General features: G+C 44.6%; 243 protein-coding genes, 1 tRNA gene, 1 pseudogene, 1 riboswitch and 1 other annotated feature (2 of these 247 cut by a window edge). Of the genes and pseudogenes, 37 read left to right on the forward strand and 208 right to left on the reverse strand.

Annotated features, from left to right (window positions below):
• The 3 genes in view from AB4114_RS00780 to AB4114_RS00790 are tightly spaced (at most 53 nt apart) and all read left to right on the forward strand, a layout consistent with a single transcriptional unit that may run on beyond the window.
• Positions 1-751, forward strand: the 3' portion of a protein-coding gene (locus AB4114_RS00780) for a peptidylprolyl isomerase (RefSeq protein ID WP_441986689.1). Its footprint begins 371 nt before the window's first position; only the last 751 of its 1122 coding nucleotides appear in the window; its start codon lies off the left edge, out of view; it ends in the stop codon at positions 749-751.
• Between the two features lie 53 nt (positions 752-804).
• Positions 805-1671, forward strand: a complete 867-nt coding sequence (locus tag AB4114_RS00785) for a class I SAM-dependent methyltransferase (protein WP_056620772.1) — start codon at positions 805-807, stop codon at positions 1669-1671.
• A 3-nt stretch (positions 1672-1674) separates the two neighbouring features.
• Positions 1675-2385 carry an RluA family pseudouridine synthase gene (locus AB4114_RS00790; protein ID WP_441986690.1) on the forward strand — a complete coding sequence of 237 codons (711 nt, stop codon included), beginning with the start codon at positions 1675-1677 and terminating at the stop codon, positions 2383-2385.
• A 21-nt stretch (positions 2386-2406) separates the two neighbouring features.
• Here the strand turns inward: AB4114_RS00790 and AB4114_RS00795 are convergent, their stop codons facing one another.
• Positions 2407-2811, reverse strand: a complete 405-nt coding sequence (locus AB4114_RS00795) for a MarR family winged helix-turn-helix transcriptional regulator (protein ID WP_441987045.1) — start codon at positions 2809-2811, stop codon at positions 2407-2409.
• Positions 2812-3142: 331 nt separating this feature from the next.
• Between AB4114_RS00795 and AB4114_RS00800 the strand changes: the two genes are divergently transcribed.
• Positions 3143-3310, forward strand: coding sequence for a hypothetical protein (locus tag AB4114_RS00800; protein ID WP_441987057.1), 168 nt, complete (start codon positions 3143-3145; stop codon positions 3308-3310).
• Here AB4114_RS00800 and gyrA read toward each other — a convergent pair.
• The 15 genes from gyrA to leuC form a co-directional block, all read right to left on the reverse strand.
• Positions 3301-5742, reverse strand: coding sequence for a DNA gyrase subunit A (gyrA, locus tag AB4114_RS00805; protein ID WP_441986691.1), 2442 nt, complete (start codon positions 5740-5742; stop codon positions 3301-3303). The genes AB4114_RS00800 and gyrA overlap by 10 nt on opposite strands.
• A 23-nt stretch (positions 5743-5765) precedes the next feature.
• Positions 5766-7739, reverse strand: a complete 1974-nt coding sequence (gene parE, locus AB4114_RS00810) for a DNA topoisomerase IV subunit B (protein ID WP_441986692.1) — start codon at positions 7737-7739, stop codon at positions 5766-5768.
• Between the two features lie 27 nt (positions 7740-7766).
• Positions 7767-8759 (reverse strand): ABC transporter permease, encoded by a 993-nt coding sequence (locus tag AB4114_RS00815; RefSeq protein WP_171628870.1) that lies wholly within the window; start codon positions 8757-8759, stop codon positions 7767-7769.
• A 15-nt stretch (positions 8760-8774) separates the two neighbouring features.
• Positions 8775-9737, reverse strand: coding sequence for an ABC transporter ATP-binding protein (locus tag AB4114_RS00820; protein WP_441986693.1), 963 nt, complete (start codon positions 9735-9737; stop codon positions 8775-8777).
• Between the two features lie 12 nt (positions 9738-9749).
• Complete coding sequence (locus tag AB4114_RS00825) at positions 9750-10565, reverse strand: GDSL-type esterase/lipase family protein (RefSeq protein WP_441986694.1); 816 nt, start codon at positions 10563-10565, stop codon at positions 9750-9752.
• A gap of 712 nt (positions 10566-11277) precedes the next feature.
• A complete protein-coding gene (locus AB4114_RS00830) occupies positions 11278-13125 on the reverse strand; it encodes an ABC transporter ATP-binding protein (RefSeq protein ID WP_441986695.1) in 1848 nt (615 codons plus the stop codon).
• Positions 13122-14963 (reverse strand): ABC transporter ATP-binding protein, encoded by a 1842-nt coding sequence (locus AB4114_RS00835; protein WP_441986696.1) that lies wholly within the window; start codon positions 14961-14963, stop codon positions 13122-13124. Before AB4114_RS00835 ends, AB4114_RS00830 begins: the two co-directional genes overlap by 4 nt.
• A gap of 263 nt (positions 14964-15226) precedes the next feature.
• Complete coding sequence (locus AB4114_RS00840) at positions 15227-18940, reverse strand: dynamin family protein (protein WP_441986697.1); 3714 nt, start codon at positions 18938-18940, stop codon at positions 15227-15229.
• An 87-nt stretch (positions 18941-19027) separates the two neighbouring features.
• A complete protein-coding gene (locus AB4114_RS00845) occupies positions 19028-19303 on the reverse strand; it encodes a hypothetical protein (protein WP_028554377.1) in 276 nt (91 codons plus the stop codon).
• A 25-nt stretch (positions 19304-19328) separates the two neighbouring features.
• Entirely contained in the window at positions 19329-20000 is a 672-nt protein-coding gene (gene nth / locus AB4114_RS00850) for an endonuclease III (RefSeq protein WP_171628747.1), read from the reverse strand.
• 194 nt (positions 20001-20194) lie between these two features.
• Positions 20195-22924 (reverse strand): S-layer homology domain-containing protein, encoded by a 2730-nt coding sequence (locus AB4114_RS00855; RefSeq protein WP_441986698.1) that lies wholly within the window; start codon positions 22922-22924, stop codon positions 20195-20197.
• Positions 22925-22954: 30 nt separating this feature from the next.
• Positions 22955-23539: a GerMN domain-containing protein gene (locus AB4114_RS00860; RefSeq protein WP_441986699.1), complete on the reverse strand. Its 585-nt coding sequence runs from the start codon at positions 23537-23539 to the stop codon at positions 22955-22957.
• 68 nt (positions 23540-23607) lie between these two features.
• Positions 23608-25110, reverse strand: coding sequence for an N-acetylmuramoyl-L-alanine amidase (locus tag AB4114_RS00865; RefSeq protein ID WP_441986700.1), 1503 nt, complete (start codon positions 25108-25110; stop codon positions 23608-23610).
• A 260-nt stretch (positions 25111-25370) separates the two neighbouring features.
• Positions 25371-25976: a 3-isopropylmalate dehydratase small subunit gene (gene leuD, locus AB4114_RS00870; protein WP_441986701.1), complete on the reverse strand. Its 606-nt coding sequence runs from the start codon at positions 25974-25976 to the stop codon at positions 25371-25373.
• Between the two features lie 68 nt (positions 25977-26044).
• Positions 26045-27466: a 3-isopropylmalate dehydratase large subunit gene (gene leuC, locus AB4114_RS00875; protein ID WP_441986702.1), complete on the reverse strand. Its 1422-nt coding sequence runs from the start codon at positions 27464-27466 to the stop codon at positions 26045-26047.
• Between the two features lie 239 nt (positions 27467-27705).
• Here leuC and AB4114_RS00880 point away from each other — a divergent pair, with 239 nt between their 5' ends.
• The 4 genes from AB4114_RS00880 (at position 27706) to AB4114_RS00895 (ending at position 32157) form a co-directional block, all read left to right on the forward strand.
• A complete protein-coding gene (locus tag AB4114_RS00880; RefSeq protein ID WP_441986703.1) occupies positions 27706-28704 on the forward strand; it encodes an ABC transporter substrate-binding protein in 999 nt (332 codons plus the stop codon).
• 11 nt (positions 28705-28715) lie between these two features.
• Positions 28716-30761, forward strand: coding sequence for a Fe(3+)-hydroxamate ABC transporter permease FhuB (fhuB, locus tag AB4114_RS00885; RefSeq protein ID WP_441986704.1), 2046 nt, complete (start codon positions 28716-28718; stop codon positions 30759-30761).
• A 158-nt stretch (positions 30762-30919) separates the two neighbouring features.
• Entirely contained in the window at positions 30920-31813 is an 894-nt protein-coding gene (locus AB4114_RS00890) for a LysR family transcriptional regulator (RefSeq protein ID WP_441986705.1), read from the forward strand.
• A 32-nt stretch (positions 31814-31845) separates the two neighbouring features.
• Positions 31846-32157 carry a DUF5658 family protein gene (locus AB4114_RS00895; protein WP_171628754.1) on the forward strand — a complete coding sequence of 104 codons (312 nt, stop codon included), beginning with the start codon at positions 31846-31848 and terminating at the stop codon, positions 32155-32157.
• On the opposite strand, the gene AB4114_RS00900 is transcribed toward AB4114_RS00895, so the two are convergent.
• The 17 genes and pseudogenes from AB4114_RS00900 to AB4114_RS00980 all read right to left on the reverse strand — a co-directional run bounded on the left by AB4114_RS00900 (position 32139) and on the right by AB4114_RS00980 (position 52220).
• Positions 32139-33398 carry a methyl-accepting chemotaxis protein gene (locus tag AB4114_RS00900; RefSeq protein WP_441986706.1) on the reverse strand — a complete coding sequence of 420 codons (1260 nt, stop codon included), beginning with the start codon at positions 33396-33398 and terminating at the stop codon, positions 32139-32141. The two genes, AB4114_RS00895 and AB4114_RS00900, sit on opposite strands and share 19 nt — an antisense overlap.
• A gap of 33 nt (positions 33399-33431) precedes the next feature.
• Positions 33432-34211: a prepilin peptidase gene (locus tag AB4114_RS00905; RefSeq protein ID WP_441986707.1), complete on the reverse strand. Its 780-nt coding sequence runs from the start codon at positions 34209-34211 to the stop codon at positions 33432-33434.
• A gap of 1283 nt (positions 34212-35494) precedes the next feature.
• Positions 35495-35845, reverse strand: a pseudogene (locus AB4114_RS00910) (response regulator); the annotation flags it as partial.
• 35 nt (positions 35846-35880) lie between these two features.
• Complete coding sequence (locus AB4114_RS00915) at positions 35881-37770, reverse strand: hypothetical protein (RefSeq protein WP_441986708.1); 1890 nt, start codon at positions 37768-37770, stop codon at positions 35881-35883.
• A 26-nt stretch (positions 37771-37796) separates the two neighbouring features.
• Complete coding sequence (locus tag AB4114_RS00920; RefSeq protein WP_441986709.1) at positions 37797-38336, reverse strand: prepilin-type N-terminal cleavage/methylation domain-containing protein; 540 nt, start codon at positions 38334-38336, stop codon at positions 37797-37799.
• 6 nt (positions 38337-38342) lie between these two features.
• On the reverse strand, positions 38343-38873 hold the full coding sequence (locus tag AB4114_RS00925) for a type IV pilus modification PilV family protein (protein ID WP_441986710.1): 531 nt from the start codon (positions 38871-38873) through the stop codon (positions 38343-38345).
• Between the two features lie 36 nt (positions 38874-38909).
• Complete coding sequence (locus tag AB4114_RS00930; protein ID WP_441986711.1) at positions 38910-41300, reverse strand: vWA domain-containing protein; 2391 nt, start codon at positions 41298-41300, stop codon at positions 38910-38912.
• 16 nt (positions 41301-41316) lie between these two features.
• A complete protein-coding gene (locus AB4114_RS00935) occupies positions 41317-42516 on the reverse strand; it encodes an S-layer homology domain-containing protein (protein WP_441986712.1) in 1200 nt (399 codons plus the stop codon).
• Positions 42517-43587 carry a type IV pilus twitching motility protein PilT gene (locus AB4114_RS00940; RefSeq protein WP_441986713.1) on the reverse strand — a complete coding sequence of 357 codons (1071 nt, stop codon included), beginning with the start codon at positions 43585-43587 and terminating at the stop codon, positions 42517-42519.
• Between the two features lie 30 nt (positions 43588-43617).
• A complete protein-coding gene (locus tag AB4114_RS00945) occupies positions 43618-44325 on the reverse strand; it encodes a hypothetical protein (RefSeq protein ID WP_441986714.1) in 708 nt (235 codons plus the stop codon).
• An 8-nt stretch (positions 44326-44333) separates the two neighbouring features.
• Positions 44334-44945, reverse strand: a complete 612-nt coding sequence (locus tag AB4114_RS00950; protein ID WP_441986715.1) for a PilN domain-containing protein — start codon at positions 44943-44945, stop codon at positions 44334-44336.
• A gap of 5 nt (positions 44946-44950) precedes the next feature.
• Positions 44951-45949 (reverse strand): type IV pilus biogenesis protein PilM, encoded by a 999-nt coding sequence (gene pilM / locus AB4114_RS00955; protein ID WP_441986716.1) that lies wholly within the window; start codon positions 45947-45949, stop codon positions 44951-44953.
• A 70-nt stretch (positions 45950-46019) separates the two neighbouring features.
• A complete protein-coding gene (locus tag AB4114_RS00960; protein ID WP_441986717.1) occupies positions 46020-46658 on the reverse strand; it encodes a prepilin-type N-terminal cleavage/methylation domain-containing protein in 639 nt (212 codons plus the stop codon).
• 35 nt (positions 46659-46693) lie between these two features.
• Complete coding sequence (locus AB4114_RS00965; RefSeq protein ID WP_441986718.1) at positions 46694-47905, reverse strand: type II secretion system F family protein; 1212 nt, start codon at positions 47903-47905, stop codon at positions 46694-46696.
• A gap of 40 nt (positions 47906-47945) precedes the next feature.
• Positions 47946-49676 (reverse strand): GspE/PulE family protein, encoded by a 1731-nt coding sequence (locus AB4114_RS00970; protein WP_441986719.1) that lies wholly within the window; start codon positions 49674-49676, stop codon positions 47946-47948.
• A 61-nt stretch (positions 49677-49737) separates the two neighbouring features.
• Positions 49738-50727 (reverse strand): VanW family protein, encoded by a 990-nt coding sequence (locus AB4114_RS00975; RefSeq protein WP_441986720.1) that lies wholly within the window; start codon positions 50725-50727, stop codon positions 49738-49740.
• A 647-nt stretch (positions 50728-51374) separates the two neighbouring features.
• The gene (locus AB4114_RS00980; protein WP_441986721.1) at positions 51375-52220 is read right to left on the reverse strand and encodes a LuxR C-terminal-related transcriptional regulator; all 846 of its coding nucleotides are present in this window, start codon (positions 52218-52220) and stop codon (positions 51375-51377) included.
• Between the two features lie 566 nt (positions 52221-52786).
• Here AB4114_RS00980 and AB4114_RS00985 point away from each other — a divergent pair.
• Positions 52787-53278: a cysteine dioxygenase gene (locus tag AB4114_RS00985; protein WP_441986722.1), complete on the forward strand. Its 492-nt coding sequence runs from the start codon at positions 52787-52789 to the stop codon at positions 53276-53278.
• A 69-nt stretch (positions 53279-53347) separates the two neighbouring features.
• On the opposite strand, the gene AB4114_RS00990 is transcribed toward AB4114_RS00985, so the two are convergent.
• The 3 genes from AB4114_RS00990 to AB4114_RS01000 all read right to left on the reverse strand — a co-directional run bounded on the left by AB4114_RS00990 (position 53348) and on the right by AB4114_RS01000 (position 56694).
• Complete coding sequence (locus AB4114_RS00990; protein WP_441986723.1) at positions 53348-54730, reverse strand: glycine--tRNA ligase; 1383 nt, start codon at positions 54728-54730, stop codon at positions 53348-53350.
• A 533-nt stretch (positions 54731-55263) separates the two neighbouring features.
• Positions 55264-56061, reverse strand: coding sequence for a carbon-nitrogen family hydrolase (locus AB4114_RS00995; RefSeq protein ID WP_441986724.1), 798 nt, complete (start codon positions 56059-56061; stop codon positions 55264-55266).
• A 102-nt stretch (positions 56062-56163) separates the two neighbouring features.
• Complete coding sequence (locus tag AB4114_RS01000) at positions 56164-56694, reverse strand: DUF1572 family protein (protein WP_441986725.1); 531 nt, start codon at positions 56692-56694, stop codon at positions 56164-56166.
• A gap of 155 nt (positions 56695-56849) precedes the next feature.
• Between AB4114_RS01000 and AB4114_RS01005 the strand changes: the two genes are divergently transcribed.
• From AB4114_RS01005 to mtnB, 8 genes are all read left to right on the forward strand, one after another.
• Positions 56850-58049 carry a pyridoxal phosphate-dependent aminotransferase gene (locus AB4114_RS01005; protein ID WP_441986726.1) on the forward strand — a complete coding sequence of 400 codons (1200 nt, stop codon included), beginning with the start codon at positions 56850-56852 and terminating at the stop codon, positions 58047-58049.
• Between the two features lie 383 nt (positions 58050-58432).
• Positions 58433-59533 (forward strand): glutamate 5-kinase, encoded by a 1101-nt coding sequence (gene proB, locus AB4114_RS01010; RefSeq protein ID WP_441986727.1) that lies wholly within the window; start codon positions 58433-58435, stop codon positions 59531-59533.
• The gene (locus AB4114_RS01015; RefSeq protein ID WP_441986728.1) at positions 59530-61233 is read left to right on the forward strand and encodes a proline--tRNA ligase; all 1704 of its coding nucleotides are present in this window, start codon (positions 59530-59532) and stop codon (positions 61231-61233) included. Before proB ends, AB4114_RS01015 begins: the two co-directional genes overlap by 4 nt.
• A gap of 11 nt (positions 61234-61244) precedes the next feature.
• On the forward strand, positions 61245-62492 hold the full coding sequence (locus AB4114_RS01020) for a glutamate-5-semialdehyde dehydrogenase (protein ID WP_441986729.1): 1248 nt from the start codon (positions 61245-61247) through the stop codon (positions 62490-62492).
• Between the two features lie 22 nt (positions 62493-62514).
• Positions 62515-63384, forward strand: a complete 870-nt coding sequence (gene proC / locus AB4114_RS01025; protein ID WP_441986730.1) for a pyrroline-5-carboxylate reductase — start codon at positions 62515-62517, stop codon at positions 63382-63384.
• Positions 63385-63449: 65 nt separating this feature from the next.
• Positions 63450-64718 carry a 2,3-diketo-5-methylthiopentyl-1-phosphate enolase gene (locus AB4114_RS01030; protein WP_441986731.1) on the forward strand — a complete coding sequence of 423 codons (1269 nt, stop codon included), beginning with the start codon at positions 63450-63452 and terminating at the stop codon, positions 64716-64718.
• Positions 64715-65377, forward strand: coding sequence for a 2-hydroxy-3-keto-5-methylthiopentenyl-1-phosphate phosphatase (locus tag AB4114_RS01035; protein WP_441986732.1), 663 nt, complete (start codon positions 64715-64717; stop codon positions 65375-65377). The genes AB4114_RS01030 and AB4114_RS01035 overlap by 4 nt, the downstream gene beginning before the upstream one ends.
• Positions 65374-66009, forward strand: coding sequence for a methylthioribulose 1-phosphate dehydratase (mtnB, locus tag AB4114_RS01040; RefSeq protein WP_441986733.1), 636 nt, complete (start codon positions 65374-65376; stop codon positions 66007-66009). The genes AB4114_RS01035 and mtnB overlap by 4 nt, the downstream gene beginning before the upstream one ends.
• A 1058-nt stretch (positions 66010-67067) precedes the next feature.
• Here mtnB and AB4114_RS01045 read toward each other — a convergent pair.
• The 8 genes from AB4114_RS01045 to AB4114_RS01080 all read right to left on the reverse strand — a co-directional run bounded on the left by AB4114_RS01045 (position 67068) and on the right by AB4114_RS01080 (position 75360).
• Positions 67068-67754 carry a DnaD domain-containing protein gene (locus AB4114_RS01045; RefSeq protein WP_441986734.1) on the reverse strand — a complete coding sequence of 229 codons (687 nt, stop codon included), beginning with the start codon at positions 67752-67754 and terminating at the stop codon, positions 67068-67070.
• 38 nt (positions 67755-67792) lie between these two features.
• On the reverse strand, positions 67793-69082 hold the full coding sequence (gene asnS, locus AB4114_RS01050) for an asparagine--tRNA ligase (RefSeq protein ID WP_441986735.1): 1290 nt from the start codon (positions 69080-69082) through the stop codon (positions 67793-67795).
• Between the two features lie 71 nt (positions 69083-69153).
• Positions 69154-70362: an acetate kinase gene (locus tag AB4114_RS01055; protein ID WP_441986736.1), complete on the reverse strand. Its 1209-nt coding sequence runs from the start codon at positions 70360-70362 to the stop codon at positions 69154-69156.
• Positions 70359-71231, reverse strand: a complete 873-nt coding sequence (locus AB4114_RS01060; RefSeq protein ID WP_441986737.1) for a 3-hydroxyacyl-CoA dehydrogenase family protein — start codon at positions 71229-71231, stop codon at positions 70359-70361. Before AB4114_RS01060 ends, AB4114_RS01055 begins: the two co-directional genes overlap by 4 nt.
• A gap of 108 nt (positions 71232-71339) precedes the next feature.
• Positions 71340-72845 (reverse strand): AAA family ATPase, encoded by a 1506-nt coding sequence (locus tag AB4114_RS01065; RefSeq protein WP_441986738.1) that lies wholly within the window; start codon positions 72843-72845, stop codon positions 71340-71342.
• Positions 72838-73374, reverse strand: a complete 537-nt coding sequence (locus AB4114_RS01070) for a hypothetical protein (RefSeq protein ID WP_441986739.1) — start codon at positions 73372-73374, stop codon at positions 72838-72840. The genes AB4114_RS01065 and AB4114_RS01070 overlap by 8 nt, the downstream gene beginning before the upstream one ends.
• A 158-nt stretch (positions 73375-73532) precedes the next feature.
• Complete coding sequence (locus tag AB4114_RS01075; protein ID WP_441986740.1) at positions 73533-74021, reverse strand: cell wall elongation regulator TseB-like domain-containing protein; 489 nt, start codon at positions 74019-74021, stop codon at positions 73533-73535.
• A 43-nt stretch (positions 74022-74064) separates the two neighbouring features.
• The gene (locus tag AB4114_RS01080; RefSeq protein WP_441986741.1) at positions 74065-75360 is read right to left on the reverse strand and encodes an amidohydrolase; all 1296 of its coding nucleotides are present in this window, start codon (positions 75358-75360) and stop codon (positions 74065-74067) included.
• A 258-nt stretch (positions 75361-75618) separates the two neighbouring features.
• On the opposite strand from AB4114_RS01080, the gene AB4114_RS01085 reads away from it, so the two are divergent.
• Positions 75619-76245 (forward strand): DUF47 domain-containing protein, encoded by a 627-nt coding sequence (locus AB4114_RS01085; protein ID WP_441986742.1) that lies wholly within the window; start codon positions 75619-75621, stop codon positions 76243-76245.
• A 61-nt stretch (positions 76246-76306) separates the two neighbouring features.
• On the forward strand, positions 76307-77308 hold the full coding sequence (locus tag AB4114_RS01090; protein WP_441986743.1) for an anion permease: 1002 nt from the start codon (positions 76307-76309) through the stop codon (positions 77306-77308).
• Between the two features lie 53 nt (positions 77309-77361).
• Here AB4114_RS01090 and AB4114_RS01095 read toward each other — a convergent pair whose 3' ends face one another.
• From AB4114_RS01095 to AB4114_RS01160, 14 genes are all read right to left on the reverse strand, one after another.
• Positions 77362-77982 (reverse strand): redox-sensing transcriptional repressor Rex, encoded by a 621-nt coding sequence (locus AB4114_RS01095; protein WP_441986744.1) that lies wholly within the window; start codon positions 77980-77982, stop codon positions 77362-77364.
• Positions 77983-77986: 4 nt separating this feature from the next.
• Positions 77987-80845 (reverse strand): ATP-dependent DNA helicase DinG, encoded by a 2859-nt coding sequence (gene dinG / locus AB4114_RS01100; RefSeq protein ID WP_441986745.1) that lies wholly within the window; start codon positions 80843-80845, stop codon positions 77987-77989.
• 90 nt (positions 80846-80935) lie between these two features.
• Entirely contained in the window at positions 80936-81532 is a 597-nt protein-coding gene (locus tag AB4114_RS01105) for a tetratricopeptide repeat protein (RefSeq protein WP_441986746.1), read from the reverse strand.
• A 90-nt stretch (positions 81533-81622) separates the two neighbouring features.
• Positions 81623-82006, reverse strand: a complete 384-nt coding sequence (gene panD / locus AB4114_RS01110) for an aspartate 1-decarboxylase (RefSeq protein WP_173110244.1) — start codon at positions 82004-82006, stop codon at positions 81623-81625.
• A 6-nt stretch (positions 82007-82012) separates the two neighbouring features.
• Entirely contained in the window at positions 82013-82882 is an 870-nt protein-coding gene (panC, locus tag AB4114_RS01115; RefSeq protein WP_441987046.1) for a pantoate--beta-alanine ligase, read from the reverse strand.
• Positions 82883-82906: 24 nt separating this feature from the next.
• Positions 82907-83761, reverse strand: coding sequence for a 3-methyl-2-oxobutanoate hydroxymethyltransferase (gene panB / locus AB4114_RS01120; protein ID WP_441986747.1), 855 nt, complete (start codon positions 83759-83761; stop codon positions 82907-82909).
• A 245-nt stretch (positions 83762-84006) separates the two neighbouring features.
• A complete protein-coding gene (locus tag AB4114_RS01125; RefSeq protein WP_441986748.1) occupies positions 84007-84975 on the reverse strand; it encodes a biotin--[acetyl-CoA-carboxylase] ligase in 969 nt (322 codons plus the stop codon).
• Between the two features lie 635 nt (positions 84976-85610).
• Positions 85611-86897 carry a CCA tRNA nucleotidyltransferase gene (locus AB4114_RS01130; RefSeq protein WP_441986749.1) on the reverse strand — a complete coding sequence of 429 codons (1287 nt, stop codon included), beginning with the start codon at positions 86895-86897 and terminating at the stop codon, positions 85611-85613.
• A gap of 27 nt (positions 86898-86924) precedes the next feature.
• Complete coding sequence (gene bshA, locus AB4114_RS01135; protein WP_441986750.1) at positions 86925-88097, reverse strand: N-acetyl-alpha-D-glucosaminyl L-malate synthase BshA; 1173 nt, start codon at positions 88095-88097, stop codon at positions 86925-86927.
• 19 nt (positions 88098-88116) lie between these two features.
• Positions 88117-88809, reverse strand: coding sequence for a bacillithiol biosynthesis deacetylase BshB1 (bshB1, locus tag AB4114_RS01140; RefSeq protein ID WP_441986751.1), 693 nt, complete (start codon positions 88807-88809; stop codon positions 88117-88119).
• Position 88810: 1 nt separating this feature from the next.
• Complete coding sequence (locus AB4114_RS01145; protein WP_056614270.1) at positions 88811-89230, reverse strand: methylglyoxal synthase; 420 nt, start codon at positions 89228-89230, stop codon at positions 88811-88813.
• A 25-nt stretch (positions 89231-89255) separates the two neighbouring features.
• Positions 89256-90059, reverse strand: coding sequence for a 4-hydroxy-tetrahydrodipicolinate reductase (dapB, locus tag AB4114_RS01150; protein WP_171628797.1), 804 nt, complete (start codon positions 90057-90059; stop codon positions 89256-89258).
• Positions 90060-90075: 16 nt separating this feature from the next.
• Positions 90076-90600, reverse strand: a complete 525-nt coding sequence (locus AB4114_RS01155) for a tetratricopeptide repeat protein (RefSeq protein WP_441986752.1) — start codon at positions 90598-90600, stop codon at positions 90076-90078.
• Positions 90601-90664: 64 nt separating this feature from the next.
• Entirely contained in the window at positions 90665-91003 is a 339-nt protein-coding gene (locus tag AB4114_RS01160) for a nucleotide pyrophosphohydrolase (RefSeq protein ID WP_056616948.1), read from the reverse strand.
• 118 nt (positions 91004-91121) lie between these two features.
• On the opposite strand from AB4114_RS01160, the gene AB4114_RS01165 reads away from it, so the two are divergent.
• On the forward strand, positions 91122-91994 hold the full coding sequence (locus AB4114_RS01165) for a YitT family protein (protein ID WP_441986753.1): 873 nt from the start codon (positions 91122-91124) through the stop codon (positions 91992-91994).
• A gap of 71 nt (positions 91995-92065) precedes the next feature.
• Here AB4114_RS01165 and AB4114_RS01170 read toward each other — a convergent pair whose 3' ends face one another.
• The 61 genes from AB4114_RS01170 to AB4114_RS01470 form a co-directional block, all read right to left on the reverse strand.
• Positions 92066-92944, reverse strand: a complete 879-nt coding sequence (locus AB4114_RS01170) for a sporulation protein YpjB (protein WP_441986754.1) — start codon at positions 92942-92944, stop codon at positions 92066-92068.
• 54 nt (positions 92945-92998) lie between these two features.
• Positions 92999-93658 carry a DUF1405 domain-containing protein gene (locus AB4114_RS01175; protein WP_441986755.1) on the reverse strand — a complete coding sequence of 220 codons (660 nt, stop codon included), beginning with the start codon at positions 93656-93658 and terminating at the stop codon, positions 92999-93001.
• A 90-nt stretch (positions 93659-93748) separates the two neighbouring features.
• Positions 93749-94639 carry a c-type cytochrome gene (locus AB4114_RS01180; protein WP_441986756.1) on the reverse strand — a complete coding sequence of 297 codons (891 nt, stop codon included), beginning with the start codon at positions 94637-94639 and terminating at the stop codon, positions 93749-93751.
• Between the two features lie 20 nt (positions 94640-94659).
• Positions 94660-95331 carry a menaquinol-cytochrome c reductase cytochrome b subunit gene (gene qcrB, locus AB4114_RS01185; RefSeq protein ID WP_028554311.1) on the reverse strand — a complete coding sequence of 224 codons (672 nt, stop codon included), beginning with the start codon at positions 95329-95331 and terminating at the stop codon, positions 94660-94662.
• Positions 95332-95348: 17 nt separating this feature from the next.
• Positions 95349-95894: a ubiquinol-cytochrome c reductase iron-sulfur subunit gene (locus AB4114_RS01190; protein WP_056614289.1), complete on the reverse strand. Its 546-nt coding sequence runs from the start codon at positions 95892-95894 to the stop codon at positions 95349-95351.
• A gap of 285 nt (positions 95895-96179) precedes the next feature.
• Positions 96180-96608, reverse strand: a complete 429-nt coding sequence (locus AB4114_RS01195) for a DUF2487 family protein (RefSeq protein WP_441986757.1) — start codon at positions 96606-96608, stop codon at positions 96180-96182.
• A gap of 203 nt (positions 96609-96811) precedes the next feature.
• A complete protein-coding gene (locus AB4114_RS01200) occupies positions 96812-97000 on the reverse strand; it encodes an IDEAL domain-containing protein (protein ID WP_056616951.1) in 189 nt (62 codons plus the stop codon).
• Between the two features lie 175 nt (positions 97001-97175).
• Positions 97176-98291 (reverse strand): hypothetical protein, encoded by a 1116-nt coding sequence (locus AB4114_RS01205; RefSeq protein ID WP_441987047.1) that lies wholly within the window; start codon positions 98289-98291, stop codon positions 97176-97178.
• A gap of 128 nt (positions 98292-98419) precedes the next feature.
• Positions 98420-99010, reverse strand: coding sequence for a histidine phosphatase family protein (locus AB4114_RS01210; protein WP_441986758.1), 591 nt, complete (start codon positions 99008-99010; stop codon positions 98420-98422).
• Positions 99011-99056: 46 nt separating this feature from the next.
• The gene (locus AB4114_RS01215) at positions 99057-99686 is read right to left on the reverse strand and encodes an anti-sigma factor family protein (protein WP_441986759.1); all 630 of its coding nucleotides are present in this window, start codon (positions 99684-99686) and stop codon (positions 99057-99059) included.
• Positions 99687-99692: 6 nt separating this feature from the next.
• Positions 99693-100274 carry an RNA polymerase sigma factor gene (locus AB4114_RS01220; RefSeq protein ID WP_056614299.1) on the reverse strand — a complete coding sequence of 194 codons (582 nt, stop codon included), beginning with the start codon at positions 100272-100274 and terminating at the stop codon, positions 99693-99695.
• Between the two features lie 408 nt (positions 100275-100682).
• On the reverse strand, positions 100683-101555 hold the full coding sequence (locus tag AB4114_RS01225; protein ID WP_441986760.1) for a polysaccharide deacetylase family protein: 873 nt from the start codon (positions 101553-101555) through the stop codon (positions 100683-100685).
• Between the two features lie 168 nt (positions 101556-101723).
• Positions 101724-102812, reverse strand: coding sequence for a prephenate dehydrogenase (locus tag AB4114_RS01230; RefSeq protein ID WP_441986761.1), 1089 nt, complete (start codon positions 102810-102812; stop codon positions 101724-101726).
• Between the two features lie 27 nt (positions 102813-102839).
• Positions 102840-103940 carry a histidinol-phosphate transaminase gene (gene hisC, locus AB4114_RS01235; RefSeq protein WP_436244583.1) on the reverse strand — a complete coding sequence of 367 codons (1101 nt, stop codon included), beginning with the start codon at positions 103938-103940 and terminating at the stop codon, positions 102840-102842.
• A gap of 16 nt (positions 103941-103956) precedes the next feature.
• Entirely contained in the window at positions 103957-104772 is an 816-nt protein-coding gene (gene trpA, locus AB4114_RS01240) for a tryptophan synthase subunit alpha (protein ID WP_441986762.1), read from the reverse strand.
• A 3-nt stretch (positions 104773-104775) separates the two neighbouring features.
• Positions 104776-105969: a tryptophan synthase subunit beta gene (trpB, locus tag AB4114_RS01245; protein ID WP_441986763.1), complete on the reverse strand. Its 1194-nt coding sequence runs from the start codon at positions 105967-105969 to the stop codon at positions 104776-104778.
• The gene (locus AB4114_RS01250) at positions 105966-106664 is read right to left on the reverse strand and encodes a phosphoribosylanthranilate isomerase (RefSeq protein ID WP_441986764.1); all 699 of its coding nucleotides are present in this window, start codon (positions 106662-106664) and stop codon (positions 105966-105968) included. Before AB4114_RS01250 ends, trpB begins: the two co-directional genes overlap by 4 nt.
• Before the next feature lie 25 nt (positions 106665-106689).
• On the reverse strand, positions 106690-107484 hold the full coding sequence (gene trpC / locus AB4114_RS01255; RefSeq protein ID WP_441986765.1) for an indole-3-glycerol phosphate synthase TrpC: 795 nt from the start codon (positions 107482-107484) through the stop codon (positions 106690-106692).
• On the reverse strand, positions 107474-108514 hold the full coding sequence (gene trpD, locus AB4114_RS01260) for an anthranilate phosphoribosyltransferase (RefSeq protein WP_441986766.1): 1041 nt from the start codon (positions 108512-108514) through the stop codon (positions 107474-107476). Before trpD ends, trpC begins: the two co-directional genes overlap by 11 nt.
• 21 nt (positions 108515-108535) lie before the next feature.
• On the reverse strand, positions 108536-110083 hold the full coding sequence (gene trpE / locus AB4114_RS01265; protein ID WP_056614334.1) for an anthranilate synthase component I: 1548 nt from the start codon (positions 110081-110083) through the stop codon (positions 108536-108538).
• 290 nt (positions 110084-110373) lie between these two features.
• Positions 110374-110760 carry a chorismate mutase gene (gene aroH / locus AB4114_RS01270; protein ID WP_441986767.1) on the reverse strand — a complete coding sequence of 129 codons (387 nt, stop codon included), beginning with the start codon at positions 110758-110760 and terminating at the stop codon, positions 110374-110376.
• Between the two features lie 3 nt (positions 110761-110763).
• Entirely contained in the window at positions 110764-111858 is a 1095-nt protein-coding gene (aroB, locus tag AB4114_RS01275; protein ID WP_441986768.1) for a 3-dehydroquinate synthase, read from the reverse strand.
• 1 nt (position 111859) lies between these two features.
• Entirely contained in the window at positions 111860-113023 is a 1164-nt protein-coding gene (gene aroC, locus AB4114_RS01280; RefSeq protein ID WP_441986769.1) for a chorismate synthase, read from the reverse strand.
• Between the two features lie 265 nt (positions 113024-113288).
• Positions 113289-113453 (reverse strand): hypothetical protein, encoded by a 165-nt coding sequence (locus AB4114_RS01285; protein ID WP_164483568.1) that lies wholly within the window; start codon positions 113451-113453, stop codon positions 113289-113291.
• Positions 113454-113547: 94 nt separating this feature from the next.
• Positions 113548-114330, reverse strand: a complete 783-nt coding sequence (locus tag AB4114_RS01290; protein WP_441986770.1) for a CheR family methyltransferase — start codon at positions 114328-114330, stop codon at positions 113548-113550.
• 122 nt (positions 114331-114452) lie between these two features.
• Positions 114453-114896: a nucleoside-diphosphate kinase gene (gene ndk / locus AB4114_RS01295; RefSeq protein ID WP_441986771.1), complete on the reverse strand. Its 444-nt coding sequence runs from the start codon at positions 114894-114896 to the stop codon at positions 114453-114455.
• A gap of 78 nt (positions 114897-114974) precedes the next feature.
• Positions 114975-115952: a polyprenyl synthetase family protein gene (locus AB4114_RS01300; RefSeq protein WP_441986772.1), complete on the reverse strand. Its 978-nt coding sequence runs from the start codon at positions 115950-115952 to the stop codon at positions 114975-114977.
• A complete protein-coding gene (locus AB4114_RS01305; protein WP_441986773.1) occupies positions 115949-116812 on the reverse strand; it encodes a menaquinone biosynthetic enzyme MqnA/MqnD family protein in 864 nt (287 codons plus the stop codon). The genes AB4114_RS01300 and AB4114_RS01305 overlap by 4 nt, the downstream gene beginning before the upstream one ends.
• Positions 116793-117407, reverse strand: coding sequence for a UbiX family flavin prenyltransferase (locus AB4114_RS01310; protein ID WP_441986774.1), 615 nt, complete (start codon positions 117405-117407; stop codon positions 116793-116795). The genes AB4114_RS01305 and AB4114_RS01310 overlap by 20 nt, the downstream gene beginning before the upstream one ends.
• Entirely contained in the window at positions 117404-118279 is an 876-nt protein-coding gene (locus AB4114_RS01315; protein WP_056614378.1) for a UbiA-like polyprenyltransferase, read from the reverse strand. Before AB4114_RS01315 ends, AB4114_RS01310 begins: the two co-directional genes overlap by 4 nt.
• Positions 118280-118286: 7 nt before the next feature.
• Positions 118287-119042 (reverse strand): demethylmenaquinone methyltransferase, encoded by a 756-nt coding sequence (locus AB4114_RS01320; RefSeq protein ID WP_171628821.1) that lies wholly within the window; start codon positions 119040-119042, stop codon positions 118287-118289.
• 13 nt (positions 119043-119055) lie between these two features.
• Positions 119056-119922: a heptaprenyl diphosphate synthase component 1 gene (locus AB4114_RS01325; protein ID WP_441986775.1), complete on the reverse strand. Its 867-nt coding sequence runs from the start codon at positions 119920-119922 to the stop codon at positions 119056-119058.
• 99 nt (positions 119923-120021) lie between these two features.
• Entirely contained in the window at positions 120022-120555 is a 534-nt protein-coding gene (locus AB4114_RS01330; protein WP_441986776.1) for a hypothetical protein, read from the reverse strand.
• Positions 120556-120770: 215 nt separating this feature from the next.
• Entirely contained in the window at positions 120771-121019 is a 249-nt protein-coding gene (gene mtrB, locus AB4114_RS01335) for a trp RNA-binding attenuation protein MtrB (protein WP_441986777.1), read from the reverse strand.
• Positions 121020-121095: 76 nt separating this feature from the next.
• A complete protein-coding gene (locus AB4114_RS01340; protein WP_441986778.1) occupies positions 121096-122022 on the reverse strand; it encodes a phosphatase PAP2 family protein in 927 nt (308 codons plus the stop codon).
• 105 nt (positions 122023-122127) lie between these two features.
• Positions 122128-122201: transfer RNA gene (locus AB4114_RS01345), tRNA-Pro, on the reverse strand.
• A 161-nt stretch (positions 122202-122362) separates the two neighbouring features.
• A complete protein-coding gene (locus tag AB4114_RS01350) occupies positions 122363-122635 on the reverse strand; it encodes an HU family DNA-binding protein (RefSeq protein WP_056614405.1) in 273 nt (90 codons plus the stop codon).
• 247 nt (positions 122636-122882) lie between these two features.
• On the reverse strand, positions 122883-124361 hold the full coding sequence (spoIVA, locus tag AB4114_RS01355) for a stage IV sporulation protein A (RefSeq protein WP_441986779.1): 1479 nt from the start codon (positions 124359-124361) through the stop codon (positions 122883-122885).
• A 249-nt stretch (positions 124362-124610) separates the two neighbouring features.
• The gene (locus AB4114_RS01360) at positions 124611-125354 is read right to left on the reverse strand and encodes a hypothetical protein (protein ID WP_441986780.1); all 744 of its coding nucleotides are present in this window, start codon (positions 125352-125354) and stop codon (positions 124611-124613) included.
• A 21-nt stretch (positions 125355-125375) separates the two neighbouring features.
• A complete protein-coding gene (locus AB4114_RS01365) occupies positions 125376-125723 on the reverse strand; it encodes a 2Fe-2S iron-sulfur cluster-binding protein (RefSeq protein WP_171628825.1) in 348 nt (115 codons plus the stop codon).
• A 5-nt stretch (positions 125724-125728) separates the two neighbouring features.
• Positions 125729-126319 carry a nucleotidyltransferase domain-containing protein gene (locus tag AB4114_RS01370; protein WP_441986781.1) on the reverse strand — a complete coding sequence of 197 codons (591 nt, stop codon included), beginning with the start codon at positions 126317-126319 and terminating at the stop codon, positions 125729-125731.
• A 25-nt stretch (positions 126320-126344) separates the two neighbouring features.
• Positions 126345-126638, reverse strand: a complete 294-nt coding sequence (locus AB4114_RS01375; RefSeq protein WP_056614418.1) for a 2Fe-2S iron-sulfur cluster-binding protein — start codon at positions 126636-126638, stop codon at positions 126345-126347.
• Between the two features lie 21 nt (positions 126639-126659).
• Complete coding sequence (locus tag AB4114_RS01380) at positions 126660-126839, reverse strand: DUF2768 family protein (RefSeq protein WP_056614420.1); 180 nt, start codon at positions 126837-126839, stop codon at positions 126660-126662.
• Positions 126840-126937: 98 nt separating this feature from the next.
• Positions 126938-127204: a stage VI sporulation protein F gene (locus AB4114_RS01385; protein WP_441987048.1), complete on the reverse strand. Its 267-nt coding sequence runs from the start codon at positions 127202-127204 to the stop codon at positions 126938-126940.
• A 111-nt stretch (positions 127205-127315) separates the two neighbouring features.
• Positions 127316-128341 (reverse strand): NAD(P)H-dependent glycerol-3-phosphate dehydrogenase, encoded by a 1026-nt coding sequence (locus AB4114_RS01390; protein WP_441986782.1) that lies wholly within the window; start codon positions 128339-128341, stop codon positions 127316-127318.
• A gap of 31 nt (positions 128342-128372) precedes the next feature.
• A complete protein-coding gene (plsY, locus tag AB4114_RS01395) occupies positions 128373-128975 on the reverse strand; it encodes a glycerol-3-phosphate 1-O-acyltransferase PlsY (protein ID WP_441986783.1) in 603 nt (200 codons plus the stop codon).
• A gap of 13 nt (positions 128976-128988) precedes the next feature.
• Positions 128989-130314: a ribosome biogenesis GTPase Der gene (der, locus tag AB4114_RS01400; protein WP_068670360.1), complete on the reverse strand. Its 1326-nt coding sequence runs from the start codon at positions 130312-130314 to the stop codon at positions 128989-128991.
• Positions 130315-130443: 129 nt separating this feature from the next.
• Positions 130444-130623 (reverse strand): capping complex subunit for YIEGIA, encoded by a 180-nt coding sequence (locus AB4114_RS01405; RefSeq protein ID WP_441986784.1) that lies wholly within the window; start codon positions 130621-130623, stop codon positions 130444-130446.
• 16 nt (positions 130624-130639) lie between these two features.
• Positions 130640-131542, reverse strand: coding sequence for a YIEGIA family protein (locus AB4114_RS01410; protein ID WP_441986785.1), 903 nt, complete (start codon positions 131540-131542; stop codon positions 130640-130642).
• A 4-nt stretch (positions 131543-131546) separates the two neighbouring features.
• Positions 131547-132167: a YphA family membrane protein gene (locus AB4114_RS01415; protein WP_441986786.1), complete on the reverse strand. Its 621-nt coding sequence runs from the start codon at positions 132165-132167 to the stop codon at positions 131547-131549.
• A 126-nt stretch (positions 132168-132293) separates the two neighbouring features.
• A complete protein-coding gene (gene fni / locus AB4114_RS01420) occupies positions 132294-133352 on the reverse strand; it encodes a type 2 isopentenyl-diphosphate Delta-isomerase (RefSeq protein WP_441986787.1) in 1059 nt (352 codons plus the stop codon).
• A 29-nt stretch (positions 133353-133381) separates the two neighbouring features.
• Positions 133382-134695, reverse strand: a complete 1314-nt coding sequence (gene rpsA / locus AB4114_RS01425) for a 30S ribosomal protein S1 (protein ID WP_441986788.1) — start codon at positions 134693-134695, stop codon at positions 133382-133384.
• 150 nt (positions 134696-134845) lie between these two features.
• On the reverse strand, positions 134846-135427 hold the full coding sequence (locus tag AB4114_RS01430) for a lysophospholipid acyltransferase family protein (protein ID WP_441986789.1): 582 nt from the start codon (positions 135425-135427) through the stop codon (positions 134846-134848).
• A 2-nt stretch (positions 135428-135429) separates the two neighbouring features.
• Positions 135430-136113 (reverse strand): (d)CMP kinase, encoded by a 684-nt coding sequence (cmk, locus tag AB4114_RS01435; RefSeq protein WP_441986790.1) that lies wholly within the window; start codon positions 136111-136113, stop codon positions 135430-135432.
• Positions 136114-136252: 139 nt separating this feature from the next.
• The gene (locus AB4114_RS01440) at positions 136253-136477 is read right to left on the reverse strand and encodes a hypothetical protein (RefSeq protein ID WP_441986791.1); all 225 of its coding nucleotides are present in this window, start codon (positions 136475-136477) and stop codon (positions 136253-136255) included.
• Positions 136478-136543: 66 nt separating this feature from the next.
• Complete coding sequence (locus tag AB4114_RS01445; protein ID WP_441986792.1) at positions 136544-137197, reverse strand: flagellar brake protein; 654 nt, start codon at positions 137195-137197, stop codon at positions 136544-136546.
• 97 nt (positions 137198-137294) lie between these two features.
• Positions 137295-138665, reverse strand: a complete 1371-nt coding sequence (ypeB, locus tag AB4114_RS01450) for a germination protein YpeB (RefSeq protein WP_441986793.1) — start codon at positions 138663-138665, stop codon at positions 137295-137297.
• Between the two features lie 133 nt (positions 138666-138798).
• Entirely contained in the window at positions 138799-138957 is a 159-nt protein-coding gene (locus AB4114_RS01455) for a hypothetical protein (protein ID WP_164483569.1), read from the reverse strand.
• 58 nt (positions 138958-139015) lie between these two features.
• Complete coding sequence (gene prsW, locus AB4114_RS01460) at positions 139016-139723, reverse strand: glutamic-type intramembrane protease PrsW (RefSeq protein ID WP_441986794.1); 708 nt, start codon at positions 139721-139723, stop codon at positions 139016-139018.
• A gap of 183 nt (positions 139724-139906) precedes the next feature.
• The gene (locus tag AB4114_RS01465; protein WP_441986795.1) at positions 139907-140512 is read right to left on the reverse strand and encodes a genetic competence negative regulator; all 606 of its coding nucleotides are present in this window, start codon (positions 140510-140512) and stop codon (positions 139907-139909) included.
• Positions 140513-140760: 248 nt separating this feature from the next.
• Positions 140761-141072: a hypothetical protein gene (locus AB4114_RS01470; protein WP_441986796.1), complete on the reverse strand. Its 312-nt coding sequence runs from the start codon at positions 141070-141072 to the stop codon at positions 140761-140763.
• A 183-nt stretch (positions 141073-141255) separates the two neighbouring features.
• On the opposite strand from AB4114_RS01470, the gene AB4114_RS01475 reads away from it, so the two are divergent.
• Positions 141256-142107, forward strand: coding sequence for a polysaccharide deacetylase family protein (locus tag AB4114_RS01475; protein WP_441986797.1), 852 nt, complete (start codon positions 141256-141258; stop codon positions 142105-142107).
• Between the two features lie 69 nt (positions 142108-142176).
• Here the strand turns inward: AB4114_RS01475 and AB4114_RS01480 are convergent, their stop codons facing one another.
• Positions 142177-142389, reverse strand: a complete 213-nt coding sequence (locus tag AB4114_RS01480) for a hypothetical protein (protein ID WP_441986798.1) — start codon at positions 142387-142389, stop codon at positions 142177-142179.
• Positions 142386-142994 (reverse strand): CPBP family intramembrane glutamic endopeptidase, encoded by a 609-nt coding sequence (locus AB4114_RS01485; protein ID WP_441986799.1) that lies wholly within the window; start codon positions 142992-142994, stop codon positions 142386-142388. Before AB4114_RS01485 ends, AB4114_RS01480 begins: the two co-directional genes overlap by 4 nt.
• Positions 142995-143085: 91 nt before the next feature.
• On the opposite strand from AB4114_RS01485, the gene AB4114_RS01490 reads away from it, so the two are divergent.
• Entirely contained in the window at positions 143086-144009 is a 924-nt protein-coding gene (locus tag AB4114_RS01490; protein WP_441986800.1) for a hypothetical protein, read from the forward strand.
• A gap of 55 nt (positions 144010-144064) precedes the next feature.
• On the opposite strand, the gene AB4114_RS01495 is transcribed toward AB4114_RS01490, so the two are convergent.
• Complete coding sequence (locus AB4114_RS01495) at positions 144065-144388, reverse strand: rhodanese-like domain-containing protein (protein ID WP_441986801.1); 324 nt, start codon at positions 144386-144388, stop codon at positions 144065-144067.
• Positions 144389-144626: 238 nt separating this feature from the next.
• Positions 144627-144859, forward strand: a binding site (T-box leader).
• 71 nt (positions 144860-144930) lie between these two features.
• Here AB4114_RS01495 and serA point away from each other — a divergent pair.
• Positions 144931-146511 carry a phosphoglycerate dehydrogenase gene (serA, locus tag AB4114_RS01500; RefSeq protein ID WP_171628849.1) on the forward strand — a complete coding sequence of 527 codons (1581 nt, stop codon included), beginning with the start codon at positions 144931-144933 and terminating at the stop codon, positions 146509-146511.
• Positions 146512-146631: 120 nt separating this feature from the next.
• Here the strand turns inward: serA and AB4114_RS01505 are convergent, their stop codons facing one another.
• From AB4114_RS01505 to AB4114_RS01550, 10 genes are all read right to left on the reverse strand, one after another.
• A complete protein-coding gene (locus AB4114_RS01505; RefSeq protein WP_441986802.1) occupies positions 146632-148518 on the reverse strand; it encodes an ATP-binding protein in 1887 nt (628 codons plus the stop codon).
• On the reverse strand, positions 148519-149232 hold the full coding sequence (locus AB4114_RS01510; RefSeq protein WP_057312096.1) for a response regulator transcription factor: 714 nt from the start codon (positions 149230-149232) through the stop codon (positions 148519-148521).
• Between the two features lie 38 nt (positions 149233-149270).
• Positions 149271-150530 (reverse strand): cytochrome c biogenesis protein CcsA, encoded by a 1260-nt coding sequence (ccsA, locus tag AB4114_RS01515; protein ID WP_441986803.1) that lies wholly within the window; start codon positions 150528-150530, stop codon positions 149271-149273.
• Positions 150527-152188 carry a cytochrome c biogenesis protein ResB gene (resB, locus tag AB4114_RS01520; RefSeq protein ID WP_441986804.1) on the reverse strand — a complete coding sequence of 554 codons (1662 nt, stop codon included), beginning with the start codon at positions 152186-152188 and terminating at the stop codon, positions 150527-150529. Before resB ends, ccsA begins: the two co-directional genes overlap by 4 nt.
• A 42-nt stretch (positions 152189-152230) precedes the next feature.
• Positions 152231-152764 (reverse strand): redoxin domain-containing protein, encoded by a 534-nt coding sequence (locus tag AB4114_RS01525; protein ID WP_171628853.1) that lies wholly within the window; start codon positions 152762-152764, stop codon positions 152231-152233.
• Positions 152765-152847: 83 nt separating this feature from the next.
• Positions 152848-153594 (reverse strand): pseudouridine synthase, encoded by a 747-nt coding sequence (locus AB4114_RS01530; RefSeq protein WP_056614495.1) that lies wholly within the window; start codon positions 153592-153594, stop codon positions 152848-152850.
• A gap of 122 nt (positions 153595-153716) precedes the next feature.
• The gene (locus tag AB4114_RS01535) at positions 153717-154250 is read right to left on the reverse strand and encodes a spore maturation protein (protein ID WP_171628854.1); all 534 of its coding nucleotides are present in this window, start codon (positions 154248-154250) and stop codon (positions 153717-153719) included.
• A gap of 6 nt (positions 154251-154256) precedes the next feature.
• Complete coding sequence (locus tag AB4114_RS01540) at positions 154257-154856, reverse strand: nucleoside recognition domain-containing protein (RefSeq protein ID WP_441986805.1); 600 nt, start codon at positions 154854-154856, stop codon at positions 154257-154259.
• A 39-nt stretch (positions 154857-154895) separates the two neighbouring features.
• Entirely contained in the window at positions 154896-156089 is a 1194-nt protein-coding gene (locus AB4114_RS01545; RefSeq protein ID WP_441986806.1) for a D-alanyl-D-alanine carboxypeptidase family protein, read from the reverse strand.
• A 212-nt stretch (positions 156090-156301) separates the two neighbouring features.
• Complete coding sequence (locus AB4114_RS01550; RefSeq protein ID WP_441986807.1) at positions 156302-157060, reverse strand: SDR family oxidoreductase; 759 nt, start codon at positions 157058-157060, stop codon at positions 156302-156304.
• A 187-nt stretch (positions 157061-157247) separates the two neighbouring features.
• Here AB4114_RS01550 and AB4114_RS01555 point away from each other — a divergent pair, with 187 nt between their 5' ends.
• Positions 157248-157859 (forward strand): TetR/AcrR family transcriptional regulator, encoded by a 612-nt coding sequence (locus AB4114_RS01555; RefSeq protein ID WP_441986808.1) that lies wholly within the window; start codon positions 157248-157250, stop codon positions 157857-157859.
• 52 nt (positions 157860-157911) lie between these two features.
• Here AB4114_RS01555 and ytfJ read toward each other — a convergent pair whose 3' ends face one another.
• The 15 genes from ytfJ to AB4114_RS01630 form a co-directional block, all read right to left on the reverse strand.
• Positions 157912-158397 (reverse strand): GerW family sporulation protein, encoded by a 486-nt coding sequence (gene ytfJ, locus AB4114_RS01560; protein WP_441986809.1) that lies wholly within the window; start codon positions 158395-158397, stop codon positions 157912-157914.
• Positions 158398-158525: 128 nt separating this feature from the next.
• Positions 158526-159230: a DUF2953 domain-containing protein gene (locus AB4114_RS01565; RefSeq protein WP_441986810.1), complete on the reverse strand. Its 705-nt coding sequence runs from the start codon at positions 159228-159230 to the stop codon at positions 158526-158528.
• A gap of 126 nt (positions 159231-159356) precedes the next feature.
• Entirely contained in the window at positions 159357-159962 is a 606-nt protein-coding gene (scpB, locus tag AB4114_RS01570) for an SMC-Scp complex subunit ScpB (RefSeq protein WP_056614519.1), read from the reverse strand.
• Positions 159946-160737, reverse strand: a complete 792-nt coding sequence (locus tag AB4114_RS01575) for a segregation and condensation protein A (RefSeq protein WP_441986811.1) — start codon at positions 160735-160737, stop codon at positions 159946-159948. Before AB4114_RS01575 ends, scpB begins: the two co-directional genes overlap by 17 nt.
• 16 nt (positions 160738-160753) lie before the next feature.
• Positions 160754-161395, reverse strand: coding sequence for a site-2 protease family protein (locus tag AB4114_RS01580; RefSeq protein WP_441986812.1), 642 nt, complete (start codon positions 161393-161395; stop codon positions 160754-160756).
• Positions 161395-161865, reverse strand: coding sequence for a 6,7-dimethyl-8-ribityllumazine synthase (ribH, locus tag AB4114_RS01585; RefSeq protein WP_057312121.1), 471 nt, complete (start codon positions 161863-161865; stop codon positions 161395-161397). Before ribH ends, AB4114_RS01580 begins: the two co-directional genes overlap by 1 nt.
• Before the next feature lie 61 nt (positions 161866-161926).
• A complete protein-coding gene (locus AB4114_RS01590; protein WP_441986813.1) occupies positions 161927-163156 on the reverse strand; it encodes a bifunctional 3,4-dihydroxy-2-butanone-4-phosphate synthase/GTP cyclohydrolase II in 1230 nt (409 codons plus the stop codon).
• A 16-nt stretch (positions 163157-163172) separates the two neighbouring features.
• Positions 163173-163850 carry a riboflavin synthase gene (ribE, locus tag AB4114_RS01595; protein WP_441986814.1) on the reverse strand — a complete coding sequence of 226 codons (678 nt, stop codon included), beginning with the start codon at positions 163848-163850 and terminating at the stop codon, positions 163173-163175.
• A gap of 16 nt (positions 163851-163866) precedes the next feature.
• Entirely contained in the window at positions 163867-164976 is a 1110-nt protein-coding gene (gene ribD, locus AB4114_RS01600; RefSeq protein WP_441986815.1) for a bifunctional diaminohydroxyphosphoribosylaminopyrimidine deaminase/5-amino-6-(5-phosphoribosylamino)uracil reductase RibD, read from the reverse strand.
• A 232-nt stretch (positions 164977-165208) separates the two neighbouring features.
• Positions 165209-165389: riboswitch (FMN riboswitch) on the reverse strand.
• Positions 165390-165555: 166 nt separating this feature from the next.
• The gene (locus tag AB4114_RS01605) at positions 165556-166740 is read right to left on the reverse strand and encodes a hypothetical protein (RefSeq protein ID WP_441986816.1); all 1185 of its coding nucleotides are present in this window, start codon (positions 166738-166740) and stop codon (positions 165556-165558) included.
• Between the two features lie 675 nt (positions 166741-167415).
• Positions 167416-167847, reverse strand: coding sequence for a peptidylprolyl isomerase (locus AB4114_RS01610; RefSeq protein ID WP_056614545.1), 432 nt, complete (start codon positions 167845-167847; stop codon positions 167416-167418).
• A gap of 116 nt (positions 167848-167963) precedes the next feature.
• Positions 167964-169295: a diaminopimelate decarboxylase gene (gene lysA, locus AB4114_RS01615; RefSeq protein ID WP_441986817.1), complete on the reverse strand. Its 1332-nt coding sequence runs from the start codon at positions 169293-169295 to the stop codon at positions 167964-167966.
• Positions 169296-169454: 159 nt separating this feature from the next.
• Positions 169455-171104: a spore germination protein gene (locus tag AB4114_RS01620; RefSeq protein ID WP_441986818.1), complete on the reverse strand. Its 1650-nt coding sequence runs from the start codon at positions 171102-171104 to the stop codon at positions 169455-169457.
• Positions 171105-171128: 24 nt separating this feature from the next.
• A complete protein-coding gene (locus tag AB4114_RS01625; RefSeq protein ID WP_441987049.1) occupies positions 171129-171542 on the reverse strand; it encodes a stage V sporulation protein AB in 414 nt (137 codons plus the stop codon).
• Between the two features lie 5 nt (positions 171543-171547).
• Positions 171548-172180, reverse strand: coding sequence for a stage V sporulation protein AA (locus AB4114_RS01630; RefSeq protein WP_441986819.1), 633 nt, complete (start codon positions 172178-172180; stop codon positions 171548-171550).
• A 191-nt stretch (positions 172181-172371) separates the two neighbouring features.
• On the opposite strand from AB4114_RS01630, the gene AB4114_RS01635 reads away from it, so the two are divergent.
• Positions 172372-172581: a DUF378 domain-containing protein gene (locus AB4114_RS01635; protein WP_441986820.1), complete on the forward strand. Its 210-nt coding sequence runs from the start codon at positions 172372-172374 to the stop codon at positions 172579-172581.
• A gap of 154 nt (positions 172582-172735) precedes the next feature.
• On the opposite strand, the gene sigF is transcribed toward AB4114_RS01635, so the two are convergent.
• From sigF to AB4114_RS01720, 17 genes are all read right to left on the reverse strand, one after another.
• Positions 172736-173491, reverse strand: a complete 756-nt coding sequence (gene sigF / locus AB4114_RS01640) for an RNA polymerase sporulation sigma factor SigF (RefSeq protein WP_028554229.1) — start codon at positions 173489-173491, stop codon at positions 172736-172738.
• 11 nt (positions 173492-173502) lie between these two features.
• Positions 173503-173949: an anti-sigma F factor gene (gene spoIIAB, locus AB4114_RS01645; RefSeq protein WP_057312135.1), complete on the reverse strand. Its 447-nt coding sequence runs from the start codon at positions 173947-173949 to the stop codon at positions 173503-173505.
• On the reverse strand, positions 173946-174299 hold the full coding sequence (spoIIAA, locus tag AB4114_RS01650; RefSeq protein ID WP_441986821.1) for an anti-sigma F factor antagonist: 354 nt from the start codon (positions 174297-174299) through the stop codon (positions 173946-173948). Before spoIIAA ends, spoIIAB begins: the two co-directional genes overlap by 4 nt.
• Positions 174300-174439: 140 nt before the next feature.
• Positions 174440-175615 (reverse strand): D-alanyl-D-alanine carboxypeptidase family protein, encoded by a 1176-nt coding sequence (locus tag AB4114_RS01655; RefSeq protein ID WP_441986822.1) that lies wholly within the window; start codon positions 175613-175615, stop codon positions 174440-174442.
• Positions 175616-175786: 171 nt separating this feature from the next.
• Positions 175787-177088 carry a pyrimidine-nucleoside phosphorylase gene (locus tag AB4114_RS01660; protein WP_441986823.1) on the reverse strand — a complete coding sequence of 434 codons (1302 nt, stop codon included), beginning with the start codon at positions 177086-177088 and terminating at the stop codon, positions 175787-175789.
• Between the two features lie 134 nt (positions 177089-177222).
• Complete coding sequence (locus tag AB4114_RS01665) at positions 177223-177606, reverse strand: hypothetical protein (RefSeq protein WP_441986824.1); 384 nt, start codon at positions 177604-177606, stop codon at positions 177223-177225.
• A 147-nt stretch (positions 177607-177753) separates the two neighbouring features.
• Positions 177754-178200 carry a flagellar protein gene (locus AB4114_RS01670; RefSeq protein ID WP_441986825.1) on the reverse strand — a complete coding sequence of 149 codons (447 nt, stop codon included), beginning with the start codon at positions 178198-178200 and terminating at the stop codon, positions 177754-177756.
• A gap of 156 nt (positions 178201-178356) precedes the next feature.
• Positions 178357-179211, reverse strand: coding sequence for a purine-nucleoside phosphorylase (locus tag AB4114_RS01675; RefSeq protein WP_441986826.1), 855 nt, complete (start codon positions 179209-179211; stop codon positions 178357-178359).
• 43 nt (positions 179212-179254) lie between these two features.
• Positions 179255-180082, reverse strand: a complete 828-nt coding sequence (locus tag AB4114_RS01680) for a purine-nucleoside phosphorylase (protein ID WP_441986827.1) — start codon at positions 180080-180082, stop codon at positions 179255-179257.
• A 41-nt stretch (positions 180083-180123) separates the two neighbouring features.
• Complete coding sequence (gene deoB, locus AB4114_RS01685; RefSeq protein ID WP_441986828.1) at positions 180124-181299, reverse strand: phosphopentomutase; 1176 nt, start codon at positions 181297-181299, stop codon at positions 180124-180126.
• Positions 181300-181422: 123 nt separating this feature from the next.
• Positions 181423-182319: a site-specific tyrosine recombinase XerD gene (xerD, locus tag AB4114_RS01690; RefSeq protein WP_441986829.1), complete on the reverse strand. Its 897-nt coding sequence runs from the start codon at positions 182317-182319 to the stop codon at positions 181423-181425.
• A gap of 88 nt (positions 182320-182407) precedes the next feature.
• Positions 182408-182644: a DUF4227 family protein gene (locus tag AB4114_RS01695; RefSeq protein WP_441986830.1), complete on the reverse strand. Its 237-nt coding sequence runs from the start codon at positions 182642-182644 to the stop codon at positions 182408-182410.
• A gap of 59 nt (positions 182645-182703) precedes the next feature.
• On the reverse strand, positions 182704-183834 hold the full coding sequence (gene ald, locus AB4114_RS01700) for an alanine dehydrogenase (protein WP_441986831.1): 1131 nt from the start codon (positions 183832-183834) through the stop codon (positions 182704-182706).
• A gap of 276 nt (positions 183835-184110) precedes the next feature.
• Positions 184111-184581, reverse strand: a complete 471-nt coding sequence (gene fur / locus AB4114_RS01705) for a ferric iron uptake transcriptional regulator (RefSeq protein WP_441986832.1) — start codon at positions 184579-184581, stop codon at positions 184111-184113.
• Between the two features lie 105 nt (positions 184582-184686).
• Positions 184687-185328, reverse strand: coding sequence for a stage II sporulation protein M (spoIIM, locus tag AB4114_RS01710; RefSeq protein ID WP_312886239.1), 642 nt, complete (start codon positions 185326-185328; stop codon positions 184687-184689).
• 61 nt (positions 185329-185389) lie between these two features.
• The gene (locus AB4114_RS01715) at positions 185390-186571 is read right to left on the reverse strand and encodes an endonuclease Q family protein (protein WP_441986833.1); all 1182 of its coding nucleotides are present in this window, start codon (positions 186569-186571) and stop codon (positions 185390-185392) included.
• Positions 186572-187126, reverse strand: coding sequence for an NUDIX hydrolase (locus AB4114_RS01720; RefSeq protein WP_441986834.1), 555 nt, complete (start codon positions 187124-187126; stop codon positions 186572-186574).
• Between the two features lie 94 nt (positions 187127-187220).
• Between AB4114_RS01720 and mciZ the strand changes: the two genes are divergently transcribed.
• Positions 187221-187433 carry a Z-ring formation inhibitor MciZ gene (gene mciZ / locus AB4114_RS01725; protein WP_441986835.1) on the forward strand — a complete coding sequence of 71 codons (213 nt, stop codon included), beginning with the start codon at positions 187221-187223 and terminating at the stop codon, positions 187431-187433.
• A gap of 45 nt (positions 187434-187478) precedes the next feature.
• On the opposite strand, the gene AB4114_RS01730 is transcribed toward mciZ, so the two are convergent.
• Positions 187479-188609, reverse strand: a complete 1131-nt coding sequence (locus AB4114_RS01730) for a M20/M25/M40 family metallo-hydrolase (RefSeq protein WP_441986836.1) — start codon at positions 188607-188609, stop codon at positions 187479-187481.
• A gap of 72 nt (positions 188610-188681) precedes the next feature.
• Between AB4114_RS01730 and prli42 the strand changes: the two genes are divergently transcribed.
• On the forward strand, positions 188682-188786 hold the full coding sequence (prli42, locus tag AB4114_RS01735; RefSeq protein ID WP_157276701.1) for a stressosome-associated protein Prli42: 105 nt from the start codon (positions 188682-188684) through the stop codon (positions 188784-188786).
• Between the two features lie 4 nt (positions 188787-188790).
• Here prli42 and AB4114_RS01740 read toward each other — a convergent pair whose 3' ends face one another.
• The 4 genes from AB4114_RS01740 to lpdA form a co-directional block, all read right to left on the reverse strand.
• Positions 188791-190125 carry a dihydrolipoamide acetyltransferase family protein gene (locus AB4114_RS01740; protein WP_441986837.1) on the reverse strand — a complete coding sequence of 445 codons (1335 nt, stop codon included), beginning with the start codon at positions 190123-190125 and terminating at the stop codon, positions 188791-188793.
• A 48-nt stretch (positions 190126-190173) separates the two neighbouring features.
• Positions 190174-191154, reverse strand: a complete 981-nt coding sequence (locus AB4114_RS01745) for an alpha-ketoacid dehydrogenase subunit beta (protein ID WP_441986838.1) — start codon at positions 191152-191154, stop codon at positions 190174-190176.
• A 2-nt stretch (positions 191155-191156) separates the two neighbouring features.
• Positions 191157-192167: a thiamine pyrophosphate-dependent dehydrogenase E1 component subunit alpha gene (locus AB4114_RS01750; protein ID WP_441986839.1), complete on the reverse strand. Its 1011-nt coding sequence runs from the start codon at positions 192165-192167 to the stop codon at positions 191157-191159.
• Between the two features lie 108 nt (positions 192168-192275).
• The gene (gene lpdA, locus AB4114_RS01755; protein ID WP_441986840.1) at positions 192276-193700 is read right to left on the reverse strand and encodes a dihydrolipoyl dehydrogenase; all 1425 of its coding nucleotides are present in this window, start codon (positions 193698-193700) and stop codon (positions 192276-192278) included.
• A gap of 286 nt (positions 193701-193986) precedes the next feature.
• Between lpdA and AB4114_RS01760 the strand changes: the two genes are divergently transcribed.
• The gene (locus tag AB4114_RS01760; protein ID WP_056614619.1) at positions 193987-194250 is read left to right on the forward strand and encodes a DUF2627 domain-containing protein; all 264 of its coding nucleotides are present in this window, start codon (positions 193987-193989) and stop codon (positions 194248-194250) included.
• 39 nt (positions 194251-194289) lie between these two features.
• Here the strand turns inward: AB4114_RS01760 and steA are convergent, their stop codons facing one another.
• Positions 194290-195447: a putative cytokinetic ring protein SteA gene (steA, locus tag AB4114_RS01765; RefSeq protein ID WP_441986841.1), complete on the reverse strand. Its 1158-nt coding sequence runs from the start codon at positions 195445-195447 to the stop codon at positions 194290-194292.
• A gap of 133 nt (positions 195448-195580) precedes the next feature.
• On the opposite strand from steA, the gene AB4114_RS01770 reads away from it, so the two are divergent.
• Positions 195581-195766 (forward strand): hypothetical protein, encoded by a 186-nt coding sequence (locus AB4114_RS01770; protein WP_145655418.1) that lies wholly within the window; start codon positions 195581-195583, stop codon positions 195764-195766.
• A gap of 60 nt (positions 195767-195826) precedes the next feature.
• On the opposite strand, the gene AB4114_RS01775 is transcribed toward AB4114_RS01770, so the two are convergent.
• Together AB4114_RS01775 and AB4114_RS01780 are read right to left on the reverse strand one after the other, a co-directional pair.
• Positions 195827-196006 (reverse strand): hypothetical protein, encoded by a 180-nt coding sequence (locus tag AB4114_RS01775; RefSeq protein ID WP_441986842.1) that lies wholly within the window; start codon positions 196004-196006, stop codon positions 195827-195829.
• Between the two features lie 309 nt (positions 196007-196315).
• The gene (locus AB4114_RS01780) at positions 196316-196573 is read right to left on the reverse strand and encodes a hypothetical protein (RefSeq protein WP_441986843.1); all 258 of its coding nucleotides are present in this window, start codon (positions 196571-196573) and stop codon (positions 196316-196318) included.
• A gap of 144 nt (positions 196574-196717) precedes the next feature.
• Between AB4114_RS01780 and AB4114_RS01785 the strand changes: the two genes are divergently transcribed.
• Positions 196718-196984, forward strand: a complete 267-nt coding sequence (locus AB4114_RS01785; RefSeq protein ID WP_028554204.1) for a hypothetical protein — start codon at positions 196718-196720, stop codon at positions 196982-196984.
• A gap of 54 nt (positions 196985-197038) precedes the next feature.
• On the opposite strand, the gene AB4114_RS01790 is transcribed toward AB4114_RS01785, so the two are convergent.
• The 3 genes from AB4114_RS01790 to AB4114_RS01800 all read right to left on the reverse strand — a co-directional run bounded on the left by AB4114_RS01790 (position 197039) and on the right by AB4114_RS01800 (position 198953).
• Complete coding sequence (locus AB4114_RS01790; RefSeq protein WP_056614631.1) at positions 197039-197269, reverse strand: hypothetical protein; 231 nt, start codon at positions 197267-197269, stop codon at positions 197039-197041.
• Positions 197270-197341: 72 nt separating this feature from the next.
• The gene (locus AB4114_RS01795) at positions 197342-197767 is read right to left on the reverse strand and encodes a hypothetical protein (RefSeq protein WP_441986844.1); all 426 of its coding nucleotides are present in this window, start codon (positions 197765-197767) and stop codon (positions 197342-197344) included.
• Positions 197768-197852: 85 nt separating this feature from the next.
• Positions 197853-198953, reverse strand: coding sequence for an MBL fold metallo-hydrolase (locus AB4114_RS01800; protein ID WP_441986845.1), 1101 nt, complete (start codon positions 198951-198953; stop codon positions 197853-197855).
• A 240-nt stretch (positions 198954-199193) separates the two neighbouring features.
• Here AB4114_RS01800 and AB4114_RS01805 point away from each other — a divergent pair, with 240 nt between their 5' ends.
• Entirely contained in the window at positions 199194-199286 is a 93-nt protein-coding gene (locus AB4114_RS01805) for a YjcZ family sporulation protein (protein WP_082595420.1), read from the forward strand.
• A 135-nt stretch (positions 199287-199421) separates the two neighbouring features.
• Here AB4114_RS01805 and spo0A read toward each other — a convergent pair whose 3' ends face one another.
• The 26 genes from spo0A to AB4114_RS01935 form a co-directional block, all read right to left on the reverse strand.
• Positions 199422-200219, reverse strand: coding sequence for a sporulation transcription factor Spo0A (spo0A, locus tag AB4114_RS01810; protein WP_441986846.1), 798 nt, complete (start codon positions 200217-200219; stop codon positions 199422-199424).
• Between the two features lie 234 nt (positions 200220-200453).
• The gene (gene spoIVB, locus AB4114_RS01815) at positions 200454-201794 is read right to left on the reverse strand and encodes a SpoIVB peptidase (RefSeq protein ID WP_441986847.1); all 1341 of its coding nucleotides are present in this window, start codon (positions 201792-201794) and stop codon (positions 200454-200456) included.
• A gap of 118 nt (positions 201795-201912) precedes the next feature.
• Positions 201913-203640, reverse strand: a complete 1728-nt coding sequence (gene recN / locus AB4114_RS01820; RefSeq protein ID WP_441986848.1) for a DNA repair protein RecN — start codon at positions 203638-203640, stop codon at positions 201913-201915.
• 15 nt (positions 203641-203655) lie between these two features.
• Positions 203656-204105, reverse strand: coding sequence for a transcriptional regulator AhrC/ArgR (ahrC, locus tag AB4114_RS01825; protein ID WP_441986849.1), 450 nt, complete (start codon positions 204103-204105; stop codon positions 203656-203658).
• A gap of 2 nt (positions 204106-204107) precedes the next feature.
• Complete coding sequence (locus tag AB4114_RS01830) at positions 204108-204560, reverse strand: hypothetical protein (RefSeq protein ID WP_441986850.1); 453 nt, start codon at positions 204558-204560, stop codon at positions 204108-204110.
• 127 nt (positions 204561-204687) lie between these two features.
• Positions 204688-205518 (reverse strand): TlyA family RNA methyltransferase, encoded by an 831-nt coding sequence (locus tag AB4114_RS01835; protein WP_441986851.1) that lies wholly within the window; start codon positions 205516-205518, stop codon positions 204688-204690.
• 33 nt (positions 205519-205551) lie between these two features.
• A complete protein-coding gene (dxs, locus tag AB4114_RS01840) occupies positions 205552-207444 on the reverse strand; it encodes a 1-deoxy-D-xylulose-5-phosphate synthase (RefSeq protein ID WP_441986852.1) in 1893 nt (630 codons plus the stop codon).
• 114 nt (positions 207445-207558) lie between these two features.
• Positions 207559-208473 (reverse strand): polyprenyl synthetase family protein, encoded by a 915-nt coding sequence (locus AB4114_RS01845; RefSeq protein WP_376769489.1) that lies wholly within the window; start codon positions 208471-208473, stop codon positions 207559-207561.
• Positions 208469-208720, reverse strand: coding sequence for an exodeoxyribonuclease VII small subunit (gene xseB, locus AB4114_RS01850; protein ID WP_056614667.1), 252 nt, complete (start codon positions 208718-208720; stop codon positions 208469-208471). The genes AB4114_RS01845 and xseB overlap by 5 nt, the downstream gene beginning before the upstream one ends.
• The gene (xseA, locus tag AB4114_RS01855; RefSeq protein ID WP_441986853.1) at positions 208707-210077 is read right to left on the reverse strand and encodes an exodeoxyribonuclease VII large subunit; all 1371 of its coding nucleotides are present in this window, start codon (positions 210075-210077) and stop codon (positions 208707-208709) included. The genes xseB and xseA overlap by 14 nt, the downstream gene beginning before the upstream one ends.
• A gap of 7 nt (positions 210078-210084) precedes the next feature.
• Positions 210085-210951, reverse strand: a complete 867-nt coding sequence (gene folD, locus AB4114_RS01860) for a bifunctional methylenetetrahydrofolate dehydrogenase/methenyltetrahydrofolate cyclohydrolase FolD (protein WP_441986854.1) — start codon at positions 210949-210951, stop codon at positions 210085-210087.
• Positions 210952-211019: 68 nt separating this feature from the next.
• Positions 211020-211481 carry a transcription antitermination factor NusB gene (nusB, locus tag AB4114_RS01865; RefSeq protein WP_171630181.1) on the reverse strand — a complete coding sequence of 154 codons (462 nt, stop codon included), beginning with the start codon at positions 211479-211481 and terminating at the stop codon, positions 211020-211022.
• A 119-nt stretch (positions 211482-211600) separates the two neighbouring features.
• Positions 211601-211828 (reverse strand): DUF2273 domain-containing protein, encoded by a 228-nt coding sequence (locus tag AB4114_RS01870; RefSeq protein ID WP_441986855.1) that lies wholly within the window; start codon positions 211826-211828, stop codon positions 211601-211603.
• Between the two features lie 14 nt (positions 211829-211842).
• Positions 211843-212403 (reverse strand): alkaline shock response membrane anchor protein AmaP, encoded by a 561-nt coding sequence (gene amaP / locus AB4114_RS01875; protein WP_171630179.1) that lies wholly within the window; start codon positions 212401-212403, stop codon positions 211843-211845.
• An 85-nt stretch (positions 212404-212488) separates the two neighbouring features.
• Complete coding sequence (locus AB4114_RS01880) at positions 212489-212902, reverse strand: Asp23/Gls24 family envelope stress response protein (protein ID WP_171630178.1); 414 nt, start codon at positions 212900-212902, stop codon at positions 212489-212491.
• 196 nt (positions 212903-213098) lie between these two features.
• Positions 213099-214457, reverse strand: a complete 1359-nt coding sequence (accC, locus tag AB4114_RS01885; protein WP_441986856.1) for an acetyl-CoA carboxylase biotin carboxylase subunit — start codon at positions 214455-214457, stop codon at positions 213099-213101.
• A 66-nt stretch (positions 214458-214523) separates the two neighbouring features.
• Positions 214524-215018, reverse strand: a complete 495-nt coding sequence (gene accB / locus AB4114_RS01890) for an acetyl-CoA carboxylase biotin carboxyl carrier protein (RefSeq protein ID WP_441986857.1) — start codon at positions 215016-215018, stop codon at positions 214524-214526.
• 157 nt (positions 215019-215175) lie between these two features.
• Complete coding sequence (locus tag AB4114_RS01895) at positions 215176-215913, reverse strand: SpoIIIAH-like family protein (RefSeq protein ID WP_441986858.1); 738 nt, start codon at positions 215911-215913, stop codon at positions 215176-215178.
• A 39-nt stretch (positions 215914-215952) separates the two neighbouring features.
• Positions 215953-216594, reverse strand: a complete 642-nt coding sequence (spoIIIAG, locus tag AB4114_RS01900; RefSeq protein WP_441986859.1) for a stage III sporulation protein AG — start codon at positions 216592-216594, stop codon at positions 215953-215955.
• Positions 216595-216598: 4 nt separating this feature from the next.
• Positions 216599-217345 (reverse strand): stage III sporulation protein AF, encoded by a 747-nt coding sequence (gene spoIIIAF, locus AB4114_RS01905; RefSeq protein WP_441986860.1) that lies wholly within the window; start codon positions 217343-217345, stop codon positions 216599-216601.
• A 13-nt stretch (positions 217346-217358) separates the two neighbouring features.
• Positions 217359-218558 carry a stage III sporulation protein AE gene (gene spoIIIAE / locus AB4114_RS01910; protein WP_056614710.1) on the reverse strand — a complete coding sequence of 400 codons (1200 nt, stop codon included), beginning with the start codon at positions 218556-218558 and terminating at the stop codon, positions 217359-217361.
• A 25-nt stretch (positions 218559-218583) separates the two neighbouring features.
• Entirely contained in the window at positions 218584-218973 is a 390-nt protein-coding gene (spoIIIAD, locus tag AB4114_RS01915; RefSeq protein ID WP_056614713.1) for a stage III sporulation protein AD, read from the reverse strand.
• Between the two features lie 9 nt (positions 218974-218982).
• Positions 218983-219186 carry a stage III sporulation protein AC gene (gene spoIIIAC, locus AB4114_RS01920; RefSeq protein ID WP_056614718.1) on the reverse strand — a complete coding sequence of 68 codons (204 nt, stop codon included), beginning with the start codon at positions 219184-219186 and terminating at the stop codon, positions 218983-218985.
• A gap of 58 nt (positions 219187-219244) precedes the next feature.
• Positions 219245-219763 carry a stage III sporulation protein SpoIIIAB gene (spoIIIAB, locus tag AB4114_RS01925; RefSeq protein ID WP_441986861.1) on the reverse strand — a complete coding sequence of 173 codons (519 nt, stop codon included), beginning with the start codon at positions 219761-219763 and terminating at the stop codon, positions 219245-219247.
• Positions 219764-219784: 21 nt separating this feature from the next.
• Entirely contained in the window at positions 219785-220753 is a 969-nt protein-coding gene (gene spoIIIAA / locus AB4114_RS01930) for a stage III sporulation protein AA (RefSeq protein ID WP_441986862.1), read from the reverse strand.
• 72 nt (positions 220754-220825) lie between these two features.
• The gene (locus AB4114_RS01935; RefSeq protein ID WP_171630169.1) at positions 220826-221089 is read right to left on the reverse strand and encodes a YqhV family protein; all 264 of its coding nucleotides are present in this window, start codon (positions 221087-221089) and stop codon (positions 220826-220828) included.
• A gap of 202 nt (positions 221090-221291) precedes the next feature.
• Here AB4114_RS01935 and AB4114_RS01940 point away from each other — a divergent pair, with 202 nt between their 5' ends.
• The 3 genes from AB4114_RS01940 to AB4114_RS01950 all read left to right on the forward strand — a co-directional run bounded on the left by AB4114_RS01940 (position 221292) and on the right by AB4114_RS01950 (position 223361).
• Entirely contained in the window at positions 221292-222095 is an 804-nt protein-coding gene (locus tag AB4114_RS01940) for a phosphosulfolactate synthase (RefSeq protein WP_441986863.1), read from the forward strand.
• Positions 222096-222098: 3 nt separating this feature from the next.
• Positions 222099-222818 carry a 2-phosphosulfolactate phosphatase gene (locus AB4114_RS01945; protein ID WP_441986864.1) on the forward strand — a complete coding sequence of 240 codons (720 nt, stop codon included), beginning with the start codon at positions 222099-222101 and terminating at the stop codon, positions 222816-222818.
• A gap of 78 nt (positions 222819-222896) precedes the next feature.
• A complete protein-coding gene (locus AB4114_RS01950; protein WP_056616992.1) occupies positions 222897-223361 on the forward strand; it encodes a DUF441 domain-containing protein in 465 nt (154 codons plus the stop codon).
• A 9-nt stretch (positions 223362-223370) separates the two neighbouring features.
• Here AB4114_RS01950 and AB4114_RS01955 read toward each other — a convergent pair whose 3' ends face one another.
• The 5 genes from AB4114_RS01955 to AB4114_RS01975 all read right to left on the reverse strand — a co-directional run bounded on the left by AB4114_RS01955 (position 223371) and on the right by AB4114_RS01975 (position 227468).
• Positions 223371-224627, reverse strand: coding sequence for an aspartate kinase (locus AB4114_RS01955; RefSeq protein ID WP_056614731.1), 1257 nt, complete (start codon positions 224625-224627; stop codon positions 223371-223373).
• A gap of 125 nt (positions 224628-224752) precedes the next feature.
• Positions 224753-225316, reverse strand: a complete 564-nt coding sequence (gene efp, locus AB4114_RS01960; RefSeq protein ID WP_171630165.1) for an elongation factor P — start codon at positions 225314-225316, stop codon at positions 224753-224755.
• 15 nt (positions 225317-225331) lie between these two features.
• Positions 225332-226405: a M24 family metallopeptidase gene (locus AB4114_RS01965; protein WP_441986865.1), complete on the reverse strand. Its 1074-nt coding sequence runs from the start codon at positions 226403-226405 to the stop codon at positions 225332-225334.
• A gap of 60 nt (positions 226406-226465) precedes the next feature.
• On the reverse strand, positions 226466-226897 hold the full coding sequence (aroQ, locus tag AB4114_RS01970) for a type II 3-dehydroquinate dehydratase (RefSeq protein WP_171630163.1): 432 nt from the start codon (positions 226895-226897) through the stop codon (positions 226466-226468).
• 79 nt (positions 226898-226976) lie between these two features.
• Positions 226977-227468 carry a YqhR family membrane protein gene (locus AB4114_RS01975; protein WP_441986866.1) on the reverse strand — a complete coding sequence of 164 codons (492 nt, stop codon included), beginning with the start codon at positions 227466-227468 and terminating at the stop codon, positions 226977-226979.
• A 199-nt stretch (positions 227469-227667) separates the two neighbouring features.
• Between AB4114_RS01975 and AB4114_RS01980 the strand changes: the two genes are divergently transcribed.
• Both AB4114_RS01980 and AB4114_RS01985 read left to right on the forward strand, forming a co-directional pair.
• Positions 227668-228558 (forward strand): DUF1385 domain-containing protein, encoded by an 891-nt coding sequence (locus AB4114_RS01980; RefSeq protein WP_056616997.1) that lies wholly within the window; start codon positions 227668-227670, stop codon positions 228556-228558.
• Positions 228555-228812, forward strand: coding sequence for a hypothetical protein (locus AB4114_RS01985; protein WP_441986867.1), 258 nt, complete (start codon positions 228555-228557; stop codon positions 228810-228812). The genes AB4114_RS01980 and AB4114_RS01985 overlap by 4 nt, the downstream gene beginning before the upstream one ends.
• Here the strand turns inward: AB4114_RS01985 and AB4114_RS01990 are convergent.
• Positions 228809-229786 (reverse strand): patatin-like phospholipase family protein, encoded by a 978-nt coding sequence (locus AB4114_RS01990; RefSeq protein WP_441986868.1) that lies wholly within the window; start codon positions 229784-229786, stop codon positions 228809-228811. The two genes, AB4114_RS01985 and AB4114_RS01990, sit on opposite strands and share 4 nt — an antisense overlap.
• 111 nt (positions 229787-229897) lie before the next feature.
• The gene (gene mntR, locus AB4114_RS01995; protein ID WP_056614749.1) at positions 229898-230323 is read right to left on the reverse strand and encodes a transcriptional regulator MntR; all 426 of its coding nucleotides are present in this window, start codon (positions 230321-230323) and stop codon (positions 229898-229900) included.
• A 158-nt stretch (positions 230324-230481) separates the two neighbouring features.
• On the opposite strand from mntR, the gene splB reads away from it, so the two are divergent.
• Positions 230482-230686, forward strand: the start of a protein-coding gene (splB, locus tag AB4114_RS02000; protein WP_441986869.1) for a spore photoproduct lyase. It continues 857 nt past the right edge of the window; the window shows 205 of its 1062 coding nt (coding positions 1-205); its start codon is at positions 230482-230484; the stop codon falls past the right edge of the window.

The following is a 230686-nucleotide window of genomic DNA, read 5'->3' on the forward strand; positions in this document are numbered from 1 at the left end:
GAAGGACAACCTAGACTATCAGACTAGTGTCCTTAAAGAATTAGTGACGAATCGAATTCTTTATAGTCGTTCATCAGAAGCAGATCAGGCTGCTGCAAAAACAGCCGCAGCTGCACAAGTAGCAGCTTGGAAGCAACAGTTTKGGGAAGATAAATTTAAAGCGGACTTGCAATCAGCGAATTCAACGGAAATTTATCTTCAATATTACCTCGTTGGCAGCATGACAGGGATTAACTATGTGAAATCGAGTATTACAGACGTTCAGTTGAAAGCACAATATGATGCTGCACTTGCTGCGAATAAAGATGCGTTTACAATCGCTTCCGTACGTCATATTTTGATCGGACTTAACGACGCCGAAGGCAAAACCCTTCGTACAAAAGCAGAAGCACTTACACTTGCCAAGGATATTCAAACCAAGCTCAAAAATGGCGGAGACTTCGTAGCGCTTGCTAAGCAATACTCCGAAGATCCAGGTTCAAAGGATAATGGTGGTCTTTATGCTGATGCCGATGTGAGCCAATGGGTTGAAGGATTCAAAAACGCAGCGATCTCTCAAGCGGTTGGAACGATTGGTGATCCCGTTGAAACCGAGTTTGGCTACCACGTGATCAAAGTTGACTCTCGTTCTGTTAAACCTTTTGCTGCAGTAAAAGAATCACTGCGTGCTTCACTTGAACAGGCGCAATTCCAACAATTTACTGAAAAAGAACTGCCTGGTCTGATTGAAAAGATCGATTTAGGTCAATAAATGGTGTACAATGGATGTTTAGTCTAGTAAACAGTTGAAGGATGGATTACAACATGTTTTATGCAAAAGATTGGGTCGATTATGAGCTGCTCGATACAGGCGGCGGCGAAAAGCTAGAGCGCTGGGGGACGATTGTTCTTCGCAGACCCGACCCACAGATTATTTGGCCACTACAGAAAGAAACGCCTGCTTGGCGTCAAGCTGATGCGCATTATCACCGCAGCTCCAGCGGCGGCGGCCAATGGCAACAGAATGCAGAGCTCCCCGAGCGTTGGACGATTACGTATGATCAGAAACTGACCTTTTATATTAAGCCAACTAGCTTTAAACATACGGGTCTTTTCCCTGAGCAAGCGGTCAATTGGAAATGGATGATGGACAAGATTAAGGGTGCTGGTCGTCCGATCAAAGTACTCAATCTCTTCGCTTACACAGGTGGAGCAACACTTGCATGCGCGCATGCTGGCGCAGAAGTATGCCATGTGGATGCATCTAAAGGGGTCGTACAATGGGCCAAGGAGAATTTGCACCTAAGCGGCATGGGTTCTAGACCTGTTCGATTCATTACGGATGATGTTTTCAAATTCGTACAGAGAGAACAGCGCCGCGGCAGCAAGTATGATGCGATCATTATGGATCCACCATCCTACGGACGTGGGCCTAACGGTGAAACCTGGAAATTGGAAGATGATCTCTTCCCTTTCATCCAGACTTGCCAATCTATTCTGACGGACAACCCCTTGTTCCTGTTAATCAATTCCTACACGACAGGCATCTCGGCAACTGTGCTTCAGAACATTTTGACAATGGCGATGAAAGACAAGCATGGCGGCACGATCTCCAGCGGTGAAATCGGCCTGCCGATCACCCACTCCGGCCTTATGCTCCCTTGCGGTATTCTGGGACGCTGGGAGGCGTAAGCGGTGGCATTGAAGGATGAATACGGCGCATCGCAGATACCGATTATTTTCGAAGACAACCACATTCTTGTGGTTGAGAAGCCCGTCAACATGCCTACGCAGGAAGACGAGTCTCGTGATCTTGACTTGCTGAACGCCTTGAAGGCGGATATCAAGGAGCGGTACAACAAGCCCGGCAATGTTTACCTCGGGCTTGTTCATCGCTTGGATCGTCCGGTTGGCGGCGTGATGGTCTTCGCCAAAACGTCAAAAGCCGCGTCCCGACTATCGGATGCGGTACGAACAAGGCATCTCGACAAGACGTACGTCGCTGTCGTGCACGGTAAGCCCTCCCAGCCGGCCGCTACGCTGCGCCACTGGCTGTGGAAGGATACGCGGACGAATACCGTCAGCGTGGTCAAGGCAGGCCAGCAGGACGCCAAGGAGGCGGTGCTGGACTATAAGCTGCTCGGCAGCCAAGACGGGCTCAGCTTGATCCAAATCAAGCTGCACACCGGGCGGCCGCATCAGATCCGCGTGCAGCTGGCTGCCATTGGCTGCACGCTGTACGGGGACCAGCGCTACGGCAGCGCTGTCAACAAACCAGGCCAACAGCTCGCGCTGTGGGCCACGGCACTTGCCTTTGAGCATCCTGTGCTCAAAGAGAAGATGCACTTCCGGTCGCTGCCACCTGTGCAGCGGCCTTGGAACGAATTCACGATTCCCGAGTTATGAGGGAATGAAGTTCTACACCATTTAATTCGCAACCTTGCCCAATAAATAAATAAGCAATTTCTGATTATGAGCGGAAACGCGATTCAGGTATGAATCCAACAGTTCTTCACGGATTCCACGGCCTCTCTCGCATTCCGCTTTTCCTTTATCCGTCACATGGATCCAAACAATTCTGCGATCCTTCTCATCTCGCACACGGTTAATTAACTCCGCTTTTTCCATCCGGTCTAATAAGGTTGTAACGGCAGCAGGTGTCGTGGATAAATACTCGATTAAATCCGAAGGCTTCATACGTTCATGGACTAGGAGCAATTCAAGCACATTCAGTTGTCCTTCCGTAATCGTAGGGGCTAAGCCTACCTCCATCTGATTTTTCAATTCCTTCGATAATTTTAGCCATAGCTTTCCGAATTCATCGGAATACATCCTCATCAACTCGCTTCCATTTTCACCTATTTACAGCAAGTATAGCATGCCTTTTCTCTACTTTAAAGATTAATGCCATTAATATTTTCTTACAAAAATTGCGAGATTCATAGACATGCTGTGGTTTGCTGATACCTGATGTCGAGCTTTCACACAGTTTGTCTAGTCTTGTGTGGAATGACAAGCGAATCGACTTCTTTTAACAAGTTGCCCAGTACTTACATATACTGATCGAAGGTGTCATGCACCCTTGTAATCAACAAGGAGTCCCTTTACTTTCGGAGAATCTTGACGTGCAAGGCTGTTAACTTACTTTCAAGGAGTGATTGGATTGGAAGCATGGAAAGTGGAGCTAGGCAAAAAAGCGCTGGAAGCCGGTATGCTAAAAGACCCACAGTGGCTTGATCGATTAGATGAACCGATGCCTTTGTGGGTCTTATTAGAAATAGCTTTTGCATTAATTGAAAGACTGGATCCTCCAACGATTAGTTACGATTGAGGAAAGCGCAAAATCTCAACAATCGATTCTGTTTTCGTCACAGGAATTAGTGATTTGCCTTGGGCTTTGCGATCTTCTAACGGAGCTGTTTCCGTTGAGAATCGCAGCTTCTCGCCATTACTCATCACAGCTGTAATCAAGTAATCCATTTTCACAATAAATGTCCGGATTAAAGCTGAACCGTTCGGTCTGACACGCTTACCTTCTTTGAATTCGAAGGTAATAATCCCCTTCCCGCCGCGACCTTGAATTGGATAATCTACAACGAGAGATCGCTTCGCATACCCGAGGTCCGAGATCACCAGTACTTCCCCTTCATCCCCATAGATCCACTCAGCTGACACGACTTCATCGTCTTCCTTGAGCTGGATGCCGCGTACACCTGCTGCTGCACGGCCCATCGGGTTTACTTCTTCCTCACGGAAACGAATGCTCATGCCCTGCTTCGTGACGAGAAGAATTTCCTTCGTATTGTCACTCATTTGAACATGAAGCACTTCATCTTGCTCGCCAAGTTTACACGCAACAATCGCATTGGAGCGGTTCGTCATATATTCCTTCAGCTCTGTCCGCTTCACTTGACCTTTTCGTGTAACGAACACGAGTGACTTCGTCGGATCCTCAAATCCCTTGACAGGAATGACATTCACGATACGATCTTCCTTCGCAATCGGGATGACATTTACGATGGCTGTTCCATTCTCTTTCCACTTATACTCTGGAATTTGATGGACAGGCAATAAGTAGTATTGCCCCTTCTTCGTGAAGATCAGCAAGCTCTCGATCGTATTGACATCCAGCAAGAAACGAAGGTAATCGCCATCCTTCAAGCCAGTATTCTCAAGCTCTCCACCCGAACGTGTGAAGGATAACTTACTTGTACGCTTCAAGTAACCCTCATTGGACAAGGTGACAAGCACATCTTCTGCCGTTACAAGAACTTCTAGATTCACTTTCAGTTCTTCGACTTCTCCTTGAATCTCGGAGCGGCGATCGATTCCATATTTCTTGCGAATCTCGCCCATCTCATCTTTAATAACGCCTAGTAATTTCTTCAAGCTGCCAAGAATCCCACGCAAGTACGCAATTGTTTTCTCAACATCCTTCAATTCCTTCTCCAGCGTTGTTATTTCCAAATTCGTTAAACGGTATAATTGCAGGACAAGGATCGCATCAGCTTGTCGTTCTGAAAAATGAAACTTCTCTACGAGATTATTTTGAGCGTCCTGCCGATTTTTCGAAGCTTTAATCGTAGCAATGACCTCATCCAAAATGTTCAGTGCTTTCACAAGCCCTTCGAGGACATGTGCTCGATCTTCCGCTTTCTCAAGCTCATATTGGGACCGGAACGTCACGACCTCTTTCTGATGCCCAATGTAAGCTTCCAGGATCTCGCGGATACCGAGTTGACGAGGCGCTTTATTCACGATAGCAACCATGTTGAAGTTATACGTCACTTGCAAATCAGTCTTCTTCAGCAAATAGGCCAAAATCCCTTGTGCATCCGCTTCCTTCTTGAGCTCAATCACGATACGAAGCCCATTCCGTCCGCTTTCATCGCGTACTTCCGCGATTCCCTCGATTTTTTTCTCCAGACGGATGTTCTCCATCGCCGTTACTAATCGAGATTTAACCACTTGATAGGGAATTTCTGTAATTACAATTTGCTGTCTGCCGCCGCGCATTTCTTCGATCGCGGTTTTGGAGCGGATATAGATACGACCTTTACCTGTCCGGTAAGCTTCACGAATGCCATCCTCGCCCATGATGATCCCTGAAGTCGGGAAATCAGGTCCTTTGACAATGGACATTAATTCGTCAACCGTAATTTCAGGTTTATCGATCATAGCTGTACAAGCATCAATAATTTCGCGCAAGTTATGTGGCRGAATTTCCGTTGCAAAGCCTGCAGAGATCCCACTTACCCCGTTAACGAGCAAATTTGGATAACGAGCAGGTAATACAACTGGCTCTTTGGTTGAATTATCGAAGTTATCTTTGAACATGACCGTACGCTTCTCAATGTCGCGCAATAATTCCATTGCGATTTCTGACAAACGTGCTTCTGTATAACGCATTGCTGCCGGTGGATCATCATCTAAGGAACCCCAGTTCCCGTGACCATCGACAAGTGTATGCCCCATTTTCCATGGCTGTGCCATACGAACCATACCATCATAAATCGAAGCATCACCATGTGGATGATAGTTACCCATAACATCCCCAACGGTTTTGGCTGATTTCCGGTAAGGCTTATCTGGCGTATTGCCGGAGTCATACATCGCATACAACACACGACGTTGAACTGGCTTCAAGCCATCTCTCACATCAGGTATCGCGCGATCTTGAATAATATATTTGGAATACCGACCGAAGCGATCCCCTACGATCTCCTCCAGAAAGGCTGGTAAAAACTCTTCTATAATACTCACTTTCTCGTCACCACTCTTTTTGATTACTCAACATATTCCGTAAAATCAACGTTTTCGATAATCCATCTCTTACGTGGATCTACTTTATCGCCCATCAACGTCGTCACACGACGTTCTGCTTTGGCCGCATCTTCAATCTGCACCTGAAGCAGCGTTCTGCTTTCCGGATTCATCGTCGTTTCCCACAGCTGATCCGGATTCATCTCGCCTAATCCTTTATAGCGCTGTAGCTCGGTATTTTTGCCGAGTTCTTTGACTACAACGTTCAATTGATCGTCCGTCCACGCGTATTTATGACCACCATTTTTTCCTTTTCTCGTCACTTTATACAGGGGAGGCTGAGCAATATACACTTTGCCAGCATCAATCAATGGTTTCATGTAACGATAGAAGAAGGTTAGCAGCAGTACTTGAATGTGTGCGCCATCTGTATCGGCATCTGTCATCAGAATAATTTTGCCGTAATTCGTCTCTTCCGCTTCGAACTCAGAACCTACTCCAGCTCCGATCGCAGCGATGATGGCTTTATATTCTTCATTTTTCAAAATATCAAGGAGCTTCGCTTTCTCGGGATTCATCGGCTTGCCTTTGAGCGGCAAAATCGCTTGATGCTTCGAATCACGCCCTTGCTTCGCCGATCCACCAGCGGAATCACCTTCCACGATGAATAGCTCATTCCGTTGCAAATCCTTCGATTGCGCAGGTGTAAGCTTCCCATTCAGGTTCGAGCTCTCGCTCTTCCCTTTCTTGCCGCTGCGAATCTCTTCGCGTGCTTTACGTGCGGCTTCTCTCGCTCTGGATGCTTGTACGGCCTTTTTCAGCATCATTTGCGCGATTTGCGGATTCTCTTCGAGGAAAACCGTCATTTTATCGGATACAACGGCGTCCACCGCACTTCGTGCAATAGCACTTCCTAGTTGGTCCTTGGTTTGACCTACGAATTCGACATCACCCATCTTGATATTGATGACGACCATCATACCTTCTCTGAGATCCGTTCCGTCAAGGTTTTTATCCTTTTCCTTGAGAATGCCCCCTTTACGGGCATATTCATTCATCACACGTGTGTAAGCTGTCTTAAAACCCGTCTCATGGGTTCCGCCGCCGCGAGTGGGAATCGAGTTAACAAAGGATGCAATCGTCTCCGTATAGCCATCATTGTATTGCAGAGCGACTTCAACTTCAATTTCGTCCTTCTCCGAGGCAAAATGAATGACTGGATGCAGCACGGTCTTCTCTTCGTTCAGGAACGCTACAAACTGGCTCGCACCGCCTTCATACTGAAACGAATCCACTTTATCTGTGCGTTCGTCTTTCAGATTGACTTGCAGTCCCGAGTTCAGGAATGCAATTTCCTGCAAACGCTCAGCTAGTGTATCGTAATTGATTGTCGTTCCACCTTGGAAGACGCGCTTATCTGGTTTGAAGGTTACTTTCGTCCCCGTGCGATTGGTGTTGCCGATAACCTCTAGGCCTGTTACAGGTTCACCAACATGTTCTATACCTTTATCATCAACCCAATATTCAAAACGCATCTTATGCACTTTGCCATCGCGATTAATTTCTACTTCCAACCACTCTGAAAGCGCGTTAGTTACTGAAGCACCAACACCATGCAAGCCTCCAGATTTCTTATAGCCCGAACCGCCGAATTTACCGCCTGCGTGGAGGATGGTAAATACAACTTGTGGCGTAGGAACCCCAGTCTTGTGCATGCCCGTTGGAATACCGCGGCCATTATCATGGACGGTAACCGATTGATCTTTATGTATCGTGACATTAATTTTGGAACAATGCTTTGCCAGATGCTCATCGACTGCATTATCTACGATTTCCCAGATCAGATGATGAAGACCTGAAGAACTGGTACTGCCAATGTACATCCCTGGTCTTTTACGAACAGCAACAAGCCCTTCCAGGACTTGAATATCGTCTGCTTCGTAATCTGTCGTGGGTGTCGGGGCTTTCCCTTTCGCAAATTCTAGCTGCTCAGCCATTGGAGCCCTCCTTTATCTATTTAATCTCTAATTTAATATATCTTTGCGCGAAAATACCGTAAACGAGACGATAAGCGCTACTACAGTCCATACGCTTAGAACACTAAGCGAGAACCCTAAATCCATACCTTGAATAGGTGGGATCCCTCCAGTTAAATACTTTGTCAGGTCCAAATTGACCATAAACAAATATTTAGCCGTTTCCCATGAGGAAACCATGTTCGATAAAATGGTTCCTGATATTAATACGGCAAGCATGACCCCCATACCTGCTGCGGTTGATCGAATTAGTACAGAAAGCATCAGCGACATGATCGCTACTACGATTGCAGTAAACCATACTAAGCCGAATTCCATCAAGAGAAAGAACCATTGATCCACGGCGCGAACACGACTGAAATCGACATCTGCCCCTGTCAACTGTATGCCTGTGAAGATCGGCATGTGCCATCCGTTGTAACCAAAAACAACGCCAGAAATCAAGTAACAAATCAATCCCGTCGACAAAACAGTCAGTGAGGTGAAGAAGATAACGGTAATTAATTTACTCAATAGGATTTTCCAACGCCTGACCGGTCTTGTCAACAATAATTTAATAGTCCCCGTAGAATGCTCGGATGATACGATATCTGCTGAAATGACCATGATAATCAACGGAATAAATAAACCCACGGCATTTTTCACAAATTCACGTGTAAATGTAACCGCATTCGGCGAACTTGGATTCACGTCTTGATCCAGATAGTAGTTTGCAATCTGAATTTGAACGCGAAGTTGCTGCTTCCACTCATCTGGCGTTCGTGCGGAGCTAAGACGTTTTTCCCAGTCAGTCACTTTCTGACGCTGATCTGCCTTCCAATCCGAAGTACCAAATTGCTTCTGTGTATGTTGAGCAACTCGCATTTGAGCATAAGTGAACATGGGAATTAAAGCAAGAAGAATAAGTAGAATGACATAAAATCGCTTTTTCTTAATCATTTTGATCATTTCATTTTTAACTAAAGCATAGAGTCCTGTCAATTCATTCACCTTCTCCTACTCGATTCGTTCCCCTTCGGTTAGACGCAAGAACAAATCTTCAAGTGTTGGATTTTTGATTTCTACAGCATATAAGCTAATTCCTTGTTCGATAAGGAGATGACTTAGCTTAGGAATGTCTTCTTGATTCATTTGTGTTGAAATCTGCCTAACCGTTGTCGGCAAGTTAGAAAGGTTTTCCGTGTCTACCGCAATGGCTGAACTCACAAACTCAGAAGATTGCAAGATGCCCTCCGCTTGTTCACCAGGTGAAACCGTCCATACCACCCTACCGCCTTGCGCAATGAGTTCATCAACAGCACCAACTTGAATCACTTCGCCATGACTAATAATCGCTACACGGTGACACATTTGCTGAAGTTCGCTGAGCAAGTGGCTAGAGACGAATAAACTAAGACCATCCGCAGCTAATCGTTGTATAAACTCCCTCATTTCTTTGATCCCCTGCGGGTCAAGTCCATTTGTGGGCTCGTCCAAAATCAATAGACTTGGTCGCCCTAATAGCGCTTGAGCAATCCCTAAGCGTTGGCGCATGCCAAGTGAATAGGTACGCACTTTATCATGAATCCGCTGATCCATCGAGACAATTTCCACGACTTCCTTAATCCGGTTATCATCGACATCAGGCAGCATGCGGGCAAAATGCTCGAGATTTTCCCATCCAGTCAGATAAGAATAAAGCTCTGGATTTTCAACAATACAGCCCACTTTTCTCATCGCTTCGTCATGCTCTTTATGTACATCAAACCCACAGATTTGAATGGTCCCTTCCGTTGGACGAATCAAATCCACGAGCATACGAATTGTCGTCGTTTTGCCTGATCCATTAGGCCCAAGAAAACCAAATATTTCGCCAGCATAGACATCAAAAGAAATGCCTTTAATAATCTCTTTGTTTTTGATGTTTTTTTTAAGATTATTGACAGATAAAACGATTTTAGGCGTTGCTGCTATAGCCATAGCATGTCCTCCCTATTTTAAAATCTGGACGATCCGATCCGCAATTCGCTCATAGCCATCCCCATTTGGATGAAAATGATCGGCAGATGATAAATATTTGATCAAATTTTGCTCAAATAGGTCGTAGGTAGGAACAATGAGCATCTGTGGATATTGATTCGTCAGTTTAAACACGCCGTTGTTCCAGCGTTGCACGGTTAAGGAACCCTGTCTCGATGGATCAAGATCAAGAAAAGGGTGATACAAACCGATATATAAGAGCGTTGCTTTCGGGTTCGCTTGATTGATGGACGAGATGATTTTTTCCATTTTGGCTAGTGCTGGGTCTACCCGTTTCTCTGCTGCTTCAGGATTAAATTCGGTCTGATTATCTCCTTTGAAGAGCCCATCCCCTCCAGCAAAAATATCATTTCCACCGATCGTAAGCAAAATGATATCTGCTTGAGCTAGTGCATCTTGTGTTTTTTTCAATGCTAAATCAGCAAGAAGCTGATCGCTTTTGTAGCCAGGAATTGCGAGGTTATTAAGCACAAAGACGGGTTTACCGCTTGCTTTTTCCAGCTTCTCACGGACACGTCCGACATAGCCTTTGCCCGTATTGTCGCCAGTTCCAGCTGTGAGTGAATCCCCCAGAGCGACAATTTGCAGCTTGCTGCTGCTTTCAATAATCGATGGTTTCGTAGGTGCTGGAGTAGCGAGTTGCAAATCTCCAGAAGCTTTAGGGAACCATATTTGATTCGCCGCGTACGCAAAGCCAACAGCGAAAACAATCGTAGAAATTGACGCGGTCAAACCAATGGCACCCCAGATGAAGCGAGATGATTTCAATGCTGTCCCCTCCTGCGAATAATTGGCATATTTCCAATTTAAGAGTATAGCTTCTCGTCAAAATTTGCAAACATTGTACAGATTCGTCTGTTTTTCGGGATGTGACATGAGCTTTAGACGCATGTGTGCGGGGTTCTAGATGAATGAGGAGGCTGCGGCGGACACGTTTTGGAGTAGTTTAAGTCGATTTTTTCGACTTGCAGCACTCGATACTCGCCAATTCTATCGTGTAAATCGATTATTTCGACTTACAGCATGCTTCATTCCACTTATCGGGTTGCTAGTTGACTGCAGTGACTGGTTAAATGGAGGTTGACGGTTGGTAGTCGGCAGCATAATCACATAGGGACTAAGTCGCGTGCGTTATGGCACGGAGAGAGTACAGCATCCTTCAAATGCTATATTCCATCTCAGCTACATCAAATAACTGGAAAAACTCCATCTATTTTCGCCTAGTTCATCTCATTTTGGAATTTAAATGGAAAAAATACAGCTATTTCACTAGCCTTTCCCCTATTTGACGTAAAATCCTGAAATTAACTGTACTTTATACATCTAATCGCATTTTTTCGATGATATACGCTAGATTAGATGTATATTTTCCAGCTATTGTGCCCAAGGGGCTCGATTATCCTTTCAAAGGCTAGCACTTAAATACATAAAAAAGCTGCCCAACCACATTCAAGTGGCTAAGCAGCTCCTCTTCTTATGTTTACACAGCATCCTGCAAAAATTTATACTGAGCTTGGATCAAACCGTAGTAGATCTTCTGTTCCTTCATGAGCTCATCATGATTACCAATTTCCATCATGCGTCCATGATCAAGCACGACGATTTTGTCGGCATTACGAATCGTTGATAGACGATGTGCCACGATAAAGGACGTACGACCTGCTAGAAGTGTCTTCAGTGCCTCTTGGATTTTGAGCTCCGTATCTGTGTCAATACTTGCAGTCGCTTCATCCAAAATGAGCACACGCGGATTAGCAAGCAGCGCTCTCGCGAATGAAATCAATTGGCGCTGCCCCATCGATAGTACGTTACCGCGCTCTTGCACCTCTGTATCGTACCCATTGGGCAACTTACTAATAAAATCATGCGCATGAACCGCTTTCGCTACCTGCTCGATCTCATCGTTTGTGGCGTCTAGACGGCCAAAGCGAATGTTATCGCGAATCGTGCCCGAGAAAATAAACGTATCTTGGAGCACGACACCAATTTGGGAGCGAAGACTATGAATCGTCACTTGACGGATGTCGTAACCATCGACTTCTACAACGCCCTCATTCGGGTCATAGAACCGGCAAAGCAAGTTCATGATCGTGCTTTTTCCTGAACCTGTATGTCCCACTAGTGCGATGGATTGTCCAGCGGTTACATCCAAATTGATCCTGTTCAGCGCAGGACGTCCTGGCTCATACTCAAACACGAGATCTTTGAACTTCACATTTCCTTGTACATGTGGTAAATCCTTGGCTCCCTCGATTTCGGAAACCGTTGGTTTCTCATCGATGAACTCAAAAATCCGTTCTGCGGAAGCCATTGCAATTAATAACTGGGAGTACATCTGCCCGAGTCGCGTAATTGGCTCCCAGAAGTACCCAATGTAGGTTGCAAAAGCAACAAGCAAACCAATGGAAATTTCCCCAGTTTGAACCAAATGGGCACCTAACCAGAACAAGATACAATACCCTATCGCGCCTGTAATTTCAATGAGTGGCCCAAAAGATTGATTCAACATGGATGCGCGGTTCCAGGATAACCGGTTGGTCATATTCATTTTCGTGAAAAATTGAATGTTCTCTTTCTCCTGTGTGTACGCCTGTGTGACACGAATACCTTGAATACACTCGTTTAAATGGGCATTTAATCGGGATTGCTTCATCGTAACGTCCTGCCAGGAACGGCGAATTTTGGTCCGAAGCTTCGTCGATATGAAAAACATAATCGGAACTGTAACGATGATCGAAGCACCTAGTTTAAAATTAAAAGATAACAAAATGATGATGATTCCTACCAGTTGTACAATATCGATCAATAAGTTGACGACACCATTCGTAAACAAATCTTGTAACGAATTGACATAGTTCGTTACACGAACAAGTACGGATCCAGCTGGTCTTGTATCGAAGAACCGGAATGAAAGCTTTTGAATATGGCTAAAAAGGTCATGCCGGAGGTCGTAGATTACGCGTTGCCCTATCATGTTCGTATATTTGATGCGGAAGGTGTTAGCAATCCATTGAATGAGATAAACACTAAGCATAATACCAACGATCAGGATGAGTAGGTTCTTATCTTTGGGTATAATGGCATTGTCAATCGCTTTACTGATGAGAAGTGGAACAGTCAATTTGGTAATCGCGCCCAATAGCATCATGATGATGATGATCGGGAGCATTTGTTTACGATAAGGCTTCATATAACCAAACAAGCGCTTTAATTGGCCCCAGTCAAAAGGCTTTTCGATCAGTTCATCATCTTGATATACGAAGCGATGCCCTGTTTGAGAATCTGGATTGGTTGAAGCTGCATCAGCTTGCTTCGATGTAGTACTCAATTTGCCAACCTTCTTTCTGGCTTAGCGATTGGATTTATTTTGGCATCAACCGATTCCTGAGAAGTACCTTCTTCACGGGCAACAGCAGCTTGGTTCTGTGCCGTTTGATTTTGCGGTCCATCCGCGTACTGAATGTCATACGTTTGACGGTATAGGCCTTCTTGCTGTAAAAGTTCTTGATGCGTAYCTCGTTGAATGACACGCCCTTTATCAAGCACGATGATTTCATCCGCGTGCTTCAACGAAGAGATTCGGTGAGCGATGATAAACGTCGTACGACCTGCCATAACTTCACCGAAGCCTGCTTGAATCTCATGCTCAGTTTCCATATCAACCGCACTCGTAGCATCATCTAGAACGAGAATTTTTGGATCTTTGATCAAGGCTCTTGCGATAGCAATCCGTTGCTTCTGACCACCGGAAAGTCCGAGACCTCGCTCACCAACTAGCGTGTTATATCCTTCTGGCAGCTCTGAAATAAAATCATGCGCTTTCGCAAGCTTAGCTGCGCGGATAATCTCATCCATCGTTACATCCTTGCGCCCATAAGCGATATTGTTAAGAATTGTAGATGAAAATAAGAATGTTTCTTGGAAAACCGTTGAAATTTGGCTGCGGTAGCTTTCAAGCTGCAAGGAACGAATATCTTTCCCATCCAGCATGACCTTACCTTCTTTCACGTTATAAGCTCTCATGAGCAGTGAAATCACGGTCGTCTTTCCAGACCCTGTGCTTCCTAACAACCCAATAACCGAGCCTGGAGGCGCATCCAAAGTAAAATCATAAAGTGCCGGCTGTTTCTCAGGATACGCGAAAGTGACATGATCGAATCTCACATGCCCATCAACCTTAGTCAGAGCTGCAGCGTTTTCGCTATCTTTGACATGCATGTATTGATGTAGTACTTCTAGAATTTTTTCACCAGAAGCTTTCGTTTGCGTAAAGTTATTAATGTGAAAACCAAGTCCCCACATTGGACCGATTATGTACCAAATGAGACTAAAGCAGGCTACCAATTCACCTAGTGAAATCGTCCCGTCAATAACCATGTAGCCGCCAGCGCCGAGTAAAATTACAACACTCAAGTTCGCTAGAATTTCCATGATCGGAAAATACTTCGCCCAAATTCCTGACGATCCAATATTCATGGACTTGTAATCTTCATTGCGTGCTGCGAACTTGGCAACCTCATGAGGTTCGCGAGCAAAAGATTTAACCGTTCGTACACCTGTAATATTTTCCTGTACAGCCGTCGTCATCGTGCTTAGTGACTGACGTACCATCCGGAAAGCCGGGTGAATTTTGCCTTCAAAGCGTACTGCCGTAAATGCCAGAAATGGCATTGTAATCATCGTAAGTAAAGCTAACTTCCAACTGATAGAGAACATCATGCCCATGCCGAAAACGAGCATTAACAACACATTCAGCATTTGTGCGAAGCCAAAACCAATAAATTGGCGAATCGCCTCCAGATCAGCTGTCAACCTGGACATGAGATCTCCTGTTCTAGCTTGATCATAATACTGGAAAGATAAATATTGCAGCTTTTGGTAAAGCGCATTCCGTAAGTGGAATGCAACACGGTTTCCTAAGCGTCCCCCGCATAAACCATGTAAGAACTGAAACATCCCTTTCGTAGAAACGACTAGAACAACGATTAGTGCCAGTCGAGGCACCAGGTCAAATTGCTTCTTGGTGATAACTTCGTCAATCAGATACCGAAGCAAATTGGGGTACACCAAGCCGAGCGCGGTAGCGATTGCAAGACATGCAATAGCTCCAAAAAACAGTTTTTTCTCTGGCCAAAAATATGGCTTCAGTTGCCTGAATACATCCACTTTGGGCCCTCCTTAAAAGGATAGATTTGAAACGCTTATAATGTGTGAACACTTTATGAATCTTAACACCATCACTATATGTGAGCAATTCGAGGATACTCGGATTTAAACGCTTAATTAGGCATAAATTCACAAAATCATGTAGTAATCCCCCCTATTCTTTTAAATCATCGGGATAACCGCCATTGAAAGCCCTTACATGAGCAATCCAAAAAAAGGGGCAACTAAGTTCCTCAGAACCTAGTCCCCCTTTTGTTAAATGGCTAAACAAATGCTTTCAACTGATGCTGTTTGGATATGAGTTCATCCAAATCAATCTTCATTTGGAGTGCATCACGAAGCCCTTCTGCATGCTCTTTGACCTGCTGTTCCATAATGAATTTCTGCTGGGCTAACCAATTTTCTAATTGGATGCCATACGCTTGTTCAAGTTCTGATGTTTGATTTTCAATAAAAGCAACAACCGGCGCATTGATCCGATTTTCCAATTCAGCCTTTAACTTACTTTTCCCATCACCTTCAAAAAATTGCTTGGCATTTTTGAAATAACTCTGAAGCAACTTCAAGTTCACTTCCGAAGCTTCAAGCTTCGTTGTCACTTCAGGCGTCGCAAACGCATTGGACTCGTAGGCAGCCTTCTCAAAACCTTCTAACAGCAAGCTAAGCTCCTCGCCCCAGCGATTCATCCGTTTGGTGCTGATGAGATTCATGCGATTCTCTACACGTAGTGTAGTCGCAAGCACTTCTTGCGATAAATCATGGCCGATCATTCGCAACAGTTCATTCCATGCAAATTGGAGTGCAGCTTTCGGATCTTTGGCCTCATCACGGAACGTAGATGGATTGAAAGCGAAATTATAGAGCTCGCCAAACCGATACATCGTTCGTTGTTTGACGTAATACATCAATTCTTGAATTTCTTTTTTCAATTCCTTAAGCTCAGCATCATACCGTGTGTCATCTAGCAGTTCTAAGCCCTGCTGTTCCGACTCGTCCAGCATAATGAGCTGTAGTCTACGTTCTTCCTCACCGGATTGTGCTCGCTCCAGCCACTTCTGCATCGTGCCAATGGCTCGGTGCAGCTCCAGATTAGCCGAATGAATAGCTACATCACTGAGCTCATTCAAAGTAAATTGAACAAATTGCTGTTCGAATGGTTGAATGCCCGATTGTGCAACTAAGTTCTCGTTGCCATTGATTTTTCCTTCAGCTGCCAAATAACTGGAAATCGGATAAATACGAGGATGACGAATACCATGCTGAACCAAATTCGTTTCCACATGCTTTACAACACCTGCCAGCTCCTCTGAGCTTGCCGCCAAATCCGCTGCATTCACGATGAAAAACATTTTATCCATTTCAAAGCTATCCTTCACACGGCCAAGCTGGAGCAGGAACTCACGATCCGCTTGGGAAAAAGCATGGTTATAATAAGTGACGAAAAGAATGGCATCTGCATTTTTAATATAGTTAAAAGCGACACCCGTATGTCGAGCGTTAATGGAATCTGCCCCTGGGGTATCCACGAAAATGATACCTTGATCTGTCAGTGGGTTGGAATAATATAATTCAATAAATTCTACAAAGCAGGATTTATGTTCTTCCGCCACATAACCTGAGAATTCATCTTTCGTGATCCGAAGTTCAGTCCCCAAATGATCGGAGGCTGCTTCCCAACCTTTCTCAACGGCTTTCAGGAACGAGAAATGCGGTTTTCCTTTGGCTGTTACGTCAGCAGGTGAAAGCTGACTAATCCGCTTCAACGCGCTAGTCATATCCGTCGCCTCTACGCCAAGAATTTGAAGCGAGTACAGGACATCTTCCAAGATGACGTCTGCCTTCTTCATCTTGACCTTAGCCGTGCCATGCGGCCAGCCTTCCGTTGGCGGCATGATCTTGTTGATCGCCGCCGTCGTCGGATTCGGCGACACTGGCAACACCCGTTCACCAATCAACGCATTGGCGAACGAAGATTTACCAGCGCTGAACGCGCCGAACAGCGCAATCGTGAACGTCCGCTGGCGCAGACGTTCCGCTTTCTCGCGCATGGAACGCGCGAGCGACCGCATCGACGGCAGCCCGTCGATGAGGCTCGAGGCCGCCTGCAAGTCGGCGGCCTTGCGCTCCATGCGCCTGCCGTGTTCACCCGTGGTGAACACGGATGACGGCACTGCGGACGGCTCCGCTGCCGCCGCAGGGGCAGCCGCGTCCGTGCCTGCGGCCGCCGACGCTGTCGCGGCCGCCTGCAGGATCGTGCCCATGGAGGTCACGTGCAGGTTAGCCCCGCTCAGCGGGGCTGCTACCGGCTCCTCCATGGCCGTGTACTGCTGCGCATCCGGCAGCGCCGGCGCAGAAGGTCTTTCCCAGCTGGCTATGCGCAGCAGCTGGGTTTCTGCCGCCGCCTCGGCTTCCTCGAGGCGTGCGAGCTCGCGGCAGGCGCTCAGCCGGCCGCTCAGGGCTTGCAGCTCAGCCGCTAGCGCAGCGGCGGCTGGGCGTGAGTTATCGCGGACCGAGGCCGCGATGATGTCTATCACCGCAAATGCCAGTTTGCGGTACTGCAGCTTCAGTTCCCCAGCTAGCTGCTTCATGTAGTTCAGCGTATACTCGCCGCCAAACGTCGCTCCTGTATTCACTTGTGAACCGATCAACTCGCCAGTAACTTCAACCTTCAGCGCTTCAATCTGTGCAATTAGCGCAGCGTCATGTTGGCCTTGCTCGCTTGCTGCCTTTTTCAGCGCATCTCGTAAATGCCAATCCAGCTGTGCTTCTACTTGCTCTGCCAAATCGGCCTGAAACGCGGTTAGCCGTTTCTCTTGCTCTGCAGCGGTCTTTGCTGCGCCCCCGAAAAATCCAACCTTAAATCCGGGCTTACGGCTATCCAGATAGGCATTCGCATAATCCCTAGTTAGCGAAGGCGTAATATTCGCATTCTCAATAATGGCGCCAACATCTTTACGAAGGTCTGTAATTAACAATTCAGGCAAGTTATTCAAGTTGTTTAGCTCATTCTGCTTTGTAACAGCCAATAATTGAACGTCCTCAACATCGCCTTCCTCGTTGATCGATTCCAGCAACTCCGCCTTTTTCGGTTCATGTTGCTCCGCCATCCATTTGCTGTGTTCGGCAGCCAAATAGCGTGCTGAAGCATCAATGCTATAGCTACGCAAGATATCGCCACGCTCGATAAGACGGCTCAGCAGCCACTGCAGCTTAGCATACTCATTATGTGGATGAGCTGGCTCCTTCATCGTCACAAACAACAAATCATCAGGCTCGATGCCCCAATTTAAGAAGGCTTGCTTCGTTCCACTTTTGTACTGCTCGAAAGGAAGCTCCCACTCCTTATGTTTATCAATCATATTAACAACGAGATAGAGCGGTTTCCCCCACTCTTTCATTTTCTTCGTGAACGCTAAATTCACTTCTGACTGCACATGGTTATAGTCCATGACATAGAACACCACATCAGCTAAATGCAAAGCAGACTCGGTAGATTGATGATGCGCATCATCTGTAGAATCAATGCCCGGAGTGTCCAGCAAGGCTGTATCTTCACCGAGAAAAGGAATAGGGTAAGTAATCTCAACCGTTTCGATATCCGTTCCGTTCACACAATAGGCCTCTAGCTCGCTTAGTGGAATGGTTGTCGTCTTCCCTTGTGGATTAACCTTCCCATCATGGCTGCGATGAGTGACATGCGCTCCAGGTTGCCCATTACGAATACTAACAATATTAGCACTCGTTGGAATTGGACTTGATGGTAACAACGCTTGGCCACACAGCTGATTAATAAGTGTTGATTTTCCAGCAGAAAAATGCCCGCAGAACGCAATATTCATCCGTCCACTATCGAGCTTATCCAGCAATTGCCCCATTTTCGTGGCATTATCACCATCACCTGCATGCCCAAGCACTTGCTGCATCTTCTTAAGTGCATCCGGCATGACCGTGATGCTTCCAGCTACTAATTGCGTCATTCGTTCATTCCGCTCCTCTATGAATTGTTCTTTAGGACTTCCTCTCAGCTATACAGAAAAAAAATCTCCCAAAGGGAGATTCTGGACTTACGTGAGGGCGATTTTTTCTTTTTCCGGTAGGAAAATTTCAAAAACGTCACGATGTTGAAGAATCGTAATATCCGAATCCTTCACTTTCATCACAACAACCTCGGATTTTGTTTTCATTTTGTCTATGTAATTCTGAGGAACCTCACCTGATTCACTGACAGTTACACCTTCAATGACTTTTTCCTCATTATCGGCTAACGGTGTGTTGATAACTTGCTCATAAATATCGGAGAACAATTCGAAACTATTCGTATATACGGCGATGCATTTCATTTCAATCCCATCCTTTGTCAGCATTTCATTTGTTTGTAATAGTTTTCCTAGTTGGCTGTGGTTTCATACGCTTCTTCCCCTCACGGCATTTGTCCAAAAGAGGACAGAAGGTGCAGTTGGGGTTCTGTGCCTTACAGTGATATCGACCAAAGAAAATGAGTCGATGATGTGTTTGCGTCCATTCGTCTCGAGGAACTTTCTTCATTAACTTCTTTTCAACTTCCAGCACGGAATCATCCAAGCCTACAAGTCCTAATCGCTTAGAGACTCGTTCCACATGTGTGTCAACCGCAATGGCCGGCACGCCGAAAGCGTTCGATACAACGACATTTGCTGTCTTACGTCCTACACCTGGCAATTCAACCAACTGCTCATGCTTCTCAGGAATTTCACCACCGAACTTGTCCAGTAGCAATTGACACAGCTTATGAATATGACTAGCCTTGTTACGAAATAGTCCAATCCTCCGAATATCTTGCTCCAATTCCTCTAAAGGAACAGCCAAGTAATCTTCAGGGCGTTTGTACTTCGCAAACAAGTCTTTAGTAACCTTATTCACGGTTTCATCTGTACACTGAGCCGATAGTAATACAGCAATCGTTAATTCAAATGGATTACTGTGGTTCAACTCACAATGCGCATCCGGATATAGCTCACCGATTGTATCCAGAATATGTCTTACTGTCTTCTGTGTCATAGCTGATCTTCCTTAGGGTCGTAATATTCTCCAGTTTAGCGAATTGTTAGGTCATAATCAATCCTTGAAAGCGTCAAAATGCGAACATTTTCTAAAAAATAAACATTTTTTTTTGAAAATTAGTAAAAAACCGTCTGTAAGAGAAGATTAGCTTCTTCAAACAGACGGTTGTCACTTAACTTTTGTTCAAATTTCTACTTTTCAATCTCAACAATTTTATTGTCAAGGATATACAAATTCAATTGATCACCAGCTGTATAGGAGGTCAGCKGTACAACTGTGGAACCCGTATGGAAGTAGCCTCTCGGGAACAAATTGAACGCAGTCCGATCACCTGCACTAGTAGCTTTCATATACACTTGGTTCAATGTAGAGCTATATTGATCAAACTCACGTTTAGAAGCAACAGCTACTTGGATAAGCAATTTATCATTGATATCCTTCATCAATTGAACGCGATCCCCCACTTTAATCGAAGAGAAGCTCAAGTCCACACCACCATTCAACTTCACACTGTAATTGCTGCCTGCATTAATGACTTGACTTTTACCCGTAAAATCTTGAACAGTCAAGCTCGTCCCTGCAGCATTCACAGCGGTTACTTTACCACGAATCGGCGTAATCAACTCTGCCTTCGTGATCGCGAGTCCTTTGAATGTTAATTTCACATAGTCGTCAATCGCCAAGTCAGCGAACACTGCACTTGTACCATCAGCTTTCACAAGGGAAACACCATCTAATGCGATTGTATAGTTCGTATTCGTGCCATCCATAACCGTAGCTTGTTTCAAGTTCGCATTGGTTAGAAGAGTTTTATATATGGTCGTGTTCGTTGTGACGATTTTAGTTACTGTCGTTTGATCATAACTAAGCAGAAGACTTACCTTATCTCCCACTTTCAAATCGGAAATCGTACTGTTTGGCTTATTTGCAACTTCAACGATAGGTGTATAGTTCAGTTTAAATGTTAAGCTTTGTCCACTATCTGTTTTCAACGTGACATCATTCGTCTGTAAATTCAATTGTGTCAATGCGCCATCTAACTGAGTGGACATTTGAATACTCAACACTTTTTTATTAGAAACCAGTACATCTACATATTTACCAGGGGTAAAAATACCATTAAAAGAGCTAAACGGCAATTTACTGCCATTAAACGTGATGGAGATACCATCATTTAAAATATAAGCATTTGGATTTCCAGCATTATCAGTAACTGTTAGAATTTTTGATGAGTCCTTATAATCAATGATTTTAGCAAAATATAAATTCTCAATGGATCGATTTATTACTGTAATCGTTGTAACCTTATTATTCAACACGTCTAGCTTTAATTGATCACCTGCAGCCAGATCATAAATACTGGCGTTCGTTAAACCATTAATAACAACGTTAGTATTATTACTCAACTCATAGGCATCGACTGTCTTACCAGAAGTTTTATTGATCAAAATCGTAGAATGATCGTCCGTGAATTGTTTGAACGTTCCTTCTACACTCGTTCCAACATCCGCTTGTTTTTTAACAATTATCTTAACAATTTCACTATTCTTAACCGTGTATTCAACCGTATCACCAACATGGATAGCATCAACACTAATTAATGTATTATCTGCGAGTGTCGCAACTAAATTACTTGAGAAACCAAACGTCTCAGGCTCACCAGTTGCTGAATCCAGCAATGTCAATTGCATAGCGTCCTTATTTAACGTCTGAATATCTCCAACCGCTGTTTTGTTCACTGGAACTTGTTTCACAACGATAGATGTATATTTGTCGCTGTCTACAAGTTGACTTTTACGAATTTGAATCGTGCTGCCCGAAACGATCTCACCTAAGCTAAGACCTCTCCCATCGATATCGGTTACAGCAACATCCGACGCCAAATCGTAGCTTTCGTAATCATCTAGAGTAGCTTTCATCGTTGTTAGATTTAGCTTTAACAACTGACCTTCGTGAATGTCCATGCGCAGTACATCACTTATAATTTCAACATAATAAGCTGTTCCGTTTACTTGAACAATCGATATTTCATACGTTTCTTGCAATTCTTTCGATGAAATAGCAAGATCATTATGGTTTCCGAAAAATACCGTATTCGGCGAAATCTTATAAGTGCTTGTATTTCCATCTTTATCCATAAGACCAATACTGCCGCTCGTTAGGCTAGTCAAATAGCCCTTCTTGGCACGCTCTGGCAAAGTAATCGAATCCTTTTGAGAACGACTTAGGAAAGCCGCCATTTGCGCACGAGTTACAGCGCCTTTCGGTTGAAAAGAACCATCCTCAAAACCATCTACAATCTTCAGTGCAACGGCTGCATTAATAAAACCTAATGCACTGCTGCTGATCTGTGTATTATCTGTGAATGATGTTGCCTTGCTCGATAAGCTTTGTGCAAGAGATGCTTTGCCAATGGCGCGAATGACGACTTCAGCGACCCATTCTCTCGTCGCTTTTTGTTGTCCCCAATTGCCGACAATCTTCGAACCTTGGCTTCTCAATTTTTCCTGCTCTGTTGAAATTAAGCCCTTTTGCAGCGCGAGTGCCACATAGTTCCGTGCGTATTTATCCACTAACATGAAATCAGGAAATACGGTTTCAGTAGCCAATGTATCAACATCCGATTGCAGACCCATCATGCGCGTAGCCATAATGAGCACATCTTGTTGCGTTACTGACGTTTCTGGTGAATAGATGCCATCTCCTACTCCCTCAATCACGCCTTCCAAAGCAAGCTTGGAAATATGACGAATCCCCCAGTAGTTACTGCTTACATCGTTGAAAGATAAACGAACATTCGCGTTGGAGGTTGTTGTTGAAGTTGTTGATGTATTCACGGGTGCTGCAAGGACTGGCGTGCCTGCTAGACTTGTGATGATCATTGAGCTTACGATAGCACTCGCCAATTTCTTATTTTTCATAATCAAAGTTAACTCCTCTTCAGTTCCTATTTAGTTAGGTCGTTTAATTGGATAAGGAAGCTCCAAATGTCCCATTAAACTATCTACTTGCTTACCATCTTTCGTTACGTACAATGTCTTTACTTCTGGGAATTGAAAAATCGTTTTCTTCAGTGCTTGTACGAATAACTCTTCCCCTGGAGCACCTAATTGCGTTTTGGGACCGAATGTCATATCCAGCTTCATTTCGCCTTTGACGCTATCAAATTTCACACTTGTGAATTTCAAATCATCGAATAAGGGAATGGCCTTCGGATCATCACTTTTCTGAAGAGCTTTAAGAGCAGCCTCATAGGCATCAGAGTCCTTCTCTACACTCACTGTGACCACTTTTTCAACGAGCTTCATTTCATCTTGATCACTATAATAAGCTTTTACCTGCAACTGCTTATGAGGCGCTACTGTAGGTTTTGGTGTGATCGTTGGTGTGGAAGGTGTTGCAATAGGTGTAGAAGTTGCTTGCGGTACAGTCGTAGCGGCCCCAGTTAATTGAGTTTTCTGGCCACAAGCCGTAACAGACAATGTGATGGCACTTACAAGGAGCGCTCCTCGAACTAGGCGACTTGTTTTGTTCATCTTATTCACTCCTTAGCGTTATGCCTAGACAGGCTAGCCTATTTTGATCCGCTTGATGGTCAACATGCTTACTTAAGGTTCAAATATTCCTTAATCGCGGCAACAAGTGAAGCAGCTAATTTGTCCTGGAATGCCTCTTTGTACATCGCAGATTCATCATTCTTATTGGACAAATAACCGACTTCAAGCAAGACTGCAGGCATACTAGTTTTGGTGATAACGCGGAAATCTGCTTGACGAACCTTTCGATCAGCAAACCCAGTAGCTGGAACAGCGTACTTATGAATTACGTTGGCGAAATCTAAGCTTTCTGGCCTGTTATAGTATGTTTCCGTTCCTGACACAGTTGCTTTGGCACTGTTTCCGTGGATCGATAAAAATAAGTCTGCTGAAATATCATTGGCAAAAGAAACACGATCATCTAATGGAATAAAAGTATCATCAGAACGGGTCATCAGAACATGCATCCGCTTATCTTTCGCTAATAGTGCCTCTACCTTCTTCGCTGTAGCAAGTGTAAATTCCTTCTCATGCTTACCCGTAATAGAAAGTGCGCCAGGATCATTGTCACCGTGACCAGCATCGATGATAACCGTTAATTTCCTCTCACCAATCGAAGCCTTCCATTGATTAGGAAGTTTAGACGTAATCGTCTGGTACTCCGCTGGCGCGTTCAAATCCAGAATAATTCGAACTGTTGCCGGATTATCATTGAAATTTGAGAATCGCACTTTGGACACTAACGGCTGCTTGGATGGCAATTCTCCAGAATTTTTAACAAGTAGCTTCTGCAGCGACTCATCCAATGTGGTGTTAGGGAAATCAAACACAAGACGCGAAGGGTTCGATAAAGTTAAGACCTTCGGACTTAGGCTTCCATCCTTAGCAATGACTGAAAATTCCGTTTCGGATAGTGAAATAGCAGTAATCACGTGAACAGACGGGTCAGGTGTGATTGTACCTGTACCTGTACCTGTACCTGTACCAGATCCAGTTCCTGTACCAGWTCCAGTACCGTTTCCTGTGTTTGTCCCGGTAGAAGGCTTCGTTCCTGGAGGTTTGGTCTCTGGATTTGCTGTACCTCCATCTGGAACTACTTCTACAGGACCCGTAACCGGTTTAGAATCCGTTTCAATATCTTTGAACATATGCACGGAAGAAGTAGCGCCATCCCACTTAAATTCAATACCCAATACTTCACCGATGAAACGCAGCGGAAGCATTGTTGAGCCATTTTCTATCTTAGGTCCTACTTCTAACGTTTCTTTTTTTCCATTAATGATAGCTGTTACATTGTTTATCACGAGTTGGATATTGATTTTGTCCTTCACGATAGTAACTTTACTAGTAGCTTCGTCCCAGCTCACTTTTGCACCGATTTGTTCGACGATGATTCGAACGGGAACAATCGTATTATCATTCACAATTCGCGGCTGAACACCTTGGACTTCTAGTTGCTTCTCATTCATATAAAGCTTAATCGGCTTTGGCGCTTCAGCTCCAAAAGCGGTAGTTGGCAGCAGCAACAAACATGCGAGCAAAAACAAACAAAATGCAGGAAATTTCATCATTCACCTCTATGTAATGTCGGAATTGGGGGATTCGGGGGGATGTAGGAACGCAACCATTCAGCTAATTCTACGAAACTATCAGCTTCCATTATATTATAGCAAAATTAACCTATACCTGACAGCACAACCTCCTTTACTTCGACATTCTAGTAATCTATTAGACGAAGCAAATTGCCAAAAGTTGCAAGATTTATATATAAAACTTGAAAACAAAAACAAAGAAGACGTATCCCACTTGGGATACGTCTTCTTGTTTTTGCTTATTTGTAAGCTAAACGTTTTTGGTGTGCTTGCTCATACGCTGTGATTTTCGCTTCATGTTGAAGTGTCAATCCGATGTCATCCAAGCCTTGAAGCAAGAATTGACGACGGTGCTCATCCAAATCAAATTGGATTTCAAGACCGTACTCATCAGTCAGCTTTTTGTTTTCTAGATCAACATTTAATTTGTATCCTTCGTGCTTCGCAGTACGCTGGAACAAATCTTCAACTTGCTCTTCCGACAATTTGATTGGCAGAATGCTGTTTTTGAAACAGTTGTTGTAAAAAATGTCCGCATAGGAAGGCGCGATGATAACGCGGAATCCGAAATCTTGAATCGCCCAAGGTGCGTGTTCACGGGATGAACCGCAACCGAAGTTCGCTCTGGAAATCAGAACGGAAGCTCCTTGGTAACGATCTTGATTTAATGGGAAATTCTCGATTACGTTACCTGCTTCATCCCATCTCCACTCGAAGAAAAGGAATTGTCCGAAGCCTGAACGCTCAATGCGTTYAAGAAATTGTTTAGGGATAATTGCATCTGTATCTACGTTTACACGATCAACAGGGCCTACAAGACCTGTATGTTGTTTGAAAGCTTCCATGTTCTCATTCTCCTTAAAGTTTTGCTACAGCAAAACTAGCATTTAAACATTACATTCATTAGCCGAAATTAAGCTTGTTGATATTCTTTAATTTCCCAATCGCGAACGTCATAGAAATGACCTTTGATCGCTGCAGCAACAGCCATTGCTGGGGAAACAAGGTGTGTACGTCCGCCGCGGCCTTGACGACCTTCGAAGTTACGGTTGGAAGTGGAAGCACAACGTTGTCCTGGTTGAAGTACGTCTGGGTTCATCGCCAAACACATACTGCAGCCCGCATCGCGCCATTCAAATCCTGCTGCGGAGAAAATTTTATCCAAGCCTTCTTTTTCAGCTTGAATTTTAACACGTCCAGAACCTGGAACAACGATTGCCGTTACACTTGGATCTACGGAGTAACCTTGCGCAATCTTAGCTGCTGCACGAAGATCTTCGATACGTCCGTTTGTACAAGAACCGATGAAGACATAATCTACTTTCAGTTCTGTCATAGGTGTTCCTGGTGTTAAATCCATATATTCAAGCGCTTTTTCAGCCGCTTTACGTTCATTCTCTGTTTCGAAGCTTTGTGGATCTGGAACCAAGGAAGTAACGCTTGTTCCCATACCAGGGCTCGTACCCCAGGTTACTTGCGGTATCAATGTATCTGCGTCGAACTCCAATACCCAGTCATACGTAGCGCCTTCGTCAGTAACAAGATTCGCCCACTCTGCTACAGCTGCGTCGAAATCAGCACCTTGCGGTACATACTCACGACCACGCAGGTAGTTAAAAGTAGTAGCATCCGGAGCAATTAGACCAGCACGAGCTCCACCTTCGATGGACATGTTACACACAGTCATGCGCTCTTCCATGGAAAGACCACGGATCGCTTCACCTGTGTACTCAATAACATAACCTGTTGCGAAGTCTGTTCCGTATTTTGCGATAACACCAAGGATCAAATCCTTTGCTGTAACGCCTGGTTTCAAGCTTCCTGTGATACGAACTTCAAGGGATTTTGCTCTGGATTGTTGCAAAGTTTGTGTTGCCATTACGTGTTCAACTTCACTTGTACCAATACCGAAAGCAAGTGCGCCGAATGCGCCATGTGTCGAAGTATGGCTGTCGCCACAAACGATTGTTTTACCAGGGTGTGTAAGACCCAGTTCAGGTCCCATAACGTGAACGACACCTTGATCTAAGCTGTCCAAGTCAAAAAGTGTAACGCCGAAGTCACGGCAGTTTTGTGAAAGCGTATCGATTTGTTGCTTCGAAATTGGATCTGTAATATTGAAACGATCTTTCGTTGGAACGTTGTGGTCCATTGTTGCGAAAGTTAAGTCAGGACGACGAACTTTACGACCGGACAAACGAAGCCCTTCAAAGGCTTGCGGTGAAGTTACTTCATGTACTAGATGCAAATCAATATAAATAACGCTAGGCTTGCCATCTTCCTGGTTAATAACGTGATTATCCCAAATCTTCTCGAACATTGTCTTTTTACTCATACCCAGTCACCTCTTGTCATTATCCGCATTAGTTTGCTAATGTCATACCCTCATATAGTACTTTAGCACGGATCACGTCATAGTTCCAAGATATAATAACTATAAGCTTGATAGATTATTCCTATATAATAACTAATGGTTGACTTTCACATTGATAATGATTATCATTCTCTTAGTGATATCGAATTGGCCATCGATTCACCTATCATTGGAATACATACATTCAGGGGGATTTTATTGTGCGAAACTTTATTAAACCAGTTACATTTACACTTTCACTCATGTTACTTTTCATCACCGCAGCTTGCGGAACTTCAACTTCTACACCTACTCCAGCATCAGCAGTTGCTACACCTGCAGCAGATGCAGTGAAAACCATTACACATCCACTAGGAACTACTACAATTAAAGGTACACCGAAACGCATTGTTACATTAGAATGGGCCTATACCGAGGATGTTCTTGCTCTAGGAATTCAACCTGTGGGTCAAGCTGATACAAAAGGTTACAACACATGGGTCAATGTGAAGCCTGCACTTGATGCCTCCGTTGTTGATGTGGGGACTCGTCAAGAGCCTAACTTAGAAACGATTACAGGCTTGAAGCCAGATCTTATTATCACAAGCACATTGCGTTCGAGTAAAAATTATGAAGCACTTTCCAAAATCGCTCCAACGATCGTTTTCGAATCCTATCCAGCTGAAGGAAAAGGCGATCAATTTGAAGGCATGTTAACAACATTCAAGACAATTGCAGATGTAACAGGTAAGAAAGCTGAAGGCGACAAAGTCGTAGCTGATCTTGACAAAGCCTTAGCGGATACAAAAGCGAAATTAGCAACAGCGAAAAAAGATGGCGCCGAATTCGCTTTAACACAAGCATACAGTAATCAAAACAATGCGGATCTGCGTATGTTCACAGACAACTCCATGGTTGTACAAATTCTGCAACGTATCGGATTGAAAAACGTCTTCAAATCAAGCAAGTTTGAGCTATATGGATTCTCTACAGCTTCTGTTGAAGCTTTACCAGCTGTCCAAAATGCGAACTTCTTCTACATCGTTCAAGATAATGACAATGTATTTGAGAAACAACTGAAAGACAATGCCGTTTGGAAAGGTCTTGCTTTTGTGAAGGAAAACAAGACTTTCAAACTACCTGGTAATACATGGACGTTCGGTGGTCCATTATCAGCTAAAGTGTTCGCTGAACTTGCTGCAACTGCATTAACAAAATGATCCAACCCGCGATGAAATCGAAAACGAACCGTTTCGCTTATATCGAATGGAAGTCACTTCTTGTATTTGGCGGCGGACTGCTCGCACTCTGCCTTCTCCTTTTCCTCAATTTGACACAAGGAGAAGCGAACATAACTGTTCATACGGTCATCCAAGCTTTGATATCTCCACAAGATACCCCCGACCATCATATGGTGCGGGGGCTTCGCATGCCGCGCGCTGTCATTGGTATGCTTGCAGGTGCTGCCCTTGCTGTTGCAGGAGCACTGCTACAAACAGTCACCCGCAATCCCCTTGCCTCAGCTTCAACACTTGGCCTGAACGCTGGTGCGTATTTCATCATCGTTTTGGCGGCGGTATTTTTCCCTGCACTAAAGTCTGATCATTCCTTGCTTCTAGCGTTATTAGGTGCATGCGGCGCCGCGTTCATGGCCTATTTCATGTCAGGCGGTCGCAAAAGTTCGCCACTTCGCATGGCACTTGCAGGCATGATCGTAACGCTAGTACTATCTGCCTTCACAAGTGGTCTGCAAATTATGTATGAGAATGAAACAAATGGCTTATTTATGTGGGGATCAGGTGCGTTGGGACAGAACGATTGGCAAGGTGTCCAATATGCACTCCCTTGGGTATGCATTGGACTTGTCGTAGCTTTTCTTTTCAGTCAGAAGCTGGATATGCTTGCCTTAAATGAGGAAACGGCTGTTTCACTAGGTGAAAATGTAAATAGGGTTCGGATGGTAGCCCTTGTCTCTGCTATTCTACTAGCCGGAGTTACAGTTAGCGTTGTAGGACCCATAGGTTTTATCGGCCTAATCGCACCTCATCTAGTTCGATTAATAGGTTTACAACGTCACCGACTATTGATACCAGGGAGTGCTCTCTGGGGAGCTGTCGTCTTACTTAGTGCTGATCTAGTTGCCAAAATGTTTCGAAGTACACTCGGAGAGCTGCCCGCGGGTTCTGTTACCGCTTTACTAGGTGCTCCATGGTTAATATGGCTTGCCATTCGTGGCTCCAGAATGAAATCTTCTGCTGAAAGCAGCTCAATGAGTGTTGGTTATGTCGGAACTAAAATTCCGTATCCTATTCTAGTTATCGTATCTAGCATTGCTTTAGTTTTCTTGTTGCTTTACGGGTTGACGGCTGGAGCCCTGCGAATACCTTTTGCTGAAGTTATCGCCGTAATAACAGGCCAAGGCGAAGAAATGGCTCGCAATGTTATTCTGAATTTGCGTCTTCCTCGCATTCTCGTTGCTGCTCTTGCAGGTGCCTCTTTAGCTGTCGCAGGCTCCATGATGCAAGGTGCAGTTCGTAACCCGCTCGCGGATCCTTCCGTTGTGGGTGTCACCTCAGGTGCTGGGATGGGAGCTCTATTGGTCCTAACCATTTGGCCATCTGCTCCTGGTACTTGGATACCCGTTGGTGCCATCATTGGTGCACTCCTCTCAGCAGGAAGCGTGTATGCCTTCGCTTGGAAAAAAGGGCTGAATCCCGTTGTCCTCATTCTTATTGGGATTGCCGTTTCGGCACTTGGCTCGGCTGTCATCCAATTTCTTGTCATTAAATCGCAGCTCGGTGCTGCTCCTGCACTTACATGGTTGGCCGGCAGTACTTACTCTAGGGGATGGAAGGAATGCATCCAACTCCTGATCACGACAGCCATTTTACTTCCAAGTGCATGGTTTCTTGGTCGACGTGTAGATCTGTTGGCCTTTGGTGACCACGTGTCACTTGGACTAGGCCTTAAGTTGCAGAAAACAAGACTTCTCTCAGCAATAATCGGCGTGTTAGTTGCTGCCATTGCTGTTGCATGTGTCGGCACAGTCAGTTTCATCGGCTTACTCGCCCCTCACGCAGTGCGTCTATTCTTGGGTCAGCATCACCAGAAATCTGTTGTCCTTTCGGCCATTCTCGGCGCCACATTGCTTACGGGTGCTGATATCATTGGTAAAACGATACTTATACCCAAAGAGATTCCTTCCGGTATCGTTGTAGCTATTATTGGCGCTCCGTATCTATTATTCCTCATGTATAGAAGTACTGTTCGCAAATAGCGTTGTGTAACCAAAATTAACCATAAAGGGTAATGAAACTGGATGAAACCAGTCGTCATTGCCCTTTATGGTTATTTATTCCTATGTCCAGCTTGTTTCGCCCCACAAAGCTTGATATGATAACCTTCAAGACATCTATAAAGGAGACACTTCTTCGCATGGAATTACGTCAATTACAGTATGCCATCCAGATCGCCATAGAACGGAATTTCTCACGTGYAGCGGAGAAGTTGCATATAGCCCAACCTTCACTCAGCCAACAATTGTCAAAACTAGAGAAGGAACTCGGCGTCCTTTTATTTCAACGTAGCACGAATTCAGTTGAGTTGACCCACGCAGGTTCTCTGTTTGTGGAGAAGTCACAGAAGATTCTCGATATGATCGAAGGCCTCAAAAAAGAAATGGAAGACATTTCTCAAATGAAGAAAGGCCGCCTAGTCATCGGCAGTATGCCAATTACAGGATCAACGATTTTACCATACGTGGTACCTGTCTTTCAGGCAGCTTATCCGGATATTGAGATTTCACTCGTCGAGGAGACTTCTTCCAACCTAGAGACCTTAACCGTAAATGGTCAAACCGATATTTCACTTCTATCCTTGCCATTACGTGAAGAATCTCTCGTCTACGAGACGTTACTAGATGAAGAAATCATCCTTGCCGTTCCGCCGCTGCATCCATTAGCATCCAGCAAAGAGCCAATTCGAATTTCTCAGTTGGAAAAGGAAGCATTCATCGCCTTGAAAAAAGGACAAGGCTTCCGAAAGCTGACCCTCGATCTATGCCAGGAAGCTGGCTTCACTCCAAATATTGTTTTTGAATCGAGTAATATGGAAACCGTGCAATCGCTTGTTGCTGCTGGCATGGGGATCGCTTTCGTACCCTACTTGATTTCCAAAAGAAGCTTACATGAGCTTTCTCCCGTAAACGTCATCTTAGAGGGTAGACCCACACGCAAGCTTGTTATTGCTTATCGCAAAGGTCGCTATATATCCAAAGCTGCAGAAGCATTTATCTCTACAATGAAAGAGGTTATGCAAACGATTCGTTAGCATAACCTCCAATGTCAAAAGGAGTGGTCCCTTTGAGTCGTAATTTAATTATTTTCCTGTGTATTGCTAGTTTAATGGATGCAGGATTAACAGATATGGGTCTCCGGTTACAATTGATTGGCGAGGCCAATCCGATTATGGCTTTCCTGTATGAACATAGCTACATTGCTTTCTATGGTATTAAAATCATACTCCCCCTTTCACTCTTCTTTATTGCAGCAAAAGTAGGTAAACGACTGCTCATCAACAATCTGTTCCGCCTCTCTACCGTTATTTATTTAGGTATTCTCCTCTTGCATGCTTACTGGATCTCAACTTCATTCTCTCAAAGCTTGAATATCTGAATCGTGCGCTGCAATTGGGTTACCATACGAAGCATTTGTTCGGACTGAATAACAACAGCTTTAACGGAACGCGTTTGTTGTACCATCGAAGTAGATACCTGCTCTGTACCTGCTGCCGATTGCTGGGTAATCGCTGAGATATTTTCCATGGTGCCCGTAATGAACTGGGCTGCATTCAACATCTTCTGACTTTCTCCCGTAAACTCACTCATACGCTGCGTAATGAATTGAATACTTTCAACCATCTCACCGAATATTTTTTCCGTAGCTTCAATGGACTCTGTCTGCCTGCGAGCAATCTCCTCATTGATCTGAATATTTTTCTGGGCCATTTTAATACTATTCTCAATGTTATGTACCATATGGAATACGCTCTTGGCCGATTTGGATGACTCTTCAGCTAATTTACGAACTTCTTGAGCAACAACAGAGAACCCTCTCCCGTGTTCGCCTGCACGCGCTGCTTCAATGGAAGCATTCAAGGACAGCAAATTCGTTTGTTCAGCAATTTCGGAAATTGTGCGTGTAATGGAAGAAATACCTGCCGCTTCTTTTACTAGATCATCAATCGTCCCAGAAACATTACTTGTCGCAAGTACGATATGGGAAACACTCTCGGATTGACTTTCTACCGCTCTCATTCCTTTTTTCACAAGATCGAGCGTTTGCCCGCAACGATTATTCATTTCATGTGTAGAATCCACATAATCCGTGATTTTGGTTTCGATTTCTTTTACGACGGAAAAGCTCTTGAACACACCAGATGAAATCTCATTAGCTCCCTCCGCAAGTGAAGTGACCGAGCCTGTTGCTTCCACGATCATCGTGTTAATACCTTCGTTTTTATGGTAAATATCACGACTTGAGTCTGCGACATGCTTCGAAATAGAAGCCGTTTCATTCAACAGTTCCTTCAATTTCACGATCATGGCATTAAAGGAGCGCCCCATATCGCCTAGCGCATCCTTGGAGGAAGCATCCACGGTTTGTGTGAAGTCTCCTTTGGCAATATTCATCGCGACACGCGTTACATTATCAATGGGCTCTGTTAACGCCTTTTCCAAGAAACGCACATAAGGAAAGCTGAACACCATGAGAATGAGTGATGAAGATAGTGCAAAAATAATGGATACATCTGACGTTAACATAAGAATGAGGATAATAATTGTGTAGAAGGCAACAACAGTGTAATAACCGAGCTGAAGCTTAGCACGAAACGATTGAGCTAGAAACCAGTTCATAGGAGTCCGACCTCTCTTTTACAAAATGTAGTTTTACTGCCATACGATGAGGTCCAAGTACCACGTCATCAATGGGTCTCCGAAACAAAAACAGATGAAACCAGAGGCAGCGATGAAAGGACCATAGGGAATAGGTGAACGCCGATCCAGTTTACCTGAGGCGATGAGAGCCACACCGATGACGCTGCCGAGCAGTGCCGACAGAAAAATGCATAACAGCACGAGCTTGATTCCCATGACGAGTCCTACTAAAGCCATCAATCGAATATCTCCAAAGCCCATAGCCGGCTTCCCCATCCAAGTTGCAGCAAGAGACACCGCGAGCAGCGTGCCCCCTCCAATTACGAATCCCAACGCATAGTACCAAATTGGCAGTGGATGAACGAACAATCGCAATCCCGTAAATAGCAGCATGGCTGGATAAATGATTTTGTTGGGCAAGAGCATGTAGGCTAGATCACTCACTGTCAGGATGAGAAGCACAGATACTAGTGGATAAGCAACCCACAGTTCATTTATGCTGACTAGGAAGGGAAGAGAGGCAAATAAAACACCTCCTGCTAACTCTCCAACGATATACACAGGGGATATTGATGATCCACATGTGTGACACTTCCCTCTTCGGATAAACCATCCCAAGATCGGAATTAAATCAATCGCGTTAAGCTGGCGCCCACAACTTCCACAGCTAGATCGAGGGGCAACGACGGATATACCTTTCGGTACCCGAAGCCCAACGACATTAAAGAATGAACCGAACAATGCACCCACCATGAACAATAGAATTGTGTAACTCCATTCTTCCCACCCCATTGCCTTACCCCCTCTAGATGTCTCACCTTAGCAATATTTATTTAGAAATCTGCTTTTTTTGCATATTCACGATTACTCACKGGTGCAGTCCCTAATTGAACCTGTAGCCAAGCAGCTAATTGATTAAAACTCTCAATGGTAACAGTTATGGATTGCTTTTGCCCGCTTGCCGTTGTCATATCAATCTCAATCTTATTCTCTGCTTCTGTACATACAACCAAGTATTGTGACATCTCGCCATTCAAATCCTCGCTCCAGTTACACATAACACTGCTTGTGAAATTTTTCATTGGTCCATTCCCCCTGAATAAATTAATGATCTTTCCGCCACTCACAGCTTTAAAGCCAACTTTATTCACGTCAACCGCTTCTTGAGACTTAGAAGACATGCTTACGGTAACTTCTTCTTTGAATACTGGAACTTCTTTGGCTGGATCTTTCACTTCATAGGTGGATTCTAAAGATTCCATCTCCAGAGTGAGCTCATTGAGGTCATCAATGCTAAGTTCAATTGAGCTCGAATCTGTAATTTCATCAATCGCATCGACTGATTCCTCAGTGTTCGAGTAGTTCTGCGTTGTTGAAGAGTCCTCGTACGCAATAACGCTTACTTCATCCTGTTGCATTTGCTGTTGCATTTGCTGTTGCATTTGCTCCAGTTGCCATTCCTGCTCCAAGTCACCTTGCATCACTGCAGCCAGTCTCTCCATTTCCAGGAGACGATCCTCTTCCTCCGTTGACTGTGAATGCTCAGACGTCTCATCCATGTGAATGTGATCCGAGGTTTCCATAGCAACCTTAGACTCCTCCACCTCGGCAAATGCGAGCAGAACTTCCAGCGCATTGACAACCTGAGCAGGTTTGGCTGCAACTTTCTTTTCCTCCGTGACGTAATTCTTCTGAGATTCTGGTTCCGGTTCCGATACAGGCTCTGGTTCACCATTACTTTGTTGGAGTTCAACGACTTCAGGAATCTGCTCTTCCTCATGAATCAGCTTACTTACGATCTCTTGGTTGGATTGGTTGGACTCGCTAATCGACGAGATTTCACTCAAGATCTCCTCATCTTGCTTCGTAAGATGCAGCTCCTTCGGCTCTGCATATCCTCGATCAACGGCATGTAAACTTTCTGCTGGGGCGGTAGCACCTTCGGCTAACTTAGCCTGTAATTCCATTTCCTCTATGACAACCGTCGCCTCTACTACTTCGATTTCTACGGCGGCAGCTTCCGTGCGCTGCATGTCTTGCGGTATGAGATGGCCTATTACACGGGGAACACCATATTTTCGAACAATTTCATTCACGCGATTTGGTTTAAAAGGTTTCATCACATAGCCGTTTGCCCCAGCTTTCAATGCATCTGAGATGAGATCCTGCTGACTCATAGCCGAACAAATGAGAACGACTGCAGATGGATTGAGTTTACGAATTTCCTTCATCGCTTCAATTCCGTCCATTTCGGGCATCGTAATGTCCATCAGAACAATATCAGGCTGAAGTTCCTCATACTTTTGTACAGCCTGTCTACCATTCTCTGCTTCTCCGACCACCTCATGACCGTATTGCTTCAAAATATCAGTCAACATTTTCCGCATAAATTTCGTATCGTCAACGACTAGGATTTGGAATGACATTGAAGGTACCTCCTTCCAGAATGGTTAATCTGTAGTTACTTGGTGTATTTGACGTTTTTCACAAACACGTTAAAATTGTCTGTCGTTGGGATGCCATCTGGCGGTTTATCATAGAGATTATCATCATAAAAAATCTGTAGCCTTGATGGTTTGGAATTGTCCAATTGCACTTCAGGTACTTCTCTAGTCCATGGCGGACTCAATTGATACTTGGAAACGGAGCTGCCAGCTGTAGTCAGTTCACCTCTCACTGCATTGAGTTCTACACCTCCTGCGCCACCATGTATACCGCCAGTCAGCCTCATTTTCGAAATAACCCCATATAAACGAATTCCTTGCTTCGTGTAGAAGAAGGCGCGAACATTCTCATCATCGGTGTTTGTGCTATTACCCAGCACGATCTCCCCTGAGGCGACAACAATAAGCGGTGTTAATGAAGGGTCTGGGTTTTCCTCCCTGTTTTTATTAATAGAGGTCATCTGCTTTAACTCTACGTTACCCTGTACATACACGGTACCTTGCAGCCATACATTCCCAATGATCTTCAGATCACCTTTGATATACATCGTGCCATTTGGAAAACGAAATCCATTATTCAGTGTCACGTTGCCATCAATGGCTAAGAATTTTCCTGGTTCCACAGAAAGTTCGCCTCGGAGATCTGCCGCTACTAAATTAGGATCCGGTGACTTCACATAAAGGGAACCATTCTTCAATTTGAGTTTCGATGCGTCGTTCGCCATGGTAAGCACACCATTATTAATGAACAGGTCAGCCTCGTTAGTGGCTGATGCTTCATTAAAAACATTCACCTCACCATCAACAGTTACCCATTGATCGTTGTACAGCTTACTACTCGTCAAATTTTGAAACAATGGCGGCAATTCAATTATTGCTGGATCCGGGGCTGAATACCCTCCTAAAGCAGCTAACTTGGTTGTTAAATCGGTCTGTGTTTTACTAGTGACATACCCTTCTACATCTACTTCAACGTCCGCATCCAGCGTTGGATCTTCTAATGGAAAATATTGCGGTCTAAAATAATCGGGTTGCACAAATTCGCTTGTTTGCGTGAGCGGCGGGAATTCAGTCAATCCATCCGACCGGGTAAAATTAAATTTCCCTGGCGCTATTGTATCGCTGTCTCCGTCGACTCGAATGAAACCGCGAATCTCAGGTCGTCCTGTTTGAATCCCATATTTGCTTCGATTCGCACCGCTAGTCGTACCTGTGAATAAAGCCTCATCCCGTACATACAAATGGTCGGCTACAAAAATGTCTCCTTTGATCGAAGGTGTTCCATTTAGTACCAAATCACCGCTTGATGAGACCGGATATCGAAACACAGGGTTAATCGTACTCACATAAACGGTCATCTCTTTCGTTACAATAGTAGCGGGAGTGCCCCCCATCATACCTCGAGAAGTTATCGTGAATTTGCGAACGTATGGAGCATCAGGGATTGCCAAAGGCTTTTTCGTCGGTGATTCTGGATTCGTGGGCTCTGCAAGAACAATATCGACTTGATATGTCCCTTTCTTCGCTTCAACGACAACCCCATTCTTGTCATTTGAATTCTGAGAATCTCCTACATGCTTATCAATAAATGGAAGCATCAACAAGAGTTGATTCTCTACATTGCGAACTCGATTCCGATAGTTCGTTCCGCCAATCGTTTCACCATTCGCGACGGCTCTTCGAATTTGGGCAAGTGTATCGTCCAGCCCTTTCTGTGCAATCGCCTCCGCTTGAACACTTGACTCTGTCGTGGCTGCTTGAATTGCACCTCCACGAAGTACGCTCATAAGGATAAGACCCATCATTGTCATTAAAACAACGGCAAGTAAAGCGATGACTAGTGCTGATCCATCCTCATTATGCATCCTCTGTTGGAGGCCGTTGCTGTCTTTATTCATAGCGTTCAATACATGCCTCCTCCAACCCGTTACTTTTAATCATTACGGAATAGTGGGATTTGCGAATCAATGACCAGTTTCGGGTTGTCTGCTAACTTAAACTGATCCGCATTAATTCTGGCATACTCAAGCGTAACTTGAACACGGTCATGATTTTGACTCGCTTCACTTAAGCTGCCCTCTCGAATTGTAAAATTGCTTCCTAATTGGAAAACACGTTTAACAATATTCGTTCCAGCTTCCCTAATTTCGATTTTCCCACCGCCGGTTGGATTCGGTAAGACTTCCATTTCATAGAGATCAATATAAATGTTCGGGTCATCATTCTTTTTCGCATAACGAATGATCTTCTTATCCGTCCCTTCGTCTTGAACGTAGATCGCTTCTTTCAGCTCCGAAATAATCTGGCTGTATAACCCGTCTCCTTGATTACGCATCTGGGTTTCCATCGTGACTCGTTTATACATCGACACGCCCATTAGCATAAAAGAGTACAGGATGGAGGCTACCATGCCGAAAATCAGCAAGGCAGCCAGAAGCTCAATTAAGGTCATCCCTTTCTCATTGCGCTGCATGAGGCGCTACCACCTTTTGATAAGATACGTATCGAGTGTCGTTGATGATTTCGCTGAAGGTGCATCGAGAGAATCTTCGTTTGACCAATATACAGTAACGAGCATTTGAGCCAAATAGTCATCTGAATCATTACGAAACGGATCCGCAGCCTCCCAGCGAGCGTAGCTCTTCTCAAGTTCAACCAAATACCGATACGTTGTACCATTGATCTCCGTTGAGGCCAATCTGCCTTTCATTAACTCCGATCCATTACTCGATAAATCACCAGAAAATTTGGGACTGCTTGTCAGCTGCGACACAATGGCGTCTTTATAGCCATTTTTGAAGTAATCGCGCAGCTCAGCTGCTTTTAATCGAGCTAAATTGGCTCCGATTATTTTGCGGCTTTCTTGCGCGGATTTATCAACAGCTGAGGTGAAATACCCCATCAACGTGACGCTGATAATCGACATAATCGTCACAGCAATCAAGATTTCCACGAGTGACATACCGTCTTCATTAGGCCCCACTTGCTTCAAGCGTTCATTGCGGCGCACCGTAAGTCCTCCTCACTACTTCACCGATTTGCCAGTCTAGTTGTTGTTTTGCTCGGTATCGAATTTAACGATCAGTGGCTGCTGAACCATTTCGACATTCGAACTGTCGACTAGTTTTAAGAAGACATAATATGTTCCGGATGTCGTGTTCGTTTTGGTTGTCACCGTTAATCGCTTCGATGCCAATGGTTTCCATTCATTTGCTTCCGGCGTCGCTGATGACTGTTTAATCACGTAATACATATTTTTCAACGTGAAGCCATGCTCGATATGACTTCCGAATGTACGATCGGATACAGGATACTTCTCGTCCACCACAGCAACACTTACTGGTTTATCTGAAATATCACCAGCATTATAATTCATGCCTTTGAGCGTAGCCGCCAAACCTGGATTAACCACAAAATATTCAGGTGTTTCAACTGTTGTAGTTGTGCCTCCCATTGAAGTGGCTTCAAAGTAAATTTGATGCCAGCCTTGCCGTTTCTCAGCCGTATCGAAACCTGCCACATCGCTCAATCGAAACGCATAGGTATTGCCATTCTTCGTCATTTTCGATGAGCTAGAAGAAATAGAAAGTGATTTGTTGTCGAACCATACTCTTACGTTCGTTACAGGACTTAAATTATCGGTTGCCGTAATATAAATGATGCCATCGGCAGCGACATCTGTCGGATTTTTGATATCTTTACTCCAGCTAATCATTGGCCCAGTGCTATCTAAGGAAACATTTCCGGTTGCGACTGCTCCACCAATGGGAATTGAAGCGTTGCCGCTAATTGCATTCGTGAAGGCACGCGTCTGAAAATTCACGCCATTGCCATCAGGAATGACTACACCGCTCGATGTTTGTGATTGCCAATTGCCGTTATCAATGGCAATCTGATAACCTGCAATATAGGCACCTTGGAAGTCATCGTTAGCAAACACAGTTGAGCTTGGCAGCAGTGTGCTTGAACCAGACACAGCACGAAGCGCTCCTGGACCCATATGCCAACCATTTTCAGTAATCGCCTTCCCTTTCCCATCAATGAGTTCATAAGTCGCTGGTGCAGTTGGCTTCAAATCAAATTGGTCAGTTGTTCCATCTTTGTAACTAATTCGAACAATCGAATGATCAGGATCTATGAAGCGAATATCCGTAATTGCTAGATTTTTATTCTTAATCGTCCATTGTTTTTGTTTATCACTAGCACGTAAACGTTGTAACTCTCCCGCGCTATTTCCGATATACACATTCCCATATTTATCCACTACACGAACACTTACAGATAGCTGTGTACCAAAATTAATGTTGAATTGTCTATTCGCATTACAAGCATCGCGATAAGTTACTTTAGCATCTTGGAGTGGATAGTCTCCAGCAGCCGTATCTGGGATTAATTTAATCGCCAAATCGATCTTGTCTTGTTCCAGGCTAAAAGGAAAATTAATGTCTCCAACTTTGATGATTACTTCATGTGTCACCGAGTCTAGAGTTACATTCGAAGCATTCTCGCCTGGCGCCAAGATGAATCCAGCTGGTATCGGTTGATGTAGCTGTACATTTTTGAGCTGAGCGGGCGCTTCGATTGTTTTAGCAATGTTATCAAATATCGCGGAAAGTTGGCTCGCAGAGCTCGCTTCATAAGCCATTCCGCCCGTCTTTGTTGCAATATATTGCAACAATTCTAGATCAATTTCATCAGAGCCAGCTGTTGCCAACGCAATCGTAAACACTTTAATACCAAGTCCTGCTAGCACATCAGCATCTGCTTTTGCAGCATTCGCAGCACTTGTTTCGCCGCTTTTCTGCTTATTGCCATCGTTCTCATCGGTCCATACCGTTGCTTTACCGTCCGTTAGCAAAATAATTTGTTTAACAGGCTTCGTTCCACTCGCCGTTAGCATCGTCTTCGCTTTCGCAAGACCATCGTCAATATTGGTAGAACCATTAGCGTCTAATTTATTAATTTCGGTTTGAACTTTCGCATAATCCGTTGTCAAATCAAGTACTTTGGACGCCCCAGAACTAAATTTAATGAGTCCTAGACGGTCACCCATATTTACTGTTTTAAACTTATTAGTTAACGTAGCAGAGGCACTTTTTAAAATATCCAAACGAATTGGGGTTCTGCTATCACTTTTGATCATATGGTAATCCATACTTCCAGATACGTCAGCTACAAATGCAATGTCAACCGCATCTCGCGTTTGTGTTACCGTATGTGTGCCACTTGGGTCTAGCGTGTAATTAATAGTAACCAATTGATTGCGTTCGACACTTGTAACGGGTACATTTCCCACACCGCTAATCGCTAAGCAACCATTGTCTACTTCCGCCCCATAAACGTTATTCGTTCCAACGAAGCCAGGGAGCATACTTGTGAGCAACATCCCCGTCAATAAGATCGCACTTTTCTTTTTCGCTTTTTGATACCAATGCATAGTTACGAACTCCTTTCTACACCAAATGAATKATTCTCGAAATGACTTTGAAAGCTTCAGCACGAGTGAGTGACCCTTGTGGTCTGAACGAACCATCTTCATAACCGCCAACAATACCTGCATATATCACATTTTGAAGAGATGCTTTATTTCCGTCAGTTAAGCTTGCGATATCTGTGAATTCACCAGTGCCAGATCCACCCTTAACGGCATACTTTTGCAAAATCCGATCAACGAGACCAACCATTTCAATGCGCGTAATGGGTAAATCCGGAGAAAAATTCAAATCTACGGGTTTCAAATCCAGCAAACCCATAGCCTGCGCAGAAGCAACCATGCTGGTTGACCAATGTTTTCCCATATCCTCGTAACCTTTGACAGGTGTTTGGACAGGTTCAATCCCTAATGCTTTAACAACAAGTGTTACAAACTCTGCTTTCGAAAGCGTACGATTCGGACGAATTGTGTGATCCTCATATCCATCGATAATTGATTTCTGCATAAGATCAAGGATGTCATCTTTCGCCCAATGGGTTAGTGCGTCACTAGGAACTGCGCTTACGGCCGTTTGTTTCCATGTACGCAGCGTTGGTACAGCATCAGGCATGTCAGGTAATTTCTTAACTGAGCCCAGTGATGGTGCGACGGCGCGATCAGGATCCTGAAAAACGATTCCATACACGTTAATTAATCCATTCGATGTTACCTTTATGCTGCCATCACGAGTTGTCTCTGCATCGGTAGGGATATTCGCCCAAGGCACTTTGCCAAGGTATGCTTTGACACGATAGGACTCTTGGGATGCGCTTTCAAAGTACGAACGTGTCGTCTCTTCGACGTCAGTGGCATGGAAATCCAGTTTACCTGACACATCTACACCGATTTCATCCCAAAACACGAGCAAATCATTGTAATCTCGTGCGATTGCTCCCGTCCATATTTTCACATGTGCGCCAGAAGCATCTAAGCTTGTAACAACTGCATAAGGTTCTTTAGAAATAATCATACCGACCTGCCAACCTGCTGGTGAAAGCTTCATGTTCTCGTATTGTTGACTGCGTGCTTCATTATCGAGTCCTTTTAATATGGCGAATGGATTGCTCGATTGGACACTGACTGTTGAATTAACTGCAGCTTCACTTGCGAGAACGGCTGTTGGTGACAGAATGGATACGACAAGAAGAGCAGTAATGAGTGCATGTTTATTAGTTTTCATTTAATCTTCTCCTAAGGTCATTTCATATTCTTTGATCGCATCTCGGTGGATAATGCCTTCTTCCACTAATTGCTTCAAGCTGGATACCATCGTTTGCATACCGATTTKTCGATTCGTTTGAATGACCGATTTGATTTGATAAATCTTTTCTTGCCGAATTAAGTTGGCTACAGCGGGTGTATTAATTAATATTTCCAGCGCCATGGCCCTTCCTCGTCCATCCATACGCGGTACTAAACGTTGGGATAAGACACTGATGAGTACGGATGCTAGCTGTACGCGTATTTGTCTCTGTTGCTCTGTTGGAAAAACATCGATAATCCGATCGACGGTTTGAGGAGCATCCGGGGTATGAAGAGTCGCCAGGACAAGGTGACCTGTTTCCGCTGCCGTAATAGCTGTCTTAATCGTTTCCAAATCCCGCATCTCACCAACTAGAATGACATCGGGATCTTGACGTAGAGCAGCACGCAAACCATTGGAGAACGTTAAAGTATCAATACCAATTTCACGTTGTGCCACCAGACAATTTTTACTTGGATGAATATACTCGATCGGATCTTCCAACGTAATAATATGTTTCTTCTGAGTTTCATTAATGAAATCGATGATAGAAGCAAGCGTCGTTGACTTGCCGCTGCCTGTAGGACCTGTTACTAGAATCAGACCTTGGTGCTTGTGTGCAAATTCCTGAACCAAATCAGGCAAATTTAAGCTGAAAAGGGAGGGCACTGTCGTCGACAAGACACGAAACACCATGTTAATATGTCGTTTTTGCTTAAATACATTGCCCCGATAACGAGAAAGACCTGGCAGCTCGAATGAAAAGTCAACTTCCCCCTTTTTAGACAATGTTTCATATTGTTCCTTCGTTAAAATTTCTTTCGCCATTCGATGTGTATCCTCAGGAGAAAGAACGGAATCAACCACCTTCATCAACTTCCCATGTAGCCGCATAAGTGGTTCTGTCGTTGCATTAATGTGCAAGTCAGAAGCCTTCGATTCGTAAGAAACACGCAGCAGATCTTTCAGTGATAAGGTGTCAGACGTCGTTAGTGAAATCATACTCATCGTATTTCCTCCCGTATGTACATGGTTTTATTAATAGACTGGATTCGTCTTTCCAGCAGGCTTCGTATAAGGAACCTGAAGCGGATTCTTGAAAAACTTCTGTAACCCTGGTGCATAATAGGAAACAACGGAAACATTGACCGTTATTTCTCTTTTCAAAGCATTCAGCTTCACGGGCGCTCCGCCCTTAACCGCAAACGTCAACTTGTCAATCTGCATCAAGCGATTGGTCGTTTGCAGTTCATCTAGAAAACGATGGATCTGCGCGTAATCCCCTTTAGCTGTTGTGTTGAGTTTGATCGGAATGGCAAGTGATGGCATCGGTGGAGCCACCTGTGTAACGGTTGTACTTTCTTTCGCAGGGGCTGGTGAGCTCGTTGGAGCTTTACTCACAACATCGGACGCCTTGCCAATTTCAAAGTTGTAACTGGCCAGTGACATCTTTGTAATGACCTCTAACATCCGAATCTCACGTATGAGCCCTTCTACATCCGGTTCTTCAGGCACGTGAATACGTGTTTGTGAGAGGCTTACTTGTTCCGCAGCACCAATTGCACCACCGCCGGCTGATCGTTTATTCAAGTCGTCTAGTTCTTGTTTTTTCTGTATAAGAAGTCTCTCTTTGGAGAGCTTTTCACTTTGAAGTGGTGAAATGAAATTGATATACACCATCACAAGCGCCAACGCGAGGATGAACGCCACGATGATTTGATTCCTTTTACTGCTGAGCATGCTCATACGTTCGATCAACCTTTCTTGTTGGGCTCGGACTTGTATTGAAGCTCGAAAGTCGCTTGAATGACAGGCAATGGCGGTTCAGCAACAACCGGTGCATTTTTATCTTCTTGTGCCCCTATTACTTTGTTCATCCCACTGGTAGAAATTAAGGTAAACGAGCTGGAAGCTTTCGTCGCTTGCATGAATGTAATGATATCTTCGCTTGTAGCAAAATTACCTGTCACCTTAACCTTATTACCATCTCCGAAGGAGAGAGCCGTAAGATTTGAGGTAAGTGGCATTAGTGCAGAAAGCTTATCGAGCACATCTGTCGCTAAGGGCTTGCTTGCGAGGAGTTGTTTCGGTAAAGCAACGAAATCAGCAACCGCCCCAGCCGAAGGGGAGCTTGCAATCTTCGTTTGACTTTCTTTAATTTGAAGGTTCACTTGCTCCAATGCCTTATTCGCGTTCTTAATTTCTGACTTTGCGCTCGTATACATCCATCCCATTCCACCGACCACCACCACGATCGCAGTCAGAAACACATAGCGGAGAATGGGACTAGTTCCTGCTTGTTCTTCGTGCCGCATTTGCAGCAAGTTAATTTCGATGGATTGTAGCTTCTGTACGCCTGCACTCATCGTCCTTAAGCTCCTTTCATCGCCAGTCCAACTGGAACCGCGTAGGCTTGACATGTTGTGTCTTCATCTTTCAGAATGGCAGGCAATGGAAACGATGTAATCTCACCTGTGAAAGCACTCTCTAGATGTTCTGGAAGTGCCGTGATCCATTCATGATCGCCTACCAAATAAACGAGCTCGACATGCTTCTGATCGTTGGAAACCGTGTATTGGAAATAATTCAAAACACGACCAAGCTCCATAGATAGATTGCGCGCATAAGCTGCAAGCTGATCAGTGCCTGTATCTAAGAAGAAACTCGTATTAATCTGAATCGATCGAAAAAATACAGGGATGCCATCTACGAATATGCTAACATCCGCATGATCTGGCTCGACATGCAGCAGCATGAATCGTTCCTTCATCGCGGATCCAGTTAATTTGGTATGACGTACCAACATACGATGAAGAGCTAGTGGTGCCAAATCAACAGCTACTGGCACTAACCCTGATTGCTTGACGACGTGTGCATAGCTTTCAACCACCTCGCCGGGTGTCGCAAAGATGAGAACTTCCTCTTGTGCCGAAGACTTGGAAGACTTCACTACACCTTCTGAAGAAGCAGCCGCTTCATCTTTCGGGGCTCCGAGTCGAACAAAATCAAACACCGGATTTTTGAAAGGCAATTGCTGTCCGCCATGTAATTCAACGTCGATCATATTACGTAAAGCTTTATCTTTTAAGGCCGAAAAAACGGATTTACGGAGAACCACATTGGATAGTGGCACCGTCACATTGATATGTGCACCTTGTAACCCAATTTGCTTGACTAGGGTTGAAATGCGCGCAATGACCGAATCTTCGTCCACGAATTTTCCGTGTTTAATACTGCCTCTATCCAGCGCAATGGAATGACGCTGTGTCAGGGTAACCTGTCCATTCACGTTCATGATTTCAACCAACTTCGCTTCTGTATCCGAAATTTGCATGCCGTATGTATACTTGCTCGTTTTCTTTGCGAACATTGCGGTAACTCCTCTCGGTTATACTTGACTTGAAATTGGCGCGCCGCCCGAAGACGGCGCGCTTGTTTAATTACTCTCGAACGTCTGTTGTGGCTGTACCGAATTTCAATGCATCAATATCTACTTCTTTAACGGACGTGATGTGTGATACCCCACCAGTACCTGCCTTCACAAGTGAAACCGTATACGTGTAGTTTCCTGTCGTCGCATCTTGTGTAACAACAACCTTGGAAAGATCTTTATCATATCCGTTTGGTTTGTCAGATGGATTTTTGGGAACAGTTTCCAAGAATCCACCTTTTTCCAATTTATCCAAGGACCAACCAGCAGCGTCTGTAGCTTCAGCAGGGCTTAAACCTTGACCTGTAATCATTAATCGCGTTGCATCAATGACCATATGGGCATTCGATTTATGTGCGCTTACGCGTGCATTCTTAATAATTCCTCCAACAGATGGAATCGCAATCGCAGCAATAATCGCAATGATAACGATAACCGCTAGCAACTCAATCAAAGTCAAACCTTTTTGGTTTTTGTTTAACTCTTTCAAAGAAAATTTCGAAAACTTCGGTAAACGGAAATTCATCTTTTTGCTGTTCATTGTCAATTCGTTCATTGCATTCCCACCTCTAGGTTTATTTTGGTTATGTACCTGATCTTGCCAATCTTGACTTACGTTATGTTGTAATGCTTGTAAAGACTGCGACATGTTTGTCTATCACCTCCCTTCAAGTTAGTAAGAAATTAGTTAAGGAAATTATCGTACATTTTGAACATCKGACTCATGATCGCTGCTACAATTACACCAACTATGCTGGAAACAAAGAGCAGCATGAGGGGTTCAATCACCGCCTTTAATCGATCTACACTCTGATCAACGTCCGCTTCGAAGAAATCAGCAATCTTGGCTAGCATATTATCGACTTGCCCTGTCTCCTCCCCAATGATTAGCATTTGCACAACCATTTTGGGGAAAATACCACTTTTCTGAATCGGTTCCGATAGCATTTTACCTTGCTGCAAGCTGTCTTTGGCATCCCGGAGCACCTTGGCAATCACCCGATTACCAACTACTTTCGCGGTTACATCCAGGGCCTGTAAGACAGGCACTGCACTCACGAACAGAGAGGACATCGTACGCGTCATTCGAGCAACTGCAGCTTTTTTGAGAATAATACCAAAGACCGGAATCTTAAACTTGATCGTATCGATCCAGTACTTTCCTTCTTCACTCGAAGCAAAGCTCCGATACAAGATAATCACACCTACCAGCCCTGCCAAGAACATCCACCAATAATGCACGATGGCATCACTGGAGTTCATGACAAATTTAGTGATAAGTGGTAATTCGGACCCTTGCTCTAGGAACATATCTGCGAAAGTTGGGACAATTTTCAGAAGTAGGAAAATAACGACACCAATGGCGATTATCAAAACAACGATTGGGTAAGTCATCGCTGACTTAACCTTTTGAACCGTTTTGTGTTCTTTCTCGTAATGATCCGCCATTCGTTCCAGAACCTCGTCCAAATTACCGCCGGTTTCACCGGAAGCCATCATATTGACAAACATATCGGGAAATACTTTCGGATGTTCGCCCATCCCTTTCGATAAGGGGTGCCCGCTTCTGATTTGCTCCGAGATATCACCTAATGCTGCTTTCAAATATTTGGAGGTGGATTGATCTTCCAGAATCGAAACAGCTTGATCAATTTGAATCCCGGCTCGGATCAACGTAGCGAATTGCCGACAGAAGATGACGAAGTCCTCTAGCTTGACTGCCCTACCGATATGAATCTCCAGATCCATCGTTGTCTTCCGCTGCTCTTGGATGCTCCGAATGGTTATCCCGCGTCCTCGCAACTCCGTAATCGCCAGCTGTTTGTTCTGAGCTTTCACCATCCCTTTCAGCTTCTTACCGCTTTCATTGACGGCTTCATAAGTAAAGTTCGCCAAGTTATTGTTCACCCCCATTCATAGCTTCTTCATTTCACTGCTATTCGTCTGCCACGGCTTTCAACACTTCTTCAATTGTGGTATGACCTTGGCGAATCTTGAGCAAGCCATCGTAGAGCATATTTTTAAAACCATTCTTCATCAAATGCTGCTCCAACTCGCTAACTGGTCGATTCTGCACGATTAGGCTGCGAAGCGGTTCATCGACAACTAGCAGTTCATGTACGGCGATACGACCTCTGTAACCTGTTTTATTGCATGTTCCACAGCCCTTGCCCCTCGTTACCATAATCGGCTTATCCATGGCTCTCGGCGAAGTCATAGGTACTACAACCCCTGTTCCAGTCCCCGCCAGTTGTTGTTCAGTTCCGTTTAGCAGCCCATGCGTTTCTAGCAGCTTCATTTCATCCTCTCTGGCAGGTACCTGGGCTGCACATTCACGACATACGCGCCGCACTAGGCGCTGAGCTACGATACAGGAGAGCGAGGAAGCGATGAGATAGGAATCAATTCCCATATCGACAAGTCGGCTAATCGTACTGACGGCACTGTTCGTATGAATGGTGCTTAACACCAAGTGCCCCGTTAGGGAAGCACGTACCGCAATTTCTGCAGTCTCCGCATCCCGGACCTCCCCGACCATAACAATGTTCGGATCTTGCCTGAGAATGGATCGTAAGCCAGAAGCGAAAGTTAGACCAATCTGCGAGTTAACCTGTACTTGCGTTACACCATTCATTCGATACTCGACGGGATCCTCAACCGTAATGATTTTGACATCATCACCATTTAATTGACCCAATGCTGAATAGAGTGTTGATGTTTTCCCGCTTCCCGTAGGTCCTGAGATCAGCATGATCCCATTGGGCTTCTGAATCATTTTGTCGAATTTCACCAAATTCGCGTCACTGAGCCCCAATTCGGCAATTTTTTTAACACCTGCCGATTGATCTAAGATCCGAAGAACGATACTTTCACCATGAACTGTCGGTAATGTCGAAACCCGTATATCAATTCGGCGGTTATCCACCTGCATCTGGATTCGACCATCTTGCGGTAGTCGTCTTTCCGCGATGTTCAACTTTGCAATGATTTTCAATCTTGCGGTCAAAACTCCCTGCATATGCTTCGGTAGCGCTTTCTCCGTTCGAAGCACACCATCGATTCGGTACTTCACGATCAGCTGTTTCTCTTGAGGATCAACATGAATGTCGGACGCCCTCTGCTGCACAGCGGATTGAATGATTTGATTGACCAGCTTTACGATCGGTGATCCTTGATCATTCGCTTCGGATTCCTCATCTTTGATCTCGATTTTATCTAAGTCGACCATCAATTCATCGACAGATTCTTTCATGCCATAATTTTTTGTGATGGCTTGCTCGACTTCAGAACGAATGGCTATGACTGGCTGCACACTCATGTTCGTCGCCATTCGAATTTCTTCAATGGCTCCATAGTTCAACGGATCAACCATGGCAACTTTGATTTTGCCATTCTTACGTTCAATCGGGATCACACAGTGCTTACGAGCAAGCGTTTCTGGGATAAGCTGAACGGTTTGCATATCGAGTTGTGTCTCAAACATGTTAACAACCGGAAACCCTAACTGAAATTCGAGAACTTCAACCAGTTGTCTTTCTGTGATCAACCCTTTATCGATAAGAATCTCACCGATTTTCTTCCTCGTGTGCACCTGCTGCTTCAGCCCTTGTTCAAGCTGATCCTCTGTGATGAGTCCGTTCATTACAAATAATTCACCTATGCGCATTGGGGGGTCCTCCCTTCTGTTAATAGAGTACGTGACGGATCTGTGCAACCTAACAAGTGATTTAAGGTGATTTCAGCTCTTCCGCTGTTGGCGCCTTCGCAATGACAATGGGATGCGGTGCGTAGTAATCTTTATATTTCAACTCGTTCTTGCCATCATTCTTCACATCAGCGAATACCTTGACTAGAAGTCCTGATTGACCTTCACTACGTTTATCACCTTGACCAGCCAGTGTAAAATCCGTGAGTACAATACTCTCTGGTGCGAATACTTCTTTACTAACCGTAATTTTCGGAGCTTTCCAATCCGTTTTCGGTTTCCCATTGAACGTAACAACAGGTGTTTCCCCGTTGTATATCACGCCAACTGTTATGGGTACGCCGATTGAATTATAGAAGGTTAAATCTTTCAGCTCGCTTTGAAAATTAACATCGAATCCAGCAGCTGCATAAGCGGGATTATCTTGATGCGGATAACGTTCACCTACTTGCATGCCAGCACGCAGTGCAGCTTCATACAATAAGGATGCCACATGCGATAACTCATCTGCCTTCTTCTCAGGCATTTTGCCTTTGCTGATCTCGGTCAACCAAGCCTGGAAGGAAAATAGCTTCCCTGACTCAATCTTGATCAGTCCCACCTGCTCTAGCCATGATTTCTCATTCGCATTTACAGCAACAATACTCTGCGCTTGCGAAATGACTTGCAGACCCGATGTTGACGTCTTGTCTGCTGAAGTTGTTGCTGCTGTACTTATAGGTGTACTAGCAGGTACAGCTGTTGGTGATGCCGTGGCCGTAGTTGTTGGCGTTGATACCGGATTAACCGATGGCTTCGCACTTTCTTTGTCCACGCCAGCTGCAAGCGCTGTTTCTTTCGTTGAAGCATGATCCGTGTTTTTCCAGAACATCAAGCTTTCCAGTTTGTGTTCTGAATTCCACTCAATGAACCCTGCCGCCGATAATCCATATACACTTCCAGAACCGACGACGCCTAGAAGAAGAATCCATTTAATAGGCTGCAGGATCAAGGCCCTTCTTCTTTGTCTCATAGCCAACCGTCCCTCAAAGCTCGACATTTTCCCTCCCGTTTCGGTGGGATGCCTCAAATATAGACGGTAATTTCTGTAGAGCAAATCATACATATTTATTAATTCAAATGACCTAATGCATGAACTATAATTCTTAAGCCACGTTAGCCATTCAGACGCTATTTTATAGGGAATTCAATCTAGTTGGGGGCAGAAACAGGGGGCTGAAGTCGGGATTTCGCTAATGAGGTCGTACTTAGGAAGCGGTTTCATATAGTTCTTTCGATGCGCCCATTGGCCTTGTAAAATTAACAACTTCTATATATCACTTGCATATATATCTGATCGAACGCGCTTTTTCAGCAAATTCCTTAAAAAATGGGTCTTCATCGTATATGTAAATTCTAACCATGCCAAAGCATGTAAGGGATTTCCATGGTATTTACTCGTAGAAAACCCGAACTTCTCGGGCCGCTGCTTGTTTTTCACTACAAATCTTTCTATTAATTCAAGTCCTATGGACGTTGAACATATAAAAAAAGCCCCAATCCCCACATACATCGTGAAAGATCGAAGCTTTTTTCTACAATTTGAACCATTTCTCAGCTTAATACGTCAATATGTATAAAGATTATGTAATGCATATGTATGTCTTCTTGGTGTAAACTCTAAATAGCGCCAAGAACACTAAGTATCAATGATGCTTTGGAATTGACTTTCAACTTGCGATTGATTTTCGTTACATAGACACGCACCGTATTTTCACTGATCCCCAAGACTTTGCCGATTTGCTTATAATCGTAATCAAGCAACCAATACGTCGCGACTTCCTTTTCACGCAGCGTTAGCTTGAAAGCTTTCAATCGTTCTTCCAGCATTTCCTCAACGAACCATGTTTTACTTTGCAATTCGGTCTTTCTGAGCTCATATTCAAGCAGAAGAGCAATCGATTTGATACATGGATACATAAAAGGTGCTGAAATATACTGAAAGGCAGTCAAAACTAAGTAGCCGATGATCTGACTATCCGCTGTTTGAATCGGAACGCACATTGTCACCCAGTTGTGCATCGTATCCAGATAGTGATCCTCCCCGCTTATCCAAACTGGACGCTGAAGTTCAATAGCTGCCGAAACCGCATTGGTCCCCGCACTAGACAACGATAACGAAGATCCAATCCCGATGTTGTTCAAATTCGCGGCTTGCAAGATGGATCGTTCATCCCCATTAATCGTTAAGATGACACCATGATTATCCGTGACCATCAGTAAATTAGGAAAGTAGAAGGTGTTCGTCTTCAGATGTGCTTGCCGAAGGATGACATCCATGAGTCCTTGGTTTTTAGCTAGTAGCCGTTCCATCATCTTTCCTTGCACGCGAAACCTCACGCGCGTCGAATCTCTTTGAACGCCATTAAGAAATGATTTCTCATGTAGCTTGGCTATCTCCGCTTGTGAGATGCCGACTCTCTCTGTAAATTCATGCATTTGCGTCTCTTCAGCTAAACCTTTCATCAATCCCACTCCCTTTCCCTATGTAACCCCGAAATGAACTAGCATCCATGCTGTGAGTAGAATTGAATTATTTGTCGTATGCCGTCGCCCCTATCTTCACAACCTTTACAAATTTATGTATTTTTCGCGCATGTGTCACTAACTATAAGGCTCAAATCGAATGCTTGAAATAGTGCAAAGGTAGTAATTCTAGTAAGATAGTATACTTGCACTACAAAAAGACAGCGTTCACAGGTTTTCCATCATGATTAAGGATTCTTGGCATGTGCCGTTCGTAGGATATATACGAAAAAAGTGTCCTGTTTTAAAAGGATCCCTGATAATCGCTACTAAATCTGCTAACCGCTTCAACTATTTGCTACTATTCCGCCTKAATTAGTCGATTATTCGACTATCTCCACTCATCTTTCTTCCACTAGAATTAATCAATTCTAATATCCACTCAAAAAATTGTTCGAATATCCCCTAACCTTTTCGAAACTGAAGGCATATTATATAAAAAAAACTTATCCATTCACCAAATAATGTTGATAAAGAGATAAGAATGCCTAGGAGGCGAGATGCCAATGACGCTCATTAGAGCAATTGAACAGACATTCTGTAAGTTGCATGCACCAACACTGGAACAATTAAAAGAGGCACTACAATCGATAGAGAGACATCTACTCTTCGTTCCAGAATTCAAAACCGAGCCCTCTCAACTACCCTATGGCAGAAATGTGGTGTTTAGCTCACCCGAACTGGAAGTTATCGTCATTCACATTCCGGCTTCTCGCTCTACAGCCATCCATAATCATGGCTTGTCCATTGGCGCGGCTTATTTAGTCTCAGGATCCTTAGTGAATTCAACCTTCTCATTAGATACAGAAGGCTATCCTATTGCTCAAAAGGATGACTTCATCCAAGCAGGGGAATATTTCACTGCGCCTGCAGATCAAATTCACCAGTTAAGCAATCCATTTCATGAACCGGCTATTTCACTCCATGTGTATACACCGCCGCTGCGTGAAGTTCGACGTTACTTACCTTACAGCGAAGTTTTAGATTATGTTATCTAGAAGACAAAAACCCCTTGCAAGCCTACGTCGTTTTGACGAGCTTACAAGGGGGTTTCATCTATTTAACGATTAGAATTGTAGGGCATTTTCGATAAAGGCTTTCAATTCAGAAATCGGCATACGCGTTTGAACCATCGTATCACGATCGCGAACCGTTACTTGACCATCTGTTTCGGATTCAAAGTCATACGTGATACAGAATGGCGTACCGATCTCGTCATGACGACGGTAACGTTTACCAATCGAACCAGTATCATCATAATCCACCATGAAATGCTTCGCTAGATCAGCAAATACAGCCTGTGCACCTTCATTTAACTTCTTGGAAAGTGGGAAAATCGCTGCTTTCATTGGAGCCAATGCAGGGTGGAAGTGAAGCACTGTTCGGCTGTCATCACCCTCAAGTTTTTGCTCTTCAAACGCATCAATCAGAAGCGCCAAAGTAACACGGTCAGCCCCTAGGGAAGGCTCGATACAATAAGGAACATAACGCTCATTCGTCTCAGGCTCGATGTAGTTGAAATCTTCACCGGAATGCGCCATGTGCTGCTTCAAATCGAAGTCTGTACGATCCGCGATACCCCAAAGTTCGCCCCAACCGAACGGGAATTTGTACTCAATATCCGTTGTCGCGTTACTATAGTGAGACAACTCATCTTCGTTATGATCACGAAGACGAAGATTATCGGCTTTTGCACCTAGGGAAAGCAACCAGTTATGGCAGAAGCTTCTCCAGTACTCGAACCATTTCATGTCTTCACCTGGTTTGCAGAAGAACTCAAGCTCCATTTGTTCGAATTCACGCGTACGGAACGTAAAGTTACCCGGCGTGATTTCGTTACGGAAGCTTTTACCGATTTGACCGATACCAAATGGCAGTTTCTTACGCATCGTACGTTGTGCGTTTTTGAAGTTAACGAAGATCCCTTGTGCTGTTTCCGGACGAAGGTATACAACGTTGGAGCTTGCTTCTGTTACGCCTTGGAACGTTTTGAACATCAGGTTGAATTGACGAATATCTGTGAAATCTTTGCTTCCGCAATCTGGACACACGATGTTGTGTTCCACGATCAATTTCATCATGTCATCGAACGTCATGCCATCAACGATGATTTCGATATCCTTCTCAGCCAGCTTGTTTTCGATCAATTTATCCGCACGGTGACGGGCTTTACAGCTTTTGCAATCGATCATTGGATCGTTGAAGTTACCAACGTGACCGGATGCCACCCATGCTTGCGGGTTCATCAAGATCGCTGCGTCTAATCCTACGTTATAAGGGGATTCTTGAATGAATTTTTTCCACCATGCGCGTTTAATGTTGTTTTTCAACTCAACACCAAGCGGGCCGTAATCCCACGTATTTGCCAAACCGCCATAAATTTCTGAACCTGGGAATACGAAACCTCTGTGCTTCGCCAATGCGACGACTTGCTCCATTGTTACACTCATTGTTCAATCGCTCCTTAAGCTTCTTCTATGTGGGTCTTCGCCCGATGACAATACCGTTTGGATATGAGCAAACATCAAAAAAGCTCAACATCCAAAGGCATCAAATAATGCCTAGGGACGAGAGCTTTAGCACCCGCGGTTCCACCCTAGTTGATATACCTGATACAAGCATATATCCCCTTTATCGTATAGGCTCCGGATAGCCGTTTCCTTGACCTTCATTCTGGGCTTTCACCATCCCCAGCTCGCTGAACATGAAGTCCGTCAAGTACTATTCATCCTTCACAGCCATAATTGATCATTCAATTGGTCTTAGTTTACAGAATATCGCAGCAAAAATCAATCTCCCAATATAATAAGAGTTCTAATAGTTGGGTTTTCAGCGCCGAGAAGGTTGTGAGAACCTGAAGAAGGAGGAGCGGAGTGTAGGCAAAACCTACATGAGCACCGGATTTCACAGGTTAACACAAGATTCGATGTCGAAATACTACCTGGTTTGCTTCGCGATCAAAAGACGACTTTAAGAACATCCTTTAATATAAATGGGGCCGGCGATCTTCAAAAACGGGGATCTTACCTCGAACGCGGACAACTTCTTCTAAATCGATTGTCGCACGCAAGATCGCTTCACTTTCATCACCTTCAACCAAAACCTCGCCCCAAGGGTCGATGACCATCGAATGTCCAAAGAAATTGGTCGTACCGCTCGTCCCAACGCGATTGCAAGAAACGACGTACATTTGATTCTCAATCGCTCGCGCCATAAGCAATGTACGCCAGTGGTGCAGGCGTGGATGCGGCCATTCTGCAGGCACGAACAAAATACGTGCTCCATCTAACGCTAATTTACGTGACAGCTCCGGAAAACGAATATCATAACAAATCATCGCCCCAGCAGGCACACCTTCTAGCTCAAACAAGCCTAGTTGCTCTCCACTGTGCAAAAATTTCTCCTCATCCATAAGACGGAACAGATGAATTTTGGAATATTCTGCGATTTCGTTACCTTCGCGATCCCATGCATAAATCGTGTTGAGCACACGATCTTCTTTTTTATCCGCAATCGATCCACCAATAATGTTCACTTGATGAGTCCGCGCAAAATTGCTCAAGAACGTTTTCGTTCTCTCACCATTTACATCGGCCAGCTCATGAATTTCTGTTAAAGCATAGCCTGTATTCCACATTTCGGGAAAAATAAGGACATCAGGTTTCTGTGCCGCTTCAACGGCTTCCAAAAGTAACTTCTCTAAATGAGCAAAGTTCGCATTCGGATTTCCGATTGTAATATCCATTTGAATTAGAGCAACATTAAGTAATTGTGAAGACATAGCGAAATACTCCTTCCAGGAACAAGAAAAATGCGTATGTGTACATACTAGTCGAAATATGCGTTTAACTCAACATTCACTTGCCATGCAAATCGGACTATACTACATCGTAGGTTTAAAAAGCTTAGACTGACCTCTTGCGATGCTGAGCGTCTGCCAATCCTGAGAAGACCAATGCTTGCACAACAAAACAATTTGCCCAACATGATACCCATAATGCGACACTTGACGCTGAATAGCCTGTAAGACAGTATGACTCTCACCTCGAATAAGCACCTGTGAAAGCACATTCTCGGAAGTTAATGAGCCGAGGGTTGTAAACAACACTTGCCAGCCATCTTCCCAAAGCGCTAGTAATGGTTCCCGGGAAAGTCGATCCCCTTCAAACTCAGCATCGCGATCTCGCCATTCTTTTTCACCATCCGTGGTTAGAAAATCGGTCCAACGGGACAACATATTGCCATGCATATGCTTGATGATCACTTCAAGGGAATTCGACCCTTCATCTATAGTCTGATAAAAGAAGACCTCATTTGTCTGGGCAAATGATTTATCGCCCAACTTCTTCATACTTTGAAAAGCACGTATCGATTCCTGCAGAAAAACATCCGCTACATGAGCTTGATTTGTCATCCTCATTCATCTCCTTCGCCGATCTATGGTTCCATCATATGTCAATGTCAAAATGAAGTACAATCGATTATCTTCATCGACTATGAAAAAAAGATTAATCATGTTACATTTAGGGTATAGTTTAAAATCCCGACCTCCGGAGTGTGAATTAAATCGTGACAAACGTATCTTCAACAACTTCTCGATTTGCCATACAACCAGCTGAAAGAATGAAGGGCCTGCCTACACAATTCTTCGCAACGCTCGTTGGTAAAGCAAATGCACAAATCGCCGCTGGCCATGATGTCATTAATTTAGGCCAAGGGAATCCTGACCGTCCTACGCCTCCGCATATTGTGACTTCCATACAGGAAGCTTCTGCGAATCCGTTGTATCATAAATATCCGCCATTCAGCGGTTTTCCATTTCTGAAACAGGCGATTGCACAGCGTTATAAAGAGGATCACAACGTGGATCTAGATCCCGATAGCGAAGTTGCGATCTTGTTCGGCGGCAAAACAGGTCTCATCGAAATTGCCCAATGTTTATTGAATCCTGGCGATGTTTGCCTAGTTCCTGATCCTGGCTATCCTGATTATTGGTCAGGTGTCGCACTAGCCCATGCCGAAATGGCATTCATGCCGTTACGTGAGGAAAATAACTTCCTGCCTGACTATTCGCAGTTAAAGCTGTCTGATCTGGACCGTGCTAAGCTGATGTTCATTAATTATCCGAACAATCCGACGGGTGCGACAGCTCCTGCTTCTTTTTATGAGGAAACAGTTGCCTTCGCTGAGAAAAATGGTGTCGTTGTTGCCAGTGATTTCGCCTATGGAGCTATTGGATTTGATGGTCAGAAGCCGATCTCATTCCTGCAAACCCCTGGAGCCAAGGAAGTAGGCATTGAGTTCTATACCTTGTCCAAAACATACAATATGGCCGGCTGGCGTGTAGGCTTTGCCCTTGGCAACAAAGAAGTCATTCGTCTCATTAACTTGATGCAAGATCACTACTATTGCTCTTTGTTTGGCGGTATCCAAGCGGCGGCGGCTACAGCTTTAACGTCCTCACAAGACTGTGTCACAGAACTGCGTGATGTGTACGAAAGTCGTAGGAACGCGTTGTATACGGCACTTGCCAGCATCGGCTGGAACGCAAAGCCATCGCAAGGATCCTTCTTCTCGTGGCTGCCAGTACCGAAAGGTCATTCCTCACAGAGTCTTGCAGATTTACTTCTGGAAGAAGCTAAAGTTGTCGTTGCACCAGGCGTTGGTTTCGGAACGCACGGTGAGGGCTACGTCCGACTGGGCCTTCTTTCTTCGGAAGCACGGTTGGAAGAAGCTGTGCAGCGGATTGGGAAATTAAATCTTTTTTAACACCTAAGTATCCAAAGGTCTTTAATGGCAAGCCATTTATACCTTTACAAAGACTCGACTACCATGCTATTCTAGATAGAATAAAAATTCCAAACAGCAACGTTATGATGGGAATAGTACGAATCGTGCCGCACGTAACCAGGGAGTAAGCTCCACCCGACTGAGAGAGCTTACCGTGAACCGAATCCGAACCCGCCCCTGAACCGTCAACGATGAGTTGAACAGAACCCTACTGTTATACAGGGAATCTAGAGTTGAGTGCTTTCTATTTGATATGCGCTAATCTAAGGTGGTACCGCGGAAGCAACAGACTTTCGTCCTTATGTTTTAAGGACGGGAGTCTTTTTTGTATCTACATAGTTAAATCGAAGGATGGGATGAACATGACTCAGCGAATCGTCGTCAAAATCGGCAGCTCCTCATTAACCTCAGATACGGGTGGCTTGAATCCGGATAAAATACGTTTTTTTGCGGCTGAACTCGCACAATTGCAGCGCAGCGGCAGCCAAGTGCTGCTCGTGACCTCAGGCGCAGTAGCCGCAGGCTTCACCTCCCTTGGCTACCGCACACGGCCCAAGGTGCTGCACGAGAAGCAGGCCGCCGCAGCCGTCGGCCAAGCGCTCTTAATGCAGGCGTACCATGAAGCATTTGCCTCCCACAGCGTAAGCGTGGCGCAAATTCTACTGACTCGGTACGACTTCTCCAACCGCAAGCGCGTGCAGAACGCGATGATGACGATTGACGAGCTCCTGCAGCGCGGCGTCGTCCCGATTATTAACGAKAACGACACCGTCTCGGTAGATGAATTGAAATTCGGCGACAATGATACGTTGTCGGCATTGGTAGGCAATTTGGTCAAAGCGAACAAATTGATCATCATTACCGATATGGACGGCCTATACACGGACGATCCTCGCAAGAACGCGAACGCACAGCGTATCGATCGCGTAGACGCCATCAGCGATGAGCTGTTCAGCTTCGCTGGAGGCTCTGGGAGCGCGGTCGGCACCGGCGGCATGCGCTCCAAGGTCGAGGCCGCGCGCATCGCGATGCGCGGGGGCGTGCCGGTCTTCATCGGGCGCGTGCTGGAGGAGGGTGATCTGAACCTTGCCGTTGGCGGAACGGGCAAGGGAACGTATTTTGACACGGCGCTGAACAATCTGCCGGTCAAGAAGCAGTGGGTCGGCTTCCACTCGCTGCCCCAAGGGCAAATCATCGTTGATCAAGGCGCCAAGGCGGCCTTGATCAACGGTGGGAAGAGCCTGCTCCCCGCTGGCATCACGGCAGCGGTTGGCGACTTCCACCCCGGCGACGTCGTCGAGGTGATTTGCAGTGAAGGCGCGCTGCTGGGCCGCGGCGTCGTCAATTATGCGGCTTGGCAAGTGCAAGCCGCGGCAGGCCTATCGACCGACGAAGTCCAGAAGCGTGTCGAAGTTTCACGCATCGAAGTAATCCACCGCGATGAATGGGTGCCTTTGACATGAGACAACAACGATTACTAAACCCAACATTACGAGATGTACCGGGAGATGCCGAGGCAGCCAGTCACCGACTCATGCTGCGAGCAGGACTCATTCGACAGTTATCCAGCGGTATTTATTCCTACTTACCCTTGGGTCTTAAGGCCCTTCAACATATTCAAACGATCGTACGTGAAGAAATGGACCGCGCTGGTGCACAAGAAATGCTCATGCCTGCCCTCCATCCTGCCGAATTATGGAAAGCCTCAGGTCGTTGGGATGTCTACGGTCCTGAATTAATGCGGCTTGAAGACCGCAATGGTCGTGAGTTTGCTTTAGGCGCTACACATGAAGAAGTCATTACAACACTCGTTAAAGATGAGATTCATTCTTATAAAAAGTTACCTGTCACGCTATATCAAATCCAAACGAAATATCGCGATGAGCGCAGACCTCGCTTCGGCCTGCTGCGTGGCCGTGAATTCCTTATGAAGGATGCGTACTCCTTTGATCGCTCCGCAAGCGGACTTGACGCGAGTTATCAAGCGATGTTCGATGCTTATGTTAACATTTTCACACGATGCGGTTTACAATTCCGAGCAGTTGAAGCCGATTCCGGCGCGATTGGCGGTACGGATACGCATGAATTCATGGCCTTGGCAGATGTGGGTGAGGATACGATTGTACATTGTCCATCCTGTCAGTATGCGGCTAACTTGGAGAAAGCCACTGGCGTAATTACCAACGAAGGTACCTCATCTACCGGTGTGCCACATGCACAACCAACGAAAATACTCACGCCTGGCGTAACGAGCATCAAACAATTAAGCCAATTCCTTACCATTGAACCGCAGCAAATTATCAAATCCGTTGCCATCCAAGCGGAAGGCGCGCCTGTGATCGTGCTCATCCGTGGAGATCTCGAAATCAATGAGATCAAGCTGAAGCAGGTTCTCGGTGTAGATGAAATCACGATGCTATCCGAAGCTGAAATCAAAGCGCTTGGTTCGATAGCCGGGTTTATTGGGCCGCTTGGTCTATCATCCGTCAAATTACTTGCAGACACATCGATTCAAGGCTTAAATAACGCCGTTGTTGGCGCCAATGAAGCAGACTATCATCTTCAGCACGTAGATGTGCAGCGTGATCTTGGTGCATTAACCTTTGCTGATGTTCGCAATGTGGGCCAAGGAGAAAGCTGTATGCATTGCGGGCATGAACTCGCTTTTGCCAAAGGCATTGAAGTTGGGCACGTATTCAAGCTTGGTACCAAATATAGTGAATCCCTTGGAGCTACGTTCAGCGATGAAAATGGCGTCTCCGAGCCAATGATCATGGGCTGTTATGGCATCGGCGTCTCTCGTGTTCTAGCTGCTGTTATTGAACAGCACCAGGATGAGCGAGGCATCATTTGGCCAAATGCCATTGCTCCTTATTCCATTCATCTGTTAACCGTTCAAGTGAAGGATGAAGCCCAAATGACATTATCCGAAGAGATCTATCACGCCTTAACCAATGCAGGCTATTCAGTCCTGTGGGATGATCGTGAAGAACGCCCTGGTGTGAAATTCAATGATGCGGATTTACTCGGGTTCCCTTTACGATTAAACGTTGGTAAGAAAACGAGCGAGCGAATTATAGAATGCAAAGAACGCCGTAAAGGCGAGGTCTATGAACTGAACGTGGAACAATTGTTAACGCATTGCCAATCCATATTTAACTAGGAGGTCTCCCCATGAGTGAAGTGATTACAAAATCTAAGCTTGCTAAACAAGCTGCCCAAGCAATGGGCAATCTTACAACTGAGCAAAAAAATGCAGCCTTGCTGCTAATGGCAGACGCCTTAATTACGGAGCAACAAGCGATCATTGAAGCTAACAGCAAGGATTTGCAGCGTGGCAAAGAGCTAGGCACTAGCGCATCTCTACTAGACCGATTGGCGTTAAACGAAACGCGCATTGCGGCGATGGCCGAAGGTCTTCGTCAAATCGCTGAGCTTCCTGATCCAATCGGAGATACGCTTGAATCATTTGATCGCCCTAATGGTCTGCGCATTCGCAAAATCCGTGTACCCCTCGGCGTTATCGGCATTATTTATGAAGCTAGACCGAATGTCACGGTCGATGCGGCTGGTCTTTGTCTCAAAACAGGCAACGCTGTTGTGCTCCGTGGCGGATCTTCAGCCCTATTTTCGAATGAGAAAATTGTGGAGGTACTGCATACAGCTTTAGAGCGTTCTGACCTGCCGGCAGATGCCCTGCAATTAATCCTAAGCGCAGATCGCAGCTCCGTCGATGAAATGCTGAAGCTGAATGGCCTCATTGACGTGCTAATTCCGCGTGGTGGACACTCACTTATTCAAAATGTTGTCAATAACGCGTCCGTCCCAGTCATTGAAACAGGTGCAGGGGTGTGTCATACTTTTATAGATCAAAGTGCACAGCTCGATATGGCAATTCGAATCGGGATTAATGCGAAGGCACAACGTCCTTCTGTTTGTAATAGTATGGAGACTTTGCTTGTACACGAAGCCATTGCGGATAAGCATTTAGCTGCGATTGCCGATGCCTTCCAAGGCGTTCATGTTGAGCTGCGTGGTGATGAGCGTTCAAGAGCTTTGGTACCAAGTATGCTGGTAGCTGAACAAGCCGATTGGGGTACGGAGTACGGGGATTATATTTTATCCATCAAAGTTGTTAAAGATCTAGATGAAGCGCTAGCTCACATTCGTAATTACGGGACGATGCACTCCGAGTGTATTGTGACGGAAGATGCTGCTAATGCTGAGAAATTCCTGCAAGAAGTAGATGCTGCTGCTGTTTATCATAATGCTTCGACACGTTTCACGGATGGATTTGAGTTTGGCTTTGGCGCGGAGATTGGTATCTCCACTCAGAAGCTTCATTCACGTGGCCCAATGGGTCTGCCTGCTTTGACCTCGACCAAATACCGTGTCTATGGAACCGGACAAATACGCGAATAAACCTTAAGAGGAGGAACAACGGATGTCAATCCTGTTATCGCAAGCTAAAATTGCCTTTGTAGGCGCAGGCTCCATGGCTGAAGCCATCGTCCGCGGACTCATTCAGACGAAAGTCGCGAATCCGCAAAACGTTTATATGATGAATCGCTCCAATCAGGATCGCTTGGCGTTTTTATGCTCCGAATATGGCGTTCAAGCCACTTCAGATCAAGCGACGAAAAACACAATTATTCAAGAAGCCGACGTTGTTGTTCTCTGTATGAAGCCGAAAGATGTGGAATCATCTTTTGCAGAGCTTGGGCCGCTTTTGAGCGAGCGTCAGCTGTTAATTTCCGTCATTGCAGGCCTTTCCATCGAGAAATCAGAAAGACTATTGCAAACCAATGCGCCAATTGTGCGTACAATGCCAAATACTTCCTCCACCATCGGATTAGGCGCAACAGGAATGAGCTTCTCGTCTAAGGTTAATGATACATTCAAGCAGTTTGCCATCCAAATGTTTGAAGCGGTTGGGACTGTTACGATTGTAGAAGAAGATAAGCTTGAAATCCTTACTGGCATTTCCGGAAGTGGCCCTGCCTACGTGTACTATCTCATGGAAGCGATGATTAAAGCGGGCATCGAAGGCGGCTTAACCGCAGAAGATGCTAATCAATTAACGCTCCAAACGGTGCTCGGCGCTGCACACATGGTACAAAATACGATGGAGCACCCTGCGGAATTACGCCGCAAAGTGACGTCTCCTAATGGAGCTACGCATGCTGCTATTCAAGCTTTGGATCGCTATCAGTTCGATGAAGCTATCCATCAAGCTGTGTTGCATTGTGCCGCTCGTACGAAGGAAATGGGCGAACAAATTGCCGCTACCAGCACTGTTGGCAAATCAGTTTAATCCGTTTCTGTGAAACAAGTGGAACATAAGTGAAGTGATTCTAGTGAAGCAGGTGAAAGTTCGTTATGAGTTCATATTGTTTAGCAACGTATCGGAGTTTCGATGAGAAAGCCGATTTTCATAAAAAAGCAACAAGCATCGCAGTTGGTCTCACCGTTGGCAGCTGGACGGAACTGCCTGAGGCTCAGAAAGCTTCTATGGAGAAGCATTTGGGTAAAGTCGTTTCCGTTGAAGTCCACGAACCTGCTGCAGGAGAACCCGCTTCCAACCGCTATGCGGACATCACCATCGCGTACCCCGATGTCAACTATAGTCGGGATATCCCCGCGTTGTTAGTGACTGTTTTCGGCAAGCTGTCTATGGATGGCAAAATCAAACTGATCGACCTTGCCTTCTCTTCTGATTTCCTGGCTGGGTTCCCCGGCCCGAAATTCGGGATGCAAGGCGTTCGTAATCTTCTAGGTGTGCATGATCGCCCGCTTCTGATGAGCATCTTCAAGTCCGTTGTCGGGTATGAACTGCCAGCCTTGCGTGAGCAGTTCTACTTACAAGCGGCTGGTGGCGTCGATCTCATCAAGGATGACGAGATTTTATTCGAAAATCCGTTAACGCCCATGGAGAAACGCATTGCGATTTGTCTTGAAGCAGCTGAACAAGCCACGAAGGAAACGGGTCAAAAGCTGCTCTATGCGGTTAATTTGACAGGATCAACATCCAAACTAGCTTCCCAAGCCAAAAAAGCCATCGCAGCTGGTGCCAATGCGTTGCTTTTCAATGTGTTGGCATACGGTTTCGATGTTCTGCATGAATTAAGCTCGGATCCCGACATTAACATTCCGATCATGGCACATCCTGCCTTGGCTGGAGCAACCTATCCGTCGCCACATTACGGTATCTCCCCTTCTGTTCTACTAGGCAAATTAATGCGTCTTGCTGGTGCTGATTTGGTATTATTCCCTTCCCCATACGGCTCCGTTGTGATGCCAAAGGAAGAGAATTTGGCCATTAAGCATGTGCTGTTAACGCAGGATTTACGTAAAGATTACACGTATCAAGCACCGACTGATGTACAATTAACATTAGCACCAAGCTTCCCGGTTCCTTCCGCGGGTATCCATCCTGGTTTAGTTCCGCTCATTTTGCGTGATTTCGGACAGGATGTTATCGTGAACGCCGGAGGCGGCATCCATGGTCACCCGATGGGAACGATTGCTGGGGGACAAGCTTTCCGCCAAGCGATTGATGCGACTTTACAAGGCACATCATTACGCGAGTACGCCCTAACACATCCAGAGCTACAATCTGCTATTGACACATGGGGGACTAGAGAATGAGCAAGGAACGCATTATCTTTTGTGACTTTGACGGTACAATCACCGTTAACGATAACATTGTAGCGATTATGAAACACTTCAATCCTGAAGGTTGGGAAGGCATCGTTGAACAGATTGTGACACAGCAAATATCCATTCGTGAAGGTGTTGGCGGGATGTTCGATCTACTGCCTACCTCACGGAAGGATGAGATTGTCGATTATGCGATCAACAATGCTAGAATCCGGGATGGTTTTGAAGAATTTGTCTCCTATTGTAAGGAGCAAGGGATTACACTTTTGATCACAAGCGGAGGCATTGATTTCTTTATTTATCCATTGCTTCGTGCGTTTGCGATTCCAGAGAATCATATTTATTGCAATGCCAGCTCATTCGAAGGGGAAACCATCGAGATTCTATGGCCGAATCCATGTGATGCCCATTGTCAAACCGACTGCGGGATGTGCAAAACAAGCATCATTCGTTCCTACGATCCCGAGCGCTATGAGCGGATTATTATCGGAGACAGCATCACCGATTTTGAAGGTGCTAAGTTAGTGGATACGATTTTTGCCAGATCTCATCTCATCGAGCGTTGTGAGGGGCTGGGCTATGCGTACCACCCTTTCGAAACGTTCTTCGATATCATTAAGCAATTGGAGGCTGAACCCGTCAAATGAGTATTTTACTAGAAGAAAAACAGCGTGCCTTCGCTGAATTACGAGACATCAAAGCAAATTTAGCGGCGCGTGGATGGTTCCCTGCGACAAGCGGCAACTTATCCATTCGTGTTGGCGGCTTTGAGCCGAGTGCTTTCACCTTCGCTATCACATCTAGCGGTAGAGATAAATCCGTCCAAACGCCTGAGGATTTCCTTCTTGTCAATGAGAATGGTTTGCCAACGGAAGCTACAGGCCTTAAGCCATCTGCGGAAACCTTGATCCATAGTGAGATTTACCGTTTAACAGGCGCTGGCGCCATTTTCCACGTGCACACGATCTTCAATAACTTAGTTTCCGAGCTGTATGGAGAACGTGGTAGCATTCCAGTTGATGGCGTTGAGTTGATCAAAGCGTTCAACATTTGGGATGAGGAAGCACAGATCGAGATTCCGATTCTGCCCAACTATGCGGAAATTCCCCGTATCGCAGAACTAGTCGAAGGCGCGATTGTACCTCGTATTCCAGGCATCGTGCTTCGTAAGCACGGGATTTACGCTTGGGGTGCGAATGCCTTTGAAGCAAAGCGTCACCTCGAAGCATTCGAATTCTTGTTCGAATATGTGTACCGTTTGCATTTGCTGAAAAAGTAATCTAATCCACGTGTAGCCGCGGTGCGGACTTTCTAGATTGCAGTTACGGAACGTGGTTCTGCTATTTTCTTGAAATCACCCTTTTATTTAAAGTTGCGGAACGTCAGTCCGCTATTTCGTTAATTTCAGCGCATTTCTTGCGTTTGTGGCGAAATAGAGGAACCACGTTCCGCAACTTTTTTATTTGACTATTTGAACTCAAATAGCGTCCTCTCGTTCCATATCTTTATGGCGGGAAAGCGGGGTTGAGGTTTGTGGGGCGGAGGCAATGTTATCAGGTTAGATAATATGGTGGCATTTCGGCAGATGAGCTATTGTGGCGTAGCGGGATACTGTGGACTTGGGGTAGCTGGTGGTTGTTGTAGGCGTGGAGACAACGTGGCTTAACGGCAGGGTTGTCGTAGCTATGCGGTTTTTGAGCATGTTTGCACTTGGCTGGGTGCTGGTAGCCAGGGCTCTTCAGGAGTGCTGTGAGACAACGCGTAGTTTTATAGTGATCGCACACACACTCACACTCACTCTCACTCTCACTCTCACTCTCACACACACTCTCTCACTCTCACCTCTCCACTTCCTCTTCCCTATCTCAAAAATGCAAAAATACAACCTTTTCTACTTATTTAGGATCGAAATTAGTAAATGCGTGCAAATAGGCAACCTTTTTAAGGTCTTCCAGGCAAATCTCCTGAAATCACTCCCATTTGATGCCTATTTGCATCAATTTCTAATAAATGTGGGAAGAACMCATTTGTAAAATGCTCTTTTGCATTTTTGACAGGCTAGGTGACTTGCTACGTTACTCCACTTTCCCCCAATATCATCTCTTTATCGTTATACTCACCAATTACTCACATAACACTCGTAACTCCACATTACAGTCAGTCCTCATTACACAATAATCATAATGGGGGGAGAATTGCGGGGCTGGGCGCGGGGTTAGCACCATACGTCGGTGACACAACGCGCGCCCAGGATTCGCGCGCGTTGGCAAATACACAGAGAAGCAGCAAAAAAACGCCCATTTCCTCTCCCTTTCGGAGTGAAAAATGGGCGTTTCCTTATCGCGACTGTCGAAACCGCTGCGAGTATTCCTTGGCCTGATCTACTGTCGAGACGCGATTGCGACTCCAATCCAGTAAAATCCGATCAATATACCGGAAATGGACTTTCCCAGCAAACACAGCTTCCTTCAAAGCTGTCATGATCAACTCTTCTTTGTACATGTCTTTGTCCAGCCAATTGCTGATCGTTTCCAGCTCCATTGGCGTTAGCGGTCTAGCGAATTCATTTTCGATCGTTGTATAAATGTTCTTCACGCGCTCATCGCTAGGTGCATGCGTAATCGCCGCCAAATCTGCTAACTCTTGCAGTTGCTGCTCTGCCACGCGTTTTGCTAATTTCTTATAAAGCGGCGTCAGATTATACTGCTCGCTGCGAAACCCTGTTGTTTCGTGCGTTTCCTCATCGATTGTGATAAATTGCTCACGAATCAGCTTCTGCACACTAGCAATAACGACATCTGGTGACGCCGACATCCGCTCCTGGATTTCATCCAGCGTCGGGAATGTGTTCCTATCCTTTTCAACAAAAGATATGAAATGAATCAGTGTCATGACGTCAACTTCACTCAAAAGCAGTGCGCGATAATGCTTGAGCAATAAACTCGGTACCGCGACACTCCCCTCCAGGAAGCTATTCATTAGGATCGCTTCGACCTTCATCTGTGTATTAGATTGCGTACTCATACGTCTTTCCCCTTTCTCCCCATGGACAATGCCACTATTTAAGGGTATAGACGGTATAACAAACGTGGGAATGGAATGGTTTCACGCACATGATCCAAACCGCAAATCCAAGCAACCGTGCGCTCTAAGCCTAAACCGAAACCAGAATGCGGCACAGTTCCATATTTGCGAAGATCCAAATACCATTGATACGCCTCTTGAGAAAGCTCGTGCTCCTTGAAGCGCTGTTCCATCAATTCAGGGTCATCAATCCGTTGACTTCCCCCAATAATTTCGCCATAGCCCTCTGGCGCGATCATATCGGCACACAGCACGACTTCCGGACGGTTTGGATCTGGTTTCATATAGAAAGCCTTAATCTCCGTTGGCCAGTGGGTGATAAACACCGGTGTTTCGTACTGAGCTGCAATAGCTGTTTCATGCGGAGCTCCGAAATCTTCGCCCCATTCGAATTCATGCCCATTCTTTTGCAAATAGTCAACAGCCTCATCGTACGTGATACGTGGGAAGCTGCCTTTTATTTTCTCTAGCTTCGATGTATCCCGCTCCAACGTTTCAAGTTCAGCCTGGCAATTGGCCAAGACCGTCTGCACGATATGAGATACGAATTGCTCCTGCACCTCAAGGTTCTCTACGTGATCCACGAACGCCATCTCTGGCTCGATCATCCAGAACTCGATGAGATGTCTCCGTGTCTTGGATTTCTCTGCACGGAAGGTAGGACCGAAGGAATAAACGCGGCCTAGTGCCATCGCAGCTGCTTCCATGTATAACTGTCCGCTTTGCGTCAAGAAGGCATCTTCATCGAAATATTTTGTATGGAACAAGTTCGTCGTGCCTTCGCAAGAGGATGGTGTCAAAATTGGCGGATCCACCAAATGAAACCCTCTATCATTGAAGAACGCTTGTACCGCTTTGATAATTTCTGCGCGAATCACAAGAACTGCACGCTGACGCGGGCTCCGAATCCACAAGTGACGATTGTCCATTAGGAAATCAACGCCATGTTCCTTCGGTGTAATCGGATACTCTTCGGTGATTTGAATGATTTCTACGCCAGTCACGTCGAGTTCGAAACCGCCTTTGGAGCGAGTGTCTTCTTTTACATTTCCCGTTATGTATAAGGAGCTCTCTTGGGTTAGCTTAGAAGCTGCCTCCCACACCTCTTCACTCACTTCGCTTTTAACAACAACACCTTGTATATATCCCGAACCGTCACGAAGCTGCAAAAACTGAATTTTACCACTTGAGCGTTTCTTGTTAAGCCAACAGCCGATAGTAACGGACTCGCCGACATGATGTTTCACTTCACCTATTGTACTTTTCATTTACATTCCTTCCTCTCTACTTACTGAGATTCCATTCTATTGTACACTATTTCATGATTTCCACGAAACCATCAACGGGGCAACGATTGCACGAGTTCGTATGTATCTTGGGCGATGACCCATTCCTCATTGGTCGGAACCACCAGAACTTCAACCCGTGAACCAAGCTTCGTAATTCGCTTTTCTATCCCTCTACCATGCAGGTTCGCTTCTTCATCAAAATCAACCCCAAGGAAGCTCAAGCCCTCGCATACCGCTTTACGCAGCGGCGCGGAATTCTCGCCTACGCCTGCGGTAAACATGATCGCATCGACGCCATTCATCGCCGCGGCGTAAGCCCCGATATATTTGCGCAGCCGATACGCATACATTTCAAAAGCCAAGGTAGCGTTCTTATCGCCCGCTTCCACAGCTTCCATGATCTCCCGCATGTCGCTGGAGATCCCTGAGATCGCCTGCAGGCCGCTATGCTTATTCAGCATTGAGCTCACCTCGCCGATCGTCAAATCCTCCTTGCCCATCACATAGGGCACGATGGCAGGATCCAGATCGCCGCTGCGCGTGCCCATCATCAGACCTTCGAGCGKGGTCATCCCCATGCTCGTGTCAACTGACTGGCCGCCCCATACAGCAGCGCAGGAAGCACCATTACCTATGTGACAGGTAATGAGCTTCAACTGCTCCAGCGGGCGTCCTAGGAAGGCAGCGGCACGCTCGCTCACGTACTTGTGCGACGTACCGTGGAATCCGTAGCGGCGCACCTTATGCTTCCGGTAAAGCGCCATCGGCACCGGATACAGGTAGGCTTTCGCCGGCATCGTCTGATGGAAGGCAGTGTCGAAGACGACAGCCTGCGGCACGCCAGGCATGTTCACTTCCACCGCCGAGATGCCAAGCATATGCGCCKGGTTGTGCAGTGGCGCCAAATCGAAGAGACGCCGAATCTCCTTCTTCACCTCGTCCGTGACGAGGACGGAGCTCTTGAAGGATTCGCCGCCGTGGACGACACGGTGGCCAACAGCATCAATCTGTGAGATGGCGGTCAACACGCCATGCTCCGGATGGACAAGTACATCCAGCACTCTGCGGATGGCTGTTGTATGCTCTAGAATTTCATCCACCTTGTGAAATTCGGGTTTGCCCGCTGGTTCGTGCAAAAGGATAGCGGTATCCATCCCAATGCGTTCTACTCTACCCTTGGCCAGTACAGTTGCATTTTCCATATCATACAATTGATATTTCACTGATGAACTGCCAGCATTTATAACCAGAATATTCATAGTCGGTCACCATCCTTGTCGTAACGGAAGAAACCTTCTCCCGTCTTCGCGCCAAGATGCCCTGCACGTACCATTTGTTTCAGCAAATACGAAGGCCGGTATTTGATATCGCCATATTCACGGAACATGCCCTCTAGCGCAGCCAATACGGCATCCAGCCCGAACCGATCACACATCTCCAATGGACCATGCTTGAAATCATAGCCGATACGCATGGCTTGATCGATATCTTCCGCAGAGGCGACACCTTCGGATAAAGTATGCAGCGCCTCGTTAATCAATGTACAGATCAATCTCGTCGTTATGTAGCCAGGCGATTCATTGACTTTGATACTCTTTTTGGTGAGTACATCGTCAACAAACTGACGTGTAAGATTATAAGTCTCGTCCGACGTTTTCATCGCCCGTACGATTTCAACAAGATTCACTTTGGCAACCGGATGTAGAAAATGCAAACCAATAACACGCTCTGGATGCGTCGTGATGGCTGCAATCTCCGTAACACTTAATGTAGAAGTATTCGTTGCTAGTATGATTTGAGGCGAGCATATTTGATTGAGCTGGAAAAAGACATGCTTTTTCGCATTCAAATCCTCTGAAATCGTTTCAATGACAAGCTCGCAGGAAGCCATGTCCTGAATCGAGTTAGCTCTTTTAATTTTCGAAAGGATGGATTTCTTCTCCGCTTCCGTCAAAGCCCAACGCTCAATTTGCTTATCTAAACTGACCATTATAAGCTCAAACGCTCGGTCTAGCTTTTCTGTTGTTTTCTCAGCAAGAATGACATCAAGACCACGCGCGGCCAGCATTTCGGAAATACCCTGCCCCATCGTCCCTCCGCCAATGACACCTATCGTTCTAAACATCATAGCTTGTTTCTCCTTCTTCCGGACTTCTGCCTTCCTCTATAATTATATGTATCTTGCATACGTGTAGTAAAGCCAAGAACCGTTGACCTAATTGGCCAACGGTCATTATTATGCACTTTGTGACACAGAAGCGTCAAATAATGTACGAAAAGTATCACCTGAGAGTACTTCTTCCTTCATCAGAATAGCGAAAGAGTGCTCAAACACACTACGTTGCTCATCTAACATTTTCTTCGTACGCAGCATTAACGCATCCAGGATGGCAGCATTTTCTTTCATCAACTGTTCCTTCGTCACCATCTCACGATCAATAATACCTAAGCTGGTAAGTCCGGCATCCATCATGTTACGAACCATGGAAAGCGATTGTTCGAAATCGTTGCGAGACCCCGTACTGCGACCTCCGTAAATCATTTCTTCCGCAGCCGCTCCACCAAGGGCAATCATGATCTGATCTTCGATATAATTTTTCGTATATAAATAATGATCTTGCGGCGGATTATGTCGTACATACCCAAGCGCTTTACCACGCGGACTCACTGTGACCTGGGAAACAGATCCCGGACGAACAAGCTCTGCAATAATAGCATGGCCTAATTCATGATAAGCCACACGTTCTTTCTCATCATTCGCTGTTTCTTTATCTGTTCGTTCACCCATCATGACCTTATCAATCGCCGATGCCAAATGAGTCTGCTCAATCGCTGGGCTATCCTCACGCATCGCATAAATAGCAGCTTCATTCAGCACACCTTCGAGCTGCGCACCTGAGAAACCAAAGGTTTGATCAGCCGTTTGCTCCAACGTAACACCTTCAGCTAACGGTTTATTTTTTGCATGGATATGCAGAATAGCTAAGCGACCTTTTTTATCTGGCAGATCAACCTCGATATGCCGGTCAAAACGCCCAGGCCGCAGCAAAGCACTATCGAGCATTTCCTTCCGATTCGTCGCTGCAATGATAAGAATTCGTGGCGCTTCATTCGTATGAATACCATCCATTTCGGTTAACAGCTGATTCAATGTTTGGTCATACTCGCGCTGTTGTCCGCCTTCTCTTTTACCACCTATCACATCGATCTCATCAATAAAAATAATGGCATTATCCTTGCCCTCTTTAATAGCACGAGCCCTGGCATCTTTAAATAAATCACGTACTCGGCTTGCACCGACACCTACATACATCTCGACAAACTCACTACCTGAAGCAGCCATATAAACGGAGTTGGTGTAATGTGCAGATGCTTTCGCCATCAATGTTTTACCCGTCCCTGGAGGACCTGTTAGCAACAAACCTTTTAGAGGACGAATACCCAGCTTCTTAATTTCCTCATGCTTTATCAAGAAATCAAGTGCTTCCATCAATTCTTTCTTCGCCCGATCCTGTCCGCCAATTTCATCAAAGGTAAGGAAAGAAGGCGTGCGATTCTTGCTTTTCCGATCTCCTCCGCCTGCAGCAGCTCCGATACCGCCGCGGGTTTTCATCATATATAGTAACGAACCGCCAAGCACACTCACGAATAAGATGGGTAACACATTCACACCTTGAAAAGCTAAGAACACCAGAAGAACAGGAATAAATCCAATCCCAATTTCTTTATATATTTTACTCATTCGGCCACACTCCAATCTGGGAGATTCTTGGCAGCATGATAAATTTCGTCGCATCACCATCTGTTAATCGAATATAAACATTTTTCTCGTCCATTTCGCTGTCCACGTTCATTGTGGGCACACCATTTGCATACTTCTGTAAAGTTGCTGGTATATCCGCATAGTGCTTCGTTTCCATCGCTTGAGCGACCTCAAATAACGCTTTAGACCACCATTGATCCAGCTTGTCCGAGGATTGATTCTTTATTGTTATATTTACCGTACGCTTCCCGATAATCGATGAGCCTTCCTCTTTAATTAATTCAACAACTTGTCGTAAATTAGCGTCAGGCTTCAAAGTCAACTCAACATCCACTTGATTCGAGGAAAGTTTCATATTTGAATTCGTTACACCCGGTACCGTATTAATTATATGTGATAATGGATTTTCCATCGCAAAGCTTGTATAGGCGAACCAGCCTCCAAAAAGTACTCCAGCCGATATAATCACGCTCAAAATAACAGGTAAAACGCGTAGCTTCATCTTCATAGGTAGGCATCCACCTTTCTGTTAATGATAGTTTTGTATGCCTCGAAAGCAATACGTTAAGTATATCACTACATATACACGATATGCCTTATGTAAACAGTGGAAACACAAGAAAGTCATCATCATCGTCTAAAATACAATAAAAAAACTCAACCTTCTTATTGAAGGCTGAGCCGATACGTATCCAGATAAGTACCATCTTTGAAAGTGTAGTAATCATAGAAATACCGCGTACCTCTATCTTCCTTCGTCTTATAAAATACTTCCCACACATAGTCATTTCCTAATTTGCCTGGTATGGCTCGCTCAATTTCACTGCTCGGCGCCTTTTTCAATACAGCAGCGCGGGCTTGCTCTTCAGTGAAGGCTTCCTCCGCCATTTCCGTATGAACATCTTCCGCTGATACCCAAGCAATTAAACGCTGTCCTAGCTTGTTCTCCCCATAAACAATCTGAAACGGCTCATCACCGTAGAAAAAATCCACTTTTGATGCCTTTGTCATCATACTTCCGACATAGGCTTTTTCAACAGCTACACGTTTCTCATCCCAGTGTTCGTTCTGCACATTCAGGTAGAATCGGCTAAACACGACACCCAGCGTTGCTACAATAAAAACGCCAAGTGTGATCGTTCGCTTCGCATTCATAACTGCCGCGCACCTCCTCAAAACCACTTACTTTGCCGAAGCATTAACCTTTTAGTCGATCAAAACAACTTTCAAATTCACGCTTAATTTTCTCTTCATCTAAAGTAAGACACTCACCTTTACGGACGATCCACTTCCCATCCACGCACACATCAACGACATCTTTCGCACACGCGGAGTACACAATGTGGGAAACGAAGTCTGTCTTCGGAAGAAAATGAGGCTGATCAATATCCAGTCCGATGAAGTCTGCTTTCATGCCAGGCTCAAGTAAACCGACATCCTCCAGCCAAATGGATTCTGCTCCCATCCGAGTTCCAAGCAACAAGGCTTCTTTCGCAGGAATCGCTAATGGATCACCAGTTACTCCTTTATGTATAAGAGCTGCCAATCGCATTTCCTCGAACATGTCCAAATTGTTATTGGATGCCGCTCCGTCTGTACCTAAAGAAACTTTAACGCCAGCACGTAATAATTCTGGAAGACGGGCTACACCGCTCGCAAGCTTGAGATTGCTGCCTGGATTGTGAGACACACGTACATCATATTGTTTGAGAATAGCTATTTCTTCATCGTTCAAATGAACACCATGCGCAACAAGCGTTGGGCGAGTGAACACGCCTAGCTTTTCCAAATGCGCCACAGGTCTAGCGCCATACTGTTCAACATTGGCTTCAACTTCACGGCGTGTTTCCGACATGTGCGTATGTATTGGAAGATTTAGATCATGTGCAGCTTGTACAATACGCTCGATATAATCTGGCGGACATGTGTAAGGGGCATGAGGAGACATCATCGTAGTAATTCTACCATCCGCCTTACCATGCCAGTTCTTTGCAAATTCAGTAGCTTCAATCAGCTTAGCTGTTTGCACATTTGGCGGACACAAACCGATCACACCGCGGGTCAAGACGCCGCGCATCCCCGATTCCTCAACCGCTAAGGCAACTTCATTCATATGGTCATACATATCGACAAATGTCGTTGTGCCGCCTTTGATCATTTCAAGGATCGACAACCGCGTTCCCCATTTGACATCCTGCGAAGTAAATTTCCCTTCCATTGGCCACATTTTTTCCTCTAACCATACTTGCAGTGCTAAGTCGTCACCATAACCGCGGAGCAATGACATCGCAGCATGTCCATGTGTATTCACAAGTCCAGGCATGTACAGCTTATTCGTTCCGTCAATCACTTCATCGTAATTGTCTAACGGTTCAGGTACTTCAGTCCCAATGTATGTAATCTGACTGCCTTCAATAACCATGCAGCCCTTGATCGATGTTTTGTCTTCCTTATTAGAAATAAAAATACCATTTGAAATTAATGTTTTTTTCATAGTAAAAAACCCTCTCTATGCTCATTCTATAAACAACTACTGCTCCATAAACTTTACATCTTCATGCCTCTAAAATCAAGGTAAGCAAAAGCTATTCACTTCATGTTAAGAAATTGTAAATATTCACGGAATTTTCGTTGCGTTTGACCTTATGAGTATGATACTTTATTCATTGTGAGTTTTTTCTACAATTTGGTCAAACTCGATCCACAAATTCGTTCAAAAACTTGTACATATAGTAAAAATTAGGAGGATTCTATGACAACGTTATTCACCAGAAAGAACGAAGTCGATTTCTTGCAACTTCTTATCCGTGCTGCAGAGAACGCCTTGCAAACTGCTCAACTGTTTCGCACTGCCATGATGGGTGATAAGCCACCAATTGAGTATGTAACAGCGATTCATGATCTTGAGCATGCAGGAGACTCGATCACACATGACATTTTCAGAGGTTTGAACAAAGTCTTTATCACTCCTATTGATCGAGAAGATATCATGGTTCTTGCATCCAAGGTTGATGATGTTACCGATGGTATTGAGGCTACGATTGCTCGTTTCGACTATTTAAATGTTTCTCATACGGATACCTACATGAAAGATTTTTCTGGTGTAATCGTAGACTCCTGTCAACATATGCTAGATGCTTTCAAGCTTTTAGCCAAGAAAAAATATATGCAAATTCCAGAACACACTGTGGCTATAAATAAGTTAGAGAATGATGGAGATCGTTTGATGCGCGAAGGAATTCGTCAAATTTTTATCACGCGCAAAGATCCGTACGAAGATTTTAAACTCAAAGAAATTTACGAGCGTCTTGAAGAAACAACCGATGCTTGTGAAGATGTTGCCAACATTCTTGACAGTGTAGTACTTCGCTACTCCTAAGACACAACATGTCTCTGTGTACGAAGAAAGTTTTCCACTTGGAAAACGCTAGGAGGAACTCATGCTAACTTATTTGATCATTATCGTTGCTCTAGCCCTGCTATTCGACTTCATCAATGGATTCCACGATACAGCTAATGCGATTGCTACTTCCATTTCTACGCGAGCATTGAGCCCGCGAGTCGCCATTTTCATGGCTGCTTCACTCAACTTTGTTGGTGCCATGGTTTCATCGGAAGTAGCCAAAACAGTAGGCGGAAGTATTGCCAATCCTGCGAAGATTGAAAATGGGGTTGAAGTCGTGATTGCAGCCTTGCTTGCAGCAATCATCTGGAACTTACTTACATGGTATTTGTCCATCCCATCTTCGTCCTCCCACACATTGCTTGGTGCCTTAGCCGGTGCTGTAATTGCAGGTGCTGGTTTCAATGGCGTTAACTGGAGTGGTTTCACGCAAATTATTATCATTCTCATTTTATCGCCGATTATAGCATTCGTTCTAGGGTATCTCATTATGGTATTGATCAAAAATATCGTGCTGTGGTCAGGGAATACCTCCAGATCTAAGCTAAATCGTGGTTTTCGTACGTTACAAATCCTATCCGCCGGATTACTTTCCTATTCACATGGTGGTAACGATGCTCAGAAAGCGATGGGCATTATCGTATTTGGTCTCGTTGCGGCTGGTGTGCAAGATGATTTGAATGTACCCATCTGGGTTAAAATTGCTGCCGCACTTGCTATGGGACTTGGAACATCGATTGGTGGATGGCGTATTATTAAAACCGTTTCAGGTAAAATTGTTAAAATTGAACCGATTAACGGTTTCGCTGCCGACTTGACGTCTTCAATTGTCATTCAAATCTCAACCTTCATTGGTAAACCATTATCAACGACACATGTTATTTCCTCAGCGATCATCGGGACAGGCAGTGTCTTGCGTTTCCATGAAGTACAATGGGGCACGGTAGGACGAATGTTAATCACTTGGGTTATTACCATTCCAATCTCGATGGTCCTTGCTTACACGCTGTACTTTGCGATATTCCGTTTAATCATGTAATGAGAAACAAAGGCACGACCCGCTGAAACTGCGCGGGTCGTGCCTTTTTCGTTCTAATCGAGATAATAGGCTAAACTTTGAAGCTCGGTCGTAAAATCCGCATAGTGAACGCGCACATCCGGCGGCACCTTGATGATGACTGGAGCAAAGTTCAAGATCGCTTCAATCCCACAAGCAACGAATTCATTCGCTACATTTTGTGCTTCAGCCGCGGGAACGGTAATAATACCGATTCGCACACCAAGCTCAGACATAACCGACTTCATTTTATCCATGGGGAGCACAACCAAGTTATTAATCACTTCGCCTATCTTAGAAGGCATGGCATCGAATAAAGCTACAATTTTCATATCATTACGTAAGTACGTATTATAATTGCAAAGTGCTCTGCCTAAATTTCCTGCGCCAACGAGTGCAACTTGAATATGTCGATCTAATTTAAGAATCTGCCGAATTTTCTCTATCAAATAATTGATATCATAGCCTATTCCTTTTTTGCCAAACTCGCCAAAATAAGCTAAGTCCTTCCGAATTTGAGCAGGATTCAGATCTAACTTCTGACCTAAATCCTGAGAAGACACCGTGGAAACATTGTTCATTTGCAACTCGTTTAGATAGCGTAAATAGATAGGTAATCTGCGGACAACAGCTTCTGAAATTTTTTGTGTTTTCACGTTCTTAAGCTCCTCCCATCCATTGCTCAATCCTCGGCAGCATTTGTTCGCAGGTCATGTGCTCGATCTTCGGACCAGGCAACGAATAGAGGAAGTGCTTGCCATAATACGTTTCAATAACACGTGTATCATAGATAATGACGATCCCTTTGTCTGATGCCCTCCGAACTAATCGACCGAAGCCTTGTTTAAATCGAATAACAGCTTGAGGTACAGAAAATTTCATAAATGGATTCTCATTGCGCTTCTTGATATTCTCACATTTGGCTTCTACAAGCGGGTGATTCGGTGGTTGGAACGGGAGACGAATGATCGCCAGACAACTTAGCGCATCTCCTGGAATATCTACACCTTCCCAGAATGAGCTAGTGCCCAGTAACACGCACATTTTGTTATCTTGGAACATTCGGGTCAACTTACTGCGATTGCCGCTGTCAACACCCTGGCCAAGCACAGTGATGCCATGTGGGCTCAGCTTTTCTTTCATCCCTGCATGTACTAGCTTCAACATCCGATTCGAGGTACATAGAACCAGCATTCGCCCCTTCGTTACCTGAGCCACATCACTCAAAGAGTTGATCAGTGCTTCGATGAACACGGGATCCCCCGCTCCCTTAATCGTTGGGAAATTACGTGGAATGACGACTAATGCTTGCTCACGATAGTTAAATGGAGATGGCAACTGTACTGTTTTCAGCTTACCTGACTCTTCGTCCTCCGGAATGGCTAAACCAAGTTGCTCCGCTGAGTATTGGAACGATTTATTCACTGAAAGCGTTGCAGACGTTAGAATAATGCTGTCTTTCGTTTCAAAGAAATGCTGCTGCAGCAACCCGCTTACATCCGTTGGTACAGAATTCAGCTGTACCGATTTGGCTTTCGCATACGTGCCGGCTTCAATCCAATACACGTACCCTTCGTCTGCCATTTTCATAAAGAAATGCAGCGCATCACGATGGGCATACAACTCTTTCACGGTTCCATTTAGATCGGTGACTAATCCTTGAACACCAAGTCCATCCTGCTGTTCCTTTAGCTCACTCAACAATTTATCCAAAGTTCGCAAAAGCTCATTCGCATTCAGATAAATGTTATCCTCCATAATCAACAGCTCGCGCCAATTTGCAGGCAGTGTCTCCGGTTTCAAACGCAATACATATTGCGAAGTTTCCGATTGCGAAGGATCACTTTTGGAGGAAACCAATTCGTACAGGGCTTCACTTAAACGTTCCCAGTCCTCTTTGATCGAAATAATTTTCGGGAATAGACCATCAATCGTTTGGCTCCATGCCGCTGCTCGCTCTCCCGCCTCATCCGATTTCTGTAATCGGAACCGAAGCATCGGAAGTTGACCGCTGCGATTATCCTTATACAGCCACAATAAGGAATGGTAGAACGCTGATGCATGCAGCTCGATTCCGAGGTGCTTGCTTGCCACTTCTTCAAAGTGATGCGCCTCATCAATTACAAGGTGCTTGTAGGACGGTAGAAGCCGGTTCTCAGCCTTCATATCCGTAAAGAGGAGGGAATGGTTCGTGATGATCACATCTGACGTGTTGGCATCATTACGAGCTCTGTGGTAGAAGCACTTCTTATACCAAGGGCACATGCGGTTTAAACAAGAATCGGTATCACTCGCAACCGAGTACCAGAATTGGGCACCTTTGTTGCCAAAGTGCAGTTCTTCCTCATCCCCATGTTCAGTTTCACTTAGCCAAACGACCATTTGCGCGGCTGTTATTGGGTCTTCTCTGCCATTTTCGTAGTCCCGAGTTGTGAGCTTCGTTTCGAACTTACGAAGGCACAGATAGTGACTTCTTCCTTTGAGGACAGCTGCTTTGAACGGAACAGGAAAAATTTCTTTTAACAAAGGAATATCCCGCTCACGCAGCTGCTCCTGCAAATTTATCGTATGTGTCGAGACGACCACTTTCTTCTCATATTTCAAACCGTAATAGATCGAGGGAATCAAGTACCCCAGTGATTTGCCCGTCCCTGTTCCAGCTTCAATCATCAAATGCTGATCGGCCTCGAGAGACTTCTCCACTTCCAGAATCATTTGATCCTGGGATTCACGATCCTCATACACCTCGAATCGTTGCTGGAGCGCAGATTTCAATCCTTGCTGAAACGCTTGAAAAGAAGCACCTAGCGCTTCAGTGACCTCGAACTCCGTTCGAAGCTCATCTTCATCGCCCCAATCCGTCACATTCAATGTAAATTGACGGAAGTAACGATTCGTATCCATATCCACACTAGTTACTGATTCTTTATATAAACAAATTTCATCTAGAAACCAGCCCAAATCCGTGTTACCGTTTTCGAAAATTTGGTTCAACCGCTGTACCGTTAAGAGAGGCAATCCCAGTAAACGATCCAAGCAATGGATCCAAATCAATGCCGTAACTTCCGCATCACTATCAGCTTGATGTGGCCTTTCATGATCAATACCAAACAACGCCGCCACCATACTAAGCTGTAGACTAGAAATGGACGGAAATAAAATACGCAGCATATCCATGGTGTCCAGGACACGACCCGAGAAAGGAGGATAGCCCGTTCTTGTTAGTCCTCGCTGCAGAAATGATAAGTCAAACGCTGCTTGATGCGCGACAAGCACACAATCAAACAAGAGTGGAAACATGTCTGACATCACCTGATCGAGTGATGGTGCATCCTCAACCATCTCATTGGTAATCCCTGTTAAAGTTGTAATCGAAGAAGGTATACTAATCCCTGGGTTCACCAGAGAAGTATACCTGTCTGTAATTTCAAATTGATCTATGATGACGAGTCCAACCTGTATAATTTCGTCCCCAGGCTGACTTCCTGTCGTTTCAAAATCCAAAACTGCAAATTTCATAACGTCTATCTTCAATCCCTTCGTCCTACACTTCTCCTAGCATACCAAATCTGATTAGGAAAAGGGAATACCTTGTTTTACCGTTTCGGTTTAGGACTCATCGAGATTGATTAGCGGCTCCATACAAGAGGGGTCGGTATGATAGGCTTTTTGAAAATATTCGAAAGCTTTCTCTAGGTTCTGATTTTGCACTTGAATACAACCCATCGCGTTATAAGAAATAGCTTTCATCTTTGAATTTTTCGTCAATGGCAAGAGGAATTTGAAGTGCTGATACGCATCGCCAAACTCCCCTTTACGCAAATGACCCATCGCTAAATACACTCGCGCTAATAAGAAATCTGGCTGCCGCTGAATCAGCACCTCGAATTCTTTAATCGCTTGATCATACATGTACAACTTATAATACCCTTGCCCGCGCATGAATTCTTCAGTTTGCTTGCCGGACATGTCGAGCTCCATCAGTTCATCATGTAAGGTTTGTGTATGGCTGATCGGCACCGCCCCATAAAACTTTCCCAGCTTCTCCTCAAAAAGCAGCCACGCCTCGATGAATTCATCACTCATCGTTTTTAACACTTGCAATTGTTCGTCTAGTTCGGCCTTTTTCTCCACATCGCTGTTCGGATATTCCTTCTGAATTTCTTCCAAAACCTCATTCATTGTGGAAAATAAATGCTTAAACATTTGGCATCCCCACCTTTGCTTCGAAAGCTTACCCTCATTCTTTGTAAACAAAGACGTTTTCATGCATGCTAGTGGTTCCGCCGTAAATCTTTAGAGAACGGTTGAATGTTCTTCTTCCTTCAGCAATTGGGCAACGGTGTTGTTTGCTCCCATAATGGCAATCGTTGGGTGATGCTTTTTCGCTTCTTCGTCGCTCATCATAGCATAAGAAACAATAATAATGGTATCACCTGTTTGAACGAGTCTGGCTGCCGCACCATTCAGGCATATCACACCTGTGCCGCGTGGCCCAGGAATAATATACGTCTCCAGACGTGCACCGTTGTTGTTATTCACGATTTGCACTTTCTCATTTGGTAGCATATCTACAAGATCGATTAAATCCTCATCGATCGTGATACTGCCAATATAGTTTAAATTCGCCTCTGTAACCGTGGCGCGGTGAATCTTCGCTTTCATCATTGTGCGAAACATAAGACGTCACTTCCTGACTTGTAGAATAAGATTATCAATTAAACGTGTTTTCCCAAACTTCACAGCCAGCGCAATAATAAGAGTAGTAATAGAATGGCTATGTTCAAAAGGCTCTAAAGTTGGGTAGGACAATACTTCAGCGTAATCGATAACGGCGAGTGGCGCCGTTTGAATATGATCTCGGACTAAGATTTCTAGCTCTTGGGATGTAAAAGAGGATGCTGACTTGCTTTCGATAAATGTCTTCGCTTTCTGTAAGGACTGAGACAATACCAACGCTTGCTGGCGTTCTTCTGGAGATAGATACACATTACGCGAGCTCATCGCCAAGCCATCGTTCTCACGTAAGGTCGGGCAAGGCACGATTTCTACGGGTAAATTTAAATCAAGAACCATCTGCTCGATAACTGCGACTTGTTGTGCATCCTTCAAACCGAAGAAAGCTTGATCAGGCTGCACAATATGAAACAGCTTGCTAACTACTGTTGCTACGCCATCAAAATGACCAGGTCTTGAAGCGCCGCAGAGTCTCGTTGTGACCTCTGACACACTCACCGTGGTGCGTGTTGGTGTTGGGTACATCTCATCTACGGAAGGCATAAATACGATATCCACACCTGCCGCCTCAGCTACTGCCAAATCATTCTCCGCATTGCGGGGATAACGTTCAAAATCTTCACCAGGACCGAACTGCAACGGATTCACAAAAATACTCAATACAACTAATCCACTTTGTGAACGAGCTTTTTGGAGAAGACTCGCATGTCCATCATGTAAAAATCCCATTGTCGGCACGAAGCCAACCGACTGATCGTTCTTGCGACGATACGCCTTAATTCGAGCTCTTAAATCGGCAATTGTCTGAACCACTTCCATGGTGTGGATTGCTTCCATGACCAATCACTCCTTATCGCCGTATAGATATTGAACAACATCATTGTCCATATGAAATGTATTTTCTTGCGCTGGGAACGTCCGCGCTTTCACTTCTTTCACATATTCGCCAATCCCTGCACGGATAGTTTCCCCGATATTTGCATAGGCTTTAACAAACTTTCTGGGAGCACTGTCAGAACCATACTGCAGCAAATCATGATACACAAGCACTTGCCCATCACAATGCACACCAGAGCCTATGCCAATTGTGGGAATGGACAGCTGCTTCGTGATCCATGCCGCTAATTCATCCGTCACCAGTTCCAGAACAACCGCGAACGCACCTGCTTCTTCAATCGCCTTGGCATCACTCAACAGCTTCTCCGCTTGCTCCGAGCTGCGCCCTTGCACACGAAAGCCTCCAAGTTGGTGAACCGATTGCGGTGTTAGCCCCAAATGGCCAACGACTGGAACGCCTGCTTCCGTAATCGCTTTGACCGTAGCCGCGATCTCTGCGCCACCTTCCAATTTAACCGCCTTAGCGCCGCCTTCACGCATCAAACGTCCAACACCTTGTAAAGTAGCGTCCAAGCTGCCGTGGTACGTTAAGAATGGCATATCAGCGACGACAAACGTATTCGCGGCTCCACGTACAGCAGCACGTGTATGATAAACCATATCATCCAGAGTAACAGGCAGTGTAGAATCATACCCTAACACTACATTCCCTAGTGAATCTCCAACTAGAATGACATCAATACCTGCTTCTTCCGACAACCGTGCTGAAGGATAATCGTAGGCCGTTACCATCGTAATCGGTACGCCGTCTTGCTTCATTTTTCTCATCTTTGCAGTCGTTAGCGCTTTACGTTGTTCCACAGTAATCCCAGCTTCCTCATATAAAATAAAAAACCTTTTAGCTAAGAGCTAAAAGGAACGCATGCAGAAAGAATCAATGATCCCTCTGTCTCGGTCCTATAAGGCTCAGAGCAGAATCCAACATCTTGTTTCAGTTATTTCGGTTCAATTGCCAGATCAACTTCCAAGTGCAGTTCCTATAAGGATACCGCCTTATGCTTCTATTATACCAAAGCTTGCTTCTGGAGGATACCCTTTATCTCCCACTACTTCAGTTCAATGTCTCCGGAATAAATTTTAACCCGTTCACCATTCGGGGTTATCACCGTCAAAGCACCTGTATCATCCAACGAATCTGCGATACCTTCAATAAAGCCTGATGGTGTTGATGTCCGAATCGGTCTCTTCAGCGTGACACTTAAGGCTTCCCATAATAAACGAATTGGGGCAAATCCCTTTTCCATATAAAGGGCATACATATCCTCGAATTCCAAAAGAAAAGCTTGTACTAATCCCTCGCGTGAAACTTTTCCGCCGGACTCAATCGCTAAAGAAGTTGCAATCGAGCGCAGTTCTTCCGGATAATCCTCTTCTAACAAATTGACGCTGATGCCAATCCCCGCAATCACATACTTTAAGCGCTCGTCCTCGCCACTGCTTTCCAGCAAAATACCACTAACTTTCTTCCCATGTATAAGAAGATCATTAGGCCATTTGATGCCAATTTCAACTTGGCATACTTTCTGAATGGCACGACATAGAGCAACTGCACTAAGCAGAGTTAGCTGCGGCATGAAGTATACAGGAATACGCGGTGTAAGAATAAGACTCAGCCAGATCCCCTTACCCGATGGAGAATGCCAGCTGCGCCCCATTCGGCCTCTACCTGCTGTCTGCCTCTCTGCGAGCACAATCGTGCCCTCAGGTGCTCCAGACGCGACCAGCTTATGTGCAATCGTTTGAGTAGAATCTACTTCATCATAAATGTGTACTTTTTGACCAAGCACTTTCGTTTTCATGCCATTCAATAACTCACTGACCTGCCACTTCGCTGGCTTACTTATTAAACGATACCCTTTGCGTGAAGCCGCTTCAAAAGCGTAGCCCTCTGCACGAAGTTCCTCGATGTGCTTCCAGATCGCAGTACGGCTCACACCTAAACGCCGACTGATTTCTGCTCCGGATACATAAGTTTCAGGAGTTTCCTCAAAAAGCTCTAAAATTCGTTCATTCATACGATTTCACTCGCAATCTTATAGTTTGATCTATAGCAGCGCAGGTGTGCGCTTGATTTCTAATATTAATTTAATAGTTCTAACTCGATAAACTAGCTAGTTCATGTGTACAAGGTACATCTAATTCGACTAACTAGCTAATTCATGCGTACAAGGTACATCTAATTCGACTAACTAGCTAATTCATGTGTACAAGGTACATCTAATTCGACTAACTAGCTACTTTATCCTTGCAAGATACCTATAACGCGACTTACTAGCTACTTCATGAACTACAAGATACCTCCAACTCGACTTACTAGCTACCTTATGCTTATAAGATACTTTTACCCAAACTAGCTACCACACAACCACCAACTTTTTCAAATAACTGGATTTCATGTAGGTATTTTGAGTAAAAAAGCGCCCAAATCAGGATTAGCTGGATTTAATGTAGTTAATTCCGAGGAATTCTTGCTTTTTCACTTGGAAGGCACTATTTAACTGGAGGTTCTCCAGTTAAATACAATTCTAAGCAACAATCACGAAAATTAAATGTAGTTTTTACAGTTATTCAACTTCGTGAGTACAAGTGATCGAAAGTAAAAGCAATGGCTTCCCTATCCGCCACTCAAAAGAAAAACCGCACAGCGCTGCTACTTCGCAGCCTGCGCGGCGTAAATCAGAGCCTCGCGCTCATTCGGGATTTCCCCGAGAGCCGCTCGCTCGAGCAGATCCAGCAGCAGCCTGCCCATCCATGGGCCGGGCTGCCGATCAAGGGCCGCCGCCACATCCTGGCCGGATATGGCGAGTTCCTTCAGGCTGAAGCAAGGGACCTCCTTCAGCCAATCCTCCCCGCGCCTCAATAACTCCGGCGCCGTCTCAACCAAGAAGCGCGCCAAACCACCGCGCTTCCCCTCCACCGGCGGCAGCTCGCGCAGCAGCCGCAATAACGCGCGGGCTGCGGCTTCGCCGCGGCGCACCGCGCCAAGCTTCCAGACCCGCTCCAGCGGAGCCAGGTCATCCGCCTGGGCCTGCGCGGCAACAGCCTCGCGCAGGGCAAGAACTTCCGCGACCGCTGCGCCATCGGCGCGGGAGAACGTCAGCTCCTGGAGCGCCGCGCGGACGATGTCCGCTGGCACCTCCAGAAGCATCAGCAGCATTGCCCAGCGGTCATGCTGCCCCTCCAGCGCGCTGACAGCGTCCAGCGCGTCGTCCCAGGCGAGCCAGGCTTCAAAAGGCAGCGGAAGCTGCTTTTTGAGGTACGCCAGCAGGCCGCTCGCCAGCAGTAGCCGGACAGCCCGCGCAGGGGCTGGGCCTTCAACCATGCGCTGCAGCTCGCTGCGCACGCGCTCCATCGCGATATGGCGCAGCAATGGGGCATTCGCCAGCAGCGCTTGCCAAGTGCTAGCCTCGATCTCTAGACCGTAGGTCGAGGCGAAACGAATACAGCGAAGCATGCGCAGCGCATCTTCGCCAAAGCGCTCTTCCGCAATACCTACGCAGCGGAGCACGCCAGCGGCCAAATCCGCTTGCCCATCATAAGGATCCTGCAGAACACCAGCTACATCCATAGCCATCGCGTTCATCGTGAAATCCCTCCGCCTTAAATCCTCGGTTAAATCCGAAATATAGGCAACAGAGGCAGGACGACGAAAACCTTCGTACGCTGCCTCCTTACGGAAGGTCGTTACCTCATAGGCTCCTTGAGCTATCAGAACGGTTACAGTGCCGTGTTGGAGTCCTGTTGGCACCGTCCTCTGAAAAATTTCAATAACCTGCTCTGGCAGCGCAGAGGTGGCGATATCAATGTCTTTGATTGGTCGTTCCAGTACAGCATCACGTACACAGCCACCGACATAATAGGCCTCATAACCAGCTTCCATGAGCGTCGTTAATACCTCCGAAGCACCTGGATCATTCATTCCCTTACCTGCATCCAACTTAATTCTCCTATCCAGTTAGCATCCTTATTGACACGAAGATGCTGAAATGCGATGTGATTCAGGGAGTTCCCGTCCTAAAACGCGATAGTAAATCTCCTCGTATTGAACAGTTGTAATATCGTTACAGAACGTATACCGCGCACGGTTCAAACAATTCTGTGCCATTTGTTCATACATCACTTGATTTTTCAACAGATTAATCGCATAGTCGGCCATTTGCTCCGTATCACCGACTTCGGCTAGAAACCCAGTTTCACCATGAGTAATCAACTCAGGAATTCCACCTGCATTGGATCCAATTGTTGGCACACCGCAAGCCATAGCTTCAAGTGCTACAAGTCCGAAGCTTTCTTTCTCAGAAGGAAGCAGCATGAGGTCTGCGAGTGAAATGACTTGAGCCACATCATCCTGCTTACCGCAGAACGTAACTTTATCCGTGAGACCCAATTCCTTCACCTTCGAAATCATTTTCGAAAGATCTGGACCTTCCCCAACAAACAATAGGCGAGATGGCACTTCCTTGCTAACCTTTGCGAAAATATCCACAACATCCTGTACGCGTTTCACTGGTCGGAAATTGGAAATATGAATTAGGATTTTCTCATCTGGCCGCGCGAATTCGCCTCTTAGCTTCGATATATCTCGCGGGTAATACACCCGTTTATCTACAAAGTTATAAGTCAAATCAATATCACGATCAATGGCTAGCAATTCCCGTGTTTCTTTGATGAGATCCTTGGAAACTGCCGTTACAGCATCACTTTCATTGATGGCATAACGGATAAGATCCGAAATCGATTGATCTTGCCCTAATACAGTAATATCTGTTCCGTGAAGCGTAGTCACAACCTTGAGATTCGAACCTACCATTTGCTTTGCAAGCAATGCACAAACGGCATGCGGAATCGCATAATGCACGTGGAGCAAATCAAGCTCTTCCATTTTGGCAACCTGAGCTAACTTACTAGCGAGCGATAAATCATATGGCGGATAGCGGAAGACATAATATTGGCTGACTTCCACTTCATGATAATAAATATTTTTATGAAATTTGCCTAATCGAAACGGCATGCTATGTGTAATAAAGTGAACCTCGTGCCCTTTTTCAGCTAGCAGCTTTCCAAGCTCAGTCGCTACTACACCTGATCCGCCAAGTGTTGGGTAACACGTAATACCAATTTTTAATTTGTCTTTCATTTCTCACACCTCTTTCCGATCAATCAAAATGTTCTATCACCAAGGGGAGTTTGGAAACGAACCCTTCCGCGTACGTCAGTTGACGCTTCTGACCCATGAGTCGATCACGAGCTTCTACACGTTCGACATAACCTTGATTGAGTGGCGTCGCAACGGTACCCGTACCCGTTACAAATTGTGACCGGTACGCACGCAGTGCTGCCATTTTGATATCATAAGTATTTGTTACATCTATGATTACATCAGCTTCATACACATCATTTATAAAATAAAAAAGTAGTTGCTCCACATTCACAGCTTCTGTGTCTGGCAAATATTTACGCAGCTTCGCATTAAAAACAGCTTCCTGCACAAGCTTTGAACATGCAATATGATCAGGGTGACGATCTTGCCAATACGGTGCGAACACAATGCGAGGACGAAACTTCCTGATGACTTGTGTAATCCGTTCGATATGATCTGCCGTGACAAATAACCCTCGATCTGGCAGTCCCAAATTCGTACGTGCTGCTACCCCTAGTATTTTCGCTGCTTCCGCTGCTTCTTCTAGTCTATTTTCCACCGTCCCATTTGAGGACATTTCGGCATAGGTCAATTCACAAAGCCCAACACGAAGTCCACGCTGCGTATGTTTGGCTATGGTTGCGCCCATCCCAATTTCAGCGTCGTCTGCATGGGCACCAAATATAAGAATATCTAATTGTTCACGCATCTTATTCAATACCCGGCTTATATTTATGTACGAGTTCTCGCCAAGCAAAATCCCCACGATCCAACGCTCTTACAAGCAACTCAGCAGTCGCAATATTCGTAGCGCAAGGAATTCCCTGCACATCGCACAAACGAAGCAGAGCGATAATATCAGGCTCGTGTGGTTGAGCCATCAATGGATCACGCAAGAAGATGATCAAATCCATCTCATTTTCTGCAACCAGCGCCCCAATCTGCTGATCGCCACCAAGTGGCCCTGACATAAATCGATGAATATTCAATTTCGTATTTGCCATGATTCTCGTGCCTGTCGTGCCCGTTGCATATAGTTTGTGACCCTCGAAAACATGCTCATAAGCCGTTACGAAATTCACCATCTCATCTTTTTTTCGATCATGGGCAATAAGTGCAATGCTTAACATCTGACTTCCACTCTCCTAGGGGTCTCTAATCTATAAAATGCTCAAAACCATAAATCATTCCGGTATAGGTCATAACTTTACGAACCGCTATCGCTACACCTGGCATATAAGCTGCACGATCATAAGAGTCATGTCGAATTTTAAGCGCTTGACCTTGCTCGGCCATAATAACTTCTTGTTGTGCAAATACACCTGGCAGACGCACACTATGTATTCTGAATCCATTGTAATACCCACCACGGGAACCTTCAATTGTTTCTTCTTCTTTCGGATTACCTTGTTTAATTTCTTCACGAACTTCTGAAATGAGCTCCGCGGTTTTGACAGCTGTTCCGGAAGGGGCATCCAGCTTTTGATCACCGTGATATTCGATAATCTCCAGATGCGGGAAATATTTCGAAGCTTGGGCTGCGAACCTCATCATGAGAATAGCTCCAATGGAGAAATTTGGTGCAATTAATCCACCAATATTGTTGTCTCGGCATAGCATGTCCAAATCAGCAATAGCTTGAGGGGTGAATCCCGTTGTTCCCATCACGGGACGAATCCCTAAGCGAATTGCAAGATTGGTATGTGAAACCGCTGTTTGCGGTCCTGTAAAATCAACTAACACATCTGGTTTGGATTGGGTTAAAACCTTTTCGATGTCGTTACCCATTAAAATCCCGCAGTCATCCATACCAACCATTCTTCCAAGATCAATGGGGCCGGAGGTACGACTTACTCCTGCTACTAACTCCATATCTGACTCACGCAGAACGGTCTTGACGACCTCCCGCCCCATTCTTCCACTTGCTCCGATAACTGCTACTCGAATTCTACGCTCCATATTGTGATGATCTCCTTTATCTATGTTTCGGGCCTATCTCTGATTCCATTTTGACCTTGTAGATCGTGGCATGCTGCTTTGCAAGCTCATTATTCGGTTCTAGACGTACAGCTTCCATAACGGTTTGTAAAGCTCTGGTATAATCCTTACGCATGGCGAAGGCTTCACCAAGAATAAGATAAGCTTCAATCGCTAGCGGATCAAGCACTATCGCTTCTTTTAGCAGAAATATAGCGCGCTCCGGATGAGCAGACGGATTCGTAAGCTGCCTTCTGGCTTGTTCGACAAGCTCACGTGCATTCAACACTTGCAAATGAAAGCGAAATGCCTCATTCGCTGGATCTAGATCAATCGCTTTTGATGCATGCTCCACCGCTTTGATTAGCTTATTACTTCTCGCAAAAGTAATGGAAAGTTTGTGATGATAGGCAGCATTGTTTGGTTCTTCAGCTATTGCTTTTTCAAACCATTCAATGGCCTTTTCAAAATCATGCCCAAGTATGGATTCGTATGCTTTTTGTATTTGCTTTTCTCCATTCATCTGCCCATCCTCCTTTGCCATTAACGGTTTTCCCGATTTATGGGGATGGTTTAGTTTATGAAGGTCAATTCGTTTCGGTGTTTATTTTAGTCCAACGCCCTGCATCACGGGTATTGAATTTATGCATGATTTTGTCATGCGCTTCGGTCAGATCAATGCCAAGTGAATTCGCAAAGCAGATCGTAATGAATAAAATATCACCAAGCTCCAACTCGATTGAATTGTCCGCTTCTGTACTTTTTTTCGGTTTTTCACCGTAAGAATGATTCACCTCACGAGCTAATTCACCAACTTCTTCAGACATTCTAGCCAGCATAGAAAGAGGACTGAAATATCCTTCTTTGAACTGGGAAATATAAGTATCAACCTCTTGTTGCAGGTCTTTAAGTGTACGTTCTGACATTGGCATCCTTCTTTCTATCCTCTTCACAAAGGTTATCCTCCTTATGTTAAACTAAACGAGAAAAGTTGACAAATTTTTTGTTAGACAAGGCAATCATTTTAGGCATGGAGGAATTCAGATGATATTTAAAGAAAGGTTCCAAGATCAATTTCTCAATGTGTTGGGAATCTTGATTGGAACAGCGATTTATGCGTTTGGTTTGCATTATTTTGTCATATCGAATGAGCTAATGGAAGGCGGATTAACAGGCATATCTCTTTTGCTCAAATACGTGCTTAATGTGCCACCCTCCATCTCCACCCTCGTATTTAATATTCCTTTATTTTACTTAGGCTGGCGGAATTTTGGTAAGGGTCCCATGCTGTATACGATTTTCGGCGTCATTTGCCTTTCATTGTTTCTATGGGTGATGGAATGGCTAATTCATATGGGATGGTTAGTACCTTTTCATACTACGCAAGACTATTTTCTAGCAACCCTTTATGCTGGAATCACACTAGGCACGGGTCTTGGGCTTGTATTTCGATTCGGTGGAACAACAGGTGGTTCTGATATATTAGCTCGCATTGGTCATAAAAAGAGAGGCTGGAGTGTCGGACAAGTCATCCTTATCATTGATGTCGTCGTTATTGGCTCTTCTTTCATTTATCTCCCCAAAGAAAAGGTGCTCTATTCACTAGTAGCCGTATTCGTCACTTCACGGATTATTGATTACATATCAGAAGGCGCCTATGCAGCCAAAGCATTTACGATCATTAGTGAGCAGCCTAATGTACTAGCAGAATCTATCACCAAAGTACTTGATCGCGGAGTAACGCTCTTCCCAGCACGAGGTGCCTATTCTGGAAACACGAAGGAAGTCGTTTATTGTGTCGTTTACCGGCATGAGACAAGACAATTACGAGAGTTAATTCACGCCGTTGATCCACGTGCTTTCATCATTGTTGGGGATGTTCATGAGGTCATCGGTGAGGGCTTTAAAACAAATTGATTTGTTAGTTGAATAAAAATAAGAAAAAGTGGGTTAAACAGCTCAACCGAGCTTGCTTAATCCACTTTTTCTTATCTATTTTCGCTTTCCTTTGTTTGCCTAACAGGAACGATATGTCGACCAGATTGGTACATTTGCCAACCAGCATATGATAAAACACCAATGATAATAACGCCTATACTCAGTGACCAGATGATGGGATGATACGGGTCCGTGAGAGGAACATAGGCCAGTGCATCTTTATGTTTCATAAAGATTTCATCCAGCACTTGGTTCAAATTCACGATTCCAGCTTCTAGCGGTCTAATAGGCATTGGTTTCGTATTCACATTTGTACGAAGGAAGACGATTAAGGAATCTAACTTCTCAATGGATGATGGATCACGACTAATGATTAACGAGGGATGAATAATGGCGATATGTTGCGATAACTTACCAAATTCTTCTATTGCTTCTTGCTGTTTATTAGCCTTAACTTGCTGACTTAGCATTTGACTATCATTTTGCAGAACCTTATAGTATTGCAGCCACATGGGCTGGTTCTTATGAGAAAGCGCATCTGTTGCTAGACGGATTTTGGCAACAGCTACTTGTCCATCAGTTGGTGAGTAATTGACCGCATTATACACTCGTTTCGCATCTGTGACGGTTGCAGTCAAAGCATTCAATCCCTCAATGGACGTAATTCCTTCAAATGAAATTTTCGGAATTTGATCTGATAATTGAATCAACTTATTTCTAGCCTCAGCAACTTGTCCAGACATCGTAAATGTATACATTTCTTCGGCAATCTGATTTAAAAACGAAATCCGCTCTACTTGAACTGGGTCTATAGGTTTACTAGCTTTTCCAACAGTATGTTGAGTGGTACCGCAAGCTGCAAGTAAACAAAGAACAAGGCCGAGTAAGATCGTCACCGCTATCCCTCTTATCGCTCTATCGAAAAACATGGGACATCCCCTCCTTCACCATCATCATATGGAGGTTCGTCCCGCTTTAGACCATCAGGTATTCACTTTCAACATTTTTTTCTCTCTTACCATTAAACACGTAATCGCAATCCAGATTCCAATGATACTCAAACATATCGTGAAGAATTGAATCGTTCCCAAATAGGGATGCAACTCGCGTTGGAGTCTTGGGAAAACTCCTCTTTCATAGTCCATGAAATCGTTCCAAAATGTCCAAATTGCCACCAGTACAATAGCAGGCAAGCGGAATGAAAACCAACGAACAAATAACAGCGCTTCCACAGCCATTGCCAAATGAGACGCGGTCAGCATCCATCCATCCCAACCAACAGCTGCCCCATGCCAAGCACCTGCCCAAATCATCGTAACTGCCCAGATCCCATATTTAAATGATGTGATAAGCCCAAAAGCTTCAACAAAGCCGCGAATAGCCCTAAACAGCTTACTCGTTGGTTTGGTAAGGGACCGATCGACAATCAAGTAACCAACAGAAAGGGTGAAAAATAAACTTGCAGTCGGACTATCCGGTACAAAAAACACATACCATACCGGATTCTCCGCAATGGTGTCTACCATTTGAAGCCAATACCACTCATAGCCATATACGGTACCTAGTAAATTGCTTATAAAAAGCAACCATAGCATTCTCTTACTAAGTAAGAAGTCTTTGCTCCACAAATAGGAAACGGACATGTTGGCCCCTCCTTTAGAATCAAGTTCGATATGTAGACCATCTAAAATTTCCAAAAAAAACCTGATCACTTTCGCGACCAGGTTCACATTTTATTGAGTTTTTTGTTTCGATAACCACTCAGCTAACTTATCAATATCGGCATCTGTTAAGCCTTTATCGATATTAGGCTTATACATAGCAGGCATGTTGCCTTTACCATTTTTGATAATGCCCATAATGTCATCTTTCGTGTGTCCATCGCCTACACCTAACAAAGCGGGTACACCAGAAGCTGGCATTCCTTTAAGCTGTGCACCGTGACATGCTAAGCAAGTTGCTTTTGCATAAATCGCAGCACCTGGGTCATCAGCAGCAACAATTGCAGCTGCTTTTTTCGTTTCCTTCTTCGCACCCTGGCCAGCTGCTCCACCTTTGTTAGCGTGCATTTCTTCTTCACGCTTGATGTGCTCTGGAATGATGTTTTTCTCTTTAAGCTCAACTTGATAGTGAGACCAAGATGTGTACGTTAGGTATGTACAAGCGATCAAAGATAAAATCATTAGGCTTGAAGCAATTGGTCTTCTGTAGAAGCGACGTTCTTTACCTGTATCCAAGAATGGAGCCAGTAATAATCCGCCGAAAAGTAAACCTGGTACTACAACCGCTCCAAGAACTACATAATCACCCGATGTATAAGGGTATTTCAGCAATTGATACATGAACAAGAAATACCAGTCAGGCATCGGAATAAATGCTGTGTTCTTCGGATCCGCAGGATAACCTAACGGAGCTGGGTCGGACATAACTAGAACTAGCATACCGACCAAGACAACGACACMAACCATCCATTCTTTCAACAAGAAGTTTGGAATGAAGGCTTCTGATTTACCTGGGTAAGCAGAGTAATCTCTAGGAATCAGTCGTTGTTCTTGCGTTTTCTTAATTACGCGGGAATCCCCTACGTAAACGATTTTTTCATCAGACTTATGACCATGCGCCACGCTATTCGCCCCTCCCTAAATTATAGCGGTCCGGAAATACCTTGTTTGCGAATCATGAAGAAGTGTCCGGCAAGCAAAGCGAGCAGAACGCCAGGCAGGAAGAACACATGAATAGCAAAGAACCGTGTTAGTGTTTGTGCACCAACAATGCTTCCGCCTTGCAGCAATGTTTCGATGTACGGTCCAGCGAATGGTACCGATGCTGCAATTTTCATACCTACTTGTGTTGCAAAGTAAGCTTTGTTATCCCATGGAAGCAGGTATCCCGTAAAACCAAGACCTAACATAACGAAGAAAATGAGCATGCCTACTACCCAGTTCATTTCACGTGGAGCTTTATAAGATCCTGTGAAGAACACGCGCAGGGTATGTAAGAACATCATTACGATAACTAAACTAGCTCCCCAGTGGTGCATACCTCTGACGATAACACCGAAAGCTACTTTATGTTGGAGGTAATCAACACTTGCATAAGCATTGATAATATCAGGTGTGTAATACATAGTAAGGAACATACCTGACAAAATTTGAATTACTGTGATGAAAAACGTCAATCCGCCAAAACAATAGACGAATGCGGAAAAGTGATGAGCAGGGTTAACGTGTTCTGGCACCTCGTGATCCGCTACATCTCTCCACATAGGCGTAATATCAAGACGTTCGTCAATCCAGTTGTATACGTTTTTAAACATCTGATCGTGACGCCCCCTTATACTCTAGTGTTAGCATGCAGTTGTCCAACATACACGAAACCATTCTCTACTTTTGTTGTGTATTCGTCTAGCGGTTTAGGTGCTACAGCAAGGTTCTTGCCGTCTTGCGTATAATGCGCACCATGACATGGACAGAAATACTGATCTTTGTAAGCAGGGTTATCGTTCCAGTTAACCGTACAGCCGAGATGCTTACACGTCGGATTTAACGCGAATAGAGCACCTTTACTGTCCTTGGAAATCCATGCTACGAGTTCAGCATCACTTTCGTACCAGCCATCTACCTGATGGACTTGGAACGTAAACGCTTGTGGGACATTCGTAATTTTACTTTCTTCGACAACTTTAACCCAGTCCGATGCTGCTTTTGGCTGAAGGACAGGATCAACGGCAAACCGAATCATCGGTATGATAATGCCGGCCCCCATGAATCCACCAGCGCCACCAAGGGTATAAGAAAGAAATTGTCGACGAGACATTTCGCGTTTGGTCCCGGGTTTCTTCCCATGCTGTTCTTCATTGTGATTGTTATGATCACTCATTCTCAGGTCTACCCTCCTACATTGGCCGAAGTCCGAACCCTCTCGGACATCAGCTACCTCTATCACGTGTCGTTCGACATTACACTACATAACTAGGACATTTCTAATAATAGCCTACGTCTACTAGGTCGTCAAGAATTCATAACTCCTTTTATTGGATTGAAATCTTCGCTTTCGGACAAATTTTAACGAAATTGTCACAACTTTTTGCAAGCCACATTCATCCATTACTACCCTTATCTTGCGCATTTTTTTTCCATTAATACACGACTTCACCAAAGTTACTCAGGCAGGGTACCAAAGTTGCTGAACTTGTTTGGAAATACCTGATCGAATTGCCTCTGATTGCTGCACCCATTGCTCTTTATCGACAACGATCAACAAATCAGTTTCGGCTGATTGCCAGTGAATTGCTTCCGGATGCAAGGTTATTACGATTATGTAACGAAATCCACTTTTCTTCAATTGATGTACGATGGTCTCCACTTGCTCACTTGCACCCGTATCTGCTATGTAATGAAGAGCTGGATAAGTGACAACTCTGCCTTTGTAAGGAATCTCGATAATTTCCATGACATCACGGAGCCGCTCTAACACGGCAGTCACTTGCATCGGATCCTCAATCCCTGTCAACCCCGTAACAGGCAGAAGACACGTATCCAAGTAGGGCTTCAATTCCGTCCATTCTTGTGCAACAATTTCATTAAACTTCAAGGTGTAGCGCCTCCCTATCTTTTACCAAAAGAACATCCGCTATGTAGCGCAAGCTCAACTTGTACTAAGTACTTTAATCTGTCATCACCTACCTGTCAATCAAGTATTCAGTCTTCCTTATATACTTAGTATACACAGACAAAAAAGACATGGGATTGGTATCCTCATGTCTTCATGTTTACTTACTCATGCGCAGCTAATGATTACCCTAGTGATTGTAAAATCCTTAATTCAGACGTTAGCGCCAAAAAGGATGTCTGATCGCCTTTAGCAAGAGCGCTATCGATTTCCTTATAAAGATTTTCTTCTCTATATTTGCGTAAGGCATTATCCCAAATCATTTCCGCGAAAAGTGCCAGCAGCGCATCGTTAGATACATTCATTTTTCCCATGAGACCTACCTCCAAATGTTGTCCGCGGTTTGTCAGGAGCTTCTTTTTCGCAAAAATATATGTCTGCATATGGTGTACGCCAACCCGTTGTTATGCTCCTATTACATCATATTCACTAGCTAATTCAACGCTTCATTCAAAAGCCCGTTTGAACGGGAATGTGTTAATACCTAGATCAGAAGAGTACCACTTTATCTTCCTCTGCAAGACTAATTCCTCGAATCACTTTAGAACCTAGCTTAGTGACCTGAATAACTGCTCCATACGTGTGATCTTCACCTATCCGGATCAAACCCATGTGCATCATCATTTGTATGATTCGCTGCTCGACAATGGATGCTGAACTATCATAGTAAAATGGTTTAACTAATTTACTAAACAAATCTACAATCGAAGCCATCGTCACCCATTGCTCACAAAGCCGATCCAACCAAACCGATATACCTTGCAGATTCGGAATCGGATTTTTGTAGAGCCTTAGCCAAAATGTGTACACATCCGTTACTGTTTCTTTCTTCCCTTCCAGTAATCGTGCCTTTCCTGCTTCTGTAAGGCGAAGCACCAGGTCATGCTCACTGATCAGTTGGTGGTAATAGCAATAGTCATAGATTAGTGAAAATCTATTCGGGTATTCCTTGAACATTCGTCCGTAACCGAATCGCCATGTTCCCTTTGTTACCAATCCTTCTTGAACAGATAAGATACTGAGGAGCTGACCCAGTTGTCTTTTGTACATAAAACCTTCTGCTGTTAATGGCATTTCTTGCTGAGCAATCGCGGTTAAGAAATGAAATATGTCGTCGACTAGAAGTGATTGTTCATCACGATATACCGTTGGTTCATCTGTTTTCATTAATTCTTGCTTAAATTGTTTCGCTAACGCATCACTAAATCTTCGCTTTAAATCCGCTGGAACATGAAAAAGGTATTTGGTCTGTTGGGAGTGTCCGTTAAACAGCCATCCTAATTTTTTGAATTTCAAGATCATATCCCTTGGATTCCAATCTCCAGGTGACTCTTCTTTCTGAAAGCGTGACTGCTGGGCTCTAGCGATGAGTTCCTCCATACTAAACGAATTGCGAGGATCCGAAAGCAAGGAGTTGAGGAAGCGAATATTTTCCAAACTAAGACTTTGAATGTGTTTTTCGAATATGTCTTTGCGCATGGCCGTACTCAGGATCGATTGAATCAACTCATTCTTAGAATGACCATTGCACTCACACTCGTAGGTATGTGCAATTCGGCCTAATTCATGGATATCGGCATAGCTGAGCATATCCGCTAGGTTCATTTCCATCCTACATCTCCMATCTGGCGGAGCATTCTACTCCGATGTTTCTAGTAACCATTATGGGATTTTTTCCCGAAAATATTCCGTAACAAACAAAAAAACATGACTCTATCGAGTCATGTTTACTTTCATACCATCGTTTCCGAGGTCGTTTGCAAATGGGTTAAACAATTATACAATTGAAGCTCCCATTGATCACTTTGTCGCAACAACAAGGTCAACGAGGTATTCTGCAGGAACTCCTCTTGATTCAATTTCAAAACACGAAGCACTTGAACAATAAAACCTCCATGAGAGATGAGCAAGATGTTCTTATCAGGGTAGAGATTCAAAATCTCTGTTTCAAGCTCCAGCCATCTTGCCCAGAGATCGCTGTCCGACTCTTGACCCAAATCCTGAAGCTTCCAATCGGCCCCCCAGCGCTCTTCACGTTCAGCGACAGTAGTTCCTTCGACTAACCCATATTTACGCTCTCTTAAGCGTTTATCTGTGCGCAATAGAGGGATGCCAGACAGTGTGGAAATAATTTGTGCGGTTTCATTCGCACGCTTCAAGTCACTGCTAATGATGCCATCCCAACTTTCTTGAGACAGACGCAGCCCAAGTAATCTTGCTTGCTCTCTGCCTTCGTCCGTTAAGTCTGTATCCAACTGTCCTTGCAGCTTGCCTAATCGATTCCACTCTGTGCTTCCGTGGCGTATAAACCCTATCGTTGTCATTCTTTTACCTCCCGCGCTAGAAATGCAAAATGCTCCACCAGGAGCATTAAGTTTTCGTTCTTGATAACCAATTCATGATAATAATGGTTGCTACTAATCCAAGAAGCGATACGACTAATAAGTAATGGGGGTACGAATGGATCGGTCCAACATGAAAACGCAAAGGTTCCATGAAACTAGGATTCAGACTGGCTACGGCATCACCCAACTTATGTCCATTCAAAGATTCTGTGCCGCTAATTTTTAACGCTTGTGGTGCTTCAAGATCGTAAAGTGAATTGTCCGCGGAAGCCAATGTTGACTGTGGAGAACCATCATATACGATGGCAAATAAAAAACTAAATACAAAAAGAGCTAGACAAAAAGCAATAACCGCCGTCAAATTCCGTCTTAATTTATAGGAAATCGAATACATCCGTTCGGAAACTGGAATTCGCCATGATTCATCCTCGTAAATTCGGCTCATTACTTTCGTGGAGACTAGAGGCTCAAAGTCCGTCAGTTCCTCGTCAGTTGCAGCAGTGCGGATCAGAATCATGCTCTCTTCCCATATTTGAAATTCCTCTTTACAGGCATCGCATGTTTCTAAATGCTTATCTACTGCTGCACGACGCAGGTCATCATTCGGCAAATCCCAATAGACTCCAAATAATTCCTGGATCTCACTACACTTCATCGCTAGTCATCCCTTCGATTCTTCGAATATCGGTTCACTGAAATAAGGATCCAGATGCAATTTGACTGATGCTCTCGCTCTAAATAGGAGAGATTTCACTGAGCTGACGGTTTGACCCAAAATGTTGGCAATTTCCTGATAATCCATCTGATCATATTCGCGTAGAATCAAAGCCGATCTTTGCTTCTCAGGCAAGCTATTAATCGCTTCGCGAACCATGGACACCTTTTCGTTCCTCAACATGGCCTGCTCTGGCATCGCATCAAAAGAAGCATGCGGTGTAAGTCCGCTTTGCTCCAACGACACCTGGACACTTTTATTTTTGCGCAGCTCACTCAATACGGTATTACGGGCAATCGTATATAACCAAGTAGAAAAAGATGCCTCGATCTCACGGAAAGAATGCAAACTGCGATACGCTTTATAAAATGTTTCATTACACAAATCTTCCGCGATAGCTTCCATCTGTGTGCTCTTTAGCATGTGATAAATAAAGGCAAGGATTTTACGCTCGTAACGACGCATAAGCTCGTTATACAGTTGAACATTTCCATCCTTGATTTCTCTGATCAATTGGGAATCGGTCATTACGTGGCGACCCTCCTCGCGATTCCGGGTACCACTCCAACTGTTCATACATGTTTTACTACGGTTGGAGTGAAAAGTTGCGTTATATTTGTAAAAAAAGTGTGAAGTCGAAATTGAGCAAACATTTAGCCTCTAACCTATTCTCGATTAAATACGAGATTCCTGCTAGATTCGACAAATTGTTGGATAAAGTTCATATTTCTACTACTTCTCTACTATCGACATCTAGCTGCATTCCTTTTATATATATTTTTAAAAAAGGCAAAAAGACAAAAAAAAAACCGCCGAATCGGCGGTTGCACTTATAGTGCGATTATCGGATAGGAGTGGAGAGAAACCATACTGTACTTTTATTATATGTATACGGTTTCATTCTGTCAACACTTTTTTGAAAACGTTTACCTAGTTTCATTTTGAACTAACAAACTGTGATTGTTCTCTCTTGGCCTGCTTAATCAAATTGCTAATGGAATGCGGACGTACAAAAGGGCTTCCACCGTTGATCCGCGGTATTTGCATCGAATCCGTCCATTCTGAAGCAAGACCTGCCTTCGTTGTAAAAGCGTATTGGATACCTGCTTCATGTAAGTAGGAAATCGTCGTATCATCGTAGCTGCCATATGGATAAGCATAGGAATCTACATTTTTCGAAGCATTCAACTCCTTGAGTTTGGCCATACACTTGCGGGTATCCTGAACAACCCGACTCTTAAACTCAACCTCAGTTTCTAGCTTTCCATTTAGAATAAGCTTGTTGGATAACATGGGTTTTCCATCTTTCATTGCATGAAGCTCATCGGAGTGCCCTTGGAATTCAATATTAGGGTCTTCACTGCGCATCTGTTTAATCTCATCCTTGGATAAAGATGCTAACTTAGGCCTTTTGGGATCATCCAAATCTTTCGTGATAACGAAATTCACAGCAGGGATTTCAAGCCTCTTTAGAATAGGGAATGCGTGCGTATAGAAGCTTTCGTAACCATCATCAAATGTGATAAGCAGCGCATTATCCGGTATTGGCTTTCCTTTGGTTTTGAAGTCTTTGAATTGGTCCAAGGTAATGAAATGGAAACCTTTCCTTTGTAACGAAACAAGCTGCCGCTCAAACAGCCTCGGCGTGATGGTGACTGAGCTCTGTTCAAATTCATCAATATGGTGATAAACAAGAACGGCAACCTCATTGGAGTAATACACATCTTTGGCACTTGCTAAAATAGGTGAAAAATTAAGAAAGACAATCATGACCGTTAGCAAGCTTACGATGAACATTCGGTACTTCAAATCAACCGCCCCATAACAATGAATAGTATGTATATAAATGATAAGACCCATTATAGCATGAGCCTTTAGACCTGTGAATCAGTTACAAAAAGAAAACAAAAGGACCTCCTTTGCGCTGGCGGAAACCAACACAAAGAAAGTCCTGAAATGATAAAAGATATTCAAAATTTATACATGCACCGCATATTCTTTGCCCAATAACTCCGAAGCACGATCGGCTTCCTCTTGGTTACGGAAAGACAATCGGAGAATACCAGGAACATCCTCACGGCTTTCAATAATTTGAATATTGCTCAAATTGATTCGAGCATTTCCGAGCAGCGATGTAATGGAGCCAATAATACCCGGGTGATCGGGTACATCTACATAAATATCAAATAAGGAAGTGAGGACACCTTTACGACGTTCCGGTAGCTTACTGCGGAATTCGCCAGCAATACGAAACTGCTCCGCAATCCCTTCTCCATCGCTTTGCTCAATCAGTTGAACGAATCGCGAAACCTCATCATTCCAATCCTTGAGCAGCTTGAGTAACACTTCACGATTGTTGACGAGAATATCACGCCAGATCGTCGGTTCGCTCGAAGCAATCCGAGTAATATCTCGAAAACCGCCCGCCGCTAAGTTTTGATACAAGGGATTACTCTCGTTATAGCTTCTTACTTGATTAACAAGTGCAACAGCAATAATATGCGGTAAATGGCTAATTGCACCGACGATATCATCATGCTCACGAGCATCGACTTGCACGATTTGCGCTTTCGTATGACTAAGCAGACTTGTCAGACGATCTACCTCAGCCTGTGGCGTGCCTTCTGCTGGAGTCAAGACATAGAAAGCATTCTCATACAGATGCGACGAAGCAGCTTCCACCCCGTGACGCTCAGAGCCCGCCATCGGATGACCACCTATAAAATAGTAGCCTTCCTTCAAGTGTACTGCTGCACTTTCTGTAATGGAAGCTTTCGTACTGCCCACATCCGTAATGATACAGCCTTGTTTCAAGGGCAGCTTCATCAGCTTCTGAACATATTCCTCCAGATTGCCCACGGGTACACATAGGAAGATATAATCAGCCCCATCCACCGCTTCTGCCATATCGGTAGTTGCATGGTCAACAACATTGCGTTTCAGCAGCTTTTCGACGGAATTCGGATTGGGTGAATGTCCGACAACGGTAAAGTCTGGTTTTCCTTTATAACATAAGGCAAGAGATCCACCGATCAGACCTACTCCGAATATTGCTATTTTCGTCATGACAAGAATCAACCTTTATCTTCTGATTTAGACTAGAACAGGAACCTCTGCAAGAACTTCCGTTAGAGCCGCAATGAATTTGGCATTTTGCTCACTTGAACCAATGGTGACACGCAATGATGTTGGGAAGCCCAACATATGACCACCACGAACAATTAGCCCTCGGCGCAATAAGCCGTTGAATACGTCTGCTGCTGGACGTGCTACGTCCACCATAATAAAGTTCCCATGAGCAGGAAACGAGTGCAGCCCAAGTTGTTTAAATTGTTCTTCTAAGTAGTTTAAACCCGCAGTATTCGCTTCCCGACAGCTTGCGATGAAATCCTGATCATTAATCGCCGCAAGAGCAGCAGCTTGTGCGAAGCGAGTCGTATTGAAGGGCTCTCGCACTTGATTAATCGAACGAATGACATCTGGATGCCCAATACCATAACCAATACGAAGCGAAGCCAGCCCATAGATTTTGGAGAAGGTACGCAAAGAGATCACATTCTTGTATTGACCGATTAGCTCAATGCTGTCCGGGAACTCACCTGTTGTGTTGTACTCACAATAAGCTTCATCAAGAACAACAATCGTGTGCGCAGGAACTTTAGCTAAAAAAGCTTTAATTTCCGCATCTGTATTCATCGTACCCGTTGGGTTGTTCGGATTACAGATCCATACGATTTTCGTGCGATCTGTAATGGCAGCAGCCATTGCATCCAAATCATGAGTACCATCCTTCAATGGCACCTCAATGGAGATTGCACCTTCGATTTCACAATTGTGTTTGTATTGAGGGAAAGTGTGTGAAGCCATGACGGACTCGTCACCTGGTACAAGGAAAGCACGCGCCAACATCAGGATAACTTCATCCGAGCCTGCGCCAAAAATAAGCTGGTTCGTCTCTACTCCCAATGAAGCTGCTACAGCTTCTGTTAGCTGTACGGCACCTCCATCTGGATACAGACTAATATTTGCAATTTCAGCTTCAATAGCAGCCTTCACATGTGGAGATGACCCGAACGGGTTTTCATTAGAAGCAAGCTTAATCACTTCAGTTAAGCCCAGCTCACGCTTTACTTCTTCAATAGGCTTACCTGGTTGGTAGACTGGTAAATGTATAATGGTTTGTTTCGGTTTCATGAAGTCACCTCATCAATTAGTTGTTCGTACGTTTTAATTGACCTACAAAGTTACCTACTTGCTTAAGACCTTCCGGATGAGCAGCATCCTCTTGGAAATGTGTTAATGCGCTCTCAATCGTGCGGACAATCGCACTTCCTACGACAACACCATCGCACAGCTTTTCAAAGCGTTCAACTTGCTCACGCGAAGATATGCCGAAGCCTACAACAATGGGAACAGACGCGGCTTCACGAACGGTTGTAAGAAAATCTTCAATGTCGCCAAAAAATTCAGCGCGCTCGCCAGTGACCCCAAGGGAAGATACACAATAAACGAAACCACGAGCACTTGAAGCAATACGTTGTACACGTTCATTCGATGTTGGTGCAACCAATGGAATCAAATGAACGCCATATTTCTCAGCAATCTCTCTAGTCTCACTATCTTCTTCCAAAGGAAGATCTGGAATAATAATGCCACTGATTTCATTCTCTTGCATCACTTTGAAAATACGCTCCAAACCAATTTGGAGAACCGGATTATAATAGGTAAAAAGGATGAATGGCAGCTGTGATCCGCGATTCCTTGCCTGTTTAGCTACATCGATTACATCAAAGATGGAAATTTTACGTTTCAAAGCGCGTTCGGAAGAGCGCTGAATGACAGGGCCATCTGCGAGTGGATCCGAGTAAGGAACACCAAGCTCGATTAAATCCGCGCCAGCGCGTTCCATTTCTAGAATCAGCTCCAAAGATGCCTCAATCGATGGGTCACCTATCGTTAGAAAAGGGATCATTGCGGTTTCACCGCGCGCTTTGAGTTCTGCAAAACGACTGTCAATACGGTTCATCGCTTATACCCCCTCGCCAAGATAACTAATAATGGATTCCACATCTTTATCGCCGCGGCCTGACAAGCTCACGATAATGATTTGATCCTTCGTCATCGTCGGTGCTAATTTCAGCGTATGGGCAATGGCGTGTGCGCTCTCGAGAGCAGGAATGATACCTTCTGTACGGCTCAACAATTGAAGCGCATCCAGTGCTTCTTGATCCGTTATTGGATAATAAGCAGCACGCTCAGCATCTTTGAGATATGCATGTTCGGGACCAATTCCCGGGTAGTCCAAGCCGGCTGAGATCGAATGCGCTGGCAACACTTGACCATACTCATCCTGAAGCAAATAACTGAGTGACCCTTGGAATACACCTGGCGTTCCTTTGGTCATGGTTGCTGCATGCTCCTCCGTATCAACGCCGCGACCCGCTGCCTCGACACCAATTAATTTCACGGTCTCATCTTGGACGAATGGATAGAAAATCCCCATCGCGTTACTGCCTCCGCCAACACAAGCAACTACTGCATCAGGTAATCTACCTTCTGTTTCCAAGATTTGCTCACGGGACTCATCCCCGATCACGCGCTGGAAATCACGAACCATCATTGGATACGGATGTGGTCCAGTTACGGATCCAAGAATATAGTACGTATCTTGAACGTTACTTACCCAGTAACGCAATGTTTCATTACAAGCATCTTTCAATGTGCGCGTTCCAGAAGTAACAGGAATAACTTTCGAACCTAACAATTTCATGCGAAACACATTCAATTGTTGACGTTTCGTGTCTTCTTCGCCCATGAATACTTTACATTCAAAGCCCATTAAAGCCGCGACTGTCGCTGAAGCAACTCCGTGCTGACCTGCCCCAGTTTCCGCGATTATCTTTTTCTTACCCATGCGTTTTGCAAGTACGGCCTGTCCGATGGTGTTATTAATTTTGTGTGCGCCTGTATGGTTTAAATCTTCACGTTTCAAATAAATCTTCGCTCCGCCGAGTAGCTCGGTTAAGCGCTCTGCATAGTAAAGCGGAGTAGGTCTACCGGAATACTGCTTCTGCAAATAACGAACTTCAGCAATAAATTCAGGATCATCTTTATATCGCGCATAAGCTTCTTCAAGCTCATGTAAGGCATTCATCAATGTCTCAGGCACATAGCGGCCACCGAACTTGCCAAATCTACCTTGCTGATCAGGTACTTGTGTCACTTACGGGTCACCCTTTCCACAAACGCGGTTATTTTCGCAATATCTTTCACGCCATCTGTCTCCACGCCGCTCGATACATCAACGCCATCAGGAGCGTAAGCATGTACTAATTGATCTACGTTATCATGTCGAAGTCCGCCAGCTACTAGCAATTGAATACCAGCAGAACGAGCCCATTCTTGATAAACAGGTATACAATCCCAAGCAAAAGTTGTCCCAGAACCGCCACCATATACAGGGTCAAAGGTATCTAATAAGATGGCATCTACTTGCCCGATAAAAGGATCTAGTTGTGCTGCCACTTCGGTTAGTGAAGGCATGGAATCTTCTGTTTTGGAGATAGAAACCGATTTAAATACCTGTACACCAAATTGTTCACGAACCCATCCACAGAAAGCCGGTGTTTCCTGACTATGAAGTTGCACGATATCCAGAGGAGCTGCAGCTAAAATTTCAATCAACTGCTCTTTCGTTGGATTGACAAAAACGCCAACTGTAAGAGGCACTGTGTGACCATCCGCCGCTTCAGATTTCAAATAAGCAATCAGCTCGGCTGCCTTCTCCGGCGTAACCTGTCGCTTGCTTGGTGCAAAAACAAAGCCGATATGAGCTATCGGCAAATGTACGATTGATTTTAACACTTCAACGCTTTGAAGTCCACAAATTTTTACCGTTGGAATCGTTCCCACAGTCATCAAATCCGCCTCTTTCTACCTATAATTAGGCCTTGTTGACCAGCTCACCCATCAACTGATGAACCGCTTGTTCAACGACGGGCTGTCGCATGAAATGCTCTCCGATCAGTACAGCTTGTGCCCCTACTTTCTCAACATAAGCCATATCTTCAACGGTAGATATCCCACTCTCGCTCACAACAGTTTTACCTTTTGGCATAAAGCTTATTAATTCTTCTGTTGTTCCTAGATCGGTTACGAAGGTTTTTAAATTCCGATTATTAACACCTATCATTTGGGTATCCAGCTCAAGTGCGCGTTCCAACTCTTCACGATCATGTACCTCAACGAGTGCATCTAGGCCAAGATCCTTCGCTAGAGTCAAATACTGCTTCATTTGCTCTGTTGTCAAAATCGCTGCGATCAGCAGAATGGCATCTGCTCCCAGAAGTCTTGCTTCATAGATTTGCTTCTGATCAATGGTGAAATCTTTGCGTAGCAACGGAACATTCACTGCTTTACGAACAGCCTTCAAATAATCATTGCTTCCTTGAAAATACGAAACATCGGTCAATACCGAAATACAATCGGCGCCTGCATGCTCATAAGCTTGAGCCAATCCCACCGGTTCGAAATCTGCGCGGATCAATCCTTTGGATGGCGAAGCTTTCTTCACTTCCGCGATAAGTCCCATCGAACGATTTTTCCCCAGCGTCAATGCCCGCTCAAAGCCTAAACAAGGTGGAAGCTGAGAAATTAACTTTTCAGCCTCCGCGATCGAAAAACCGCTCATCGCCTCTACTTCAACGCGTTTTGTAGCTACAATTTTATCAAGAAACATGGCATAGTTCTCCTGTATATTGGATTAAATCTTGCAATTTCTGCTCCGCACGTCCCGAATCAATGACTTCTGCAGCTAATTTCACGCCTTGTTGAAGAGTGCCTACATGACCGGTTACATAGAAGCATGCCGCTGCATTCGCTAGCACGATGTCTCGATAAGGCCCTTTCTCACCAGCAAAAATATGACGAATAATTTCTGCGTTCAGGGCAGCATCTCCACCCGCTACGTCTTTGATACTATGTGCACGAAGACCTAAATCGTCAGGTGTAATCGTATAAGTCGTGATAAGATCCGACTTCAGCTCAGACACCTTTGTAGGTGCAGAGATACTGAATTCGTCCAAGCCGTCCTCACTGGCAACAACCATTGCACGCTTCAAGCCGAGTGCTTGCAACGATTGTGCTAACATCTCCGTCTTGGTTCTGTCGAAAACCCCAAGGACTTGGCGATCTGCTCCAGCAGGATTCGTTAACGGTCCCAGCAAATTGAAAACCGTTCTAAAGCCAAGTTCTTTACGAGGTGCTGCAACATGCTTCATCGATTGATGATAGGCCTGTGCGAACATAAAGCAAATACCAGTACGCTCAAGGCATTTCGCAGCTTGTTCCCCGCTCAGTGTAATCTTAACGCCAAGCGCTTCTAAGACATCCGCACTACCACTTTTACTCGACATCGCTCTATTGCCATGCTTCGCTACTCGGATACCGCCTGCTGATGCTACAATGGCAGCTGTCGTTGAGATATTGAACGTATCAGCACCATCTCCACCTGTTCCACACGTATCAAGTAGGTCACTTTGGTGTACGTTCACTTGCACAGCTTTGCTTCGCATCGTCTCCGCAAACCCAGTAATCTCTTCAAAGGTTTCCCCTTTGATACGAAGAGCCGTCAACAAACTGCCGATTTGTGCTTGTGTTGCCTCTCCATCCATAATCTCAGACATAACACTACGCGCTTCTTCACGGGATAAATGATTGCCGCTAATTACTTTACCAAGAGCTTGCTGTATCGAAATTGTTCCACTCATGTTCTTCCATGCCCCTTCCTTCTATGAGTTAACAAAATAATCTTTGTTAATATCGCTAACAGGTCTTGGCTCAGGACTGAACATGGCTTCTGCCATACGAATTGATTTCAGCAAAGCCGTCGCTTTGTTCACGGTTTCTTGATATTCACTCTCAGGTACAGAATCCCAAACGATTCCTGCTCCTGCTTGCACATAGGCCTTACCTTTTTTGAACACAATCGTCCGGATCGTGATACAAGTGTCCAAATTCCCGGAAAATCCTAGATAACCAATTGCCCCTGCGTAAGAACCGCGTGACTCTGGCTCCAGTTCAGCAATAATGCCCATCGCTCTCAGCTTCGGTGCTCCAGACACCGTGCCTGCAGGCATACAGGAAAGAAAAGCATCGAAGAAATCCTTATCCTTGGCAATTTTGCCAGACACATTGGAAACGATATGCATTACGTGTGAGTAGCGTTCAATGTCCATGAACGTATCACATTTGACCGTCCCGAATTCGGAGACACGCCCGATATCATTTCGACCTAAATCAACCAACATCAAATGCTCTGCACGTTCTTTCTCGTCGGCCAGCAACTCCAACTCAAGTGCGTGATCTTCCTCTGGTGTTTTCCCTCTAGGTCTTGTTCCAGCAATCGGCCGCGTCTCAACTTTTTCTTCCTCCACTCGTACTAGCAACTCAGGAGACGTTCCAACGATAACCTCGTCGTCCATTTTCAGCACATACATATAAGGAGACGGATTCATTGTTCGAAGCACTCGATACACCTGTAAAGGAGAAACCGTTGTTTCCATTTCAAAACGCTGCGAGAGCACGACTTGGAAAATATCGCCGGCACGAATGTATTCCTTTGCTTTGTTCACATTGGCAATGAACTTATCTTTCGTAATATTGGAGCGAATTTCACCCAAATCTGGTTCTGACACGATCGGGTTGTGCGTCATCGTATCGGAACTAAGAGGCCGTTTAATTTTCTCAATAGTGGCATCGATTTTCTCACAGGTTGCTTGATACGCTTTCGCGATATCCGCATCTGTTGCGAATTGGGGAACATGTAGGTTTGCGATCACTTTGATCTGTTGTTTGAAGTGATCAAAGACGATGACCTGATCGCAAAACATGAATTGAATATCATTCATTTGTAAGTCATCAATCTGATGAGCCGGTAGTTTCTCGTAGTATTGCAATAAATCGTATCCGAAGAATCCAACCGCACCACCCGTAAAGCGTGGAAGATCAGCAAGCTGAGGGCTGGAGTAGGAACGAAGGTAAGCCTTCAACACTTCGATCGGTTTCTCATCTGTGATTTTTTTCTCGGACCCCGTTTCGACCGTTGTTTTTCCATGCTTCGCCGTGATCATCAAGAATGGATCGCTGCCTAAGAAGGAATAACGCGCCCATTTCACTCCTCCCTCTACACTTTCTAAAAGGAAGGCACGAGGCTCTTGATATAAATGTTGGAATACACGTATTGGCGTCTCGGTATCAGCTAGTAAATGACGCACCACTGGAATCAGATTATAATCTTTGGACAAACGAATGACTTCTTGTAATTCAGGTGTATACATGGAAACATCCCCTCTCAGCTTGTGAGCTACTCGCGGTCTGCGGCGCTCAAAACTCTATTCGAATACAAAAAAACCTCTACCAGGGGTAGAGGTTGACTTTAGTTTCAGTAGACGATCAGGATGAATGTGAAAAAAAGAAATTAAAAGCTGGGTATGAACAAATAGACGATCCCCCTCTGGGAACGATCCAATGGTCATATAGCTACTTTACTTTTTCTCATCTCAACTCGGCTCTGCTCTACTCGACTAAACTCTGCTCTACTAACCTAAACTCATCTAATTTCACTATACTACCGGGTAGCTTCATTTGTCAATTTAACAATATCAGGACGAAGTGCTTTCGCTTCTTTCAAGTACACATGGTTCATCTCCGCTTGGGTTTTGGTTGTGTTTACCTGAACCATCAAACGAATACATTTCGGCAATGCGTTCTCAACAGGCACTTCCAAAGAACACATCAACGGTACTAGCTCCCAGCCTACTAGAGAGCGAATCGCTACTGCTGGAAATATCGCTGTAATATCTGCTGTTACAGTGATGAAAACAGATCCAATATCTTCCGGACGAAAATCATTCGTCTCTACAATTGCTTGTAGAAGCTCACTCGTTGCAGTAAGAATTTCTTCTGCATCATTCTGTTGAACTGTTGTCGCGCCACGAATTCCCCTTAAGTACATCGGTTATTTCTCCCCTTTTAGAAGGTCAACAATTTCTCTCACTTGCTGTGAGGTAACATCCTTACGGATCTCGACTTTACCAATTTCAGTTGGGATGATATACACCATCGAACCTTCTTTGAATTTCTTATCATGCATCATAGCACTCATAATGCGATCTGTGTCCAAATGTGACGGTATGCTCACCGGCAATCCGTATTTCACAAACAAACCTCTCGTCACTGTATGAATGTCCTCACTGTAGCCAAACTGCTGGGCAAGCTTTGCCGCACCGACCATCCCAATAGCAATGGCCTCACCATGCAACAACTCACCGTAGCCCGCTACGGCTTCTAATGCATGACCGATCGTATGTCCGAGATTTAATATCGCACGGAGATCATTCTCACGTTCGTCCTGCGATACCACGATCGCTTTCACCTGACAACCTATGTAAAGCGCATAACTTAACGCTTCTGGATCTAACCCTAACAGTTTGTCTGCGTTTTCATCGCACCACTGTGTGAAAGCAGCATCCCAGATCAAGCCATGCTTGATCACTTCCGACAGGCCTGCCTTCACTTCGCGCTCAGGCAAAGTCAACAGCAAGTCGATGTCGAAGAGGACTAGCTCCGGCTGGTGGAACGCCCCGATGATATTCTTCGCCATCGGGTGATTGACCGCTACCTTGCCGCCGACAGAACTGTCGTGGGCAAGGATGGTCGTCGGGATCTGCACGAAGCGGATCCCGCGCATGAAGCTCGCCGCAGCGAAGCCGGCGAGATCGCCGACCACGCCTCCTCCGAGGGCTATGATCGCAGAATTGCGATCAAGGCCCGCCTGGAGGGCGGCGGTTACGATTCCCTCGAGCTGCGCGAGGGATTTGGATGTTTCGCCTGCGGGCACGACGCAGGCCGTCGCGGCGAAGCCGCCGTCACGGAGCAGCGTCAGGACGCGCTCCAAGTGCAAGGCCGCCACCGATTCATCGGTGACGATGAGCAGTGGCGACTTGCGGCTGAGCTTCGCGCGATCGAACAGTGCCGAGATATTGGTAAGAATGCCTTGGCCAATATATATGGGATAAGACCGTTCACCAAGCTCTACGGTAAGTTCTCTCATCTTAGTAGTTCTCCACTTGTTTGAGGAAATTCGCTAAGTTCGTGCGGATTTCTTCGATGGAGTCTCCGCCGAATTTATCTAAGAAAGCATTAGCCACTTCCCAAGCGATGACATTCTCCATGATCACGCCTGCTGCTGGCACTGCACAAGTATCGGAACGCTCCACCTGGGCTGTAAATACTTCTTTCGTATCGATATCTACACTTTGCAAAGGCTTGTACAAAGTCGAAATTGGCTTCATTACTCCGCGAACGATGATTTGCTCGCCTGTCGTCATTCCGCCTTCGAATCCACCTGCACGATTCGTTCTGCGTCTAAAGCCAGTTTCTTGCGTATACAGAATCTCATCATGCACGTTCGAGCCTCTGCGCTCTGCAGCTTCGAAACCGATTCCGAATTCCACACCTTTGAAAGCTTGAATGGAAAGCACGGCTTGTGCAATTTTGCCATCCAATTTGCGGTCCCACTGTACGTGGCTTCCAAGTCCAACGGGTACACCTTCGATAATGACTTCCACGATACCACCCAATGTATCGCCATCTTCTTTGGCAGCATCGATTGCGGCAATCATTTTCGCTTCTGCTTCTTTATCAACAACACGTACTGGTGAGTCTTCTGTAATCCGAATAAGTTCATCAACAGGAAGCTCTTGACGTTCTACTTCAACATCACCAATGCGGATAACTTGTCCTGCTACTTTAATCCCGAACTCAGCTAGCAATTGACGAGCAACAGCCCCAGTGGCTACACGCATCGTTGTTTCACGAGCACTTGATCTTTCCAAAATATTACGCAAATCTTTTTGATTATATTTGAGGCCGCCATTTAAATCTGCATGTCCAGGACGAGGACGGTTCACACGGCGTTTGCCTTCGTTATCTTCTTCAACGGGTTCAATCCCCATAACCGAAGTCCAATGTTTCCAATCATTGTTCACGACGACTAATGCGATTGGCGCACCCGTTGTTTTACCATGACGCACGCCACCTGCAATGGTAGCTGTATCTTTCTCAATTTGCATCCGACGACCACGACCATAGCCTTTTTGACGTCTATGTAATTGATGGTTTAAGTCTTCAAAGTTAAGGTTTACATTACTTGGAAACCCTTCAATAATCGCAGTGAGCTGCGGGCCATGCGTTTCACCTGCTGTTAAATATCTCACAATCCGTTACCCCCTAAGAATTTTACGAAGAACATCGAACTCCGTATATGAACATAATAGTATGGAAAAACCGAGCCTACTTACTACATGTGCTACGAAAAAAAGCTGCAGCACCAAGCACTTTAGCGCTTTGACGCGCGATTATCTGTTGTCATTATAGTATAGCTACTCAGGTTTGGCAACAACTCAAATGCAAAAACACGCTTCGCAGGTCAGGGACAAACCCTTCCGCGTAAGCGTGTCATCATCTAGACAGGAACTAGTATTATCCGTGCATAGGTTGCTTCTGGACGACCCTCGGAGGCTCACAAAGCTGAGGATCATTCATAAGACCCGTAATTTGTGAGGAATCAACTCCTAAAATTTGAGCACATTCTTGAATGGAAATCATTCCTCTGCGATAAGCGGTAATCACCTTGCGTTTGTCCATGATAGCCCCCTAAGCGTGTATGCATTGTTCAAAGCCTGTTGTCTCTCCTTCACTTTGAACTGCTACATCTTAGTATTGGAAAATAAGGAAGTTCTTATACTCCTTTCTTCCGATAAAAGAACGTTTCAGCCGCTTCCAAATCATATTGACCAGGTGAAAAAATCTGTTCTGTCGAGCCTACGAAAAGCAGACCGCCTGGTTTAAGGGCTTTGGCAAACTTCTGGTACAGCACATGCTTGGCTTCTTCTGTGAAATAAATGATGACATTACGGCACACGATAAGATCGTAACCGCTATCGAATGTATCAACAAGCAAATTTTGTTTCTGAAATTTGACTGACTTTTTGAGTTCTTCCGAAACATGAAACATTAAGCCATCCTGTTTAAAATATTTCTTCACATAATTAGCTGGTACATCACGCACGGAACGATCCAAGTACATCCCTTTACGTGCTTTCTCTATAGCACCATCGTCAATATCTGACGCATGTAGGCTCGTCTCAGCCAACGCACCTTGCTCAGCTAAAATCATAGCTAGTGTGTACGGTTCTTCACCTGTGGAGCAGGCTGCACTCCAAATTTTCAATCGGCGATTCCGCTTCAGCATCTCTGGTATAAATTTCTGTTCGACAAGCTCCCAACGATTCGGGTTCCTCCAAAATTCAGAAACATTGATCGTCATCCGATCCAAAAACTCATAGAACAGTTCCTTGTCCTTCATCATCGCTTCAAAAAAAGAAATAAAAGTATTGTAACCCCGCTTCAATCGCAAGGTAGTTAATCGTCTCTTCATTTGCGCTTCCTTATACAACGCAAGATCAATGGACGTGTGTTCCTTTATTTTTTTAATAAACAACAAAAAATCTTGATCCTCCATGCTGTCCACCCACCTTGATCAATATGTACCTTGATACATTCTGTGTGGATTTACCAAATTCCTTCATAAAAAAACAAAAAGAACCTGTATCGTATCAGATAACAGATTCTTGCAGTGAGAGATTAGATCCATTCTTGTATGTTTTTTGAATACGTAAAAATTTCGTTTGGCTGAAAAAAGTTATTAATTTCACGCTCAGCACTTTCAGGTGAATCAGACCCATGAATCAGGTTGAGATTCGTATGTACAGCATAATCACCGCGAATGGTTCCAGGTGCGGCTTCCAATGAATTCGTTTTGCCAATCATAGTTCGCGACAACGCGATAACTTGATCACCATGCCATACCATCGCAAAAACAGGTCCTGATGTAATAAAATTCACAAGTCTTTCAAAAAAATCTTTACCTTTATGCTCTGCATAGTGGATCTCGGCTTGTTCTCGGGAAATAACCGTCAACTTGCTGCCAATCAATTGAAAACCTTTCTGTTCAAACCGTTTTACAATCTCGCCAACAAGCCCCCGTTGTACACCATCTGGTTTAACCATGAGAAATGTTTTTTCCATTGAAAGACTACCTCCTTTAAGTTTTCGCCAGAAAACCGACTTCGTAAGCATCCACTTAAGTTTTCGTCAGTAAACTGGTTAATACGATCGATTCCCGATAAAATGAGCGATTTCGATGAGATCTTTCTTTGCTTGGTAATCCGGCAGTGTGTCTAATGACGAAATCGCTTTATCGATATATACCTGGGAAAGTCGATCGGCTTCCTTGATGCCAGCACTGCCACGAATCATTTCTAAGAATCGACTTACATCCGTTTGTCCATCCAGTTTATGTATTCGATCAAGTTCTGTCAATATCATTGGCTTTAAAACTGGATCTTGCAGGGTCAAGATCACTGGCAACGTAATATTCCCTTGCTTGACGTCACTTCCGGGCGGTTTCCCGATCTGTTTCTCGGTACCTGTTAAATCCAGAATATCATCCCTAATTTGGAAGGCCATACCTACATTATATCCAAAATTATACAACTTAGTGCTTACCCAGTCAGGAGCGCCTGAAGCCATCGCGCCTAATTGACAGGAGATTGCTATTAATAACGCAGTTTTGCGTCGAATGCGAAGTAAATAGTCACGAATGGTTTGCTCGGAATGAAAGAAAAAACGAATTTGTTCCATTTCTCCAATGGACATTTCAACAATTGCTTTTGACATGATTTGGTGAACTCTCGGGTCCTGAATCTGAGTAATCACACCTAGTGCTCTTGCAAAAATATAATCCCCAGTAAACATAGCAATACGATTATCCCATTTGGAGCGAACTGTCAATTGACCACGTCGTGTGTTCGCATCGTCAATAACATCATCATGCACAAGAGATGCCATGTGAATAAGCTCTAATGGCACTGCTACATTTTTCATCGTTTGGAGTTCATAATGACCAAATTCACCAGAAAGAAGAACGAAAACGGGTCTAATCCGTTTTCCTCCCGCTTTAAGTAGATGAATCGAAGTTTCTCTTAGTAAAGAGTGATCGTTATTCACACTTTCTTCCAGCTCTTTCTCTATCGCTGAAATATCTCTTCTTTTTCTTGCATATATATCCAACAAATTTTTCATTCGGTCACCCGTGCCACTTTAGTATCTTCCMAAATGCCAATCTGAACTGGCTTCGGTAAGAAACCAAGTTCAAAACAGTACTGATAGTAAGAATTAAGACCATCCCACTGCTCAGCCGCGAAATCATAACACAATGTATGAAAATAATGATGCCAATAGTCGGAAGTACCACCCACGGTAGCTTGTGCCTCTTCAATCATATACGTTGGCTCCCGATGAGCCTTTTCCTTACTTGCCTTAAATGCTTCAAAAATAGTAGTTACAAGCTCTGGATAGGCACGAATCGTTTCTTTGCGGATTGCCCAGACAGCGAACGACATCCATTTCCCCGTCCATTTGGCCCATTCTTGACCGAGGTCTGTAATCATATACTTTTGATTCCGCCAGCTTTCCTTAATGGCATCATCCCCAATGAGAAGAGCAGCATCTGCTCCCTCCATCATTTGATCTAGATTTGGCTTCGCATATTCATACGTCGGTTTACCATTATAAAATTTTTCTATAATAATTTTAAGTAAATTGACAGAAGTCGCAGACGTCGTAGGTAAAATGATTTTCCCGTTCACGATTTCTCGTAATGGTTTGTCATGGAAAAGTAGAATCGAGTTGACTTCACCATAGGAGCTAACGGATAAATCCGGGAAAAGCATATACTCTTCAAAAAATTGACCGTATGAAAAAGAAGATATGGGCCCCATATCAATTTGGCCTTCAGCCATTGCTTTATTAAGAGATGTGGGTACCTGTTCAATAATATCGACATCTGAACTATTCATCAGTTCAGGAAAATAATAATAGATCGGCCACACGTTTGTATAATTGATTCGACCTATTCGGATTTTAGGGTCTAGGTTGCTCATCAATATCTCCCCATCTGCGGTACAAGGAATGATCAATCTCCATGCTATCCATTACTTTACCTACCAAAAAGTCAACCATCTCATCGATTGAGCGCGGACGATTATAGAAGGCTGGCATAGCCGGTATCATTCGCACACCCATTCTTGTTAGGGTAAGCATATTTTCTAAATGTATAGCATGCAAAGGTGTTTCCCTTGGCACCAGAATTAATTTTCTTCCTTCTTTTAACATGACGTCCGCGGTACGCTCAAGCAAGTTATCGGACGATCCATGCGCAATGCCAGATAACGTGCCCATCGAGCACGGAATCACAACCATCCCTCTGGTTTGAAAAGAACCACTTGCCACGGTCGCACCAATATTCGCTACGGGATGATACTCATACGAGCCTGCTCGTCCACCGAAGTGCTTCTCAAGTACCTCTTGACGTTTTGTAACACTCCAGTCATGTTCATCCTGCAGAACACGCCAACCCGCATCTGTAATAATAAGATGCACATCTAAACCAAGATCCAACAATACTTCACATAATCGTACGCCGTAGATCGCTCCACTCGCACCCGAAATTCCAACGACCCAGTTTCCGTTGCTCATGAGTGCTTACTCACAAGTACATCAAGTAATGTGAAAGTAAACATGACTAAACTCAATACACCATTCATCGTGAAGAAAGCCGTGTTTAATTTGGACAAATCCTGCGGAGTAACGAGTCTATGTTCTTTAAACAGCAATATATAAGCAATAACAAGACCCACCAAATACAACCAACTCAGATGCGTGATGAAAAATAAGGAGACTAAACCGATTGCAGTTAAGACATGCAGTACGCGTGCTGTTAGTAGTGCTGCTTTAATGCCAAATCGACTTGGCAATGAGTGCAACCCTTCTTTGCGATCAAACTCGGCATCCTGGCAAGCATATATAAGATCGAAACCAGCACTCCAGCATGCAACTGTTAGGAAAAAGATGATCGACGACCATGTAAATTGACCTGTAACTGCAATCCAACCGCCAAGCGGGGCAAGCCCCAAGGTTAAGCCCAGTACAAAATGGCATGTCCAAGTAAACCTTTTGGTATAGGAATATATCACAAGAAAGAACACGGCAATGGGTAGAAGCTTCATGGACAAAGCACTTAAGTGATAGGTTGCCCAGAAAAGAACTGCAAACGAGATGATGATATAGAGAATAACTTGCGGTATTGAAATGAGCCCGGCAGGAATTGCTCGATTCTCTGTTCTTGGATTACGCTTGTCAATGGCTTGGTCAATTACACGATTCAATGCCATCGCGGCCGTGCGTGCACCTACCATAGCTAAGGTGATCCAACCGATCTGCGCCCAGCTAGGTAAGTGTCCCTGCCATACAACGGAACCGAGAATAGCTCCCATGAAAGCAAATGGCAAAGCAAACACACTGTGTTCGAATTTAATCATTTCGAGAAAAATCTTTAGTTTAGTAAACATATGTGAATTACACTCCTGATTTCTTATTACCTTTTGTCCCTACATGTAGCGCCGCTACACCACCGAAGAGTGGATGCGCCTGTACGTGATCCAAACCATTCTTCGAGAAGATGGCCGCGAGTTGCTTATGATCTGGAAACGAAATTAATGATTCCGGTAACCACTTATATTGCTCATATTTCTTAACAATCAATTTACCGAGGAACGGCATGATATGTCGGAAATATACATAATAGATGGACTTAAATGGCTGCCATGTTGGTTTGGATAGCTCTAAAGACACAACTAGCCCTCCGGGCTTAACGACACGTTGCATTTCTCGAATGACTTGTTCGAGATCGGGCACATTACGCAAAGCAAACCCGATTGTAGCAAAGTCAAACGTATTGTCGTCAAACGGAAGACTCATCGCATTTCCTTGTATAAGTTCGACCTGCTGATCCAAGTGCTGTTGTTTTATTTTCTCGGCACCAATATCCAACATGTTTTGGCTGAAATCCAATCCAACCATTTTCCCAGTTCTACTAGCTTGAGCAAGACTAATGGTCCAGTCACAAGTTCCACAACACAAATCGATTGCTGTAGCCCCAGGCTGTACATTCATCTTCTTCATTGCAAATTTACGCCATGCTTTGTGACGATTAAAACTAATGATATTATTCATCAAGTCATATTTAGGTGCGATGCTTTCAAAAACACCATGTACAAATTCTTCTTTACTTTTCGCTTTTTTATTTTCACTATTCGTATTGCTTACACTCATTCCCCAGGTCCCCTTAAATTTCTTCTAACACTTTAGGATGTTCCCCAGCAAATCGTAAAAAGGGCTCTCCCATGTGAAAGAGTTCACTTTGTAGCATATCCGATTCAAGCTTCTTTACAAAGTCCTGCAATTGCTTCGTTTGAATGTTCAGCAATTGATACAACTGTGAAGAAATATTGTATTTATGTAGAAGTGTACGAACCTTCGTCGTATCTACCTCTTCACCTTGCAATAGCTTCCGCTCTTCTCGTGTGCCGTGCTGGCTAATATGCCAATAACCCCAACTGCCTCTGAACTTAGAAATGGCTTCAATCCGGAAAATTTCTGTGAACAACAGTTCACATCTCACAAAGCCTCTCAGAATTTCAGGCCATGCTTGTTTGTTATGACCAAACATGACTTCTGAAAAAGACAAAAAAAGCTGAGATTTAATTTCCACCGTGAGGTGAATGTAATCTTCTGCCGTCATTTTCAGCTGTTTCATTTTCGTGTAGCTGGTCATCTTTAAGCGATTTACTTCACAGATTGCATTTGAAAGTTGCTTAATCATATCGATCTGCCCTGTTTTAGCTAGTAGATGATAAAATCTCGCACTAAAGTAATCTCCTGCAAGCACTTTTAACTGCCGTGATCTTGATGCCTTCTTCTCCTTGACTTCATTGGACACTGTCACAAGATCATGAGTATCGAGTCCTAGCTGCACAAGTCCTGTTGCTAAAGTAAATAATTCACTTAATGAGCTTAGTTTGTTATTTTCATTCAAGAATGCAAACAACAGACGTGTGCGCAACTCGGGAAAATCGGGCAAGTCTGTGTGAATTTGGATCATATCATACTCCGTGTACTGCTTAGCGATCTCAGGGATCCGATAAGAATTCATGCAAAAGCCTCCGTAACCGTATGCCAAATATCATTTAATGAAACTGGATGTCTCAATCCAAATTATTATAGCATAACACGTTAATAGAAGCACAATAAATTATAGGGGATACTTTTGTTGCCACTTGGAGGTGTACGTGATGCGAAATCGGTTCTGAAGCTCTTGCTCCAATTGAATTAAACTAAGCTCTGACGGCTTCTTCTCCATATCTTCGCCGAATTCACGCTGTGCAACCATAGCCAAGACAAGCTGAGTGGAAGCTGTATTGGTCGGGCCGGAATAGTCAATAATGCGTACCCACACTTGATCGACATTTTTAGTTTTGACTAGCATGGTCTGTGCAATTGTATACAAATCACGATATACCGCAATCGTCTCCGCATTTTTGGGCAAACTTAAATCAAGAGACAACCGCGACGTACTCAGCTCTACTTTCCGTATTCGGAGCTGCAGTGGAATTTGAACCAGAAGATCAGCTAAGTTATTTTCGGTGAGCTGTCCCCCTCGATTATTGGACCATGTGTAGGCAGATCCTAAGCCTGATGAAAGATCCATCTTTGGTAACATGGATAGACTAATCGCAACAACAACTGAAATCCCTAGTGTGATTACAATACGCATTGACCATTTCACAATCAACACCCCCTAAGCATATGCAGGAGCCAAATAACCAACAGGTTATCCAAATAAACAAGTCCTATACACCATTGTACATAGAAAAAAAGCAGGCTATGCCTGCTTTTCTGAAAATACATGTATTCTGTTGTTCCATACGATAACTTGGATGTATTTCTTGTTAAACACATACGTCCAAGAAGGCCGTTGTAGCCGTTTATGGGGATAATCTCTTATTCTTCTGTATCGATTGTACCAAACTTGGTCATAATCAAAGCTTTGCCTCTTACTTTAACCGCGGATGTATGCTCAGTGAACTGAGCAATCATAACTTCACCCTTGTCTAGTTTCTCTGTATGATGAAAACGTGTGTCTTGTCCACGAGTTAATCCAATCACATGAACACCATTATCTTTCGCTTTAATCACAAAATACTCGTTACCGTTCGAGTTTGTTTGATCTGGTTTATTCGATTGTTCCATATCCATCCTCCGCCCTTCCCTAACCTAAATCCCTTACCTAATGATGCCAAAAAAAGCAACTGGAAGTCAACATGTACTAGCTAGTTAATTCAGAAGGTGCTGTTGTTGCGCTTTTCCTATAAAATCGTTTGAACTTCGCTGGCAATGCATGCTTTGATCCTAAGCGAATAAGAAGATCCGTCAATTTAACGGTTCCATAGGCGAATAACATGCCTGCGATCACATCGATCAGCCAATGAATTTGCAAATACAGCGTCGAAAATATAATAGCCGAACAATACGTGACCATCATGTATTTGAAGATGCGATCCTTCTCCCGCAGTGCAAGCAGCAGCATTGCAAACGAAATGGACGTATGCATACTAGGAAAGCAATTCATAACTGCTACTAATAAGGAGTTTTCATCCGCAAACACACGATGAAGTAAATCAGGCTGCTTATTTACATACCATACTTCATGAAGCAGAATCAAATTATAAAAAGGCAAAATAAGCGGAAATTGCAGCATATGTCCTGAAAGCGCGTAAGACAACATTTTTTTGATACTACGCGTCCAGAAGCTGCGAACAATACAGATCCAAAGTGAAAGCACAAAACCATAGTTGTACACCCATACCATTGCTCTATCCAAAAATGGTGTTGAAATCCACCTTGCCCATCCCCCCGTATTCAACGGGATCACGTTCATGTAGCTGTCCCACCGCCAGGGATGCCGATTATTTTCAAACATCCAGTTCGCAATTTTCCACCAAAATCCATTGCCTGTCCCATAAAAATAATAAAAAACACCTAATAGTGGAATGCCTATAAGAAAAAAGCGTTTCCAATCTACATCGATCTGATCCTTCCGTACGCCTAATAAGCAGATACACAGTAATATCCAACATTCTTTACTCCAATTACCCACCGTACCAATTTGCCAAATCAAGAAAATAGAAGCAATTATACCGAACATTGTCCAATCCAGTGACTTTATAAGCTCATTCAACTTCAATTTAGTCAACCTTGTACCCCCTACGTAATCCAAGAGATTCCATCATATGAATGCTAATTCGGTTGGTTTCATGGCATTAGAAAAAGACATCGAACACCGATGTCTCTGTCATAATCGGAGTAACACGATTCGAACGTGCGACCTCACCCACCCCAAGGGTGCGCGCTACCAGGCTGCGCCATACCCCGTCATGTTTACAGCCAATAATAACGCATTCACTTTTGTTAGTATAGTAGGAGAATTTCAAATTGTAAAGCCATTTTCAGGCAAAACAAATAAAGCCGTTACCCGCATTTCGCGGCCACGGCTTTATAATTATGTAACGTTCAATCCTATGTATAAATACAAATTATTGAATGCCATCTTTAAGTGCTTTACCAGGTTTGAAAGCTGGGATTTTGCTAGCTGGGATATCAATTTCTCCACCAGTCTGTGGATTGCGTCCTTTACGAGCAGAACGTTCACGAACTTCGAAGTTACCAAATCCAACCAATTGTACTTTATCTCCACCTTGCAATGCTTCAGAAATTGCATCAAAAACAGCATCTACTGCTTTCGTTGCGTCTTTCTTGGAAAGCTCAGATGTTTCCGCAACTTTGTTGATCAATTCAGATTTATTCATGCCATTCACCTCCCCCCAAAATTTCTCACTACCGTTACTTCCTGTTTTCACCGTTTTCCTAGAAATTATACATAAACTTCTGAAAAATCGTTGATTTTCTAAGCAAAATGAACTTTGAAAGCAGACGAATAAATTCATAGTAATACACTCAGGGAGCAATTTCAAGTATCTATTTCCATTTTATGTGGGACTTTCCGCTATTAAACGACAAAAAACACCCTTTCGGATGTTTTTTGTCCACATTTCCTTACAAAATAATGGCGATTAAGCCTCCAGAGCCTTCGTTAATAATACGTCCAAGCGTTTCTTGAAGTTTGTATCTTGCATTATCTGGCATTTGGGCAAGCTTGCCTTGTATGCCTTCTCGCACAATCGAATGCAGTGATCTTCCAAAAATATCGGACTCCCAAATCTTGAGCGGATTATCCTCAAAATCCTGCATGAGATAACGTACCAGCTCTTCACTTTGCTTCTCTGTTCCGATAATCGGTGAGAACTCGGATTCTACATCCACTCGAATCATATGAATCGAAGGTGCTGTAGCTCTTAGACGTACACCGAATCTGGAGCCTTGACGGATTAACTCAGGCTCATCTAACGCCATCTCAGCAAGTGTAGGAGGCGCTATCCCATACCCGGTTGTTTTGACCATCTCAAGAGCTTCAGCGAATTGATCATATTCCCTTTTCGCATGTGTGAAATCCTGCATAAGCTGGAGAAGATGATCCTTCCCGCGAATCTCAACACCAACGACTTCGACGAGAATACGATCATAGAGTTCATCTGGTGCAAAGAGGTCAATTTCTGCTACACCTTGCCCCATATTCAGCCCTGCTAAGGCAGCCTTGTCGATAAACTCATATTCAGCAAATTGACTGACAACACGATCAACATCGCGTAAGCGTCTGATATCCTGTACTGTATCGCGAACGGATGCTTCGAACTGTGTCCGCAGCCAATGATTCTCATCTAGAACCATAACCCAGCTAGGCAAGTTCACATTCACTTCATGAACCGGGAACTCATACAGGACTTCACGAAGCACGGAGACCATTTCTTCTTCTCCAGCGCTAGCTACACTCATTGTTACAACTGGAACGTCATAGCGGCTTTGCAGCTCGCTGCGCAGCTCAAGTGCAGGCTCACTGTTTGGCTTCTGAGAGTTAATGATCACAATGAACGGCTTCCCGACTTCTTTGAGTTCATTAATAACTCTTTCCTCTGCCAATACATAGGAAGACCGCGGGATTTCCGAAATCGTGCCATCTGTCGTAACCACAACACCCAATGTGGAGTGCTCTTGAATGACTTTCCGTGTTCCGATCTCAGCCGCTTCTTGGAAAGGAATAGGCTCATCGAACCATGGTGTATTGATCATCCGAGGTCCGTTCTCGTCTTCATAGCCTTTGGCGCCATCGACTGCATATCCGACACAATCAACAAGGCGAACGTTTACGTTCAACCCTTCGGCCACAGAAATTTGAACCGCCGTATTCGGTACGAATTTCGGCTCCGTTGTCATAATCGTGCGGCCAGCAGCGCTCTGCGGGAGTTCATCGGTAGCCCGGATCCTATCCGCTTCGCTTTGAATGTTCGGAAGCACTACAGATTCCACAAAACGCTTAATAAAGGTTGATTTCCCTGTCCGGACTGCGCCGACAACCCCCAGGTAAATGTCCCCTCCCGTTCGTTCTGCAATGTCCTTAAAGATATCCACTTTCTCCAAGAGAATCCCTCCTACAGTTTGGTCGTCAACTGACGCTAGTGACGGTAACAATTGACTACTCGTACATTCATTTGGACTAGTAAAAATATATGTACTTTCGATAGAAATATGATAGATGCGTTCCAACTTTTTTTCGCTCATATTTTATGAAGCACATACGGCTTTCGAAAGAATATATGATCAGTCGGTTCCGCTTATTCTATAAAGACAAAAAAACCTCTTACACATGGGTAAGAGGTTTGCTTAAATTCAATTCTGAGGCATAGGTTGATTATCTTTCCAAGCATAGGAAACGCTACGAATCGGCACGAAGTAGGATTTCTCTACGAGAATCTGCCTCAAATCCTGATCCGGTTTCAAGGAACTTTCTAAAGTATTATTCTTAATGAACGTGTTGATATCCATCGCATAATCAATGGATACTTCTCCCGTTTGCTTATTTAGAATGTACGTAATGGCATTTTTTCGATTATACACGGATTTAATATCAGGTTCTTTCATCCCTATCAACTTGAAATCTACATAGGCAAAGGCTTCATTCATGGCGACCCCTTGCGGCATATTGCCACCATGCTTCGTTATGTAATCATTCACTTTCTTCTGCACATCTTCCACACTTTGATAGGCAGACAGATCCATTAGCTTCACAGTAGGCTTCGTTTCGGCATCAACCAGTACGTAGATGAAGACACCACCGCTTTCAAATGCGTTCGCTGGGACCGTACTGAGCAGATTCGTTTTTTTTAGTTTAGGAAAATCGATCACATACTTCTCATAGAGTGGTGTCGTCATCTCGCTATTCTTAATGGGAAGTACGCCTGTTTTTTCATGATAGCTATCTACAGCTTGTTGCACCACAGTAATAAATTCGGCAGGATTAATTTGATTCTCTTTCCGTAGCTCTTGTGGATATGCGCAGCCTGTAAGCAAAATAACCAAGATAAGTGCCAGAAGCGAGCTTCGACCTTGGGTTCGTTGTCGTTTTATTTTCACTATTCAACCATCCTATCTTGTCTAAATGAAATCGTCATCCTCCGCTTGTCTAGCTAGCTGTGCTCGAATTGCTGCCTTTAAGGGATCCTCCGGTATGTTTACTTCCACATTACCAGTTACTCGCGCTTGGCATGCAAGACGAACCCCCTCATCAGCTAGGGAGCCAAGTTTTAACCGTTCATTCGTATTCAGAGGGGCTAGACCACTTTGGTCGCCTACCTTTACTTTACACATTAAACAAGCGGCCTTTGCTCCGCAACGAGTTCTAATATGAACTTTGGCTTTGTTACCTGCGTCCAACAATGTTGTGCCGGGTCTTACTTTAATTTTTTTATTATCTGGCCAAAAATGAACATCAAACACACTCATAAGCGTCACCGGTTCCAATCTAGCAATTCGTTCATTTTTACATGAAATTCATGACCCCACTGATTACGGTTCATTAAATCATTCAAAGCCTGCATATGTTTGTCGGGATGATCTTGCATCATTCTGAGAATCGGTTCATAGCGATCAGGCCGATTTCTAAGTACATTAAAGAGAAACTCATGTGCTAAAGGCATCACTGGAACCGCCCACGTATCAATGGAGGCAGGACTATAATAGTTCTCAGACAAGTAATTGACTTCAACTTGATACAAAGATCCCAGTGCCTTTACTTTAAAATCACCAACAACCTCAACGATATGTCCATCAATCCGATAATGACTCAGCATCGAAGCATATATAGGTGTTTCACTAAATTCTGGGTTATCCATCGCGTAAGGCTGCAGCAACTGATGTACCGTGTGAACATCCTCCAGATCGATATAAATATCCAAATCTCTGGGAGTTCTTCCAATATCGACGTTATGCATGAGTAAGCCACAGCTTCCGCCAATTAGCCATTGCACGTTATGGGCTTGCTGTAACCGAGTATGAATAGTCGAAATCGACGGGAGTAGTGGCTCCAGCAGTTTCATCATGCCCACACCTTTCAGGCAGTAATTTTTAAAAATAAGGCTTGTGCGTAACGGAAATCGTTCCTACTTGCTTTACTACGCATTGACATGCTAGACGGTAGCCCTGTGCAAGCTCCTCTGGCTCTAGTCGATCTTCTTCTGCTTCGGAAGCCTCTGCGAGCAGCTCACGACCCTCAGCAACGTAACAGCGACATCTCGCGCAGGTTCCTCGTGTACATGAAAATCCCCAATCCACATCTGCCTTCAAAGCATGATCCAGAATGGTTAATCCCGTCTCGGGCGTTAGTTTTATTTGCGTTTTGCGTGTTTTCAGTTCTAACATGATGATTTCCCCTCCGGTTGGTTAAAACAAAGAAGATAACATAAAAAGTAAGATAGGAATAAACATTAAAAAAGCAATGAATGACAACACTCCGCGCCATACGCCAGATGTTCTTGTACGTGCATACGAGATCAGGAATGACGCAACAACCATCAGTCCCATGGCCACAAATGATGCCCACATTTTGTCTAAAGGTGACATATGATAAACTCCTTATGTAAAAATCGTGAAAATGAAACACATGTAAGTATAGCACAGAATGAGAAAAAAGCATAAAGGGGATGAACCCCTTCATGCTTCTATTTCTTACCCAGCATCATGCTCATTAATTGCTGCATGTTATTGGTATCAAGTTTACTGCTTTTAACGGCTTGAATGATATCATTAATCGTTTCTTCAGACACCTTGACATTCACTAATCCAGAAACCTGTTTTATGAGAGCTCTTAATTGAACTTCACTCTGCATGGTAGATGGTTTCACTCCACTTGCAATTTTTTCGATATCTTTAGCTGTTACGGATTTGCCCGTCTTCTTCTTGACCACACTTAATACGTCCTTCGACATATCTTTATTCGCCAATTGTGCCGCCTCCTGTACCCTAAGCTATTGAGAATTCCTGATAGGGTATAGTATGAATGCGGAGAAGATCTGGTGTAGGCTATCTCCAGCCTTTTCTCATCTTGTCAACGGTAATTCTTCCATTTCGTGTGTCCGCACACGTCCCATAAGATCACCTGCTGCAAGCTGTGGAGATTTCCCTTCAAATAAAACATTATGTAATTCATTCGTAATCGGCATAGTGACCTCAAAGCGTTTCGCCAGATCATAGGCTGCTTTCGTCGTTTTCACGCCTTCAACAACCATTCCCATTTCCTTGAGCACATCTTCTAATAGAATCCCTTTGGCCAATTTGTTGCCTGCTCGCCAATTTCTACTATGTTTACTTGTACAGGTAGCGATCAAATCACCAATTCCAGCTAACCCAGCAAAGGTAAGAGGATTAGCGCCCATTGCAGTACCTAACCGCGTGATTTCCGCGAGCCCTCGAGTAACAAGTGCCGCTTTCGCATTATCACCGAAATCTAAACCGTCTGTTAGCCCTGCGCCAAGTCCAATGATATTCTTCAGTGCGCCACCTACCTCAACACCTGTTACATCCGGATTCGTATACACACGGAAATATCGCGTAATAAGCAGGTCTTGAGCAGCTTCAGCAGCTTGTAAATCCTGTGCAGCGACAACGACTGTTGTCGGCATTTTGCAAATAACTTCTTCCGCATGACTGGGTCCGGAAAGGACCACAAATCGCTTCGGATCCATCTCTGGGAGCTCATCCGCTAGTACCTCTGTCATACGTTTGAGAGTTCCTGTTTCAAATCCCTTAGTTGCATGAATGATAAGCGTATTTTTCTTCAAAAATGGACGCATTCGCGAAGCAACCTCACGCATGCCTGAAGATGGGACCACCATAATGATGGCATCCGCATCTTGCACGGCTTCTTGCAAAGAATGGGTCGCTATAATCGAAGGAGATAACGATATTTCTTTGAGAAAACGACTATTTGTGTGCTTTTCATTAATTTCTAACACTTGTTCTTCATTACGAGACCATAGAAGGACTTCTTTCCCATTATCCGCCAATACCGAGGCGAGTGCCGTCCCCCAACTTCCAGCTACAAGGACCGATACTTTTTGTGTCACGGTTTCCCCTCCTACGCGTAGTTGTTTTTCGTTAGGCTCTTTTCTGGCCCAGCTTGTTTTCTTTACCTTGAATAAGCTTCACAATATTCGTCCGATGACGTAAGAACGCAAAAGCACATAGCAAAATGCTTATCCACAATACAGGTAACGGCCGGTCCATCCCCCAAATTAGAAAAGGTAAGAGTGCTGTAAGAATAAGGGAGCCCAGCGATACGAATCGTGTGATAGCGATGATGACGATTGCTGTTAATCCTGCGATCAATGTAGGGACAAAACAAAGTGTCGCCATGACACCAATGGTGGTCGCAATGCCTTTTCCACCGCGAAAGCCGAAATACACTGGCMAATTATGCCCTACAATGGCTGCTAAACCACACAAAACACGAATCCAGATGTCGTCAGGTCCCGGGGCAGCCCACACGCCTAGTAAGACAGCTACGACGCCTTTCAAGGCATCCAACAGCAGGACAAGGATTGCTGGCCCCTTCCCGAGAACGCGGAGCGTATTCGTTGCCCCCGCGTTCCCACTACCGTGCTTGCGGATATCTATTCCCTTAAACCATTTTCCGAATAAATAACTAAAGCTGATGGATCCTAGTAAATAGCCCACTACAATTGTTATTATCGAAACCAATGTACAACATCTCCTATTCTTTGTCCGAAGTTTTTCTACGGCTCAAGATGCGAATGGGCGTTCCTTCAAAGCCAAATGCAGCACGGATTTTGTTATCTAAATAACGTTCGTACGAGAAATGCATAAGCTCTGGCTCATTCACGAAGAGTACGAACACAGGTGGCTTAACGGCTACTTGCGTCACATAATTAATGCGCAGACGCTTCCCTTTGTCCGTTGGCGGCGGATTATATGCAACCGCATCGGAAACAACATCATTCAGGAGATGCGTTTGAACGCGCAAGGCATGATTCTCAGCCACTTGTACGATAACAGGCAGCAGTTTATGAAGCCTCTGTGTTGTTTTCGCAGATACAAACACGATCGGTGCATAACTCAAGAACAAGAAATGATCGCGAATCGTCGTCGTAAAATGTTGCATTGTCTTATCATCTTTCTCAACGATATCCCATTTATTTACGACAATGACAATCGCTTTTCCTGCTTCATGCGCATAGCCTGCAATATGTTTATCTTGGTCAATAATACCTTCTTGTCCGTCGATTACAACCAGCACCACATCTGCTCGCTCAATAGCTTTCATTGCCCGCATTACGCTGTATTTCTCGGTGTTCTCATAAACTTTGCCACGTTTTCGCATGCCAGCTGTATCAATGATAACGAACTTCTGTCCATCACGCTCAAACGGTGTATCGATCGCATCACGTGTTGTACCTGCAACGTCGCTCACAATAACTCGCTCTTCACCAAGAATCGCGTTCGTCATCGACGATTTCCCAACGTTTGGACGACCAATCAAGGCGAATTTAACAACTTCTTCGCCATACTCGTCATCGGTTTTGTCCGGAAATAAATTACAAACAACCTCAAGGAGATCGCCAATCCCAATTCCGTGCGAACCCGAAATCCCTACAGGATCACCGAAACCAAGGGAATAGAATTCATAGATATCATCTTGACGCGCCAAATTATCCACTTTATTTACTGCCAAGACAACTGGCTTCTTCGAACGGAACAATAGCTGCGCTACTTCCTCATCCGATGGAGTTACACCCGCCTTCGCGTCAACCATGAACACGATGACATCCGCTTCTTCAATCGCAAGCTCAGCTTGTACACGAACAGATTTCAAGATTACGTCTTCGCCGTCAATTTCAATACCGCCAGTATCAATGACACTAAACGATGTATTCAGCCATTCACCAACACCATATAAACGATCTCGTGTAACACCTGGTTTATCTTCTACGATCGCCATACGATCGCCTACGATTCGATTAAAAATGGTGGATTTCCCGACATTAGGTCGGCCAACAATTGCAAGTACGGGTCTAGCCAATTTACATCTCTCCTTCGGATTCCATGATCGTACATGGAAAATTACGCAACTTACATCATAACAAAAAAGAGGCGCCTTGGCTAATCTCTTTTGAGACTTCCATCAAATATGCGCCCATTCTCCAGATAATCAGGAATGTTTCACCAGAATCATCGTACCATTTTTCAGATCATGGGCATTCGCGTCTAACATTTTCTCCAAAGAGAATGCGGTTCTCTGCAACTCCTCTTCACTTTCAACCACAAAGATTGGTGCACCGCCAGCAATCCGGTCTTTCGACAATGTCACGATCGCGAGAATTTGCGACATAAGGGCATTACCCCTCCTACTTTTTATTTACTCCAGCTTCAGAAGGCATGCGCACAGCACTTTCAAGAACAGGTACACGATGGAGGGCAGTGAGCGTTTTCTCTTTGTCATTTTCCTGCAAAAGCAAAAGCAAACCTATCGTCCCTGAGTCCAGGTCCAATTTAGCCATKGGTCGTAAAGAAGGTTCTCCCTCATCACGATACACGCCGAACAAAGTAGACATATCATACATAATGGCTTGCCTCTGGCCAACATGAGAAATCGTAACACGTGCATTCCGATTTTTGGGCTTAATTAGAAAGCCTTGACCGTATTTCATTATTTTCTCACGTGAATCCTGAAGCCCAACATTCATGATATATATAGAACCAACAGAAGCATCAGGCCCATCCATATGAATATCAGCGGGTTCAATATCAGCGATATCCCCTAATTTGCTTCCTGATTTAAAAAAGTTTGCGAGCCAAATCGAGATTACTCCAGCAGCTATCCCCCAGTACCAAGCACCTAATATACTGAATAAGGAGGCCATGAAAGCTGTCATAATGACCAAATAATTACGACCTTCGAAAACCATCGCAATCCCTTCGATATAGGCAGCTCCACGGGGTACAAGTTCTAACTCATCCACTTTCGTTAAACTCTGTCTTTCCATATTGCGTACATCTCTAAATTGTTGTGCCGCCAAGGAAAGAAACGTGACTGCCGTGTAGTTTTTCTCCAACAGCGCAGGAACGGCAACCGCTCCAAGACCAGCAGCGATCACACCGAGTGAGACATGAATAATTTTGCCATGTGGATACGTTGGATATTGCCGATAATCCGTCCGAAGCATATTGATCCGCGATATAATACCAAAAATAACACCAATGACAATCCCGATGGTATAACGATGTGAATGTAACCACGCCAAATCCATTACGTTAGTTGCCCCCCTTGCGGTCTAACCAGCTTCTCACGACGTTTCGGCAACCACTATATGCAGCTTGTATTACAATCGTTATCGTCCTTGCTGTAAAGATAGACAGCCACCACTGATCTTGGAACGTGGCCATGCCCAGTTGATGAAATCCATCTACTAGATGAATACCTGCTTGATACATATCCCCGATCAGATATCCGATCGAAATGGCAGCAATTTGCTCCCATGCATTACGCTGCACGATTACGGCTACAACGGCAATCAACAGAGCAGTCTGCCATTCTGAATTACGAATGATAAGGATAGGGTCCATTTCTAGCAGTTGTTGAAATAGAAAGTGAAGTGAACCGATCAGAAGTCCTATGGAAAGCAGATGTAGCTTATGTATAAAACCTTGTGTGACATAAAGAATACTAAAGGCAATCGTTAGTACAACAACATAGACAAGCTGGATATGTACATGTTGTATCGTCAGCGTTACTCGCGATCCGATCAGCCAAGAGGCAAAAAAAAGAAGCATGCCTTTATGCGATATACTTCGGATGTACAGCTCCTTCCAGCCGCTAGCGAGCAAGATCAACGTGATGCAAAGGAGAATAAGCGACAGATAACCGGCATTCATAATCAAACCACCTAGCCTGCTTAGCTACCGATGACTTTCAAATTCATCGATTTGCTTGCGGATCTTCAGACTCCCCCTATACAAATAAGGAAGATCTGCCTGATCCTTAGTATGGCAATATTTTGATTATTTACTCTGATTAGTTCGCTCTGCGTATGAAGTTAAGTCAATACCTCTCGTTCGACACCATTCCGCGGTATCTCCAACGATGACTACTGGGCATCCCGTAAGGGCTTGAATCGAATTAGCGCCTAACGCTGTCATAATTAAAATAAGTCCTTGGTGCAGCTCTTCTGCATATGTGTGAAGTGCATCTACACCATCTATACGCAATACCTTCAGAAATGCGCCTGCCATGCCCACTGCCGATGCGCCTAAGGTAAGTGCTTTCGCCGCTTCCAATGCATTTGTAATGCCGCCTGACGCAATAATAGAACCCCACGGATAAACAGATAGGGCCTCTAATAAAGTCATGCTTGTCGGTGTACCCCAATCATTCAGCCAATTTAATGCAGCAGGTCGTCTGGCATTTTCAATGGCAGCAAAATTCGTCCCACCTGAGCCCCCCACATCGAGCACCTGAACGCCAATATCTCTCAATTGCTTCGCGTTATCACGCGAAATGCCAAAGCCAACCTCTTTCACAATGACAGGTACGGGCGTAAGACGAACAATGTTTTCAATACGTCCAAGCATACCTACGAAGCTGCGATCACCTTCTGGCATAATTAGCTCTTGCATAACGTTCAAATGGATTTGAAGCGCATTCGCTTCTATCATATCTACAGCTCGCAATGCTTGATCTGTTGTGGCTTCACTCCCCAAATTAGCGAAGATGATACCATTCGGATTCTCGCGTCGCACCACTTCGTAACTGKATGCCACTTCGCTATTCTTAATAGCTGACATCTGGGAGCCAACAGCCATAGGCAAACCTTTCTCCCTCGCGAGTATGGCCAATTCGCGATTAATACTCTCTGTCTCATGAGCGCCGCCGGTCATTGCATTAATTAAAATCGGCGAACTCATAGTGAGATCGCCGATTGTTGTTGTTAAAGCAATATGATCCGTCGAAGTCTCAGGAAGACAGTTATGCACAAGCTTGATATCCGCCAACCCTTGTTGACGGGTTTGACCAAGCTCCAGCGCGTAATGGACATGCTCCATTTTGCGTGAGATGCGCATTTCTGTACCCTCCTAGAAATTGGATCTATTTATTTTTTAAATTTAGCCAGTTTATCTCCGAAACGCTCACCAAGAGTCATGGACAAACCTTGATTGCTTAGGGATACGTTTTCGTTACCAGCAATTTCTTTTTGGTGACTAGCGCTGTTACCACGATCACGATCGCCGCGCGGTTGTCTTTCTCTTTCTGGTTTGCCAGCTGATGACGGAGCCGCTGCACCAGCAGGTGCTTCAGGAGCATCCTCTGTATCTTTAATGCTTAAGCTAACACGTTTCTCAGCAAGATTGATTTCCAAGATTTTCACTTGAACTTCTTGGCCTTCTTTCAAAACTTCATGCGGAGTACCGATGTGACGGTGTGCGATTTGGGAAATGTGAACAAGACCCTCAACACCTGGTGCCACTTCAACGAATGCACCGAAAGCTGCAAGACGTTTAACTGTACCTGTTACGATATCACCAGCTTTGAAATCACGCTCAACATTTGACCAAGGACCATCTTGCGTAGCTTTGATGCTCAAGCTGATTTTGTCATTGGCTGGATCCAATTTAAGGATTTGCACCTTAACTTTGTCTCCTTCTTTAACAACATCAGAAGCTTGTTCAACATGCTGCCAAGCAAGTTCAGAAATATGAACAAGTCCATCAATACCACCGATGTCAACAAATGCACCGAATTGTGTCAAACGTTGTACAGTACCATCTAGTACTTGACCAACTTGAAGACCTTCGATGATTTTCTTCTTGTTTGTTTCGAACTCTTCATCCAAAATATCTTTTTGGGAAAGAATGACTTTGTTTTTCTCGCGATCAATTTCTTTCACACGAAGACGCAAAGTGCGGCCTTTGTAGGAAGAGAAATCTTCAACGAATTGACGCTCAACCATGGAAGCAGGTACGAAACCACGTACACCAATATCCACAACTAATCCGCCTTTAACAACCTCAGCAACAGCTGCTTCGATGATTTCTTTGCTCTCAAGTTGCCCTTGCAGCGTTTCCCAAGCTTTCTCGTTGTCAACAACACGTTTGGACAATACCAACGTTTCTTTTGCATCGTTGATGGAAACGATCTTCAATTCTACTTCTTGACCAAGCTCAACTGCTTGCGCAGCATCATTCAAGCTTACGGAAGAAAGCTCACGAACTGGGATGACGCCATCGTATTTGTAACCGATATCCACGAAAGCTTGATCAGCGTCTACTTTAACGATTTTGCCTTTTACCGTAGCGCCTTTCTTCAACACAGCAACATTGTTAAGCGCGTGCTCTGCTTCTGCTTGTGATACGGCCGTTTCTTGAGCTTCCTGTGATTGATCTTCAACTTTTACTTCATCTGACATGAGATTAGCCTCCTCTATTTACAACCAACAAAAATAATTTATAAGTCACAAAGCAGCAGTCAAGCTCCTACTCTGTTTCAAACACAATAATAAGTTCAAATCACTTTATGGTTAGTATAATTCCAAGCTTTCAATTCCATACATTTCTGCTTATGCTTTACTAGTAACTGTATGTAGTCGGCGAATTTCTTTCATAATCGCTTCCGTCGCCTGCTCCAGATCCTCTGAACTACCGCCTTCATAAGCGCTCATATCAAGTGGTTTACCATAAACGATCGTCATACGACGGAAAAGTGAATAGGTACCTACGATGGCTACCGGAACAACGGCCGCGCCCGACTTCAATGCAAGACTAGCAGCGCCTTTCTTCCCCATTCCACCCGCATTGCTTCTAGATCCTTCAGGAAAAACACCAAGCATATTGCCGTCACGCAGCAGCTGTACAGCAAGGCGAATCGACTCTCTGCTTACGCCTCCGCGTTTAACTGGGAATGCGCCTACTTTAGATATGATAGACCCAAGTACTGGTATATCAAACAGCTCCGCCTTGGCCATGAAATGCACCTTGCGGCGCAGTGGTGAACCTAAGAATGGTGGGTCCAATAAGCTAGTATGATTACCACACAAAACAACTGCCCCTTGCGTTGGAACATTGTCCATTCCGATAGCACGCATTCGAAAAAAAACGGTGAAAATAAATCGAAATAAGGCTCTTCCGATGCGATATAGCATCTTTATTTGCCACCTCCGACTTTGTCCTTGCAAAGTCCAAGAATTTCGTCCACTACTTCTTCGATCGTCATTGATGTACTGTCCATCAACACGGCATCATGCGCCCTACGCAGTGGTGAAATTTTCCTAGCCTCATCGAATTGATCGCGACGTGCGATATCCTGCTCCAATTCGGAAAGAGTCAGTGTATTGGTACCACTGTTTTCTAATTCCTTGAATCGGCGCTCAGCACGTTCCTTCACACTCGCAGTTAAGAAAACCTTAATCTCTGCATCTGGCATGACATGTGTACCAATGTCACGGCCGTCCATGACTACGCCTTTGGAAACAGTCATTTGCTGCTGTAGTGCAACTAACAAATGACGTACAGCGCCATAGCTGGCAATTTGTGAAACATGTGTCGTTACGTCCAATGAACGAATCGCTTTCGTCACATCAACACCATCTACGATAACCTGTTGCCCTTCATCTCCAGGGATGAGCTCAATCTGCATGCGATTGGCTAACGCAGCCACTTCTGTTTCTTGATCAGGTAGCAGCCCTTCTTGCTGTACTTTCCACGTTACTGCTCGATACATGGCTCCTGTATCCACGTAAATAAAACCAAGTGCACCGGCAACTAGCCGTGCTATGGTACTTTTACCGGCTCCAGCAGGACCATCTATGGCAATATTGAACTTATCCAAGCTGCTGTTCCTCCTAACAATACTTCACAGTACCTTACGAACAAAAAAGCAGGCACTTGCCTGCTAATTACTAGAAATTATATCACACAACATGGTCATATGCAAAACTTGGGTTCTATCCTGCCTTGATTTCATGCGCTTATGAGCGTTCTTTTTGCGGATGTTCCGGTACGATATACGGTTGCCCTTCGAGCGGCTCAACACGTGTGAAATGCTTGCGTATATACGCATTTTGCAGTAATGCTTGTACACAAACTAGCAATATTACAACAAAAATTACAGCTCTAATAATGACCTTCTCTACTTTCACAGAAAAGCGCAAAAATAACTGTTCATATGGTTCTGCTTCTTGCTCCTTGGACATGAGATCACACTCCCGCTAGCATCCGATATGCATAGCAGTATACCCTTAGCGTTTATGTCTCAATCCCTAGCGTTTACGAAAATCCATTTGTCTCTCAAAGCAAAAACGAATCAGTTTCTGCCGCTCTCTATCCGCGATCTCTGCAAATCGGATCATAACTAATTGCTTACCCGTCTCCGTTCCTTTCACGCGAACTACTTCACCTGTAAAAGGAATATGTTCGATCGATCCATTTTTGAATGGCGCAAGTACCCAACAAGAAATGATTGCATTTAAGCCTATCGGAATATGTCCATCACATATAAATGAAATACCTCCACCGCCAACATCATCGGTCAATCCAATAAATTGGATCTGGTCGTTCAGCTTTACGGCGATTTCTAATTCTGCTAAAACGCGAAGGAAATTTCTACGTTGTATTTGCGTGATCGCGCTTAACTCTGGAAGCCTCAGTTCGATCAAGCGAATAACATCCTCTGTAAAAGCTACAACTTCTGTTGTGAAATAATGCTTCACACCGCCTTGACCTAGGAAATGAGCACTAATTTCATCACCCTGATAAAGTTTTTTTAATCGTCCTGTCTTTTCATTCAAAGGAATTTCAATGATAATTGCACTCTCTGTCACATCCGCAATTCTAGACTTATATTCGATTTTGGACTCTTCTTCATCAATACTGTTCATTTGCATATGTAAAATCTGGTTGACCTTAGGAAGCAATTTCCGCACCTCCGCGAAGTAATATACATTAATTATACCATGACCTCACCATTTAGATAGAAAAAAAAGAAGCAGGATGATATCCTGCCTCTTCCTCCTATGATTTTCCTTTTGCAACTTCCGCTTGATCCTGGCGAATTGTCTCTATTTTCTCTTCCATGCCCACATCTGCATTTACGTAAACACGATAGATATTGTTATTCATCGTACCGATAAATTCATGACAGAGGACTTCTTCGTCCAGATCATTTTTGATAATCGCAAGCGATTCGCCTGTAACTTTCATTTTAGAACTCAGTTGCTTACGTGCTTGGTCTACCGTAATTTTCGGTTGGCCAATATTGCGTTTCTTCTGTGAATAAATATAATTGGTCGCTTGTAGCCCTGTTACTTCAAGGGTATCTAAAGCAACTTTAACGGTAACTTGTTCCGGATAAATGGTGACATTATTTTCTTTCTTTGCGAACAGAATCGTTGCTGTATTCTGGTATTGATCATAACTAATTGCGCTTAAATCCTTGTACTCATGCCCATCCAGAAATTCATTCGCTACGTCTCTCGCTTGACGAAGATTGAATTTCGCAGTTGGAACATCACGAGACTTCATAAAATAAATCAAATGACCACCTTTTTTGGTGAAATCCATTTGCGTGTCCGTTTTCGAAGCATCATTGCTTGGAATAACAACACTATAACTTTGAAACTCTGGTGCACTTCCGCCGTTCTCGACAACTTTGATGCCGCTCGAATCTTTAACCCCAAGGAAATCAATAGCTTTCTTTTTCACTTGATCTGCCGTCATATCATTGCCCGTCAGCATTTTAACATCATTTTTGGAGAACACATTTAAGCTTCCTGTCCCCCAGTTCAACTCCTCATATCCACCTACTTGTTTATCCACAATCTTAAAGCCATCGATAATCGCATTGTCGTGCATTTCATTTTCAGATGCGAGAGCCGTCTCCACATCCATCCATCGCAAATTATTTGCTATTACTTTATTTTGTACACCCCGAATTTCTTTCGTTATATCAGCAGAATGTGCATACAAGGTGTTCAACGTTTTCATTTCCGCTTCGGTTAAAGGCTGTTTCGTCATATCGCGAACTGACATGCGGTAAGAGAAATTAGCCATATTCGCTAGGAAATCTTCCGTTTTGTTAAAAGGCAGCAGCATTAAAGGCAATTGTGTGATATCACTCTGTGCTTGACTGGTTAAACGCCAAACATTAACCAAACCTTTACGGTAGGATGGTTCCGAGGTTTCATTCACCGCCAACGTGTTGCCTAATTCCGTATGTAGCTTATCCATGTGAAAGGACAGGTCATGAAACGCGCGTTGGTACTGATTCTCAGCCTTAATTAATATCGTATTCTTTTCTTGGTGTTCCAAATACCCCCACACAGAAGCCCCGATTAAAGCCAACAATAGAAATGGAAACATGACGATACTTAATCTTTTATACACAGAACTGCTCCTTTCATACCCAATCTTGCGATTAGTTTTTACGCGTGGAGGCAGGTTTATACAAGATTGACATAAAGTTTATCAAAGCATTCCTACATGCAAAAAAAGGCCTATTCGGAAGAATGGCCTTTCGTTAACTTTCGGTTTCTATTTCAAAATCGTGCTCATTACTGCATATACATTGCCGAAATCCAGTTTCAATCTTGTCTTTTTCCTTTTTGCCTCGCAATACGAACTTCTCACCGCATAACCGACATCGGATCTTCACTTTCACGCGCGTCGTTAATGACATGTATGCCCTCCCGGTCTATCCCCATTCCATGTAATGGAGTTCAACAAATATACAGTCATTATGACCCAAATCTCCCCATTTTAATCTTCTCTTCCACAGTCACAACGCGTAAAGGCGAGTGTGCGTTAGCACGATCTACACGCCATATCGACCGTAACCATAGAAACGTCATGAGGGGAATCATAATCCAAATCCAGCTGTTTTTGAATATAAGCAAAATATAATCAAATGCACCGTGCCACGCAATTGGCAGCAACAGCGATAGCCATAAGTACCTATTTTGCTTATGAGGAACGAATTTGGCCTTGCCCATGTAATACCCCATCATGACACCAAATAAAGCGTGTCCCGATACTGGCAAAAGCGCACGAAGCATCAATGCCGAGAAAGAAGAAGCATGCAAGAATGCGTAAATAATATTCTCCAATGTGGCAAAGCCAAGACTGACAGCTACCGCATACACAATCCCGTCGTAGGGTTCGTCGAAAGCTTCATGACGGAAAATCAAGTGATACAGTAACAACCACTTCAGAAACTCTTCGATTCCTCCTGAGAGAAAAAAGGATGTCATGATCGTGCCATTGCCGAACTCCTGGATAAATGCGTTCTGTAGCACCATCGTCGGATAAACGAGTAGTACACCGAAGAGAAACATCCGTATCACTAAATGGATAGGTTCTGTTTCGTACCGATCCTTCAGATAAAAGTAGGCGAGCAATGAGAGACCTGGCGCTATGGCTGCCAATAAAATAGGCACAATATGCATGTTCCAGCTCCCCTCTGATTTTGAAATTCCATGCTTCTATTATAGTCGTTCTGTCTAGATATTTCTACGTGTAACACAAACGACCTTAGTTGCGTATTATGGAAAACAAAACAAGCATCCTCAAAAACGGTTGTTTTTGGGAGATGCTTGTTTCATTCTTATGCATCAGGACGTGAGTCCCAATTATTTGAAATGGCGGCAGARCACCTTAACGGCATCATCTGCAATGATTGTTTTCCCGTATTCCTCAAGCACAGCCAAGGTCACTGAAGAAGCTTCACCGAACTCAGATAAGACAGCGATAAGAGCTTGATACTTGGTTTCTTCAAGTTCTACAGGTTCTAGCTGTAAAATATATTTCCCCTTATACGAATACAGGGTACCGCCTTCCATCAGAAGGGGATTAATTACTTTGGATACACGCAGCAGATCTTCAAAATCACGGAAAGCATAGGAGATCAGATCACTTTGTTCAAGCGTAACTTCCATTTCGTACACTTCTTCAGCTTCATGATCATCATATGCATCAGAACTCGCATACAAATCAAGCTTGCCTCTAGTAACGATAACAACCATACCCTGCGCTGGGAGGGCGAATACCTCAACAGCAAGCGGACCGGACGGGTCAAATCCGAGCTCCGAATAGGCTTGATCCATCATCTCACTAAACAACTCGTGCACTTTCGGAATTTCTCTCCACATGTCGTCTTTTTGAATTCCACGTTCAGTTAAGTCATCGAATGTTAGGAAAATCCGTATCTTATCCTGACTTAAGCGTTCTATTTTCATGATAGGATCCTCCTTTGAGCTCTCCAACTGGAAAGCTTGCATCGAAAGCATGGTCACCTTATTTCAATCAGAATATGTTAGAAAAATAAAAAGGTGAACCACTAATACATAAATGGACATGCATCCATCTATTGTTTTCACCTATCATGTTAACACTAAATCTTTGTAATTGCACGCTTAAGTTATGTATAAAAAGAAAAAGCACAGCCGGCCCCGTKGGTATGCCGGACTGTGCTGAGCGCTTATCTTTATTGTATTGTTGCGCTGCTTATTTTATTATCCTGCAGAATTTCATTGACAGTTGCCTTCAAACTTGGGTCTTCTTTGACGATTTTCTCTACTTTGTTTAAGCCATTTGTACTCGTCGAGGAGAAATTTCGGGCTGTAGATTCTCCGAAAGATTTGCTTGTGAACGTTTCTTTTGCCTTATCCATGACATTGCCCATCGATTGACTAGGTGAGCTAAATGCTGAGAATAGCATGGATTTACTTTTACGATTGAGATAAATTACAGCAGCCGCGCCTGCAATGCCACCAAGCATAAATGTTCCTAATTTCATTGGATCTCCCTCCATGATAAGTAGTATGAATCCTTTCTAGGTTGTGCGAGTTTAGAAGTGGACATACATAACTGAAGAAGGAAAACATAGGAGAATTGACATCTGCGAATTGTGATCTATATTGTGGTACTATAAGTGATGACAAAAATGTAAACCATGTAAGGATCTGAGGAGAAGACGAATATGAAAAAGAAAGCAAGCACACTAATCCTAACAGTCATACTTCTATTGGCTGCCTGCAGTGCAAATCAAACCGAAACAAGTCCTGCTGCAACTATAAGTGTAGCGCCAGTTGTTCAAGTGACATCAGGCCCAAGTGCATCTCCAACTCCCACTGCGGCTCCTACAACCACACCTTCACCAACACCAACTGCTCCTGTAATAGAAGCAGTACAAAAGACCTATCACATGAATAAAAACTATGATATCGTGCCCAACGACCCCAATGGTAATAAAAAAGTCATTTTATTGACCTTTGATGATGGACCTAAAGACCAAGCGATGAATCAATCTCTCATTGATATTCTGAACAAACATAAAGCGAAGGCCATCTTCTTCATGAACGGTTATCGCATTAAGCAAAAGCCAGAACTCGTAAAACTTGTTCACGAAAGCGGCAATATCATCGGTAATCACGCCTGGGATCATGACAATTTGAAAGATATGCCGAATGACAAAATTGATAAGCAAGTTGACGATGTTCAGCAAATTGTGAAAGAAATTACGGGTCAGTCCCCRCAATTTTTCCGTCCTCCATTCGGCTCAGGTAATGATTATTTGAAATCTAAAATTAAAAATAATAAAATGCTTTACATGACATGGTCAAACGGATCATTAGATTGGGACATGACGAATAAGAATAATGATTCGAATAAAATCATTGAGAATGTGTTGCAACAGCTTCATAACGGCAGCAATATCCTCATGCATGAGCTCCCATGGACAGTAGCTGCGCTTGATACGATGCTCACGAAGCTCGAGGAAAAAGGCTATACGTTTGTTGATCCCAATACCATTGAATTAGAAATGAGATAGGAATGAAATAAGAGCCCTATACTGCCGCGAATGTTTCGTTTCGTGGCAGCGTAGGGCTCATTTTATTTGTTACAACGAAGAATTTGAGTACTTGATCCCCCAAACAGTTAAACTCACAACTAAAGCGATAAATAACCAAAGTAATGTCATATAGAAAAGGTTCGTCCATTTGCCTTGCTCTGAAGGGTGTACAGCTCTACGCGGCGGTAAATAGGTATCATCCCCTTGTTGCTCCTCCACGCCAGGATTTGAACGCGAAGCTACTCTTTCTCCAGCACTCATGAACCTTGATCTTCCTCCTTGCTAAACCGAAGTATGCAACCCATCACCATATCAATCATAAAGTGAGCAATTATTGGTGTCCATAGGCTTCCCGTATGAAGGTAAATCCAACCTAAGCCATAGCTAATACCAAAAACCATCCCTGTCATGAGCCAATGCTGTAGATAGCGAACATGGATTGCAGCAAATAAAATACTAGTCCAGTAAGGCCCCCAGGCATGTTGAATCGCACCACGGAATAGGACCTCTTCACAGACAGAAACGATAAATGAAATAAGTGCAATATGCCAAAGGGCCCTATTACCAAAAATCATTTGATTAATACCACCGTCATCAGATACTTMTTTGGGTACCCATCGCGAAATAAGAATGTCAACTCCAAGGACTACTACAGCAAATAAACAACCCCAAATGAGGACACGCCAACCACCTTGAAACGACAACGCAGAAAGAATCTTTGAATTACTCTGAAATAATAGGATGATAATTCCGATAATAAGCGTAAGCAGTTGTGTAATATAAAGATTCAGCAATAAAGTCTTGTCATTCAGTTCATTGATATCAACTTTCCCAATACGAAGGTTCTTAAAATCGATTTTTTTCAAAGGAAGCAGCCTCATTTCCTTATAATATTCCTTTTTCATGCTGATTGACCTATACTAAAACAACTATAAAAGACAACAAGGAGCTTGATTTATGGAGAAGCGTCTTACCCGCACTGATTATTTATTTGCCCTCATGTTTATCTTTATGCTGGTCTGTATACTTGGCGCTTTTTTCTATGGCTTGCGATTAGGACAAACGAAATCCGATTTAAAATATGATAAAATCATGCATGCTGATCAAGCAGCTGTACCCGAAATAGGCGCTTATGACCAACAAGTGCTAGTGTCATATTACCATACCATCTTTTTACCCTTTAGGGAATTTCAGAATAAATGGTTTGAATTATTGAGTCAAATTGAAATGGATAACACCGCCGCCGTGGATGCATCTGCCGTTCTGAAAGAGCTAAGTAAAATTGCTGCAGACAAATATAATACGCTGCAAAGTAAAAACATGCCTGCCTCTTCGCCACTGCTCGTGCAGTCACACCAAGGCTATCTGAAAAGCTTAAAGCTTTTTACCGACGCGTTAAGTACTTATCAATCTAAAGCTAATGCACAAAGTCATTCACAGCTGCTTGATGCCATTCAGAAGGATGCGTACTTCTTAGAAGCCAAAACACAAGCCTTAACCGCACAGAAAAATTATTTCGACTCCATCCTAGTTTGGAATGGCACTATGGATCCAGACATTGAATATTTCGATCCTAATAATACAGCCAATCTCGATCAATGGCGCGCTATGAATTTCAACGTAAAGAACGTATATATTACCGCTAAATTATTGAAAAATAAGGCATTCTCGCCTTTCTATCCGCAAGATTTAACTATCAGGATTGATGAATTCATCGCGTCCGGCCAAGCCAAGAAATTAAATGTGAATGATGTGAATCAAACCATGGAATTATTGCTTAGCACGAATGCTGTTCGCACAGGTGACTTTGTCAAAGGCAAAGCGAAATGGTACTCCAATGAAACATTGCCTCAATTACCGTTCTTTTCAGATGCAAAATAAGAAAAAAGCTGAAGATTTGGCCCACTCGGTGGACGAAGTCATCAGCTTTTACTTTTTAGTCGTATTGGAAGCCGCGGAACATACCGATAGCAGCCATTCCCCCGTCAACATTAATAACACGTTCGAAACCGTTTTCTTTTAAATATTCAGCTACGCGCATACTGCGCATCCCATGTGCACAAACGATATATATGTCTTCATCTTCTGGAAGCTCACCCATACGGAGCGGAATTTGCCCCATGGGAATTAATTTGGCTTCTTCCATATGATAGTACTCCCATTCATGGGGTTCTCTTACATCAATGATGACACTATTTCCTAGTGTTTTCTGGTCGACTGCTTGGAGAAAAATTTGCGGATAAATGTGATTAATTTCCATTTTGGTACACACTCCTGCTTTCATTAGTTAAGAACCTAATATTCACTGTACCATACAAGAAAACGGGCCTCAAATATAAGCAAAATGTCATTGCATTCTGAACATTCTTGCTATAAAATAAACGAAAAGCTTCTGATTAACTGTCAATCCGAACATTTATGACGTAAAAGTGAAAATCGTTCGACATGTATTGACACGATTTCGAACGCATGGTAATCTATTAAAAATTCTATATCACAGTACAGCGTTGACGGAGCCAAGCAAATAAAGTAGCTTTCAGAGAACCGGTGGTAGGTGAGAACCGGTAGCGAACAAATTGCGGAGCACTCCAGAGTTATTGCATTGAACGGTAGTAGATGCAATCGGGTTAGGAACACGTTACAGTTCCAGGTCGCAAGACCAAATGAGGCTACCCATGCGAATGGGCAGCGAACTAGGGTGGTACCACGAAAGCAATCTCTCGTCCCTTTGGCTACAGGCTAACTGTCTGTATCCGAGGGCTGGGAGTTTTTTTATGTTCAAATCTAAGGAGGAACCGAATTATGTACAAAGTTCTAGTATCCGATCCAATTAGTGACATGGGAATTCAAATGCTTTATGATGCAGCTGATGTTGAAGTGGTTAAGCAATCTGGTCTATCTGAAGACGAACTCATTGCTATCATTGGTGAGTACGATGCCCTCTTAGTTCGTAGCCAAACAAAAGTAACGGAGAAAATCATGAATGCCGGTACAAAGCTTAAAGTGATTGGCCGCGCAGGTGTTGGTGTCGACAATATTGATTTGGAAGCAGCAACAAAACGCGGGATTATCGTTATCAATGCACCTGACGGTAACACGATTGCTACTTGTGAGCTAACTTTCGCCATGATGATGGCAACAGCTCGTATGATTCCACAAGCGTACAAGAAAACAGTTGGCGGCGAATGGGATCGTAAATTTATTGGCGTTGAGCTTCGCAACAAAACACTAGGTATTCTCGGTATGGGACGTATCGGTAGTGAAGTTGCGAAACGCGCGAAAGTATTTGGCATGGAAGTTATCGGTTATGATCCATTCTTGACTGAAGAGCGTGCTGAGAAAATGGGTGTTAAACTCGGTTCTGTTAACGAAATTGCAGCGCAAGCAGATTTCATTACAGTTCATACGCCACTTACACCGGAAACGCGTCACTTGATCGCGAAACCACAATTTGAGTTAATGAAACCAGGCATTCGTATCATCAACTGTGCCCGCGGCGGTATTATTGATGAGCTAGCTTTGGTTGAAGCGATTGATCAAGGCATCGTTGCTGGTGCAGCTTTCGACGTATTCGAAGTCGAGCCGCCATCAAAAGACCACCCTTTCCTAACGAATCCGAAAGTGATCGTAACGCCTCATCTTGGCGCATCGACAATCGAAGCACAAGAAAACGTAGCCATCGACGTATCTGAGGAAGTTCTTCATATTCTTCGTAATGAACCATTTAAGAATGCTGTCAATATGCCTCCTGTACCTGCGGATGTATTAAACAAACTTCAACCATACTTCAGTCTTGGTGAAAAAATCGGTTCTGTCCTTGGACAAATCGCTCAAGGCGCTGTATCTGAAATCGTAATTAACTATGCCGGTGACTTAATGGATGTAGATACAAGTCCATTGACACGCTACATTGTAAAAGGGATTTTCCAAAATCAATTGGAATCCATCAACATCATTAACGCTATGCATCTGGCTAAATCTCGCGGTGTTAACATCGTCGTTCAAACGTCAAATGCATCAAATAGCTTCACTAACCTCGTTACAGTGACGGTTAAAACGAAACAAGAAGAAAAAACACTTGCTGGAACATTACTTGCTGGCTTTGGCGAGCGCATCGTGCGTATCGATCAGTATCCAGTTGACTTCGCTGCTGAGGGTAACTTGTTGTTAATTTCCCACAACGATAAACCAGGTATTATCGGACGCGTTGGTACACTTCTCGGAAGCAATCAAGTCAACATTGCGACTATGCAAGTTGGTCGTAAAGTAATTGGCGGTTCCGCAATCATGGTACTGACAATTGATAAAACTGCCCCTGCTGAAGTATTGGCTGAACTTACCAAACTAGATGAAATCGTTAATGTTCGCGCACTAACGCTATAAGCACAAATTGTTTCACGAACAACAAGATTTTATCTGAATATTCTACAAATAAAGGCGTTTGCTGAGTGTTAACTCAGCAAACGCCTTTTTCTTCGTGTCGAAATTCGCACAATTTTCTGTTTATTTGTGTTCGCAAGGCAAGCAGATCGTAAATGTACTGCCTTGCCCCCATGTACTTTGTACCGTTACAGTGCCATGATGAGAATCAATGATGTTCTTAACAATCGAGAGGCCAAGTCCAGTCCCCCCAGAAGATCCACGCGTACGCGCTTTGTCCGCCTTGTAGAAGCGCTCAAAGATGAACGGCAGATCCTCGGCAGGTATCCCCTGCCCCTCGTCGGCGATCTCGATCCGGATCGCGGGCCGATCCTTGGAGAGGCACGCCTCCGCCATCAAGGCGATACGCGCCCCTGCGGGCGTATGGCGGAACGCATTGTCGAGCAGGTTCGTCAGCACCTGCTCCAAGCGATCCTCATCCGCACGCTGCAGGATGAGCGGCTCTTCCGGCAGCGTCACGCTTAGCGCGATGCCGCGCTCTTTGGCCAGCACCGCGAATTTGCGGTGCATGCGCCTCACCAGGGAGTCGATTTCGACCTCCCTGAAGGAAAGCTCGAGATGGCCGGCTTCCATCCGCGCCAGATCGAGCAGGTCACGGACGAGGCGCCCCATGCGGAGCGACTCGTCGTGAATGACCTGCACCAGCTCCACGCGTTCCTCCGGCGTGGAGGGAATATCGTCCAGCAGGGCTTCACTGTAGCCCTGCAGCATCGAGATCGGCGTACGCAGCTCATGCGAGACGTTCGCCACGAAGTCCTTGCGCAGCTTATCGAGACGTTCCTCTTCCGTCACATCACGGAGAACGGCCACAGCGCCGCGCACTTGATCCCTGGAGTATAGTGGCGTCATCGCAACGGACCACACGCCATTTTGCACATGAAGCTTAGTAGCGGCCTCTGCTGACTCATCGACAACCGCTTCAAAGAGCGGAATCAACGGTACAGGGATTGGCATCGAGTTTGGATTGCTGAAGCTCATGAGGCCCCAATCACCGAGTGCAGTATCCGGTTTTGGGAAACGTCTTGGCTCTCCCTCATCATCAGACCACTCAATGGTACTCCACTCTTCTACGATTTTCTCCCCTTGCGGGTTGCTTAGCATTACAGAACCATTCACATCCAGGGTGATCACTGCATCGGTCATACTTCGTAGAATGCTCGATAAATGTTCTTTCTCCTGACTGAGGGCATGAATACTTTCCTGCACTTTTTCGCCCATGTGGTTAAACGTTTTGGCAAGTTCACCAATCTCATCTTTGGAAAGAATCGGGACACGCGTACCATATTCCCCATGTGTTATAAAATCTGCTGCTTTCTTCAATTGCTGGAGCGGTCTCGTAATTTGTGAGAACAAGAAGAAAGCGAAGAAGGTCGTCATGAGAAAACCAACAATGGACACATAAACAAACAATCTTAACATATACGATTGCGTGGCTTCTAACGACTGAAGGGATTGATACAACAATGTCGCCCCTACAATGCTCCCCTCCAAATTGAAAAGTGGAACTGCCACAACAAGGTATTCCGTCCCTGCCTCAAAGCGGCCTGTGCGCGAGCTATTTACTTGCTTATCGATTGTTTGGCCGGCAAACACAGGCTTCAGTTCTTCAGCCGTATAGAAATCAGAAACATGGAATTCGACTAACTGACTCCCACTGGTTCGCGGGATGGCCATTTCCTTCATATCCGTAGAAATCACAAGCATTCTTGAATCTTGAAAGCTAAGCAGCTCATTACTTAATTGATAGAATTGCTCGTTGTACATGTGTGTCGTTGCTTCTTCCGAAAACTTGAGTGCCACTTCTTTCATATTATCGCGCTGATCCGTTGCTTCCGCGAAATAATTTTCCATATAATTGACAAGAAAAAAGCCCAGTATGAGCAAGACAACCCCAACTAGGCCTATAATGGTTAACCACAGCTTACCTACGACACTTCTGAAAATAAACACTTATTTCGGCACCTCTAGCTTGTAGCCTACACCCCATACTGTCGTAATCATCGCTGCAGCATCCGGGGATACTTTGTTTAATTTCTCACGAAGTCGCTTTACATGCGTATCAACGGTCCGTAAATCACCGAAAAACTCGTAGTTCCAAACATCCTTGAGCAGCTCTTCACGAGAGAAAACTTTATCGGGCGAAACCGCCAAGTAATGCAGCAATTCATATTCCTTCGGCGTGAGAGCAACTTCCTGACCACCAGCTGTCACACGATGTGCGTCATGCTCAATAATCAAGTTCGGGAATACGATATTATTGCTTGAACTTGCATCTTTGGATAAATACGCAGTCGCTGAGGAGCGACGAAGGATCGCTTTCACACGGTAGATCACTTCACGCGGTGAGAACGGTTTGACGACATAGTCGTCCGCACCCACTTCAAATCCACTCACACGATTCGTCTCTTCACCTTTCGCTGTCAACATGATGACTGGTGTGGACTTCACTTGACGAAGGCGTGCACAGACTTCAATGCCGTCGATGCCAGGCAGCATCACATCAAGCAAGATCAGATCGAAGTCGGTTTCGGTAGCCATCCGCAAAGCGGATTCTCCGTCTTCCGCTTCTTCAATCAAATAACCTTCCTTCTCTAAATACATGCGGAGCAATCGGCGAATACGTTCTTCATCATCAACAACGAGTATACTTGGCTTCAATTCCATTTTAGCGTCACATCCCTTATTAATGTACGTACTTGTTTTTAAACACCTGCATAGGAATGCAGTCCTGCTATAACTAAGTTCACACCTACTAATGTAAACATAACGACGATAAATCCAATTACGGTTAACCACGCGGATTTCTTACCTTGCCAACCTTTTGAAAGGCGAAGATGAAGGAATACTGCATAGAATAACCAAGTTATCAATGCCCATACTTCCTTCGGATCCCATCCCCAGAACCGGCCCCATGCTTCCTGAGCCCAAATCATTGCGAAGATGAGCGCCCCCAGGGTAAAGATCGGATAGCCAATCGCAATTGCGCGATAACTGATTTCATCCAGATCTTCCGCATCCATTCCTTTCACGATCGGACCAATCGCTGCTCCCAATGGTTTACGAGCCACTAGGCGTGCTAGCCAATATAGAATGAGACCACCAAGGATGGACCAAATGACGGTGTTTAATTTACGACCTGCACTAGCCCCTTCCATCCAGGATGGCGCTGTAAATAAGGGTTCAGACATACCAAGGAATGACTTCATCTCTACGACGTTCATTTCATATGGCTGCACAATTGGAGGCAATACATAAGTTTCTGTCGTATGATTGGTTTCCTGTACACCTTGTGCATTCGTAACAATCGCATCTTTGGAGAATACAGCTTTGTAGCCTGATCCATTGAATGTAAAAATCGAGGCAATAAATGCAACGAGCATAAAAATAAAGAATAAGGTAAGCTCAACACCTCTTTGTTCCTTCTTATCAGTCTTCGTCGTCCCTGTATAGTCAACGGATCGAAGCAGATACATTAATCCACCGGCAAAACCAACGGCAAAGAAAGCTTCTCCGGTAGCCGCAGTTGTTACGTGAATCTTCAACCAGTAACTCTGCAACGCAGGAATCAATGGCTGTACTTCACTTGGAAAAACGGAAGCATAGGCAATGATGATAAAGCCAATCGGTAGTGCGAAGACGCCCAGTACCGGAGTCCGATAGATGAGATATACGATCAAGAAGGCACACATGATCATCATCCCTAAGAACGTCATAAATTCATACATATTGGAAGTAGGGATATGATCCCCTTCAGCCCATCGTGTGAAGAAGAATGTCACATGACAAGCAAAACCGACAACCGATGTAATAAAAGCAACGAACCCCCATTGCCTCGTGTGGTCTTCCGGTTTCCGGTTGCTCCACCTTTTACCCGTAATCGAAAGAACAAACAGGAAGAATGCGAGCAAATATACAAAAAAAGCGATGAGTAGAAAGGTACTGCTAACAGAGTTTACATTCACCCCTGGTTTCCTCCATTTGCTAATGTTTTCGGTAAAACGTCCAGATCATTCTTATTCAGCGCTGCGGCAACTTCATTGCGAAGTCCAAACCAGTTCTTGTTCGTATGGCCGCCGAGCGTCAACTTGCCCCCATCAATTCGAATCCAAATGCGTCGATGCTGCCAATAGAAGCCCATAATGACACCGATCATAAAGATCGCAGAGCCAACCCAGATGTATGGCATAGCTTTATCCACTCGAATGTTCAAGTATGTCGTATAATTGGCAAATTGAACGCCTTCCATGGAGCCAACCGCAATCTTCAGCTTCTGGCTAATCGCACCGTTAATGGTATCTTGCGAGAACGTTTCCTTATCGATTTGTCTTGGGAAATACAGATAAGGTTCCCCTTTTTCAGCTAGCCCCGGTCCCGTTATGCTAAAAATAAAAGCTGGTGCTTTCGGCTCATTCGATTTGGAAATCGGTTGACCCTTCTCTATGCCAAACTCAGGGAAGAAACCTTTCAGCGTAAGGGTATATGCACCTACTTGATAAGACTCTTTAGGATTATTCATAGGTAGATCAAAGCTACCATAAGTCTCACCCGTAGTTGGATTGCTTAGTGTAGGCTTCACCGAGATCAGCAGTGGTGTTGCTTTGTAATCAAACTGATACGCTTGCAGACCCTTGTAATCCAATGGATGATTCACAATGATATTGGCCTTGTGAACTTCCTCCAGAACGGGCGCTTCTGCCCCATCCCCGCAATTCGCGGTACAATGATACAAGACAGCTTGCGTTTCATACGTCTTCGGAACAATCTGACCTTTGGCTTTGATGCTTTCAGGAAGCTCTTGTTCATCATACAACGTGAGAGTAAATTTCTCATTCTTGATGTAATACGACGTATGCGGTATGGGCTTGGTTTCACCTTCAAGGATGCTCATGTATTGATCCATATGCCAGCCGGGTATCCCGCGCATAAGCACACCGATTAAGAAGATAATGAGTCCAATATGATTGATATAGGGCCCCCAGCGGCTAAAGCGATATTTCTCAGCAAGCAGTGCAGAGCCATCGGTATGTATACGGTAATTCTTTTTACGCAAAAGTGTGCCCAGCTTGTTCGTCCAAGCGATTTCATCCGTTCCCGCAGGCAAATCTGTCACAAATGTGACATTTTGCCTAGTCAGAAAATTGATATGTTTGCGAATTTGCTGCTTGGACAACGCCCTATAAAGGGGAAGAACACGATCCAAACTGCAAATGACAAGCGAAGTGCCAATCATGAAAAGCAACGTGATGAACCACCATGAGCTGAAGGTATGAGAAAAGCCAAGTGCATGATAAATATTCCCTAGTTGCCCATAGTTTTCGCTGTAATATTGAGATGGATCCATGTCTAGAAAGGTATTCTCTTGTGGAAATATCGTTCCAACAGCTGAAGCCAGCAATGTAATGAAAATGATCCATACGGCTATTTTCACTGAGGAGAAGAAATTCCAGACTTTATCGAGCAGAGAAGGATTTGATTTCTGAGAACGTCTGGCCATCCCATCATAGCGCATTTCCAGTATGTCTCTGCCATCGATATCGATCAGCGGATTCCCACAGGATTCACACAGCGTAGTCCCTGTGGGGTTCTGATGTCCGCAATCGCATTTGGTATTGTAGAACATGATGACCTCCTAAAAACGTTGAACATGCGTACGACTTATAAATTACGATTTAGTGACCAAGCTAGAAATCGTCTCATCAATAAATGACTCTTCCATTTGGCCAATTTTTTTCACAGCAATTTTGCCATCTGCCCCGATGAAAAAGGTTGTTGGATAGTCCATAACGCCATATAATTTACGAACAACTTCATTGGCATCCAGCAGTACTGGCATATTTAATTTGTATTGCTCCATGAAGCCCTGGACCGTTACTTTATTCTTGTCCACATTCACTTCTAAGAAAACAACACCTTGGCTCTTCCACTTATCGTATTGCTTCTGAAGATCAGGCATTTCTTCTTTACATGGTGGACAAAATGTACCCCAGAAATTCACGAGCACAACCTTCCCTTTGTAATCAGAGAGCTCGTGCGTTTGACCATCTAATCCAACCAAGGAGAAGTTAGTCGCTTTCTCCCCTTGCTGCGGGTACTTCTTGCTAGCTGAAGCAGACAAATTTGTAATAATCGTAAACACACCAATAATGAGCACGATTGCAAAGATCCCAATCTGTACCCACTTCTTATTACGACCCAATGTTAATCACCTTCGCTTTGTCGATAATGTTAGTTTTGGCATATCGATTTATACCCTTATTATAACGAAAAGAAGGCCAATTCTTATTGGCCTTTTTGAACGTTATGTGTCCTTAGCGCTTCGTTCCTAAGCTCTTCAACCTCTTTGGGCGTCAAGTGGCGATACTTCGCTCTTGCCAGGCCTGTTAAGAATATGGGACCGAATTTAATCCGCTTTAATTTGATTACGGGGAACGAAATCGCCTCAAACATCCGTCTAACTTGGCGGTTTCTTCCTTCATAGATCGTGATCTGAATGACAGACTCATTCTTCTCCATATTCACATCTGCGTACTCGACTTCAGCAGGCGCAGTCATACCATCTTCTAACTGTATGCCCATTTTGAGCTTATCTAATAACGTGCCGTGTGGCACACCTTTGACAGTTGCTTGGTATGTCTTCGGTACATGATGCTTCGGATGTGTAAGCAGATGTGCAAACTCTCCGTCATTCGTTAGAATGAGCAGGCCTTCCGTATCGTAATCCAGTCGACCGACCGGATATACACGCTCTCTGATCCCTGGCAAGAAATCAGTGACAACCTTACGTCCTTCGGGATCCGTTGCACTCGTTATAACACCTTTGGGCTTATTTAAAATGACATAGATCTTCTTCTGTTGACCTATCGCACGTCCATCAACCCTAATTTCATCTTCAGCTGTATTCACTTTCACACCCAGCGTCGTGACGACTTCACCGTTCACTTGCACGCGTCCCGCTGTAATGATTTCTTCACATTTCCGGCGGGATGCGATCCCAGCTTCGGCTAATACCTTTTGCAGTCTTTCCATTATCCGCTTTCACCTCAAGCTAATGATAACGGACTTAACCACAAATCTCAAGCGGCAACCCACAATAACTGACAGAAGGTGACAGAATGATGGCTATTCAGGTGCCAATGCGTGCCTGGCATTTATGAAAATACGACATAACAAATAACAAGAGAAGCGATAAAGCCAACAGCATCTGAAATTAATCCCACTTTGAGCGCATATCCAGCCTTTCGAATCCCTATCGCGCCAAAATAAACGGTTATCACATATAAAGTTGTATCCGTGCTCCCTTGTACCGTTGAAGCAATCCGCCCAATCATGGAATCCGGACCAAACTGCTCGATCAAATCCGTGGTAAAAGCTAAGGAACCCGCTCCTGTGATAGGCCTTAGAATGGCTAAAGGGAGCACTTCTGTAGGCACACCAATACTTTCGAAAAATGGCCGCATCCACCCTATCATCAAGTCCATCGCACCAGATGCACGAAATACGGAAATCGCGACCATCATCCCGACAAGGTGGGGAATAATTTTGATCGCCGTGTCGAAGCCATCTTTGGCACCCTCTACAAATGACTCATAGACAGGAACCTTGCGATAAGCAGCGTAAAGGGGAATGAACACAATCATGATTGGGATGGCCCATGCCGAAATAAGTGAAACGAGTGCGTACATGCCTGTTCATCCTTTCAGCGGAGGGATAGGTGAGCGCGATCTGCGATACCATCTATCAACGAATATGGCCACTGTTGTGGAGATGATCGTCGCAATGAGTGTAGTACCTACGATTTCTGCCGGATTCATCGAATTAAAATTCATTCTTATTGCGATAAGTGTTGTCGGGATTAAAGTGATACTTGATGTATTGAGCGCAAGCAGTGTGGACATGGCTGTACTTGCTTCATCTTTGTTAGGATTTAGCTTTTGAAGCTCCTGCATGGCTTTAATCCCCATCGGGGTGGCTGCATTACCTAAACCAAGGATATTAGCACTMATGTTCGACATGATATAACCAAGCGCGGGATGATTCTTTGGAACACTTGGAAAAAGGAAACGTACGACAGGCTGAAGAAGTCTTGCCAACTTGTGCAAAATACCTGCATCTTCCGCAATACGCATCATGCCCATCCAGAATACCAGTACACTAATTAATCCGAAGCATACGGTAACACCATTCTTCGCCCCATCAAATGCCGCTTGTGTAACGGATTCTACATCGCCATTGATAGCTGCGACGAGGAAACCAACAACGATAAAAAATAGCCATATCCAATTCACCATAGGTCAGCACTCCTTACAACTTGGCTTACGTCTTTGACATTAATCCGCCCATATGGAGCCGGATATATTAAATAGCCCCTGTACTAGCATTCTGCAGATATAGCTATACTTTGTCAGCAAAGTCTCTTTATATGGACTGCTCGATTGATAGGAGAATGTAGCTTTCTCCGGCACTTGCATCAACGGGTTTGCTGGATCATAGATAGGTATCGTTTGTATCAGATTATTGTTCAATGATATTCGCAGTGCACCGCGTTCAGCCAACCGATACTCCGTTGTCATAGGATCTACCAAGCTAACTTGGTGTGTTATACTGGCGTATTCACCTTCTGCGAGTGGGTACTTGAACGTTCGGCTTGCTACCCAAGGGGTACCTTCGATTGCATCGCCTTTCTTCACCAGTGTCTGCAGTGGGAAATTATTGAAGCCATATTGGAGCAGCTTCGCGTGATCCGCCCAATCATCACCATCATTCAAAGTCACAACGACCAGTTGCTGGCCGTTCCGTGTAGCCGAAGATACTAAGCAGCGCTTAGCGAGCTTGGTATAACCTGTTTTGACCCCATCTGCACCTTCGAACATGGAAAGCATTTTATTTTTGTTGAGCCAAGAATAATCCCATGCTTCATTTGGATTGGGTACTTTTTTGAGCTTTGTAGATACAATGTCAGCAAATACACTATTCTTGAGCGCATACGCGGTGAGCTTAGCCATATCATTCGGACTTGAGCGATGACCTTCACCTTCATCCAGCCCTGATGGATTCGTGAAATGAGAATGATCCATTCCCAGCATTTTCGCTTTCTCGTTCATCAGATAGACGAACCCTTCCACGCTTCCTCCGATATGCTCAGCGATCGCTGTCGCGGCGTCATTACCGGAGCGCATCATGAGACCATACAGCATGTCGTGGAGTCGCATTTCTTCTCCAAGCTTCAAGTAGATGGAAGAACCTTCTTTGCCAAAAGCATTCTTGCTGACTTTGACCATGCTGGTGAGGTTGCCTTGTTCAATTGCAATGATCGCTGTCATAATTTTGGTCAAGCTAGCTATACGCATAGGCGTGTCCCCTTTTTCGCTATAAAGCACACGTCCTGACTCCACATCAACAAGCGAAGCACCGACCGCATTCGTATGAATGCTTGGCGGCGCGGCTTCTACATAGGTCCATGGCGCAATTAACAATCCAATCAAGGCACAGCAAATGATGATGAACTGGCTTTTGGTTTTCATTGGTTGGGTTATCCTCCTACACGAGCGAACTTGTACACTTTTGATCGAATCCACTGATGAAACTTTGTACAAGTATATGCGAGTGGACGAGGGATATGTCCTGAAAACTACCCAAAACAAAAAGGCCGTCCAGAAGTAGAAAATCTACTTAAGGATCAGCCTTCAATAACGCAACTTGGCGTCTAGTCTTACCTATTCTATTTAATTAGCGATTAGTAGGCCGTCCAGCCCGCATCCGCTGTAACTACTGTCCCGTTAACAAAGCTCGCATCGTCGGAAGCCAAGAATAAAGCAACCTTCGCAATTTCCTCCGGCTCACCTGCTCGTGGATTTAACCCCATGCCAACCATTGCTCTTTCCATACCAAAAGGATTTGGTGCCGTAATCGTTGTTCCGATGTTTGTGCTTACACCGCCAGGAGCGATTGCATTACAACGAATACCAAGATTCGCGTATTGAAACCCAACGTTTTTCGTGAATCCAACTACCGCATGTTTAGATGCCGTATACGCTGCACCTGCTCTGGATCCATTTAGTCCGCCTGCGGACGCAATGTTTACGATGACTCCGCTTTTTCTCTCTGTAAAAATCGGAAGAACTTTCCGAGTTGTCCGCATGACACCTGTTGTGTTGATTGCGAAAACTCGTTCCCACAGCTCGTCCGTAAGGTCTCCTGCAGGGACAAAGTTATCCATAATACCAGCATTATTTATGAGAATATCAACGGTACCGTATTCTTCAACAGCCGTATCAATCATTTGTGCAACATCTTCTTCTTTCGCAACATTCGCCGCAACAGCAATTGCTGTACCACCTTTTGCTTCAATGCCAGCAACAACCGTTTGCGCCGCCTCAACCCGAAGATCTGAAACGATTACCTTTGCTCCTTCTGCTGCGAACAATTCTGCAATTGCTTTACCCATACCTGACGCTGCTCCTGTAACGATAGCCACTTTTCCAGAAAGCTTCATGTGTAATTCCTCCAAATGTCATGTATTTTCGTGCAAATCCCTCACTGAATTGTGCCTATAGAACTTCCTTCACTTGGAGTATAATAGAGTATCAGAAGTGTTACAATCAGTAAAAAACGCTTGTTTGTTAACTAACGTACATATGGATTGATTTTGTTCACTAACGCCAAAAAAGGAATGAACATGAATGTCAGAAATCACTAAAAAAACGGATCGCAGAATCGTTCGAAGTAAAATCGCTCTACGAGAATCCCTGCTGGCACTAATGTCACAAAAGCCCTTTGCTTCCATTTCGATTACTGAAATTGTAGAATTCGCTAACTATAATCGAGGGACATTCTATGCCAACTACGAAAGTAAAGAAGATTTGCTTGACGATATCATTTCCCAATTAACTGATCAATTACTTCAATCTTTCCGTGCACCATATGAACATGTTGAGGTATTTCGCATTCAAGAACTGCCTGCAAAATCAGTTATGATATTTGATCATTTCCATCAAAATTCCTCCATTTATACCACGCTAATGAAAAGTGAAGTACTTCCCAAACTGAAAGAAAAGATGTTTAATGCTTTAAAAAAAATCACACAAGAAGAATTATTCTACCCTGATCAAGACAACGAAATAGATCAAGAACTGCTGAGCATTTACTCTATTCATGCCTTGCTTGGCCTTATTTTTCATTGGATTGAAAGTGAATTCAAATATTCACCTTCTTACATGCAGGATCAACTAATCAAAATGATTAACTGGCGTCCCACTTCTGCTAAAACGGTCGTAAGAAACTCTCACGACTGAGGAACTCCATAAAAAAAGCTGTCCTCAAAGGACAGCTCATAATGACAAGAGGCTACACAATAAAATTCTGATTCTCGACGTTAGTGACATTGGTTGAAGCAGCTACTGGTGGCTTCGCTGACATACCTTTGATCATACTCTGAATCTTGTCCACGACCTGCGGCGCAGAATCGATAAGACGCTCCAGAATATGCGTTTGATTATCTAACGGTACGACCTTCACGCCATTCTTACCAACAACCAGGAAAGCAATTGGTGTAATGGATACCCCGCCGCCGCTACCACCACCGAAGGGGAGAGCAACTTTGGCATTGAGCGCGTCGCCTCTGCCCATTGACCCGCCTTCGATTTCAATTTCGGAGTCTGTCACAAACTCGCTACCGCCAGCTGCGAAACCAAATCCCACTTTGGAGATCGGCATAATGACACTACCGTCTGGCGTTTCAACCGGGTCACCGACAATTGTGTTTACGTCGACCATCTCTTTTATATTTTCCATGGCGACTTTCATGAGGCCTTGAATCGGGTGTTCGGACATCTTCATATTCCTCCTTAGCGTTTTTTCACCATACGTTTCTGGCATCCAAAGCTCAAGCATTCAGAGCTCATAAGAACTATCATGGTTCAGTTCTAGAATGCCCCTCCTAGCAAGGGGTTATGTAAAACTCACGAAGCAGGTTTGAATCTAGCTCTCGCCTTCAATGCGAACTGGATCCAAGTTCGAATGCCTCCTTTGATTCTAGCTGCACGGTATAACAACCGTATGCCAGCTGTGACAGCAAACCATACCCGGATTCGACCAGCAAAACGAAACTCCGTTGCAAACTGCTTTTCATTATATTGTGGTATCACATCTATGCGCGGCTTCGCAATTAACTTCACATAACGGACTGTAAAGCCAAGTAACGATGACTTGATTCCCCATACGGCTCCCGTCGTTATCGCCGTTTCCGGGGCATCACCAAGTCCTACGCGAGTAATCCACTTCAGCTCTGTGCACTCTACTTTAGCTAAGGTCATCTTCATCCAACCATATAAATTCAGCGTATGCACGAGGACATCTTTCGTTTCCTTGTAAAAGGCGATGACTTTATCCTTGGTAATATGTTCTCTCGTTTCATCCTTCAGCTTGGCGCTTTGTTGGGTCACTTTTTCTGACTTAATTAATATCCCTTGGGTGAATCCTTTGAACTGAATGATCGGAATGACATAACGGTATCGTACGAGCCCGAACAACCCTCGCATCTCCACGGTAAGCGTATCATTATCTTTTACCCGGGAGAAATAAAATTCACCGCGCATATAGCTGCATAGCACAACGATAATGGCAATGATGACAACCAAGACGGCCAACCCTACCCACAGCAACACTTACGCCTCCTTAGTCAAAATGAACGAAAAACTCCACACGCAAGATGAATTCTCGCAGGTGGAGTTAGTATGACCTCTAAAAGGAAATGAAATGCATGTATGGATAAGCTTTAACCTAACATGACCTTATTCGGAGTGCTCGTCACTCACATCGTCCAGGGTCAATTGTTTCTGATCCCCGCTTAAGCGATCGAATAGCATCCGAGTTTCTTCTTCCAAATCAAAACTACCTTGGAAATTAGCAGAGTCAGGTAATTCTTGGATCGAATTTAAACCGAAATACTCCAAGAATTGTTTGGACGTACCATATAAAATCGGTCTACCCACTGCATCTGCACGCCCGACCTCCGTAATCAAATCCTTACCCGTTAATGTAGCAAGTGCTCGATCACACTTCACGCCGCGGATCTCTTCGATCTCAACACGTGTAATAGGTTGTTTATAGGCAACGATGGATAACGTTTCAAGAGCAGCTTGCGAGAGCGAGGAACGTGATGGCGTATAAGCAAGCCTTTCAAAATACGGAGCATGCTCCGCCAAAGTAGTGAGCTGGTAGGCGCCAGCAACCTCTACAATTTGGACGCCGCGCCCTTTACGTTTGAAATCTGTTCGCATATCTTTCAGCAGATCTTTAATTACATAAGCATCAAGTTCCATCACTTCAGCAAGTTGCTTGAGATCTAGTCCTTCGTCGCCAGAGGCGAAGAGAAGTCCTTCAATAATCGATTTCATCTGTTGGAAGTTGAGTGTCAAGGTCAGTTCCCTCCTCTTTGGCTTGAATGACGATATCTTCAAAAAGCTGATTTTGGTAGCATGTGATTTTCTTCATTTTCATCAACTCAAGGATAGCGAGAAAGGTAACGACGATTTCTTCCCGCGTCATCTCATAATCGAACAGCTTGGAAAATAACAGCTTGCCACCTTTTATTTTAAGCAAATCAACAACTTCACGAATCCGATCCTTTACCGAAATCTCATCTCGTCTGATCCGTGCAACTACGTTTCGGTTCGCTAACTTACGCAAGGTACGCTGAAAAGCAATCAGTAAATCAGCAACATCTAACCCTTCCACCGGGTTCTCATGAAGATCCGGCAGATATGGTGTTAAATCCTCAGGTTCACGTGTGTAAACGAGGCTGCGCTCCACTTCTTTGTCACGAAGCATATCTGCAATCGATTTATATTTCCGATATTCAATTAGCTTAGCAACGAGCTCAGCGCGTGGGTCTAACGAATCATCCATATCATCAAAATATTCGTCAAATTCAATGACAGGCGGCTTAGGTAGAAGCATTTTGCTTTTGATGGAGAGCAGAGTAGCAGCCATAACGAGAAATTCACTCGTTATATCTAACTCCAGTTCCTGCATCGCTTGCACATACCCAAGGTATTGATCTGTAATTTCTTTGATCGGAATATTGTAAATGTCGAGTTCATTTTTATCAATCAGATGAAGCAATAGATCAAGGGGGCCTTCAAATGCTTCCAACTTATATGTAACCTTCATGTCGTTCTTCCCCTTGTCATAGTGAATAAAGATGCATGATTACCTGTACGGCGTATGGATAAATTCCGCTGAGCGCCCATTGTCCAATCGGGGTCACCATTAAAACGATTACAAGAATAAGTGCTTTGATCTGTTGTCTGTCCAGCCATCGCTGTTTCCGAGTCGAAACAAGCCCTCTCATTATATACCATCCATCAAGCGGATAGAGCGGCAACAAATGAATGAGTCCTATCATTAAGTTAACGATAACACAATATTGTAAATACACACGCCATTGTTCCACGACGAGCGATTCCGAAGCTGCCCCAAGAAGGGCAGGCAAGTAAAAATATAACCACCAAAAAAATAAAACGAGTACAAGATTCGCGAGAGGCCCAGCAAGATAAACAATGGTATGCGATAGTTTGCGATTCTTGGGAAAACGGTCCGAATCGACCGGCATTTTCTTCGACCAGCCATATGGCCCGAAGACGATCATCGCCAACCCCAAGACGTCAAGATGCGCCAAGGGGTTAAGCGAAAATCGTTTGCCATCACGAGCTGTTCGATCTCCTAGCAGCCAAGCGACTCCTGCATGCGCTGTATCATGTAGGGTCATAGCAATTAGGAAAGCAAACAGCCGCGGCAGCAGTGTTTCCAAGTGGTAATAAGCCAGCATTAGGAAGAGAATTGCTTCGTCAAGTTCGCCATTTCAATCGCAGTTACGGCAGCTTCCCAGCCTTTATTGCCTGCTTTCGTACCTGCGCGTTCAACTGCTTGCTCAATGGAATCTGTTGTTAATACACCGAAGATTGTAGGAATACCTGTTTTCAAGTTAATCGCCGAAACACCTTTGGCCACTTCGCTGCACACATAATCAAAATGCGGCGTTGAACCACGAATAACGGCACCTAAGGTAATGACAGCATCATACTTGCCGCTTTCGGCCATTTTTTGCGCGATAAGAGGCAGTTCAAATGCACCTGGAACCCACGCGATATCAATTTCACTTTCATCCACACCGTGACGCTTTAGCGCGTCTTGTGCACCGCCTAGCAGTTTGGAAGTAATAAATTCATTGAAACGTCCAACAACGATCCCGTATTTTAAATTTTGCGAAATTAAATGTCCTTCATAAATCGTAGCCATGGTAAGAATCTCCTTTTCTGTTGAAACGTATTTGTATGTGATTTAGATTACTATACAAAAATTAAATGCCCTTGCCTACATCGATAAAAGTAAGCATGTGGCCAAGCTTCTGTTGCTTGGTTTGCAAATAACTAAGGTTATCTTTCTTGCTCTCCATCTGAATCGGAACGCGCTCATCTACTTCAAGGCCATAGCCTTCTAAGCCTTTGATTTTACGCGGATTATTCGTCAACAAACGAAGTTTCGTGATGCCTAGATCTTTGAGAATTTGTGCACCAATGCCATAATCACGAAGATCTGGAGCAAATCCAAGCTTAATATTCGCTTCTACGGTGTCTAATCCCTGCTCTTGGAGGACATAGGCCTTCAATTTATTGATTAAGCCAATACCGCGACCTTCCTGTCGCATATATAATAATACACCATTGCCCTCTTCATCAATCTGTTTTAGTGCTGCATCGAGCTGCGGACCACAATCACAACGATGAGAGTGGAACACATCACCTGTCAAACACTCCGAATGGACGCGCACCAAAGTTGGTTTGGAAGGGTCAATGGTCCCTTTAACTAAAGCTACATGTTCCTTATCATCCAATTGATTCGTATAAGCAATCGCTTTGAATGTTCCAAAATCCGTTGGCAGATCCACTTCAACCTCGCGCTTCACCAACTTTTCTTGTTGATTGCGATACTGAATAAGGTCTTGGATCGTAATGATGCTAAGCTCATGCTTCGCTGCAATTTCCATCAGATCCGGCACTCTTGCCATGGTACCATCTTCTTTAATAACTTCACAAATAACGCCTGCCGGATACGAATCACAAAGAATAGCCAAGTCGATCGTTGCTTCTGTATGGCCTGCTCTGCGAAGTACACCGCCTTTTTTGGCAATCAAAGGGAAAATGTGACCTGGTCTGCGGAAATCCTGTGGTTTCGTGGACGGATCGATTAACCCTTGAATCGTTCTGGAACGCTCATGAGCTGAAATCCCTGTGCTTGTATCTGTATGATCAACAGAAACCGTGAAAGCTGTACCGTGATAATCGGTGTTGCGCGCTACCATTGGAGGCAGATCAAGTTCTTTGGCTCTGTCTTCGGTAATCGGTGTGCAGACGAGCCCACGACCTTCTTTAATCATGAAGTTGATCACTTCTGGTGTCGTTTTATCAGCAAGGGCGATAAAGTCACCTTCATTTTCCCGATCTTCATCATCTACGACAATAATTACTTTACCTAATTTTAGATCCGTAATAGCCTCTTCAATCGTATTGAACCGAATGGGTTGTGTCATATACACCTCTCCTAACTTACATAAAGCCATTATCTGCTAAAAAGCTTGCGGTCAGCTTACTTTTCTTAGGCTCTCCGTTTCCGTGAGCAGAAGTATCAGAAGGACCGAATTTGAGCAGTCGTTCCATATATTTGCCAAGAACATCACATTCAATGTTGACTGTATCTCCGGCTTTTTTGTCATGGAGAACCGTTTGCGCAAGTGTATGCGGGATAATCGAAACGGAAACATCGCTTTCTGTGACATCTACAACCGTCAAACTAATCCCGTCGATCGTGATGGAACCACCTGGAATGATGTAGCGGAATATATGCGGATTCTCCGGTGCGAACCGGTACACAACGGCATTCTCTTCCGGTATGCGGGATAGGATCGTTGCTGTGGCATCCACATGACCTTGGACAATATGTCCGCCAAATCGACCGTTCGCCGCCATCGCCCGCTCCAAATTAACTCGCGTGCCCGATTGTAGCTTCCGTAGATTCGTCTTCCGATACGTTTCAGGCATCACATCAACGGAGAAGGAATCACTGTCATACGAAATGACGGTGAGACACACACCATTAACGGCAATACTGTCCCCTAAATGGACGTCTTCCAGTATTTTTTTGGCGCCAATGGTCAGCACCATGGCTTGCCCTCCACTATGAATGCGGCGCATGTGGCCGATTTCTTCAACAATGCCGGTAAACATGCCACTCCTCCGTTCTCTAGCTCTTATACAACGGATAACCGGTTATACAAATATCCGGTCCGAATTGCTCGACACGCAGTCGGTCGAGCGTTATAGCATCATCCATCTTCGCGTAGCCGTCGAAGTGGATGTTCGCAGGTGCTGCCTGGCCCCCGCCGATAATTTTCGGCGCAAACATCAGCACCAGCTTATCAATCAGGCGCCGCTCCAGCATGGCGCCGTTCAAGCGGCCTCCACCCTCGAGGAGGATGGAGCCGATCTCGCGCTCGCCGAGCTGCTGCATGGCGAGCATCAGATCCACCTGCGGGCCGTCCCCGCAGGTGAGGACCGTAATGCCGCGCGCTTCCAGCGCGGCACGGCGCTCTGCGGGCGCCTGTGCGCTCGCGAGCAGGATCGTCGGCTGACGATCCTGTTCGGTGAGCACGCGGGCGCCGAGCGGGACTCGCAGCTGCGAGTCCGCGATGATGCGTACCGGCTGCACAGCCGGTACGTCGCCGCGCGTGCTCAGCTGCGGGTCGTCGGCGATGACGGTCTGCACGCCGACGAGGATACCCTGGTGCCGATGGCGCAGGGTATGAACAAAAGCTCGCGACTCCGCGGATGTAATCCACTTGCTGTCGCCGGTTTTGGAAGCGATGCGGCCGTCCAGGGTGCTCGCGGTCTTCATCGTCACAAAAGGCATACGCGAGACGATGAATTTGTTGAAAACCTCGTTCAGCTTCGCGGATTCTTCACCTAGCAAGCCTACGCTCACTTCCAATCCATACGCGCGCAGCTTGGCGATTCCCGTCCCAGCAACTACCGGATTCGGATCCGTGGTAGCCACGACAACACGAGTCACACCAGCTTCGATGAGGCGGTCGCAGCATGGCGGTGTTTTGCCATGATGACTGCAGGGCTCCAAGGTCACATAAGCTGTACTCCCCTTAGCTTCCTCGCCCGCCATACGCAAGGCCAAGACCTCTGCATGCCCCTCTCCGCGCTTCAAATGTGCACCCATGCCAACAATGCGGCCCTCTTTGACAAGAACACAGCCAACTACAGGATTGATTCCCGTTTGTCCAAGTGCGCGCTCTGCCATCTGAAGCGCAAGTCTCATATAGGTTTCGTCATTCAACAGCTCCATGGATGATCACCGCCTTCTTAACTCAATCCTTGATTCTAATGCAAAAAAGCCCCTTCCGCTTACGGATGGGGGCCAGAGATTGTTTAGATAACACGAATAAACTCCTGCTGTTACGCTTGTCACATTTTTGATCAAATCAAACAATACCGACGAGGTAGCCCTTTTGGACAGACCTGCCGAATTTAGATTAATGTGAAAAAATGAACAAGCATGCTAGCGAAATGACATTCGCATTTTCCTTCTCCCATCCAGACTATACTGTCGGTCCCGGAGTTCCACCAGGTCAACCGTAGCGAAGCTGTTGTCAGGTACCGCTAGCTTCACAACGGGTCACGGACTGATCGCAACCATGTACACGTACATGAGTACGAATCACCGCCGGTGTGGAATTTCACCACGCCCCGAAGGTTTTGCATACTATAAAAGAGATTAATAACTAAACCTTAGCTACTAATTTCTTTATTACACAAAAATTTATCACTCACGCATGAAAATTGCAAGGTCTTTTTTCATTTTTTCTGATAAAACTTGTCGGAATTAATGGATTTGGAACTCATCCTTGTTGAATTTACTATGAATTCATTGTTCTAATAAAGCAATATCTGAGCAAATCGTTCCTTCTTCCCAATGAGGATTTGCATAGCCTGCGGGTGCATTCAGATACGTCAACCAAGCCATGTCGAAGCCAGCTTTCTTCTTGGCCGATACGCAAGCGTTTCGAGGGTCAACTCCTCTGGACATCTCTGTTAAAAGTTCCTTCCGCAGCAGTGAAAAACGTTTGATTGTACTGCTAAACTCTGCTTCCTTATCGGGATTTATCCCACCTTGTACCCACTCGCCTTCAAAAATAAAAGCATAGTCATGATTAGACACGGCTTGCATCTCGATGGCTTCTGAATAATCACGTAACGCCTGCTCCCTGTATCCGTACGACTCAGCCCACATGCCACTTATCAGTCGATGATACGGTGTAGGTGTTTGCACATAGACTCGCTCAGTACGTTTGAGAGTATTTTCAACAATCGCATACGTCTCCGTGAATTCCTGCTGCCACGGTCCCGCTCCAACTGAACCGATTAACCCACCTGTCAGTTGAAGCTTCCTATCTCGAATATCCGCTTTGGATACACTGGCTATCAGAGCCGTTCCCGTGTATGTTTCAAGTTTTCTACCTACCCATGATGACACAGCATATTCGGAAAAAGTAGTGTGTGCGCCGCTATTTATGGATACCCAAACAATCTCTGGCTTGCTATCACCTGTAAGATCAGCAATGGTCATGACGTTTGCTCGGCCGTTATTCGCAGATGTGAAATTCAAATATTGAAGGGTGTACCGGCTATCCTCATAATCAATGATTACCCCATAAGACTTTCGTTCCTGTTCCAAGCCTGTTTGCTCATCCCGAATATCCTCAATTAACACAGCTACCCATTCATTCGAAACCCCATCTTGATCCAAATCAGTCTGGATGACATCTAAGGCCACTTTCTGAGAATCATATGGCGATACTCGTATTTGAAGCCATTCCGTCAGATCAGGAATAGGTTCAGCTACATGGCTTAGCTCTATTCTAAGCTGTTCCATCAAAGGCCGCCTCACCGTTTCTGAGGGCGTTTTAGCTACAACTACATCAGATATCAAGGAGACATGTTGCGGGCTTTGAACATTGACTGTCGGCTTCTCTCTTCCTGTCAGAGTGAATAGACAGAGTATAGCCAACCCTATACCTGTTCCTACATAAAGTAACCATTTCTTTTTCAAACCGACATCACCTTTCATACGTATTCCCTTTTTAAGTTTGACGTATCCGCGTTCAGATAGGTTCTGCTTGACTTGATATAACAACCTTTGATGAGTTGGAAAGGGTTTATCTGCGTTGGAGAAGTTGCTGGGTAGTTAGGCAATAGCATTGTTAAGTTACTTGTGAGCTGGATTGTTGAGGTGCTTACGAACTACTGATGAGTTGATTTGTTGAGTAGCTAATTTGTATGGTTGGGGTTGGGGTTCGCTCTTGGGGTTGCGGTTGCGGTTCGCTCTTTGGGGCTCTTGAAGGTTGGCTGCTGACAGTCTGGTTCGGGTACTCTACTTGCTTACTTCACTCTACACATCACAACTTACCTGTAAAATATACAGCTAATCCAGATGAATTCCATCAAATATTCCAATTAGATGGAAAATATCCAGCTAAATCTCCTCAAAACACTCATTTCCTTAAATATGCTCGAAAATAACTTCAGGAAATCCATCTAATTGGCTTATTCTCAAGAAAACTAAATAATTAACTACAGAAAATCCATCTATTTGCGCTTAGGCTCTAAATACATAGCACCACTCGGCACAGTAAATCCATGCTTTTGCCAACGCTCCAGACCCTCGCGTCACGCACAAATACAAAAACTGCCCAGACCTAAGTCTGAGCAGTTCATATGACAGAAATTATACTTCTACAACTTCTACTTTTTCCATTTTGTCTTTGCCTTTGAATGCATCAACAAGCTCCATACCTTTGGATACTTTACCGAACACCGTGTGTCCGCCATCCAAATGTGGTTGCGGTTGGTATGCGATGTAGAATTGACTTCCGCCTGTGTTACGACCAGCATGCGCCATCGCTAGGGAGCCGCGCTCATGTTTGTTCGGGTTGATTTCACAGTTGATTTGGTAACCAGGGCCACCAGTTCCTGTTCCAGTTGGGCAACCACCTTGTGCTACGAATCCTGGGATTACGCGGTGAAAAACAAGTCCGTTGTAGAAACCGGAGTTTGCTAGTTTTTCAAAGTTAGCGACAGTGTTCGGTGCATCTTTCTCAAAAAGATCGATAACAACCTCTCCGCCACCTGCTAGTTGAATTTTTGCTTGTTTTGCCATTATGTGGTTCACTCCTTTAGGAAATAATATCTTATTCTACTATGAATGGCTGCATTACACAAACAGCAGGAGGAACCCTGCATAACTAGGGGCCTCCTGCTGATTTCATACTACGATTAAACCGTCTTGCTGACTTGTTTCATTCTAGCTGGAATTACGTCATTCCCTACGATTTGATCAAAGGATTCACGTTTCACGACAAGGTCGCTTTGGCCGTCTTTGACAAAAACAACACCCGGTCTGCGAATACGGTTATAGTTGCTAGCCATCGAGTAATTGTAAGCTCCTGTGCTCGATACCGCCAGAATATCACCTGCAGCTACCTTCGGCAGATTCACATCCCAGATCAACATATCGCCGCTTTCACAGCATTTGCCGGCAATCGAAACAACTTCAGCTGGCTGCTCTGCAGCGCGGTTCGCGAGACCCGCTTCGTATACAGCTTCGTATAGGGCAGGACGTGGATTGTCAGTCATACCGCCATCTACAGCCACATACTTACGAACACCGGGAATATCCTTCGTTGTGCCGACCGTGTAAAGCGTTGTCCCTGCATCGCCTACGATGCTACGACCCGGTTCAACCCAAATTTCCGGTAGCGGATAGCCGTTGCTGCCGAAATTCGTTTTAATAGCATCTGTAATAGCCTTCACATACACAGCTACAGGCAGAGGTGTATCTTCACTCACGTAACGAATTCCGAAGCCACCGCCCAGGTTAATTACTTTGAACGTAACATCTAATTCAGTGCGGACATGAATCGCAAATTCGGCCATTTTCTCAGCCGCAATTCGGAACCCTTCGACTTCAAATATCTGTGAACCAATATGTGAATGGATGCCCAAAAGTTCTAAATTGGAAAGCTGTGAAGCCTCCTCAATCGCGCGGAATGCAGATCCATTCCCCAAATCGAAGCCGAATTTGGAATCCGTCTGGCCTGTTGAAATATATTCATGCGTGTGCGCCTCTACACCTGGCGTAATCCGCAATAAAATTTTCACCTTTTGGCGTTTCTCAGTTGCAATTGCATTTAGCATTTGTAGCTCGATAAAGTTATCTACGACGAAACATCCAATTTTGGCATCAATGGCCATTTCCATCTCGGAAATGGTTTTGTTATTCCCGTGGAAGTGAATACGTTCTGCTGGGAAGCCCGCTTGAAGCGCTGTATACAGCTCGCCATCGGATACAACATCCAAGGACATACCTTCTTCTTCTACAATTCGGCACATGGCCATCACGCAAAACGCTTTACTTGCATAGGCTACTTGAAATTTCAGCCCAGAAGCTTCAAAAGCTTCAACGAACTCTCGACAACGCTGACGAACAAGTGTCTCATCGAAAACATAGAGAGGTGTGCCGAATTCGGCTACCAACTTCGTCGTATCGACACCGCCAATTTCGAGGTGGCCTAGATCATTTAATTTACTGGTACCATGTAAATACATAGCTATATTTTCCCCTCTCTACTTGAACCTTCCCTATGCCAAATTCCGCTAAAGAGGTCGCATACATACTTATAAAAGTACCATAGCGCACATCTATTTGACAATACATGCGCCTAGAACAACAAAAAAGGGCTGAATAATTTCAGCCCTTTCCATACGCTATGTTTTAGATTGACGGGTACCATCAATTGGCTTCGTTATGCTAAGCCTTGTTTTGCTTGCCAATACTGGACGACGCAGCAGGATGGAGAAAAAGCTTTTGGCATTAAATGGAATAAACGGCCACATATAGGGGGCATTGTAGGATTTCTTTGAAGCCAACATAATAAGCCATAATGTGGAACCAATCACAAACCCAGGAACTCCAAAAATAGACACAATTATTAACAGCGCTAGCCTCACGATTCGATTAGCTAAACCTAACTCATAGCTTGGTGTAGCGAACATACCGATTGAAGCAAGTGCAAGGTAGAGGATCACTTCGTTGATAAAGAGCCCTGTCTTTACTGCAATGTCTCCGACTAAAATCGCGGCCACCAAGCCCATCGCGGTTGCTAGCGGTGAAGGAGTATGTACGGCCGCCATCCGCATGAGATCTATTCCGATATCTGCAATCAGGAACTGAATGAGGAGCGGCAGCGTACCATCCTTCTGCGGGCCAAGGAATTCAAGACCCGCTGGCTTTAATKAAGGCTCCATTACCATCAGATACCAGAGAGGCAGCAAAAAGATCGACATCATAATGCCTGCAAAACGTACCCACCTCAAATACGTACCTATAAAAGGTGTATTTCGATATTCTTCTGCATGCTGTACATGATGAAAAAAAGTCGTCGGCAAGATCATGACACTTGGAGAAGTATCCACAAACACACAGACATGACCCTCTAGTAGATGGGCAGAGACAACATCCGGCCTTTCTGAATAACGCACCATGGGATACGGATTCCAACCCTTATTCACAATCATCTCCTCTAATTGTTTCTCTCCTAAAGGCAATCCATCAATCTCCACTTGTTTCATCTTATCTTTAATTTCTTGGACGAGTGTCGCATCCGCAATATCGTTAATATATCCGATACAAACATCTGTCTTCGTACGCTTGCCAATCTGCATGATTTCTAGTTTAAATCGCTCATCACGAATGCGGCGTCTAACCAAGGTAACATTCGTCAACAGCGTTTCTACAAAACCGTCGCGCGAACCTCTGACGACACGCTCTAGATCTGGTTCAGCAATAGATCGGATTGGAAAACTTTTTGCATCAACCGTAATGGCCGTTGTTACGCCTTCGATAAAAAAGGCGGTCCCACCCATTAACACCTGTCCAACAATCTCAGACATTTTCGTATAATGCTTCACTTGAATATGTGGAATTAATTTTTCAATAAATGTTTCCAACGTATGGTGGGCTACCGCATCACTATCTGCATAGGTCAGTCGAGTGATAATATCCGTCAACACGGTATCTTTCACGAACCCATTACAGTAGAAGATGCCAACGCGTTTAGCGCCAAACACCATCTCTCTCATCACTAGATCGAAACTCCGATTCAAACCGACTCGTTCTTCCAATACCCGCTGTACTTCTCGAAGGCTTTTCGGAATATCTTCTTGAATCTTCAGTGCCTTTTCTTCTGGTGTCATATTCGTAAGCGGATTGTAGACTGAGAGATTACCTTCCTCATCAACGGCAAGCTTCTCATCTTGACTATCTTGACTACTTTGCTTTTCTTGTGTGAACTCATCTTGTGACTCTTGTTCTTGCTCCTCATCGCTTTGTTGACCATTTCTAACGATAAACTTCATTGGTGCGCCACCTTCCTCCGCCCTTTAGTAAATTAACCATTCAAACAAGGAACCAATAACTTTCCCGAAAATCATGGCCATTAATAACACAATTCGATAGGAATCCATTCCTACTCGTTTAGCCAAAATCGGCAGCACATTGACGATTTCAGTCAGCGCTGCAGCTAGTAATCCAACGAAGCAACCTGCAAATAGACCAAATAACGCTGCGCCCATTGGAAATAAATGCATATGCATATCACTGAAATCAACCCAAGTAAACACGAGTGAACCTAGTACAACCGCTGCTTCATAAGCGTGGATTTTGGAGAATGATCGTGTGATTTGGGCTAACCTAGGAATGATATCCAGAACGACTAGGAAGGCAACCATGCCGCTCCCAACTGCAATACCTCCAGCTAATCCGATAAAAGCGGTTAGTAAAGCTTCCCCGAGCAACGTAATCACTTCGCGTCTCCTTCTTCATTGATTTTCGAGTATTCTTCTGTGATTACATAATGATTAATGTTTTCTTGATACATAAACATCTCAACTTCTAATGGGCTCGGCTCTTCGTTGAATTTCTTTTTAAACAGATGGTTAAAGAAAAGTACCATCCCTGCTCCGATGCCAATTGAATAGGGAATTTGTAAAATGAGCGGATGATCGACCTTTTTACCCGTCATCAATTCATAAATACGCTGATGGACGACTAGCATGGACACGTCAGCATGGAAATTCATGATCGCCAGCCCTGATCCAATAAATAAAAGCAACCATACGATTACGATGAGAAGCGGATTTGATTTCTTATTATCGGTGTATATTTCAAGCAGTACGTGCGGTTCACCAAAATGTTCAACTTGCAGCTCAGGAAAACATTTCTTTACTTTACGAATGATTAATAGCATATCGATGAGCACGCGATTTCCATCCTCTTGCTGGGGTTGATGAATAATCAATTCGTTCAGAGCTTGTTCATATTCAGGCTCCACAAATAGCTGTGCAATATGGTGCAGTCTCACGATCTGCCCCTTGCGAACGCGCGCTTTGCGGCGCAGACGGATGTATAAATATTTATTAATTACCCGGTCCATGGTTCACCCCTCTCAGAGCTTAACAATGTCAATTCTGTCTGCAGTCATCCATGTATAGGAATAGTATGCAAAATCTTTCCTTCGTGTAATCCATTCGAGATTTGGTAAATTCTCCATGCATAAAGATGGATATGGCAAGGCATGTTAAATAGGGAATACGATTACTTATTCCATATAAAGAAGGTGATAACATGGCAAAATTCGCGTTAACACTCGTCATCATTGGTGCGCTGAATTGGCTTCTAGTTGGGCTTTTCGAATGGGATTTAGTTTCTGCTCTACTTGGGGGAGATTCACACCGTGAATCTTCAGGGTTAAGTCGTATCGTATATTCCCTCGTTGGTTTATGCGGGATATACTGCGTCAGATTTTATGCGGTTGACCGTCATTCGGTACGTTAGAAAAGAGTTCGGTGGTATAAGGAACAAGCCGCTCATCCCCCTGATTGATTCTTACTCATGGGAAATTAGCGGCTATATGTATATGCACTGAAAAACCGTCCTCCCATAAGGAGCACGGTTTATACCAGCGCGTTGTTACGTATACAACAATTAATTATTGTGCAATCTGATCTTTAATTGATTGCAGAATCTTTTTCTCCAAACGCGATACCTGCACCTGAGATATGCCTAGTCTGCTTGCAACCTCCGACTGCGTCTGATCACGGAAATAGCGGAGATAAACAATAAGTCTTTCACGCTCTGAGAGCGTCCCAATCGCCTCATTCAAGGCTAGCTTCTCAAACCATTTCTCCCCGGATTCATCCGAAATTTGGTCCATAAGCGTGATGGGGTCTCCATCGTTCTCAAACACGGTCTCATGAATCGACGAGAGTGGTTTATTCGCCTCTTGAGCGAACACGACCTCCTCCGGCGTAATCATAAGCTCCTCGGCAACCTCTTTGATCGTAGGAAGCCTTCCCAAGCGCTTCGAAAGCTCATCCTTCGTCTTGCGAATTTTGTTCGCAAGCTCCTTCAGTGAGCGGCTTACCTTTAATGTGCCATCATCCCGCAGAAACCGCTGGATTTCCCCGATAATCATCGGGACAGCATAGGTTGAGAATTTGACATCATACGATAGATCGAATTTGTCGACGGACTTGAGTAGTCCAATGCACCCGATCTGGAACAAGTCTTCGGCTTCGTAACCACGGTTCAAAAAGCGCTGAACCACGGACCACACCAAACGGATATTGCAGCTGACAAGTGTTTCTCTAGCGAGTCCATCTCCGGATTGGCTGAGGGCGATTAACCGTTTGACTTCCGAATCGTCTAAATAACTATGAGAAGCATGCTTCAGATCAACATCCATAGATCCTACCCCTAATTGTATAAAGCTTTTTTAGATTCAATTCGCTTCAACATGTTTATTTTCGTTCCGATTCCGACGGCCGTCACAACTTCCACTTCGTCCATGAAATTTTCCATAATTGTAAAGCCCATCCCAGAACGTTCGAGCTCTGGTTTTGACGTGTACAAGGGCTCTTTCGCTTGCTCTAAATCAGCAATACCTTCGCCCTTGTCCTCAATCGTTAAACGAATCGTGTCATCATCAATTTCAGCTGAAATGGTAATGACACCATCCTTATTATTGTTATAGCCATGTATAATCGAATTCGTTACGGCTTCTGAAACAACCGTTTTGATATCCGTCAATTCATCTAAAGTTGGATCTAACTGCGAAACGAATGCAGCCACTGCTACCCGTGCAAAAGCTTCATTCTCAGATCGGCTGGCAAACTGCAAGGTCATAAAGTTTCGTTCACTCATAAAGCAACCTCCAAACTGGACATTGCATTACGWTCGTTATCTTGAATCGAAACGATCTTAAACATCCCCGAAAGCTCGAACAAGCGATAAACAGCTGGTGAGACATCACAGACGACCATTTTGCCGCCTTTGCTTGTGATTTGCTTATAACGGCCAAGAATGACGCCTAGACCTGAGCTATCCATGAAGGAGAGGTCCTTCAAACTAAGAATGAGGTGATGCGTTTGCTCCTTCGCAATGGCATCCTCCATTCTCGCCTTTACACTATCTGCTGCATGATGGTCAAGTTCACCCTTCAATCTAACAATCAGCGCTCTTCTGCCTTGCTCAAACTCAATTTGCATGCCCAATATGTTCACTCCCTTCAGGTCATGAGCACTAGTTTCTACAACTGAGTTAGCAATTCCTGCCACCCGACAAAACTAGAAGAAAACCGCTAAAAGAAGGCAAAATATACGATCACATCAACTTCTATTCGCTGTTTTCCGCATTAATTCGTCGTAAATAACTCCGACGTTGTCCGCTTAAACAGCTTCCACCAAGTAGCTTTATCAACAGTTTGCGGAGACTCTAAAGGGTATTCCGCTAAGACATTATCCCCATTGTAGACCATGATTTTACCAATCGGTTGCCCTTCGCTTACAGGTGCTCTCAAGCTTGGATCCAACTGCAATTCATGTCGGATATTTGCCGTGTCCGTCCCTTTTTTCATCAATATGCTATAATTCTGTCTTGCAACTAACGGCACTGTCGATACTTGGCCCTTATTTATCGTGAAGCTGCCCAAACTATCACCTGTTTTGAACAATGGATAATTCGTATATTGCGCAAAAGCATAATCAAACAACTTCGTTACTTCCGCGTTTCGCGTTTTGGTATTAGGTTCACCAAGTACAACAGCAACAACACGTAAATTATCTCGCTTAGCTGTAGCTGACAAACAGAATTTGGCTTCACTCGTATAGCCAGTTTTCAATCCATCGGCTCCGCTATAAAAACGCACTAATTTATTTGTATTTACAAGCCAGAATGGCTTAGGTGAGTCTTTACGTAAATAATCTTGGTAAGCACCTGTAAAATTCGTAATCCCTTCGTGCTTCAGAAGTTCGCGTGACATAATCGCGATATCATTCGCCGTTGTGTAGTGATTAGCCACAGGAAGTCCATTACAATTAGAGAAATGGGTATTCTTCATCCCGAGTTGACCTGCTCGTTCATTCATCATGGCAACAAAATTCTCTTCAGAACCGGCAATTTTCTCAGCCATCGCGACAGAAGCATCATTTCCAGAAGCCATTGCGATGCCCTTCAGCATCTCTTGAACTGACATTTGTTCACCAGGCTCTAAGAAGATCTGTGAGCCTCCCATGGAAGCCGCATAATCACTAACGCTGACTTTTTCATCCATTTTGATGGTGCCCTTGTCGACTGCTTCCATGATCAAAAGCATGGTCATGATTTTCGTAATACTTGCTGGAGGAAGTTTGGCATCCTTATTTTTCTCCGCAATCACCGTGCCGGTGTCCGCATCCATGAGAACAGCTGATAGCGCATTCGGTGTTAGATCCACGGGTTGTACCTTGGTTTCCGCCGCATAAATCGCTGGCAGAACCAGCATCACACTTAATTGTAAACAAATGAAACTGATTAGCCCTTTTTTTCGCATAGCAATTGTACCCCTCCTGTGATGTATGAAGTGAAAGTTTTGGCATTTTGCAGCATGAATGACTGCTAATCAGTGTTGACGAAATTCCTCTAAATTATTCCATGACGGTGAAAATAACCCAGAACGAAAAAAAACACCTTCCGTTAGGAAAGTGCTCGTTCTCTACGTCTGCTATTCGATTACATCATAAATTAATTGCTTCGGTGCAGGCTGAGTTGACGTGATCTTATAGGCATCTAGAATCATCACTTCAACCTCAGCTACATCGAGACGATTCGCATGGATGGTACAAATGGATTCCCCTATTTGAATGGCATCCCCTATTTTCTTATTCAACGTCAGTCCTACCGCGTAATCAATCAAGTCTTCCTTCTTCGCACGGCCCGCGCCAAGAACCATCGCTGCGATACCGATATTTTCCGCTTGAATCTCGTTAATGAAACCATCTAGTTGGGCAGTAACCTCGATATGATAAGCTGCCGTTGGCAATAACTCTGGCTGATCAACAATACGCGAGTCGCCGCCTTGGCTGGCAATAAAGCGCTTGAACGTATCCAATGCTTTCCCCTTGGAGATGATGTCACGAACAGCTTCCTGTGCCTCCTCAAAGGAGGTAAATACCTTACCGAGGACTGCCATATATGCCGCAACAGAAATCGCAACCTCCGTTAGCTCCTTGTCTCCTGCTCCGCGCAGTACATCGATAGATTCCCGAATTTCATTCGCATTTCCGATTTCGCGGCCAAGCGGCTGATCCATATCGGTAATCATCGCAATTGTTTTCCGATTCAGACGAGTTCCGATATCGACCATTGTACGAGCAAGTACTCTTGCATCCTCGACCGTTTTCATAAAAGCACCAGAGCCAATTTTCACATCCAATACAATCGCTTCAGCGCCAGAAGCTATTTTCTTACTCATGATAGAGCTAGCGATCAATGGGATCGAATCCACCGTTGCCGTTACATCACGTAAGGCATAGATTTTCTTATCTGCTGGAGCCAGATTGCCACTCTGTCCAACAATGGCAATTTTATTCGTGTTAACCGCTTCAATAAAGGCTTCCTTCGACAACTCGATTTGAAAACCTGGAATGGACTCCAATTTATCTAACGTACCACCTGTATGCCCTAGCCCTCTACCTGACATCTTGGCAACAGGTATTCCGAGCGAAGCCACAACTGGACCTACGATGAGGCTAACTTTATCTCCTACGCCCCCCGTCGAATGTTTATCCACTTTCACACCAGCAATCGCAGATAAATCAATCATTTCACCGGATCCTGCCATCGCGAGTGTAAGGAATGACGTTTCTTCATCTGTCATTCCGTTTAGAAAGGTCGCCATCAAGAAGGCGGACATTTGATAATCAGGAATACTCCCCGCGGTATATTCATTGATGATAAACGTAATTTCCTGTTCACTTAACGCTTCACCAACACGTTTCTTATGTATTAAATCAACCATTCTCATGATATTACCTCCTTAAAGTTTTCGCCAGAAAACTGACATCGTAAGCATCCACGTTTGCTTCCATCTTACATCAGAATTAGAAAAATGGAAAAGAGGGAGCTAATCAGCCCCCTCTAATCTGTTATCTATGAAGATTATTGTACAATTAGTTTGGATTTCATTTTGGCATGTCCTTCTCCGCAAGGAAGAACACAATCAATTTCATATGTACCTGGTTTGTCAAACGTAATTTCTTTCGAAGGGTTTTCTTTATCAAGTTTAATATCCAACCCAACAATTTCAACCGCATGTACGCCTTCTTTTAAAGATAAAGATACTTTCGTAGGCTCACCTTTTTTGATCGTGTACTCTGGCGCATCAAACTGCCAGTTTGATGCAACTAATTTTAGTTGTTGCATTTTACCAGCGGCAGCCTCAGCTTCCTGTGCCTCTTGGCGATCAGAAATATCTTGAAAGAGGACTCCCAGCCCCAATGCGCCCGCAAGTATAAATAGTACAAAGAAAATCCACTTTTGCATGCATATCCCCCTCATCGTGTGTTCACTTCATCTATTCTACCTAACATCAGAGAATAATCCCATATCTAGTCCGTGGCAAAAATTTGACTATTTCGTGACAGAATTGTGAACTGAACTCCATCTTACTATTGCCCATTCCACAGCAAATTACACGCGATTCCAACGATCACTAATTTTGAAACTACCCGTGTAACCCCGAGGTTTCGATTCAGGTTGCTTCATTTGCTGCTGTACGGATCCACTCTCTGAAAGCTTTCGAATATCACGAGTGATACGCGTGCTGCAACTTACACACAGTTTATGTTCACGAATTGGTTCCGCACAGGAAGCACATTGATAACTCAAATTAGGATAATCAGCGAGATGTAACTTCCCTTCCTTCATCCAAACTTGTAATTGAATATTGGAAACACCTGTAACAGCACAAACGTGCTCATTGGTAGAACGGTAATTTCTACGGAGATAATCCACACAATCCTTCAATTGATCGTTCATACTCGTGCTGCAATCCATGCATTGGTTGCGTAAATTTCTTTGAAACACTTTCCCGCAGCGCGGGCAATTGGCCACCATGAGTTCTTGAGGAACTGCCATCCTCCAACACATCCTTCTATGGAATAGGTAATCTCTCTCAGAGAAATTACCATCGAATATAGTTCTAATTAACTATATTCTACCATGAGTCCCATAGGAAGGATAGGTCTTTAGGCGGCCGAATTCACAAAATTTCACGATCTTTCCTGATCCAATTTATCCCAATTGTACTTCACGAACAAATGCTTTCACCAAAGCGATAAATTTGGGCTTCGTTCGATTCGCCACAGCCACAACCTGCTCATGTGTTAAGGGTTCAAGCTCCTCACCAATGGCCATATCTGTAATGCATGAAATGCCCAGCACTTTAAGGCCTGCATGGCGCGCAGCAATCACTTCACCTACTGTCGACATACCGATCGCATCGCCGCCGATACGCGCAAGCATCGTCAACTCTGCAGGCGTACAATAGGTAGGACCCGTAATGCCCGCATATACACCTTCCTGTAACTGGAGTGGCATGCCATCTTCTCCCACCACAGACGATGCCAACTCACGAGCAAGGCGGCGATAATCACGATTATAAGCTTCTGACATATCTGGGAAACGAACACCAAGCTCACCATGGTTCGGCCCAATCAGTGGGTTATCCCCCGTCATATTGATATGATCACTGATCAGCATCAAATCGCCAGMTTGGAAAGACCGGTTCATTCCTCCCGCCGCGTTCGTCATCACAACAGTCTGTACACCGATGGCTTTCATCACGTAAACAGGGAACACCACTTTTTTCATATCATAGCCTTCATAATAATGAAAACGGCCTTGCATCACGATAACTTGCTTGCCTTCCAAAGTACCAATTACAAAGCGGCCTTCATGGCCCTCAACTGTTGATACAGGGAAATGTGGAACGTCACTGTATTCGATCGCTATTGGCTGCTCTACCTGATTCGCCATATCGCCAAGTCCTGAGCCTAGAACGAGCCCAATAGTAGGCGACACGCCATCTAAACGCGATTTAATGAAGCTTGCAGCCTCATTAATTTGTTGAATGTAAGTCAATGTCATGTAGATCTCCTTATCTGCTTATAAAGGTTGTTTGAACACGCACTTATAGTGCCTCAATAATACCTAGGACTAGCTTCAAAAATTTAGGTTTAACTTTCTCCGTCGTCTCCATCACTTCTGCATGGGATAACGGTTGATCTAATATACCCGATGCCATGTTGGAAATACAAGAAAAGCCCAATACTTCGATGCCCGCATGACGAGCGACAATAACCTCAGGAACAGTTGACATCCCAACCGAGTCTCCACCCAGTGTGCGGAACATGCGAATTTCAGCAGGTGTTTCATAGTTAGGACCAAGCAGCCCTACATACACACCTTCTTGTAATTTAAAATCTTGTGTAGCCGCGACATCGTGCGCTAACTTACGCAGACGCTTACTGTAAGCCTCTGACATATCCGGGAAGCGAACGCCTAATGCAGAATCATTCGGTCCAATTAACGGGTTGCGGAACGTCATATTCAAATGGTCGCTGATGACCATGAGATCACCCACTTGATAGGTTTCATTGATTCCGCCAGCAGCATTAGTAACGATCAACGTTTGTACACCAAGCTCTTTCATTACACGTACTGGGAAAGAAACCGTCTCAGCGCCGTAACCTTCATAAGCATGGAAGCGCCCTTTCATTATGAGGACCTGCTTACCTTTAATCGAGCCTACAACCAGCTCTCCAGCATGTCCCTCAACAGTAGAGACTGGGAAATGCGGGATACGAGAATAGTCGATTACAATTGGCTCTTCTATCAAATCAGCAAGAACGCCAAGACCGGAACCGAGAATAAGACCAATTTGTGGTGTAATATTGGTTTCTTTTTTAATAAATGCTGCTGCTTCTTGAATTTCTTGAATCATGGATGTACCTGACATGTCATCATGCCTCCTCAAATTAATGTAAAACTCGACTTTATTTATTTCAAAAGATGAAGAAAACTCTCACCATTCTTTGTTGGTTCTACGCCAAAGTTGTCAGCGATCGTCGCGCCCAAATCTGCAAATGTTCCTCGGATTCCCAAGGAAACTGGCGATTGGAAGCTAGGGCTATACAGTAAAACGGGTACATACTCACGGGTATGGTCCGTCCCCGCATGCACAGGATCATTCCCATGATCCGCGGTCAAGATCAGCAGATCGTTCGGCCCAAGTCCCGCCTTCAGCTGTGGTACATAGACGTCAAATTCCTCTAACGCCTTTCCATAGCCTTCAGGATCACGTCGATGACCATACAAGGAATCGAAATCGACTAGATTGGTAAAAGCTAGGCCCTTAAATGAGGTTCCGAGCACGTCAATTGTTTGCTGAATGCCATCCAAATTACTTTTCGTTGAGATCGCTTTCGTGACCCCTTCTCCGTCAAAAATATCATTAATCTTGCCAATGGCAATGACATCCCATCCGGCATCCTTCAGTTGATTCATAACGGTAGGCTCAGGTGGCTTGACTGCATAATCATGTCGGTTAGGCGTTCGTTTGAATGACCCTGGCGTACCCAGATAAGGTCTTGCAATTACACGCCCTACGGCAAATTCATCTTGCATAGTTAGCCTGCGGGCAATCTCGCAAGCGCGATACAGCTCGTCTAACGGAATGATGTCTTCATGTGCGGCCAACTGGAACACACTATCAGCTGACGTGTAGACAATCCATGCGCCAGTCTTCATCTGTTCTTCGCCAAGCTCATCTAAAATCTCAGTCCCCGAAGCCGGTTTATTTCCGATTACTTTCCGACCTGTCTCTTGCTCAAATTGCGAGATCAAGGCTTCTGGAAATCCGTCAGGGAAAACTTTAAATGGTGTAGAAATACGTAACCCCATTAACTCCCAATGACCTGTCATCGTATCTTTGCCAACGGAAACCTCTGCCATTTTGCCATAATACCCTTCTGGCGATGATACCGGAGGAATCCCCTGAATGTCTGCAATATTTCCTAATCCCATTTGCTGCAAATGGGGCAGCGCGAAGCCGCTGACTCTCTCTGCAATATGACCTAGCGTATGAGCGCCAAGGTCGCCAAACTGATCAGCATCCGGCAATTCTCCGATGCCTACACTATCTAATACGATTAAACTAATTCGTTCAAAGCGCACCGATGTCCCTCCAAATCAATTCCTAATTGTAATGATATCCACCCTTCATTATCCCACTTCCAACCCGTGAATGCAAAACAGCAGCAATTCCGGTTGGAAGTGCCGCTGCCCTTCTGTCAACAATCATAAATGAGCCCTAGGGTGTGCTCGATTATAGACATCTTTCATTTTGATCTTCGTGACCTGCACATAGAGCTGTGTTGATGAAATATCGGAATGACCCAGCATTTCCTGAACAGATCGCAAATCCGCACCGTTTTCGATCAAATGTGCAGCGAAAGAATGTCTCAGTGTGTGCGGCGTAATTTCATTCGTAATTTCCGTCTCCAACGCATAGCGCTTCATAATTTTCCAAAAACCTTGTCTCGTCATTCGAGTACCTAAGTGCCCGATGAAGAGTGCTTCCTCGTCTACCGATCTTTTGAGCAGCTTGATGCGATAGTGCTGAATATAGGTATCAATGACCCGAATGGCAATGCCGCTAAGCGGAATCATCCGCTCTTTCTCTGCTTTGCCGATACAGCGAATGAAGCCCATCTCTAGGTTCACATCGGCTACATTCAATGCGACGAGTTCTGATACACGAATCCCTGTGGCATAGAGCAATTCAAGCATGGCTTTATCCCGTGCACCATTCACTTGCTCAGATTGAGGCGCCTCCAGCAACTTTTCAACTTCGAGAATAGTTAGAACCTTTGGAATCCTTTTTTCCAACTTAGGAACCTCGATGAAAATAGAAGGATCGGAATCAAGGAGCCGTTCCTTCACCATGTATTGGAAAAAGGAGCGTAATGAAACGCGTATTCGTGATAAAGTCGCTGATGCTCGTCCGAGCGTTTTTAATTGTGAGAGATAACTTCCAAGATGCACTTTCCCTGTTTCTCGCCAGCTTGTAACACCTTGCATCTCAAGATAGGCAACAAATTGAAGGAGATCCCTTTCGTAGGATTCGAGTGTATTCCGTGAAAGTCCTCGTTCAGTCGTTAGAAATTGGATGAAGGATTGTAGCTCACTCGTCATTATGTCAGTCTCTCCCTCGTTTACCTGCTATATCTATCATTCTATATAGCATTCCACGGTGACAAGAGAGATTCCTTTATTTTTCGCTTTACTCACCGTACCAATAAAACAAACGCAATCGCTCACTCATTGAACTCGAATCAAAAGATACATGCTCGCTTTGTCCGAATACCTTAACGGATTTGCCTGTCGGCGCTTTGTACTTGTTCACAGGCTGAATCCAGAGAGATACGGCTAACAGAACTTGATATAAGATGACCGTCAACGCCACAAAAACCAAGATATACTGTAATCGAACAATTAATTTCCGATAGGAAAAAATCATAGCTCGTCCCCCATGTCTATTCCATGTCTTAGGAACAGAATATGAGACTCGGCCCACGATTATGACAGGTCAATTAATTTGGTATAAGGCATTCCAAGCGCTTCAGCAACCGCTGGATGTGTGACACTGCCTTTGTACGTATTCACACCTAGTTGTAACGTGTAGTTCTCTGCTAAAGCTTGTGTGAAGCCTTTATTTGCCAACTCCAATGCGTAGGGCAAAGTGACATTCGTCAACGCAAGGGTTGAGGTACGTGGAACAGCTCCTGGCATATTGGCGACCGCATAATGCAAGACACCGAACTTTTCATAGGTTGGATCACTATGGGTGGTTACACGATCAATCGTTTCGATGGAACCCCCTTGATCGACAGCAACATCCACAATGACGGCACCTGGCTTCATACTCTGAACCATCGCCGCTGTCACTAATCGCGGTGCTCTTGCCCCTGGAATGAGCACTGCCCCAATGAGCAGATCTGCCTTTTGGACTGCGCTCGCAATATTATACGGATTGGACATCAATGTACGGAGATGCCCTCCGAAAATGTCATCCAAAGCTCGCATCCGGTCAGCACTTCGTTCAATAATAACGACATTAGCACCAAGTCCTAGTGCCATTTTGGCTGCATTCGTGCCTACGATCCCACCGCCTAGAATAATGACGTCTGCCGGTGGAACGCCAGGAACACCGCCAAGCAGAATGCCGCGGCCGCCATAAAATTTCTCGAGATAGTGGGCTCCTATTTGTACAGACATGCGCCCCGCAACCTCGCTCATAGGTGTTAGCAAGGGCAGGGAGCCATTCGGCAGTTGAATCGTCTCGTAGGCAATACCAGTTACTTTCTTCTCTAATAACTGAGCTGCAAGATCACCAGCTGCAGCTAAGTGCAAATAAGTAAATAGAATCTGGCCTTCTTTGAAGAAGCCATATTCAGCAGGCAACGGCTCCTTTACTTTCATGATCATATCACTTTGCGCCCATACTTCAGCGGCATATGCGATAATTGTAGCGCCTTCTTGCTTATAATCCTCATCTGAAAATCCACTGCCAATGCCTGCTCCCGCTTCGACCAACACACGATGACCGGACATTTGAAGCATCCCTGCACCGCCTGGTGTCAAAGCAACGCGATTCTCATTGTTCTTGATTTCTTTAGGAACGCCAACGACTAGGTTTGGTTTCGACATATTCGCCACCTTCTTCCTTCGGTTCAAATATAGAAATTATATGTTTCACACGATAAACCGGCTATATTTCTAGATAAACGCTACCGTCCCAGTAGGACGGCGGATCCGTTTATTTCGATTCGTCTATAATGTACCCAGACTCMCTTTCCAATTATGTGACTTTAAGCTAACTCTTAGCTACTATTTAGCATATGAAGTAAACACAAAAATGCCTGTATGCAATTGTCTGCATACAGGCATTTTCATAAGTTGAATAGCTTCCTTGCGGCAGCTGGTTTAGTGGGATTTCTCCAATGTGTCCGGTTTCCCTCGTTCGTTGCATCGATAGCAAATACCTTGGAAATCAAGACGATGATCTAAGACTTGGAAATGAAACTCAGTCTCTAACCGTTCTTCGAAAGGTCCGAGCCAGTCTTCCATGATTTCATCTACGGCTCCGCATTGCACGCAAATTAAGTGATGGTGATGATGTCGTGAATTATCGTCACGTAAGTCGTAACGAGCCACGCCGTCGCCAAAATTCATTTTCTCCAAGACATGCAGTTCGCTCAGAAGTTCTAACGTACGGTACACTGTTGCTAGCCCGATCTCTGGCGCTTTATCTTTCACAAGCATAAACACATCTTCTGCACTAAGATGATCTTGTTCATTCTCCAGTAGAACGCGAACAGTTGCTTCCCGTTGAGGTGTAAGCTTGTACCCCTGGGATTGTAGTTGTTGTTTAATTTTCTCGATCCTTGCTTCCATATGCCTCCCCCTCAGAAAGGTGGGCATCCTAGCCCATTTTTAGCCACTCTTTTCATTATAGGGGGAGCTTGCTGACAAAGTCAAACACAATCACAATTCATTTCATTACCCATAAACCCCCACCAGCATTGGGGTTACCCATTTCATCATGTATTGGGAGAAGTATCCTTCTAATAAGGCAGCTGCTAAAAGGAAGCCTCCCATCACTAAAGTGATCGTTGTATATCTCATGAAGGGTTGGTAAATGTTACCACTCCGACTCATAATTCTATGCTTTATCATATATAGCGAGAATGACATCGCAGCCACGCTGCAGAATAATATCGCTGGTATAACGATCAAATTTTGAGGAACAACGGCCACAAGCGCAAAAAGCATCCCTTTCCACGACATCTGACCCACGAGGTAACCAACCGTGAAGCCAATCAGCACACCTTTTAGAAAATCCAAAACTAAGATCAACGGTAAACCTATAATCGACAAACCAAATAACCAAATTAATAATATCCACTTCATATGCATACCGAAAGCTTGACTAAACGATTGCTGGCTGTCGATTTCGATGCCTTCATTAATTTCATGAAAAAAACTGCCCAAATGGCGGGTCATTTCCGTCCTCTGTTCTAAGGAAAGCGCATTAACCATGACGGCACCGAAAACAACGCCAATAACAAAGAGCACAGAGACGAATATAAATAACGGCAAATTATCCTTCATATATTGTTTCATCGTTAAGTTCCTATTCACACTCGCCACTCCCTCCTTGTACAACCCCTACAAAGACAAGCTTATGAGTGAAAAAGTAAAACTATGAATGATTTTTCACTTTGCCATACTTTCCGCCGCCGCCAACTTCGAGATGTAAGGTCCCTTCTCGAGCACTCACAAGGTACGCTGCAATCTCGTCCCCAACGACACTAGCTAACGCCTCCGGCGTTGCATGGTGCAAGACCTGCATTTCCGTTCCGAAATGACTTAGCAATTGGTCCAGCTTCTTCGGCCCCAATCCTGGGATGTACTCTAAGGGGACTTGAAAATGATACGGTGGTCGATGCGCTGGCTGATAAGACATCTCCCGATCTGCAATCGCCATGATTCGGTCCATGACGCCGCGCACAATTTTGGCACTGCCGCAATTCACACAGCGTTCCACAGCCGTTTCGCCATCGTCTAGTACAGCTTCGCAGACGCTGCAATAGGTTCGATGATACTTGCCTAATCGCGAGTTCAGGCCATAGTTGGCTGTGACACCTCGTCCATCCTGACGTCGAAGCGCTTTAACTAACTCATCAAACGTTGGTGCAGCAAGTTTCATCTGGTTGTATTCACGACCTATTTTGGCCAAGGAATGGGCGTCTGAATTCGTTATATAGGTGAAATCATCCAGCTCAGAGATGTACCCAGCCATTTCTGAATCCGCACTTAGCCCGAGTTCAACGGCAGGTATCTGCTTCACATCAAGCAATTCGTTCATGCAGCTTGTAGCGCTGCCATAGACGCTTTTGTGCGGCGTGAAGATGTGCGCAGGGATAAGGATGCCTCCTCGGCCCAGTACCTCTTCCTGAAGGTCACGTGCAGGCACGTAGATGCGCTGAGAACTAAGCTCCACATTTTTCATATGCCGGCTCATCCATCCCGTAAACTCCTGCATCACTTGAAGGTTCGGCATATAGGCCAAAACATGTGCTGGACCCATACCAGGGTCTCTGACTTCAATTTCACTCCCCAGGATGATGGACGTATCCCGATACCGAATTCCTCCACCTTCGAGCTCTGCCATGTCTCCCTTATCCAAATACATCATAATCTCCTCTTGGACTGACGGAGAGTGCGTATCGATGATGGAGATCATCTCCATCCCTTTGCGGTTCGCAGCTTCATGGGCAATATTGAAAAATGTGAGATTATTCGCTGCGCTAATTTTGACAGCTTGACCTTTCTCCGTCCGGCCAATATGAATATGCAGATCAACATAGTAATCCTTCAACATTTAGATCTGACCCGTTAACTTATATAACTGCCAAGCATACACTGCCATGATCGTTTTGGCGTCACTGATACGTCCCTCATGCATATACTGCTGAGCTTGTTCTAAGGTGATCGCTTCACAATCAAGGAATTCGTCCTCATCCGGGTTCGCTGTCCCCTTTACTAGATCTTCCGCTATGTATAAATGGATAATCTCATCTGCAAACCCAGGCGACGTGTAGAAAGAGCTTACCAATCGTATGTTATCTGACTTATATCCGGTCTCTTCCTCAAGCTCACGCAAAGCCGCTCTCAAAGGCTCCTCACCGCTGTCGAGCTTCCCCGCAGGGATTTCCACCTGACTCTTCTCAAGCGGCTTACGGTACTGCTCTACGACGATCATCTTATCCCGTAGGAGCGGGATCACCGCTACTGCGCCTGGATGCTTAACGATCTCACGAGAAGCTGTTCCTCCATTGGGCAATGTCACTTGATCTACTTGCAGGGAAATTATTTTACCCTTGAAAATCATTTCGCTGCTTATCGTCACTTCTTCAAATTTCTTATGGTCCGTCATTCGTGCACCTCATCCTCATTAATTGGTCTAACTTGTCCACATGCCGCATATCGTTCATTATATCAAATATTTTCCTGAAAAGAGGGTCTGAGATATGAAGAGCTATGTGAGTGCCAAACAAATCCGACTTGTAGGTAAAGCCTGGGAGATCAAATATCTGCTTCAGCAAATGCTTCAACAAGGAGATCCGAAGATACCATTGGTTGATTATTTAGCAGGYATGAACATATCTCAGAAGACTTCATCACAAGGACCTTCACATAAACTTCGAATCATCCATGCATKAACAAAAACGAAAACCGATTAGCCGCGCCAGTTGGCGGACGAATCGGTTTTTATTTTGTTTCTGGAGCTAAACCTTAGCAGCTTCTTTCACAAGCGCCACGACGAGTTCAGCTGTTTTGACGAGATCCTTGATCGCAATGCGCTCTTTGACCGTATGAATGTCTAAATAACCAACGGCCAAATTCACAGTAGGAATTCCCATCCCATTGAAAACATTCGCGTCACTGCCGCCACCTGAGTGGAACGTGCTTGCTGTTAACCCTATCGTGCTCATCGCACGTGAAGTTAATTGGACAATCGGTGCAGAATCATCATGCATATAGGATGCGTAGACGATATCCGCATGGAATTCACAGGTCGTGCCCGCTTCTGCAGCAGCGGATTCGCAAGCCTGTTTCATCGCTTCGATCTGCGCTTCCAATTTGTGCTGAACAATACTGCGTGCTTCCGCTTCCATCTTCACTTTATCGCATACGACATTCAGCGGGCCTACACCGGAAAAGCTGCCAATATTAGCTGTCGTTTCATTATCGATTCTACCTAGTGACATGCGAGAAACAGCTTTGCTAGCCACTTGGATGGCCGAGATGCCATCTTCTGGATTTACACCAGCATGCGCTGTTTTGCCATGGAAAATGATTTCAATCTCTGCACGTCCAGGTGCCGCAGTAGCAATAGCGCCTAGATTTCCATTGGAATCTAACGCGAAGCCATATTCAGCTTCCATAGAGCTGCGTTCCATGGCACGAGCACCTTTCAAGCCGCTCTCTTCACCTGCGGTAATGACGAACTGAATACGGCCATGCGGAATGTTCTGTTCTTTCAGAACTTGAATCCCTTCAAGCATAGCAGCAATACCTGCTTTATCATCACTGCCAAGAATCGTGGTGCCATCAGAGCGAATATAACCATCCTCGCCAATTTGCGGCTTAATGCCATTCCCTGGAGCAACCGTGTCCATATGGCATGTGAAGAAAATGGTAGGAATCGCCGGATTGCTGTCTGTCGCTTCCAATGTGCAAATCAAGTTACCTGCACCATGTCCACTCTTGGACATCGATGCATCTTCGACAACATTTAGGCCATACTTGCCGAATTTCTCTTTGAGCACAACGCAGATCTCTTGCTCAAATCTAGTTTCACTATCCACTTGAACGAGGGAAATGAATTCTTGAACTAAACGATCTTGTTGAATCATGTACTTTCCTCCGATACACACTTTGAGTTACAATAAAACGGTACAAGCTTGGATGAAAAAGGAGTGAATCCCGTGCTACAGAATAAGAAATGGTTTAAAGTCGTTATTTACATTATGCTTATCGTTATGCTGTTATCCAGTTTATTGTTTACAGCCGGATTATTTTTCACGTCATAAAAAGTTAGTAAATTTTAGTATCCGCGTTGTAGCTTTCTAAATTTTCTTTCACTCTTTGTAGGAACCTTCCACAGATCACACCATCCAGAATCCTGTGATCGAGCGACAAACAAAGGTTAACCATGGAGCGCACCGCTATCATATCTTGAATGACGACAGGCTTCTTCACGATCGATTCGAACGTCACAATCGCCGCTTGCGGATAGTTAATGATTGGGTACGACAAAATCGAACCGAAGGAGCCTGTATTATTAACGGTAAATGTACCGCCAACCATATCCGTAAGAGCTAATTTCCCCGCACGCGTTTTCTTCGTCAACTCATCAATTTCCCTTGCAAGTCCTGCGATATTCTTTTGATCTGCTTTCTTGATCACCGGTGTCATAACGGAATCTTCCGTTCCCACAGACAAGGAAATATTAATGTCGCGTTTCACGATTATTTTATCAACAGCCCACACGGAATTAATAATCGGATAATCTTTGATCGCGTTAACGACAGCTTTCAGCATAAACGCGAGGTAAGTCAAGTTGATGCCCTCGCGGCGCATGAACTCATCCTTTACTTTGTTCCGCAGGACAACTAGATTGGTTACATCCACTTCGATCATGGTCCAAGCGTGTGGAATTTCGGTGACGCTTTGACGCATCTTCGTAGCAATCGCATTACGCATCGGTGTTACATCAATGAAATGTTCGTTTCGAGCATCCAGGTTGTGGCCTTCTGCTTCGATCAGCGGTGTTTGTGGACTCGCCGACAAATGGATACCCGAGCTGCGAACAGGCTGGTTAACTGGTTCTTCTGGGACAACAGATGCTGCTGCAGGCGATGCTGCTGAGACTACTTGAACAGCCGCAGGTGCCGCGTTAGCCCCACCTGATGCGATGAAGGTCTCTACATCCTTGCGCGTAATGCGTCCGCCAAGGCCTGTCCCTGCAACGCGTGACAAATCGACGCGGTTATCTTGGGCAAGTCTGTGGACCGCTGGAGAGAAGCGTCCACGCATGCTTTGATCCGCATCTTCGGACGCAACAGCTGTATCCGTGACAGCAACTGGCGCTGCTGAAGCCGCCGCTGAGGAGCTGACAGGTTCCTCAATGACACAAATCGCTTCACCAACGGCAGCCGTTTCACCGTCGCCGACAATAATTTTGATCAGCTTGCCCTCAATGGGGCTAGGCATTTCTGTATTTACTTTCTCTGTGAAAAGCTCACAAAGAACATCATATTGTTCAATATAATCGCCTGGCTTTTTCAGCCATTTGCCGATTGTAGCCGAAACGAGACTTTCCGCCAAATGCGGAACAGTAACCTCGGTGAGGCGGCCGGTTTGGTTCATACAAGTACCTCCTAATTTCGGAAAAGATCAACGAATAAGAACAACTATTTAGAATAAAGCAAGCTGACGCATGGCATCCTTCAACTTATCAGCATTCAGAAGGAAAAACTTCTCCATCGGAGGATTACTGCCAACGGCTGGCACATCAGGGCCGCATAATCTTGCGATCGGCGCATCTAACTCAAATAGCATTTCTTCCGCGATAATCGCAGATACTTCTGCGCCGACACCACCGGTCTTGTTGTCCTCATGGGTAATGAGTACTTTGCCTGTTTTTCTAGCGGCTTCTAGGATCGCATCGCGATCGAGCGGCTGCAACGTACGCAAATCAAGGACATGTGCCGAAATACCTTCCTTGGCCAGCTCCTCTGCGGCTTGAAGCACATAATTGACTACCATGCCATAAGCGATAACAGTAATATCCGTTCCTTGACGCTTGACGTCAGCTTTGCCGATAGGTACGATGTAGTCTTCTTCCGGAACTTCAGCCGATAATGCCAAGTAACACTTCTTATGTTCAAAATAGAGCACAGGATCGCCATCGCGAATTGCCGCTTTCAGCAGACCCTTGGCATCATACGGATTCGATGGTGCTACAATTTTCAGGCCTGGCGTACCGAAGAACACCGATTCTGGACATTGGGAATGGTACAAAGCACCAGCGCCTGTTGCACCATAAGGAGCTCGAATGACAATCGGGCAGCTCCAGTCATTGTTCGAACGATAGCGAATTTTCGCCGCTTCGCTCAGGATTTGATTCGTTGCCGGRAAAATAAAATCGGCAAATTGGATTTCGGCAATCGGCTTCATGCCATACATGGCTGCGCCGATGGCAACACCAACGATTGCGGACTCTGCAAGCGGCGTATCCATCACGCGTTCTTCGCCAAATAGATCGCGAAGTCCCTTGGTCGTGTTAAGAACGCCGCCTTTCCCTATGTCCTCACCTAAGACGAATACGTTGTCGTCCTGTTGCATTTCCTCCTGCATCGCAGAACGGATTGCTTCCAAATATGTTATAACAGCCATCTCTATTTGCCATCTCCTTCCGCGTAAACATGAAGAAGCGTATCTTCCGGCTTCGGATAAGGGGCAAGATCAGCATACTTCGTTGCATCATTGACTTCTTGCTTTTGACGTTCTTGAAGCGCTAGGTCTTGCTCTTCACTCCAAAGCTCACAAGCGATGAGATATTCCTTGAATTTCAAGATGCCATCCTTCTTGCGGTTCTCTTCGACTTCTTCCTTCGTACGGTACAACATATCGTCATCCGAGGTGGAGTGCGGCATAATGCGATAGCACAGCATCTCGATCAGAGTTGGACCTTCTCCGCGAAGGGCTCTTTCTCTTGCTTCTTTCGTTACGCGGTACATTTCCAAAACATCGGTACCATCGACTTGAACACCTGGGAAGCCATATCCAACCGCACGATCCGCGATTTTGCCTGCCACCTGTTTATGAAGTGGGACAGAGATCGCATACTGATTATTTTCACAAACAAAGATAACCGGCAGCTTATGTACACCTGCAAAATTACAGCCCTCATGGAAATCTCCTTGATTGCTGGAACCTTCTCCGAATGAAACGAAAGTAACGAAATCCTGTTTTTTCATCTTCGCTGCCAAAGCAATCCCCGCTGCATGCGGAACTTGGGTGGTAACAGGTGAAGATGCCGTTACGATATGATTTTTACGATCACCGAAATGGCCTGCCATCTGTCTGCCGCCGCTATTCACATCTTCCGCTTTACAGAAAATGGCGAGCATGAGATCCTTCACCGTCATTCCCACCGATAAAACGAACGCATAATCACGGTAATAAGGCAAGAAATAGTCTTTCTGAGCTTGCATCGCAAAGGCCATCCCAACTTGTCCGGCATATTGTCCCATACCGGATACGTGAAATGGAATTTTACCAGCGCGTTGCAGCATGAAGGCACGCTCGTCGAATTTAGTTGCAAGGCTCATAACCGTATACATACGTACGGCTTCATCATCGGATAATCCTAAACTTCTGTGCTTATATAGCTGACCAATGGACATGGAGTTTGCCTCCTTAGTGAGATTAAATGGCTACTAAAACTTAATACCTGGTCCTAGTACTTGACTCTATAAGCATATTATAAACGCAAACGTTTATGATTACAATTTTTATCCGCTAATTGCAATGCCATCCACAGCTAGCATCGCTTCACCCAAAGCTTCCGAAAGTGTTGGATGCGGGTGGATGGTCTGTCCAACCTCCCAAGGCGTTGCGTTCAACACCTGAGCTAGCGCTGCCTCTGTAATGCTGTTGGTTACTTGGGGGCCAATCATATGAACGCCGAGAATATCATTCGTGTCTTTATCTGCAATAACTTTCACAAAGCCATCGGAGTCCCCATAAACTAGAGCTTTCCCTATTCCTTTGAAACTAAATTTGCCAACTTTCACTTGGCGACCTTGATCCATCGCCTGCTGCTGGGTCCAACCAACACTGGCAATCTCAGGTCTTGTATAGGTACATTTGGATACAAGATGCGTTTGAATTTCATCTGGCTGATGACCAGAAATATGTTCTGCAGCCAGAATTCCCTCATGGCCGGCCATATGAGCCAGCATCAGTCCGCCGATGACATCACCAACCGCGTAGATGTGGGATTCCGTCGTTTGCATATAGCGATTGACGCGAATGACGCCTTTATCAATTTTGACATCCGTATTCTCAAGCCCCATCGCTTCGACATTCGCCACACGACCAACCGAAACGAGAACTCGTTCCGCGGATAGTTCCTGTACCTCACCTTGCTTGTCCACTTGCATCGTAACCATGCCATCTGCCACTTTCACAGACTCCGGGAGCACCTTCGTACCCGTCTCCACCTTAATCCCACGTTTCTTGAATAAACGTTCTAACTCTTTGGACACATCTGCGTCTTCTAAGTTGACTAAACGCTTATCAACTTCCACGATCGTTACTTCCACGCCAAAATCGTTTAACATCGAAGCCCATTCAACACCAATGACGCCACCGCCAACAATGATGATCGACTTCGGCAGGCTTTCCATCCGCAGTGCATCTTCGCTAGTGATAATTGAAGTACCGTCTACTTCTAATCCTGGCAAACTGCGCGGTCTAGAGCCCGTCGCAATTATTAAATTGCTTGAAAGGAGCGTTTCAATATCACCATCCTCCTTCTCAACTGAAACAGCACCGCTGCGCGGCGAGAAAATCGAAGGTCCAATAATGCGTCCATTGCCATGGTGAATCGTAATCTTATTCTTTTTCATCAGAAATTGAAGTCCTTGATGCAGCTGATCGACAATTCGTTGCTTGCGTCCTAATACTTGGTCAAAATTCAGCGAGATGGATTGAGCTGTGATGCCATAATCCTCGCTATGTTTCATCGCGGCAAACACTTCTGCACTTCTAAGCAAGGCTTTACTTGGGATACAGCCCTGATGCAGGCACGTACCGCCCATTTTATCGCGCTCAACGATCGCCACTGTCTTCCCAAGCTGTGCTGCACGAATTGCTGCGGTATACCCGCCGATTCCGCCACCTAATACCACGACATCATATCTATGTTCATTCATGTATGTAAGCCTCCTATGAAACAATTACTTGTTATATGTATACGTGCGTATCTATTATATTACCCTTTTTTGGGATCGAAGTCATAGTCTTATTTGTGAGAAAAACTTCTATCGAAGCAATTCGAGGATGAGCGACCGCGTTTTAAATGTTGTTTTTATCGCCAATAAGAATTTGTTTTTCCGAGCACCGGAAACTTATAAAATCTTATGCGGGGAATTAGACACGCTAGCGGTTTCGGGGTATGATGTTAGAAAAAACATGTTTCATGTCCCATAAGGAGTTACTATGAAAGCACCCTTTTATCGTTTTATAGCTATTCTACTTCTCGTTATTCCTGGAATAACCGCTACTTATGGCTTTCTCGCAATGAAAGATGCCTTTTTCGCACAATTTGATACCGTTGCTAATAGCGGTATGTTATGGGGAAAATTCTTCTTAGGCTTGGTACTGTTTCTGATCGGTGTTGCCTTTATTGGCGGCTGGACCTTTTTCAGAGATCGCAAGCGAAACTATTTAGCTCCACGATTCAAACCAAAACGCAACAAATAGACCGGACAATGCGTCCGGTCCTTTTTTTCGAACAAGCCCTCATTCTACGCCAACAAGCTTCCACACGACATGACTCGCTCGTTTAAGTATCCAATGCAGCTGAAATAGACTCAATCCAATGAAAACACAAGATAGACCAACAGTGGAAAGCACTTCTCTCCGCCACCCCGTTGGCTGAAGTGTTAGCGCTTGTAAGCTTTTTATATCTACGAGGCGAGCTCCGATTTTCATTCGAACAAGCAACGCACTCCCCATATTTGCTAAACCTTTGGCTACAAAATCACTCATATACGATTGTACGCCGACGGTAACCAGCCATTCTCCACCTTTTTCATAGGCTAACAATAGAGCAGCATCCTCACTGTTCCCAATACAGGGCAAGACATGATAATGCTTAGTTAGACCACTAGGCGAACACTTGTCAAGGATTCCTTGAGGATCTGGGTAGGTGTGGACAATGATTTCTGCACCACTTTTCCACACGCGATTCGAAATTTGATCTGCATCACTAACAACGACATCGGGTTGATAGCCGCTAGATAATAGCACATCTGCACCTGCACCCACACCAAGTAATATCGGCTTAAACGCCGTTATAAATCCACTAGCGGCTTGCAGATCCCTCTTATTCCCTTTTCCATTGGACACTACTAAAATGTGTTTACCCGTGAATTGTGTGCGCAGCGGCAAGTGGGGTAAAGACTCTCTGACAGCTTGCTTTTCTCGCATGGCAAAGGCCAACGTGTGTTCAATAAAGGGCTCCCACCGTTCACTCGCCAGCTCATGGGCAGCCCGTTGTGCTATCAACCAGTCTTCTCTCGTAAATTGCTTGCATGGGACTGATTGACCGGCCACATGGATCGTATCATGATAAATGATCATTTCTACTTCGTGTAAAAAGATTTCAGCATAAACGGCATCCACTTCAATAATGGGGATATGCTGCTGCAACAATAAAAGCGGACCTTCCGTCGGGCATACACCACTCATGGCTTGCCCACAATGAACGATGGCTTTCACTCTTCGAACTAACAGTTCTTGTGCCTGTTCTTCCTCCATATCACTCTGCGAAAGCACGAGTATACGACCGCTTGAAAGCTGTTCAAACGTTTCAAATGAACCTGTTATCTTAGCTATTTTCCCTTTGCAAATTAGGTTTGGCTTTGTGGCAAATAAAGATAAAGATGACCAATTCATGGTTAGACACCTAGCTTTCCTAACGTCGTCTCATGGCCTATCTAATTTACCCGATTCCACAAAATTCTATGTATATTTTAAGCTTTGAATGGCAAGCATTGGTTTATATTCGTAAAGAAAGGAGAGGACATCTATGGAGCTAAACATGAGCGCAGACGAAGTGTTAGGCCAAATTGTACAGCTTCACAGCACAGGGGAATCGCTAGCCAAAAAAAATGTGAAGAAGCTGCATCCTGATCTTATGAAAAACGCCCTGTATTACTACCCAAGCTGGGAACATGCTTTACAGAAGACCGGAGTAGGCACCATCGTTCACTAACATACATAGGTTGTACACTAATGCTCCGTGGGGTAGTTCCCTACGGGGCTGTTTTATGTCTTACTCATCAAGAACTTCCCACTCCACTTGAACCATGCGATCAACCCAAGTTCGAATTTTCACTTCGATCGCTTGCTCGATCTCTTCGTCTGTCATTTCACCAAGTTTATACTCGGCAATTTCGAGCACATCTGTTTTCTTCGTTTCGCCATCTATCGCTAATTGGATTTGAATACGCATGTCGTTCACCCTTTTTCATTATCATCTAAACTTTCCATTGCCTCTTCCACATCACCTGTTACAATAGAAGTATACACACTACAAAAAGAAAAGAGGAATCACGATGTCCCGATCTCAAGCTCAAAAATTGCGTCAACGCAATCTGCGTGAAGGCAAGCTGGATCCTATGATGCAGCGATTGCATTGGCACGGTACGAACCCCGTAACCCGAACAACACCAACACGAACAGAACTTCAATACAAACAACAGAATAAACACAAATCAAGGAATTTGAGCCATACTCATGAACATGGCGATAATTCCTTTTCTTATTCTGGGTCTTCAACTTCTCGAATGGAAATCCCTTGTTGAGCTGCGTAATGAATCATTTCTTCTTTCTCAGTTGGGCGGAAATGATATTTGCAATCAAACCCATTGAAGAATAACTGCCAATGCCTAACAACCCCTTGATTGTCGACCTCAAGCTCTGCCACATATAAAGAATCAGGCTCATCCTCGAACTGTAAACCGATGTGAATGAATGTCTGACCTTCTGAAATTTCTTGTTCACAATAGTCCATGATCATGTCCAGATGACCTCCTATTGAATAAAATCTTTTTTATTTATATAATATACTAATGCAACTGAGCAAACAAAGCGAAAAGCATGTTAATTTATGAATTTGCGATGTGGAATGTCTAGCTGAGCAAACTCTTAGGAGGAAATACATATGGCCTACGATCCGCAGGTAGTTGATGCAACAATAGTCAGTGATAATAAAAAGAACGGACTTTTCGAGGTTGTCGTTTCCTTGAAAGACCGCAACAAATGCCGTCTTTTCTTTGAAAGAGATGCTGAAACTGGCATCGGCCGCGTAACGGACTTGAATCGTTTGATGAAAGAACCTTGCCCAATTTGCCGCAAAGATTACCTATGCAATTGCCTTGATCGCTACAAGTTCTCCATCGCTGATCAAGCTTTAACGTTCATTAAGTAATTGGCAGGAACATGAGAAACCCCCTTAGCTGCATTGGCTAGGGGGGGTTCTTGTTTATTCGTAGATAACACGATAGAGCCCCTCTAGCAAGCTCTGGTAATTTCTTGGATCATATGAAATCTCCGCAAAGGATACTTGAATGACCTTATTACTTGTTTTCACAATAAAAAAACTTTCTAAGCTATTCTCAGCATCAATATATGTGTAGCACACCAACTGACTGCTGCCTGTCTGTTTGCGTAGAAATGCCGTCGCTTCTTCACTCTCATTCGCGAACTTAGGCATACTTCCACCTCCTAAGCACAATTCACTTCACTAGATTCAGCAGATCACCCTGTCTAATTACCCATCAGGTAATTAGGATTGGGATGTCTTCTTCCTCTTCAATGCCAAATATCCACCTAGGAGCGATACCGGTACGATGGCTACTAAACCAATCAGTTCGTACCATAGTGGGATTACATCCTGTGTTAATATCGAATCAAACCCAATCCCTGCGCCAATGACCCCAATGATCGCTGCGTTGAATAGTTCGCCTCGTTTGGCAACCTTCGCTGTGAAATAACTAGCTAGGAACGTCCAGAACAAGCCAACGACCAGAAATAAAAGTAAGAGAGCTGCATTTGAATAAATTGCATTTACATCTTGATCTTCCAACGGCCGGTTAGCAAAATATAGACTACCAATCACTCCTGACGATAACATCGTCCCGATATTATCAATAGCTATTCCTAGCACAACCGCTAGAAAATGAAATTTTCGTACACTTTTTTGTTCCGACATAGACTTATCTTCTCTCCTGCTCACATCTGACTATTAACCTATCCATAATACCATGTGAAATCCCTAGTAGCTAGTTCAGTACGATCTATGACTGTACCCACCAATTCGCTTTCGGATAGGACTGCACATCGGATCCCTTTATAATAACGGTCTGTCCGATAGGTGGCGTGACCATCTGAACCCCTTTGGCCTCAGCAGCCTTCGCGGCGCGGGTCACAGGATCATACCAATCATGGATCGCTAGTGTGAAGGCACCCCAGTGAATCGGCAGCATCACCTTCCCTCTTACATCCAAATGGGCTTGAACCGTTTCTTCCGGCATTAAGTGAATATCCGCCCAACGCTCATCATATTGCCCACATTCCATCAAGGTTAGATCGAAAGGTCCGTATTTATCCCCAATTTGCTTAAAATGAGGCGTGTACCCGCTGTCGCCGCTGAAAAAAAGGCTGGTGTTCTTGCCTTTGATCACCCATGAGCACCATAAGGTCGCCCCGCGATCATTCGTACTGCGTCCTGAGAAGTGATTGGCAGGCGTACAAGCCAGCTCCAGCCCTTCAAACGACATTTCCTCCCACCAATCATGCTCCTCAATCTTGTCTGCTGGAACTCCCCAGCGGATTAAATGAGCACCTACACCTAGTGGGACAAAAAACCGTTTCACTTTATGTTTTATTTTCATAATCGAACCATAATCCAAATGATCATAATGATCATGTGATAGAAGGACAGCATCAATCTGCGGGAGCTCTGCAATCTCAAATGGGATTCCGCCGCTGTATCTATTTTTGCCTACCCACGGAAATGGTGAAGGCGTTCTACCAAACATCGGATCAAGCAGCAAGGCTTTCCCATCGATAGTAAGCAAGGTAGCCGAGTGTCCGAACCAAGTGACGCTAGTATCACCATTCACGCTAAACTGTGGCTTCTCCATTGGTAATGGGGACTTGGGACGTCGGTGTGGGCTTCCTTTGATCATATCACGCAAAATCCCGAGCGTTGTTCGAAAGCTCATATTCATCATCGCTGGGACTGGATTTTCGAACTTGTTTTGCGCATATTGCGGAGACTGAGCGAACCTTCGAATATCACCTTCAGAAGGTCTGCGACCGAATACCGGATACAGTTTCATAAAGAGGACATACACACCAATCAAAATCACAATGATCACTATCGTCAATAACATTCTCGTTTCCTCCATGCTTCTAGTTCCGCTTACACGATCTCTTGTTGAAAAGAATAAGCTACGATGTAATAACGTAACAACTTATCCCTTGGTTCCAATTTTTCATGTTGCCCCTTCCCTACCCAAATTTATATCAGAGGACAGGGACATTAGCACAATCAGTCGTTTTGCCCAAACATTCCTCAGAAATAGTCATAAGCTATCTCGAAACACCAAATATCCAATTGGAGGTTGATTCGAATGAGTTGTGGAACTGGGTATGGTACTTCCGCTGCAGCTGTCTTGGTACTTTTCATCTTATTGGTTATTATCACTAGCGCATTTGTTTGGTAATTCAAAACTAATACAGAAGGACTACCTAGACTGTCTAGGTAGTTTTTCTGCTTCCCCTCTCATTCATGCAAATGAAAAAGAACGCTCAAATTGAGCGTCCTTAACTTGACATATATTATAAAGCTCCTAACTGTCTCAAGAAACTTTATGCTCAATTCTGAGCTTATCCGCCACCATCGCGATGAATTCGCTATTGGTCGGTTTAGATTTCGAGATATTAATTGTGTATCCGAAAATAAAGGAGATGCTGTCGATGTTGCCGCGCGTCYAAGCGACTTCAATCGCGTGACGGATGGCACGTTCGACGCGGCTCGGCGTCGTTTTGTATTTTTCAGCAATAGCCGGGTAAAGTGTTTTGGTGATGGCACCAAGAATTTCAATATTGTTGTAAACCATCGTAATGGCTTCACGTAAATATTGATAGCCTTTAATATGCGCAGGCACGCCGATTTCATGAATAATGCTCGTAATATTAGCATCCAAATTTTTGCCTTTAGGCATATGTACGACATTCGCACGAGGCGTTGACGAAGTCGTAGTCGTTGTTGATGAATTGCCTGCAAGCTGACGAATACGATTCGTAAGAGTTTCCATATCAAATGGCTTTAATATGTAATAGGAAGCTCCAAGCTGCACGGCTTTTTGTGTAATATTTTCTTGACCAAATGCCGTAAGCATAATGATTTTGGGCTGAGAAGGAAGATTCATCTCTCGCATTTTTTCCAGAACACCTAGTCCATCCAGATGAGGCATAATAATATCTAAAATGAGAACATCGGGCAGCTCACGCTGTTGCTCCAAAAACCGAAGAACCTCGTTACCATTGTACGCAACGCCCATAATTTCCATATCCTCTTGTTCACCAATGAACTCTGACAATAGATGGGTGAATTCTCGGTTATCGTCTGCAAGTAATACCTGAATTTTTTGCAACTGAATTTCCTCCTTTAGCTACTGAAACAAGTTGGTATTTATCTCTCTTATGTAAACTATTCGACAGCTCTTTTTAAAATCCTTCTGTCGAATATTATTTTTCTTTTCTTTTGTTAGAGTTTCTTATATACTATAATATTTAACTTCTAATTCCAACATTATTCGACATGAAGTCACTAAACTCGCTATTCTCTCGTAAAATGAGGTTAAAAAGAAATAAAGAACTAAAGGCTACTAACTCACCTTTAGTTCTTTGTCTGTGTTCCCCGAGGTCGGCCTAAGAATGATTCCAGAGTCCTGAAGCATCCATTCGATGAAGCAGCCATAGCCGCTAGTCGGATCATTCACGAAAACATGCGTGACTGCTCCAATCAATTTTCCATTTTGAATAATGGGAGAACCGCTCATACCCTGCACAATGCCACCTGTTTTATCCAATAAGCGTGGGTCCGTAATTTTGATAACCATGCCTTTCGTACCAGGAACATCTTGTTTGGAAACATGAACCACTTGGATATCGAATTTTTCAACCTTTTGACCTTCTAACACCGTATAGATCTGTGCTGGTCCTTCTTTAACTTCTTCTGCGAAGGCAACGGGAATCGCCTCTTTATCTAAGCTGTGATCAGGAGGTCCATACATTTTCCCAAAAATCCCGAAAGCCGTATTCCGTTCAATATTACCAATCACCTTGCTGTCCTTGTAAAGCGTTGCATGCTTTTCACCAGGATCCCCATTATGGCTTTTGGAAATCGACGTCACATTCGAATAGACAATGTCACCATCGCCTACAATAATGGGTGTCTGAGTATCCATATCCGTGATGACATGTCCAAGAGCCCCATAGACGCCTTGATCTGGTGCGTAGAAGGTTAGCGTCCCTACCCCTGCCGCGGAGTCTCGAATGTACAGACCCAAGCGATAAGACTTATCTACGACATCATAAACGGGCTGCAGCTTCACAACAAGTTCTTGATTGTTTCTTAAAATTTGCAGAACAAGAGGATTCTTGCTTTCGCCTGATTTGGCCACTAACTCTGCGACCTTACTAACATCCTTAGAATCCTTGCCGTTAATTTTGGTAATTAAATCTCCAACTTGAATTTTTGCTTCTTCCCCAGGTGAAACTTTTTGTTCAGAGGCAACAGTCACTAGATGGTGACCTACTACCAAGATACCGGCAGACTTAATTTTCACACCGATCGTCTGGCCCCCTGGGATTACTTTTAAATCAGGTACGACATTCACTTTGACAGTCTTGATTGGAATGGCTCCGAACAGCTTGAGCTTCATTTCTGTTTGCCCAGAATGGTCGGATTGCAAAGAGATAGGTTCGTTCAAATTAACTTGAAATGAGTGCTCGGCGTTGCCGTTTACCTTTACAATATCCGTATCCTTGACCGTGACCTGGGCACTGACCGGCATCGTTAACTGAAGCTGCTTCCCTTGGCCGCTAAACAAGCGGAGTTCTTGTGGAAAGGAGGCAAAGCTCTGAAAAGGCGGGGACATACTGACCAAGCAAACGAAGAAGACGAGCAAGAGTCCGAACAATCTTTTTCTTTTGTTGGATTGCACTATCAACACGCTCCTTCAAAATTCCTTGAGCCCTGACGAATAACCTCGTCAATTGCGTACCTATAAGTTAACCCCAGTCCCCTTCTTTTATAACTGTAAATGATGACTATCTATACTTTCATACCTTTGCTTTCTTATTTTTTGCCATGGTAAGCATTTCTCCCGCATGATGAAGCGTTGTTTCTGTCACTTCTACACCGCCAAGCATCCTCGCAAGCTCTTCAATTCGGCCAGCATCTGGCATATCTTGAACACGCGTGAATGTTCGCTCATGATCCACTTCTTTCCGAATATAGAAATGAACATCTGCAAAGCTTGCAACCTGCGGCAAATGAGTAATGGAGAAGACTTGACAGCTTTGTGATAGAACGGACATTTTCTCAGCAATTGCTTGTGCCGCTCGTCCGCTAACCCCCGTATCAACCTCATCGAATACAAGCACTGGGATTTGGTCAATCCGTGCAAAAATTGCCTTCATTGCGAGCATAATACGGGAGAGCTCGCCACCTGAGGCAATTTTACTTAATCCGCGCAACGGTTCCCCTGGGTTAGGAGCCATTAGGAACTCARCCTGATCAATGCCTTGTCTGGAGAACCGAACCTTATTGCCGTCAACCTCAACGCCGCGGTCATCGATAATATGAGCGATCTGCACTCGAAACTGTGTTCGTTCCATTTGAAGATCACGCAATTCATGTTCAATCTGAGCAGAGAGATCACTTGCAATACCTTTACGCAGGTTAGACAGGTCTAGTGCATGCACGCCAACCTGTTTCTCAGCAAGCACAAGCTTGTCTTCTAATTTACGAATAATTTCATCTTTATTTTCAATCGTATCGACTTCGTTTTTGATCTTCTCTAAATAGCTCAGAATCTCTTTAATATTCTCTCCATATTTTCGGCGAAGAGACGTGATGGTATCTAATCTTTGTTCGATATAATCTAATCGAGACGAATTGAACTCAATGCTGTCGCGATAATCTCTGATTTGATAAGCTGCATCTTCCAGCTGGTAAAAGGCGGATTGCGCCTGTTCAAGTATTGGGCTTAAATTCGTTGGATCTAGCTGCACGATATCCTGCAGGCGTGAGACTGCTTTGCCTGCAGCATCGAGACCTCGATTCGTGGCATAGAGAAAATCATAAGCTTCGGAGGAGCTTTGATAAAGCTTCTCTGCATTAGCCAACTTGCGCTTCTCCTCAGCTAAAGTCTCATCTTCGCCTAATTTCAGCTTGGCTGATGATATCTCTTCAATCTGGAATCGATACAAGTCTAACATTTGCAGCGCCTGCTTGCTCGTTTCTTGAAGATCGTTCAGCTCTTTTTGAAGCTTCATATACTGATCAAAGCTAGCTTGGTACGTCTTCTTCGCTGACGCAATCTCAGCATCTCCGAACAAATCCAGGGAATGAATATGCTCGTCCACATGAAGCAGGGATTGATGCTCATGTTGACCATGAATATTAACGAGCCACTCTCCCGTCTTGCGCAACATCGTCATATTCACAAGCTGACCATTTATTCGACTTGAGCTTTTGCCAGTCGCCGTAATTTCACGACGGATAATGAGATGCTCGGAAGCATCGGATTCTATCCCGAACTCTGTAAGCGTATGCCAAACCGGATGAGAAGCAGGTAAGTCAAACATGGCTTCAATTTCTGCTTTATCAGCTCCATAACGAACTAATTCCGATGAACCTCTACCGCCGACAATTAGTGTTAATGCATCTATGATGATCGATTTCCCAGCGCCAGTTTCCMCTGTCAGGACGTGAAAACCTGCTTTAAACCGAATATGTACATGTTCAATGACAGCTAAATTACGAATTGAAAGCTCTGTAAGCATGAATGCCTCCTGATTTTAAGATAATAAGGACATGACTTCATTTACAAAAGTTGCACTATTCTCTTTCCCGCGGCAAATAACAAGAATCGTATCATCTCCACAGATAGTTCCMATAACGCCATTCCACTCCAAATTATCAATTAAAGCACAAATCGTATTCGCCGTGCCTGGCAAGCATTTCATAACGACCAAATTATCCGTATAGTCGATGCTGACAAAATGGTCACTTAATGCCCGACGAAGTCGCTGCATAGGATTAAATCGTTGATCAGCCGGCATGGAATACTTATATCTGCCATCATCTAGCGGAACTTTAATGAGATGGAGTTCCTTGATGTCCCTCGAAACTGTCGCCTGTGTGACATGAAATCCTGCCGCGCGCAGCGCCTCGACCAATTCATCCTGCGTTTCAATCTCATGATTAGTTATAATTTCTCTGATTTTTACATGCCTTTGACCCTTCATCCTTACACCTCTATGTGAAAAGTGATTTTTTTGATTTTGCTAACGGTCATATCAACGTAAAGGATACCCTGTGCCTCCGGATAAATGAGGTTGTAGGGTAGCAGCATGTCACGCACAGCGCTCCCAGTCATCTCAAGTGGCTTGCGTTCTCTTGCCACTTTCACGAGATAAACATCATCTTCCTTTTGCACAAAATAATCGATAAATAAGCGGCTTTCCAGCTGCTCTCTCTCTCCAACGGTCATGGTAATTGGAATTTTGGTTTTACCAGCAAGCACTTCGAATCCAGCAGCCTCAAGCAGATCAACAACATCGTCCTCGGGGATATTCGCCTGCCTTGGAATACGTCCTCTTCTTCGACTTGAACCCGCTGACCACTTCTGAAATCGCCAAAAGACGATACAAACAACAACGATCAGGATTAACAAAATGACTCTTACATCGCCTTGTTCCATGTCCTTCACCTCGCCATAGTATTCGCGAAACCAGAAGGGAAATCCTTTAAGTGAAGTGAAACATATACAAGCTTATAATTTGAAAAAACCCATCTCAGGGCCGCAAAAGGCGTTCTCAAAGATGAGTTTATTTTCCGTGTAATTTCTGAGACTCTTTAACCGTCTCGGCAATAAGAGCTTTGATCGAAGTTGGCGCTGCAAGTGACGCTTCCGTCTCGTTGCTCGACCAGTACGCAAGGAATTCAATGTTCCCTTCACCACCCGTTATTGGCGAGTATGTGAGTCCCTTCAAGCGAAAGCCGAGCTCCTCAGCAAATGAAAGCACCGTTGTCAAAACATCAATATGTACATCCGTGTCGCGAACAACGCCCGACTTCCCAACCTTCTCTCGACCAGCTTCGAATTGCGGCTTAATTAAAGCAACAACATGACCCTGATCCCCTAAGATTTCCTTCAGTGGTGGCAGGATAATACGAAGCGAAATGAACGAAACGTCAATACTGGCAAAACTAGGTCTTGGACCGTTCAAATCCTCCAATTTCGTGTAACGGAAATTCGTTCTCTCCATGACATGAACACGCTCATCATTGCGCAGCGACCAATCCAATTGATTGTAGCCAACATCCACAGCGTAGACGGAGGCCGCACCATTTTGCAGCGCACAATCTGTGAATCCGCCCGTAGAAGCTCCAATGTCGAGCATGACCGCATCATGTAAGTCGATTGCGAAATGCTTTAACGCTTTCTCCAGCTTTAATCCGCCACGACTCACGTAAGGATGCAGCGCACCTTTTACTTTCAGTACGGCTTTGCGACTGATCTTCATCCCCGCTTTGTCAGCTGGTTCTTCATCTGCAAAAACAAGGCCTGCCATAATGGCGGCCTTTGCCTTTTCTCTGCTTTCAAAATATCCTTGCTCAAGTAGCAATAAGTCTAATCGTTCTTTATCCGAGGACATATATAATGTGTTGCTCCTATTCAAAATCGGTTACTAGACCTTCGCCCTTAAGACCTTGCGCGGGACTAGCTTCTTCACTTCGGAAATCAAGTGGTGGGCAGTTAACCCAACCTCTTCGCGTTGTTCTGGCACGCTGCCATGCTCTACGAAGTAATCTTGAATCCCCATCAATTCAACCTGCAAACCAACAATTCGCTTCTCTGCATAGAACTCCAATACCGCACTTCCGAAACCACCTTGGATTGAACCTTCTTCCATCGTGATCATCGGCATCGATTCCTTAGCTAACTGTAGCAAATAAGCTTCATCCAATGGTTTAATAAATCTTGCATTGACGACACGAAGTTCAATACCTTCTTGCGCTAGCTGAGCCGCTGCTTCCTCTGCTACTTGAACCATAGGTCCAACTGCGAGAACTGCTGCATAATCACCCTCACGTACAGTTTCCCAAGTACCGAGCGGAATTGCCTTTGGAGCTTCATCAATAGGAGCGCCAGTGCCATTAATACGCGGATAACGATATGCAATCGGACCATCATTATATTCAAGCGCCGTTTGCATCATATCACGCAATTCCTTCTCATCCTTCGGCATCATTAAGACCATGTTAGGAATTGTTCGCAAAAATGAAATATCATAAACCCCTTGATGCGTTTCACCATCCGGACCAACGAAGCCGGAACGGTCAATGGCGAAGGTTACATTTAATTTAGGACGACAAATATCGTGAACAACTTGATCATACGCACGCTGCAAGAACGTAGAATATACAGCGAATACCGGCTTCAAGCCTTCACTCGCGAGTCCTGCACATAACGTAGCCGCATGCTGCTCCGCAATACCAACATCAATCATCCGATTTGGAAATTGCTTTGCAAACTTCAATAATCCGGATCCACCTGGCATCGCAGGTGTAACTGCAACCACACGAGAGTCCTTCTCGCCAAGCTCAATTAATGTGTCTCCGAAAACTTGCGTATACATTGGCGGTCCGGAAGACTTAAGAACTTGACCAGACTCCATTTTGTAAGGCCCTAAGCCGTGCCAAGTATGGGAATCGTTCTCTGCAGGTTTATACCCTTTTCCTTTCGTCGTAACGATATGAATGAGCACAGGACCTGCAACTTTCTCTGCCTGTTTCAACGTATCCATGAGTACTTGGAGGTTATGTCCATCTACAGGACCAATATAAGTAAAGCCTAGTTCTTCAAACCACACGCCATTTAAAACAAAATATTTAAGACTATCCTTCAGCTTCTCCGCTGTTTTAGCTAGCGTTCCGCCGATGGCAGGAATTTTCTTCAGTAAATATTCGACTTCCTCTTTAGCTTTCAAATAATGACGGTCCGAACGAATTTTGCTTAAATAATTATGAAGAGCCCCTACGTTGGGCGCAATCGACATTTCATTGTCATTCAGAATGACCGTAATATTCTTCTTCTCGTGACCAATATGATTCATGGCTTCTAATGCCATGCCGCCTGTAAGCGCACCATCACCAATAATGGCAACAACCTTATTATGTTCGCCCTTGAGATCACGTGCCATTGCCATACCCATGGCAGCTGACAGGGAAGTACTGCTATGTCCGGCTTCCCAGACATCATGCTCGCTCTCGGAACGTTTAATAAACCCGCAGAGCCCTTTATATTTGCGTAACGTATCGAACTTGTCTTTACGACCAGTCAAAATTTTGTGTACATACGCCTGGTGACCAACATCAAAAATCAGTTTATCATACGGGCTGTGAAACATGGTGTGTAAAGCTATCGTGAGTTCAACCACGCCTAAGTTCGGGGCTAGATGTCCACCAGTAACGGAAAGCTTCTCAATAAGAAATTGACGGATTTCTCCTGCCAATTCTTCGAGCTCCGTCAAGGATAACCGCTTCAAATCTGCAGGCCGATTGATTTGTTCGAGCAGCACGCTTGTTTCCTCACTTTCAATGTGAAAATACTAAGATTTCACCATTATATCATATTATTGGGTATTTCGTGTGAAACTACCTTCCGAAACGGCATACTACTTGTATACGTACGTTTAATGATCCCGTTTCATCAGGTAATCTGCGATCTGCAGCAGTCGTTCAGGGTTCGGTATGTTCGATCGAATTAAGGCATCTTTCGCTTGATTCGTCAGCTCTTGCACTTTCTGCTCTGAAGCTTCCATGCCGATAAAATAAGGGAATGTCACCTTTTGCTGCTTCTCATCGCTCTTCACAGGCTTACCTAGTTTCGCTTCATCTCCGATAATATCCAAAATATCATCTTGAATCTGAAAAGCAAGTCCAAGTGCATGTCCAAACTCACTGAGCGCTTCCAATTGCGCTTCGGTCGCCCCAGCTATATGTCCACCGGCACGCAATGAGAACACAATAAGATCACTCGTTTTGTGTGTATGAATATAAGTGAGCTCTTCTAACTTGGTTAAACCTTGCTCTCCTAACATATCCGCTGCTTGGCCGCCAACCATGCCACGAGCACCTGCCAGTACGGCAAGCTCTTCAGTAATGGCTAGTACGCGTTCAGCAGGAACACCAAACCTTTTGTGTGATTGCGCAACGCAGAAGAAGGCGTGCGTAAGCAGCGCATCGCCAGCAAGAATAGCCATTGCCTCACCATAAACTTTGTGATTCGTTAACTTGCCTCTCCGATAATCATCATTATCCATTGCTGGCAGATCATCATGAACTAACGAATAGGTATGAACCATTTCGATGGCCAATGCAACAGGCATAGCAGACTCCAGGGAGCCCCCCAGCGACTCTGCAGCAGCAAGTACCATAATAGGACGCAGTCGTTTGCCACCTGCCATCAAGGAGTAGTCCATGGACTCACGTAACGAAGCCGGTACCTCCCAAGCAGTTGGCAATGATTGACGCAATGCGGCTTCGACCAATTCAGCATGGGAAGCGATGTATGTATGAATAGTAGACGTCGTGTTATTCAAACTAATTCCCCTTATCTTCCAAGACAGGCTGGAAAGGCTTCCTTGTTACCCCAGCTTCCCCTTCAACCAGCATCTCAATTTTTTTCTCCACTTGCTCCAGCTTAACGCCGCAAATATGGGAGAGTCTTACACCTTCTTGATACAGTTCAATGGCTTTCTCTAGAGGAACGTCGCCGCTCTCCAGCTGACTTACTATACGCTCTAGCTGCTCAATTGCTACTTCAAAACTTACTTCAGTTTCACTTGTTGACATCAATGTTCGCCTCCATCCCCGAAACTTGACATTGTATTTTACCGTCCTTAAGACGTATGGATAATCGATCACCGATGTTTACTTGCGTTATCGATCTCACAAGTTGCTTTTCTTGTTCGTCATAAGCAAGGCTGTAGCCCCGCTGCATAACTTTCAGCGGGCTGAGGGCGTCCAGATGACGGACGCTGGACTGCCACTCCTGCTTCTTCGAGCGCAGGAGGGTCTGCATGGCCGTGAGCATCTGACGTTTGGACGTGTCCAAACGTCGTCTCGCCATCACGGCCTGCTCCGTTGGATTGAAGCTGGATAAGCGACGCTCCAGCCTCAATCGACGCTGCGCCAGCTCCGTAAGGCGCTGACGCATACGGTAACCGAGCTGCTCCGCCAGCCGGTCGAGTCGCTCTGCAGGCTGCATGAGCAGCTGCCTGCGGGGGTTCGTCAGGAACGGCGAGCGCTTCGCGCGCTCGAGCCGTTCCTGCTTGCGGCGCAGCTGCTGCAGCAGCCCGTAATGCAGGCGCTGAGCCTGCTGCGACAGCTGCTGCTTCAGCTCGAGGTGGTGCGGCACCGCGAGCTCTGCCGCCGCCGTAGGCGTCGGCGCTCTGAGATCGGCGACGAAGTCGGCGATCGTGAAGTCCGTCTCGTGGCCGACGGCCGAGATGATGGGGATCGCGGAGGCTGCGATAGCCCGCGCAACGATCTCCTCGTTGAAGGCCCACAGCTCTTCCAGTGAGCCGCCGCCGCGACCCACGATGAGCACATCGGCTTCACCAAGCCGATTCATGGCTTCGATCGCTTTCACGATCGAAGGTGCCGCCTGTGTACCCTGTACGAGGACAGGGTACAGCAAGATCGGGATCGACGGGAAGCGCCGCTGCAGCGTGATGATGACATCACGAATGGCGGCCCCCGTCGGGGACGTGATCACGCCAATGGCACGTGGAAACCGAGGAATCGGTTTCTTGCGCTCTGGCGCGAATAACCCTTCTGTTTCGAGCTTCTTTTTCAGCTGCTCGAAAGCCAAATACAAACTGCCGATGCCATCAGGCTGCATCGCCGTCACATAAAACTGATAGGCACCGTCTCGCTCATACACGGAAATATTGCCGCGAGCAATGACTTTCGTGCCTTCTTTCGGGATAAATCCCAGTTTCTGATTATGCGAAGCAAACATGATGCTTTTCAGGCGACCATCCGCATCCTTCAACGTAAAATACATATGACCGCTGGAGTGATGTGTGAAATTCGAAATTTCGCCTCGTACCCACACATCCTGGAGTCGTGAATCTCCTTCCAGCAATAGCTTTATATAACGGTTTAAATCTTTTACGGATAAAATCTTGGTCTCATTTCTCGCCATAAGGTGACTATACGCTCACATTCGCTTTAGCTGCACGGCTAGCCGCATCAACTGTATTGCGAAGCAGCATCGTAATCGTCATTGGGCCTACACAACCTGGAACAGGTGTTATCGCACTTGCAATCTCTTTCACAGCTTCAAAATCAACATCACCAGTTAATTTGCCGTCTGCAGGACGATTCATCCCAACGTCAATAACGACTGCACCTGGTTTCACATGATTGGCTTTGATCAAATGCGCTTTCCCAACCGCTACAACAAGAATATCGGCTTGTTTGGTGATCTCTTCCATGTTAGGCGTGCGGGAATGAACAATAGATACCGTCGCATGCTCACGCAACAACAGCATAGCCATCGGTTTACCAACGATATTGCTTCTACCTACAACTACTGCATGCTTACCTGCGATTTCTACGCCAGTTCGCTTAAGGATTTCAATAACACCGTGCGGGGTACAAGGCTTCATACCATCTTTACCAATCATCAGGTTACCTACATTGATCGGATGGAAGCAATCTACATCTTTCGCTGGATCAATTTCATCAACAACTGCTTCTTCATTGATATGTTTGGGCAGTGGAGATTGAACTAGAATCCCGTTAATTCGATTATTCGCGTTAAAACCATGGATGAGTGCAATTAATTCTGCTTGTGTCGTCTCTTCAGGCAGACGGTGTACTTCGGAATAAATACCAACATCATCGCAAGCTTTCGCTTTGTTTCTAACATACACTTGCGAAGCTGCATCTTCACCTACAATAACAACGACAAGACCTGGCTGGTTTCCCTGAGCTGTAAGTACCGCTACGTCAGATCTAATTTCCTCACGAATTGAGCTCACGAGTTCTTTCCCATTAATTACTTGTGCTGACATGTTATTTCCCCCTTAGCCGTTTAAGCCTTACCTATATTTAACAATGACGTTAATCTCAATAACGTTGTTCAAAGCGTACGCAGAACTTTCTCTTTCAGTTCGTCGATTTCTTTGATCATTTTTCCTAACACACCATTTACGAATTTGCCCGATTCCTCCGTGCCGTAATGCTTGGCCAAATCAATGGCTTCATTGACAACAACCTTCGGTGGAACATCATCGCGATACAGCATCTCATAGGCACCCAGTCGCAGAATTTCCCGATCGATGCGAGACAGTCTGTCCATTGCCCACCCTTTCAAATACTCCTCCAACAACTCGTCGATGCTTACTTTGTTCTTGTAAGTTCCTTCGACAAGTTCAACAATATAGACAGGATCTATCTTATCTCCGGAGAAATCCAGCTGCGTTTCATTATCATGCTCAGCTTCATGAATCGCAACTTGAACAGCCTCCTGAGGAGTAGCCTCATTCATTTGGATTTGGTATAAGCTTTGTATAGCAATTTCACGTGCAATTCTGCGTTTCATTCTGTTCCTCCTAAGTGCTTTACTCCTGCAAAGCGACCTTCTCCTAAAAACTCTTTCTCCTAGTATACGTCAAATTGGATCCAATCCAAACAAAAAAATCCATGGTTGAACCAGGGATTTTAGCGAAACATTCTCCATTTTTGTGTGAGATAGCGCCAAATGTCTTCCAGCATGACGAAACTTTCTTTGCGATCCAGCTTATTTCCAACATAAAAACCAACAAGAACGATAAATGCAAAGATCAACATATCCCAAAAACCAAAAAATAAATAAATAAAACCGAAAAATATACCCGCTGTCACTCCGATTACTTTGCCCCTATGGAATTTCCACAGTTCATTCCACATATGTGGATTCACCTCTATTCGACCCGGCTTTTAAACGTTGGGGCAGATTGCACGATATTCGCAACGAATACGGTTACGGAAGCTACAGGAATACCGGTAATATCTTCTATGTAACTTTTCACTGTACCTTGCATGTCTTCAGTCAATTCCGGAATCGAGCTTTCCCCATCTACAATGGTTCTAATCGTTATTTCTAACCCGGATTGATTCACTCTAACTCGTGCACGCAAGTCCTTGGCACCTTTCGTGCGACCCGCTGCTTTCAGTGAAAGATTCTCAACCGTCTCGATGGAAATTCGAATATCCCCAAAATCGGTGCGCTGATCAATCGATGGTGCCTGGGAACGTCCGCGACGAAGCGTTACGATTAGGAATCGTACGGAAATCAGCAGCATAATCAAGCTAATGATAATGCCTGGATAAGCGTAGCTCTTCTCGTAGTAGAAATGGCTAAGCGTTGTACTTGCTTGATCGAGTGGGATCCAGCTAGATGCTGTGAACAATACAAAGATCGATGCGACGAAAATAATCAGGCTATAGAAAAGTAGCAAGAGCCTGTCCACAATTTTACCCACTACGCTTGTCCCCTTCCTAAGTTAGAGGAAACCCCCTGCAACCTGTAGGGGGTTTCAATTGATCCATATGGCTCAGCTTTACCGCCTACTTCACACGATTGGCAGCCGCTGGTTCTTCGTCAATCGGTTTTTCTGCCTGTTTAAAGTGAACATCATGAATGTGTACGTTGACCTCAACAACATTCAAACCTGTCATTGATTCAATAGCCATCTTCACATTGTTCTGAATATCATTTGCAACTTCTGGGATACGATTTCCATACTCGATAATGATGGAGACGTCAATGGCAGCTTCACGTTGTCCGACCTCTACCTTTACGCCTTTGGACAAATTCTTGCGTCCAAGTAATTCAGCAATGCCGCCAGCTAATCCGCCACTCATCCCCGCTACTCCTTGCACTTCCACCGTTGCCAATCCGGCAATGATTTCGATAACCTCGGGGGCAATCTGGATGCTGCCCATGTCTGTCTTGACGTAATCCGGAGCGATTGTGCTCATTGTGGCACCTCCTAAAAATTTTGTGAAGCAAAATTCACTTCGTAAGCATAGTCTTTGTTTTGCGCCAGTAAAACTGGCTTGAAAAGCTTAAACTTGTGATTGTAAGAATCTTGCATCATAAGCTTAAAATATAAATGGGATAAGCCATCTTAATTTATTAGTATAACATTTCGGTAAAAATATGACAAATGATTGTCTACGATTCTGGATCATTCACGTCGTGCTCTTCTAAGAATTTAATATCGTGATCGCCACTGATAAATTTCTTGTGCTCAAGCAGTTTCAAATGAAACGGAATCGTCGTGTTTACGCCGTCCACCGCGAACTCATTGAGAGCTCTTTTCATACGGTTAATAGCTTCTTCACGCGTACTTCCCCAGACGATAAGCTTCGCGATCATGGAATCATAGTGTGGCGGTATCGTATACCCAGGATACACGGCACTATCCACACGAACACCGAATCCACCTGGAGGCAAATAAAATTTCACTTGCCCTGGAGACGGCATGAAGTTCCGATTCGGATCTTCTGCATTGACACGGCATTCGATGGCCCATCCGTTAATGCGAACGTCCTCTTGTCTGAATGACAACGGATTCCCCTCAGCAACGCGAATCATTTCTTGAATAATATCGATCCCCGTAATCATTTCGGTAACAGGGTGTTCAACTTGGATCCGTGTATTCATTTCCATAAAGTAAAAATTACCATCTGGACCTAACAAGAATTCCAAGGTTCCCGCTCCGGAATAATTCACGGCTTTCGCTGCACGCACTGCTGCCTGCCCCATAGCTTTACGCGTTTCCTCTGTAAGGATAGGACAAGGTGCTTCTTCGACAAGCTTTTGTCTACGACGCTGTACAGAGCAATCACGTTCGCCTAGGTGAACGACATTGCCGTGTTTATCAGCTAGGATTTGAATCTCAACATGCTTCATACCCGTTAAATACTTTTCCAAGTAGATCCCTGCATTACCGAAGGCATTCTGAGCTTCTTGTTGAGCTGCCGTAATTTGTTGAACAAGTGTTTCCTCGTTCTCTGCAATACGGATTCCTTTACCGCCGCCGCCTGCTGTTGCTTTAATAATAATCGGATACCCGATATCACGTGCAATAATCACAGCATCATCAATATCCTCAACCAACCCATCAGAACCTGGGATAATTGGAACTCTTGCTTCCTTCATCGTTTGTTTGGCAACCGCTTTATCTCCCATTCGGGAGATCGCGTCTGGCGAAGGACCAATGAAAGTGATATTGCAGCTCTCGCAAATTTCTGCGAAGTCTGMATTTTCAGCAAGGAACCCATATCCAGGATGAATCGCATCGCATTCCGTTAACGTTGCAACACTCATCAAGTTAGTGAAGTTCAAATAGCTGTCTTTGGACGCTGTTGGCCCGATGCAATAAGCCTCATCTGCCAAACGAACGTGTAATGCTTCTCKATCTGCTTCCGAGTACACAGCTACCGTATAGATGCCTAGTTCACGACATGCTCGGATAATACGAACTGCAATTTCTCCGCGGTTCGCAATAAGTATTTTATGAAATTTCATGATTTGCCCTCCTAAGAGCTCTTCCTGCGAAAAGCTTGCGCTGTCAGCATAAGCTTGCAAACGCAACTATTCCGGTCTAACCAAAAATAAAGGTTGTCCGTACTCAACTAACTGTCCGTTCTCAACGAGAATTTCAACGATTTCGCCTTTTACTTCGGCTTCTATTTCATTCATTAATTTCATAGCTTCCACAATACAAACAACACTCTTGTCCGTTACTTTAGAGCCAACGCTTACGAATGGCGCTGATCCTGGCGAAGCGGATTGATAGAATGTCCCTACCATCGGAGATACGATCTTATGTAAAGATGAATCCTCTTGCTTGGCTTGTCCGTTAGCAGTTACTGGCACTTCAAGAGCAGCTGCTGGCGCTGTATTTGTGTAGTTTGGTTGACCAATCGGTGCGTATGTGTGTTGCACTGGAGCGGATACATACAAAGGCTCCACTTTATTCGGTTTACGAATAGAAAGGCGTGCACCTTCATTTTCAATTTCAAGTTCTTGTAAAGAGGATTGATCGACGAGTTTAATTAACTCTTTGATTTCACTCAATTTAAACATTCAAGTCACTCCTTTAGACGTTGGTGAACCCTTAAAAAATGCGTTTTCATAGCCGCAACGTATGTATTATACCCATAAACGCACGAAATGGAAAGAGTCCAGTTTATCCGGACCCTTTCCACTACCCATTTGTGAAGCAAAAACTTCACTAGAATCCTTACGGACGTACGTATTGGATCTTAATATTTTCTGGCATAGCTCCCAGTTCTTTTACAACCATGTCGACGATGGAAACACCTTGGCTTTTTTCCAATTTATCTGCTTGAACCGTTACTTTCCACTTGTTCCCATCTTGATTAATGACGGCTTGCGGGAAATCTTGAATCAAAAGATCTTGAAGATTTTCAATTTTATCTTGCAGATCTGACAAGGCAGACAAATCATTAGTTGCTTTTGCTACCGCTTCAGGCGTTTTCTTCGTATCCAAAATGATTGTCATCAGATCCGTGGAAACTTTGCTGAAGTAGTTGTTTTGTTTCACTTGTTCATTCGTGAAATAGTCGTTTGCCGAAGTCGTTTTGGCTTGCTCCTCTACCTGTTTCAACACTTGATCATCTGTTTTGGACGTTGTTGGTTTGGTTGCATCTTTTGTCGTAGTTTTGGAGCTATCTTGTGTCGTCGTCGCTTTAGCGTCTGTTTTTGTAGAAGTTTGCGGCGTTGTCGCTTTTGTGTCGGATTGTGTTCCTGTTCCAGATGTTGCTTTTACATCCGTTTTTGCGCCTGTAACTGGATCCACTTGCGCCATATCAATTTTCACTTCTTGCGATTGCTTGATGGCATCAGACGATGCGAGATCCAGCTTATTGACGTCCTCTGTAAAGAGATAATACGCGGATAGTACTACCATCAAGCTAAGCATCGATACGAGCCAAATTGTTTGTCTTTTTGCATTCATTGTTTATTCCTCCTTAGAATAGTTAGATAATTTGCTGAATTAATTCCCTGTTTTGCGCGGTAATATCGAAATCTTACTCGCTTGAACATCCATTCCTCGCTCAACGGCTTCCAAGATCATTTTCTTCACCGTGAGATTTTCTGCACCTTTTGCAACAACAATGACACCTCTAATTTTGGGTTTAATGTATTTGAGCACAAGCGGCTTCTGGTCGCCTGATACTTGATAAATAACGACTTCACCGCTTCGCGTTACCTGGGATATGTTGCGTGTTGCGCCACCATTGTCGCGTTCTGTCGTCATGTTCTGATTATCGTTATAATTTTTGTCTACGGTCATTTCCTCCGTAGATTCAATAGTAACGAGCACTTCCACTTCGCCAACACCGACAATTTGTTGCAGGATGCCCTTCAGTTGGTCACCATAAGCTTGTTCATAATCATGAAAGCTTGCGTTTTCCTTAGACACGCTTCCTGCAAAGGTTTCTTTACTTTCCGCTGTTGGAGACGCTCTGCCTGTGTTGATGGGATCCAGATCTTTGACATTTATAAATGCGTTGATGATCATTAGCGCGGCTCCTAAAAGCCCAACCATGATGACCCAAAGCAACGTATTCTTACGTTTAGGTCCACCTGGTCCGCCGCCGAATTTGTTCTCCATCCATTGCAGCAATGTTCCCATCGATTCACCTCGCCATCCATCCTTTGCTTTGTATCGTTTCGATCTCGATTTTGGCAGGATCCACTAACCAATTCCGTGAAATATCTTGCTTGAGTCGATCCTTTTCTTGCTCGCTAGGCAATGCTTTAAGGTTTGACTGCAAGTCGCCTTGAGCAGAAGTCTGACGATCTTGTGCAATCGCGGTAGACCCAATTTTGATGGGATCTACAGGCTTGACAGGCTCCATCGCAGCAATGCTTTTACTCTTCGGCGTCGTTTGTTTCTTCGTTTCTATATCATCAAGGGTCACCTTCACATTGGTAATGCTGGGTTTCCCATTATTGTCTACATCTACATGAACTTGTACCTCCTGTACCGGCCATTCCGTTTGCTTCTGCAAATCCTCTTTAATTAGCCCTGCTAATTGTGTTTGTACTAATTGTTGTGTTTTCTTCTGTTCTGCATCTTGAATCTTATTGGCATCTTTCGTGATGGCTGCCAATGACTTCATTTGTGTTTGATTGCCGCCAAAACCACCCGCAAGCATCGTTTTCTCACTCTGCTCCTTCTCCGCTTGGCTGAGCAGCTGATCCATATCCCAGTCCTTCTGGAACAGCTGAAGCACAGGGGTGAGTAGCGTCAGTAGAATGAATAGGCTCAAAACCGTCTTCACATACCGCTGCATCGTATTGCTTGGGAGTAGAAGATCAACAAACGTCGCGAGCATAATGACCATAATGACGGTTTTCAGCCATCCTGCTAACCAATCCATCGCCTAGCTCCTTTCACCTCATCATGACGGAGACATTGCTAATTGTGATCATGATGGTCAAGGCAAGAAAAAACATTAAGCTTACTGCCGCTAGCGCTGCAAAAACGTAAATTAAGCTTTTACCAATCGTTTGCAGACAAGCAATGATCGGGCTATCTCCTAAAGGCTGCATCAATGCAGCTGATAAGTTGTAGATAAAAGCTAGCGTCAAGATTTTGATCGCTGGAAACGCGCACAAGAGAACGAGGATGACAACGCCAACGAGTCCTATTGCATTTTTGACAAGGAGAGAGGCGCCTATCACAGTTTCCGTTGCGTCCGAGAACAGCCGTCCTACAACAGGCACGAAATTCCCAGTAATGTACTTCGCTGTCCGAATCGCTACACCATCTCTAACCGCACCTGCTGTCCCTTGAATAGAGATGACACCAAGGAAAACCGTTACGAACACACCCAGCATACTTAAACTGACGGTACGTAGTAGATTTGCTAACTGGGTAACCTTAAACTTGTCGCTGAGTGAGCTAACGATGTGCAGCACAGCCGAGAAAAACAAGAGCGGGAAAACAAACACATATATCGCTGTTCCCACCGAGTGGATCATAAATACGATCAGAGGATGAAGAATAGCCACGGAAGTAACATTGCCCATAGAAGCTAATAAAGTTAGTAACAAAGGCATGATGGCGAACATGAATTGAATCATAGACGAAATGGCTGTCTTGGCGTACCCGATCGCAACGCTGAAGCTATTGATGGCAATGATGATCAATACCATATACGTGATTGTGTAACCTAGCTTGCTAACCGTATTTCGTTCAAAAGAGCTTTGCAGCGTCTCCAGAATCATGCTAAAGACGGTCAAAACAACGATGGAAGCTAGTAACTTGCCATTGATGATAATCTCATGAAATACATAGCTCAGAAGTCCTTTAAAGATACTCTTCATGCTAATGCCCTTGGTCCCAAGGAGAAGTTCCATGAAGGTTGGAGGTTTGCTCTCCGGGAAATACCCGCCATATTCCTTCATCAGCTTATCCCAATATTGCTCGACCGGCTCCGTATTCAAGCGGTTCGCTTGTTCTTGGATGATGATATCTGTAGGCGATTCGGCCGTTAAGGAACCCGACAAGCCGAGCCAAAGACCCATCGTTATAATAAATAATAAGATCCACCGGTTGTTCAGCTTCTGGTGCGAATAAAGTAGATGCATGCGTGTCACTCCTTAGGCGAATCTTCTAAGCAGGGAGCAGTTTAACCACGGTTTCGATAATGACTGTTATGATTGGAATAGCCATAACCATAATGAGTACCTTACCCGACAGCTCGATTTTGGAAGCTATGGAATCTTGACCGGCATCTCTAACGATTTGAGCGCCAAATTCGGCGATGTAAGCAACGCCAATAATTTTCAGAATCGTTTTGAGGAAAACGAGGTTTACGTTCGACTTCACTGCTAAGTCCTCAAGGACTTGGATAACCGAAGAAATTTTGCCTATTAAGAACAAGAATATGACTATGCCTGTAAAAGCAGCTAATAGAAAGGCGAACATCGGCTTCTGTTCCTTGATGATAAGCGTCAAGATCGTAACGATGAGTCCTAAACCTACGATTTGGATGATTTCCATCAGACCACCTCATTGGAATAGGAATATAGTTTTAATTTCTTTGAACAAGTTATCCAGCATACTAACGACCATAAAAAGYACGACCACGAAGCCTATGACCGTGACCCAATGTGCCATATCCTCTTTTCCCATCTGTTTCAGCACCGAATGGATCATCGCAATGATGATTCCGATGCCGGCGATTTGGAAAATGGCGTTCACATCTACATTCATTCCTGGCACCTCACTCCGCCTTCAAGGAACTTGTCAAGCACGGATACATGATCCCCCACTAATACATTAAAATTACGATTAACGCTCCGATGAGGACGCCTAAGCTTTTCCACATTTTCTCGTAGCGCTGTTGCTCATCTCTGGCATCCGTTTCTTCCGATTGAAGTTGGCTCATCGCAAGACGCAAGTGTTTGATTTGGTCACTTTGATCTGAGAGCCCTAGCACAGGGCCTAGCCCAAGAATCACTTCTTGCTCTGATTGCCGCATAGAGGTTCTTGCCCAGACTTCTTTGACTGTCTTTTGCCATAGATCCTTCGTTGATTCCCCATTGCTTCCCAGTAAACGTTCTGACATTAATCGAAATAAAGTCGAAAGTGGATCAGCAACTTGCTTGCTTAATGAAGCGAAAGCTTCAGGAAGCGGCGTAAGCGCATAGGCAATTTCCGTCTCCATTCGGCCAAGCGCGCCAATCAGTATACGAATTTGCTTGGGTCGCCTTACATAGTGAGCAGCTTGCAGAAACCCATACATCGACGCTGCTCCGAAGATCAGTACCCCTCCAACGAATTTCAGCATACCCATCGTCCTTTGCGTTCGTCATCCATCTCCCATTGCCTTACCTTGATGATCCAAGATCCGAAAGGAAGCTGACGCACCTTTTCTTCGCTGTAGGATCACGTATTTCGTAAACACACCTGCCTCCATCAACTCCCTAAGTACTGGTCGTCCATGGACATCTTCATAGCTTGCTCCATGTGCTGTCGCTAGCACACGAATCCCCGTGTGAACCGCTTCATGAATCGCATTCGCATCCTGGGCTCTTCCAATCTCATCCACGATGAGCACCTCAGGAGATAAGGAACGAATCATCATCATCATCCCTTCAGCCTTCGGACAACCATCTAACACATCTGTGCGAGGCCCTAAGTCGAATCTCGGTACGCCTTTAACACAAGCAGCCAATTCGGAGCGTTCATCTACGATGCCTACTTTTTTTCCTGTTAGTGAGCTATTCCTAGCTCCCCACTCCCCTCGGCTAATCAGTCTGGCCAAATCACGAATTAAGGTGGTCTTCCCTTGCTGCGGCGGAGAGATGATCAGGGTATGATGAATATTTCCCAAGCTTGGATCTACCAAATACGGTAAAATCTCCTGACCCACACCTTGAATTTCGCGCGCGATCCGAATGTTAAAGGAACTCACATCGCGTATTTGCTTCACTTGACCTTGATCGAGAATCGTACGACCAGCAAGTCCAACTCGATGACCTCCTGAAACGGTGATATAGCCTCTGCGCAGTTCTTCCTCAAACGTGTACAACGAATGATTCGTTAAGATCTCAAGTAGTGTCATACAATCTTGCCTGGTCGGTTTGTAAGCCAAAGCTTCCTGAGTGATCATTTGACCACGCTCGCTAATGAAGGCATATCGGTCCGCCCAACTAATTTCCAGAGGACGTGACTCTCTCACCCTGATCTCCTCCACACTAGCTTGTACATTCGGAGGAAGTTCGCTCAGCATGAATCGGATGTTCTGCGGCAACAAATGTATAATACTCGCTAGCATTGAGAGACAGCCCTCCAAGTTGTCCAGTCTTCTATATTCATTTCTATGCTTACTAGAAAGAAATATGACCGATTACTTTTTAATAATCCCAATAAACAAACAACTGACCCCTGCTATGATCCATAACATCTTCCCATATGATAGTTTGTCTGCTACGCCTACTAATCCAATTGTTGTCGTAGTTAGTAGTACTAGAGGACCTACTAGTGCTAGAGCTGAATTCACTAACAGCGCCTTCTCGATCGTAGCCAATCTGATCATAAGAATAGCAGCAATAATTTCGATGCTTCCTGACATCACCCGCAAGGAAGCCATCGTGAGTACAATCTTGTTCATGAACTATACACCTCCCAATAGTTTTGTAGCCCATGCAAGCGAAGCGGAATAGTGCATCGTCAAAACTAGCTTCGGAAGCATACGCTTTTCCCTACCTTATGCGAGCTCGTCTCATTTTAGGCATGCTGGGCACCTCCATTTGTGCTCATGCATATGCTGTACACATAATTGATCCTTCGAAGGACAGTGAGGAGAAATACCGATGGAAGTGACCTCTCAATTAAAATGGAACCCCGTTCTAGCCGACCCTACAGGAACAAGGCAGCAGAAACCAAGAACGTTGGGGAAAACGATGGTGATGGATAAGGGGCTTGGCATGATTGCCTTTCAGGATTTGCTCCAAACCTCTAGCAGCCATGTGGATATGATCAAACTTGGATTCGGGACTTCACCGCTTTATCCACAATCCGTACTGCGAAGCAAAATAAACCTAGCCAAAGAGAATAACATTCTCATTTATCCAGGAGGTACTTTTCTGGAAGTGGCTGTAAGCCAGCATGCAGTAGATTCATTTTTTGACATGATCCTTGCACTCGGCTTTAATGGCGTTGAAATATCTGACGGCACGATTCAAATGGATCGTAGACAACGGAATAAGTTAATTAGCAGAGGATTAGATGAAGGGTTAGAAGTCGTTACGGAGTATGGAAAAAAAGGATGGGGCTCCTCCATAGAATTAGCAGAATTAATTGAAACGGTCTTAATCGATTCGGAATTAGGTGCTTCCCTTGTCACGATTGAAGCGCGTGAGTCTGGCATGGGTGTTGGCATTTTTGATGGGGAGGGGAAATGCAAAGATGAGGAACTGCAAAGTGTGCTTGCTTCCATTTCAGGTGATAAGCTCTTATGGGAGGCACCGCTAAAAAGCCAACAAGTGCACCTGATTAACTCCCTCGGTCCCGATATTCACTTGGGAAATATTTCCCCAGATGAAGTTATTGCATTAGAAGCTTTGAGGAGAGGACTGCGTTCAGATACGTTGTCCTTGGGTGCCAGAAAGGATTAACACATGCATATCGAGGTGATCGCCAACATCGGCGAAGCAAGAAGTGACGAGTTTCTCCATAAAACCGTCATTGTCGTTGATGTTTTACGTGCAACCAGCACAATCATCACCGCATTGATGAATGGCAGCAAGGGTGTAGTCCCTGTTGATACGGTTATAAAAGCGAAGGAATTGGCGAGAGAAGGCGATCTACTTGGTGGAGAGCGCTATTGCAAAAAAATTCCTGGCTTTGATTTTGGCAATTCACCACTTGAGTACACACGCGAAGTCGTTCAAGGCAAACGCATCATCTTGACGACTACCAATGGCACAAGAGGGATTCAAAAAGCGATAAAAGCCGATCGTGTGCTTGCGGGAGCCATCATTAACGGCAAAGCCTCTGCTGCGGCAGCTATCGAGCTTAAACGGGACACAGTGATCGTCTGTGCAGGTACGCAGGATGTTTTCTCTTTGGAGGACGGCCTCTGTGCCGGCCTCATCCTGAATGAAATTGCAATTCTAATAGGCGAGCAGCACATGATAACGAATGACTTCGGTCTAGCAATGCGAGGTTGCTATCTCGAAGCTAAGGATCACTTGCTCGAGACCATTCTCTCTTGCAGCAACGGTAAAAAAATGAAAAAGTCCGGCTTCCTCGCGGATGTCGAACTTTGTGCCAAGACGAATAGTGCGGAATGCGTTCCCGTTCTGGAACACGATCAGATGGTTCTTTTTGGGCGATAGTCCACCTTACCATGCGTTCTAAATACAAGCCCCTTTCATAAACTTAAATGACGATGATGAGGACAAGGGGTTATGTATATGAATGGTGATATGCTCTTAGTTATTCTAATTATAATTGGACTCATAGGCCGTTCGCCGATCATTACAACTGCGGCTTGTCTTTTACTGGCCATTAAGTTAATTGGTCTCGATCGCTATTTCCCTACCATGGAACGTAGAGGTCTTGAGCTCGGCTTGCTGTTCCTGACGATCGGTGTTTTGATTCCATTTGCAAGTGACCGTATTTCGATGAAAGATATTCTCTCTGTCTTCACTACATGGCCTGGCATCATCGCCCTCGTGGGAGGGGCGATTGCCACCTATATGAATGGGAAAGGCTTGGAGTTACTAAAAGTAGACCCACAATTAATTGTGGGTCTTGTCCTTGGTTCTATATTTGGCATCTTATTTATGCGCGGCATTCCGGTAGGACCCTTAATGGCTGCCGGAATAACGGCATTTCTATTGAAGATTGCTTATTTCATAGCAGACAAACTTCATTAAGATTTCAAATTATCTGCGATCTTCTGGACCACCAACGAAAGCTTGCTCCGCTGTGTCTAAGCCGTATGCTGTGTGAAGAGCACGGATTACGTCGGTTAAGTTCGTATTGTCAATGACACAAGACATTTTAATCTCTGATGTGCTTACCAATGAGATCGTAATGCCAAGATCAGAAATGACTTTGAACATCGTAGCTGCAACACCTGGTGAGCTAACCATTCCAGCCCCAACGATTGAAACTTTAACAAGATCAACTTCGGACGTCACTTCACGGAAACCAACTTCAGCACGAATTTGTTCAATGACATCTAGCGCTTTCTCACGATCCGCCAATGTCGTTGTGAAAGAGAAATCCGCAGATCCGTTAATCACACCGCTTTGAACGATAATGTCCACGTCAATTTGCACTTCAGCAAGTGCTAAGAATACTTTAGCAAGTTGACCTGGTTTCTCAGGAACACCCAGAATACTAATTCTTGCTACATTTTTGTCATATGCGATGCCACGAACTACGATTCCTTGCTCCATCACTGCTTCCTCCTTCACATTGGTGCCTTCATTGTAATTAAAGCTTGAACGCACCACGAGGGTCACGTTGTAATTTTTCGCATACTCGACTGCGCGAGGATGAAGAACTGCAGCTCCAAGGTTAGCGAGCTCCAACATTTCATCATAGGAAATTTCAGCAAGCTTCCTAGCTACTTTCACAATTCGAGGATCTGTTGAATAAATGCCATCAACATCTGTATAAATTTCACAAAGATCGGCTTTGATCGCTGCAGCAAGCGCGACTGCTGTTGTATCGGACCCGCCGCGGCCTAATGTTGTAATTTCACCCGCTTCAGTCATCCCTTGGAAACCAGCTACGATGACGACATTCCCTTGCTCAATCGCGTTCAGAACACGATGAGGCTGAATATCCGTAATTCTTGCTTTCCCATGTACAGGCTCCGTATAAATGCCACTTTGCCACCCGGTGTACGAAACCGCTTGTTCACCAAGATTATGTATAGCCATCGATAAAAGCGCTACGGAAACTTGCTCGCCCGTCGTCAACAACATATCCATTTCACGAGCCGGTGGGGCTCCATCGTAAATTTGCTTGGACAAGTCGATTAAATCATCCGTTGTATCACCCATCGCAGAAACGACAACAACACAGCTGTGTCCAGCTTGTTTACGCTCCACGATTCTTTTTGCAACTCGTTTCATTCGCTCCGCATCACCGACAGAGCTACCGCCAAATTTCATCACTATAAGAGACAAAGCTGACCCACTCCTAACGCATACTAGTGCATAACAATTCAATATTATAGCATACATTTGTCGGGCTGTGGTAAGAAAAGAAAAAAAGCCTTTCGGACTCCGATGAGTCCGAAAGGCTTTGCTAATTAGTTGCTAGCGCGTGAAAGGTATTTGCCATCATCTGTATCAACGGAAAGAACATCGCCTTCGTTGATGAAAAGTGGCACCATTACATTAAGACCTGTTTCCACTTTCGCATTTTTCAATGCGCCTTGTGCTGTGTTTCCTTTAACGCTTGCATCAGTTTCAACAACTTTCAAGTCAACGCTCTTCGGAAGGTTAATCCCTAGAATTTCACCTTGATAGCTCATGATTTTGATATTCATGTTTTCTTTCAAGAAGTTCAATTCCCATTTCAATTGCTCGTGGGCAAGCGAAATCTGATCGTAAGTCTCCGTATCCATGAACGTGTACTCGTCGCCAGCCGCGTATAAGTACTGCATTTCACGGTTTTCGATGTGAGCACGTCCAACGTTCTCACCTGCACGGAACGTACGCTCAACGGTGTTACCATTGCGTAGGTTTTTGAGCTTAGAGCGCACGAATGCAGCCCCTTTACCTGGTTTCACGTGTTGGAAATCTAGAACTGTAAAAATATCATGTTCTACTTCAATTGTCAGACCTGTTTTAAAATCGTTTACTGATATCACTTGTAAATCCCTCCGCTAGTCAATGATAAGAAAATCTTTGGTAGAATGTGTAAGTATTTTAATGCCGGTCTCAGTAATTACTACGTCATCCTCAATTCGAACTCCGCCAAAATCAGGGAGATAAATACCAGGCTCAACAGTAACAACCATACCAGGAGTTAAAATCATATCTTCGGTTTTCGACACACGCGGAGATTCGTGGACTTCCATCCCCAGCCCATGTCCGGTCCCGTGACCGAAATAATCGCCATAGCCGCGCTTCACGATGACATCGCGTGCGAACGCATCGCCTTCTCTGCCCGTAATGCCTGGTTTGAGGTTTGCCAGACAATTCAACTGTGCTTCCAACACAATATCATAAATTTCTTTATGTTTATCTGTCGGCTTTCCTAGCATAACCGTTCTTGTGATATCAGAGCAATAACCTTTATAATACGCTCCAAAATCCAATTTGACAAATTCGTTTAATTGGAGAATGCGATCACTTGCTTTACCGTGAGGTAACGCTGAACGCTCACCAGACGCGACGATCGTCTCGAAGGATGTCGAGGTGCCTCCGTTTTTACGAATAAACACTTCAATTTCTAGGGCAATATCTAACTCTTTGACACCAGGCTTAATGAAGTTAAGGATGTGTGAGAAAGTTTGATCGGCCAAATCAGCCGCTTCCTGCATCACTTGCAGTTCTGCTTCATCTTTTACCATACGAATCAATTCAACAAGACGTGAAGTTGGCACGACTTCGATGCCAGGAAGACCTTGTTGGTAGTTTAAAAAATCGCCATAAGAGACGTCGCTTTGCTCGAAACCAAGCTTCGTGATCCCTTGCTGTTGCAAGAGTTCTCTTACGGACTCAATCGCCTTTGCTTTATGTTCTACCACTTCAAACAGTTTAGCTTGTTGCGGCGCTTGCGTCATATAACGGAAATCAGTTAATAAGATGGCACGGTCTAACGTAATCAGTACATAGCCAGATGAACCGGTGAAACCAGATACATATGTACGGTTATATGCGTTCGTGATGAGTAGTGCCGGTAATTCCTGCTGCTGCATAGCCTCGCGTAGACGTTCAATACGTTTCTCCTGCATCCAAATCACCATTCCTTTTTAAAGTTTTGCTATGGCAAAACTAGCTACGTAAGCAAATGCTTACAGATGGGGTAGTAATGCTCGTAAACCAAGCGCATAGCTATCTGCGCCAAATCCACATATTTGACCAATTACGACGGGTGCAATGACCGAATGATGACGAAATTCTTCACGTTTATGAATATTCGAAATATGAACCTCTACCGTTGGCAATTGAACCGTAGACAGCGCATCACGAATCGCATAGCTGTAGTGCGTGAAGGCACCAGGATTCATAAGAATGCCATCCTTTGTACCGTAGGCAGCGTGAATTTTGTCAATAATCTCCCCTTCATGGTTAGATTGGAAGCTCTCCAATTCGAGCGAAAGCTCGGTTCCAAGCTCTTGCAAACCTTCAATGATTGAAGAAAGTGTGACGGTTCCATATACACCAGGTTCACGTATGCCAAGCATATTCAAATTCGGACCATTCAAAACTAGAACCCTTTTCAATTCGAAATCCTCCCGAAACAATCGTCATAGGCAACTAGCTGCTTTCTGCTAATTAACCTTTGATATTTTACCATAACTTTCATGAGTTGGGTATAGCCTCTGTCGTTCTAGCGCTTGTATATTCAATGGCAATCGAATACCCAATAAACATCCCCCATACGAGGAATAAACAAACATCACTGATGATTGTATTTAGCTCCAACTCCGTAATCCAATACATCATTCCCGTAATTGGCCCTACAATGAGATAAATGATCGCCCACCACAGTGCACCATAGCCTATCCCCCAAAAAGGACTGCGCAATTTCCACATGGTGACCATGTAGATGAAAGCCGCGAATATCGAGAATAGAGCAAACGTGATCCACCCCATGAATAATCCCATCCAAGTATTAAAAAAATCGTGCTTGAAAAAAGGTTCAACTAGAAAACCAATGCCTATGGTTGTGAACTTAAAGTAATTCTCGACGATTTTGAGGGCACCCCATATTAACCCTGCAAAAAAACCGATATATAGCACAAATACCCAACGATTCGTCTGTTTTCTCTTCGCGGTATGCGCACTTGTCATCTGTGATCTTCCTTTCTCTACCGATAAGGCTTGTCTATTCATTGGCAATCATAGTATGTTCTGTCGCAATCGGTAGCATTCAACACCTGAATCCGTTACAATAAGAAAGTGAGAAAATGAATTCGAGAAAGATGAGAAGGTGAATCTTGTGGCAGAACAAAACAGTATATACGGAGGACAAGCCGTCATCGAGGGCGTCATGTTCGCAGGAAGAAATGTGCATGTAACTGCTGTGCGCAAAAAAGACGGTTCCCTTGATTTTTTGGAAGTACCAAAGAAAGTGATTCCGTGGGTTCAAGCACTTAAGAAAATTCCTTTTGTACGAGGAATTGTAGGAATTATTGAGTCCAGTGCCAAAGGTGCACAGCATCTGAATTTCTCCGCCGAGTCATTCGCCGAGCAAGAAGGTGAAGCTGACATGCCGAAGAAAGAAGAGAAAGCTGGCATGTTCTCTGGCATATCCATGGTTCTAGGCGTTGCTTTTGTCGGTGTCCTTTCATTTTTATTTGGGAAGTTCATTTTTACTTTAGTTCCAGCTATTATTGAACAGTTTTTGTTTCAAAATGTATTTAGCAATCAGATTCTTCATAATCTTATAGAAGGTGTAATCAAGATCATTTTGCTGGTGGGATATATTTACTTCATCTCTCTTACACCTATGATTCGAAGATTGTTTCAATATCATGGCGCAGAGCATAAAGTGATCAGCGCTTATGAAGCAGGTATGGAATTAACGGTTAGCAATGTGCAAAAATTCAATACCCTTCATTACCGTTGTGGAAGCAGCTTTATCGTATTTACCGTATTAATTGGTGTTGTCATCTACTCATTCCTTCACTACGACGGCATGGTCGAGCGTATTGTGCAGCGTCTCATTTTGTTACCATTGGTTATTGGGGTTTCTTATGAGGTATTACGTTTTACAAATTCCCTTCGTGAAGTACCTGTTCTTCGTTATTTAGGGTATCCTGGTCTTTGGCTTCAATTACTGACAACCAAAGAACCTGAAGACAGTCAAGTCGAGGTGTCCATTGCATCTTTTAACCGCATGCTAGAAGCGGAAAAACGAATTATGGAGGGACGGGCATGAGAAGAAAGTTTTCTCCGATTGAAATTGCCATAGGCATTTTGATTGCAATAGGCTTGATCGTTAGTCTACGTGTGTTATTCATTCCTATCCTTGTGCTTGGGGCGATTTTCCTACTGTATAAATTCCCACCTTCCCGTTGGAAGAAACCTTCCATCCCTCGTGGAGCTGGAAAAGGTAAAACGAAGAACGCGAAATTCCGCGTTATCAACGGGACGAAAGATTCCGATAAGGATGATTTCCCGAAATACCACTAAGTCAAAGATTTATGTGGAGGTCGCATCACATATTTCTCATAATTTTCTTCGTAGGTACTGGCCGACCAACTTTTGAAATACGCTTTGGCCGCCAAGAAGCCCGACTCGTAAAGTGACATGCTTAATTCCTTGGAGATGGTGAATTGTGTATTCCCAACACCTAACGTAGGAATTTTCACGGTTCGGAAGCGATTCTTCTGTTCAATGTAGCGTTCATCATGCGCACTAAGCATTGTGCTAAAGAGCGCTTCTAGCATCGTAATAGGTCCTCGGATCGTATGAGTTGGCGTATCACTTTTTCCAACAAGTTGGAAACCAATAACAGGAATGAGCTTAGCACGCGGCATTTCATTGTCGAACACCCAAAGCGGGAAGTTGCTTAACAAACCACCGTCCACGATATAATTAAACTGCTCTGAGAATGGCTTAGCCTTCTCGGAGCTTTTTATATTCCGCCGGATTCTAACTGGATCGAAGAAGTATGGAATGCTCGTGCTCATTCTCACCGCTTTGGCAACCGAAAGCTTGCCAGGCTCGATGCCGTATTGCGCTATATCATTAGGCAGAACCAATAGCTTGCCCTGTGTAATATCTGAGGCAATAATACGGAGCTGGTTTGGCCCCAGATCAGCAAACGTGCGAACGCCTTTTGCCGCGAGTTGTTGATTGATCCAATGTTCCAAGGCTTCGCCGGAATATAGCCCTTTTTTGAGCAACAAGCGTGCCGCGGGACCTATGATCTTCGTGTTGAAAATAGGAGAACGTTGCATAAACGACTTGAAAGGCGCTCTAAGGATCAACTCCCTCATTTCTTCCCCCGAGTAGCCAGCTGCCAACAAAGCAGCCACAATCGCACCAGAGCTTGTACCTGCGACATTATGGAAGGTATATCCTTGTTCTATGGCTGCGCTCACACCACCCGCCAAGGCAATTCCTTTGACGCCTCCACCTTCAAACACGCCATTAATCTTCATACCCTGCATCCTCCCATAGCTCTATTTCGTAGGGCTTCTTAGGTATGTATGCGAGAGCAGTTTGTTTCTATTCCCATAAAAAAAAGACAGAGTACCGTAAACGGTCTCTGCCTAGTTCTCTGCCTCTAATTCTTTACGAACATTCATAAGCTCATCTGCTCGGCTTGGATCTCTCCGAAAGTATTCTAATAAGGTTTCAATACACGTAATCGAATCCCAGCTTAAATGATGCTCTATGCCTTCGACATCCTTATATATATTGTCCTCATGGACACCAATTGTCGTTAGAAAATTTTCCAAAAGCTCATGTCTATCCATCAAGCGTTTGCCCATCTTCTTCCCCTTGGGCGTTAGGATGAGACCGCGATATTTTTCATAGATTAAATAATTATCTTTATCTAATTTTTGGATCATTTTAGTTACGGAGGAGGGGTGCACTTCAAGCCCTTCAGCAATGTCGGAAACACGAGCGTAACCTTTCTCATCGATAAGCTTGTATATTCTCTCCAAATAATCTTCCATACTTGGCGTAGCCATTGCTATATTTCCCCCTGCTGTGCGAATTTCTTAGCCATACTGCTTTCCTATCATAATCCATCTACCCAGATGCGGTCAAATCTCCCATGTTTTCAAAGCACTTCACTTTGGCACACTAAAATAATAGATTGTCATTCCGATTTGTAAAGGAGGCCCTCATGTCTACTGAGTTGCTTACAAGACCGCAGCCTAGCACGACGATTTTCGTGCCAGAGCTTGTTTATTTTGAACCAGATGCTCTGAATTATCCCAAAGGTAAGCAAATTTATAAATGGGCAGAACAAGAAGGCCTTGAGATCCATATGACGACCTCGCATAATCAAATCCGCGATTTGCCCGGCGAAACCGAATTAGATAAATATC

The organism is Paenibacillus sp. 2RAB27, from assembly GCF_052115445.1.
In the GTDB taxonomy this organism is placed as follows: domain Bacteria; phylum Bacillota; class Bacilli; order Paenibacillales; family NBRC-103111; genus Paenibacillus_E.

What these genes read in the sequence shown, in the direction of transcription:
- AB4114_RS00785 (WP_056620772.1), top strand. Translation starts at nt 805, where the DNA reads ATGTTTTATGCAAAAGATTGGGTCGATTATGAGCTGCTCGATACAGGC.
- AB4114_RS00795 (WP_441987045.1), bottom strand. Translation starts at nt 2,811, where the DNA reads ATGTATTCCGATGAATTCGGAAAGCTATGGCTAAAATTATCGAAGGAA.
- parE (WP_441986692.1), bottom strand. Translation starts at nt 7,739, where the DNA reads ATGGCTGAGCAGCTAGAATTTGCGAAAGGGAAAGCCCCGACACCCACG.
- AB4114_RS00820 (WP_441986693.1), bottom strand. Translation starts at nt 9,737, where the DNA reads ATGGCTATAGCAGCAACGCCTAAAATCGTTTTATCTGTCAATAATCTT.
- AB4114_RS00840 (WP_441986697.1), bottom strand. Translation starts at nt 18,940, where the DNA reads ATGACGCAATTAGTAGCTGGAAGCATCACGGTCATGCCGGATGCACTT.
- AB4114_RS00845 (WP_028554377.1), bottom strand. Translation starts at nt 19,303, where the DNA reads ATGAAATGCATCGCCGTATATACGAATAGTTTCGAATTGTTCTCCGAT.
- nth (WP_171628747.1), bottom strand. Translation starts at nt 20,000, where the DNA reads ATGACACAGAAGACAGTAAGACATATTCTGGATACAATCGGTGAGCTA.
- AB4114_RS00860 (WP_441986699.1), bottom strand. Translation starts at nt 23,539, where the DNA reads ATGAACAAAACAAGTCGCCTAGTTCGAGGAGCGCTCCTTGTAAGTGCC.
- leuC (WP_441986702.1), bottom strand. Translation starts at nt 27,466, where the DNA reads ATGAGTAAAAAGACAATGTTCGAGAAGATTTGGGATAATCACGTTATT.
- fhuB (WP_441986704.1), top strand. Translation starts at nt 28,716, where the DNA reads ATGAAATCGAAAACGAACCGTTTCGCTTATATCGAATGGAAGTCACTT.
- AB4114_RS00900 (WP_441986706.1), bottom strand. Translation starts at nt 33,398, where the DNA reads ATGAACTGGTTTCTAGCTCAATCGTTTCGTGCTAAGCTTCAGCTCGGT.
- AB4114_RS00905 (WP_441986707.1), bottom strand. Translation starts at nt 34,211, where the DNA reads ATGGGGTGGGAAGAATGGAGTTACACAATTCTATTGTTCATGGTGGGT.
- AB4114_RS00920 (WP_441986709.1), bottom strand. Translation starts at nt 38,336, where the DNA reads ATGCAGCGCAATGAGAAAGGGATGACCTTAATTGAGCTTCTGGCTGCC.
- AB4114_RS00930 (WP_441986711.1), bottom strand. Translation starts at nt 41,300, where the DNA reads ATGCATTGGTATCAAAAAGCGAAAAAGAAAAGTGCGATCTTATTGACG.
- AB4114_RS00945 (WP_441986714.1), bottom strand. Translation starts at nt 44,325, where the DNA reads ATGAGCATGCTCAGCAGTAAAAGGAATCAAATCATCGTGGCGTTCATC.
- AB4114_RS00950 (WP_441986715.1), bottom strand. Translation starts at nt 44,945, where the DNA reads ATGAGTGCAGGCGTACAGAAGCTACAATCCATCGAAATTAACTTGCTG.
- pilM (WP_441986716.1), bottom strand. Translation starts at nt 45,949, where the DNA reads ATGTTCGCAAAGAAAACGAGCAAGTATACATACGGCATGCAAATTTCG.
- AB4114_RS00960 (WP_441986717.1), bottom strand. Translation starts at nt 46,658, where the DNA reads ATGTCGCAGTCTTTACAAGCATTACAACATAACGTAAGTCAAGATTGG.
- AB4114_RS00970 (WP_441986719.1), bottom strand. Translation starts at nt 49,676, where the DNA reads ATGCGCATAGGTGAATTATTTGTAATGAACGGACTCATCACAGAGGAT.
- AB4114_RS00975 (WP_441986720.1), bottom strand. Translation starts at nt 50,727, where the DNA reads ATGAGACAAAGAAGAAGGGCCTTGATCCTGCAGCCTATTAAATGGATT.
- AB4114_RS00980 (WP_441986721.1), bottom strand. Translation starts at nt 52,220, where the DNA reads ATGAAAGGTTTAGCTGAAGAGACGCAAATGCATGAATTTACAGAGAGA.
- AB4114_RS00985 (WP_441986722.1), top strand. Translation starts at nt 52,787, where the DNA reads ATGACGCTCATTAGAGCAATTGAACAGACATTCTGTAAGTTGCATGCA.
- AB4114_RS00990 (WP_441986723.1), bottom strand. Translation starts at nt 54,730, where the DNA reads ATGAGTGTAACAATGGAGCAAGTCGTCGCATTGGCGAAGCACAGAGGT.
- AB4114_RS00995 (WP_441986724.1), bottom strand. Translation starts at nt 56,061, where the DNA reads ATGTCTTCACAATTACTTAATGTTGCTCTAATTCAAATGGATATTACA.
- AB4114_RS01000 (WP_441986725.1), bottom strand. Translation starts at nt 56,694, where the DNA reads ATGACAAATCAAGCTCATGTAGCGGATGTTTTTCTGCAGGAATCGATA.
- AB4114_RS01015 (WP_441986728.1), top strand. Translation starts at nt 59,530, where the DNA reads ATGAGACAACAACGATTACTAAACCCAACATTACGAGATGTACCGGGA.
- AB4114_RS01020 (WP_441986729.1), top strand. Translation starts at nt 61,245, where the DNA reads ATGAGTGAAGTGATTACAAAATCTAAGCTTGCTAAACAAGCTGCCCAA.
- proC (WP_441986730.1), top strand. Translation starts at nt 62,515, where the DNA reads ATGTCAATCCTGTTATCGCAAGCTAAAATTGCCTTTGTAGGCGCAGGC.
- AB4114_RS01030 (WP_441986731.1), top strand. Translation starts at nt 63,450, where the DNA reads ATGAGTTCATATTGTTTAGCAACGTATCGGAGTTTCGATGAGAAAGCC.
- AB4114_RS01035 (WP_441986732.1), top strand. Translation starts at nt 64,715, where the DNA reads ATGAGCAAGGAACGCATTATCTTTTGTGACTTTGACGGTACAATCACC.
- mtnB (WP_441986733.1), top strand. Translation starts at nt 65,374, where the DNA reads ATGAGTATTTTACTAGAAGAAAAACAGCGTGCCTTCGCTGAATTACGA.
- AB4114_RS01045 (WP_441986734.1), bottom strand. Translation starts at nt 67,754, where the DNA reads ATGAGTACGCAATCTAATACACAGATGAAGGTCGAAGCGATCCTAATG.
- asnS (WP_441986735.1), bottom strand. Translation starts at nt 69,082, where the DNA reads ATGAAAAGTACAATAGGTGAAGTGAAACATCATGTCGGCGAGTCCGTT.
- AB4114_RS01060 (WP_441986737.1), bottom strand. Translation starts at nt 71,231, where the DNA reads ATGATGTTTAGAACGATAGGTGTCATTGGCGGAGGGACGATGGGGCAG.
- AB4114_RS01065 (WP_441986738.1), bottom strand. Translation starts at nt 72,845, where the DNA reads ATGAGTAAAATATATAAAGAAATTGGGATTGGATTTATTCCTGTTCTT.
- AB4114_RS01070 (WP_441986739.1), bottom strand. Translation starts at nt 73,374, where the DNA reads ATGAAGATGAAGCTACGCGTTTTACCTGTTATTTTGAGCGTGATTATA.
- AB4114_RS01075 (WP_441986740.1), bottom strand. Translation starts at nt 74,021, where the DNA reads ATGAATGCGAAGCGAACGATCACACTTGGCGTTTTTATTGTAGCAACG.
- AB4114_RS01080 (WP_441986741.1), bottom strand. Translation starts at nt 75,360, where the DNA reads ATGAAAAAAACATTAATTTCAAATGGTATTTTTATTTCTAATAAGGAA.
- AB4114_RS01085 (WP_441986742.1), top strand. Translation starts at nt 75,619, where the DNA reads ATGACAACGTTATTCACCAGAAAGAACGAAGTCGATTTCTTGCAACTT.
- AB4114_RS01090 (WP_441986743.1), top strand. Translation starts at nt 76,307, where the DNA reads ATGCTAACTTATTTGATCATTATCGTTGCTCTAGCCCTGCTATTCGAC.
- dinG (WP_441986745.1), bottom strand. Translation starts at nt 80,845, where the DNA reads ATGAAATTTGCAGTTTTGGATTTTGAAACGACAGGAAGTCAGCCTGGG.
- AB4114_RS01105 (WP_441986746.1), bottom strand. Translation starts at nt 81,532, where the DNA reads ATGTTTAAGCATTTATTTTCCACAATGAATGAGGTTTTGGAAGAAATT.
- panD (WP_173110244.1), bottom strand. Translation starts at nt 82,006, where the DNA reads ATGTTTCGCACAATGATGAAAGCGAAGATTCACCGCGCCACGGTTACA.
- panC (WP_441987046.1), bottom strand. Translation starts at nt 82,882, where the DNA reads ATGGAAGTGGTTCAGACAATTGCCGATTTAAGAGCTCGAATTAAGGCG.
- AB4114_RS01125 (WP_441986748.1), bottom strand. Translation starts at nt 84,975, where the DNA reads ATGAATGAACGAATTTTAGAGCTTTTTGAGGAAACTCCTGAAACTTAT.
- bshA (WP_441986750.1), bottom strand. Translation starts at nt 88,097, where the DNA reads ATGAAAGACAAATTAAAAATTGGTATTACGTGTTACCCAACACTTGGC.
- bshB1 (WP_441986751.1), bottom strand. Translation starts at nt 88,809, where the DNA reads ATGCGTGAACAATTAGATATTCTTATATTTGGTGCCCATGCAGACGAC.
- AB4114_RS01145 (WP_056614270.1), bottom strand. Translation starts at nt 89,230, where the DNA reads ATGTTAAGCATTGCACTTATTGCCCATGATCGAAAAAAAGATGAGATG.
- dapB (WP_171628797.1), bottom strand. Translation starts at nt 90,059, where the DNA reads ATGGAGCGTAGAATTCGAGTAGCAGTTATCGGAGCAAGTGGAAGAATG.
- AB4114_RS01155 (WP_441986752.1), bottom strand. Translation starts at nt 90,600, where the DNA reads ATGAATGGAGAAAAGCAAATACAAAAAGCATACGAATCCATACTTGGG.
- AB4114_RS01160 (WP_056616948.1), bottom strand. Translation starts at nt 91,003, where the DNA reads ATGTCAGAACGTACACTTAAAGACCTGCAACAAGAGGTTGATACTTAT.
- AB4114_RS01165 (WP_441986753.1), top strand. Translation starts at nt 91,122, where the DNA reads ATGATATTTAAAGAAAGGTTCCAAGATCAATTTCTCAATGTGTTGGGA.
- AB4114_RS01170 (WP_441986754.1), bottom strand. Translation starts at nt 92,944, where the DNA reads ATGTTTTTCGATAGAGCGATAAGAGGGATAGCGGTGACGATCTTACTC.
- AB4114_RS01175 (WP_441986755.1), bottom strand. Translation starts at nt 93,658, where the DNA reads ATGTCCGTTTCCTATTTGTGGAGCAAAGACTTCTTACTTAGTAAGAGA.
- qcrB (WP_028554311.1), bottom strand. Translation starts at nt 95,331, where the DNA reads ATGTTTAAAAACGTATACAACTGGATTGACGAACGTCTTGATATTACG.
- AB4114_RS01190 (WP_056614289.1), bottom strand. Translation starts at nt 95,894, where the DNA reads ATGAGTGATCATAACAATCACAATGAAGAACAGCATGGGAAGAAACCC.
- AB4114_RS01200 (WP_056616951.1), bottom strand. Translation starts at nt 97,000, where the DNA reads ATGGGAAAAATGAATGTATCTAACGATGCGCTGCTGGCACTTTTCGCG.
- AB4114_RS01205 (WP_441987047.1), bottom strand. Translation starts at nt 98,291, where the DNA reads ATGAACCTAGCGGATATGCTCAGCTATGCCGATATCCATGAATTAGGC.
- AB4114_RS01210 (WP_441986758.1), bottom strand. Translation starts at nt 99,010, where the DNA reads ATGACAACGATAGGGTTTATACGCCACGGAAGCACAGAGTGGAATCGA.
- AB4114_RS01215 (WP_441986759.1), bottom strand. Translation starts at nt 99,686, where the DNA reads ATGAAGTGTAGTGAGATCCAGGAATTATTTGGAGTCTATTGGGATTTG.
- AB4114_RS01220 (WP_056614299.1), bottom strand. Translation starts at nt 100,274, where the DNA reads ATGACCGATTCCCAATTGATCAGAGAAATCAAGGATGGAAATGTTCAA.
- AB4114_RS01230 (WP_441986761.1), bottom strand. Translation starts at nt 102,812, where the DNA reads ATGACGAAAATAGCAATATTCGGAGTAGGTCTGATCGGTGGATCTCTT.
- hisC (WP_436244583.1), bottom strand. Translation starts at nt 103,940, where the DNA reads ATGAAACCGAAACAAACCATTATACATTTACCAGTCTACCAACCAGGT.
- trpA (WP_441986762.1), bottom strand. Translation starts at nt 104,772, where the DNA reads ATGAACCGTATTGACAGTCGTTTTGCAGAACTCAAAGCGCGCGGTGAA.
- AB4114_RS01250 (WP_441986764.1), bottom strand. Translation starts at nt 106,664, where the DNA reads ATGACTGTGGGAACGATTCCAACGGTAAAAATTTGTGGACTTCAAAGC.
- trpC (WP_441986765.1), bottom strand. Translation starts at nt 107,484, where the DNA reads ATGTTTCTTGATAAAATTGTAGCTACAAAACGCGTTGAAGTAGAGGCG.
- trpD (WP_441986766.1), bottom strand. Translation starts at nt 108,514, where the DNA reads ATGAGTGGAACAATTTCGATACAGCAAGCTCTTGGTAAAGTAATTAGC.
- trpE (WP_056614334.1), bottom strand. Translation starts at nt 110,083, where the DNA reads ATGTATACACCTGAATTACAAGAAGTCATTCGTTTGTCCAAAGATTAT.
- aroH (WP_441986767.1), bottom strand. Translation starts at nt 110,760, where the DNA reads ATGTACTTAAGGGGAATTCGTGGCGCGACAACAGTTCAACAGAATGAT.
- aroB (WP_441986768.1), bottom strand. Translation starts at nt 111,858, where the DNA reads ATGAGAGAACTTACCGTAGAGCTTGGTGAACGGTCTTATCCCATATAT.
- AB4114_RS01285 (WP_164483568.1), bottom strand. Translation starts at nt 113,453, where the DNA reads ATGGACAAACGCAAGGTGATTACCGCTTATCGCAGAGGAATGATTTCC.
- AB4114_RS01290 (WP_441986770.1), bottom strand. Translation starts at nt 114,330, where the DNA reads ATGGAGGATCAAGATTTTTTGTTGTTTATTAAAAAAATAAAGGAACAC.
- ndk (WP_441986771.1), bottom strand. Translation starts at nt 114,896, where the DNA reads ATGGAAAAAACATTTCTCATGGTTAAACCAGATGGTGTACAACGGGGG.
- AB4114_RS01300 (WP_441986772.1), bottom strand. Translation starts at nt 115,952, where the DNA reads ATGAAAAATTTGTTGGATATATATGCAAGAAAAAGAAGAGATATTTCA.
- AB4114_RS01310 (WP_441986774.1), bottom strand. Translation starts at nt 117,407, where the DNA reads ATGAGCAACGGAAACTGGGTCGTTGGAATTTCGGGTGCGAGTGGAGCG.
- AB4114_RS01315 (WP_056614378.1), bottom strand. Translation starts at nt 118,279, where the DNA reads ATGTTTACTAAACTAAAGATTTTTCTCGAAATGATTAAATTCGAACAC.
- AB4114_RS01320 (WP_171628821.1), bottom strand. Translation starts at nt 119,042, where the DNA reads ATGAGTGTAAGCAATACGAATAGTGAAAATAAAAAAGCGAAAAGTAAA.
- AB4114_RS01325 (WP_441986775.1), bottom strand. Translation starts at nt 119,922, where the DNA reads ATGAATTCTTATCGGATCCCTGAGATCGCTAAGCAGTACACGGAGTAT.
- mtrB (WP_441986777.1), bottom strand. Translation starts at nt 121,019, where the DNA reads ATGGAACAATCGAATAAACCAGATCAAACAAACTCGAACGGTAACGAG.
- AB4114_RS01350 (WP_056614405.1), bottom strand. Translation starts at nt 122,635, where the DNA reads ATGAATAAATCTGAATTGATCAACAAAGTTGCGGAAACATCTGAGCTT.
- AB4114_RS01365 (WP_171628825.1), bottom strand. Translation starts at nt 125,723, where the DNA reads ATGAGTGTGTTTGATGTTCATTTTTGGCCAGATAATAAAAAAATTAAA.
- AB4114_RS01370 (WP_441986781.1), bottom strand. Translation starts at nt 126,319, where the DNA reads ATGATGAAACTGCTGGAGCCACTACTCCCGTCGATTTCGACTATTCAT.
- AB4114_RS01375 (WP_056614418.1), bottom strand. Translation starts at nt 126,638, where the DNA reads ATGTTAGAACTGAAAACACGCAAAACGCAAATAAAACTAACGCCCGAG.
- AB4114_RS01380 (WP_056614420.1), bottom strand. Translation starts at nt 126,839, where the DNA reads ATGTCACCTTTAGACAAAATGTGGGCATCATTTGTGGCCATGGGACTG.
- AB4114_RS01385 (WP_441987048.1), bottom strand. Translation starts at nt 127,204, where the DNA reads ATGTCGAAGGACGTATTAAGTGTGGTCAAGAAGAAGACGGGCAAATCC.
- AB4114_RS01405 (WP_441986784.1), bottom strand. Translation starts at nt 130,623, where the DNA reads ATGTCGCAAATTCTCGCGATCGTGACATTGTCGAAAGACCGGATTGCT.
- AB4114_RS01415 (WP_441986786.1), bottom strand. Translation starts at nt 132,167, where the DNA reads ATGAATGCCGGTTATCTGTCGCTTATTCTCCTTTGCATCACGTTGATC.
- rpsA (WP_441986788.1), bottom strand. Translation starts at nt 134,695, where the DNA reads ATGTCAGATGAAGTAAAAGTTGAAGATCAATCACAGGAAGCTCAAGAA.
- AB4114_RS01430 (WP_441986789.1), bottom strand. Translation starts at nt 135,427, where the DNA reads ATGCTATATCGCATCGGAAGAGCCTTATTTCGATTTATTTTCACCGTT.
- AB4114_RS01440 (WP_441986791.1), bottom strand. Translation starts at nt 136,477, where the DNA reads ATGTCCAAGGAGCAAGAAGCAGAACCATATGAACAGTTATTTTTGCGC.
- AB4114_RS01455 (WP_164483569.1), bottom strand. Translation starts at nt 138,957, where the DNA reads ATGTCATTAACGACGCGCGTGAAAGTGAAGATCCGATGTCGGTTATGC.
- prsW (WP_441986794.1), bottom strand. Translation starts at nt 139,723, where the DNA reads ATGCATATTGTGCCTATTTTATTGGCAGCCATAGCGCCAGGTCTCTCA.
- AB4114_RS01470 (WP_441986796.1), bottom strand. Translation starts at nt 141,072, where the DNA reads ATGAAATTAGGAACATTTATGCTTGGTGGCATTGCAGGCGCGGCTGCT.
- AB4114_RS01480 (WP_441986798.1), bottom strand. Translation starts at nt 142,389, where the DNA reads ATGAGTGCTGGAGAAAGAGTAGCTTCGCGTTCAAATCCTGGCGTGGAG.
- AB4114_RS01490 (WP_441986800.1), top strand. Translation starts at nt 143,086, where the DNA reads ATGGAGAAGCGTCTTACCCGCACTGATTATTTATTTGCCCTCATGTTT.
- AB4114_RS01495 (WP_441986801.1), bottom strand. Translation starts at nt 144,388, where the DNA reads ATGGAAATTAATCACATTTATCCGCAAATTTTTCTCCAAGCAGTCGAC.
- serA (WP_171628849.1), top strand. Translation starts at nt 144,931, where the DNA reads ATGTACAAAGTTCTAGTATCCGATCCAATTAGTGACATGGGAATTCAA.
- AB4114_RS01510 (WP_057312096.1), bottom strand. Translation starts at nt 149,232, where the DNA reads ATGGAATTGAAGCCAAGTATACTCGTTGTTGATGATGAAGAACGTATT.
- resB (WP_441986804.1), bottom strand. Translation starts at nt 152,188, where the DNA reads ATGTTCTACAATACCAAATGCGATTGCGGACATCAGAACCCCACAGGG.
- AB4114_RS01530 (WP_056614495.1), bottom strand. Translation starts at nt 153,594, where the DNA reads ATGGAAAGACTGCAAAAGGTATTAGCCGAAGCTGGGATCGCATCCCGC.
- AB4114_RS01535 (WP_171628854.1), bottom strand. Translation starts at nt 154,250, where the DNA reads ATGTACGCACTCGTTTCACTTATTTCGGCATGGGCCATCCCAATCATG.
- AB4114_RS01545 (WP_441986806.1), bottom strand. Translation starts at nt 156,089, where the DNA reads ATGAAAACCAAAAGCCAGTTCATCATCATTTGCTGTGCCTTGATTGGA.
- AB4114_RS01550 (WP_441986807.1), bottom strand. Translation starts at nt 157,060, where the DNA reads ATGAAGCTTTCTGGAAAAGTGGCTATCGTTACAGGAGCAGCGTCAGGT.
- AB4114_RS01555 (WP_441986808.1), top strand. Translation starts at nt 157,248, where the DNA reads ATGTCAGAAATCACTAAAAAAACGGATCGCAGAATCGTTCGAAGTAAA.
- ytfJ (WP_441986809.1), bottom strand. Translation starts at nt 158,397, where the DNA reads ATGTCCGAACACCCGATTCAAGGCCTCATGAAAGTCGCCATGGAAAAT.
- scpB (WP_056614519.1), bottom strand. Translation starts at nt 159,962, where the DNA reads ATGAAATCGATTATTGAAGGACTTCTCTTCGCCTCTGGCGACGAAGGA.
- AB4114_RS01575 (WP_441986811.1), bottom strand. Translation starts at nt 160,737, where the DNA reads ATGAAGGTTACATATAAGTTGGAAGCATTTGAAGGCCCCCTTGATCTA.
- AB4114_RS01580 (WP_441986812.1), bottom strand. Translation starts at nt 161,395, where the DNA reads ATGCTGGCTTATTACCACTTGGAAACACTGCTGCCGCGGCTGTTTGCT.
- ribH (WP_057312121.1), bottom strand. Translation starts at nt 161,865, where the DNA reads ATGGCTACGATTTATGAAGGACATTTAATTTCGCAAAATTTAAAATAC.
- AB4114_RS01590 (WP_441986813.1), bottom strand. Translation starts at nt 163,156, where the DNA reads ATGACACAACCCATTCGGTTCAATACGATTGAAGAGGCTATTACGGAT.
- ribE (WP_441986814.1), bottom strand. Translation starts at nt 163,850, where the DNA reads ATGTTTACCGGCATTGTTGAAGAAATCGGCCACATGCGCCGCATTCAT.
- ribD (WP_441986815.1), bottom strand. Translation starts at nt 164,976, where the DNA reads ATGGAGCTGTTGAATGACGAAACCTATATGAGACTTGCGCTTCAGATG.
- AB4114_RS01610 (WP_056614545.1), bottom strand. Translation starts at nt 167,847, where the DNA reads ATGGCAAAACAAGCAAAAATTCAACTAGCAGGTGGCGGAGAGGTTGTT.
- lysA (WP_441986817.1), bottom strand. Translation starts at nt 169,295, where the DNA reads ATGTATTTACATGGTACCAGTAAATTAAATGATCTAGGCCACCTCGAA.
- AB4114_RS01630 (WP_441986819.1), bottom strand. Translation starts at nt 172,180, where the DNA reads ATGGACCGGGTAATTAATAAATATTTATACATCCGTCTGCGCCGCAAA.
- AB4114_RS01635 (WP_441986820.1), top strand. Translation starts at nt 172,372, where the DNA reads ATGGCAAAATTCGCGTTAACACTCGTCATCATTGGTGCGCTGAATTGG.
- sigF (WP_028554229.1), bottom strand. Translation starts at nt 173,491, where the DNA reads ATGGATGTTGATCTGAAGCATGCTTCTCATAGTTATTTAGACGATTCG.
- spoIIAB (WP_057312135.1), bottom strand. Translation starts at nt 173,949, where the DNA reads ATGAGTGAACGAAACTTTATGACCTTGCAGTTTGCCAGCCGATCTGAG.
- AB4114_RS01655 (WP_441986822.1), bottom strand. Translation starts at nt 175,615, where the DNA reads ATGCGAAAAAAAGGGCTAATCAGTTTCATTTGTTTACAATTAAGTGTG.
- AB4114_RS01660 (WP_441986823.1), bottom strand. Translation starts at nt 177,088, where the DNA reads ATGAGAATGGTTGATTTAATACATAAGAAACGTGTTGGTGAAGCGTTA.
- AB4114_RS01665 (WP_441986824.1), bottom strand. Translation starts at nt 177,606, where the DNA reads ATGCAAAAGTGGATTTTCTTTGTACTATTTATACTTGCGGGCGCATTG.
- AB4114_RS01670 (WP_441986825.1), bottom strand. Translation starts at nt 178,200, where the DNA reads ATGGCAGTTCCTCAAGAACTCATGGTGGCCAATTGCCCGCGCTGCGGG.
- AB4114_RS01680 (WP_441986827.1), bottom strand. Translation starts at nt 180,082, where the DNA reads ATGTCAGGTACATCCATGATTCAAGAAATTCAAGAAGCAGCAGCATTT.
- xerD (WP_441986829.1), bottom strand. Translation starts at nt 182,319, where the DNA reads ATGACGAGTGAGCTACAATCCTTCATCCAATTTCTAACGACTGAACGA.
- AB4114_RS01695 (WP_441986830.1), bottom strand. Translation starts at nt 182,644, where the DNA reads ATGATTTTTTCCTATCGGAAATTAATTGTTCGATTACAGTATATCTTG.
- ald (WP_441986831.1), bottom strand. Translation starts at nt 183,834, where the DNA reads ATGTCGAAACCAAACCTAGTCGTTGGCGTTCCTAAAGAAATCAAGAAC.
- fur (WP_441986832.1), bottom strand. Translation starts at nt 184,581, where the DNA reads ATGGAAGCAAGGATCGAGAAAATTAAACAACAACTACAATCCCAGGGG.
- AB4114_RS01715 (WP_441986833.1), bottom strand. Translation starts at nt 186,571, where the DNA reads ATGTTGAAGGATTACTATGTTGATCTGCATATTCATATTGGCCGGACG.
- AB4114_RS01720 (WP_441986834.1), bottom strand. Translation starts at nt 187,126, where the DNA reads ATGACGGACCATAAGAAATTTGAAGAAGTGACGATAAGCAGCGAAATG.
- AB4114_RS01730 (WP_441986836.1), bottom strand. Translation starts at nt 188,609, where the DNA reads ATGATTCAACAAGATCGTTTAGTTCAAGAATTCATTTCCCTCGTTCAA.
- AB4114_RS01740 (WP_441986837.1), bottom strand. Translation starts at nt 190,125, where the DNA reads ATGAACCAAACCGGCCGCCTCACCGAGGTTACTGTTCCGCATTTGGCG.
- AB4114_RS01750 (WP_441986839.1), bottom strand. Translation starts at nt 192,167, where the DNA reads ATGTCCATTGGTCAGCTATATAAGCACAGAAGTTTAGGATTATCCGAT.
- lpdA (WP_441986840.1), bottom strand. Translation starts at nt 193,700, where the DNA reads ATGAATGAACATAGATATGATGTCGTGGTATTAGGTGGCGGAATCGGC.
- AB4114_RS01760 (WP_056614619.1), top strand. Translation starts at nt 193,987, where the DNA reads ATGAAAGCACCCTTTTATCGTTTTATAGCTATTCTACTTCTCGTTATT.
- steA (WP_441986841.1), bottom strand. Translation starts at nt 195,447, where the DNA reads ATGAATTGGTCATCTTTATCTTTATTTGCCACAAAGCCAAACCTAATT.
- AB4114_RS01770 (WP_145655418.1), top strand. Translation starts at nt 195,581, where the DNA reads ATGGAGCTAAACATGAGCGCAGACGAAGTGTTAGGCCAAATTGTACAG.
- AB4114_RS01775 (WP_441986842.1), bottom strand. Translation starts at nt 196,006, where the DNA reads ATGCGTATTCAAATCCAATTAGCGATAGATGGCGAAACGAAGAAAACA.
- AB4114_RS01780 (WP_441986843.1), bottom strand. Translation starts at nt 196,573, where the DNA reads ATGATCATGGACTATTGTGAACAAGAAATTTCAGAAGGTCAGACATTC.
- AB4114_RS01785 (WP_028554204.1), top strand. Translation starts at nt 196,718, where the DNA reads ATGGCCTACGATCCGCAGGTAGTTGATGCAACAATAGTCAGTGATAAT.
- AB4114_RS01790 (WP_056614631.1), bottom strand. Translation starts at nt 197,269, where the DNA reads ATGCCTAAGTTCGCGAATGAGAGTGAAGAAGCGACGGCATTTCTACGC.
- AB4114_RS01795 (WP_441986844.1), bottom strand. Translation starts at nt 197,767, where the DNA reads ATGTCGGAACAAAAAAGTGTACGAAAATTTCATTTTCTAGCGGTTGTG.
- AB4114_RS01800 (WP_441986845.1), bottom strand. Translation starts at nt 198,953, where the DNA reads ATGTTATTGACGATAGTGATCATTGTGATTTTGATTGGTGTGTATGTC.
- AB4114_RS01805 (WP_082595420.1), top strand. Translation starts at nt 199,194, where the DNA reads ATGAGTTGTGGAACTGGGTATGGTACTTCCGCTGCAGCTGTCTTGGTA.
- AB4114_RS01830 (WP_441986850.1), bottom strand. Translation starts at nt 204,560, where the DNA reads ATGGAACAAGGCGATGTAAGAGTCATTTTGTTAATCCTGATCGTTGTT.
- AB4114_RS01835 (WP_441986851.1), bottom strand. Translation starts at nt 205,518, where the DNA reads ATGTCCTCGGATAAAGAACGATTAGACTTATTGCTACTTGAGCAAGGA.
- xseB (WP_056614667.1), bottom strand. Translation starts at nt 208,720, where the DNA reads ATGTCAACAAGTGAAACTGAAGTAAGTTTTGAAGTAGCAATTGAGCAG.
- xseA (WP_441986853.1), bottom strand. Translation starts at nt 210,077, where the DNA reads ATGGCGAGAAATGAGACCAAGATTTTATCCGTAAAAGATTTAAACCGT.
- folD (WP_441986854.1), bottom strand. Translation starts at nt 210,951, where the DNA reads ATGTCAGCACAAGTAATTAATGGGAAAGAACTCGTGAGCTCAATTCGT.
- nusB (WP_171630181.1), bottom strand. Translation starts at nt 211,481, where the DNA reads ATGAAACGCAGAATTGCACGTGAAATTGCTATACAAAGCTTATACCAA.
- AB4114_RS01870 (WP_441986855.1), bottom strand. Translation starts at nt 211,828, where the DNA reads ATGTGGAATGAACTGTGGAAATTCCATAGGGGCAAAGTAATCGGAGTG.
- AB4114_RS01880 (WP_171630178.1), bottom strand. Translation starts at nt 212,902, where the DNA reads ATGAGCACAATCGCTCCGGATTACGTCAAGACAGACATGGGCAGCATC.
- accB (WP_441986857.1), bottom strand. Translation starts at nt 215,018, where the DNA reads ATGTTTAAATTGAGTGAAATCAAAGAGTTAATTAAACTCGTCGATCAA.
- AB4114_RS01895 (WP_441986858.1), bottom strand. Translation starts at nt 215,913, where the DNA reads ATGAATGCAAAAAGACAAACAATTTGGCTCGTATCGATGCTTAGCTTG.
- spoIIIAG (WP_441986859.1), bottom strand. Translation starts at nt 216,594, where the DNA reads ATGGGAACATTGCTGCAATGGATGGAGAACAAATTCGGCGGCGGACCA.
- spoIIIAF (WP_441986860.1), bottom strand. Translation starts at nt 217,345, where the DNA reads ATGGATTGGTTAGCAGGATGGCTGAAAACCGTCATTATGGTCATTATG.
- spoIIIAE (WP_056614710.1), bottom strand. Translation starts at nt 218,558, where the DNA reads ATGCATCTACTTTATTCGCACCAGAAGCTGAACAACCGGTGGATCTTA.
- spoIIIAD (WP_056614713.1), bottom strand. Translation starts at nt 218,973, where the DNA reads ATGGAAATCATCCAAATCGTAGGTTTAGGACTCATCGTTACGATCTTG.
- spoIIIAB (WP_441986861.1), bottom strand. Translation starts at nt 219,763, where the DNA reads ATGCTGAAATTCGTTGGAGGGGTACTGATCTTCGGAGCAGCGTCGATG.
- spoIIIAA (WP_441986862.1), bottom strand. Translation starts at nt 220,753, where the DNA reads ATGCTAGCGAGTATTATACATTTGTTGCCGCAGAACATCCGATTCATG.
- AB4114_RS01935 (WP_171630169.1), bottom strand. Translation starts at nt 221,089, where the DNA reads ATGAACAAGATTGTACTCACGATGGCTTCCTTGCGGGTGATGTCAGGA.
- AB4114_RS01940 (WP_441986863.1), top strand. Translation starts at nt 221,292, where the DNA reads ATGGAAGTGACCTCTCAATTAAAATGGAACCCCGTTCTAGCCGACCCT.
- AB4114_RS01945 (WP_441986864.1), top strand. Translation starts at nt 222,099, where the DNA reads ATGCATATCGAGGTGATCGCCAACATCGGCGAAGCAAGAAGTGACGAG.
- AB4114_RS01950 (WP_056616992.1), top strand. Translation starts at nt 222,897, where the DNA reads ATGAATGGTGATATGCTCTTAGTTATTCTAATTATAATTGGACTCATA.
- AB4114_RS01965 (WP_441986865.1), bottom strand. Translation starts at nt 226,405, where the DNA reads ATGCAGGAGAAACGTATTGAACGTCTACGCGAGGCTATGCAGCAGCAG.
- AB4114_RS01975 (WP_441986866.1), bottom strand. Translation starts at nt 227,468, where the DNA reads ATGACAAGTGCGCATACCGCGAAGAGAAAACAGACGAATCGTTGGGTA.
- AB4114_RS01980 (WP_056616997.1), top strand. Translation starts at nt 227,668, where the DNA reads ATGTTCGCAGGAAGAAATGTGCATGTAACTGCTGTGCGCAAAAAAGAC.
- AB4114_RS01985 (WP_441986867.1), top strand. Translation starts at nt 228,555, where the DNA reads ATGAGAAGAAAGTTTTCTCCGATTGAAATTGCCATAGGCATTTTGATT.
- AB4114_RS01990 (WP_441986868.1), bottom strand. Translation starts at nt 229,786, where the DNA reads ATGAAGATTAATGGCGTGTTTGAAGGTGGAGGCGTCAAAGGAATTGCC.
- mntR (WP_056614749.1), bottom strand. Translation starts at nt 230,323, where the DNA reads ATGGCTACGCCAAGTATGGAAGATTATTTGGAGAGAATATACAAGCTT.